The 228135-nt window shown below is 61.8% G+C and carries 203 protein-coding genes and 2 pseudogenes (2 of these 205 only partly in view); 108 read left to right on the top strand and 97 right to left on the bottom strand.

Features of this window, described 5'->3' with window-relative positions; all coding sequences use genetic code 11:
- The 14 genes from CXQ82_RS31115 to CXQ82_RS31045 form a co-directional block, all read left to right on the top strand.
- Positions 1-264: the final stretch of a ParB/RepB/Spo0J family partition protein gene (locus tag CXQ82_RS31115; RefSeq protein WP_101265020.1), read on the top strand. 609 nt of this gene lie to the left of the window's left edge; the window shows 264 of its 873 coding nt (coding positions 610-873); the start codon falls outside the window, past its left edge; it ends in the stop codon at positions 262-264.
- Between the two features lie 148 nt (positions 265-412).
- Complete coding sequence (locus tag CXQ82_RS31110; RefSeq protein WP_010565865.1) at positions 413-820, top strand: F0F1 ATP synthase subunit I; 408 nt, start codon at positions 413-415, stop codon at positions 818-820.
- Between the two features lie 16 nt (positions 821-836).
- Positions 837-1706 (top strand): F0F1 ATP synthase subunit A, encoded by an 870-nt coding sequence (gene atpB, locus CXQ82_RS31105; RefSeq protein WP_071485334.1) that lies wholly within the window; start codon positions 837-839, stop codon positions 1704-1706.
- A gap of 133 nt (positions 1707-1839) precedes the next feature.
- Positions 1840-2097 (top strand): F0F1 ATP synthase subunit C, encoded by a 258-nt coding sequence (gene atpE / locus CXQ82_RS31100; protein ID WP_002555987.1) that lies wholly within the window; start codon positions 1840-1842, stop codon positions 2095-2097.
- Positions 2098-2153: 56 nt separating this feature from the next.
- Positions 2154-2624 carry a F0F1 ATP synthase subunit B gene (locus CXQ82_RS31095; protein WP_101265018.1) on the top strand — a complete coding sequence of 157 codons (471 nt, stop codon included), beginning with the start codon at positions 2154-2156 and terminating at the stop codon, positions 2622-2624.
- Positions 2625-2636: 12 nt separating this feature from the next.
- A complete protein-coding gene (locus tag CXQ82_RS31090) occupies positions 2637-3173 on the top strand; it encodes a F0F1 ATP synthase subunit delta (RefSeq protein ID WP_015886646.1) in 537 nt (178 codons plus the stop codon).
- A 21-nt stretch (positions 3174-3194) separates the two neighbouring features.
- Positions 3195-4739 (top strand): F0F1 ATP synthase subunit alpha, encoded by a 1545-nt coding sequence (gene atpA, locus CXQ82_RS31085; protein ID WP_101273699.1) that lies wholly within the window; start codon positions 3195-3197, stop codon positions 4737-4739.
- A 50-nt stretch (positions 4740-4789) separates the two neighbouring features.
- Positions 4790-5650, top strand: coding sequence for a F0F1 ATP synthase subunit gamma (gene atpG, locus CXQ82_RS31080; protein WP_003233565.1), 861 nt, complete (start codon positions 4790-4792; stop codon positions 5648-5650).
- Between the two features lie 27 nt (positions 5651-5677).
- A complete protein-coding gene (gene atpD, locus CXQ82_RS31075; protein WP_057725772.1) occupies positions 5678-7054 on the top strand; it encodes a F0F1 ATP synthase subunit beta in 1377 nt (458 codons plus the stop codon).
- 44 nt (positions 7055-7098) lie between these two features.
- Entirely contained in the window at positions 7099-7515 is a 417-nt protein-coding gene (locus CXQ82_RS31070; RefSeq protein WP_032885166.1) for a F0F1 ATP synthase subunit epsilon, read from the top strand.
- A gap of 123 nt (positions 7516-7638) precedes the next feature.
- A complete protein-coding gene (gene glmU, locus CXQ82_RS31060; RefSeq protein ID WP_101273697.1) occupies positions 7639-9006 on the top strand; it encodes a bifunctional UDP-N-acetylglucosamine diphosphorylase/glucosamine-1-phosphate N-acetyltransferase GlmU in 1368 nt (455 codons plus the stop codon).
- A gap of 210 nt (positions 9007-9216) precedes the next feature.
- The gene (locus CXQ82_RS31055) at positions 9217-9984 is read left to right on the top strand and encodes a DeoR/GlpR family DNA-binding transcription regulator (RefSeq protein ID WP_101273696.1); all 768 of its coding nucleotides are present in this window, start codon (positions 9217-9219) and stop codon (positions 9982-9984) included.
- A gap of 9 nt (positions 9985-9993) precedes the next feature.
- A complete protein-coding gene (gene glmS / locus CXQ82_RS31050) occupies positions 9994-11826 on the top strand; it encodes a glutamine--fructose-6-phosphate transaminase (isomerizing) (RefSeq protein WP_101273695.1) in 1833 nt (610 codons plus the stop codon).
- Positions 11827-11884: 58 nt separating this feature from the next.
- The gene (locus CXQ82_RS31045; protein WP_101273694.1) at positions 11885-12250 is read left to right on the top strand and encodes a hypothetical protein; all 366 of its coding nucleotides are present in this window, start codon (positions 11885-11887) and stop codon (positions 12248-12250) included.
- 49 nt (positions 12251-12299) lie between these two features.
- Here CXQ82_RS31045 and pbpC read toward each other — a convergent pair whose 3' ends face one another.
- The 10 genes from pbpC to CXQ82_RS30995 form a co-directional block, all read right to left on the bottom strand.
- Complete coding sequence (pbpC, locus tag CXQ82_RS31040; RefSeq protein ID WP_101273693.1) at positions 12300-14600, bottom strand: penicillin-binding protein 1C; 2301 nt, start codon at positions 14598-14600, stop codon at positions 12300-12302.
- A complete protein-coding gene (locus tag CXQ82_RS31035; protein ID WP_101273891.1) occupies positions 14581-20385 on the bottom strand; it encodes an alpha-2-macroglobulin in 5805 nt (1934 codons plus the stop codon). The genes pbpC and CXQ82_RS31035 overlap by 20 nt, the downstream gene beginning before the upstream one ends.
- A 177-nt stretch (positions 20386-20562) precedes the next feature.
- A complete protein-coding gene (locus tag CXQ82_RS31030; protein ID WP_101273692.1) occupies positions 20563-21495 on the bottom strand; it encodes a phosphatidate cytidylyltransferase in 933 nt (310 codons plus the stop codon).
- Position 21496: 1 nt separating this feature from the next.
- Positions 21497-22117 carry a 1-acyl-sn-glycerol-3-phosphate acyltransferase gene (locus CXQ82_RS31025; RefSeq protein ID WP_101273691.1) on the bottom strand — a complete coding sequence of 207 codons (621 nt, stop codon included), beginning with the start codon at positions 22115-22117 and terminating at the stop codon, positions 21497-21499.
- A gap of 9 nt (positions 22118-22126) precedes the next feature.
- A complete protein-coding gene (locus tag CXQ82_RS31020) occupies positions 22127-22570 on the bottom strand; it encodes a hypothetical protein (RefSeq protein ID WP_101273690.1) in 444 nt (147 codons plus the stop codon).
- Positions 22560-23858 (bottom strand): phosphatase PAP2/dual specificity phosphatase family protein, encoded by a 1299-nt coding sequence (locus tag CXQ82_RS31015; RefSeq protein ID WP_101273689.1) that lies wholly within the window; start codon positions 23856-23858, stop codon positions 22560-22562. The genes CXQ82_RS31020 and CXQ82_RS31015 overlap by 11 nt, the downstream gene beginning before the upstream one ends.
- Positions 23859-23860: 2 nt before the next feature.
- The gene (locus CXQ82_RS31010) at positions 23861-25615 is read right to left on the bottom strand and encodes a bifunctional alpha/beta hydrolase/class I SAM-dependent methyltransferase (RefSeq protein WP_101273688.1); all 1755 of its coding nucleotides are present in this window, start codon (positions 25613-25615) and stop codon (positions 23861-23863) included.
- Between the two features lie 10 nt (positions 25616-25625).
- On the bottom strand, positions 25626-26243 hold the full coding sequence (locus CXQ82_RS31005) for a CDP-alcohol phosphatidyltransferase family protein (protein WP_101273687.1): 618 nt from the start codon (positions 26241-26243) through the stop codon (positions 25626-25628).
- A gap of 197 nt (positions 26244-26440) precedes the next feature.
- The gene (locus tag CXQ82_RS31000) at positions 26441-26917 is read right to left on the bottom strand and encodes a DUF6392 family protein (protein ID WP_241088999.1); all 477 of its coding nucleotides are present in this window, start codon (positions 26915-26917) and stop codon (positions 26441-26443) included.
- Entirely contained in the window at positions 26917-28383 is a 1467-nt protein-coding gene (locus CXQ82_RS30995; RefSeq protein ID WP_101273685.1) for an S-type pyocin domain-containing protein, read from the bottom strand. Before CXQ82_RS30995 ends, CXQ82_RS31000 begins: the two co-directional genes overlap by 1 nt.
- Positions 28384-28677: 294 nt before the next feature.
- Between CXQ82_RS30995 and hflK (CXQ82_RS30990) the strand changes: the two genes are divergently transcribed.
- The 8 genes from hflK (CXQ82_RS30990) (at position 28678) to cfaB (ending at position 37828) form a co-directional block, all read left to right on the top strand.
- On the top strand, positions 28678-30582 hold the full coding sequence (gene hflK, locus CXQ82_RS30990; protein WP_101273684.1) for a protease modulator HflK: 1905 nt from the start codon (positions 28678-28680) through the stop codon (positions 30580-30582).
- 12 nt (positions 30583-30594) lie between these two features.
- Complete coding sequence (gene hflC / locus CXQ82_RS30985; RefSeq protein WP_033897227.1) at positions 30595-31584, top strand: protease modulator HflC; 990 nt, start codon at positions 30595-30597, stop codon at positions 31582-31584.
- Positions 31581-32615: a protease modulator HflK gene (gene hflK / locus CXQ82_RS30980; protein WP_101273683.1), complete on the top strand. Its 1035-nt coding sequence runs from the start codon at positions 31581-31583 to the stop codon at positions 32613-32615. The genes hflC and hflK (CXQ82_RS30980) overlap by 4 nt, the downstream gene beginning before the upstream one ends.
- Positions 32612-34492 carry a cation-translocating P-type ATPase gene (locus tag CXQ82_RS30975; protein WP_101273682.1) on the top strand — a complete coding sequence of 627 codons (1881 nt, stop codon included), beginning with the start codon at positions 32612-32614 and terminating at the stop codon, positions 34490-34492. The genes hflK (CXQ82_RS30980) and CXQ82_RS30975 overlap by 4 nt, the downstream gene beginning before the upstream one ends.
- Positions 34493-34609: 117 nt before the next feature.
- Entirely contained in the window at positions 34610-34864 is a 255-nt protein-coding gene (locus CXQ82_RS30970; RefSeq protein WP_101273681.1) for a hypothetical protein, read from the top strand.
- A gap of 68 nt (positions 34865-34932) precedes the next feature.
- Complete coding sequence (locus CXQ82_RS30965) at positions 34933-35778, top strand: DUF692 domain-containing protein (RefSeq protein WP_101273680.1); 846 nt, start codon at positions 34933-34935, stop codon at positions 35776-35778.
- Entirely contained in the window at positions 35769-36557 is a 789-nt protein-coding gene (locus CXQ82_RS30960; protein ID WP_101273679.1) for a DNA-binding domain-containing protein, read from the top strand. The genes CXQ82_RS30965 and CXQ82_RS30960 overlap by 10 nt, the downstream gene beginning before the upstream one ends.
- An 86-nt stretch (positions 36558-36643) precedes the next feature.
- On the top strand, positions 36644-37828 hold the full coding sequence (gene cfaB, locus CXQ82_RS30955; RefSeq protein WP_101273678.1) for a C17 cyclopropane fatty acid synthase CfaB: 1185 nt from the start codon (positions 36644-36646) through the stop codon (positions 37826-37828).
- A gap of 168 nt (positions 37829-37996) precedes the next feature.
- Here the strand turns inward: cfaB and cls are convergent, their stop codons facing one another.
- Positions 37997-39436 (bottom strand): cardiolipin synthase, encoded by a 1440-nt coding sequence (gene cls / locus CXQ82_RS30950; protein WP_101273890.1) that lies wholly within the window; start codon positions 39434-39436, stop codon positions 37997-37999.
- Between the two features lie 130 nt (positions 39437-39566).
- Between cls and CXQ82_RS30945 the strand changes: the two genes are divergently transcribed.
- Positions 39567-40088: a DUF3617 domain-containing protein gene (locus CXQ82_RS30945; RefSeq protein ID WP_101273677.1), complete on the top strand. Its 522-nt coding sequence runs from the start codon at positions 39567-39569 to the stop codon at positions 40086-40088.
- Here the strand turns inward: CXQ82_RS30945 and CXQ82_RS30940 are convergent.
- From CXQ82_RS30940 to folE2, 7 genes are read right to left on the bottom strand one after another with little or no spacing between them, the layout of a single operon-like run.
- A complete protein-coding gene (locus tag CXQ82_RS30940) occupies positions 40085-41422 on the bottom strand; it encodes a dihydroorotase (protein WP_101273676.1) in 1338 nt (445 codons plus the stop codon). The two genes, CXQ82_RS30945 and CXQ82_RS30940, sit on opposite strands and share 4 nt — an antisense overlap.
- Before the next feature lie 3 nt (positions 41423-41425).
- Complete coding sequence (locus CXQ82_RS30935) at positions 41426-41986, bottom strand: DapH/DapD/GlmU-related protein (RefSeq protein WP_005792581.1); 561 nt, start codon at positions 41984-41986, stop codon at positions 41426-41428.
- The gene (hisI, locus tag CXQ82_RS30930) at positions 41983-42396 is read right to left on the bottom strand and encodes a phosphoribosyl-AMP cyclohydrolase (RefSeq protein WP_101273675.1); all 414 of its coding nucleotides are present in this window, start codon (positions 42394-42396) and stop codon (positions 41983-41985) included. The genes CXQ82_RS30935 and hisI overlap by 4 nt, the downstream gene beginning before the upstream one ends.
- Positions 42393-43271 (bottom strand): metal ABC transporter substrate-binding protein, encoded by an 879-nt coding sequence (locus CXQ82_RS30925; protein ID WP_101273674.1) that lies wholly within the window; start codon positions 43269-43271, stop codon positions 42393-42395. Before CXQ82_RS30925 ends, hisI begins: the two co-directional genes overlap by 4 nt.
- An 11-nt stretch (positions 43272-43282) precedes the next feature.
- A complete protein-coding gene (locus CXQ82_RS30920; protein ID WP_101273673.1) occupies positions 43283-44149 on the bottom strand; it encodes a metal ABC transporter permease in 867 nt (288 codons plus the stop codon).
- Positions 44149-44817: a metal ABC transporter ATP-binding protein gene (locus CXQ82_RS30915; protein ID WP_101273672.1), complete on the bottom strand. Its 669-nt coding sequence runs from the start codon at positions 44815-44817 to the stop codon at positions 44149-44151. Before CXQ82_RS30915 ends, CXQ82_RS30920 begins: the two co-directional genes overlap by 1 nt.
- On the bottom strand, positions 44814-45710 hold the full coding sequence (gene folE2 / locus CXQ82_RS30910; RefSeq protein WP_101273671.1) for a GTP cyclohydrolase FolE2: 897 nt from the start codon (positions 45708-45710) through the stop codon (positions 44814-44816). Before folE2 ends, CXQ82_RS30915 begins: the two co-directional genes overlap by 4 nt.
- Before the next feature lie 129 nt (positions 45711-45839).
- Here folE2 and CXQ82_RS30905 point away from each other — a divergent pair, with 129 nt between their 5' ends.
- Positions 45840-47042, top strand: a complete 1203-nt coding sequence (locus tag CXQ82_RS30905) for an N-acetylmuramoyl-L-alanine amidase (protein ID WP_101273670.1) — start codon at positions 45840-45842, stop codon at positions 47040-47042.
- Here the strand turns inward: CXQ82_RS30905 and CXQ82_RS30900 are convergent.
- The gene (locus CXQ82_RS30900; protein ID WP_101273669.1) at positions 47039-47407 is read right to left on the bottom strand and encodes a glutamine synthetase; all 369 of its coding nucleotides are present in this window, start codon (positions 47405-47407) and stop codon (positions 47039-47041) included. The genes CXQ82_RS30905 and CXQ82_RS30900 overlap by 4 nt on opposite strands.
- 127 nt (positions 47408-47534) lie before the next feature.
- Here CXQ82_RS30900 and dksA point away from each other — a divergent pair, with 127 nt between their 5' ends.
- From dksA to CXQ82_RS30880, 4 genes are read left to right on the top strand one after another with little or no spacing between them, the layout of a single operon-like run.
- Positions 47535-47939: an RNA polymerase-binding protein DksA gene (dksA, locus tag CXQ82_RS30895; protein ID WP_101273668.1), complete on the top strand. Its 405-nt coding sequence runs from the start codon at positions 47535-47537 to the stop codon at positions 47937-47939.
- 27 nt (positions 47940-47966) lie between these two features.
- Complete coding sequence (gene zigA / locus CXQ82_RS30890) at positions 47967-49175, top strand: zinc metallochaperone GTPase ZigA (protein ID WP_101273667.1); 1209 nt, start codon at positions 47967-47969, stop codon at positions 49173-49175.
- Entirely contained in the window at positions 49175-49819 is a 645-nt protein-coding gene (locus CXQ82_RS30885; RefSeq protein ID WP_101273666.1) for a DUF1826 domain-containing protein, read from the top strand. Before zigA ends, CXQ82_RS30885 begins: the two co-directional genes overlap by 1 nt.
- 44 nt (positions 49820-49863) lie before the next feature.
- Positions 49864-50826 (top strand): GTP-binding protein, encoded by a 963-nt coding sequence (locus tag CXQ82_RS30880; RefSeq protein ID WP_101273665.1) that lies wholly within the window; start codon positions 49864-49866, stop codon positions 50824-50826.
- On the opposite strand, the gene CXQ82_RS30875 is transcribed toward CXQ82_RS30880, so the two are convergent.
- Positions 50820-51215 carry a DUF3301 domain-containing protein gene (locus CXQ82_RS30875; RefSeq protein ID WP_101273664.1) on the bottom strand — a complete coding sequence of 132 codons (396 nt, stop codon included), beginning with the start codon at positions 51213-51215 and terminating at the stop codon, positions 50820-50822. The two genes, CXQ82_RS30880 and CXQ82_RS30875, sit on opposite strands and share 7 nt — an antisense overlap.
- Before the next feature lie 117 nt (positions 51216-51332).
- On the opposite strand from CXQ82_RS30875, the gene pdxY reads away from it, so the two are divergent.
- Positions 51333-52205 carry a pyridoxal kinase PdxY gene (gene pdxY, locus CXQ82_RS30870; protein ID WP_058421087.1) on the top strand — a complete coding sequence of 291 codons (873 nt, stop codon included), beginning with the start codon at positions 51333-51335 and terminating at the stop codon, positions 52203-52205.
- Positions 52206-52344: 139 nt separating this feature from the next.
- On the opposite strand, the gene CXQ82_RS30865 is transcribed toward pdxY, so the two are convergent.
- Positions 52345-52821, bottom strand: a complete 477-nt coding sequence (locus CXQ82_RS30865; protein ID WP_028618540.1) for an acyl-CoA thioesterase — start codon at positions 52819-52821, stop codon at positions 52345-52347.
- A 294-nt stretch (positions 52822-53115) separates the two neighbouring features.
- Between CXQ82_RS30865 and CXQ82_RS30860 the strand changes: the two genes are divergently transcribed.
- Positions 53116-54879: a cation:proton antiporter gene (locus CXQ82_RS30860; protein ID WP_101273663.1), complete on the top strand. Its 1764-nt coding sequence runs from the start codon at positions 53116-53118 to the stop codon at positions 54877-54879.
- Between the two features lie 241 nt (positions 54880-55120).
- On the opposite strand, the gene CXQ82_RS30855 is transcribed toward CXQ82_RS30860, so the two are convergent.
- The 3 genes from CXQ82_RS30855 to uvrD form a co-directional block, all read right to left on the bottom strand.
- Complete coding sequence (locus CXQ82_RS30855) at positions 55121-55528, bottom strand: SMI1/KNR4 family protein (RefSeq protein WP_017739032.1); 408 nt, start codon at positions 55526-55528, stop codon at positions 55121-55123.
- Positions 55529-55664: 136 nt separating this feature from the next.
- A complete protein-coding gene (locus CXQ82_RS30850) occupies positions 55665-56537 on the bottom strand; it encodes a Tim44 domain-containing protein (protein ID WP_101273662.1) in 873 nt (290 codons plus the stop codon).
- 189 nt (positions 56538-56726) lie between these two features.
- On the bottom strand, positions 56727-58910 hold the full coding sequence (uvrD, locus tag CXQ82_RS30845) for a DNA helicase II (RefSeq protein ID WP_101273661.1): 2184 nt from the start codon (positions 58908-58910) through the stop codon (positions 56727-56729).
- Positions 58911-59157: 247 nt separating this feature from the next.
- Here uvrD and CXQ82_RS30840 point away from each other — a divergent pair, with 247 nt between their 5' ends.
- The 3 genes from CXQ82_RS30840 to CXQ82_RS30830 all read left to right on the top strand — a co-directional run bounded on the left by CXQ82_RS30840 (position 59158) and on the right by CXQ82_RS30830 (position 63473).
- On the top strand, positions 59158-62031 hold the full coding sequence (locus tag CXQ82_RS30840; RefSeq protein ID WP_101273660.1) for an EAL domain-containing protein: 2874 nt from the start codon (positions 59158-59160) through the stop codon (positions 62029-62031).
- Positions 62032-62193: 162 nt separating this feature from the next.
- The gene (gene hexR / locus CXQ82_RS30835; protein ID WP_003177007.1) at positions 62194-63060 is read left to right on the top strand and encodes a transcriptional regulator HexR; all 867 of its coding nucleotides are present in this window, start codon (positions 62194-62196) and stop codon (positions 63058-63060) included.
- A gap of 215 nt (positions 63061-63275) precedes the next feature.
- Entirely contained in the window at positions 63276-63473 is a 198-nt protein-coding gene (locus tag CXQ82_RS30830; protein ID WP_101273659.1) for a PA3496 family putative envelope integrity protein, read from the top strand.
- Here CXQ82_RS30830 and CXQ82_RS30825 read toward each other — a convergent pair.
- A complete protein-coding gene (locus CXQ82_RS30825; protein ID WP_101273658.1) occupies positions 63403-64377 on the bottom strand; it encodes a LysR family transcriptional regulator in 975 nt (324 codons plus the stop codon). The two genes, CXQ82_RS30830 and CXQ82_RS30825, sit on opposite strands and share 71 nt — an antisense overlap.
- A gap of 195 nt (positions 64378-64572) precedes the next feature.
- Between CXQ82_RS30825 and CXQ82_RS30820 the strand changes: the two genes are divergently transcribed.
- The gene (locus tag CXQ82_RS30820) at positions 64573-65988 is read left to right on the top strand and encodes an acetyl-CoA carboxylase biotin carboxylase subunit (protein ID WP_101273657.1); all 1416 of its coding nucleotides are present in this window, start codon (positions 64573-64575) and stop codon (positions 65986-65988) included.
- A gap of 11 nt (positions 65989-65999) precedes the next feature.
- The gene (gene oadA, locus CXQ82_RS30815; protein ID WP_101273656.1) at positions 66000-67823 is read left to right on the top strand and encodes a sodium-extruding oxaloacetate decarboxylase subunit alpha; all 1824 of its coding nucleotides are present in this window, start codon (positions 66000-66002) and stop codon (positions 67821-67823) included.
- An 83-nt stretch (positions 67824-67906) separates the two neighbouring features.
- On the opposite strand, the gene CXQ82_RS30810 is transcribed toward oadA, so the two are convergent.
- On the bottom strand, positions 67907-69184 hold the full coding sequence (locus CXQ82_RS30810) for an autotransporter domain-containing protein (protein ID WP_101273655.1): 1278 nt from the start codon (positions 69182-69184) through the stop codon (positions 67907-67909).
- Between the two features lie 291 nt (positions 69185-69475).
- On the opposite strand from CXQ82_RS30810, the gene CXQ82_RS30805 reads away from it, so the two are divergent.
- Together CXQ82_RS30805 and CXQ82_RS30800 are read left to right on the top strand one after the other, a co-directional pair.
- Positions 69476-70810, top strand: a complete 1335-nt coding sequence (locus CXQ82_RS30805; RefSeq protein ID WP_101273654.1) for a HipA domain-containing protein — start codon at positions 69476-69478, stop codon at positions 70808-70810.
- On the top strand, positions 70807-71082 hold the full coding sequence (locus tag CXQ82_RS30800) for a helix-turn-helix domain-containing protein (protein WP_101273653.1): 276 nt from the start codon (positions 70807-70809) through the stop codon (positions 71080-71082). The genes CXQ82_RS30805 and CXQ82_RS30800 overlap by 4 nt, the downstream gene beginning before the upstream one ends.
- A 5-nt stretch (positions 71083-71087) precedes the next feature.
- Here CXQ82_RS30800 and CXQ82_RS30795 read toward each other — a convergent pair whose 3' ends face one another.
- Both CXQ82_RS30795 and CXQ82_RS30790 read right to left on the bottom strand, forming a co-directional pair.
- A complete protein-coding gene (locus CXQ82_RS30795) occupies positions 71088-71858 on the bottom strand; it encodes an amino acid ABC transporter permease (RefSeq protein ID WP_101273889.1) in 771 nt (256 codons plus the stop codon).
- Positions 71859-71890: 32 nt separating this feature from the next.
- On the bottom strand, positions 71891-72712 hold the full coding sequence (locus CXQ82_RS30790; RefSeq protein ID WP_101273652.1) for an ABC transporter substrate-binding protein: 822 nt from the start codon (positions 72710-72712) through the stop codon (positions 71891-71893).
- Between the two features lie 112 nt (positions 72713-72824).
- Between CXQ82_RS30790 and CXQ82_RS30785 the strand changes: the two genes are divergently transcribed.
- Positions 72825-73721 (top strand): homocysteine S-methyltransferase family protein, encoded by an 897-nt coding sequence (locus CXQ82_RS30785; RefSeq protein WP_101273651.1) that lies wholly within the window; start codon positions 72825-72827, stop codon positions 73719-73721.
- Positions 73722-73844: 123 nt separating this feature from the next.
- On the opposite strand, the gene CXQ82_RS30775 is transcribed toward CXQ82_RS30785, so the two are convergent.
- Genes CXQ82_RS30775 through CXQ82_RS30765 form a run of 3 tightly spaced genes read right to left on the bottom strand, consistent with a single transcriptional unit; the run spans position 73845 to position 75605 of the window.
- Entirely contained in the window at positions 73845-74513 is a 669-nt protein-coding gene (locus CXQ82_RS30775; RefSeq protein WP_101273650.1) for a GNAT family N-acetyltransferase, read from the bottom strand.
- A gap of 10 nt (positions 74514-74523) precedes the next feature.
- A complete protein-coding gene (locus CXQ82_RS30770; RefSeq protein WP_101273649.1) occupies positions 74524-74970 on the bottom strand; it encodes a GNAT family N-acetyltransferase in 447 nt (148 codons plus the stop codon).
- Positions 74967-75605 (bottom strand): FMN-binding negative transcriptional regulator, encoded by a 639-nt coding sequence (locus CXQ82_RS30765; RefSeq protein WP_101273648.1) that lies wholly within the window; start codon positions 75603-75605, stop codon positions 74967-74969. The genes CXQ82_RS30770 and CXQ82_RS30765 overlap by 4 nt, the downstream gene beginning before the upstream one ends.
- A gap of 90 nt (positions 75606-75695) precedes the next feature.
- Here CXQ82_RS30765 and CXQ82_RS30760 point away from each other — a divergent pair, with 90 nt between their 5' ends.
- Positions 75696-77243, top strand: a complete 1548-nt coding sequence (locus tag CXQ82_RS30760; RefSeq protein WP_101273647.1) for a PLP-dependent aminotransferase family protein — start codon at positions 75696-75698, stop codon at positions 77241-77243.
- Between the two features lie 6 nt (positions 77244-77249).
- Here CXQ82_RS30760 and CXQ82_RS30755 read toward each other — a convergent pair whose 3' ends face one another.
- From CXQ82_RS30755 to aspA, 7 genes are all read right to left on the bottom strand, one after another.
- The gene (locus CXQ82_RS30755) at positions 77250-81893 is read right to left on the bottom strand and encodes a dermonecrotic toxin domain-containing protein (RefSeq protein WP_101273646.1); all 4644 of its coding nucleotides are present in this window, start codon (positions 81891-81893) and stop codon (positions 77250-77252) included.
- 125 nt (positions 81894-82018) lie between these two features.
- Complete coding sequence (locus tag CXQ82_RS30750; RefSeq protein WP_101273645.1) at positions 82019-83110, bottom strand: polyamine ABC transporter substrate-binding protein; 1092 nt, start codon at positions 83108-83110, stop codon at positions 82019-82021.
- On the bottom strand, positions 83107-84141 hold the full coding sequence (locus CXQ82_RS30745) for a histone deacetylase family protein (RefSeq protein ID WP_101273644.1): 1035 nt from the start codon (positions 84139-84141) through the stop codon (positions 83107-83109). The genes CXQ82_RS30750 and CXQ82_RS30745 overlap by 4 nt, the downstream gene beginning before the upstream one ends.
- 275 nt (positions 84142-84416) lie before the next feature.
- A complete protein-coding gene (locus CXQ82_RS30740) occupies positions 84417-85409 on the bottom strand; it encodes an AraC family transcriptional regulator (protein ID WP_101273643.1) in 993 nt (330 codons plus the stop codon).
- 50 nt (positions 85410-85459) lie between these two features.
- On the bottom strand, positions 85460-86437 hold the full coding sequence (locus tag CXQ82_RS30735) for an asparaginase (RefSeq protein WP_101273642.1): 978 nt from the start codon (positions 86435-86437) through the stop codon (positions 85460-85462).
- 77 nt (positions 86438-86514) lie between these two features.
- Positions 86515-87966: a sodium:alanine symporter family protein gene (locus tag CXQ82_RS30730; protein ID WP_101273641.1), complete on the bottom strand. Its 1452-nt coding sequence runs from the start codon at positions 87964-87966 to the stop codon at positions 86515-86517.
- A gap of 391 nt (positions 87967-88357) precedes the next feature.
- Positions 88358-89782 (bottom strand): aspartate ammonia-lyase, encoded by a 1425-nt coding sequence (gene aspA / locus CXQ82_RS30725; RefSeq protein WP_101273640.1) that lies wholly within the window; start codon positions 89780-89782, stop codon positions 88358-88360.
- Positions 89783-89964: 182 nt separating this feature from the next.
- Here aspA and CXQ82_RS30720 point away from each other — a divergent pair, with 182 nt between their 5' ends.
- The 5 genes from CXQ82_RS30720 to CXQ82_RS30700 all read left to right on the top strand — a co-directional run bounded on the left by CXQ82_RS30720 (position 89965) and on the right by CXQ82_RS30700 (position 93758).
- Complete coding sequence (locus tag CXQ82_RS30720; RefSeq protein WP_010566930.1) at positions 89965-90873, top strand: LysR substrate-binding domain-containing protein; 909 nt, start codon at positions 89965-89967, stop codon at positions 90871-90873.
- Positions 90874-91204: 331 nt separating this feature from the next.
- Positions 91205-91696 (top strand): 5-(carboxyamino)imidazole ribonucleotide mutase, encoded by a 492-nt coding sequence (gene purE / locus CXQ82_RS30715; protein WP_003176980.1) that lies wholly within the window; start codon positions 91205-91207, stop codon positions 91694-91696.
- Between the two features lie 11 nt (positions 91697-91707).
- Complete coding sequence (locus tag CXQ82_RS30710) at positions 91708-92793, top strand: 5-(carboxyamino)imidazole ribonucleotide synthase (RefSeq protein WP_101273639.1); 1086 nt, start codon at positions 91708-91710, stop codon at positions 92791-92793.
- A 104-nt stretch (positions 92794-92897) separates the two neighbouring features.
- Positions 92898-93143 (top strand): GlsB/YeaQ/YmgE family stress response membrane protein, encoded by a 246-nt coding sequence (locus tag CXQ82_RS30705; protein WP_010168336.1) that lies wholly within the window; start codon positions 92898-92900, stop codon positions 93141-93143.
- Between the two features lie 78 nt (positions 93144-93221).
- On the top strand, positions 93222-93758 hold the full coding sequence (locus tag CXQ82_RS30700; protein ID WP_101273638.1) for a DUF3299 domain-containing protein: 537 nt from the start codon (positions 93222-93224) through the stop codon (positions 93756-93758).
- A 46-nt stretch (positions 93759-93804) separates the two neighbouring features.
- Here CXQ82_RS30700 and CXQ82_RS30695 read toward each other — a convergent pair whose 3' ends face one another.
- Entirely contained in the window at positions 93805-94704 is a 900-nt protein-coding gene (locus tag CXQ82_RS30695) for a D-hexose-6-phosphate mutarotase (protein ID WP_101273637.1), read from the bottom strand.
- Between the two features lie 57 nt (positions 94705-94761).
- On the bottom strand, positions 94762-95166 hold the full coding sequence (locus tag CXQ82_RS30690; protein WP_003176975.1) for an acyl-CoA thioesterase: 405 nt from the start codon (positions 95164-95166) through the stop codon (positions 94762-94764).
- Positions 95167-95406: 240 nt separating this feature from the next.
- Between CXQ82_RS30690 and CXQ82_RS30685 the strand changes: the two genes are divergently transcribed.
- Positions 95407-96696 carry an MFS transporter gene (locus tag CXQ82_RS30685; RefSeq protein ID WP_101273636.1) on the top strand — a complete coding sequence of 430 codons (1290 nt, stop codon included), beginning with the start codon at positions 95407-95409 and terminating at the stop codon, positions 96694-96696.
- Positions 96697-96751: 55 nt separating this feature from the next.
- Here the strand turns inward: CXQ82_RS30685 and CXQ82_RS30680 are convergent, their stop codons facing one another.
- The gene (locus tag CXQ82_RS30680; protein ID WP_101273635.1) at positions 96752-99616 is read right to left on the bottom strand and encodes an EAL domain-containing protein; all 2865 of its coding nucleotides are present in this window, start codon (positions 99614-99616) and stop codon (positions 96752-96754) included.
- Between the two features lie 362 nt (positions 99617-99978).
- Here CXQ82_RS30680 and CXQ82_RS30675 point away from each other — a divergent pair, with 362 nt between their 5' ends.
- The 9 genes from CXQ82_RS30675 (at position 99979) to CXQ82_RS30635 (ending at position 109492) form a co-directional block, all read left to right on the top strand.
- Positions 99979-100965: a phosphate ABC transporter substrate-binding protein PstS gene (locus tag CXQ82_RS30675; RefSeq protein ID WP_016978637.1), complete on the top strand. Its 987-nt coding sequence runs from the start codon at positions 99979-99981 to the stop codon at positions 100963-100965.
- A 386-nt stretch (positions 100966-101351) separates the two neighbouring features.
- The gene (locus tag CXQ82_RS30670; protein ID WP_177409972.1) at positions 101352-103385 is read left to right on the top strand and encodes an ABC transporter permease subunit; all 2034 of its coding nucleotides are present in this window, start codon (positions 101352-101354) and stop codon (positions 103383-103385) included.
- 15 nt (positions 103386-103400) lie between these two features.
- Positions 103401-105071 (top strand): phosphate ABC transporter permease PstA, encoded by a 1671-nt coding sequence (gene pstA / locus CXQ82_RS30665; protein ID WP_101273633.1) that lies wholly within the window; start codon positions 103401-103403, stop codon positions 105069-105071.
- 132 nt (positions 105072-105203) lie between these two features.
- Positions 105204-106037: a phosphate ABC transporter ATP-binding protein PstB gene (pstB, locus tag CXQ82_RS30660; RefSeq protein WP_101273632.1), complete on the top strand. Its 834-nt coding sequence runs from the start codon at positions 105204-105206 to the stop codon at positions 106035-106037.
- Between the two features lie 70 nt (positions 106038-106107).
- Positions 106108-106869, top strand: coding sequence for a phosphate signaling complex protein PhoU (phoU, locus tag CXQ82_RS30655; RefSeq protein WP_101273631.1), 762 nt, complete (start codon positions 106108-106110; stop codon positions 106867-106869).
- A gap of 169 nt (positions 106870-107038) precedes the next feature.
- A complete protein-coding gene (locus CXQ82_RS30650) occupies positions 107039-107950 on the top strand; it encodes a response regulator (protein WP_101273630.1) in 912 nt (303 codons plus the stop codon).
- 187 nt (positions 107951-108137) lie between these two features.
- Entirely contained in the window at positions 108138-108461 is a 324-nt protein-coding gene (locus CXQ82_RS30645) for a type II toxin-antitoxin system RelE/ParE family toxin (RefSeq protein WP_101273629.1), read from the top strand.
- 4 nt (positions 108462-108465) lie between these two features.
- Positions 108466-108765, top strand: a complete 300-nt coding sequence (locus tag CXQ82_RS30640) for a helix-turn-helix domain-containing protein (RefSeq protein WP_101273628.1) — start codon at positions 108466-108468, stop codon at positions 108763-108765.
- A gap of 55 nt (positions 108766-108820) precedes the next feature.
- The gene (locus CXQ82_RS30635; protein WP_101273627.1) at positions 108821-109492 is read left to right on the top strand and encodes a M23 family metallopeptidase; all 672 of its coding nucleotides are present in this window, start codon (positions 108821-108823) and stop codon (positions 109490-109492) included.
- Between the two features lie 3 nt (positions 109493-109495).
- Here CXQ82_RS30635 and CXQ82_RS30630 read toward each other — a convergent pair whose 3' ends face one another.
- The 3 genes from CXQ82_RS30630 to phoB form a co-directional block, all read right to left on the bottom strand.
- Positions 109496-110836: a hemolysin family protein gene (locus CXQ82_RS30630; RefSeq protein WP_101273626.1), complete on the bottom strand. Its 1341-nt coding sequence runs from the start codon at positions 110834-110836 to the stop codon at positions 109496-109498.
- Between the two features lie 269 nt (positions 110837-111105).
- Entirely contained in the window at positions 111106-112428 is a 1323-nt protein-coding gene (phoR, locus tag CXQ82_RS30625) for a phosphate regulon sensor histidine kinase PhoR (RefSeq protein ID WP_101273625.1), read from the bottom strand.
- Positions 112429-112473: 45 nt separating this feature from the next.
- Positions 112474-113163: a phosphate regulon transcriptional regulator PhoB gene (gene phoB, locus CXQ82_RS30620; RefSeq protein WP_003176964.1), complete on the bottom strand. Its 690-nt coding sequence runs from the start codon at positions 113161-113163 to the stop codon at positions 112474-112476.
- 155 nt (positions 113164-113318) lie between these two features.
- Here phoB and CXQ82_RS30615 point away from each other — a divergent pair, with 155 nt between their 5' ends.
- Positions 113319-113696 (top strand): hypothetical protein, encoded by a 378-nt coding sequence (locus CXQ82_RS30615; protein WP_101273624.1) that lies wholly within the window; start codon positions 113319-113321, stop codon positions 113694-113696.
- A gap of 118 nt (positions 113697-113814) precedes the next feature.
- On the opposite strand, the gene ubiA is transcribed toward CXQ82_RS30615, so the two are convergent.
- Together ubiA and CXQ82_RS30605 are read right to left on the bottom strand one after the other, a co-directional pair.
- Complete coding sequence (gene ubiA, locus CXQ82_RS30610) at positions 113815-114705, bottom strand: 4-hydroxybenzoate octaprenyltransferase (RefSeq protein WP_101273623.1); 891 nt, start codon at positions 114703-114705, stop codon at positions 113815-113817.
- Complete coding sequence (locus tag CXQ82_RS30605; protein ID WP_101273622.1) at positions 114705-115268, bottom strand: chorismate lyase; 564 nt, start codon at positions 115266-115268, stop codon at positions 114705-114707. The genes ubiA and CXQ82_RS30605 overlap by 1 nt, the downstream gene beginning before the upstream one ends.
- Before the next feature lie 195 nt (positions 115269-115463).
- Here CXQ82_RS30605 and CXQ82_RS30600 point away from each other — a divergent pair, with 195 nt between their 5' ends.
- The 3 genes from CXQ82_RS30600 to CXQ82_RS30590 all read left to right on the top strand — a co-directional run bounded on the left by CXQ82_RS30600 (position 115464) and on the right by CXQ82_RS30590 (position 117283).
- A complete protein-coding gene (locus CXQ82_RS30600; protein WP_101273621.1) occupies positions 115464-115631 on the top strand; it encodes a rubredoxin in 168 nt (55 codons plus the stop codon).
- A gap of 36 nt (positions 115632-115667) precedes the next feature.
- A complete protein-coding gene (locus tag CXQ82_RS30595) occupies positions 115668-116816 on the top strand; it encodes an NAD(P)/FAD-dependent oxidoreductase (RefSeq protein ID WP_101273620.1) in 1149 nt (382 codons plus the stop codon).
- A 191-nt stretch (positions 116817-117007) separates the two neighbouring features.
- Complete coding sequence (locus tag CXQ82_RS30590) at positions 117008-117283, top strand: HU family DNA-binding protein (RefSeq protein ID WP_003213368.1); 276 nt, start codon at positions 117008-117010, stop codon at positions 117281-117283.
- A 117-nt stretch (positions 117284-117400) separates the two neighbouring features.
- On the opposite strand, the gene CXQ82_RS30585 is transcribed toward CXQ82_RS30590, so the two are convergent.
- The 12 genes from CXQ82_RS30585 to tssA all read right to left on the bottom strand — a co-directional run bounded on the left by CXQ82_RS30585 (position 117401) and on the right by tssA (position 135239).
- Entirely contained in the window at positions 117401-118555 is a 1155-nt protein-coding gene (locus CXQ82_RS30585) for an ankyrin repeat domain-containing protein (protein ID WP_101273619.1), read from the bottom strand.
- Positions 118548-122900, bottom strand: a complete 4353-nt coding sequence (locus CXQ82_RS30580) for an RHS repeat-associated core domain-containing protein (protein WP_101273618.1) — start codon at positions 122898-122900, stop codon at positions 118548-118550. Before CXQ82_RS30580 ends, CXQ82_RS30585 begins: the two co-directional genes overlap by 8 nt.
- A gap of 12 nt (positions 122901-122912) precedes the next feature.
- Positions 122913-123347, bottom strand: coding sequence for a DcrB-related protein (locus tag CXQ82_RS30575; protein ID WP_101273617.1), 435 nt, complete (start codon positions 123345-123347; stop codon positions 122913-122915).
- Between the two features lie 14 nt (positions 123348-123361).
- A complete protein-coding gene (locus CXQ82_RS30570) occupies positions 123362-125305 on the bottom strand; it encodes a type VI secretion system Vgr family protein (protein WP_101273616.1) in 1944 nt (647 codons plus the stop codon).
- Between the two features lie 81 nt (positions 125306-125386).
- Positions 125387-128038 carry a type VI secretion system ATPase TssH gene (gene tssH, locus CXQ82_RS30565; protein ID WP_101273615.1) on the bottom strand — a complete coding sequence of 884 codons (2652 nt, stop codon included), beginning with the start codon at positions 128036-128038 and terminating at the stop codon, positions 125387-125389.
- Positions 128031-129074 carry a type VI secretion system baseplate subunit TssG gene (tssG, locus tag CXQ82_RS30560; protein ID WP_101273614.1) on the bottom strand — a complete coding sequence of 348 codons (1044 nt, stop codon included), beginning with the start codon at positions 129072-129074 and terminating at the stop codon, positions 128031-128033. The genes tssH and tssG overlap by 8 nt, the downstream gene beginning before the upstream one ends.
- Positions 129038-130897, bottom strand: a complete 1860-nt coding sequence (tssF, locus tag CXQ82_RS30555) for a type VI secretion system baseplate subunit TssF (RefSeq protein ID WP_101273613.1) — start codon at positions 130895-130897, stop codon at positions 129038-129040. Before tssF ends, tssG begins: the two co-directional genes overlap by 37 nt.
- A complete protein-coding gene (tssE, locus tag CXQ82_RS30550) occupies positions 130894-131409 on the bottom strand; it encodes a type VI secretion system baseplate subunit TssE (RefSeq protein WP_005792513.1) in 516 nt (171 codons plus the stop codon). Before tssE ends, tssF begins: the two co-directional genes overlap by 4 nt.
- Before the next feature lie 78 nt (positions 131410-131487).
- Entirely contained in the window at positions 131488-131976 is a 489-nt protein-coding gene (locus CXQ82_RS30545; protein WP_017735732.1) for a type VI secretion system tube protein Hcp, read from the bottom strand.
- 183 nt (positions 131977-132159) lie between these two features.
- Positions 132160-133656 (bottom strand): type VI secretion system contractile sheath large subunit, encoded by a 1497-nt coding sequence (gene tssC / locus CXQ82_RS30540; protein WP_101273612.1) that lies wholly within the window; start codon positions 133654-133656, stop codon positions 132160-132162.
- 2 nt (positions 133657-133658) lie between these two features.
- Positions 133659-134165: a type VI secretion system contractile sheath small subunit gene (gene tssB, locus CXQ82_RS30535; protein ID WP_010207547.1), complete on the bottom strand. Its 507-nt coding sequence runs from the start codon at positions 134163-134165 to the stop codon at positions 133659-133661.
- A 54-nt stretch (positions 134166-134219) separates the two neighbouring features.
- Positions 134220-135239 carry a type VI secretion system protein TssA gene (tssA, locus tag CXQ82_RS30530; protein WP_101273611.1) on the bottom strand — a complete coding sequence of 340 codons (1020 nt, stop codon included), beginning with the start codon at positions 135237-135239 and terminating at the stop codon, positions 134220-134222.
- Between the two features lie 394 nt (positions 135240-135633).
- Here tssA and tagH point away from each other — a divergent pair, with 394 nt between their 5' ends.
- The 13 genes from tagH (at position 135634) to CXQ82_RS30465 (ending at position 153068) form a co-directional block, all read left to right on the top strand.
- Positions 135634-136941 carry a type VI secretion system-associated FHA domain protein TagH gene (gene tagH, locus CXQ82_RS30525; RefSeq protein WP_101273610.1) on the top strand — a complete coding sequence of 436 codons (1308 nt, stop codon included), beginning with the start codon at positions 135634-135636 and terminating at the stop codon, positions 136939-136941.
- A gap of 52 nt (positions 136942-136993) precedes the next feature.
- On the top strand, positions 136994-137500 hold the full coding sequence (tssJ, locus tag CXQ82_RS30520; protein ID WP_101273609.1) for a type VI secretion system lipoprotein TssJ: 507 nt from the start codon (positions 136994-136996) through the stop codon (positions 137498-137500).
- Positions 137501-137516: 16 nt separating this feature from the next.
- Positions 137517-138851, top strand: a complete 1335-nt coding sequence (tssK, locus tag CXQ82_RS30515) for a type VI secretion system baseplate subunit TssK (RefSeq protein WP_101273608.1) — start codon at positions 137517-137519, stop codon at positions 138849-138851.
- A gap of 6 nt (positions 138852-138857) precedes the next feature.
- Positions 138858-140147, top strand: a complete 1290-nt coding sequence (locus CXQ82_RS30510) for a DotU family type VI secretion system protein (protein ID WP_101273607.1) — start codon at positions 138858-138860, stop codon at positions 140145-140147.
- Positions 140144-143644: a type VI secretion system membrane subunit TssM gene (gene tssM / locus CXQ82_RS30505; protein ID WP_101273606.1), complete on the top strand. Its 3501-nt coding sequence runs from the start codon at positions 140144-140146 to the stop codon at positions 143642-143644. The genes CXQ82_RS30510 and tssM overlap by 4 nt, the downstream gene beginning before the upstream one ends.
- On the top strand, positions 143641-144294 hold the full coding sequence (gene tagF, locus CXQ82_RS30500) for a type VI secretion system-associated protein TagF (protein ID WP_101273605.1): 654 nt from the start codon (positions 143641-143643) through the stop codon (positions 144292-144294). The genes tssM and tagF overlap by 4 nt, the downstream gene beginning before the upstream one ends.
- Positions 144295-145014, top strand: coding sequence for a PP2C family serine/threonine-protein phosphatase (locus CXQ82_RS30495; protein WP_101273604.1), 720 nt, complete (start codon positions 144295-144297; stop codon positions 145012-145014).
- Positions 145011-147968, top strand: a complete 2958-nt coding sequence (locus tag CXQ82_RS30490; protein WP_101273603.1) for a serine/threonine-protein kinase — start codon at positions 145011-145013, stop codon at positions 147966-147968. The genes CXQ82_RS30495 and CXQ82_RS30490 overlap by 4 nt, the downstream gene beginning before the upstream one ends.
- Entirely contained in the window at positions 147968-148672 is a 705-nt protein-coding gene (locus CXQ82_RS30485; protein ID WP_101273602.1) for an ABC transporter ATP-binding protein, read from the top strand. Before CXQ82_RS30490 ends, CXQ82_RS30485 begins: the two co-directional genes overlap by 1 nt.
- The gene (locus CXQ82_RS30480) at positions 148672-149856 is read left to right on the top strand and encodes an ABC transporter permease (RefSeq protein ID WP_101273601.1); all 1185 of its coding nucleotides are present in this window, start codon (positions 148672-148674) and stop codon (positions 149854-149856) included. Before CXQ82_RS30485 ends, CXQ82_RS30480 begins: the two co-directional genes overlap by 1 nt.
- A complete protein-coding gene (locus CXQ82_RS30475; RefSeq protein ID WP_101273600.1) occupies positions 149849-151558 on the top strand; it encodes an SUMF1/EgtB/PvdO family nonheme iron enzyme in 1710 nt (569 codons plus the stop codon). The genes CXQ82_RS30480 and CXQ82_RS30475 overlap by 8 nt, the downstream gene beginning before the upstream one ends.
- Before the next feature lie 84 nt (positions 151559-151642).
- Complete coding sequence (gene tagQ / locus CXQ82_RS30470; protein ID WP_101273599.1) at positions 151643-152566, top strand: type VI secretion system-associated lipoprotein TagQ; 924 nt, start codon at positions 151643-151645, stop codon at positions 152564-152566.
- Between the two features lie 124 nt (positions 152567-152690).
- Positions 152691-153068 (top strand): helicase, encoded by a 378-nt coding sequence (locus CXQ82_RS30465; protein ID WP_101273888.1) that lies wholly within the window; start codon positions 152691-152693, stop codon positions 153066-153068.
- 70 nt (positions 153069-153138) lie between these two features.
- Here the strand turns inward: CXQ82_RS30465 and CXQ82_RS30460 are convergent, their stop codons facing one another.
- The 6 genes from CXQ82_RS30460 to exbB all read right to left on the bottom strand — a co-directional run bounded on the left by CXQ82_RS30460 (position 153139) and on the right by exbB (position 159928).
- On the bottom strand, positions 153139-154539 hold the full coding sequence (locus CXQ82_RS30460) for an aminoacyl-tRNA deacylase and HDOD domain-containing protein (RefSeq protein ID WP_101273598.1): 1401 nt from the start codon (positions 154537-154539) through the stop codon (positions 153139-153141).
- A 77-nt stretch (positions 154540-154616) separates the two neighbouring features.
- Positions 154617-156692 carry an ATP-dependent DNA helicase RecG gene (recG, locus tag CXQ82_RS30455; RefSeq protein WP_101273597.1) on the bottom strand — a complete coding sequence of 692 codons (2076 nt, stop codon included), beginning with the start codon at positions 156690-156692 and terminating at the stop codon, positions 154617-154619.
- Positions 156693-156700: 8 nt separating this feature from the next.
- A complete protein-coding gene (locus tag CXQ82_RS30450) occupies positions 156701-157621 on the bottom strand; it encodes a hydrogen peroxide-inducible genes activator (RefSeq protein ID WP_101273596.1) in 921 nt (306 codons plus the stop codon).
- A 157-nt stretch (positions 157622-157778) separates the two neighbouring features.
- Positions 157779-158525, bottom strand: a complete 747-nt coding sequence (locus CXQ82_RS30445; RefSeq protein WP_101273595.1) for an energy transducer TonB — start codon at positions 158523-158525, stop codon at positions 157779-157781.
- Complete coding sequence (gene exbD, locus CXQ82_RS30440) at positions 158522-158947, bottom strand: TonB system transport protein ExbD (RefSeq protein WP_101273594.1); 426 nt, start codon at positions 158945-158947, stop codon at positions 158522-158524. The genes CXQ82_RS30445 and exbD overlap by 4 nt, the downstream gene beginning before the upstream one ends.
- A gap of 6 nt (positions 158948-158953) precedes the next feature.
- A complete protein-coding gene (gene exbB, locus CXQ82_RS30435; protein WP_101273593.1) occupies positions 158954-159928 on the bottom strand; it encodes a tonB-system energizer ExbB in 975 nt (324 codons plus the stop codon).
- Between the two features lie 188 nt (positions 159929-160116).
- Here exbB and CXQ82_RS30430 point away from each other — a divergent pair, with 188 nt between their 5' ends.
- Entirely contained in the window at positions 160117-160968 is an 852-nt protein-coding gene (locus tag CXQ82_RS30430; RefSeq protein ID WP_101273592.1) for an SDR family oxidoreductase, read from the top strand.
- 125 nt (positions 160969-161093) lie between these two features.
- Here the strand turns inward: CXQ82_RS30430 and CXQ82_RS30425 are convergent, their stop codons facing one another.
- The 6 genes from CXQ82_RS30425 to CXQ82_RS30400 all read right to left on the bottom strand — a co-directional run bounded on the left by CXQ82_RS30425 (position 161094) and on the right by CXQ82_RS30400 (position 166391).
- Entirely contained in the window at positions 161094-161837 is a 744-nt protein-coding gene (locus CXQ82_RS30425) for a hypothetical protein (protein ID WP_101273591.1), read from the bottom strand.
- 57 nt (positions 161838-161894) lie between these two features.
- Positions 161895-162275, bottom strand: coding sequence for a RidA family protein (locus tag CXQ82_RS30420; RefSeq protein ID WP_003176922.1), 381 nt, complete (start codon positions 162273-162275; stop codon positions 161895-161897).
- Between the two features lie 24 nt (positions 162276-162299).
- Entirely contained in the window at positions 162300-164405 is a 2106-nt protein-coding gene (gene spoT, locus CXQ82_RS30415; protein ID WP_015886535.1) for a bifunctional GTP diphosphokinase/guanosine-3',5'-bis pyrophosphate 3'-pyrophosphohydrolase, read from the bottom strand.
- Positions 164406-164465: 60 nt separating this feature from the next.
- Complete coding sequence (gene rpoZ / locus CXQ82_RS30410) at positions 164466-164729, bottom strand: DNA-directed RNA polymerase subunit omega (RefSeq protein ID WP_003176920.1); 264 nt, start codon at positions 164727-164729, stop codon at positions 164466-164468.
- Between the two features lie 167 nt (positions 164730-164896).
- Positions 164897-165517: a guanylate kinase gene (gmk, locus tag CXQ82_RS30405; protein WP_010168203.1), complete on the bottom strand. Its 621-nt coding sequence runs from the start codon at positions 165515-165517 to the stop codon at positions 164897-164899.
- Between the two features lie 10 nt (positions 165518-165527).
- Positions 165528-166391, bottom strand: a complete 864-nt coding sequence (locus tag CXQ82_RS30400) for a YicC/YloC family endoribonuclease (RefSeq protein ID WP_101273590.1) — start codon at positions 166389-166391, stop codon at positions 165528-165530.
- 185 nt (positions 166392-166576) lie between these two features.
- On the opposite strand from CXQ82_RS30400, the gene rph reads away from it, so the two are divergent.
- Both rph and CXQ82_RS30390 read left to right on the top strand, forming a co-directional pair.
- Complete coding sequence (rph, locus tag CXQ82_RS30395; protein WP_016975928.1) at positions 166577-167299, top strand: ribonuclease PH; 723 nt, start codon at positions 166577-166579, stop codon at positions 167297-167299.
- A gap of 22 nt (positions 167300-167321) precedes the next feature.
- Positions 167322-167690, top strand: a complete 369-nt coding sequence (locus tag CXQ82_RS30390) for a DUF4870 domain-containing protein (protein WP_101273589.1) — start codon at positions 167322-167324, stop codon at positions 167688-167690.
- 58 nt (positions 167691-167748) lie between these two features.
- On the opposite strand, the gene CXQ82_RS30385 is transcribed toward CXQ82_RS30390, so the two are convergent.
- Positions 167749-168528 carry an exodeoxyribonuclease III gene (locus CXQ82_RS30385; protein WP_003195493.1) on the bottom strand — a complete coding sequence of 260 codons (780 nt, stop codon included), beginning with the start codon at positions 168526-168528 and terminating at the stop codon, positions 167749-167751.
- 82 nt (positions 168529-168610) lie between these two features.
- On the opposite strand from CXQ82_RS30385, the gene pyrE reads away from it, so the two are divergent.
- Positions 168611-169255, top strand: coding sequence for an orotate phosphoribosyltransferase (pyrE, locus tag CXQ82_RS30380; RefSeq protein WP_003195489.1), 645 nt, complete (start codon positions 168611-168613; stop codon positions 169253-169255).
- Between the two features lie 198 nt (positions 169256-169453).
- On the opposite strand, the gene argB is transcribed toward pyrE, so the two are convergent.
- The 4 genes and pseudogenes from argB to coaBC form a co-directional block, all read right to left on the bottom strand.
- Positions 169454-170359, bottom strand: a complete 906-nt coding sequence (gene argB / locus CXQ82_RS30375; RefSeq protein ID WP_015886532.1) for an acetylglutamate kinase — start codon at positions 170357-170359, stop codon at positions 169454-169456.
- 19 nt (positions 170360-170378) lie between these two features.
- Positions 170379-171800: pseudogene (locus CXQ82_RS30370) on the bottom strand (phosphomannomutase/phosphoglucomutase); the annotation flags it as partial.
- Positions 171801-172039: 239 nt separating this feature from the next.
- Entirely contained in the window at positions 172040-172495 is a 456-nt protein-coding gene (gene dut / locus CXQ82_RS30360) for a dUTP diphosphatase (RefSeq protein ID WP_101273586.1), read from the bottom strand.
- A gap of 5 nt (positions 172496-172500) precedes the next feature.
- Complete coding sequence (coaBC, locus tag CXQ82_RS30355; protein WP_015886530.1) at positions 172501-173709, bottom strand: bifunctional phosphopantothenoylcysteine decarboxylase/phosphopantothenate--cysteine ligase CoaBC; 1209 nt, start codon at positions 173707-173709, stop codon at positions 172501-172503.
- Positions 173710-173852: 143 nt separating this feature from the next.
- On the opposite strand from coaBC, the gene radC reads away from it, so the two are divergent.
- Complete coding sequence (gene radC, locus CXQ82_RS30350) at positions 173853-174527, top strand: DNA repair protein RadC (protein WP_101273585.1); 675 nt, start codon at positions 173853-173855, stop codon at positions 174525-174527.
- A gap of 28 nt (positions 174528-174555) precedes the next feature.
- Here radC and CXQ82_RS30345 read toward each other — a convergent pair whose 3' ends face one another.
- Entirely contained in the window at positions 174556-176148 is a 1593-nt protein-coding gene (locus CXQ82_RS30345; RefSeq protein WP_101273584.1) for an ABC transporter substrate-binding protein, read from the bottom strand.
- Positions 176149-176606: 458 nt separating this feature from the next.
- Here CXQ82_RS30345 and rpmB point away from each other — a divergent pair, with 458 nt between their 5' ends.
- Both rpmB and rpmG read left to right on the top strand, forming a co-directional pair.
- Positions 176607-176840: a 50S ribosomal protein L28 gene (gene rpmB / locus CXQ82_RS30340; protein ID WP_003176907.1), complete on the top strand. Its 234-nt coding sequence runs from the start codon at positions 176607-176609 to the stop codon at positions 176838-176840.
- Between the two features lie 11 nt (positions 176841-176851).
- Positions 176852-177007 carry a 50S ribosomal protein L33 gene (gene rpmG / locus CXQ82_RS30335; protein ID WP_003176906.1) on the top strand — a complete coding sequence of 52 codons (156 nt, stop codon included), beginning with the start codon at positions 176852-176854 and terminating at the stop codon, positions 177005-177007.
- 71 nt (positions 177008-177078) lie between these two features.
- Here rpmG and CXQ82_RS30330 read toward each other — a convergent pair whose 3' ends face one another.
- On the bottom strand, positions 177079-177441 hold the full coding sequence (locus CXQ82_RS30330) for a cupin domain-containing protein (RefSeq protein ID WP_101273583.1): 363 nt from the start codon (positions 177439-177441) through the stop codon (positions 177079-177081).
- A 231-nt stretch (positions 177442-177672) separates the two neighbouring features.
- Here CXQ82_RS30330 and CXQ82_RS30325 point away from each other — a divergent pair, with 231 nt between their 5' ends.
- Together CXQ82_RS30325 and CXQ82_RS30320 are read left to right on the top strand one after the other, a co-directional pair.
- Entirely contained in the window at positions 177673-179166 is a 1494-nt protein-coding gene (locus tag CXQ82_RS30325) for an aldehyde dehydrogenase (RefSeq protein WP_101273582.1), read from the top strand.
- 179 nt (positions 179167-179345) lie between these two features.
- Entirely contained in the window at positions 179346-180488 is a 1143-nt protein-coding gene (locus CXQ82_RS30320; RefSeq protein ID WP_101273581.1) for an MFS transporter, read from the top strand.
- Positions 180489-180553: 65 nt separating this feature from the next.
- Here the strand turns inward: CXQ82_RS30320 and CXQ82_RS30315 are convergent, their stop codons facing one another.
- Complete coding sequence (locus CXQ82_RS30315; RefSeq protein ID WP_101273887.1) at positions 180554-182122, bottom strand: phospholipase D family protein; 1569 nt, start codon at positions 182120-182122, stop codon at positions 180554-180556.
- Positions 182123-182184: 62 nt separating this feature from the next.
- Positions 182185-183609: a PLP-dependent aminotransferase family protein gene (locus CXQ82_RS30310; RefSeq protein ID WP_101273580.1), complete on the bottom strand. Its 1425-nt coding sequence runs from the start codon at positions 183607-183609 to the stop codon at positions 182185-182187.
- Between the two features lie 166 nt (positions 183610-183775).
- On the opposite strand from CXQ82_RS30310, the gene CXQ82_RS30305 reads away from it, so the two are divergent.
- The gene (locus CXQ82_RS30305; protein WP_101273579.1) at positions 183776-184000 is read left to right on the top strand and encodes a DUF1127 domain-containing protein; all 225 of its coding nucleotides are present in this window, start codon (positions 183776-183778) and stop codon (positions 183998-184000) included.
- Here CXQ82_RS30305 and CXQ82_RS30300 read toward each other — a convergent pair whose 3' ends face one another.
- Positions 184001-185293 carry an FAD-binding oxidoreductase gene (locus CXQ82_RS30300; RefSeq protein ID WP_101273578.1) on the bottom strand — a complete coding sequence of 431 codons (1293 nt, stop codon included), beginning with the start codon at positions 185291-185293 and terminating at the stop codon, positions 184001-184003.
- 115 nt (positions 185294-185408) lie between these two features.
- Here CXQ82_RS30300 and CXQ82_RS30295 point away from each other — a divergent pair, with 115 nt between their 5' ends.
- Positions 185409-185762, top strand: a complete 354-nt coding sequence (locus CXQ82_RS30295) for a YkgJ family cysteine cluster protein (RefSeq protein ID WP_101273577.1) — start codon at positions 185409-185411, stop codon at positions 185760-185762.
- Positions 185763-185894: 132 nt separating this feature from the next.
- On the opposite strand, the gene CXQ82_RS30290 is transcribed toward CXQ82_RS30295, so the two are convergent.
- Positions 185895-186383: an Lrp/AsnC ligand binding domain-containing protein gene (locus tag CXQ82_RS30290; protein ID WP_003177284.1), complete on the bottom strand. Its 489-nt coding sequence runs from the start codon at positions 186381-186383 to the stop codon at positions 185895-185897.
- 156 nt (positions 186384-186539) lie between these two features.
- On the opposite strand from CXQ82_RS30290, the gene dadA reads away from it, so the two are divergent.
- From dadA to CXQ82_RS30260, 6 genes are all read left to right on the top strand, one after another.
- On the top strand, positions 186540-187841 hold the full coding sequence (gene dadA, locus CXQ82_RS30285) for a D-amino acid dehydrogenase (RefSeq protein WP_101273576.1): 1302 nt from the start codon (positions 186540-186542) through the stop codon (positions 187839-187841).
- Complete coding sequence (locus CXQ82_RS30280; protein WP_101273575.1) at positions 187813-188166, top strand: RidA family protein; 354 nt, start codon at positions 187813-187815, stop codon at positions 188164-188166. Before dadA ends, CXQ82_RS30280 begins: the two co-directional genes overlap by 29 nt.
- Positions 188167-188246: 80 nt before the next feature.
- Positions 188247-189320, top strand: a complete 1074-nt coding sequence (gene alr / locus CXQ82_RS30275) for an alanine racemase (RefSeq protein WP_101273574.1) — start codon at positions 188247-188249, stop codon at positions 189318-189320.
- Between the two features lie 116 nt (positions 189321-189436).
- The gene (locus tag CXQ82_RS30270; RefSeq protein ID WP_057723327.1) at positions 189437-189985 is read left to right on the top strand and encodes a cupin domain-containing protein; all 549 of its coding nucleotides are present in this window, start codon (positions 189437-189439) and stop codon (positions 189983-189985) included.
- A 181-nt stretch (positions 189986-190166) separates the two neighbouring features.
- Positions 190167-190580: a cytochrome c5 family protein gene (locus tag CXQ82_RS30265; RefSeq protein ID WP_101273573.1), complete on the top strand. Its 414-nt coding sequence runs from the start codon at positions 190167-190169 to the stop codon at positions 190578-190580.
- 137 nt (positions 190581-190717) lie between these two features.
- The gene (locus CXQ82_RS30260) at positions 190718-192640 is read left to right on the top strand and encodes an acetyl-CoA hydrolase/transferase C-terminal domain-containing protein (RefSeq protein WP_101273572.1); all 1923 of its coding nucleotides are present in this window, start codon (positions 190718-190720) and stop codon (positions 192638-192640) included.
- 121 nt (positions 192641-192761) lie between these two features.
- Here the strand turns inward: CXQ82_RS30260 and CXQ82_RS30255 are convergent, their stop codons facing one another.
- Both CXQ82_RS30255 and rep read right to left on the bottom strand, forming a co-directional pair.
- Positions 192762-193334: a xanthine phosphoribosyltransferase gene (locus tag CXQ82_RS30255; protein WP_003195447.1), complete on the bottom strand. Its 573-nt coding sequence runs from the start codon at positions 193332-193334 to the stop codon at positions 192762-192764.
- 58 nt (positions 193335-193392) lie between these two features.
- Complete coding sequence (gene rep, locus CXQ82_RS30250) at positions 193393-195402, bottom strand: DNA helicase Rep (RefSeq protein ID WP_101273571.1); 2010 nt, start codon at positions 195400-195402, stop codon at positions 193393-193395.
- A 256-nt stretch (positions 195403-195658) separates the two neighbouring features.
- Here rep and CXQ82_RS30245 point away from each other — a divergent pair, with 256 nt between their 5' ends.
- Complete coding sequence (locus CXQ82_RS30245) at positions 195659-197323, top strand: bifunctional diguanylate cyclase/phosphodiesterase (RefSeq protein WP_101273570.1); 1665 nt, start codon at positions 195659-195661, stop codon at positions 197321-197323.
- A 127-nt stretch (positions 197324-197450) separates the two neighbouring features.
- On the opposite strand, the gene CXQ82_RS30240 is transcribed toward CXQ82_RS30245, so the two are convergent.
- Positions 197451-198854, bottom strand: a complete 1404-nt coding sequence (locus CXQ82_RS30240) for a NorM family multidrug efflux MATE transporter (RefSeq protein ID WP_101273569.1) — start codon at positions 198852-198854, stop codon at positions 197451-197453.
- Positions 198855-199006: 152 nt separating this feature from the next.
- Between CXQ82_RS30240 and CXQ82_RS30235 the strand changes: the two genes are divergently transcribed.
- Positions 199007-199927, top strand: a complete 921-nt coding sequence (locus CXQ82_RS30235) for a LysR substrate-binding domain-containing protein (RefSeq protein WP_101273568.1) — start codon at positions 199007-199009, stop codon at positions 199925-199927.
- A gap of 177 nt (positions 199928-200104) precedes the next feature.
- Positions 200105-202081 carry a methyl-accepting chemotaxis protein gene (locus CXQ82_RS30230; RefSeq protein WP_101273567.1) on the top strand — a complete coding sequence of 659 codons (1977 nt, stop codon included), beginning with the start codon at positions 200105-200107 and terminating at the stop codon, positions 202079-202081.
- A gap of 35 nt (positions 202082-202116) precedes the next feature.
- Here CXQ82_RS30230 and CXQ82_RS30225 read toward each other — a convergent pair whose 3' ends face one another.
- Both CXQ82_RS30225 and CXQ82_RS30220 read right to left on the bottom strand, forming a co-directional pair.
- The gene (locus tag CXQ82_RS30225; RefSeq protein WP_101273566.1) at positions 202117-203613 is read right to left on the bottom strand and encodes a YifB family Mg chelatase-like AAA ATPase; all 1497 of its coding nucleotides are present in this window, start codon (positions 203611-203613) and stop codon (positions 202117-202119) included.
- Between the two features lie 154 nt (positions 203614-203767).
- Complete coding sequence (locus tag CXQ82_RS30220) at positions 203768-204031, bottom strand: accessory factor UbiK family protein (RefSeq protein ID WP_101273565.1); 264 nt, start codon at positions 204029-204031, stop codon at positions 203768-203770.
- Positions 204032-204453: 422 nt separating this feature from the next.
- Here CXQ82_RS30220 and glnK point away from each other — a divergent pair, with 422 nt between their 5' ends.
- From glnK to sutA, 4 genes are all read left to right on the top strand, one after another.
- Entirely contained in the window at positions 204454-204792 is a 339-nt protein-coding gene (gene glnK, locus CXQ82_RS30215; RefSeq protein WP_002555808.1) for a P-II family nitrogen regulator, read from the top strand.
- Between the two features lie 34 nt (positions 204793-204826).
- The gene (locus tag CXQ82_RS30210; protein ID WP_101273564.1) at positions 204827-206164 is read left to right on the top strand and encodes an ammonium transporter; all 1338 of its coding nucleotides are present in this window, start codon (positions 204827-204829) and stop codon (positions 206162-206164) included.
- 210 nt (positions 206165-206374) lie between these two features.
- The gene (locus tag CXQ82_RS30205) at positions 206375-206800 is read left to right on the top strand and encodes a secondary thiamine-phosphate synthase enzyme YjbQ (protein ID WP_101273563.1); all 426 of its coding nucleotides are present in this window, start codon (positions 206375-206377) and stop codon (positions 206798-206800) included.
- A 102-nt stretch (positions 206801-206902) separates the two neighbouring features.
- A complete protein-coding gene (sutA, locus tag CXQ82_RS30200; protein ID WP_016975879.1) occupies positions 206903-207229 on the top strand; it encodes a transcriptional regulator SutA in 327 nt (108 codons plus the stop codon).
- A 208-nt stretch (positions 207230-207437) separates the two neighbouring features.
- Here the strand turns inward: sutA and CXQ82_RS30195 are convergent, their stop codons facing one another.
- From CXQ82_RS30195 to CXQ82_RS30170, 6 genes are read right to left on the bottom strand one after another with little or no spacing between them, the layout of a single operon-like run.
- A complete protein-coding gene (locus CXQ82_RS30195; protein ID WP_101273562.1) occupies positions 207438-208133 on the bottom strand; it encodes an HAD family hydrolase in 696 nt (231 codons plus the stop codon).
- A complete protein-coding gene (xerC, locus tag CXQ82_RS30190) occupies positions 208130-209029 on the bottom strand; it encodes a tyrosine recombinase XerC (RefSeq protein ID WP_101273561.1) in 900 nt (299 codons plus the stop codon). The genes CXQ82_RS30195 and xerC overlap by 4 nt, the downstream gene beginning before the upstream one ends.
- Positions 209030-209031: 2 nt before the next feature.
- Entirely contained in the window at positions 209032-209748 is a 717-nt protein-coding gene (locus tag CXQ82_RS30185) for a DUF484 family protein (protein ID WP_101273560.1), read from the bottom strand.
- 13 nt (positions 209749-209761) lie between these two features.
- A complete protein-coding gene (dapF, locus tag CXQ82_RS30180) occupies positions 209762-210592 on the bottom strand; it encodes a diaminopimelate epimerase (RefSeq protein ID WP_101273559.1) in 831 nt (276 codons plus the stop codon).
- Positions 210593-210595: 3 nt separating this feature from the next.
- Positions 210596-211843, bottom strand: coding sequence for a diaminopimelate decarboxylase (lysA, locus tag CXQ82_RS30175; RefSeq protein WP_101273558.1), 1248 nt, complete (start codon positions 211841-211843; stop codon positions 210596-210598).
- A gap of 9 nt (positions 211844-211852) precedes the next feature.
- Positions 211853-212020 (bottom strand): lipoprotein, encoded by a 168-nt coding sequence (locus CXQ82_RS30170; protein ID WP_017845169.1) that lies wholly within the window; start codon positions 212018-212020, stop codon positions 211853-211855.
- 238 nt (positions 212021-212258) lie between these two features.
- On the opposite strand from CXQ82_RS30170, the gene cyaY reads away from it, so the two are divergent.
- The 3 genes from cyaY to rnk all read left to right on the top strand — a co-directional run bounded on the left by cyaY (position 212259) and on the right by rnk (position 213358).
- A complete protein-coding gene (gene cyaY / locus CXQ82_RS30165; protein WP_101273557.1) occupies positions 212259-212591 on the top strand; it encodes an iron donor protein CyaY in 333 nt (110 codons plus the stop codon).
- Between the two features lie 3 nt (positions 212592-212594).
- The gene (locus CXQ82_RS30160; RefSeq protein ID WP_015886498.1) at positions 212595-212813 is read left to right on the top strand and encodes a DUF1289 domain-containing protein; all 219 of its coding nucleotides are present in this window, start codon (positions 212595-212597) and stop codon (positions 212811-212813) included.
- A 131-nt stretch (positions 212814-212944) separates the two neighbouring features.
- Positions 212945-213358: a nucleoside diphosphate kinase regulator gene (gene rnk, locus CXQ82_RS30155; RefSeq protein WP_101273556.1), complete on the top strand. Its 414-nt coding sequence runs from the start codon at positions 212945-212947 to the stop codon at positions 213356-213358.
- Between the two features lie 11 nt (positions 213359-213369).
- On the opposite strand, the gene CXQ82_RS30150 is transcribed toward rnk, so the two are convergent.
- The 3 genes from CXQ82_RS30150 to CXQ82_RS30140 all read right to left on the bottom strand — a co-directional run bounded on the left by CXQ82_RS30150 (position 213370) and on the right by CXQ82_RS30140 (position 217014).
- The gene (locus CXQ82_RS30150; protein WP_101273555.1) at positions 213370-216210 is read right to left on the bottom strand and encodes a class I adenylate cyclase; all 2841 of its coding nucleotides are present in this window, start codon (positions 216208-216210) and stop codon (positions 213370-213372) included.
- Positions 216211-216379: 169 nt separating this feature from the next.
- A complete protein-coding gene (locus tag CXQ82_RS30145; RefSeq protein WP_101273554.1) occupies positions 216380-216634 on the bottom strand; it encodes a TIGR02647 family protein in 255 nt (84 codons plus the stop codon).
- A gap of 95 nt (positions 216635-216729) precedes the next feature.
- Positions 216730-217014, bottom strand: a complete 285-nt coding sequence (locus CXQ82_RS30140) for a hypothetical protein (RefSeq protein ID WP_101273553.1) — start codon at positions 217012-217014, stop codon at positions 216730-216732.
- A gap of 127 nt (positions 217015-217141) precedes the next feature.
- On the opposite strand from CXQ82_RS30140, the gene CXQ82_RS30135 reads away from it, so the two are divergent.
- Positions 217142-217801, top strand: coding sequence for a glutathione S-transferase family protein (locus CXQ82_RS30135; RefSeq protein ID WP_101273552.1), 660 nt, complete (start codon positions 217142-217144; stop codon positions 217799-217801).
- 213 nt (positions 217802-218014) lie between these two features.
- Here the strand turns inward: CXQ82_RS30135 and argH are convergent, their stop codons facing one another.
- Positions 218015-219409, bottom strand: coding sequence for an argininosuccinate lyase (argH, locus tag CXQ82_RS30130; RefSeq protein ID WP_101273551.1), 1395 nt, complete (start codon positions 219407-219409; stop codon positions 218015-218017).
- A 389-nt stretch (positions 219410-219798) separates the two neighbouring features.
- On the opposite strand from argH, the pseudogene CXQ82_RS31750 reads away from it, so the two are divergent.
- The 8 genes and pseudogenes from CXQ82_RS31750 to rsd form a co-directional block, all read left to right on the top strand.
- Positions 219799-219915: pseudogene (locus tag CXQ82_RS31750) on the top strand (sensor histidine kinase); the annotation flags it as partial.
- Complete coding sequence (locus tag CXQ82_RS30120) at positions 219912-220658, top strand: LytTR family DNA-binding domain-containing protein (RefSeq protein ID WP_101273550.1); 747 nt, start codon at positions 219912-219914, stop codon at positions 220656-220658. The pseudogene CXQ82_RS31750 and the gene CXQ82_RS30120, both read left to right, overlap by 4 nt.
- 138 nt (positions 220659-220796) lie before the next feature.
- On the top strand, positions 220797-221738 hold the full coding sequence (gene hemC, locus CXQ82_RS30115) for a hydroxymethylbilane synthase (protein WP_101273549.1): 942 nt from the start codon (positions 220797-220799) through the stop codon (positions 221736-221738).
- Positions 221735-222493, top strand: a complete 759-nt coding sequence (locus CXQ82_RS31745) for a uroporphyrinogen-III synthase (RefSeq protein WP_256581855.1) — start codon at positions 221735-221737, stop codon at positions 222491-222493. The genes hemC and CXQ82_RS31745 overlap by 4 nt, the downstream gene beginning before the upstream one ends.
- 18 nt (positions 222494-222511) lie before the next feature.
- Positions 222512-223627, top strand: a complete 1116-nt coding sequence (locus CXQ82_RS31740; protein WP_256581854.1) for a uroporphyrinogen-III C-methyltransferase — start codon at positions 222512-222514, stop codon at positions 223625-223627.
- A gap of 5 nt (positions 223628-223632) precedes the next feature.
- Positions 223633-224874 carry a heme biosynthesis protein HemY gene (locus CXQ82_RS30105; protein WP_101273548.1) on the top strand — a complete coding sequence of 414 codons (1242 nt, stop codon included), beginning with the start codon at positions 223633-223635 and terminating at the stop codon, positions 224872-224874.
- 236 nt (positions 224875-225110) lie between these two features.
- Positions 225111-225629, top strand: coding sequence for a disulfide bond formation protein B (locus tag CXQ82_RS30100; protein WP_101273547.1), 519 nt, complete (start codon positions 225111-225113; stop codon positions 225627-225629).
- A 209-nt stretch (positions 225630-225838) separates the two neighbouring features.
- Entirely contained in the window at positions 225839-226297 is a 459-nt protein-coding gene (rsd, locus tag CXQ82_RS30095; RefSeq protein ID WP_101273546.1) for a sigma D regulator, read from the top strand.
- Positions 226298-226351: 54 nt separating this feature from the next.
- On the opposite strand, the gene CXQ82_RS30090 is transcribed toward rsd, so the two are convergent.
- Positions 226352-227029: an FKBP-type peptidyl-prolyl cis-trans isomerase gene (locus CXQ82_RS30090; RefSeq protein ID WP_101273545.1), complete on the bottom strand. Its 678-nt coding sequence runs from the start codon at positions 227027-227029 to the stop codon at positions 226352-226354.
- 193 nt (positions 227030-227222) lie between these two features.
- Here CXQ82_RS30090 and CXQ82_RS30085 point away from each other — a divergent pair, with 193 nt between their 5' ends.
- A protein-coding gene (locus tag CXQ82_RS30085; RefSeq protein WP_101273544.1) for an AlgP family protein crosses the window boundary here: on the top strand, positions 227223-228135 show its 5' portion. It continues 245 nt past the right edge of the window; 913 of the gene's 1158 nt are visible here — the first part of the coding sequence; the start codon lies at positions 227223-227225; its stop codon lies beyond the right edge, outside the window.

Genomic DNA, 228135 nt, shown 5'->3' with positions numbered 1-228135 from the left:
CAGGTTGAAGGGGCGCGACACGTTGTCGCACGGGGGCTCACCGTTCGTCAGACCGAGGCCCTGGTTCGCCAGTGGCTCAGCGGTAAACCTGCACCGGTCGAAACGACCAAAACTGATCCGGATATTGCCCGCCTTGAGCAGCGCCTGGCCGAGCGCCTAGGCTCTGCGGTGCAAATTCGCCACGGCAAGAAAGGCAAAGGCCAATTGGTCATCGGTTATAACTCTCTCGATGAGCTTCAGGGCGTCCTTGCCCACATCCGCTGAAACATTTGCTTATGTAGCGCGTGATCGGAAATCACTACCCGGCAGTTGAATAGGGGCAGAACCGCCCCTATACTCTGCGCGCATTTTGTCGGCACAAATTATGCCAAGTTATTGATTTCCGGCAGCCGACCATTGAGGAGCAAGAGTGATGGAAACCCGCACGCCAAACACGTTGCCGTTCCATCGCTTGGCCGTTTTTCCGGTTTTATTGGCTCAATTTGTCATTTTGCTGATCGCCGCATTGGCGCTTTGGTATTGGCATGGAGTCGTAGCCGGATATTCAGGACTCTGCGGAGGCCTGATAGCCTTGCTGCCCAATATGTATTTTGCTCACAGGGCCTTTCGGTTTTCCGGCGCCCGAGCAGCCCAGGCTATCGTCCGGTCATTTTATGCCGGCGAGGCGGGGAAACTGATTTTGACGGCAGTGCTGTTTGCACTGACCTTTGCAGGTGTGAAGCCATTGGCGCCGCTGGCTGTATTCGGCGTCTTCGTGTTGACCCAACTGGTCAGCTGGTTCGCTCCCCTGCTAATGAAAACAAGACTTTCGAAACCTTAGGGCGTTTGAGGCAACCATGGCAGAAACAACCGCTTCGGGCTATATCCAGCACCACTTGCAGAACCTGACCTTCGGTCAGCTTCCCAACGGCGGCTGGGGCTTTGCCCACTCCGCAGCAGAGGCCAAAGAAATGGGCTTCTGGGCTTTCCACCTGGATACTCTGGGCTGGTCGGTCGCATTGGGTCTGATCTTCGTCCTGATTTTCCGCATGGCGGCAAAAAAGGCCACTTCCGGTCAACCAGGTGCCCTGCAGAACTTCGTTGAAGTACTGGTCGAATTCGTCGATGGCAGCGTGAAAGACAGCTTCCATGGCCGTAGCCCGGTGATTGCACCGCTGGCACTGACCATCTTCGTCTGGGTGTTCCTGATGAACGCCGTCGACCTGGTACCGGTCGACTGGATTCCTCAGCTGGCCATCCTGATCTCCGGCGACCACCACATTCCATTCCGTGCGGTTTCCACCACGGACCCTAACGCCACGTTGGGCATGGCCCTGTCGGTGTTCGCGTTGATCATTTTCTACAGCATCAAGGTCAAGGGTATCGGCGGCTTCATCGGCGAACTGACCCTGCACCCGTTCGGCAGCAAGAACATCTTTGTTCAAGCCCTGCTGATCCCGGTGAACTTCCTGCTGGAATTCGTCACCCTGATCGCCAAGCCGATTTCCCTGGCTCTGCGACTGTTCGGCAACATGTATGCCGGCGAACTGGTGTTCATTCTGATTGCTGTGATGTTCGGCAGCGGTCTGCTCTGGCTTAGCGGCCTGGGCGTGGTTCTGCAGTGGGCGTGGGCTGTGTTCCACATCCTGATCATCACCCTGCAGGCCTTTATCTTCATGATGCTGACCATCGTCTACCTGTCGATGGCACACGAAGAGAACCATTAAGACCAGTCTCGACTAGTCTGATGTCCTTCCCGGTGAAACGGGAAGGTGGCCCTACCGGGCTATGAAACGATTTGTTTTACCGCTTTAAAATCTAAAAAACCTAAACCATACGACGTAAAAGTCGGGAGGAAAGATGGAAACTGTAGTTGGTCTAACCGCTATCGCTGTTGCACTGTTGATCGGCCTGGGCGCCCTGGGTACTGCCATTGGTTTCGGCCTGCTGGGCGGCAAGTTCCTGGAAGGCGCAGCGCGTCAGCCAGAAATGGTTCCAATGCTGCAAGTTAAAATGTTCATCGTCGCCGGCCTGCTCGACGCCGTGACCATGATCGGCGTTGGTATCGCTCTGTTCTTCACCTTCGCGAACCCCTTCGTTGGTCAACTCGCTGGCTAATCACTCGAATTTTCGAGTGATTGGGGTGATGGACAACGAATGAGCGAGGTGTTGGCGTGAACATTAATGCAACCCTGATTGGCCAATCCGTTGCGTTCTTCATTTTTGTAGTGTTTTGCATGAAGTTCGTGTGGCCTCCGGTCATCGCGGCTTTGCACGAACGTCAGAAGAAGATCGCGGATGGTTTGGACGCTGCCAGCCGTGCAGCTCGCGACCTGGAGTTGGCCCAAGAGAAAGTGGGTCATCAACTGCGCGAAGCTAAAGCACAGGCAGCTGAAATCATTGAGCAAGCCAAGAAACGCGGTAACCAGATCGTCGAAGAGGCTGTTGATAAAGCCCGCGTCGAAGCTGACCGTGTGAAGGCTTCGGCTCATGCCGAGATCGAACAGGAACTGAACGGCGTCAAAGACGCGCTGCGTGCCCAACTGGGTGCTCTGGCGGTCGGCGGTGCTGAGAAGATCCTCGGTGCCACAATCGATCAAAACGCGCACGCGGAGCTGGTTAATAAACTGGCTGCTGAAATTTAAGCGAGGGCGATCATGGCAGAACTGACCACGTTGGCCCGACCTTACGCTAAGGCAGCCTTCGAGCACGCCCAGGCCCACCAGCAACTGGCCTCTTGGTCAGCCATGCTCGGCCTGGCTGCAGCAGTGTCGCAAGACGACACCATGCAGCGCGTGCTCAAGGCCCCGCGCCTGACGAGCGCAGACAAGGCCGCCACTTTTATTGAAGTGTGCGGCGACAAGTTTGATGTGAAAGTGCAGAACTTCATCCACGTCGTTGCCGAAAACGACCGTCTCCCGCTTTTGCCGGAGATCGCCGCTCTGTTCGACCTGTACAAGGCCGAAGCAGAGAAATCGGTAGACGTTGAAGTGACCAGTGCTTTTGCATTGAACCAAGAACAGCAAGACAAACTCGCCAAGGTTCTCAGTGCACGACTCAATCGGGAAGTGCGCCTGCAAGCTTCGGAGGACGCATCCCTGATTGGTGGTGTTGTTATCCGTGCCGGCGACCTGGTTATCGATGGCTCGATTCGCGGCAAAATCGCGAAACTTGCCGAAGCATTGAAATCTTGAGTTTGAAGGGGCAGCAGAGCAATGCAGCAACTCAATCCTTCCGAAATAAGTGAAATTATCAAGGGCCGCATCGACAAGCTCGATGTGACCTCCCAAGCCCGTAACGAAGGCACTGTCGTCAGCGTATCTGACGGCATCGTGCGGATTCACGGTCTGGCCGACGTAATGTACGGCGAGATGATCGAGTTTCCGGGCGGCGTCTACGGTATGGCCCTCAACCTGGAGCAAGACTCCGTAGGTGCCGTTGTATTGGGCTCCTACCAGTCTCTTGCCGAAGGCATGAGCGCCAAGTGCACAGGCCGCATCCTGGAAGTTCCGGTTGGTAAGGAACTGCTGGGTCGCGTAGTCGACGCACTGGGTAACCCTGTTGACGGCAAAGGTCCACTGGGCAACACCGAGACCGACGCGGTCGAGAAAGTTGCTCCAGGCGTGATCTGGCGTAAGTCGGTAGACCAGCCTGTACAGACTGGCTACAAGGCTGTCGATGCCATGATCCCGGTCGGCCGTGGCCAGCGTGAGCTGATCATCGGTGACCGTCAGATCGGTAAAACCGCTCTGGCGATCGACGCGATCATCAACCAGAAGAACAGCGGCATTTTCTGCGTCTACGTAGCCATTGGTCAGAAGCAATCGACCATCGCCAACGTGGTTCGCAAGCTGGAAGAAAACGGCGCCCTGGCCAACACGATCATCGTGGCTGCCAGTGCTTCGGAATCTCCTGCGCTGCAATTCCTGGCACCGTACTCCGGTTGCACCATGGGTGAATTCTTCCGCGACCGCGGTGAAGACGCGCTGATCGTTTATGACGATCTGTCCAAGCAAGCAGTGGCTTACCGCCAGATTTCCCTGCTGCTGCGCCGTCCACCAGGCCGTGAAGCTTACCCAGGCGACGTGTTCTATCTCCACTCCCGTCTGCTGGAGCGCGCATCCCGCGTTTCGGAAGAGTACGTAGAGAAGTTCACCAACGGCGCAGTGACCGGCAAAACCGGTTCCCTGACCGCACTGCCGATCATCGAAACCCAGGCTGGCGACGTTTCCGCGTTCGTTCCGACCAACGTGATTTCCATCACCGACGGTCAGATCTTCCTGGAATCGGCCATGTTCAACTCGGGCATCCGCCCAGCAGTGAACGCCGGTGTTTCGGTATCCCGTGTGGGTGGTGCCGCTCAGACCAAGATCATCAAGAAGCTCTCCGGTGGTATCCGTACCGCTCTGGCTCAGTACCGTGAACTGGCGGCATTCGCCCAGTTCGCTTCTGACCTGGACGAAGCGACCCGTAAGCAACTTGAGCATGGTCAGCGCGTTACCGAGCTGATGAAGCAGAAGCAATACGCCCCAATGTCGATCGCTGACATGGCGTTGTCGCTGTATGCCGCTGAGCGTGGGTTCCTGACCGACGTTGAAATCGCCAAGGTCGGCAGCTTTGAACAAGCGCTGATTGCTTACTTCAACCGCGATCACGCCGAATTGATGGCGAAGATCAACGTGAAGGGTGACTTCAATGACGATATCGACGCTGGCATGAAAGCCGGTATCGAGAAGTTCAAGGCCACCCAAACCTGGTAAGCCGCAGCGGGAGCCGCAAGGCTCCCGCTTGCTAACCTGATAGGTGTTACATGGCAGGCGCAAAAGAGATTCGCAGTAAGATTGCGAGCATCAAAAGCACGCAAAAAATTACCAGCGCCATGGAAAAAGTGGCGGTCAGCAAAATGCGCAAGGCACAAATGCGCATGGCTGCTAGCCGTCCTTATGCGGAGCGTATCCGCCAGGTAATTGGGCATCTGGCCAACGCCAACCCGGAATACCGCCACCCGTTCATGATCGACCGCGCCGTCAAGCGTGTGGGTTATGTGGTAGTGAGCAGTGACCGTGGTTTGTGCGGTGGTCTGAATACCAACCTGTTCAAGGCCCTGGTCAAGGACATGGCGGTAAACCGCGAAAACGGCGTCGAGATCGATCTGTGTGTTGTTGGTAGCAAGGGTGCGGCCTTTTTCCGCAACTTCGGCGGTAACGTCGTTGCAGCTATCAGCCACCTGGGTGAAGAGCCGTCGATCAATGATTTGATCGGCAGTGTGAAGGTGATGCTGGATGCATACCTGGAAGGCCGGATTGACCGCCTCTCCGTGGTATCCAACAAGTTCATCAACACCATGACCCAGCAGCCAACCGTGGAGCAATTGATTCCACTGGTGGCGACTCCGGATCAGGAACTCAAGCACCACTGGGACTACCTCTACGAACCAGACGCCAAAGAGCTGCTTGACGGCTTGATGGTGCGCTACGTGGAGTCGCAGGTGTACCAGGCGGTGGTCGAGAACAACGCAGCTGAACAAGCGGCGCGGATGATCGCGATGAAAAACGCTACCGATAACGCCGGTGATCTGATCAGCGATTTGCAGCTGATCTACAACAAGGCGCGTCAGGCTGCGATCACCCAAGAGATCTCGGAAATCGTCGGCGGCGCTGCCGCGGTTTAACGGTTCAAATATTCAGAGGATCCAGCTATGAGTAGCGGACGTATCGTTCAAATCATCGGCGCCGTTATCGACGTGGAATTTCCACGCGACAGCGTACCGAGCATCTACAACGCGCTGAAAGTACAAGGCGCGGACACTACTCTGGAAGTTCAGCAACAGCTGGGCGACGGCGTAGTGCGTACCATTGCGATGGGTTCCACCGAAGGCTTGAAGCGCGGTCTGGACGTTATCGACTCTGGCGCAGCCATCTCCGTACCGGTCGGTAAAGCGACCCTGGGCCGGATCATGGACGTACTGGGTAACCCAATCGACGAAGCTGGCCCGATCGACACCGAAGAGCGCTGGGGCATTCACCGTCCAGCACCTTCGTTCGCCGAACAAGCTGGCGGCAATGACCTGCTGGAAACCGGCATCAAGGTTATCGACCTGGTTTGCCCGTTCGCCAAGGGCGGTAAAGTTGGTCTGTTCGGTGGTGCCGGTGTAGGCAAAACCGTAAACATGATGGAACTGATCCGTAACATCGCCATCGAGCACAGCGGTTATTCCGTGTTCGCCGGTGTGGGTGAGCGTACCCGTGAGGGTAACGACTTCTACCACGAGATGAAGGACTCCAACGTTCTGGACAAAGTGGCACTGGTTTACGGTCAGATGAACGAGCCGCCGGGTAACCGTCTGCGCGTAGCACTGACTGGCCTGACCATGGCCGAGAAGTTCCGTGACGAAGGTAACGACGTTCTGCTGTTCGTCGACAACATCTACCGTTACACCCTGGCCGGTACTGAAGTATCCGCACTGCTGGGCCGTATGCCTTCGGCAGTAGGTTACCAGCCGACCCTGGCTGAAGAGATGGGCGTTCTGCAAGAACGTATCACTTCGACCAAGGAAGGCTCGATCACTTCGATCCAAGCGGTATACGTACCTGCGGATGACTTGACCGACCCGTCGCCAGCGACCACCTTCGCCCACTTGGACGCCACCGTCGTTCTGTCCCGTGACATCGCTTCCCTGGGTATCTACCCAGCGGTCGATCCACTCGACTCGACTTCGCGCCAGCTGGACCCGAACGTGATCGGCCAGGAGCACTACGACACCGCTCGCGGCGTTCAGTACGTGCTGCAGCGTTACAAAGAACTGAAGGACATCATCGCGATCCTGGGTATGGACGAGCTGTCGGAAGCCGACAAGCAGTTGGTAAACCGTGCTCGTAAGATCCAGCGCTTCTTGTCGCAGCCGTTCTTCGTGGCTGAAGTCTTCACCGGTGCCTCGGGTAAATACGTTTCCCTGAAAGACACCATTGCTGGCTTCAAAGGCATCCTCAACGGTGACTACGACCACCTGCCAGAACAAGCGTTCTACATGGTCGGCGGCATCGAAGAAGCGATCGAGAAAGCCAAGAAACTGTAATCCAAGCGCCCGGAAACGGGCGCTCATCAGGTTGAGGCAATCAGATGGCTATGACAGTCCATTGCGATATCGTCAGCGCGGAAGGGGAAATCTTCTCCGGTCTGGTAGAAATGGTGATTGCACACGGCGAACTCGGTGACCTGGGTATTGCCATGGGCCACGCGCCGTTGATCACCAGCTTGAAGCCAGGTCCGATCACGCTGACCAAGCAAGGCGGGGAACGTGAGGTGTTTTACATCTCCGGTGGTTTCCTCGAGGTTCAGCCGAACATGGTCAAGGTACTTGCCGACACCGTGCAACGTGCTGGCGACCTGGATGAAGCCTCCGCTCAGGAAGCCGTCAAGGCTGCTGAGAAGGCCCTGAACGAAAAGGGTGCGGACTTCGACTACAGCGCTGCTGCTGTACGTCTGGCCGAGGCTGCAGCCCAGCTGCGCACGCTCCAGCAGATCCGCAAGAAGTAAGCGGCCACGCCGTCATGCTTCATGCGCGATTGATTAAAAAGGGTAGCCTCGGCTACCCTTTTTCTTTTTAAGCAAAACACTTCTCTGGTCTGAAGCCGGACCGCCCAGGATTGGTAGCCATTCATGTCTCTTGAAATCGTCATTCTCGCCGCAGGCCAGGGCACCCGCATGCGTTCGGCCTTGCCCAAGGTACTGCACCCGGTTGCCGGCAACTCCATGCTTGGCCATGTTATCCACAGCGCCCGGCAGTTGAGCCCGCAGCGTATCCACGTGGTGATCGGCCATGGTGCCGACGTGGTCCGTGAACGCCTTGCGGCGGATGACCTGAATTTCGTGCTGCAAGACAAACAACTCGGCACCGGCCACGCCACGGCCCAAGCCGTGCCGTTCATCAGCGCCGACACCGTGCTGATCCTCTACGGCGACGTCCCGCTGATTGAAGTGGAAACCCTGCAACGCCTGCTCAAGCACGTGGTGCCGGGCCAGATGGGCCTGCTCACCGTTGAGCTGGACGACCCCACCGGCTACGGCCGCATAGTGCGCACGGCCGACGGCAAGGTCGCGGCCATCGTCGAGCACAAAGACGCCAGCGACGCCCAACGCGCCATCACCGAGGGCAACACCGGCATTCTCGCCGTCCCGGCCAATAAGCTCGCCGACTGGATGAGCCGTCTGTCCAACAACAACGCCCAGGGTGAGTACTACCTCACCGATGTCATCGAGATGGCCGTGAGTGACGGCCTGCTGGTCGCCACCGAGCAGCCCCACGACCCGATGGAAGTGCAGGGCGCCAACGACCGCAAGCAGCTTGCCGAGCTTGAGCGTCACTACCAACTTCGCGAAAGCCGCCGTTTGATGGCCCAGGGCGTGACCCTGCGCGACCCGGCCCGTTTCGACGTACGCGGTGAAGTCACCGTGGGCCGCGACGTGCTGATCGACATCAACGTGATCCTCGAAGGCCGCGTGATCATCGAAGACGACGTGGTGATCGGCCCGAACTGCGTGATCAAGGACAGCACCCTGCGCAAGGGCGTGGTGGTCAAGGCCAACAGTCATATCGACGGTGCCGTGATGGGCGAGGGCAGCGACGCCGGGCCGTTTGCGCGGTTGCGTCCGGGCAGCGTGTTGGAGGCCAAGGCCCATGTGGGTAACTTTGTCGAACTGAAAAACGCCCACCTCGGTGAAGGCGCCAAGGCCGGCCACCTGACTTACCTGGGCGATGCCGTCATCGGTGCGCGCACCAACATCGGCGCCGGCACCATCACCTGCAACTACGATGGCGCCAACAAACACGTGACTGTGCTGGGCGAAGATGTGTTCATCGGCTCCAATAACTCGCTGGTTGCGCCCGTGAAGGTCGGCGACGGCGCCACCACGGCGGCCGGTTCCACCATCAATCAGGATGTGGATAACTTGCAGTTGGGCGTGGCCCGCGCCCGCCAACGCAACATCGACGGCTGGAAACGCCCGGTAAAAATCAAAAAAACCTGAGTTATCCACAATCAATGTGGGAGGGGGCTTGCCCCCGATGGCGGTAGATCAGTCAGCTTATGTATCGACTGACACTCTGCTACCGGGGGCAAGCCCCTTCCCACATTTGCTGCGTGGTGGGCTTAAAAATTTATCCGCCCCGCTTGACGATCTTTCACCAATAGGTTTTGATTGCCTTCGTTATCTTTCGAAACGAAACTTATCATCACCATGTCGAAACGAAATACACCCCAACGTCGCCACAACATCCTCGCCTTGCTCAATGAGCAGGGCGAAGTCAGCGTGGACGAATTGGCCAAGCGTTTCGAAACCTCGGAAGTGACCATCCGCAAGGACCTGGCCGCCCTCGAAAGCAATGGCCTGCTGCTACGCCGCTACGGCGGTGCCATCACCATGCCGCAGGAACTGGTCGGCGACGCTGCCCAGCCCGTTTCGGCCTACAAGCGCGCCATCGCGCGCGCTGCTGTGACGCGTTTACGTGAGCATGCGCGCATCATCATCGACAGTGGCAGCACCACCGCGGCGATGATCCCCGAGCTGGGCCATCAGCCCGGCTTGGTGGTGATGACCAACTCCCTGCACGTGGCCAGCGCCTTGAGCGAACTCGAACACGAACCGGTGCTGCTGATGACCGGCGGCACTTGGGACCCGCATTCGGACTCGTTCCAGGGCCAGGTCGCCGAGCAGGTGCTACGGTCCTATGACTTTGACCAACTGTTTATCGGTGCCGACGGCATCGACTTGCAGCGCGGTACCACCACCTTCAATGAGCTGCTGGGCCTGAGCCGCGTGATGGCCGAGGTCGCCCGCGAAGTGGTGGTGATGGTCGAATCCGACAAGATCGGCCGCAAGATCCCCAACCTGGAACTGCCCTGGAGCAGCGTCCATACCCTGATTACCGATGATCGCCTGCCGCTTGAGGCCCGCGACCAGATCCAAGCCCGCGGCATTACGCTGATATGCGCGGCAATCATCTAGGAGAAAACCATGTGTGGAATTGTAGGCGCAGTCGCCGAACGTAACGTCACCGCCATTCTGCTTGAAGGCCTCAAGCGCCTGGAATACCGCGGCTACGACAGCGCCGGTGTGGCCGTTTTCACCAACGCCGGCAAGCTTGAGCGCATGCGTCGCCCGGGCAAGGTCAGCGAATTGGAGCAGGCCCTGGCCGGTGAGCCGCTGGTCGGTCGCCTCGGCATCGCCCACACCCGCTGGGCCACCCACGGTGCGCCGTGCGAACGTAACGCCCACCCGCATTTCTCCGGTGACTTGGCCGTGGTGCACAACGGCATCATCGAAAACCACGAAGTGCTGCGCGAACAGCTCAAAGGCCTGGGTTACGTGTTCACCTCGGACACCGACACCGAGGTCATCGCCCATCTGCTCAACCACAAGCTCAAGGACCTCGGTGACCTGACCGTCGCCCTCAAGGCTACTGTCAAGGAATTGCATGGCGCCTACGGCCTGGCCGTGGTCAGTGCCAGCCAACCAGACCGCGTCGTTGCTGCCCGCAGTGGCAGCCCGTTGGTCATCGGCCTGGGCCTGGGCGAGAACTTCCTCGCTTCCGACCAACTGGCCCTGCGCCAGGTGACCGACCGCTTTATGTACCTGGAAGAAGGTGATATCGCCGATATTCGCCGTGAAAGCGTGGCGATCTGGGACGTTAATGGCAATTCCGTCGAGCGCGAAGCCGTGCAATATCGCGACGGCGCCGAAGCTGCCGACAAGGGCGAGTACCGCCACTTCATGCTCAAGGAAATCCACGAGCAACCGGCTGTGGTACAGCGCACCCTGGAAGGTCGCCTGAGCCAGAACCAGGTGCTGGTCAACGCTTTCGGCCCGCAAGCCGCCGAGTTGTTCGCCAAAGTGCGCAATGTGCAGATTGTTGCGTGCGGCACCAGCTACCACGCCGGCATGGTTGCGCGTTACTGGCTGGAAGAGCTGGCCGGCATCCCCTGCCAGGTCGAAGTCGCCAGCGAATTCCGCTACCGCAAGGTAGTGGTGCAGCCCGATACACTGTTCGTAACCATCTCCCAATCCGGCGAAACCGCCGACACCCTGGCCGCCCTGCGCAACGCCAAGGAGTTGGGCTTCCTCGCCAGCCTGGCGATCTGCAACGTCAGCATCAGCTCCCTGGTGCGTGAATCCGACCTGACCCTGCTGACCCAGGCCGGTCGCGAAATCGGCGTGGCCTCCACCAAAGCCTTCACCACCCAGTTGGTTGGCCTGTTGTTGCTGACCCTGTCCCTGGGCCAGGTGCGTGGCACCTTGGCAGACGGCGTCGAAGCCCGACTGGTGGAAGAACTGCGCCGCCTGCCGACCCGCCTGGGTGAAGCCCTGGCGATGGACAGCGTGGTGGAAAAAGTCGCGGAACTGTTCGCCGACAAGAACCACACCCTGTTCCTCGGCCGTGGCGCGCAATACCCGGTGGCGATGGAAGGCTCGCTTAAACTCAAGGAAATTTCGTACATCCACGCCGAAGCCTACCCGGCCGGTGAGTTGAAGCACGGCCCCCTGGCCCTGGTGGATGACGACATGCCCGTGGTCACCGTTGCACCGAATAACGAACTGCTGGAAAAGCTCAAGTCCAACCTGCAGGAAGTGCGCGCCCGTGGTGGCCAACTGATCGTGTTCGCCGACGAAAAAGCCGGCATGACCAACGGCGAAGGCACCCACGTCATCAATATGCCGCACATCCACGACACCCTGTCGCCGATCCTCTACACCATCCCGCTGCAGCTGCTGTCGTACTACGTGGCCGTGCTCAAGGGCACCGACGTTGACCAGCCGCGCAACCTGGCGAAGTCGGTGACGGTGGAGTAATACGCCACACCCTGGAGGCCGCCTGGCCTCCAGGGCCCCTCGAAAGGATTCGACCGCGATGCACACCCCCTCAGAAATCCACCGACGCTTGAACAACCGCCGCTTCACCGTCGCCAGCAACACCCAAGGGCTTTCCGGTGCTGGCACGGTGTTTCATTACCTTGTCGACGGTGATGCCATTTCCGGCACCTACCAAGGCGGCCGAATCCGCCTGGGTAAGCAAGTCGGCCGGGTTACGGGCGTCGATACCATTGAGTTGCTGTTTCAGTGCCTCACGCTGGACGGTGAATTGCTGTCCGGCTGGTCGCGTGGGACGGTCGGTGTAGACCCTGCTGGGCTTACCACCCTGAGCTTCGAGTGGGGCTGGTTGTCGGGTGCCACTGGCGGTGGCGAGTCGAGCTACGTAGAGCTGTCCTCGCGTTAACCGGCTCTGGTCGGTTCTTTGGGCTAGTTTCGACGACGAAGACGCCTGATCACGGCACAAACTCCACTTTTAGCCCCCGACTCGTGCTGCGCCCCTGATCATCACTGACCCGCAACCGGTATTCCCCCGACTTGCCCGGCCGCCAATTCAGCGTGGTTTGCGGCGGGCCCTGGCCGATCAGGGTCTGGTCGGCGAACCAGTACAGGGTCGCTGCATCGCTGGCGGCGTTGGCATTCAGTGGGATGCTTTCCTGGGGCTGGGACAGGCGCAACTGGTAGCTCACCTGGGTCAGGGGCGAGCGGATCTGCGGCGCTTCGCTTTGGTCGCTGATGCGGTTGGGCTGGCAGTTTTTCATCACGCTGGGCGGTGTGCGCCGCGGCAGGCCGGCGGCGCGGTACAGGCGTTGGATGTCGCTGGGCCAGAACTCGAAGACTTCTTCGCGGGTGTATTGCGCCTCGAACGGCGGGCACGCAGCCTTGCCGGTGCGGGTGTCGATCAGCACCGGGCGGTGCAGGTTGGACACGCGAATCGGTGAGACGCCAGGGATGTACCAGGTCTTGCGGGTTTGCGGGCACCAGCGGTTGGGCAGCTCACCGGAGGCGGCGCAGACGTCGATGCGCACCAGCCCGGCGGGCGGCTTGTCGGGCTTGATCAGCACATTGGGCAGGGCCAGGGGAAGGGCGTCGGCGATACGGAAGAACAGCGGCGCGGCGGTCTTGGCGCCGATAAACGCCGGGTTCGGCCGCCCATCGAAGTTGCCCACCCACACCACCAACACATACGGGCCCACCAGGCCTGCACTCCAGGCATCGTGAAAGCCCCAGGAGGTGCCGGTTTTCCAGGCGGTGCGCCAATGGCGGCCGGGCAAGCCATCCGGGCGCGGATTGCGGCGCAGCATGTCGCGCACCATAAACGCGGCTTGGGGCGTCAGCAGTTGCGCACCGGTGGTTTGCGGTTGCTCCTGCAGATAGCGCAGCGGGCGCAGGTGCCCGTCGCCGGCCAGCATCACATACAGCCGCGCCAGTTCCTCCGGGGTCATCTCGCCACCGCCGAGGGCCAGGGCCAGGCCGTAATGGCTCTCGTCGCGCAGGCCTTTGATGCCGGCCCGTTGCAACAGGCCGTACAGCGATGGTGATTTGACCTGGCTGGCCAGCCATACCGCCGGGATATTACGGCTACGGATCAGGGCATCCCGCGCCGTCAGAGGCCCGACAAAACTGCCGTCGAAATTTTCCGGCTGGAAGTAGCCGAAGTTACTGGGCAGGTCCTTGAGGATGCTCATGGGGTGGATCACCCCCTGATCCAGCGCCAGCCCATACAGGAATGGCTTGAGGGTCGACCCCGGCGAGCGCCGCGCCAGCACGCCGTTGACCTGGCCGTGCAGGCTTGTGGATAAGTAATCCGCGGAGCCCACCAGGGCTTTCACGCTCTGGTCGCGGCTGTCGATCAGGATCGCCGTGGCGTTTTCCACACCCGTGCTGCGGCGCTCGGCGATAAAGCCGTTGATCAAGCGCTCGAGCAATTGCTGCAGTGGCAGGTTGAGAGTGCTGTTCAACTCATTGCCGGGCTGGGACGCCAGCAGTTGCTCGCTCAGGTGTGGCGCTAGAAACGGGATCTGCTGGCGGTTGCGCGCTTCCAGGGGCAGGTTGAGCAAACTGTCGTTGCGTGGGTCCTGTGGATAAGTCTCGCGCCAATCGGCCATCAAGCGCAGCCGCGCATTTTGCAGCGCCGGCCCAAAGCGCGCCCGCCGCCCCGGCTGCTGTGGGATCACGGCCAACGCCAGGGCTTCGGACAAGGATAATTGCGCCGCCGACTTACCGAAGTAAATGCGGCTGGCGGCCTCGGCGCCTTCGATATTGCCGCCCATGGGCGCCAGGTTCAGGTAGGCCTCCAGGATGTCGTGCTTGCTGTAGCGCGCCTCCAGCCACAGCGCCAAGGCCATCTGCTGCAATTTGCCGGGCACTTGGCGGGTGTTCAGGTCCCACAGGCGCCGCGCCAGTTGCATGCTCAAGGTCGAGCCGCCCTGGCGCTGGCCGCCGCTGTAGGTGGCGAGTGCCGCGCGTAGCAATGCCGGAGGATTTACTCCCGGGTGCCAGTAGAAATTGCGGTCCTCCTTGAGCAGCAAGGCCTCGACCAGTGAAGGAGAAATCCGCTCCAGAGGTAGCCAGAGTCGGTATTGGCCGTCATCCGCCAGCGTCATGCGTAGCAGCGAGCCGTCGTCGGCCAGCACCACCCTTGAAGACGTTACCGCCTGTTCCAGCGGGGCATGCGGCCATAGCCGCAATCCCGCCAGCAGAACCGCCGCTACCAGCAGCGGCGGCGTTAGGCGTTTAAGGCTTGGTAATTTCAAGCTGGCCTACTTTGCCGCGCCCTTGCAGGGTGGTTTCGTACATACCTTCGGCGTAGGCCGGTGGCGTATTGAAGGTCCCTGCGTTGGTGGCGCGCACGCGGTACACGAAAGTGCCTACGTCGCGCAGCGCAGTGCCGTACAACACCACCCGGTCATCACGTACATCCACGTACTCCGGCTGCCAGTTGCTCAGTTCGGTTTCGCCGATCGGCGCCTGCCAGGTGTCGGCCTCTTCGTCGCTGGCTTCGACGTACTCGGATTCTTCACCTTCACTTTCCTCGGAACTGGCGGCTTCCGGCTCCGGCGGCAAGTTATACACAGGCTCGACGCCACCTGGCAGCAGGTCGACCACGGCCACTTGCTGCACCTGGTCACGGTCGGTGGCACGCAGGCGCAGGCGCACCAGGAACTCGTCGCCCACCGCCACTTTGCTCACCGGCTCGCCCTTGAGGTCGAGGTATTCGTGAATGATTTCCAGGCCATTGGTGATCGGCTTGAGCTTGGCGCCCTTGTCGAAACCGGCTTCGCTGAGCATGTAAAACGCCGCTGGGCCGTCGGATTTTTCCATCACCAGCTTCTGCGTGGCGCCTGGTACGGCGGCGCGTGGCGGCTGGCCGGCCATTTCCAGCAGTTGTTGCTGCTTGTCGCCCAGCCAGGCGGTGGCTTTTAGGGTCATGTCGCTCTGTGCACGCTGGCCGTAGTTGTCCAGGGCGCGCAGTAACAGGGCGGCCGACAGCGAGTTGTAGCGTTGCTCGTTGAGGCGCTTGCCGAGCTTATCCAGCAAGGCCACCGGCACGTCGTCCAGCAGCTCGGGGAAGTGCCGCGCCAGCAGGTGCAGGTGTTCGGCATCGTGCACCAGCGGGTCGTAATACAGGCCGTCGCTGTCCCACTTATCCACAAGCGAACGCCATGGAACCTTGCGGAACAGCGTATCCGCCTGGCGATCCTGCTTGAGCAGCTTGTAGCTGGCGGCCAGGTATGCGGCGCCAATGTCGTTCTGCCAACTGTCCTTGAAGTAGCTTTCGTAGCGCTCGCGGATATCACTTAAGGCACCGCTCACCAGAATCCCCTGACGGCTCAGCAGGTAACTGGCGTAGGCACGGTTGCGTAATTCCGACAGGCCTTCGCTCGGGCCGTTGGCCAGGTCTGTCAGATAAGCGTTCGAGCGCACTAACACGTCTTCCGGCACTGGCAGCCCGCGTTCCTTGGCTTCGATCAGGAAGTCGGTGGCGTACAGGCTGGCATACGGCGCCACGTCCGGGTTGGCCGCCCACAAACCGAAGCCGCCGGCCTGGTTCTGACGCTGACGGAGCATGCGTACGGCGCTGTTGAAGGCTTGCTCGGCCGCAGGTTCCGTACCACCCCAGATCAACGCCGGCATGGCCTTGGACACCAACTGCTCGGTGCATGCATAGCCGTAGTCATCCAGGTAATGCTTGAGGCCGTTGGCCCATACCAGCGGCGAAGCGGCGACGCCCAGTTGCACGTCGCGCAGTTGGGTGAACAGTTCGCGCGTGGGTTTCAGCTCTTTGCTGGCGCTGTCGAAGCGGCCCAGGCTCAAGGCTACGCGGTGCTCGCTGAGCGGGCGGATCGAGGTGGTTTCCGCCACCTGGATGCGTTTGCCATCCGGCAATACCGCTACAAAACGCAGGTCTGCCGAACCCAGGGTTTCGCCCACCTTGATCTTGAACTCGGCGGTGCCTTCCTTGCGCGGTTGCAGGGACAAGGTGCTGCCCTTGTCGCCTTGCACCACCAGGCCAGCGCTGGTCTGTACCTCAAACTTCACATCCGCCGCCGCGTCGAGGTTGCTGAACACGCCCGCGCTTACGTTGAACACATCCCCCGGCGCCACAAAGGCCGGCACGTTTGGCGTGATTACAATCGGCCCGCGCACCTCAGTGTTGGCCTCACTGACCCCCACGCTGTCGGTGTCCACCGCCACGGCAAACAGATGCAGCTTGCCGTTGAAGCTGTCCGGCACCTGGTAATGCAGCACGGTTTCGCCGGCCGGCAAGTCCACCAGCCCGGACCACCAGGCTACCGGCGGCTGATGTTTACGCTTGAACGGGTTGAGGTGGTTGGCCAGGGCGCCTTCGGTATCGCCACCGGGCGCTGCCCCACTGAGCAGGCGGCTGAATTCCGGCAGGATCAGGTCAAGGATCTGACTGGTGCCGACTTCCAGCGCGCGCTTCTGGAAGAAGAAGCCCAACGGGTCCGGCGTCTGGTAGCGCGCCACTTGCAGAATGCCTTCATCCACCGCGTAGACCACTGCGCGGCCCGGGCGGTCGGCGTTCACCTTGATATCCAGCGTCTGCCCCGGCTCGATCTTCGCCGGGCCTTCGACCTTGAGCGCCATGCGCCGTGCATCCAGGTTGATGCTGAACGGCACCACGCCGTAGGACAGCGGGCTCATGTAGACCTCGGCCGAACCCATATCCCGTACGAACTGCACGTTGACGTAGGCATTGCCCTCAAGCCCTGCGGGCACGCGGATATGTTGCACGCTGTTGGTGCTGTCGGCCTTGAACCATTGCTGGGTATACACCTTGTCGCGTTCGATGGTGATCAAGCCGGCGCCGGTGTAGGGCGCGCGGATGCTGATCGCGATCTCGTCGCCAGTGGCGTAGCTGCGTTTATCCAGGCGCAGTTGCAACTCGGCATTACGCTCCAGGGAGCGCGAGGTGTTGCCCCGTCCGGCCACGCTGTAGTCGATCTGGCTGAGCAGGTTGCCGTTGGCATCCTTGAGTTGCAGGGTGTAATCCCCCGGCGTACCGGTGTTCAGGGCCTGCTTGGCGCCTTTCTCTGTCATCACCAGCGGTGCGGCCGGCTGGCTGATGTTCTTGATGCGCGACTCGTATTTGTAGGTGCCGTTGGATTGCTTCACCAGCACCGACACATAACGGTGTTCGACCACCTCGCTGGTCAGGCCGTCGACCGCCAGCGGCGTCAGGTCCGGCGCGACGGCCAGCCATTGCACCTGACGCGGCGCGTCCTTGGCGACGTACGACAGCGAATCCTGACTTTTCACACCCACCAGGTAGGGCGCGGACGACACCAGCAGGGCACTTTGCGCCGCCACATTGCGGCCACCCTCGGCCTCGAACACTTGGGTTGCCACTTGCAGGCGATAGGTACTGTTGGCGAAGCGTTGCAGGTTGAGGTCGAGGACCGCCTGGCCGTTATCGTCCACGGTGGTTTCGGCGAGGTCTTCGGTGCTGGCGTCTTCCAGGGCGTCATTGAGGCGGAAACGGTAATCCGGGTAGCGGTCGAAGGCCGCGAGCGTCGGGCTCAGGGACATTTTCGCGGTCACGCGCCGGCCAGATGCCGGGGCGCCGAACAGGTGCATCGCGGTGACTTTTGCCACTACTTGGTCCGGTGCAATCCAACCCAACACGGGTGTGTCGTGCAGGCTCAGGCTGACTTTCATGCGGTCCGGTTCAAAGTCGCGGACCTTGAAGCTCACGCTGCCCAGGTCGGTGCGGGTCTGCTTCTGGCCAATCAACTGCAGGGTCGCGGTGTATTCCCCGGCGGGGGCGACTTCGCTGCTGGGGAAATCAAAGGTTTCAAACCCGCTGGCGGACAGTTTCAGCGGCTGGCGGATTACCTCCAGGCCACGCGGGTCGGTGATTTGCAGCTCCACCGGCAGGCCTCGCAGGGCGCCTTTCCAGTTGCCGCTGCGCACGATCATGCCCAGGTGCGCGGTTTCGCCGGGTCGGTACAGGCCGCGGTCGGTAAACAGGTAGGCGCTGAGGCGATCAATCGCACCGTCTTCTTCCAGACCGCCTACGTCGAAGCGCGACAAATCCAACTGCTGAGACTGGCGTGCGATCGGCAGGAATGACTGGTCATTACCGCGCGTAACCACATACATCAGCGGCGTTTTCTCACGGCGCAGTTCATCCAGCTTGGCGAAATGCACATGGCCTTCGCCATCGGTACGGCCACTGCTGACCGGCAGGCCGTTGCGGCCAATGATGTCGACTTGCGCGTCGGCTACCGGCGAACCGTTGCCGATGGACTGCACATACACATCATGGCTGCCGTCGCTGGAACGCTTGGCGATGATGCCCAGGTCCGTCACTACGATAAAACGCAGGTCGCTGGTGCTGCTGCGGTCGTACTCGAACGTACGCTGGGCCGTGTCATCCTGCGGGCTGAGCTTGAGTACGAAAATACCGCGTCGGCCGCCGTTGGCGGTGAGGTAGTGGCTGAGGTCCACGTTGTCGTAGACGGTTTTGGCCGGGTCATTGGACGACAGTGGAATGTCCAGTGACTGACGCTCGACCATGCGATCGAAATATTCGTTGCCGAAGTTGGGGCGGGCGAAGCTGCCGCTGCTCTGGTCCACCAGGTGTTGCAGCTGGTTGGGCAGCAGGCGGGCGATTTCCACGTGGGCGCCGGGCACGCCACGGGCCATGAAACCCAGGCGTTTTTCGCCATTGAGGCTGAGCAAGGCGCCGTCGGACAGGAACTGCAAGGTGCGTGGGTAAGCCGGCATGCTCAGCAGCGAGGCCGTAGGATTCTTCGCCAAATAGCCGCCGATGGCTTCCAGGTTGGCCGGCACCCTTACATACAGCGCGCGACCCGCAGGGGCCTTGAATTTGAAGGCGTGCAGGGTGTTCAGCGGTTCGACGCTGGGCACGTGGGTCAGGCTGATTTTGCTGCTGCGGGCGAGCAATGCATCGTCGATATCGTTGCTGCTGTAGGGGCGGGTATCGTCCTGGGCTTTTTCCGGCAGCAGCCAAGCCTGGACCTTACCGGCGATGGTGTCATCGGCCACGGCGCTGGAGCTGCTGAACATCAGCACGGGCTCCGGCTCACCGCGTTCGTTATCCACAAAGCTGACTTCGGCGCCAGTGAATGTCAGGCGGTAGCGGCCGGGCACGGTGACTTCGGCCACCAGCGGCGCGGTGCTGGCGTTGCCGCCGTCGCGGGCCTTGATGCCTTCGTCCAGCTTGGCGCTGACCGGCGTGCTTTCCAGCGGGGTGGCCAGGGCGGCAGAACGTACGTAGGCGTTGAGCTTGGTGTCGTCGAAGGTGATTTCCGGGCGGTTAGGCAACTGGGCGTCGCGATAGGCCAGGCCTTTGCCGAGGGTGACGGACACGCGCTTGCGTAGGCTTTCTTCATCTACAGGGTGGGAAAACCGGAATGTGGCTACCAGCTGTTTCAGCGTGGGGTTGGACGGGTCTTGGTACAGCTCGTTTTGCGCCAACGTGGCGCGGAACGGCTGGGTAGAAAATTGAGTGGTGTATTGGTCCAGCAGTACGCCGTCGGCCAGCAGGTTTTTCTTGGCCAGGTCGAGGCTGTAATGGGCGTCTACCGGCCAGTCTTTTTCCGGCACGAACAGCAAGGTGCGGTCATCGGACCAGCGCCAGGTGCCTGCCACCTCGGGTTTGAGGGTGATGCCTTCAGTCACTGGCTTGCCGATGGCCGCCAGCGGAGCCACGGATTCGGCAAAGCGTACCTGCAAGTTATCCACAACCGGCGGTTGCTGGGTGTAGTTGGTCAGGTTGGGCTTGTGCAGCGAATAGCTCGCGGTGTGCGGCTGCGGCAGGTTGGAATACCAGTGCCAGCCGTAAAAACCGGCGGCGGCGAGCAGTACCAGGCCCAGTACGCCGGCACCGGTCTGGCGCGGATAAGCACGCGCCTTGTTGCCCAGGTTCGCCAGGCCACGGCCGATGGCGCGCAGCCAGAACGGCGGCTGCCATTGGCCGAAAACGGCGCCCACCACAGTCAATAACGCACCGACAATACGGCGGCTGATCGCTTTGAACGAATCGAACATGGTGAGCATCCCTGGCTAAGTGCGGCGTATCTTACAGCGTCTTTGATACAAAAGATGTGGGAGGGGGCTTGCTCCCGACGGCGGTGTGTCAGCCACTGAATGTTGTGACTGATGCACCGCTATCGGGGGCAAGCCCCCTCCCACTTTTGATTTTCATTTTGCTCGAGGTCGGTAGTGTCACGTCCACCAGTAGCGCACGAGGTGGAAGAAGATTGGCGCGGCAAAACACACCGAATCCAGGCGGTCGAGCATGCCGCCGTGCCCTTCGATCATATGGCCCCAGTCCTTCACGCCGCGGTCGCGCTTGATGGCTGACATCACGATGCCGCCGGCAAACCCGAGCAGGTTGATCAACAGCGCGATCAAGAACGACTGCCACGGGTTGAATGGCGTGGTCCACCACAGCGCCGCGCCGATCAGGGAGGAGAGCAGAATGCCGCCGACAAAGCCTTCCACGGTTTTCGACGGCGACAGGTTGGGCGCGATCTTATGTTTGCCGAACAGCTTGCCGCACACGTACTGCAACACGTCCGAGAGTTGCACCACGATCACCAGGTAGGCGATCAGCAGCAGGTTGCGGCCTTCGTAGCCGGGGATGTCGAGGGTCAGCAGCGCAGGCACGAAGGACACGCAGAACACCGCGATCATCAGCCCCCATTGCACTTTCGAGGCCCGCTCGAGGAAGTGGGTGCTGTCGCCACCGAGGCTGGCGAGGATCGGCAGCAGCAAGAACACGTACACCGGGATAAAGATCGAGAACAGCCCGTACCAGTCCGCATAGATCAGCAGGTACTGCAGCGGCAGGGCCAGGTAGAACGCGGCTACCAGCGCCGGGTAGTCGCTGCGGCGGGTGGGCGTGAGGGTGAGGAATTCGCGCAGGGCGTAGAACGACACGGCGTAGAACAACAGGATCACCGCGCCGGTGCCGAGCCAGAAGGCGATGCCGATCACCACCACCATCACCCACCAGGCGTTGATGCGCGCGTTGAGGTTGTCGATCACCGTATTCGGCGTACCACGGGTGCGCAGCTTGAGGATCAGGCCGATCAGCGAGGCCAGTATCAGGATCGCGCCGATCCCGCCGAACAACATCAGGGTTTGGCTAGCCATCTCAGGAATGCTCCGGGGCAAGGGCGAGCAGGGCGTCGCGGGTGCGGGCGAGGAACGCGGCTTTGTCTTCACCGTCCCCCAATTGCAGCGGCGCGCCGAAGCTGGTGGTGCACAACAAAGGCAGCGGCAGTACGCGGCCCTTGGGCATGACCCGGTTGAGGTTGGCGATCCACACGGGGATCAATTCGGCCTGTGGGTAACTTTTCGCGAGGTGGTACAAGCCGCTTTTGAACGGCAGCAGGCCGTCCTCCAGATTACGTGTGCCTTCGGGGAAGATGATCAGTGAGTCGCCGCCTTCCAGGGCCGCCAACATGGGCTGCAAGGGGTTATCCACAGGCTCTTTGCGCTCGCGGTCGATCAGCACGCCATTGAACACACGGTTGATGATGTAGCGGCGCAACGCGCTTTTGTTCCAGTAATCACTGCCGGCCACCGGGCGGGTGAATTTGCGCAGGTTCTGCGGCAACGATGCCCACAGCAGCACGAAGTCGCCGTGGCTGCTGTGGTTGGCGAAGTAGATGCGTTGCACCGGCACCGGCGCGCAGCCCAGCCACAGGCTGCGGGCGCCGGTGACGGTGCGGGCCATGGAGGTTATCAATGTGGCGACCACGGGTTCGAACATGGGGTTTCCTTATCCGGCGAAAGGCAGCCAAGGGCTGGCGAGAATCACGCCCAGGGTCAGCAGCGCTTGCGCGCCCAGCAACCAGGCTTGTTTGCGCAGCAGTTTGAGCGCGCCGCGACGGCGCTCGGTCCACGGCCGCCCGGCACGCTTGGGTGATTGCAGGCCAAGGGTTTGCAGGGCCTGGTCGAGGTCCGTGGTGCGGTCGATGTCGCGGGCGAGCAGGGCAAACAGGTCGGCATCGAACGCCACGCGCAGCGCCCAGTACTTTTGCAGCAACCCGAGGATAATCATCCACAGGCTGAGCAGCAGGCAGATCGTTGAAATACTCGCCATCAGCAATTGGGCGAGGCCGAACACCACGCCGGCCACGGTCAGGCCTGTGGATAACTGATCCAGCGAACGGCCACGGCGCAGCAGGCTGGCAACTACCTGGAGTTCCATATCAGCGGGCATGGGGCAAACCCTCCAACGCTTCACGGTGTGCGGGGTGCAGGACCACGTCGGCCCGCGCTGTACGAATGATAGTCAGCGCCTGCTCAACCGTCGTGGCGCGCCCGGTATGCAGCAGCCACGCGGCGAAGGCGGTGGCGCTGCGTGAGTAGCCGAGGGCGCAGCACACCAGCAAGGGGCCGCTGGCGCGCAGGCGTTCGATAGCCTCGGCAGCTTGCTGGCATTCGGCAGGGGTGGGGGCAATCAGGTCCAGCACCGGTACACATTGATAGGCACGGGCCTGTGGATTAATCGGCAGTTCGGCACACAGATCGACGATGGCCTTGAATGAATCCTGCTCTTTCGATGTGGGAATCCGCCCGAGCCAAACGTTATCCACAATTAAGTCTGCTTGCGGATGTTTACGCGTCCACAGCCGTGAGTTGATCCACGCCGCGGCCAGGTAAGGCGCATACAACCAGCGTGCCGCCGGTGTAAGTCGGCCATCGGCACGCTTCTGAAAGCCCGTCGCGCCGAGCACCAAGTAATTCGCCTTGATCAAGCCCAGGGACACCGCCGGCCACAGCAGCCACAGCCACCAGCCACGCAAGCTGAATGCCAGGACGACCAGCGCTAGCGCGCCCAGGCCATAGCGCACACCCAGGCGCCAACGCTGCCGATCCCGAGTCAGCCGCGCATTCAGTAGCGGGCTTGGATGCTCCGTCGGCCAAAGCCACACGCAAATCCAGCCGGCGAGGGCGCCTGTGGGTAAGTCGATAAAGTGATGTTGATAAGTGGTCAGCACCGAAATCCCGATCAGCCCGAACCAGCCATGCACCACCCAGCGCCACACCCCTTGGGTATGCCGCTGGTACATGACCCACAGGATCACCAGCAGCGCGATATGCAGCGACGGCGCCTGGTTGAACGGTTTGTCGAAGCCCGCCAACACGGCGAACAGCCAGCCGAACACGCCATCCAGCTCCGGCCGCTCGAAGGTGAAGCGCAGGGGCCAGAGCAGGAAGCAACTCACGGCAATCAACTGGGCGCTCAACAGGCGCAGGGCGTGTTGTTTCAGCTCATGGCGGCTATTGGGCAGCAGTAGCGAGAAACCGTAGAGCAGGTCGATGGACCAGTAGGGCACGATGGTCCACGCCAGGAACGGCATATGGGTTTCCCAGTCGAACACCAGGGTGCCGACGTCGCTGCGCTGGCTGGTGACCCAGGTGGCAAAGCCGTAGGTGCTGAAAAACAGCGGCGCCAACAGCAGCAGCCACAGGCAGGCGGGTTTCAGTAGACCGGGTTCGCGCATGCTCAGATCTTCTGCGCCAGGGACACGGTAAAGATGCCCCACTCATCCACGCGCTGGGTGATTTTGCGAAAGCCTGCGGCCTCCACCGACTGATCCATTTCCGCCTGGCTGCGACGGCGCATCACCCAGGCCTGGCCCTGGCGATGGCTGGTCAGCGCGCGGGCGATAAGCTCCAGCTGCGGGTGCCACGGCTGGCCGGTATAGACCAGGTAACCGCCCGGTTCCACGGCTTCGGCCAGGCCGGCCAGCGAACCGCCGACCATGCCGTTGTCGGCAAACAACTCGTACAGCCCGGATACCACGGCCAGCGTCGGCTTAGGGTTGAGTGCCGCCAAATCCAAGCGGTCAAAGGCGTCGCCTTTGACGAACTGCGCAATATCCCCCAGGCCTTTCTCGCGAATCAGCGCGCCACCGTCGCGTACGTTGATATCGCTGTAGTCGCGCAGCAGGATCGATTCCGGCAACGGCGACACACCCTGCAAGGCTTCCAGAATGTAGCGGCCATGGCCGGCAGCGATATCCACGATGCGCACTTCACGGTCATCCGCGCGCAATTTGGCCATGGCCAGGCGCAGCAGTTCTTCGACGTTCAGTTTGCGCTGGCGAATGCCACGCCAGCCGATGGAGTTGAGGTAGTTGGTGTCGATCATCCGCCCCAGCCCGCCTTTGCCGGTGGGCTTGTTGCGGTACACGTAGTCGAGGGTGCTGCCGGAGTCGAAACCGGTGTCGAAGCCCAGCTTTACGCCGTCCGACAGGTTCTTGCCCAGGCCCATGCTGGCGCGGGTCATGCGCCAGTAGAGGTCGCGCAGTGAGTTACGTGGCAGCGGCGCGGCGAGGGATTCGGACTCGGCGCAAGTGGCGCCCAATTTGTCGGCGTCCAGCAGCGAGGCGCGGTCCAGCGGGTGCGCAAAGTTTTGCAGGATAAAGCGCCGGGCACTGCTCACGGCCACCGCGCGGTCGCGTTCGCCGAGGGTATCGTGGAAGAAGCCGGGGAGGATGTGCAGCTCTTTTTTCAGGCTGCCGAGGCGGTCGAAAAATTGCTGCTGGGGTTTGCGATGCACCACAAAGTCGGAGCCGGAGACCAGCAACTGGGTCGGCACCTGAATCGCCTGGGCATCGGCTACAACGCGGTCGGCGGCTTCGTACAGACCCAGCAGCACGTTCACCGAGATGGCTTTGGTGATCAGCGGGTCGCTGTCGTAGGACGCCACGCGCTCCGGGTCATGGCTGAGGAACTTGGCCTTGACGTAACTGTTGACGAAAAAGTTGCCGCGAAATTTGCGCATCAGCGCCAGGCCCGGGCGGGCGAAGGGCACGTAGAGCTTGACCTTGAACGCCGGGGAGGCGAGCACCAGCGCGCGGATTTTCGGCGCGTAGTCATGCACCCAGGTGGCCGCGACCACCGCACCGACGCTTTGGGCAATGACAGCGAAGTTTTCTTCTTCAATGCCATAGGTGGCGCCGATATGGTCGCAAAAGGTCTGCACGTCGCGGGCGCTGGTGGCGAAACTTGGGCTGTCGCCGCGCTCGCCAGGCGATTGGCCATGGCCACGGGCGTCCCAGGCGAAAAAGTCGAAACCCGGCAGGTTCAGCTCATCGACCAGGTGGGCGATGCGCCCCGAATGCTCGTGGCCGCGATGGAACAGCACGATGGCCTTGCGCGGCTCGCCCTGTGTGGGCGCGCTGGCTGGCCAGTGGCGGTAGAAAAGCTCGACGCCATCATGGGTACTGAAGGTGTGTGCTTGCTGTTCGCGCATCGCAAAATCCTTATGCAGAAGGGGAAGTGGTTTCTTTCAGGCCTTGGCGTACGCGGTTGACCAGGGTGTAGGCAAGCAGGGCGGCGACCAGCCACATCACCGTGTCGACCCAGCCGGCGCCGAGCCAGCCGAGTGCCACACCGGTGGCGAGCACGCCGAGTACGAACGCACGGTCACTCTTGCCCATCGGCCCGTCATAGCGGCGCGAAGCACCCACCATCGGCCCCAGCACACCGGCGTATTCGCTGAACACCGCCAGCAAGGCCACCAGCAGCACCGGCGCCAGGCTCACGCCGGGGATCAGCGCGAATGGCAGGATCAACGCGCTGTCGGCAATCACGTCGCACAGTTCATTGAGGTAGGCGCCCAGGCGCGACTGTTGGCCGAATTCACGGGCGAGCATGCCGTCGATGGCATTGAGGGCCATGCGCAGGATCATCCACAGCGGGATCAGCGCAAACAGCCACCGGTGCTCGGCAAAACTGGCGATCAACAGGCCGACCAACAGCGAAACCACGCCGGCCAGCACGGTGATCTGGTTGGCGGTGGTGCCGTTGTCGTAGAGGCGCTGCACCAGGGGGCGCAGCAGGTTCTGAAAACGCGGTTTGAGCTGATAGATCGAAATCATGGGGGGTGACGCTTCCTTGTCCGTGAACCCGCGAAAAACTGGTTTGGAGTGTGCCGATTATTTGGGGGCTGCACCAGTGATGGCGCGTGTTTATGGGGGTTTAGTCACGGTCTGCTGTTGGACGAACAAAGAACGGAGCGGGCCGAGTTGTTTGTAACCACGTAGCGGCTGCCCTTTTTCGCTGTCTCACGTCTTATCTAGTCGTGGTCTCTGTTGATCAACGAAAAGACTAGGGTTTTGACCAGCATGGAAGATGTGTATTGAAAGGAGACTTTAATATTGGGATAGATGATCTGATCCATTGGATAGGTATCAAAGCCACCCAGCACGGTATTCAATGGCAGCTTGGTCAGCCCTTGTGATTCCAAGGGGACGCCCAAAGCAGCACGGACTTCAGACTGGGACGCGACTGATCCAAAAGGTTCTGGAAGCTCGTCGTTGTATTCTGTTGTGCCCTCCACTGTAGAACGTAGCGTAATGAAGAGCCGTTCGTAGCGCTTCGTTTGCGCCCAAAAACTTAACTCCAGACCATTCCCTGGTTTTTTCAAGGTCAACCAGTCGCGTCCTTGATACAACTCGGTAAGTGGCAGATCTGGAATTACGCCTTCGGAGACTAACTCCACGTAGAAACGCCCCAAGTTTCTGATCCAGCGTTCAATAGTTACGGCGTCCATCAGTACCACCCCTGTTCTTTGTTGAGATTGTGTAATTGCTCACGAGCAGCCTCAATGTCGACCTCAGAAAAGCCCTCCTCAAGCAATCCGCGCTTAATGGCATCGAAGTTACTATTCACGGCAGTGCGCAAGTCAGTAGCATCTTGGGTCTGTTTGGCCTTGGTATTCCGCCCCCCATACGTCTCACTGTATTTCTGATGAACTCTCGTTGGAATTGCAATGCTGGCCGCGTGGCTTAAAAAGTTCTGAATGTCTTCATCTCCTAAATCCTCGATACGACGCTTCAATGCCAACTCCAACGCTTTCTGTGCTGGAATGTGATCGATATCCAAGCCGTCCTTACGACTCCGGCTCATCAAATCTAATGCCTGCCCAACCTCCAACGGATTAACCATCGGCTTGGCAAACACCAAATACAACGGCGCCACACCCGAGTCAGCAGGAAACGTAATGATCGTATCCTGCCAGGTAATATCCTCAGGATCCCGCCCCGGGTAATGCGTAATCCTCGTATCCTGCCCCGGCGCAATCGGGTGAACCAGCAGGTTATCCAACCGCTTCGGCGTGCCTGGATAAGGGCTTGGCGCGCTGACCACCGGCCCATTGTTCGGCGTCCAGGTAATGCTGATGCCGTCCAGCACCGCCACCATCGCGCTCTTGTCGGCATTCCATCGAGCCCGGGTAACGGGCACACGATCCATACCGCTGTCAGGCCGGGTATGGATGCCATAAACCTGCACCTCGCCGTTCTCATCCTGACGAAACTGGAAACGCACCCGTGTACTGGCCGACTGCATGCCCGCCAGTTGCTCCGGGGTGTATAGCGTCGAGTCGCCGATATCCCTGGGCATAAAGGCCAGCAGCACGACGTTGACCGCCGCGCTTGCCCCGGCTAGCCCGCGTACTGCCCAGTTGCCTAACTCGCTGCCGAGGGTTCCGGCGACACGCCCCACCGTACCTGCGGTGCCCGTCGAAGCTAGCAGAGCCGTGGCGCCGAAGTGGGCGGCGCGCTCGGGTGCGGTGCCCGCTGCGGTAGAGCCGGTGGGCACCGAGACGCAGGACTTGGCGAAGACACAGGGGCTGATCGGCCTGCTGGTTGCCGCAGGTGCGGAGAAATTTGCTGGGGGCAGGGGAGTCGCTTGCGGTGCCATCCGAGGAGCAGGGTTCGATCGCTGCTGTTGCTCGAACTGCTGCCACATGATGCTCTGGTTGGCGATCAACTGTGGCGGCGGTTTGCATTCACACCGGCACAAATCGCCCTCTAACGCTGTCTGGCGGCCCAACCAGGTCTGATGCAAATGCGGCCCGACACAAACGATAACCCCACGGGTGCCGCAGGCTGGGCAAATGACCGGGTCGCCTTCCCGGGCCACCAGCTTGCCGTCGATTGTGGCGCCGGGAGTGGTGGCGACGACTTTACCTCCAGCCGTTGTTTTCGCGTCGTGGGTGATGTTGTAGCGCCTCATAGGTGGGTGCCTTCCATATCACTTCCTTTTTTAGCGTGCAGAAAGACTCAAACACCGTCGTGTTAATTGAGTGATGCCGGTGGGAGAGCGCCTGAATGGCGTGGGGGCGGATGGTGCTGAATCGCGCAGTACCGAACAACTGACCGTTCGGCTAGGTAGCTGATTTTTCGAGAACACAGAATATTTTCAGGGCCGTTAGAAGGTGCGGTAGTTAAGAGTTCTGCCCTCACCAAACAAAAATTTCACGCTGCGTGTTATATCGTAACTAATTGTGTGCGGACGGGCGTTGAGTGGATGCAATTGGATCTGGAAGCTGACGGCGCCTCGGTTGAGGGCCTCGCGCGTTTTCAACAAGGGGTGTTCCATGCACGCCGGTTGCGGCAAGCCGGGATCAGCCTGACGGTGCTGGCGGTTGCGGGTTGGGTGCTGGCGCTGTTTGTTGCACTGTTTGCGCCGCTGTCGGTCTGGCCCGTGGTGTTGATCAACTGTGCGTGCGCGTTGCTGGTGTTGGTGGCCGGGTTGCAGTCGGCGTGGTGGGTGGCCGACTGGCGCGCCCAGGCGCTGGAAGAACCGGCGGCTGAGTTGCCGGGTGAAGACGCGGGCCGCTACGCACGTGCGCTGGGCCGCGTTGTCGGGCAGATTGGCGCGCCGGTGCTGTGGCTCGCGGGGTGGTCGCTGCTGGCGCTGGTCAGCATTATCGAGTTCTGGAACCTGGCCTTGCCGGCTGCGGCGGTCGGTCAATCCGCCAGCATCGGCGCTGCGCTGGGCTTGGCCCTGGCGTTTGGCTTGCTGGTGTTCGAGCGTCGCCTGGCCCAGGAAACTGCTGCGCAATGGCCGGAAGCTGGGCAACTGGCGCAGTTGAGCCGGGTGGCGATTGTGTGCCTGGTGATCAGTGCGATTTGCCTGCTGTTTGCGGGCGCGGAGTCGGTCTGGCCGCTGCGCCTGGCGACACTGGTTGGTCTGTTGCCAGCGCTGGTGGCGCTGGAGTTTTTATTAAGGGCCGTGCTGTCGCTGTTCAGCCCACGCCAGCCACGCCTCGAACCGCGGTTGATGGCGCAGAGTTTTATCGCCGACCTGCTGCGCTGGCCACCCCAACCCCTGCTCGCCTTGCAGCATGAATTGCACAACCGCTTCGGCATCGACCTGCGCCAGATCTGGGCTTTTACCTACATGCGCCGGGCGTTTTTGCCCGTGTTGCTGGTGGTGCTGGCCGTCGGCTGGGCGCTGACCGGCGTGCACGAAGTACCCCTGCAAGCTCGTGGGATTTATGAGCGCTTTGGCAAACCCGTGGAAGTCTTTGGCCCGGGCCTGCATGCCGGGTTGCCGTGGCCGCTGGGCCGTGTGATCAGCGTGGAAAATGGCGTGGTACACGAACTGGCCACCAGCGTCAGCGAGGCTGCAAAACCTGACCTGGCGCCCGCCGAAGGCCCGCCGCCCGCGATTGCCAATCGACTCTGGGACGCCAGCCATGTCAACGACAAATCCCAGGTGATCGCCAGCAGCAGCGGCGACAAGCAGAGCTTCCAGATCGTCAATATGGATGTGCGGTTCGTCTACCGCATCGGCCTCACTGACCGGGCCGCGCTGGCCGCCACCTATAACAGCGCGGATGTGCCGACCCTGATCCGCAGCACTGCCAGCCGCATTCTGGTGCACGATTTTGCCTCGCGTACCCTGGATGAATTGCTCGGCGAACAACGCACGCGTCTGGCCGACGAAATCGGCCGCGCGGTGCAAGCCGATCTGCACAAACTCGACAGCGGCGTGGAAATCCTCGCCACCGTGGTGGAAGCCATCCACCCGCCGGCCGGTGCCGCCAACGCCTACCACGGTGTGCAAGCGGCACAGATCGGCGCCCAGGCGTTGATCTCCCGCGAGCGCGGCGCCGCCGGTGAACAGACGAACCAGGCCTTGCTGCAAGCCAGCACCGCCCGCGACCAGGCGTTGGCCACCGCCCGTGAGGTGAGTGCCGGCGCCCAGGCCGCCGACCTGCGTTTTGCCGCCGAGCAAAAAGCCTATGCCAGCGCTGGTCGCGCCTTCGTGCTGGAGCAGTACCTGGGCCAACTCAGCCAGGGCCTGGCCCACGCCAAGCTGCTGATTCTGGATCACCGCCTGGGCGCCGATGGCGCACCGACGATCGATCTGCGTTCTTTTACCTTGCCGGCCGATCCCTCGGTGCCGCGTAAAGCCGTTCAATAAGGAGTCTGTCTGTTGAGCGCTCATTCTCACGATCACGGTCATCATCATGGCCATCACCACCACCATCATCACGGCGATGAGCAGGCGGCCGGCCCGTTCCCTTGGCGGCGCATGGCCTGGGCGCTGTTGCTGGTGCTGTTTGCCGTAGCGGCGGCGAGCCTGGTGCAGGTGCGTTCCGGTGAAGCCACGGTGATCACGCGTTTCGGCAACCCGTCGCGGGTGCTGCTGGAGCCGGGCCTGGGCTGGCGCTGGCCGGCGCCGTTCGAAGCGGCGATCCCGGTGGACTTGCGCCTGCGCACCACCTCCAGCGGCTTGCAGGATGTGGGCACCCGCGATGGCTTGCGCATCATCGTGCAGGCCTATGTGGCGTGGCAGGTGCAGGGCGATGCCGACAATGTGCAGCGCTTTATGCGCGCGGTGCAGAACCAGCCGGATGAGGCGGCGCGGCAGATCCGCACCTTTGTCGGCTCGGCGCTGGAAACCACGGCGGCCAGCTTTGATCTGTCCAGCCTGATCAACACCGACGCCAGCCAGGTGCGCATCGCCGATTTCGAGGCGCAGTTGCGTCAGCAGATTGATCAACAATTGCTCACCACCTATGGCGTGCGTGTGGCCCAGGTGGGTATCGAGCGGCTGACCTTGCCCTCGGTAACCCTAACCGCCACGGTCGACCGCATGCGCGCCGAGCGTGAAACCATCGCCACCGAACGCACCGCCGTGGGCAAGCGTGAAGCGGCGCAGATCCGCTCCGCCGCCGAGCGTGATGCGCGCATCGTGCAGGCCGATGCCACAGTGAAAGCCGCCGATATCGAAGCGCAATCGCGGGTTGAAGCGGCGCAGATCTATGGCCGTGCCTACGCCGGCAACCCGCAGTTGTACAACTTGCTGCGTTCCTTGGACACCCTGGGTACGGTGGTCACGCCGGGTACCAAAATAATCCTGCGCACCGACGCGGCGCCATTCCGCGCGTTGGTCGACGGGCCCAAGGACGTTCAGCCATGACCGAGCGCCACAGCCCGGACAGCCCCTGGATTCAGGCCGGGCGCCTGACCTTCCTGGCGCTGTACGCGGTGACCGTGTTGGCCGCGCTGGCCTGGGCGTTTTCCAATGTGCGCCAGATCGACCCGCAGAACCGCGCCGTGGTCCTGCATTTCGGTGCCCTGGACCGCATCCAGAATGCCGGCCTGCTGCTGGCCTGGCCACAGCCGTTCGAGCAGGTGGTGCTGTTGCCGGCGGCCGATCGCGTGATCGAGCGGCGGGTGGAAAACCTGCTGCGCTCCGATGCGGCGGTGCAGGCCGACCGCGTGGCGACATTCGCTACGCCGCTCAGCGATGCCCTGGCTGGCTCCGGTTACCTGCTGACCGGCGACGCCGGCGTGGTGCAGCTGGATGTACGGGTGTTCTACAAGGTCACCGAGCCCTATGCCTTTGTGTTGCAGGGCGCGCATGTGCTGCCCGCGCTGGATCGCCTGGTGACGCGCAGCGCAGTGGCGCTGACGGCCGCACGTGACCTGGACACAATCCTGGTAGCGCGCCCGGAGCTGATCGGCACCGACAACGGCGCCGCCGAACGCCGCGAACGGCTGCGCGGTGACCTGGTGCAAGGCATCAATAAACGCCTGGCGGAGTTGACCTCCGCCGGCTTGGGCTTGGGCATCGAAGCTACCCGCGTCGACGTGCAATCGAGTCTGCCGGGCCCGGCGGTGAATGCCTTCAATGCGGTGCTCACCGCCAGCCAGCAAGCCGACAAAGCCGTGGCCAACGCGCGCACCGACGCGGAAAAACTTACCCAGACCGCCAACCAGCAGGCCGACCGCCTGGTGCAAGTGGCCCACGCCCAGGCCAGCGAGCGCCTGGCCAATGCCCAGGCGCAAACCGCAGCCGTTGCCAGCCTGGCCCAGGTGAAAGACCCGGGCTTGCTGTTGCGCCTGTACCGCGAGCGCTTGCCGAAGATTCTCGGCCAGGCCGGCTCTGTTACCACGGTCGACCCTAAAGACGACTCCCGCTTGATCATCCAGGGAGCCGAACAATGAGCGCACCCATGCTGACCTCCGCCGAGCAGCGCAGCGCTGCCCGGCAATTGACCTTGGCCATGTTGGCCTTGGGCCTGCTGATATTGGGCCTGGTGTGGCGCTGGCTGGCGCCGGACCAGAGTGGCGTGAGCCAGTTGTTGCTCGGCGTGGCGTCCCTGCTGGTGGCGGTGCCGGTGATGCGGTCGGCCTGGTACAGCCTGCGCTTTCCGAGCCTGCACGGCATCACCGACCAACTGATCGCGCTGGCGATGATGGGCGCGTGGGCCACCGGCGACCTGCTGACCGCCGCACTGCTGCCGATCATCATGATCTTTGGCCATGTACTGGAAGAGCGCAGTGTGATCGGCTCCCAGGAAGCGATCCACGCCCTCGGCAAACTGACCCGCAGCCATGCGCGCCGGGTGCAGGCCGACGGCAGTATTGTTGAAGTGGACAACGCCACGCTGCACACCGGCGATATCGTCGAAGTGCGCGCCGGCGACCGCGTGCCCGCCGATGGCGTGGTGCTGTCCGGCCAGGCGAGCCTGGACACGGCGCCGATCACCGGTGAGTCGGTGCCCCTGGAAGCCAGCGCGGGCGTGCAGGTGTTTGGTGGGGCGATCAACCTCGATGGCTTGCTGCGCCTTGAGGTGACGCGCACCGGTACTGAATCGACCTTGGGCAAAGTTATCGCGCTGATGCAGAACGCCGAGCGCTCCAAGCCGCCGATCACGCGGCTGCTGGAGCGCTATGCCGGCAGCTATATGGTGCTGGTGTTGTTGCTGGCGGCGGTGACCTGGTTTGTCACCAACGACGCCCAGGCCATGTTGGCCGTGCTGGTGGCGGCGTGCCCGTGTGCGCTGGTGCTGTCGGCACCGGCCACGGCGATTGCCGGGATTGCGGTAGCGGCGCGCCATGGGATTTTGATTCGCAGCTCGGCGTTCCTGGAAGAGTTGGCGGACCTGACCTCGCTGGTGGTCGACAAGACCGGCACGCTGACCTTTGGCACCCTGCGGTTGCAGTCCATCGAGACCACCGCGCCAGACCGCCAAGGGTTGCTGAACCTCGCGGCCAGCCTCGGCTCGGCCAGCAGCCACCCGGTCAGCCGCGCACTGGCGGGGTTGGGAACGCGGCCGTTAGCGCTGACCGACATCCGCGAACGCCAAGGCCTGGGCGTTGTTGCGCAAACTGAAGAGGGCGAGGCCGCGCTGGGCCGCCCCGAGTTGTTCGAGCAATTGGACATTGCCACCACGGCCGTCCCGAACCACGACGGTCCGATTGCCGGGCTGGCGCTGAACGGGCAATTCCTCGCCTGGCTGCTGCTGGCCGACAGCGTCAAGCCGGAAGCCCGTCAGGCCTTGCAGGAACTCCGGGAATTGGGCCTGGGCCGCCAATTACTGCTGACCGGCGACCGCCAAAGTGTCGCCGACAGCCTGGCGCTGGAGGTGGGCATCAGCGACGTCGAAGCCCAGGCCTTGCCGGAAGACAAACTCAACCGCGTGTTGGGCGAGATCGGCAGCGGTTTTCGGCCCATGGTGGTGGGCGACGGCATCAATGACTCCCTGGCGCTCAAGGCCGGTGTGGTCGGCGTGGCGATGGGGGCGGGCGGGGCGGATATCGCGCTGGCCTCGGCGGACGTGGTGTTGATCGGCAGTGACCTGCGTCGTCTCGGCACCTGTGTGCGCTTGAGTCGCCAGTGCCGGCAGACGTTGCAGGTCAACGTGATCATTGGTTTGGGCTGGACCCTGGCCATCGTGGTGTTCGCCGCGTTTGGCTGGTTAGGCGCCGCAGGGGCGATGATTGCAGCGGTGTTGCATAACCTCAGCACCTTGTTGGTGCTGGGCAATGCCGGGCGTTTGCTGCGCTTTCAGGAACCGCTGTTGAAGCTGGAAGAATAATTTTTAGAAATATTTGCCCACCGCTGTAACGGCGGTAGGGGGCCTCACTCTAGTGGTATGTCGAGACTGAACAATCCGTTCAGACCGGCTCCACTACCGATCATGAGGACTACAACAATGAACATTAAATCCGCCGCTGCTGGTGCCGCTCTCGCAATGGCCGCCGCTACTCTGTTTGCGGGTGTCGTTACCCAGGCTCAGGCTGCCGACAGCGCTGTGCACTGCTACGGCATCAACGCCTGCAAAGGCCAGAACGACTGCAAAACCAAGGACCACGCCTGCAAAGGCCAGGGCTCATGCAAAGGCCAGGGTTTCAAGGCCATGGCCAGTGCCGATGCCTGCACCAAGGCGGGCGGCAAAGTCGGCGAGTAACCGGCCAACGAGTGCAACCGCGGCGGCTGCCCCCCCAGCGCCGCGGACACTTTGCCCAGGAGTGAGTCATGTCCGCTTGCCTTCCAACTCTGGGTTACGGCCTGGGTTTACGCAGTGAGTACTACCAGCAGATCCTTGAACAGTCGCCGGCCGTGGATTGGTTTGAAGTGATCTCCGAGAACTATCTGGTGCAGGGCGGCAAAGCCTTGTACTACCTGGACGCGATAGCCGAGCGTTATCCCCTTGTGATGCACGGGGTGTCCCTGTCCATCGGTGGGCCGCATGCCCTCGATACCGACTACCTGAAACACATCAAAGCCCTGGCCGAGCGCATCCAGCCGGCGTGGATTTCTGATCACCTGTGCTGGAGCCGTGGCAGCGCGCACCAGTTGCATGACCTGCTGCCGCTGCCTTACACCGAAGAAAGCCTCTACCACGTGGCCGCCCGCGTTCGCCAAGTGCAGGACGTGCTGCAGCGGCCATTGGTGCTGGAAAACGTCTCCAGCTATGTACGCGCCAAGGCTGATGAATTTACCGAGTGGGAATTTCTCAAGGCCCTGGCGCATCTCAGCGGGTGCCAGCTGTTGCTGGACGTGAACAATGTGTATGTCAGTTCGCGTAACCATGGCTTTGATGCCTGGACGTTTATTCACAGCTTGCCGCCCGAAAGCATCCGCCAACTCCACTTGGCCGGGCATATGGACTACGGCGATTACGTGGTCGATACCCATGACCACCCGGTGTGTGATCCGGTGTGGGCGCTGTATCAGCAGACGCTTGAGCACCTGGGGCCGGTCTCGACCTTGTTGGAGCGCGATGACCATTTTCCGCCGTTCGAAGAGCTGCTCACCGAACTGAGCAAGGCCCGTGAACTGGGCGCCACCGCCCTGGCCAGGAGAGCGTTATGCGCCTGACCGATTGGCAGTTGGCGTTCGAAGAACACCTGTTAGCTGAAACCCCCGTGGCCAACAGTGGTTTTGCCGCTACGTTGCTGGGCGGGCCGACGCTGGATGTGGATACCGGCCTGGCGATTTATCACAACGCTTACCTGTCGCGCTTGCAGGAAGTACTGCGCCATGACTTCGGCGCCATCTGGTATTGGCTGGGGGACGACGAGTTTGCGGCGTTGACCGCGGTTTACCTGCGCCGTTATCCGTCGGCCCATTACAGCCTGCGCTGGCTGGGTGAACGGTTCCCGGCGTTTATCCTTGAGCATCTGGTAGCCGAGCAAAGCGCGCCGTTGGCCGAACTGGCGCGGCTGGAATGGGCATTCACCCTGGCATTTGACGCGCCGCAAGGGCAGCCGTTGACGCTGAATGCCATGGCGCAACTGCCGGCGGAAGACTGGCCGGGCTTGCAGGTAACCCTGGCGCCTTCGGTGCAGCAGCTGCTGTGCCGCTTCAACTCGGTGGCACTCTGGCGTGCCAGCAAGGAGGCAGCGGACTTCCCCGACAGCCAGGCGCTGGACTCGGCGCACATCTGCCTGGTGTGGCGCCATGAAAACGTGTGCCATTACCGCAGCCTGGACCCGGCGCAAAGTGCAGCCCTGGCGGGCATGGTGACCACCGGCTGGAGTTTTTCAGAACTGTGCGCCGAACTGGCAGTCACTTATGCAGAGGGTGCCTCCCTGCAAGCCGTTACATGGCTGAAACAGTGGGTCCAGGATGGGTTGCTCGAGCGCCGAGGGTCATAGAAGACGGCTATCAAATCGATAGCCTCCTACTTTTCTTCGGATGGTCTACCCTCACAGCAGACGTCTGAAACAAGGGGGGACTACTCATGCTCGCGCAACTTCCACCGGCCTTACAGAATCTTCAGTTACCGCTGCGTCTTCGACTCTGGGATGGCCATGAATTCAACTTGGGCCCCGAGCCCAGTGTGACCATCGTGGTGAAGGACCCCACCGTCGTCACGCAACTGACCCATCCCACGCTCGACTCACTGGGCGAAGCCTTCGTCGAGGGCAAGCTGGAGCTGGAAGGCTCCATCTCCGAGGTCATTCGGGTATGTGACGAGTTGAGTCACGCCCTGATCGAAGACGACGGGGGAAGTCGTCCGGTGCGCTCCATCCACGACAAGGCCACAGACGCAGCGGCCATTTCCTACCACTACGACCTGTCCAACGAGTTCTACCAGCTCTGGCTGGACCAGGACATGGCGTACTCCTGCGGTTATTTCGAAACCGGTAGCGAGTCCATCGACCAGGCCCAACAAGACAAATTTCGCCACCTGTGCCGCAAGTTGCGGCTGCAGCCGGGTGAATATTTGCTCGACGTAGGCTGCGGTTGGGGTGGGCTGGCGCGGTATGCGGCGCGGGAATTCGGGGTCAAGGTGTTTGGCATCACACTGAGCAAGGAGCAATTGGCTTTGGCGCGGGAACGGGTCAAGGCCGAGGGGCTGGAGGACCAGGTTGACCTGCAACTGCTCGACTACCGCGACCTGCCGCAAGACGGTCGTTTCGACAAAGTGGTGAGCGTGGGCATGTTCGAGCACGTCGGCCACGCCAACCTGGCGGAGTACTGCAAGACGCTGTTTGGCGCGGTGCGTGAAGGCGGCCTGGTGATGAACCATGGCATTACCGCCAAGCATACCGACGGCCGCCCTGTGGGCCGTGGCGCCGGGGATTTTATCGAGCGGTATGTGTTCCCCAACGGCGAGCTGCCGCACCTGGCGATGATGACCGCCGAAATCAGCGAAGTCGGGCTGGAAGTGGTCGACGTCGAAAGCCTGCGCCTGCACTACGCGCGCACCCTGGACCATTGGAGCGAGCGCCTGGAGGACAACCTGGAAGCTGCGGCGAAGATGGTACCGGAGCAAGCGTTGCGGATCTGGCGGCTGTACCTGGCCGGTTGCGCTTATGCGTTTGCGCGGGGCTGGATCAACTTGCACCAGATCCTGGCGGTAAAACCCCACGCCGATGGCGGCCATGAACTGCCGTGGACGCGGGAAGATATCTACCGCTGAAATACGCTTAGACAAACAACGCGGTAAAAATGTGGGAGGGGCGGTGCGACGACTCGACTTGCCCCCGATGGCGGTATGTCAGCCAGCTGATCTGGCACTGATACATCGCTATCGGGAGCAAGTCGAGTCGTCGCACCGCCCCTCCCACATTTAGATCTTCAGCGTTTTTTAAAGAATCGGTGAGATCAGCCGCGCCACGCGCATGCCCAGTTGCTGCAAGCGGCGGGTCTCGCGGCTTTCTTCCTGGCTGACTTCATGGGCCTGGTCGAAGTCGTCCAGCAGCATCTGCTCTACCTGCTTGGCGAAGGCTTCGTCGACGGTGAGCAACATCACTTCGAAGTTCAGCCGGAACGAACGGTTGTCCATGTTCGCACTGCCGATGGCGCTGATTTCGCTGTCCACCAACACCACTTTCTGATGCAGAAACCCCGGCGTATAGCGGAACACCCGCACACCGGCGCGCACCGCTTCGATCGCGTAAAGGCTGGAGGCGGCATACACAATGCGGTGGTCGGGCCGTGAGGGCAGCAACAGGCGCACGTCCACCCCGCGCAGCACCGCCAGGCGCAGGGCGGCAAATACGGCTTCGTCGGGGATGAAATACGGGCTGGTGATCCACACGCGTTCGGTGGCCGCGTGGATGGCTTCGACAAAAAACAGCGAGCAGGTTTCATACGGGTCGGCCGGGCCGCTGGCGAGCAACTGGCAGAGCACGCCGTCTTCGGGGTAAGTGTCTGGTAGGATCAGCGGCGGCAGTTCCCGAGCGGCCCAGAACCAGTCTTCGGCGAACGATTCCTGCAGGCACGCCACCACCGGGCCGGTGACTTGCACATGGGTATCGCGCCACGGCGCCAGGGGCGGTTTTTTGCCCAGGTATTCATCGCCCACGTTGTGGCCGCCGACAAACCCGGTGAGGCCGTCCACCACCACGATCTTGCGGTGGTTGCGGAAATTCACCTGGAACCGATTGAGCCAGCCGCTGCGGGTGGCGAACGCTTTTACCTGCACCCCGGCGTCGCGCAGCGATTGCGCATAACGATGGGGCAAGGCGTGGCTGCCAATGCGGTCGTAGAGCACATAGATGCTTACGCCTTGCGCAGCCTTTTCCTTCAGCAGGGCATGCAACTGCCTGCCAAGCTCGTCGTCATGGATGATAAAAAACTGGAACAGCACAGCGGTTTTGGCGTTGCGGATGGCCTCGAAAATCGCGCTGAACGTGGCATCGCCATTAATCAGCAAGTGCACTTCATTGTTAGCCAGGCACGGCATGCGGCCCAACTTGGGCATGGCCCGCAACGATGTATAGGCACTTGAGCTGCGCGCGGCCAGGGCTTCCTCGACCCACGGGCGCCAGTTCAGCGCGGCGATGGCGGTGTGCATTTCCTGGTTGGCCTGGCGCCGCGCCTGGATGTACGCGTCGAAGGTGCTACGGCCAAAAATCAGGTAGGGGATCAGCGTGAGGTAGGGCATGAACATCAGCGACAAGGCCCAGGCGATCGAGCCTTGGGCGGTCCTGACGGTCAGCACCGCGTGGATCGCGGCGAGGGTCCCGAGAAAGTGCAGTGAGGCAATGAAGTAGGCGAGCAGGTGCGGGCCAAAAAAATCCATGAACGACATGACTCCAGACGATCCATTGCCTAACAGACCATGAACGGCTGCGAATGTCGCTATTTTATTTGCCGTGCAACACTGGCGCCTTTGCGGCGTCTAACGCCCACAATTACCCAGGAGTTACCCGATGAATGCTCGTCTGCTCTGTTTAGCCATGGTTGTTGGTTTGTCGCTGCCGGTGGCAGCACAGGCGCAGATGCTGGCGCCAGGCTTGTGGGAATTGACCACCAGCAATATGAAAGTCGATAACCAGGACCTGCCGGACCTGTCGCTGATCCTCGGTCAGCTCAAGCAACAGATGACCCCGGAACAGCGCGCCATGCTGGAAAAACAAGGCATCACCATGGCCGGTAAAGGCGTGCAGGTGTGCCTCACTCCGGCCCAAGTGGCCTCGGACTCGATCCCCCTGACCGACCCGCAATCGGGCTGCAAGCAGGAAGTGACCGACAAGACCGGCAACCAGTGGAAATTCCGCTTCAGTTGCCCGAAAGCCCAGGGCACTGGCGTGGCGACTTTCCAGAGCCAGAAGGAATTCACCACCACCGTCAACGGCACGTTCAATGCCACCGGCATTCAGCAGAAGGGCAGCCTGGATAGCCACGCCCAGTGGCTGGGCAACGATTGCGGCACGGTCAAACCGCGCGCCTAACGCAAAAAATACAGGGGCAGGCCCTGGCAACTGTCGACCACCTGGCCGTTGTGCCAGGCCAGGTGGCCGGACACCAAGGTGGTGCTGACGCTATGGCGAAAGCTGCGTTCGGCAAATGGCGTCCAGCCGCAGCGGGCCAGGATCGGCTGGCTGCTCACCGGCTTGCCCGCCGGCTCCGGTTTGATCAGCACCAGGTCGGCCCAATACCCCTCGCGTAGATAACCCCGGTCCGGGATGGCAAACAGGTCGGCGACCCGGTGGCTGGTTTTCGCCACCAGAGTGGTCAGCGGCAGCAGCCCATCGGCCACCAACTCCAATAACGCCGGCAGCGCATGCTGCACCAGGGGTAAACCCGATGGCGCTTCACGATAGCCCAACTGTTTTTGCGCCCAGGTGTGCGGCGCATGGTCGGTGCCAATCACATCCAGGCGATCACTGAGCAGAGCCTGGCGCAAGGCGTCGCGGTCGGCGCGGGTCTTGATCGCCGGGTTGCATTTGATCTGGTGGCCGAGGCGGTGATAGTCGTGGTCATCGAACAGCAGGTGGTGCACGCAGACTTCGGCGGTAATGCGTTTGTCCGCCAACGGCTTGTCTTCGAACAGCGCCAGTTCACGGGCGCTGGTCAGGTGCAGCACATGCAGGCGCGTGCCAAAGCGCTGGGCCAATTCCACCGCAAAAGACGACGAGCGATAACACGCCTCGGCATCCCGGATCAGCGGGTGAGCGACGGCCGGGATCTTGTCGCCGAAGCGTTCACGCAGGCGCTGTTCGTTGGCCAGGATGCTCGGCGTATGCTCGCAGTGGGCCAGCAGGATGGTCGGCACCTCGGCGAAGAGCCGCTCCAGAATGCGCGGGTCATCCACCAGCATATTGCCGGTGGAGGCGCCCATGAACACTTTGACCCCGGCCACCTCGCGCGGGTCGAGGGCGGCGACGGTGTCGAGGTTGTCGTTGCTCACGCCAAAGTGAAAACCGTAATTGGCTACCGAGTGCAGGGCCGCGCGGCGCTTTTTATCGGCCAGGGCTGGCAGGTCCAGGGTAGCTGGGCTGGTGTTGGGCATGTCCATGAAGCTGGTGATACCGCCGGCCACCGCCGCGCGCGATTCGCTGTAGAAGCTGCCTTTGTCCGGCGCGCCGGGTTCGCGAAAGTGCACCTGGTCGTCGATCATGCCCGGCAGCAACCACTGGCCCCTAGCATCGATGGCCACGGGGGCGACGCAGCCTTCGATGCTGCTGGCGATCTTTTCGATTCGGCCATTGGCGACCAGCACATCGGCGTCGAATTCCTGGCCTTCATTCACCAGGCGGGCGTTGCGGATCAACAGGCGGCTCATGGTTCAGAACTCGTTTTGCAGGGCTTTGTAGCCGCGCACCAGGTCGACGTTGGTGCGCGCCACGTCTTCGGAAAATTCCGAGGCGCTGACGCTCACCGGCGGGAATTGCGACAGGTCGGTATTCGGCCCGATGCGGGTAGTGGAGGGCACGTAGAAGGCGGCGGGCAAGTCGCGGCCGTCGACCACAGAGTTATGGCGCACCACGCAGCCGTCGCCCACGGCGCAGTTGAACAGCACGCTGTTGAAGCCGATAAACACGCGGTCACCGACCGTGCACGGGCCGTGGACGATGGAGCGGTGCGCAATGGAGGTGAACTCGCCGATGGTCACGGCGGCACCGGATTTGGAATGGATGACCACGCCATCCTGGATGTTCGAGTTGGCACCGATGGTGATCGGGTCCATGGCGCCGCTGGCGTCGACTTCGTCGGCGCGGATCACGGCGTAGGGGCCGACGAAGACGTTCTCGCCGATGATCACCTTGCCGCAGATGATCGCGGTTTTGTCGACGTAGGCCGATTCGGCAATCACCGGCAGATCGCCGGAAGGGTTCTTGCGGATCATGCGGCGGGCTCCGAAATAATGTGGACGTAGTCGCCGTCGATGGCGTTGTAGAAGCAGGTGGGTCGACCGGTGTGACACGCCGGGCCCAGTTGGTTGACGATCAGCAACACCGCGTCGCCGTCGCAATCCAGGCGAGCCTCCACCAGCTGTTGCCAGTGGCCGGAGCTTTCGCCTTTGCGCCACAGCTGCTGGCGCGAGCGCGACCAGTAGCAGGCTTGCCCAGTGGCCAGGGTTTCGTTGAGGGCCTGGCGGTTCATCCAGGCCAGCATCAATACCTCGCCAGTCCCGTGTTGCTGGGCGATGGCGGCAATCAGGCCGTCGCTGTTCCACTGCAGCCCATCAAGCACGGGTTCAAGGGGAAAGCGGCTGCCCAGGGCAGCCCCTTCCAGGTCGAGCATGCTCAGCTTCATGGCTTGCCGAGGGCCGCGCACAGGGTGTTGAGGTTGTATTCGAACAGCCCGGTAAAGGTGCTGGCCGGGCCTTCGGCAGCGAGGGCGTCGGAGTACAGCGTGCCGCCGATCTGCGCGCCGCTTTCGTCAGCGATCTGCTTGAGCAGGCGCGAGTCCTTGATGTTTTCCATGAACACCGCCTTGACCTTGTCCTTGCGGATCTGGGTGATCAGCGCAGCCACTTCGGCGGCAGACGGTTCACGCTCGGTGGACAAACCCTGCGGCGCCAGGAACTGAATGCCATAGGCCTGGCCCAGGTAACCGAAGGCGTCATGGGAGGTGACGATGCGGCGGTTGCCCGCTGGCAGCGCGCCGAACTTGGTCTTGGCTTCAGCCAGCAGGCGGTAGATCTCTTTCAGGTAGGCCTGGCTGTTGCGCTGGTAGTCGGCTGTGTTGGCCGGGTCGGCGGCAACCAGCGCCTTGGTAATGTTGTTCACATAGATTTCGGCGTTGGCCAGGTTGTGCCAGGCGTGCGGGTCGGGAATGGTTTCGCCGTCTTCCTCCATGGTGTGGGAAATCACGCCTTTGCTGGCGGTAACCACGGTGGCCTTGGTTTCGGTACTGGTCACCAGGCGGTCCAGCCACGGCTCGAAACCGAGGCCGTTCTTGATGATGACTTTTGCTTTGAGCAGCGCCTTGGCGTCGTCGGGTGTTGGCTCGTAGGTGTGGGCGTCGGAATCGGGGCCGACCATGTTGCTGATCTGGATGTGATCACCACCGATCTGGTGGGTGATGTCATCCAGAATACTGAAGCTGGTAACCACTTGGAGTTTGTCGGCGGCCTGCGCCAGTGAAAGTGGCAGCAGCAGGCTGAACAGCACGAGTAGAGCGCGCATCGGGAAACACCTCATTGGGATGACAGCAAGGGCGGGCGGCGCAGCAAACCGTGCACCGGACCGAAGACCACGGACAGCAGGTACCCACCGCCAGCCACCAGCACAATCGCCGGGCCGCTGGGCAGTGAGTAGTAGAACGACAACAACAAACCCAACCACACCGACAGGCATCCCAGCACCGCCGATACCGCGATCAACACCGGCAGGCGCCGGCTCCAGAAACGTGAAGCAATCGCCGGCAACATCATCAAACCCACCACCATCAAGGCGCCGATGGCCTGGAAGCCGATCACCAGGTTCAGCACCACCAGGGTCAGAAACAGCCCATGGGCCAGCGGCCCGAGGCGGCTGACGGTTTGCAAGAACAGTGGGTCGAGGGTGTCCAGCAGCAGCGGTTTGTATATCAACGCCATGGCGATCAGGCTGAACCCGGATACCCACAGCATGCCGGTCAAGGTGGTTTCGTCTACCGCCAGGGCCGAGCCGAACAGCAGGTGCAGCAGGTCCAGGCGCTTGCCGGCGATGCCTAGGATCAGCACGCCGGCGGCCAGGGAGATGGGGTAGATGGCGGCGAGGCTGGCGTCTTCGCGCAGGCCGGTGCGGCGGGTGATCCACGCCGACAACCCGGCCATGCCCAGGCCCGCGCCGAGGCCGCCGATGGTCAGCGCCGGCAGGCTAAGGCCGGCGAACCAGAAGCCCAGGGCCGCGCCGGGCAGGATGCCGTGGGCCACGGCGTCACCGATCAGGCTCATGCGGCGCAGGATCAGGAACACCCCCAACGGCGCGGTGCTGCACGCGAGCACCAGCCCGCCGATCAAGGCGCGGCGCATAAACACAAAGTCGAAAAACGGCATCCACAATTGGGCGGTGAAGTGCATCAGGCCACCTGCATGTGCGGTTGCGGGCGGATCAGTTCTTTGCTGGGGCCGAACACGCAGCCGCTGCTTTTGATCTGCACCACTTGCTGGGTGTGGTGGCGCACGGAGGCCAAGTCATGGCAGACGACGATCAGCGTGCGGCCCTGTTCGTGCCAGGCGTGGATGTGTTTCCAGCACAGCGCCTGGCCTTCTTCGTCGAGGGCGGCGTGGGGTTCGTCGAGCAGCAACACTGGCGCTTCGGCCAGGCTCATGCGGGCGAGCAGGGCGCGTTGCAGTTCGCCGCCGGACAAGGCCATCAACGGGCGATGTTCCAGGCCGTTGAGGCACCAGTCATCCAGTACCGCTTGCAGGCGCTGGCTGCGTTGCTCCGGGGTGAGCTTGGTGCCCCAGAAACCGGCGGCTACCAGCTCTTGCAAGCTGATCGGGAATTGGCGATCCAGGTGTTGCTGCTGGGGCAGGAACGACAGGCCGCCACGGCGTGGAACAGCCACTGTCACTTTACCGGCCAAGGGTTTTTGCAGCCCGGCGATGACTTTGAGCAGGCTGCTTTTACCGGTGCCGTTGGCGCCGATGATGCCGGTGAGGCTGCCTTTTTCCAGGGTGAAATCGACCGCAGGTGTCAGCGGTTGGCCGGGGGCGCCCCAGCGCAAAGCGGTGCAGGTGATCATGCAGGGTTTCTCGTCCAGCGGCTTTCAGCCACGGCATCGTGCGCGTGCAGGCTTTCGGCGTGGATCACTTTCAGGTGGAAGGCTTTGACGGCATCCGAGCGTTTCAAGGCGAGGTTCAGGCGGCGGGCGGCGTCTTCGCAGAACATCAGGTTCTGCCCGTTGGCCAGGGCGAAGGCTTGTTCATCCGCACGTTTCACGGCGGTTTGCACGGCGGTGCCGAGGGCAGCTTCGACGCTATCGATCAGCTCGGTGAGGGGCAAGCTGAGTTGGTTGCCGTCCAATTCGATCAGCATCTGTGCACTGCTGCGCTGACTGTGGGGCGTGGCGACGATGCCGTTGGCGCTGCCGAGCCAGGCCAACACATCATCATGCTGCAACGCGGTGTTGCTGAAATCCTGAAGAAATTGCTGCTGAATCAACTGCCTGGCGAGGGCAGCCGAGCAAGGGCAGGTTGAGGAATAGGTAACGTCAATTTTTAGTTCCACGTGGAACATCTGGTTTTCCAGGCGCGCTTCGATGCTCACCGGGTAGCCTTTCCAGCCGGTCAATGGGCTGACCAGTGCCGCTCGTTTGAGCAGCAAGTTGGTGTGGATACGCAGGTAGGCGTTATTAGATAAACCTTCATGACTGTCGAGAAAACGCTGCAGTACATTACGCAGAAGTGCAGGCGTAAGGGGCTGCTGGTCGAGCATTTCCAGGGCAAGGTACAGGCGTGACATATGAATGCCACGGGCGGCGCCGTCGTCCAGGCTCACACCGGCATCGGCGGTGGCGGTCAGGCGCTGGCCGTCGATGATTATCGGCAAGGCGATGCCGCACATACCCACCCAGTCGAGTGGCAAGGCTTGGCGTGAAGCCTGCGCGGCGATATCCGGCAGAGTCAGCGCATTCATGGGCAGGTCCATCGTTGGAAATAAAAAGACATGTTATATTATAACTATTGAGTCGACGATGATTTTTCTGCTCCTGCCTTTTTTCAGTCATGTCGAGTAAGGACGCTCCTTTTATTAGCGGTATTTTTCATGCACAGACGTCAGCTCCTTAACCTGCTTCTGGCCAGCCCTTTGTTCACCTTGCCCTTCACCGCCTCGGCCACGCAGATTCGCAACGCCCGCCTGTGGCGCTCGGATGACAAGCTACGATTGGTGTTCGACCTCAGCGGGCCGGTGCAATACAGGACCTTTTCCCTGAGCGCGCCTGAACGCCTGATCATCGACTTGAGTGGCGCCGGGCTCAGTGGGGATTTCTCGCAATTGATGCTCAAGGGCAGTGGCATTACCGCAATCCGCTCTGGGCATTTTGGCAAGGGCGACACGCGCATCGTGTTGGACCTGGCCGCGCCGATGCAGCTCAACAGCTTCCTGCTGCCGCCCCAGGATGGCCAAGGTCATCGCCTGGTGCTGGATCTCAGCGGCGCCATGCAAGCACCTCGGCAAATAGCCGCAGAACCCGCCCGCCCGGTGGACAAGGCGCACCCGAAACGCGACATCATCGTCGTGGTCGACCCCGGCCACGGCGGCAAAGACCCCGGCGCCGTTGGGTCCAAGGGCCAGCGCGAAAAAGACGTGGTGCTGTCCATCGCCCAATTGCTGGCCAAACGCTTGAAGCGCGAGAAGGGTTTTGACGTGAAGCTGGTGCGCAACGACGATTTCTTCGTGCCGCTGCGCAAGCGCGTGGAGATTGCCCACAAGCACAACGCCGACATGTTTATCTCGGTACACGCCGATGCGGCACCGCGCATCACCGCCTCGGGGGCGTCGGTGTATGCCTTGTCTGAAGGCGGCGCCACCTCCGCCACCGCGCGGTTTATGGCGCAACGGGAAAACGGTGCCGACCTGCTGGGTGCTACCAGTCTGCTCAACCTCAAGGACAAGGACCCGATGCTGGCCGGGGTGATTCTGGATATGTCGATGAATGCCACCATCGCCTCCAGCCTGCAACTGGGCAGCTCGATCCTGGGCAGCCTGGAAGGCATCACCTCGTTGCACCAGAAGCGCGTGGAACAGGCCGGTTTCGCGGTGCTCAAGTCACCGGATGTGCCGTCGATCCTGGTGGAAACCGGGTTTATCTCGAATGCGCGGGACAGTGCGCGGCTGGTCACCGCACGGCATCAACAGGCGGTTGCGGATGGCCTGTTCGAAGGGCTGAAAAAGTACTTCCAGAAGAACCCGCCGATGAACAGCTACATGGCCTGGGTGCAGGAACAGAAAGACGCCCAGGCCTAACAGCCGGTGATTCGGCTGCAGGTGAACTTGGCGCTGGCGCCACCCGAACTGGAGAACCGGTTCAGGGTGGTCCAGCCCACACGCCGGGTGTAGCCGACCCACGCCTCACCATCCGACGCCAACCCGGTAAAGAACGTCAGCTGCCCATAGCGGCTGTTGGTCTGTGCCCAATAGCGTTTGCCGATCACCTCAAACCCCCTCAAATACGTGGTGCTGCCCACCGTCGCCACGCTGTAGGCATTGCCCAGCGGGTCCACGCAGGCCAGCAGGTTGGCGCTGCGCGTGCAGTGGGCCAACGGGCTCGGTGCCTGGGCACAGGCGGGGCCTGCCGCTGCCAATAACAGGGCGCACACCAGGTATTTCATAGGGGTTCTCGGGGGTTGGGGGAGGGCCAAGCATTGCGCCCTTCGTCGTGGCGAGCAAGAGGGATTGGCTTATTTGCATTGTTATACTATAACATTAAAGCACAGCCTGACCCGTGAACCGCCCCCCATGACTGAACAAGACCTGTTGGCCCAGCCGCCTGCCGACTACATGAATGAAGCCCAGCAGGCCTTCTTCCGTGCGCTGTTGCTGGCCCAGCGCAACGAGCTGCAAGTGCGCATCGAGGCCGAGTTCCAGCAGCTGCGCGAGCAGGAAACCAACAGTGACCTCGCCGATATCGGCAGCGCGGAAGAACAGCGCCAATGGCAACTGCGCCTGTTGGAGCGGGAAAAGAAGCTGCTCGACAAGATCGATGACGCCCTCGAGCTGCTGGCCCGCGGCGAGTACGGCTGGTGCCGCGAAACCGGCGAACCGATTGGCTTGCAACGCCTGCTGCTGCGCCCTACCGCCACCCTGTGTATCGAAGCCAAAGAACGTGAAGAGCTGCGCGAACGCCATAAACGGGCGATTTGACCGGCCAACCCAGATGAGGAATACCTGATGCCCAATCGTCTCCCCGTTACCGTGTTGTCCGGCTTTCTCGGCGCCGGTAAAAGCACGCTGCTCAACTACGTCCTGCGCAACCGCGACAACCTGCGGGTGGCGGTGATCGTCAACGACATGAGTGAAATCAACATCGACGGCAGCGAGGTGCAGCGCGATGTCACCCTCAACCGTTCGGAAGAAAAACTGGTGGAGATGAGCAACGGCTGCATCTGCTGCACCTTGCGGGAAGACTTGCTGTTAGAAGTCGGAAAACTCGCCAAGGAGGGTCGCTTCGATTACCTGTTGATCGAATCCACCGGCATTTCCGAACCCTTGCCCGTGGCCGAAACTTTCACTTTTCGCGATGAAAACGAGCAAAGCCTCGCCGATATCGCGCGCCTGGACACCATGGTCACCGTGGTCGATGGGATGAATTTCCTGCTCGACTATCAGGCCGCTGAAAGCCTGGCTTCGCGGGGCGAAACCTTGGGTGAGGAGGACGAACGCTCGATCACCGACCTGCTGATCGAGCAGATCGAATTCGCCGACGTGATCCTGATCAGCAAGATCGACCTGATCAGCAGTCGCGAGCGCGAGGAGCTGATGGCGATCCTCGAGCGCCTCAACGCCCAGGCGGAAATCATCCCGATGGTCATGGGCGAAGTGCCGCTGCACAAGATCCTCAACACCGGCCGTTTCGACTTCGAGCGCGCCGCCCAGGCCCCAGGCTGGTTGCAGGAACTACGCGGCGAGCATGTGCCGGAAACCGAAGAATATGGCATTGCCTCCACGGCTTACCGCGCGCGGCGCCCGTTTCACCCGCAACGCTTTTTCGACTTTATCGACCGCCCGTGGGTCAACGGCAAACTGCTGCGCTCCAAGGGGTTCTTCTGGCTGGCCAGCAAGCACCAGGACGCCGGCAGTTGGTCCCAGGCCGGTGGCTTGATGCGCCACGGGTTTGCCGGACGCTGGTGGCGGTTTGTGCCGAAAAGCCAATGGCCCCAGGACGAAGAAAGCGTGGCGGCGATCATGGGCAACTGGCAACTGAGCACCGGCGATTGCCGCCAGGAACTGGTGTTTATCGGGCAGAACATCGACTTCGCACAGATGCGCGCCGAGTTGGACGCCTGCTTGCTCACCGATGCAGAAATGGCCCTGGGCGTCGAAGGTTGGCGCCAACTGGCCGACCCCTTTGGCCCTTGGTATGAGGAGGCAGCCGCCTGATGTTGGCCCAAGTGATTGCGTTACGCCCGGTGATCCGCCAAACCCGCGGTGAAACCCCGCTGGCCCTGTCGGAGATCCTCGAAGACGGCGTCAACCTGGCGCTGTGGCAGCGCCAGTTGCCGTTGCACATTGCCGAGTTCGGCGCGTTGCTGGTGGCACTCAACGAGCCGTTGGCGGACTCGATGGTGATCGAACTCAACAGCGAGGACGCCGAGCCGAATTTGCACGGTCTGGCGGCCAGTTGTCGTGATCTTGAAGGCTACGAAGGCTTTATCGCCGACGTGTCGTGGCTGGTCAGCGCGTTCGCCTGTCTGCTCGGTGCCAAGCGTATCGGCGTGCGTTTGCGCCTGTTGGACAAGGCCATGTGCCCGCGTTTTCACGTGGACCATGTGCCGGTGCGGCTGATCACCACTTACGCCGGCATCGGCAGCCAGTGGCTGCGCGAAGGCGTGATGGACCGCCGCAAACTGAGCCAGCCGGCGGCTGAGCCGACCGAGCGGGTCGAGCAGATCCAGTGCGGCGAAGTGGCCTTGCTCAAGGGCACAAAATGGCATGGCAATGAAGGTTACGGCCTGATCCACCGCTCGCCGGCCCTCAAGGCGGATGAGCGTCGCTTGATCCTGACGCTGGATTGGTTGGCATAACCGGGTAGGATCAAGCGTTCTACACGGTCCGAATTGTGCCCCCTATGCTGCAGAACATTCCCACCCACGTGATTGCCGGGCCCTTGGGCGCCGGCAAGACCAGCCTGATCAAGCACCTGCTGGCCCAACGCCCGGCCAACGAGCGCTGGGCCGTATTGATCAACGAGTTCGGGCAGATCGGCCTGGATGCCGCCTTGCTCACCCAGGACGACGACGGCATTGCCCTGGGCGAAGTCGCCGGCGGCTGCCTGTGCTGTGTGAATGGTGCACCGTTCCAGGTAGGCCTGGGCCGTCTGTTGCGTAAGGCCAAGCCGGATCGGTTGTTTATCGAACCCTCGGGCCTGGGCCACCCGGCGCAGTTGCTCAAGCAGTTGCGCGAAGCGCCCTGGCAGACGGTGCTGGCGGTTCAACCGTGCGTGCTGGTGCTGGATGCCCAAGCCCTGGCGGCGGGCAAACCGCTGCCGCCAGCCCAGCAGGATGCACTGGCCAGCGCCGGGCTGTTGGTGTTGAACAAGGATGAAGGGCTGGATGCCGTACAACGACAGGCCGTCGAACGACAATTACCCGATTGCCCGCTGTATTGGACGCGCCAGGCGCAATTGCCGATCGACCTGTTACCCGGCCTGACCGCACAGGCTAGCGCGGCTGTGGATAACGTCGAGGTGCCCAAGGGCCTCGCGCAAATGCCAGCCATTTGGAGTGACCCTACGCTGCCAATCTGCTTGAGCCAGGCCCAGGAGGGCGGCTGGAGCATCGGCTGGCGCTGGCACCCGAGCCAGCAATTCGACACCCAGCGCCTGTATGAATGGGTGGCAAGCCTGGGCTGGCGGCGCGCCAAGCTGGTTATCCACAGCCGCCAGGGCTGGGTCTCGGCCAACGCTGTGGATAACAGCTCGCTGGCCTGGCAACCCAGCGAGTGGCGGCGCGATTCGCGTATTGAATTGATCTTCAGTGCGCCACAGGACATGGCAGCGTTGCAGGCCGCACTGGCCGCCTGCCGTTACTGACGGTTTTTGGTCGCGTGGTCCTGGCGCCATTGGCTCAGCTCGATCACTTCGGCGCTGGGCAGGGGTTCCTTGACTTCGAACGGGTAGGGCGCCAGTTCGATCTGCGCGCTGTGGGCGCCGAACTGGGTGATGACACCTGCATGGCGGGTTTCGCCGGTCACGGTGAATTCGAAGTTGTACACCCGCGCCAGGCGCCGCCGGCCGTTGGCATCTTTCACAAAGCCGATGCGCTTGAGCGCCACTGCGCCGTCGAGCAGTTCGATATCCAGCTTGGCGCAATGCTGTTTGACCCGCGCCAGCGCGCGTTCACGCAGGCCGTGGTTGTGCCACACCCAGGCGGCAGCGGTCGCCAGCAGCATCAACACGAAGATGTTTCCGAGGGTCAGCATGCGAAAAACTCCAACAAAGTGAGAGCAGCTTAACTGTGTCGCCGGTCTGTCGTACAGGCTGCGTTTAGTCGCATACTGCGCGGCCAGAATTTCAATGGCTTTACGGAAATCCCCTGCATGAAACGCACACCTCATCTGCTTGCGATCCAGTCTCATGTGGTCTTTGGCCACGCCGGAAACAGCGCCGCCGTGTTCCCCATGCAGCGGGTCGGGGTGAACGTCTGGCCGTTGAACACGGTGCAGTTCTCCAACCACACCCAGTATGGCCAGTGGGCGGGCGAAGTGTTGGCGCCGCAGCAAATTCCGGCGCTGGTTGAAGGTATTGCCGCCATCGGCGAGCTGGGCAACTGCGACGCTGTTCTGTCCGGCTACCTGGGCAGTGCCGATCAGGGCCGCGCGATTCTCACCGGCGTGGCGCGCATCAAGGCCATCAACCCCAAGGCCCTGTACCTGTGCGACCCGGTGATGGGCCACCCGGAAAAGGGCTGCATCGTGCCCCAGGAAGTAAGTGATTTCCTGCTGGACGAAGCCGCGGCCATGGCCGACTTCCTGTGCCCCAACCAGCTGGAGCTGGACAGTTTTGCCGGGCGCAAGCCGCAGTCGTTGTTCGATTGCCTGGCGATGGCCAAGGCGTTGCTGGCACGCGGGCCCAAGGCCGTGCTGGTCAAGCACCTGGATTACCCGGGCAAGCTGCCGGAGGGCTTCGAAATGCTGTTGGTGACCGCCGAAGGCAGTTGGCACCTGCGCCGCCCATTGCTGGCGTTCCCGCGTCAGCCGGTGGGCGTGGGCGACCTGACCTCGGGGCTGTTCCTGGCGCGGGTGCTGCTGGGCGACAGCCTGTTGGCGGCCTTCGAGTTCACCGCCGCAGCCGTGCATGAAGTGCTGCTGGAAACCCAGGCCTGCGCCAGCTACGAGCTGGAGCTGGTGCGGGCGCAGGATCGGATTGCCCATCCGCGTGTGCGCTTCGAGGCCACACCGATCGGCTTGTAGGTACGCGAAAACCTAATGTGGGAGCGGGCTTGCTCGCGAATGCGGAGTGTCAGTCACTGAATAATTGACTGACACTCCGCATTCGCGAGCAAGCCCGCTCCCACATTTGATCCAGTTTACAAGTCCAGGCTACAGGGCCTCAGCCTTTGATTTCCTGATAGCGCTTTTCCAGCTCCTGGCGAATTTGCCGGCGCTGCTGGGCCTGCACGAACCGGCGTTTGTCTTCGCTGTTCTGCGGTTGCAACGGCGGGACGGCGGCGGGTTTGCGCTGGTCGTCCACGGCCACCATGGTGAAGAAGCAGCTGTTGGTATGGCGCACCGAGCGCTCGCGGATGTTCTCGGTCACCACCTTGATGCCCACTTCCATCGACGTGTTGCCGGTGTAGTTGACCGACGCCAGGAAGGTCACCAGCTCACCGACATGGATTGGCTCGCGAAAAATCACCTGGTCTACCGACAATGTCACCACATAGCGGCCGGCATAACGGCTCGCGCAGGCGTAGGCCACTTCGTCGAGGTACTTGAGCAGGGTGCCGCCGTGGACATTGCCTGAGAAGTTGGCCATGTCAGGGGTCATCAATACCGTCATCGACAGCTGGGCGTTTCCGGGTTCCATAGCACACTCACGGGTTTGTAGGCATTGGTTGGGGAGGCACCTCTGCGGGTGCTGGAATCTTTTGCAGCGCCATCCCTAACGGGACGCCGGTGGGCGGCTTGCCGTCACGCACACACGGTTCTGTTTCCATATATTGCACCGGCTTTCTGTCGGAAGTCGCGGTGTTAACCTTCGAAAGCCCATCTCAGGGTATTTCTTACGATCAAGGCAGACTTTTCCTTCCGCTCTTTGCGACTGTTCAAAGGCGCGTGCGGAAGTGGGAAAAGCGCCAGTACCCTCAAGGAGCCCCTCGCCATGCACGCCATCAGCTTTATCCAGGACCTGGCCGTGATCATGCTGGTGGCAGGGGTGGTCACCATCCTGTTTCACCGCCTCAAGCAGCCGGTGGTGCTGGGGTATATCGTCGCCGGCTTTATCATCGGCCCGCACACCCCGCCTTTCGGCCTGATCCACGACGAAGACACCATCAAGACCCTCGCCGAGCTGGGGGTGATCTTCCTGATGTTCTGCCTGGGCCTGGAGTTCAGCCTGCGCAAGCTGTTCAAGGTCGGCGCCACGGCGTTTATCGCGGCCTTCCTGGAAATCATCCTGATGATCTGGATCGGCTACGAAATTGGCCGCTGGTTTGATTGGAACACCATGGATTCGCTGTTCCTTGGCGCGATCCTGGCGATTTCCTCGACCACCATCATCGTCAAGGCGCTCAATGACCTGAAGATGAAGAACCAGCGGTTCGCCCAACTGATATTTGGCGTGCTGATCGTCGAAGACATCCTCGGCATTGGCATCATCGCCTTGCTGTCGAGCATCGCCGTCAGCGGCACGGTCAGCTCCGGCGAGGTGTTTTCCACGGTCGGCAAGCTCTCGCTGTTCATGATCGTTGCGTTGGTCATCGGTATTTTGTTGGTGCCGCGCCTACTGGCTTATGTGGCCAAGTTCGAAAGCAACGAGATGCTGCTGATCACCGTGCTCGGCTTGTGCTTCGGCTTCTGCCTGCTGGTGGTCAAGCTTGAATACAGCATGGTGCTGGGCGCGTTTTTGATTGGCGCGATCATGGCCGAGTCCCGCCAGCTCATCAAGATTGAGCGCCTGATCGAGCCGGTTCGCGACATGTTCAGCGCAATCTTCTTCGTTGCCATCGGCTTGATGATCGACCCGCAGATCCTGCTGCAATACGCCTGGCCGATCGCGGTGATCACCGTAGCGGTGGTGTTGGGCAAGATGTTGTCCTGCGGCCTGGGCGCCTTTATCGCCGGTAATGATGGGCGCACGTCACTGCGCGTGGGCATGGGGCTGTCACAGATTGGCGAATTTTCCTTCATTATCGCCGCGCTGGGCATGACCTTGCAGGTCACCAGCGACTTTCTGTATCCGGTCGCGGTGGCCGTTTCGGCGATCACTACGCTGCTGACGCCCTACCTGATTCGCGGCGCTGACCCCCTGTCGTTGAAGATTGCCGCCGTGATGCCCAAGCGCATGAGCCGGGTGTTCGGCATGTATGGCGAATGGCTGCGCAGCATCCAGCCGCAAGGCGAGGGCGCGATGCTGGCTTCGATGATCCGCAAGATCATCCTGCAAGTGGGGGTGAACCTGGCGCTGGTGGTGGCGATCTTCTTCGCCGGCAGCTACTTCGCGGTGCGTATTGGCGGGTATCTGGAGGGCTGGATCAGTGATCCAAGCTGGCAGAAGGCGTTGATCTGGGGCGGGGCGTTGCTGTTGTCGCTGCCGTTTCTGATTGCGGCGTATCGCAAGCTCAAGGCGCTGTCGATGCTGCTGGCAGAGATGAGCGTCAAACCGGAAATGGCCGGGCGCCATACCCAGCGTGTGCGGCGGGTAATCGCCGAGCTGATCCCGCTGCTGTCGCTGCTGGTGATTTTCCTGCTATTGGCAGCCTTGTCGGCGAGTATTCTGCCGACCAACAAGTTGCTGGTACTGATCGCCGTGGTCGCGGCGGCAGTGGCGGCCGTGCTCTGGCGCTGGTTCATCCGCGTGCATACGCGGATGCAGGTCGCGTTGCTGGAGACCCTGGATAACCACAAGGATTCGCCGGAACATTAAGCGTCGGCGCGCGAGCTTTTGTGGCAAGTGAGTTTATTGTGGCAAGTGAGCTTGTTGTGGCGAGCGAGCTTGCTCGCGTTGGACTGCGCAGCAGTCCCAAAAAGCTCACCTCGCCCTAGCTGAAGGAACTCATTCGCCGGACTGGGGCTGCTTCGCAGCCCAACGCGAGCAAGCTCGCTCGCCACAAAGTCTTGCCGCCACAATAAGCTCGGTTAACACCCAAAGCCCTTCTGCACAGGTATCAGCTTTCCAGCCAGACGTCCCGCGCCCAGTGCCACACCGATTCCCAGGTTTCTTCGGTGACCAGCTCTTCTTCGCCGGACCACAGCACCACGGTGCCGTCTTCTTCGACGCAGTAGTAGTCGTCACCGTCCTGGCAGATCGGGATCATGCTGCGGTCTACGCCGGCATCCCAGGCGTTGGCGGCCACGTCCGGTAGGTAGGTGTGGGATTGCGGGTCGGTGACGGTCACGGGCTCCAGGCTGCCGTAGACCACGTCGCTGACGGTCAGCAGGAATTCACGGAAGACAAACGGGATGTCGATGAACAATTGTTCTTCGATTTCCACCAGTTGGTCTTCGTCAGGCAGTTCCAGAGGAACCGGGACCGGTTCGTTGGCTTCACGCAATTGTTCGATGATTTCTTCCACGGCCGGGATCCTCTTGCTAGATGGCGCGGTTAATAGGGGCGTTTTATACAGTAGCTCGCTATAAGTGCAACCGTGAAATAGAAAACCCCGGACAGGTCCGGGGTTTTTTGTAACGGCTTGCTCAAGCGCGCGGGTATCAGCCGTTCTGGCGGATACCGGCGACCAGCCATGGCTGGTTGTCGCCTTGGGCACGTTCCATGTTCCAGCTTTCGCTGAACACTTCGCCCTGATCGAAGCGCGAGGTCTTCGACACACCGCTGAAAGTCAGGGTGGCGATGGTCTTGTCGGCGCGATCATCCACACCTTCCAGTTGAACGCGCAGGTCGTCGATGTAGGTCGACTGGAATGCATCGCCGATCTCGGCACGTTCGCGCTTGAGGAACTCCAGCAGTTGCGGGGTCACGAACTCGGAGATCTTGTCCATTTCGTTGGCGTCCCAGTGCTGCTGCAGGGACTGGAAGTGGCTGCGGGCCGCTTCGACGAAACGCTCTTCGTTGAACCAGGCCGGGGCGTTGATCACCGGGCGTGCAGCGGCAGGCGCTGACGAACCACCGAAGATCGAACCCATGGCTGGTTTTTGCTCGAACACTTCACGCTGCATCGGCGCGCCGGCTGGAGCCAGGTGCTCCTGTTGCTTGCGGCGACGGGCGGCGATAAAGCGGAAGATCACAAAGGCGATGACCGCCAGGATCAGGATGTCGAAGATCTGCATGCCCTGGAAGCCGCCGCCCATGAACATGGAGGCGAGCAGGCCACCGGCCGCGATACCGGCCAGAGGGCCCAACCAGCGCGAAGCACCGCCGGCCTTGGCAGCAGCGCCAGCAGCACCGGCTGCGCCTGCAGTGGCAGCCGCCCCGCCCATGCCGCCGGCGGATGGAGCCATTTGGCTGGTCTGGTGAGTCGGTGCCGAGCCCATGCTTTTGCCGCCACCGAAGCGTTTGGCGTTGGCGTCGAGGCTCATCGTCAGGCCGATGCACAACGCCATGGCGATGCTAAGAAAACGTTTCATAAAGGGAATTCCCATTTGTGGATTGCACGCGCGCCATGTTGCACAGGTGTCGTGACAGTGGCTAGCGGCATAGTGTTTCGGGCTTTTGCGTAAGACCAAATCCGAAGGGTCTGTAAGACTAATTACAGATATTGGCCCGCCACCTGTAAAAACAAGGGCGGGCCACAATCCTTCATGCAGGAAGATGTATCAGATTGCTTCGAGCTTCGCGTAACCCATCATCAGCCACTTGCTGCCTTCGGCGAAGTTCACCTGCACGCGGGCCTGGGCGCCGGCGCCTTCGAAGTTGAGGATCACGCCTTCGCCGAAGATCGCATGCTTGACCTGCTGGCCAAGGCTGAATGGGGTTTCCGGAATCTCTGAGCCAGCGAACATGCTGCTGGAGTTCTGCTGCTGGCCGCCGCCGAACGGGCGGCTGACGCTGTTGGACAGGCGCACTTCCTGAATCAGCCCCTTCGGCACTTCACGTACGAAGCGCGACACCTTGTTGTAGGTTTCGCTGCCGTACAGGCGTCGGGTCTCGGCGTAGGTCATCACCAGGTTCTGCATCGCCCGGGTGATGCCCACGTAGGCCAGGCGGCGCTCTTCCTCAAGGCGGCCGGGCTCTTCCAGGCTCATCTTGTGGGGGAACAGGCCTTCTTCCATGCCCACCAGGAACACATACGGGAACTCCAGGCCCTTGGCGCTGTGCAAGGTCATCAGCTGGATGCTGTCTTCATGCTCGTCGGCCTGGGTGTCGCCGGCTTCCAGCGAAGCGTGGCCGAGGAACGCGGCGAGCGGAGTCAGCTCTTCATCTTCCTCAGTGTTTTCAAATGCCCGCGCGGCGCTGACCAGTTCCTCAAGGTTTTCTACCCGGGCCTGGCCTTTTTCGCCTTTTTCCGCTTCGTGATAGGCGATCAGCCCGGACTGTTCGATCACGGTCTGGGTCATCAAATGCAGGGGCATTTCCGCGCACTTGGCCGCCAGGTTTTCGATCAGCTCGACAAACACACCCAACGCTCCGGCCGCACGGCCGGTCAGGCCTTTATTGGCGATGAGCAAGCGCATGGCTTCCCACATCGACACATCGGCGTGGCGTGCGTGGTCGCGAATGGCTTCAACGGTCTTCTCACCGATGCCACGCGCCGGGATATTGATCACCCGCTCCAGCGCGGCATCGTTGCCACGGCCTTCGAGTAAGCGCAGGTAGGCCATGGCGTTCTTGATTTCGGCACGTTCGAAGAAGCGCTGCCCGCCATAGATGCGATACGGGATGCGCTCACGCAGCAAGGCTTCTTCCAGCACCCGCGATTGGGCGTTGGAACGGTACAGAATCGCGATGTCGCTGCGCGCCAGGCCGGTTTTCAGCGCGCTTTCGATGGTTTCCACCACATAGCGCGCTTCATCGTGCTCGTTGAAGGCGGCGTACAGGTTGATTGCCTCCCCTTCGCCGCCGTCGGTCCATAGCTCTTTGCCCATGCGCCCGGTGTTGTTGGCGATCAAGGCGTTGGCCGCCTTGAGGATCCCGGCGGTGGAGCGGTAGTTTTGCTCCAGGCGGATGGTGATCGCGTCCGGGAAGTCGTCGGAATACTGGTAGATGTTCTCGATTTTCGCGCCACGCCAGCCGTAGATCGACTGGTCGTCGTCGCCCACTACCATCAGGCTGTCGCCGCCCTTGGCCAGCAGGCGCAACCAGGCGTACTGCACGGCGTTGGTGTCCTGGAACTCGTCCACCAGGATGTGGCGGAAGCGCTTCTGGTAATGCGCCAGCAAGCCCGGGTTGTCGCGCCACAGGTCGAGGGCGCGCAGCAGCAGCTCGGAGAAGTCGATGACGCCGGCGCGCACGCAGGCTGCCTCGTAGGCTTCATAGATGCTGCGCATGGTGGCCAGGAACAAGTCGCCGCTGGCCTGGATATGCTGCGGGCGCAGACCTTCGTCTTTCTGGCCGTTGATAAACCACTGGGCCTGGCGCGCGGGCCAGCGCTGTTCGTCGAGGCCCAGCTCGCGGATCACCCGCTTGACCAGGCGTTGCTGGTCGTCGCTGTCCAGAATCTGGAAGGTCTGGCTTAGGCCGGCTTCCTGCCAGTGCGCCCGCAACAGGCGGTGCGCCAGGCCGTGGAAGGTGCCCACCCACATGCCGGCCGGGCTGATGCCCATCAACTGCTCGATGCGATGGCGCATCTCGGCAGCGGCCTTGTTGGTGAAGGTCACCGACAGGATGGAATGCGGGGACGCGTTCTCGACCTGGATCAACCAGGCGATACGGTGCACCAGCACTCGGGTTTTACCGGAGCCAGCACCGGCCAGGACCAACTGACGGCCAACGGGGGCTGCTACAGCCTGGCGTTGGGCATCGTTGAGGGAGTTCAGCAAAAGGGAGAGATCATCGCGCATCGGCGCATTCTATGGCCCCCGGGGAAGTGGGGCAAATCCCAATGCCGGGTGGTCGGCGGAAAATATTCAGGCTGATGACTGGTCGGTCAACGGCCGCAAGCCGCGCCGCGCCTCACTCAAGCCGTCTGGGCCCTAGGTTTGCGGTGGGTGAACGTGGGGTTTTTATGACGTGGAGCAGTTTGGCCCAAGCGCTTGCTTGTGTATGCTCCGTCGACGTTTCGGGCTCACCATTATAAGAACACTGCCTATGACCCTCAGCACCGACCTGCTCGGCCCCTCGTTGGCGCCCGCGCAGGTTATCCGCAAACACTACGCAACCGAGATGGCGGTCGAGCGCACGCGCTTGCTGTATCAAGGTTCGTTGCTGCCGACCTTATTGATGTTGGTAAACGGCCTGGTCTGCGCTTGGCTGTTGTGGAACCCCAAGCAATACCTGTTGGACAGCATCTGGCTGGTCTGGCTGCTGGCCCTGGTCGCCATGCGCGTGATCCAGGTGGCAGCCTTTGATTCGGCGATGCCCAGCCGCCAGGCCCAGCCCATTTGGGGGCGTATGTTCATGCTGGGGTCGGCGGTCAGCGGCTTGACCCTGGCCACCGCCGCCATCGCCCTGGTGCCGGTCGACAGCTTTATGCAACAGGCCTGGGTGTTCGGCCTAATCGGCGCCGCGACGCTGTCGGCCAGCGTGGCCTATGCCGTGAGCCTGCCGGCGTTCCTGTCCTTTGCCTTGCCGTGCCTGGTGCCGGCCATCGCCTACCTGTTCTGGAACGGTACGCCGCAGCAGCAGGGTTGGGGCGTGCTGGGCTTGATCCTGCTGGCATCCCTGAGCGTGGTGGCGTGGCAGGTCAACCGCTTGATCCAGCGCGGGCTGCTGCGACGCTTCCAGAACCAGGCATTGATCGAGCACCTGCAACAGGCGCAGCAACGCAGCGAGCAACTGAACCAGGACTTGGTACGTGAGGTCGAGCAGCGCCGGCAGGTCGAGCAGGAACTGCGCGAAGCACAAGTCGGCCTGCAGGACCGCGTGGCGCAGCGTAGCCAGGAGCTGGACGCCGCCAGCCTGGCCCTGAATAAAAGTGAAGCGCGCCTGGCCATGGCCCTGCAAGCCAGTGAACTGGGGCTGTGGGACTGGAACCTGCAAACCGACGAAGTCCACCACACCCAGCTCAAGGAGCTGTTCGGCCTGGAGCCTGAGTACGTCACGGCGATGCTCAGCCACCTCAAGCCGCGCTTGCACCCCGAGGACTTGCCATTGCTCAAGCGCGCCTTGGTGGAACACCTCAAGGGTCGCAGCGAGGATTACCTGGTGGAGTACCGTGTGCGCCATGGCGATGGCCACTGGGTGTGGATCGAAGACCGCGGTCGCGCCGTCGAACGTACGCCCAGTGGGCGCGTCACGCGCATGCTCGGTACGCGGCGCGATATCAGCGCCGGCAAGGCCCTGGAGGAACAGCAGCGCCTGGCCTCGACGGTGTTCGAAGCGGCCAGCGAAGGCATTGTGATTCTTGACCCGGAGTATGTGCTGGTTGCCGTCAACCAGGCGTTCAGCCGTGTCACCGGCTTTGACATCGACGACATGATCGGCCGCAATGTCGTGGAGTTGCCCAGCAGCCGCGACGCGCGGCGCCACTTCCCAGTGATCCGCCAGGCGTTGCTCAGCCATGGCACCTGGCAGGGCGAACTGGTTGAAACGCGCAAGAACGGCGAGCTGTACCCGCAGTGGCTGCAATTGAATGTAGTGCGCGATGTTCGCGGAAAAGTCAGCCATATCGTGGGCTTCTTCGCCGATCTGTCGGCGCGGCGCGAATCCGAAGAGCGCATGCGCTACCTCACCCACTATGACGAATTGACCGGGCTGGCCAACCGCTCGCTGTTTCGCGAACGCCTGCGCGAAGCCCACCAGCGCGTGCGTCAGGGTGGGCGCAGCCTGGCGTTGCTGCACATCAACCTCGACCGCTTCAAATTGCTCAATGACAGCCTCGGCCATGAAGTGGCCGACCAACTGTTGCAGAAAATGGCCCGGCGCTTGATCAATGCCTTGCCGGAAGCGGACACCATTGCGCGCCTGTCCGGGGATGAGTTCGCCGTGCTGTTTGACGCCTACGGCAACTTGTCCAGCCTGGCGCGGGTGGCCACACGGCTGCTGGCGAAACTGCGTGTGCCGGTCACAGTGGAAGGGCATGAGCTGGTGGTCAGTGCTTCCATGGGCGTCAGCCTGTTACCGGATAATGCGCGGGAAATTTCCGCGCTGGTCAGCCAATCGAACATGGCCATGCAGCATGCCAAACACCTGGGCGGCAACAACTTCCAGTTCTACACCGACAGCCTGCAAGCCAGCACACTTGAGCGATTGCAGCTGGAAAACCACCTGCGCAAGGCCATCGAAGAGCGCCAGCTCACGGTGTTCTACCAACCGAAATTGTGCCTGGCCAGCGGCAAGCTGAATGCCGCCGAAGCGCTGGTCCGTTGGGACCACCCGCAGTGGGGCAGGGTGCCGCCGGGGGACTTTATCGGCCTGGCCGAAGAGACCGGGCTGATCGTGCCGCTGGGTGAATTCGTGCTGCGCCAGGCCTGCTGGCAAGCCTGCGAGTGGCAGCGCGAAGGGCTGGCGCCGATTCGGGTGTCGGTGAACCTGTCGGTGCATCAGTTGCGCCAGGGCAAGCTGGTCAGCCTGGTGCGCCAGGTATTGGAAGAAACCGGCCTGGACCCGCAATACCTGGAGCTGGAACTGACCGAGAGCCAACTGCTCGACAGCGTTGAGCACATTATCGCGACCTTCCAGCAACTGCGCGACCTGGGCGTGAAGCTGGCCATCGACGACTTTGGCACCGGCTATTCGTCCCTCAGTTACCTCAAGCGCATCCCGGTGGACTACGTAAAAATCGACCAGACCTTTATCCGTGGCCTCGGCCAGGGGCGCGAAGACGCGGCCATCACCCGGGCCATTATCGCCATGGCCCATGGTTTGGCCCTTAAGGTGGTGGCCGAGGGCGTAGAAGATCAGCAGCAGCTGGATTTCCTGCGCGGGGAGCGTTGCGACGAGGTGCAGGGTTACCTGATCAGTCGGCCGATGGAGGCCGAAGGGTTGGCAGATTTGTTACGGAAAAATGCAGATTTTCCCTAGTGCTGCGCCGCCAGCCCTTGTTGCTACAACTTGGCTGCCCTTAGATTCAAAGGCGAGCAGGGCGATTTAGTGATGCATCGGACGGGTAAAACGACAATTCTTGTAGTATAACTACAAGCTTGCTACATCCCTGGCACCTGCCAATAACAAGAGTCCTGTCCTTTGAACCTGTTGCAACATATCGCCCAGTCGCGCCACCTGTTACGCAAATCGGAACTCAAGGTTGCCGATCACGTGCTGCTTGACCCTGCGGCCGTGATGCACAGTTCCATGGCCGACCTGGCTCACAGCGTGGGCATCAGCGAGCCGACCATCGTGCGCTTCTGCCGCGCCATCGGTTGCTCCGGGTTCCAGGACTTGAAACTCAAGCTGGCCCAGAGCCTGGCTGCCGGTGCCAGCTTCGGGCAGTTTGCGATCCACGAAGACGATTCCGTCGCCGACTACAGCCTGAAAATCTTCGACACCACCCTGCACACCTTGATGGAAGTGCGCGAGAAGCTCGACCCGGTAGAACTGCAAAAAGCCGTGACCGCCATGTCCCAGGCCCAGCGTGTGGAGTTCTACGGCTTTGGTGCTTCCGGTGCGGTGGCGGCGGATGCCCAACACAAATTTTTCCGCTTGCTGCTGACGGCGGCGGCCTACAGCGACCCGCATATGCAGGCGATGTCGGCGGTGACCTTGAAGCCTACCGATGTGGCGATCTGTATTTCCCAGTCGGGCCGCTCCAAGGACCTGCTGATCACCGCCAACCTGGTGCGTGAAAGCGGCGCGTCGTTGATCACCCTGTGCCCGAGCCAGACGCCGTTGGCGGAATTGTCCACGGTCAACCTGGCGATCGATGTGCACGAAGACACCGAAATCTACACGCCGCTGACCTCGCGTATCGCCCACCTGGTGGTGATCGACGTGTTGGCGATGGGTGTGGCCATGGCGCGCGGGCCGAGCCTGGTCAACCACCTCAAGAGTGTGAAGCGCAGCTTGCGCAGCCTGCGTCTCTCGCCCAAATCCGTCAAAGCCCTCGACGACTGACTACAGTCCAAACCCATTCCAAATGTGGGAGGGGGCTTGCCCCCGATTGCAGTGTGTCAGTCACTGAATGTTTTGGCTGATACACCGCTATCGGGGGCAAGCCCCCTCCCACATTTGCATCTCCTGTGTGCCCAGAATCTTCACCAGGCTGTCATCGCCGTGTCATCCCCCAGGGCCATCCTGAACTCCCTCGTACTCGCTTTGGGAGACTTGAAATGGCCCGTCCCTACGAAGACAGCAACAGCTCCGTCAAGACCCGTCGTCAGCAGGAAGACCAACGCCGCATGGCGTTCCGTCGTGCAATCGAAGATCGCTGCGACGAGCGCCAACTGCTGCAAAGCATCAGTGACTACCCGGAACTCCACTGGCAGGCACCCGTGGCTGCCCAGCGAAACGCTCAGCCAGCGCGCTGATCTGTAGCCGTTCGCTGCGAATAAAGCCCAGGAACGCATGGGCCACCGGTGACAGGCGCTTGGCTTTGGCCTGCACCAGGCACCAGCTGCGGTACAGCGGCAGTTCTTCCACCGGCAGCTCCTTGAGCCCGCCGGTGGCCAGTTCCATGTTGACGGCATGGCGCGTCAGCAGGGCCACGCCCAGGCCGGCACAGACACATTCACGCTGCGCCTCAGCCGAGGCCACTTCCACCGTCTGGGTGAAGTGCACGCGTTTCTCCTTGAAATACTCCTCGCAGGCCAGCCGCGTGCCGGAGCCCGGTTCGCGCAACAGCAGCGTGTAGGGTTCCAGGTCCTGCAGGCGCAGCGGCCCTTGCAGGCTCAACGGATGATCGGGGGGCGCCACGGCGACGATCGGGTTGTTGAGGAATGGCAGGAACTCCAGGCCCATGTCCTGGGGCACCATGGACATGATCACCAGGTCATCGCGGTTGTCCGAAAGCCTACGGATCACCTGGGCGCGGTTGACCACCGTGAGGTGCAACTGCACCTCCGGGTGCTGGCGCTTGAACGCGGCAAACAGGTGCGGCACGAAGTACTTGGCGCTGGACTCAATCGCCAGCTTCAACTGGCCTTGCAGTGAGCCTTGCATGTCCGACAGCTGCATATCGAGGTTTTCCAGGCGCCCGAAAATATCCCGGCTGGCCCGTTGCAGGGCTTCGGCGGCCTCGGTCATGTAGAGCTTTTTGCCGACATAATCGAACAATGGCTGGCCGATCAGCTCTTCCAGCTGACGAATCTGTAGGCTAACAGCCGGTTGGGTGAGGGACATTTCCTCGGCTGCGCGGCTGTAAGAGCGCAAATCACAGACTTCATTGAAAATCTGCAACTGACGCAATGTCATACGCATCAATGACTTACGCATTTTATAAACCTTCAGTCCGGGCCTGGTGCGTCGACTATAAGTCTTTACTTATACACAACCCAATAATTATTGATTTTTGTTAATCCCTGCTGAGGCTTAGTGTGTGTCTCGCGACTGTCATGAAACATTTGGTCACGCGCCGACCCGGGTCTAGCGGGTCGAAGAACGCAGCAATCGGCTCAAGGGAATTTCCAAGTGATAAAAAAGATCCTGATCGCCAACCGTGGTGAAATTGCCGTACGAATCGTGCGTGCCTGCGCCGAGATGGGCATTCGCTCGGTCGCGGTCTACTCCGACGCCGACCGCCATGCGTTGCACGTCAAGCGTGCCGACGAAGCCCACAGCATCGGTGCCGAGCCCCTGGCCGGTTACCTGAACCCGCGCAAGCTGGTGAACCTGGCCGTGGAAACCGGTTGCGATGCACTGCACCCCGGCTACGGCTTCCTGTCGGAAAACGCCGAACTGGCAGACATCTGCGCCGAACGTGGGATCAAGTTCATTGGCCCCTCCGCTGAAGTCATCCGCCGCATGGGCGACAAGACCGAAGCGCGCCGCAGCATGATCAAGGCCGGTGTGCCGGTTACCCCAGGCACCGAAGGTAACGTTGCCGACATCGCCGAGGCCCTCACCGAAGGCGACCGCATTGGTTACCCGGTGATGCTCAAGGCCACCTCCGGTGGTGGCGGCCGCGGCATCCGCCGTTGCAACAGCCGTGAAGAACTCGAACAAGCCTTCCCCCGTGTAATTTCCGAAGCCACCAAGGCCTTCGGTTCGGCGGAAGTGTTCCTGGAAAAATGCATCGTCAATCCCAAGCACATCGAGGCGCAGATCCTCGGTGACAGCTTTGGCAACGTGGTGCATCTGTTCGAGCGCGATTGCTCGATCCAGCGCCGTAACCAGAAGCTCATCGAAATCGCTCCAAGCCCGCAGCTGACGCCTGAGCAGCGCGCCTACATCGGCGACCTGTCGGTACGTGCGGCCAAGGCCGTGGGCTACGAGAATGCCGGCACCGTGGAGTTCCTGCTCGCCGAGGGCGAGGTGTACTTCATGGAAATGAACACCCGGGTGCAGGTGGAACACACCATCACCGAAGAAATCACCGGCATCGACATCGTTCGCGAGCAGATCCGCATCGCCTCCGACCTGCCGCTGTCGGTGAAACAGGAAGATATCCAGCACCGTGGTTTCGCGTTGCAGTTCCGCATCAACGCCGAAGACCCGAAGAACAACTTCCTGCCCAGCTTCGGCAAGATCACCCGTTACTACGCGCCCGGCGGCCCCGGCGTGCGCACCGACACGGCGATCTACACCGGCTACACCATCCCGCCGTTCTACGATTCCATGTGCTTGAAACTGGTGGTGTGGGCGTTGACCTGGGAAGAAGCCATGGACCGCGGCCTGCGCGCCCTGGACGACATGCGCCTGCAAGGCGTGAAGACCACCGCCGCCTACTACCAGGAAATCCTGCGCAACCCGGAATTCCGCAGTGGCCAGTTCAATACAAGCTTTGTGGAAAGCCACCCTGAGCTGACCAACTACTCGATCAAGCGCAAACCCGAAGAGCTGGCCCTGGCCATCGCCGCCGCCATCGCCGCCCACGCAGGCCTGTGAGGAATATTCCAATGACTAAAGCTCTTGTTTCCAAAAGAATCTTCGTAACCGACACCATCCTGCGCGACGCCCACCAATCGTTGCTGGCCACCCGCATGCGCACCGACGACATGCTGCCGATCTGCGACAAGCTCGACAAAGTCGGCTACTGGTCCCTGGAAGTCTGGGGCGGCGCGACCTTCGACGCCTGCGTGCGCTTTTTGAAAGAAGACCCGTGGGAGCGCCTGCGCAAACTGCGCGCCGCGTTGCCTAATACGCGCCTGCAAATGCTGTTGCGTGGCCAGAACCTGCTGGGCTACCGCCACTACAGCGACGACGTGGTCAAAGCCTTCGTCGCCAAGGCCGCCGTGAATGGCATCGACGTGTTCCGCATCTTCGACGCCATGAACGATGTGCGTAACTTGCGCGTGGCCATCGAAGCGGTGAAAGCCGCCGGCAAGCACGCCCAAGGCACCATCGCCTACACCACCAGCCCGGTGCATACCGTCGAGGCCTTCGTGGCCCAGGCCAAGCAGCTGGAATCCATGGGCTGCGACTCGATCGCGATCAAGGACATGGCCGGCCTGCTGACCCCGTATGCCACCGGTGAACTGGTCAAGGCGTTGAAAGCCGAGCAGAGCCTGCCGATCTTTATCCACTCCCACGACACCGCCGGTCTGGCCGCGATGTGCCAACTCAAGGCCATCGAAAACGGTGCCGACCATATCGACACCGCTATCTCCAGTTTCGCCTGGGGCACCAGCCACCCGGGCACCGAGTCGATGGTCGCGGCCCTTAAAGGCAGCGAATTCGATACCGGCCTGAGCCTGGAGTTGCTGCAAGAGATCGGCCTGTACTTCTACGCCGTGCGTAAGAAATACCACCAGTTCGAAAGCGAATTCACCGCCGTCGACACCCGCGTGCAAGTCAACCAGGTGCCCGGCGGGATGATTTCCAACCTGGCCAACCAGCTCAAGGAGCAGGGCGCACTCAACCGCATGAGCGAAGTGCTGGCCGAAATCCCGCGTGTGCGTGAAGACCTCGGCTTCCCGCCGCTGGTGACCCCGACCTCGCAGATCGTCGGCACCCAGGCGTTCTTCAACGTGCTGGCCGGCGAGCGCTACAAAACCATCACCAACGAAGTGAAGCTCTACCTGCAAGGTGGCTACGGCAAGGCGCCGGGCACGGTGAACGAGAAGCTGCGCCGCCAGGCCATCGGCAGCGAAGAAGTGATCGACGTGCGCCCGGCCGACCTGCTCAAGCCGGAAATGACCAAGCTGCGCGGCGAAATCGGCGCGTTGGCCAAGTCCGAGGAAGATGTGCTGACCTACGCCATGTTCCCGGACATCGGGCGCAAGTTCCTCGAAGAACGCGACGCCGGCACCCTGGCGCCTGAAGTGCTGTTGCCGATCCCCGAAGCCGGCGGCGTGGCCCGTGCCGGTGGCGAAGGTGTACCGACCGAGTTCGTCATCGACGTGCACGGCGAAAGCTACCGCGTGGACATCACCGGTGTCGGCGTCAAAGCCGAAGGCAAGCGCCACTTCTACCTGTCCATCGACGGCATGCCCGAAGAAGTGGTGTTCGAGCCGCTCAACGAGTTTGTCAGCAGTGGCGGCAGCAAGCGCAAGCACGCCACCGAACCGGGCCATGTGAGCACGGCAATGCCGGGCAATATCGTCGACGTGCTGGTCAAGGAAGGCGACGTGGTCAAGGCCGGCCAGGCCGTGCTGATCACCGAAGCCATGAAGATGGAAACCGAAGTGCAGGCAGCCATTGCCGGCAAGGTGACCGCCGTTCATGTGGCCAAGGGCGACCGGGTCAACCCGGGTGAAATCCTGATTGAAATCGAAGGCTGATCCAGCCTTCGACACTACCGCTTAATCCTCGGGGGGGCAGGTGCCCCCCTTTTTTTTCGCCTGGGATTTATGCCTGGCCGGGGTTAGAAGCGCATCTTCCACTGTGCCATCAGGCCCTGGTTGCTGCTCTGGTTGCCGGATTGAGCGCTGTAGGTCAGGCCGAGGGTATGTTGCGCCGACCAGGCGAGGTCCAGGCCTGCTTGCAGTGCCAGGCTGTTGCGGTCCAGTGAGGTGCCGTTGAGGGTGAAGTCATCCATCAGCGCCGGTTTGTAGCGAAAGGACTGGCTAACCCGGCTGTCGACGTTGCCGTAGAGGTGTTTCCAGCTTGTGCTGAGGTGCGGCGTGAGGCTCATCTGGCTATCGAATTGGTACACGCTCGCCAAGCGCAGGCCGAAGGTGCTGCTCAGGTTTTGCTGAGTTTGTGAGCCGACGTTCAGCGCGGTCACGCCACCGCTTTCCTTGTAGCCGTCGCGTTGATAACGCTGGTAGCCGAGGCCGGTGAATGGCTCGACGCTCAGCGCGCTACTGCCCAGTTGATAACCCAGTTCCGAAAAGACGCTCTGGCTTTGGGCGTTGTAGCTGCCCCGCAGGTGTTCCTTGTAATCGAGCAGGGTGACACTGCGTTTGTTTTGCCCCGCGTGGCTGCTGTAAAGCGCCCCCAGGCGCAGGGCCATGGGGCCGTCGCGGCGCACGGCGTAGCCACCCAGGTGCCAGCTGTCGAGGTCGCCGGCAAAGTCCCGGGTACTGAATTGGCTGGTGCTTTTTGCCCCCGTTACCCCGAGCCGCCAGGCAGAATCCACTGCCCAGTCGGCGCCCATCAACAGGCCTTGGGTCGCGTATTTAAGGCTGGCGCTGCCGCCTTGCTGGTCGAGACTGCCGTCGTTGCCCAGGCCTTGCACCCAGAAGTGGCCCTGATCGTCGTCGGGCAGGGCGCGCAGGGTCGAGAGCAGCTGGGTGTTGAGGTGCTGCGTGGTGGCATCGGTAGCCGCGGCGAGATTGGCGTTCTGGCTGCCGGCCAATTGCTCAAGGCTTGCGCCGATGCCGCCGGGTTGTTTTTCAAGTGCATCGGCGAATATCTCCAGTTGCTTGATCTGCACGGAGCTCAGCTTTCCCGATTCGAGCAAACGCTCCAGCGCCGGTTCCAGTGCCTTGGCCACCTGCAAGCCGTTGTGTGTGGTGGCCTTTTCGGTGAGATAACCGTCGATGGGAGCGGCTTGCACCTCAGGTATTTCGTACCATTCGGCCTCAATCACATCATCGGGCTGCACCCGGTGGCTGCCTTGCGCGTGAATGGGTTGAACGCAGACAGCGCCGATCACAAGGGCTGTGACAAGGGCGAATTGTGGGAGTGTACAGGGCATGTAATTCCAACCTCAGATGAATGAGGCCGGGAATTTAGCGGGATGCCGGGGGGATAAATGTCAGGCTGGCGACCGTCGTTTTGCGGGAGTTGTCTCTAGTATGCGGCGATAAAGAACGCCTCTACCCTGTACCTTCACCGCGTGGGTTATCTGCAATTTATTGCGTAATTTTCCTGTATTGCCTTGTATAAATGCATTTTAATGCATCTGTGCAGCGTGGGCACCCCTTGTAGATGCACTATATTGCGCATATGTTATTAAGAACTTGCTTTTGGGTGCATTAAATTGCAAATGAACACCACCTATCAGATGACGCTTCAGGTCTTCGTCACAGGTCATTGGCATGATGCTGTGCGCCTGGAGTTTCCCGAGCCGCAGAAGGGGTTCAAAGGTACTTGCCGGTTCGCTTACAAAAGTGAGTACCTCGTCGAAAACCTGGAAGACATTCAACTGCCTTTTTGCAAGGCGGTGAGCGTTCGGTATCCGCTGGATTGGGAAATTAATTTTCTTCAGGCTGCGCCTGCGTTTTTGCACGATATCGCGCCGGCGGGTGCCGCGAAGCGTTTTCTGATGGCGCGGGTCGGCCGGGACAAGCCGGACGATATCGATGCTGATCTTTTTTTGCTGGGGCACAGCACGCCCGCGCCTATAGGCAACATGCGTATCAAAGAGTCGGTCGAGGCGTTGAGCGACAGGCCCCCCATTGGCTTTCCCCGACAGGAAGTGATTATTCGCGATCACGCCTTTTTGGATTATGCCTACGAGCAAGGTGCGGCAATTGGCGGAGCCAGCGGCGCCGGTGGGGAAGCACCGAAGTTACTGATGGCGGAAGACGCAAAGGGGCTGCTGTACCCGGATGCGATATTGGATGACGCTGATGTTACCCAGCACTGGTTCATCAAATTTGCGCGTAACAAGGCTACACAGACCGACCAAGACATTCTGAGAAGTGAATTCCACTACTACAAGGCGCTGCAGGCCCTCGGGATAGAAACGGTTGCCGTGAAGGGGCTGGCATTGGAAGAGGCCGCCAAGCCCAGCCTGTGGATGCATCGCTTCGATCGCAAGGTCACTGAGCAAGGTGTCGAGCGCTTGGCTGTCGAGTCCATCTACTCTATGGCGAACGTGCTGATCCCGGGCGCTGAAATGTCGCATTTAGAGGTCATCCAGCTTTTAGTGAATGAATGGATCAAGGTGGGCCAGAAGGACCAGGTCAGTGATCTCGTTGCGGAGTATTTACGCCGGGATTTGCTGAATAAGGTGCTGGGTAATTCGGACAACCATGGTCGTAATACGTCCGTGATCCGAGAGCGCGCCTCTCTACGCCTGGCGCCTATCTATGACTTGGCCCCCATGGTGATGGACTCCGAGGGCATCGTTCGAACCACGCGATGGCCCGAACCATTGGAGGCGGGCGGCCAGATAAACTGGCGAGGCGTGTGTGATGCGCTTGCAGGAATAATTGACCCGCAAGAGGCTTTCGAGCGCTTGCGCAAAGACGCCGATCATCTGCGTGCTTTACCGGACATTCTGGTCGACGGCGGCATACCCTCCGTCACCCTGAACCATCGCCACATTCCGCTGGGGAAACTGGACCAGCGCCTGCAAGAGTGGGGGCTGAGATGACCACCAGCATGGATACCCGTGCCTTGTTGATCGAGCGTATCGAACAAGGCCTGGCCGACGGCTCTCTCGAAATCGGCGATGCGGTACGCCGCTTGCGCACCGAAGTCACCGGGCTGCACCAGAGCCAGTTCGCCAAGATGTGCAAAATCTCTGTGCGCACCCTGGTGCATATCGAGCATGGCGAGGGCAACCAGACCCTCAAATCGTTGAACGCTGTGTTCAGGCCGTTTGGCTTGAAGATGGGAGTGGTGAAGCTTAACCGCCGCTTCTAATGCGCTTATCCGCGGCGCACATACCCCTTGCCGTAATGCCGCTCCATGCGCGCCTGGATCAGTTCCAGGCCCAGGGACATCACCCAGTAAATGATCGCAGCGGTGGTGAGCATCTCGATGTAACGGTAGCTGGAGCGGCCGTAAGACTGCGCCAGGAACATCACTTCCCACACGCCCATCACCGAGATCAGCGACGAGTCCTTGAGCATCGAGATGAACTGGTTGGTGGCTGGTGGGATGATGGTGCGCATGGCTTGGGGCAGGGTGACGTGCCAGAAGATCGCACTGTCGCGCATCCCCAGCGCCAGCGCGGCTTCCCGTTGGCCGTGGGGTACGCCGAGGATGCCGGCGCGGAAGATTTCGCTGAGGTAGGCGCCATAGTTCAGTGACAGCGCGATGATCCCGGCGACGATGGCGCCGGGCACGAGGCCCAGTTGTGGCAGGCCCAGGTAGATCAGCAGGATCTGGATCAGCAGCGGCGTGCCGCGAAAGAACGAGGCGTAGAAACTGGCGATGCCAAAGGCCACGGCACTTTTCGACAAGCGCCCCAGTGCGGTAACAAAGCCCAATATCGACGACGCCACGATCGAACACAGGCACAGAAACACCGTCAGCGCCGCGCCTTGCAGGAAGCCGTTGGGTGCCAGGTGCAGGCCGACCAGGTTGGGCAGCTTGTCGAGGATGATCGAGAACTTCAGGTCAAAGCTCAGGAAGAAGCTGGCGAACAGGGCGAACAGCGCCGCCCAGGTCAGGTAGAGCCGCATGCGAAAGCCCAGCAGCCGCTGCAGCAAAGGTGGCTTGGTAGGCGTCATTGGCTGATGTCGGCACCGATCCATTTTTGCGACAGCTTGCTCAAGGTGCCGTCCTGTTTGAGCTGGGCGAAGACTTCACGCACCTTGCTGTCCCACTGCGGGTCGCCTTTTTCGATAGCCACCGAGTTGGGCTCCGAATACAGGGCCTCGCCGGCGAGCTTGAAGCGTTGGTCTTGGTTCAGGCGCGGCTGTGCAGTGACCAGGTTGGTGAGGATCGCATCCAGGCGCACGCCGGCGCCCAGGCCGAGGTCCTGGAACGCCACGTTGTCGGTGTCGTAGGGGGCGATCTGCACATCCTCGAACGGGTACTGCAGCTGCGTGTCTTCGGCGCCTTCGATCACCAGGTTCTTGTTCAGGTAGCTTTCATAACTGGAGGCGCTGGTGAGGCCGACTTTCTTGCCGCTGAGGTCCTTGGCACCGTGGATTCGATCATCCTTGGCGTTGACCACGATCACGGCAGGGGAGGCGTAATACTCCACCGGGAAATCAAACACTTCGGCGCGGGCTTTGCTCGGGGTCATGGAGCAGATGCAGATGTCGTAGCGGCCACTCCAGCGGCCGGCGGCAATCACGTCCCAGGACGGGGTTTCCAGGCGCAGCTTGACGCCGAGCTTCTGTGCCACGGCCTTGGCCACGTCAACGTCGAAGCCGTCGAGTTGGTTCTGCTCGTTAAGAAACGAGAACGGCGGGTAGCTCTCCATCAACACGCCCACCAACTCTTTCTTCTGTTCGACGCGGTCCAGGGTGGCGCCGCCGAAGGCTTGTGTGGAAGCGGCCAGAATCGTCAGGCCCAAGGCCAGCAGCGGTTTCAGTTTCACGGGAAAGACCTTTATAAAAAAGAGTTGATATGTATGAAATTGAACGTATTAAATAGTTATAAGAACGACTCTCATAGTGAGTTATTTTCATAAGCTTATGAGTAAAAAGCATATGGGCGCAGGTACAGTAATTCTTGATGGCGGCATGGGCCGTGAACTGCAACGCCGTGGTGCGCCCTTCCGGCAGCCCGAGTGGTCGGCGTTGGCCTTGAGCGAGGCCCCACAGGCGGTGGAGGCGGTGCACGCGGCTTACATCGACAGTGGCGCCAACGTCATCACCAGTAATAGCTACGCAGTGGTGCCGTTTCATATCGGCGAAGCGCGGTTCGCGGCCGAAGGGCAGGCCCTGGCGGCATTGGCGGGTGAGTTGGCGCGCAGGGCAGTAGACGCCTCCGGCAAAGCCGTGCAGGTGGCCGGCTCGCTGCCGCCGCTGTTCGGTTCGTATCGTCCCGACCTGTTTGAGCCGCAGCGTGTGTCTGAGTTGCTGACGCCGCTGGTACAGGGCCTGGCGCCCCATGTTGACCTGTGGTTGGCGGAAACCCAGAGTTCGATTGCCGAGGCGCGCGCAATCCACGCCGGTTTGCCTCAGGATGGCAAACCGTTCTGGCTGTCATTTACGTTGAAGGACGAAGACACCGACGAGGTGCCACGCCTGCGTTCCGGTGAACCCGTCGCAGACGCGGCCGAAGCGGCGGCGCAACTGGGGGTGCAGGTGTTGCTGTTCAACTGCAGCCAGCCCGAGGTGATTGGTGCGGCCATTGATACCGCTCGCCAGACCTTCGAGCGCCTGGGGGTGACGATCCAGATCGGCGCCTACGCCAATGCCTTCCCGCCACAGCCCAAGGAAGCCACGGCCAACGACGGCCTGGACCCTTTGCGCGATGACCTCGACCCGCCCGGTTACCTGCACTGGGCAGCCGATTGGCAGGCGCGTGGGGCCACCCATCTGGGCGGCTGCTGCGGGATCGGGCCCGAGCACATTGCGGTGCTGGCCGAGAAACTGCGGTAGTTGAATCAACCCATACCCTCTGTGGGAGCGGGCTTGCTCGCGAAGGCGGTGGATCAGTCGATAGCTTCAGTGACTGACACACCGCCTTCGCGAGCAAGCCCGCTCCCACAGGGGTTGGGTTTTTTATCGGCACTCGGTCAGTGTTTTCAGTTGGCCTGAACCGCTCTGGTTGGCCTCCGACAGCCACGTTTCAAACCCTGCGCCAATCGCAGGCCATTCCCCATCCAGAATCGAATACCACGCGGTGTCGCGGTTCTGCCCCTTCACCACCATATGCTGGCGGAACACCCCTTCAAAACTGAAGCCCAGCCGCTCGGCCGCATATTTGGAGCGGGCGTTGCCGTTGTTGCACTTCCATTCCAGGCGGCGGTAGCCCAGGTCGAACGCGTGTTTGGCCAGCAGGTACACAGCCTCGGTGCTTTTCGGTGAGCGCTGCATCGGCGCGCCGAAGGTAACGTGGCCGATTTCGATACGACCCTGGGCCGGCACGATGGACATCAGGCTGAGGATGCCCTGTACCTGGCCGCTGGCACGGTCGATCACGCTGAAAAAGTACGGGTCGGCACTGGTGGCGTGGTTGTTCAGCCAGGCATCGAACGCGGCACGCTCGGGAAACGGGCCATAGGGCAAATAATCCCACAGCTTGGGGTCGGCGCCAGGGCCTTCAAGGGCTTGGAACAGTTGATCGGCGTGGCGCGCCGGGTCGAGTTTTTCCAGGCGGATAAAGCGCCCTTCGAGCAGTTGCACGGTGGGCGCCGGGGCGCCTTTCCAGTCGGCAAGCGAGGTTGTCATGGGGTTCTCCTTAAAGGCCTTTGCGAAACTGGATAAAGCCGGGGCGTTCGGCGATGCGTTCATACAGTTGAATCGCGGTGGCGTTGGTTTCGTGGGTTAACCAATGGACTTTGCAGCAGCCGTCGGCCTTGGCGGTGGCGTAGACGAACTCGATCAGCTTGCGCCCGACGCCGGTGCCGCGTTGGGCCGGGTCCACCAGCAGGTCTTGCAGGTAGCAGGAGTTTTCGATGCTCCAGTTGGAGCGGTGGTAGATGAAATTGACCATGCCCACCGCCTTGCCATCCTGCCAGGCCAGCGCCGAATGGGTCGGCTCGCTGGCGTCGATCAGGCGCTGCCAGGTGCTTTGGCTCACGGCCTCGGGCAACTCGGTGTTGTAGAACTTCAAGTACGCCTGCCACAGCGGCAACCAGGCGGCGTGGTCGGCGGCGGTGACCGGGCGGATGTCGATCTGGCTCATTCTGAAACTCCTTGGGGAATAAAGCGGGCGAGGGTCTGGTCGCGCACATCAGTGCTGGCCGCCAGGCCTTCGCGCACGCCGGCGATGTCTTCGGCGCTGCGGTTCTGGCTGAGTTTGCGTTTGCCGACCAGGCGTTCGATCGGCAGGGCAAAGCCGACGATGGCCTTGAGCATGCCGTCGATGTAATCGGCGGGGGCGTCGCTGACTTTCCACGGTTGTGCACGGCCGCCTTCGTGGCGGTCGGTGAGGGCGCTGACCAGCGTGAGCAGGCGCTCGGCGTCGGTGAATACCTGCGGCAGGCCATAGGCGTGCACCGCCAGGTAATTCCAGGTCGGCACCACTTTGCCGTGCTCGGCCTTGGCCGGGTAGAACGCCGGGCTGATGTAGGCCTCGGCGCCGGCGAAGATCACCAGCGCTTCGGCGCCGTGTTGCAGGTCCTGCCATTGGCGATTGGCCTTGGCCAGGTGCCCGTAGAGGGTGCCGTTGGGGCCTTCATCGGGGTTGAGCAGCAACGGTAAATGGCTGGCCACCAGGCCTTGCTCGCCAAAGGTCACCAACTGCGCCAGGCGCGTGTGGTGCATCAGTTGCTGCAGTTCGGGCAAATCGTCGAGAGCAAAGGCGCGAGGTGTGTACATGAAGATTTTCCTTGGCGAATGCCTGCATCCTAGGCAGGCTAATGGTTCGTTGTAAGAGCCATCTATAGCCAATTTCATAGGTCCAATTCGATGCCGCCGATTGAGCCACCGCTGTCGTTCAACCCCGCCGGTATCGAACTGGACCGCCGCCACGGCCTGACACGCCAGCTCTACCAGGCCTTGCGCCAACGGGTGCTGGACGGGCGGCTGGTCAGCGGCACGCGGCTGCCCGCCAGCCGCGACTTGGCGGCAGCACTGTCGATCTCGCGCAACAGCGTGGTACGCGCCTACGACCAGCTGTATGCCGAAGGCTTTATCGAAGGGCGGGTGGGCGACGGCACCTATGTGGCGCAACTGCCACAAACTCCCGGGGCCGCAAAAAAATTATCCACAAAAGTATCCACAGGGTTTTCAACAGGCTTATCCCCAGGGTTATCCACAGATTGGCTGGATTTACCGGTTATTTCATCCAGCCAAGTTATCCACAGTCCGGCTTTGGGGCGGGTGGAAACCAACCATCTACCGTTGCCACCGACGGGCCCGCCACGGGCGTTTCGGGTGGGGGTGCCGGCGTTCGATCTGTTCCCGTTCGACGTGTGGGCCAAGCTGAATGCGGCTTTCTGGCGTAAGCCGGACCTGCAGCAACTGTGTTACGGCGACCCCGCGGGGGATGCGCGTTTGCGCGGCCTGATCGCAGCGTACTTGCGCAGCTCGCGTGGCCTGCAATGCACCGCTGAGCAAATAGTGATCACCAGTGGCGCGCAGCAGGCAATCAGCCTTTGTGCACAGTTGCTGGTGGGGCCGGGCGACAGCGTCGCGATTGAAAACCCAGGCTACCGCGCCGCCGGCCATGCCTTCGCGGTTGCCGGTGCGCACCTGCACGGCGTGGCAGTGGACAGCGAAGGTATCGATTGCACGGCGCTAAATGCCATCAAGCAGTGCCGCCTGGCCTATGTCACGCCCTCTCACCAATACCCCATGGGCGTGGTGATGAGCCTGGCGCGGCGCCTGGAGTTGCTGGCTTGGGCCGAACGCACTGGCGGCTGGATCATCGAGGACGACTACGACGGTGAATACCGTTACAGCGGCGCACCCCTGGCGCCGCTGGCAGCGCTGGACCGCAGCGGGCGAGTGCTCTACGTCGGCACGTTCGGCAAGGTCGCGTTTCCGGCGTTGCGCCTGGGTTATCTGGTGCTGCCCGCGGAGCTGGTGCAGGCCTTCGCCCGGCGGCGGGCGGTGGATGTACGCCACTCCGAGGTCAGCACCCAGGCGGTGATGGCCGAGTTCATGGCCGCCGGTCATTTCCAGCGGCATGTGCGCCGCATGCGCCGCGCCGCGTTGAGCCGTTTGAACACCTTGCTTGGCGAATGGCCCGAGGGTATCGAGGGCATTGGCAAACTGCCAGGTGTGGCGGCCGGGTTGCACCTGACGGTGCCGGTACACAACGTGGCTCGGGAGCAGGTACTGGTTGCCCAGGCTGCGGCGGCGGGCGTAGAGGTCAATGGGCTGAGCAGTTACTGGTTGCCCGATTCCGGCACGCTGTCAGACCAGCGTGCCGGGCTGGTCCTGGGTTTTGCGGCCGTACCCGAAGCGCAGATCAGCCAGGCACTGGCGCGGTTGCGTCAGGCCTGGAGATAATCCGCTTCAGGTGGCCGAAGCGGGTGCCTTGCTCAGGAACAGCGTGCGCGCCAGGTGCGGGCCGATCTTGGCGCGATAGACGGCACGGCGTAACTGCTCCGGCATGCCCTCATACTCTTCAAACGCGCCGCCCAGCCGGCGTTGTTCCGGGGTTTTGAGGTGCGCGGCGGTGTATGCCTCGCCTGGCGCGTCCAGGCTCGTGTAGTGAAAGTGTGCATACCACAGCACTCTTTTGGTTTTTTGGTCTCGCACCTCATATTCCTGCATGAAATCCTTTTTTGGACCTTTGAGCCGGCGGCGAACACCTGACGCATTAATGCTCACCTCTTTTTCGGTGGACAACAACTCCACATGGCCGGCCGTTGGCAGGCGACTCTTGAGCATGTCGAGCCGCACGCGACGCCCTTCGCGATAGAGCTTTTTCACCGCCTCATCGAGCTGCCGGTTCATCGCCTGGAAGGCAGTAATATCGGTTTCGTTGGTAGCGTTGGCGGCGTGTTCGATGATGCGGCTGGCCTGTTCCAGTGTTTTTGCCCGGCGCTCGAACTTCTCCTCGATCTCCACCGGTAACCGTTGAGGTTCGTCGGCCTGTGTCTTGGTGCGCTGGATAAAACGGTCGACGTCGTCCAGCAGCGCCTGCGCTTTTCTAAGGCTGTTGGCCGGGCTCACGGTGGGTGGGCGGCTCGCGGGAGGGAGAGGTGTGGTGTGCTCAACCCAATTGCCACCGGCTTTTTTGTGAAATGTTGCGATGACCTGATGGGTCAGGGGCGCCTTGACGTCTACAAAGTCGGGATCGTTCGCACGCGGCTCGCCGACGATCACACCCTGGAAGCGCGTCCTGATAACCGCCTTTTTGGGGCGGGCAGACGTGCTTGATGACGCCTCAGCCTCGGCTCTGGCGTCCTGGACTTTGCGCTCGCGCAGCGCAGTGTTCAGCGACCGCACTGCCCGTTGTGCGTATTCGTCGATTTGCTTGCGCAGGTCGTCCACCGACGTTTTTTCTATCAGCTGCGGGTACTCGTTTGGCAAGTCCAACAGGTTCTGGTCTGTCACGGTAAATTGGTCGACCAGGTTGTCGAGCGCCTCGATTTGCATGTCGAGGTCGAGTTCAGCCTGCTGCTCTGCCAGCTCGCGGGCGCTTTGCACGGCGAATTGGGCGGTCTGCACGATCTCGTTCACACTGCTACGCGCTTCGGTCATATCCGCTGTGCTGTTTTCCCGCAGGCACAGGGAGCGCGCCAGCGAAATGCGGTAGCTTTTCAGATCATCCAGATCAAACCGTGGCAGGTCCGCGCGGGTCTTCAGTTCCAGTTCTGCGCCCGCGGCACCCAACTCCCTCAGGAATTTGAAGCGTGAATGCATGTGCTCCAACTGGCGGATCATATCCACGGTCGTATCGGCCATGCGCCGACGGGCGAAGACTTCTTCCGGGTCGGTGGCCATGCTTTGTCCGGCGGCGTCCAAGCCCGCCTGGAAGACTTTCTGCAGTTCGTTGACGCCCGATTGCGCAATGAGTAGTTGCTGCTGCAGATAGCTGAGCATGCGTGCGGGATAGTCGGGTACCACGTCGATCAGGTTCAGGGATTTCAGCTGGGCAATTGGTGTTTCGTACTCGTCGCGACGTTTATCCAGTGTCGCGAGAAACGTCTTCAGTGCGCTGTCGGCCGTGGCGGGTGGCGCGGCCCGGCTGAGACTGCGGGCGGTCTCCAAGGCTTGGCAGTGTTTTTTTTCATCCCGGTTGAAGGCGTCCAGCTGCTCGCGCAGGCTGCTGGCCGTGACCGGCTTGAGCCGCTGGCCTTTTTTCATCCGGCTTCTGAACCCCCCGCCCCGCAGGCGCAAGCGCGTATCGACGAACCATTGGCCCGCACGGTTGTTGATCAGCACCGGGCCCAGGCGTGCGGGGTTGGTGGCATCGACGATCAGCACCGTGTCGTTTTCGTCCAGTTGCACCTTGAACCAGCGCTCGCCCACCGGGGCATACCATTGATCATCGAGGGGGTAGAGGTGTTGGTGCGGGCCCGGCTGGGTTTGCTGCGCGCCCAGTGTTTCGGGGCGGGTCACGCTGAAGCTCTCCAGGGTCTTTCTCAGATCCAGGGTTTTGCGCGTCAGGGCCCCCAGGGTATACAGGGAGGGTTCATGGCCAGTGGGCAGTTCTGAGGCCTGGATATCGGGCAGTTGCTGCGGGGTTGTTTGAGTCGGCGGCTCCGCAGGGATGAGGGGGGCTGACTCTTTCACCGTGGGCTTTTCCACGCGCCCTGCGGAGCTTTGGCGGCTGGCCAGGTGCAGCGCCAGGACCATGCCCAGGTTGAGGAAAATATCGGTCAAGGCTGACCATTTTGCCTCGCTGTCGCCACTTTCCTCAGCGTCGATGGCTTGCTGCACGTCATTGATCAGTTGGTTGATCCAGGCGGCCGTGCCGACGGTTTTGCCCAAAAACGGCAGCGCGGCATTGAAGATCGTCCAGCCGGCTCGCTTGAAACTTTCCCAGCGGGCCTCCGCGTTGGAGACCGACTGCTTGTCGGCGAGGTCGACCAGCGCCTTTGCATTGGATGTGAACAGGGTCGCCAGGTTGTCGTTATGCAGGGTCTGGCTACCGAGAATGACCGGCCCGGTCATGCTTACCGCCAGCCACGGTTCTACCAACAGGGTGGACAGCGTCCGGGGCGAGGCGAGCAAAGGACCGGGGAAGACAAATTGTGTGTAGTCGGACCGCACGCCATCAGGCAGCCAGGCCAACACCGATTCGCGTAGCTCGCCAGGTTGTTTGATGGCGTAGATCAAGTTGATCGGCGAGGCAAATTGCATCAACTGTGCTGTGGACTGGGGTCGATACAGCAGGCAGGGGCCCTGGGCCGGGTGCTGCGGGCCGATGACGAACATGTTGCTGACCAGGTCCACAGCCTGGCTGGTGCGGCGCGTGGGGATAAATGCCAGGGGCCGGATGACCACGTTGTAGCCGTTTACGCGGCGTAGGTTGGGGTCGCTTGCCATGGCCGCGCAGATATAACGGTAGCCTTGTTCATTCACGCCGTACTGGCGGCGGATCTTGTATTGCAGCGCCAGCAGTGGCAATTGCAGGCGCAGCTGGTCGATATAGAGGGTTTGCCTGAGCTGCGACTGCACAGGATCGTCGAGCAGGATAGTTTTCACCCGTTTGGGGTACTGCTCGCCGATATTCACTTGGGTGATCAGGTCTTGCAGGTACGTCACGCTCATCCAGGTCGGCAAGCTGCGGCCATCCTTGTAGGTCGCAACCTTGTTGCCCAACGGCAGGGCGATCAGGTTTTGCAGGGCCAGGTCGGCCAGGCTGAAGGTGACGGTGCTGGTCAGACCGGGCGCGGTGAACAACCCCCAGACCACTTGACTGGTCACGCTGATTTGCACGTTTTTGAGCTTGAGCATCAGTTGCTGATTGAGTTGCTCGCCATTCGCCACCAGGCCCAGGTCTTTTTTCTGGGCGGGGGTTAAGGTCTTGGCCATGGCCTCGGCGATAGCCTGCAGGGCGTAATCGCTGATCAGTGGAATATCATCCTGATAGGTCTTGTTGGCGACGCTGCTATTGAGGGTGGCAATGTCGAACATATAGCGGCTATAGCGGGACAGGTCGGCCTGGCTGGTGGTCTTCAACCAGTCGGGGAGCGCATCGCTGACTTTTTCCAGCTTGTCGCGGTCGTCCGACGACAATTGCCCGAATTCCAGCTCCCCGCGCAGGGAGATATCGTCACTGGCCTGCCCGAGCGTGTCGCCCATGGAGAGCTTGCCGATGGCATCGATTTGCAGGCCGATCAGCGAACACGCCTGGTACTCGAAAAAATCCCCCTGGGGCTCAAACAGGCGCCAGCGCAGTGTTTCATCCTTGAGGTTGGTGGCATGCAGGGTCAGTGCCTGGCCCAGTGCTTGCTGGCTGTCGAACTGTTGGTAGCCGGTCGCAATCGAGTGCGTGAGGATCATCGTGTGCTGGTCGTGGGAGCCGATCAGGATGGCGAGGGCGGCGAGGTTGAGGTGTTCGGTGGCGGTGCCTCGGTCGATGTCGACGTCCATCAGGTAGGCACGGGTGCGGTAGGTGTCATTGGGCAGGCGTGCGGCGTAATCCGGGTACAGGAACACGTTTTTCGCCATCGCACATTCATCCTCGCCCCAGCCTACGGACGGCTTGATATCCCAGACGTTGCGCAACGCATGGGCGAAGGTCTGCCAGCGGGTGCCGCGGGGGCCATTGGTCTGGTTCCAGAACGCCAGTTGCTGTTCCTGATAGGCGATGAACAACAGCGGTGCACATTCATTGATCAGCCGGCCGATGGCGTCGATACGCACCGGCAGGTGGATGTCCGGGCCGTCGGCGGCGCGGTCGGTCAGGTAGTGCTCGCCGTCGATGTAGGTCAGCGGTGTATCGGAAACGGCGCGTCGTGCGAGTGCGCCGGTAAGCGACTCATGATGAGGCAAGCCTGGCACCACTTCGTCATTGATGATCAGCCAGGCGGGCGAGACGACGATCGCCAGGTCCGGGTCGATATCCAATTCCGGATACAGCTCCTTCAACTCCGGCCGCAACACGTTCGCGGCCACTTCGCGAATGGATGGGCCGGTGGTCAGTTGAGTGAGCAGGCTGTTGCCGTTGAGTGACGCTTGGTCGGTGGAGGGTTGGGGCATGAGGGCGTTCCTTGCTGGCAATAAAGCGATCGGATGGCCAGAAAGTAGCGAGCCCTGCCGGGGGCGGGGTGGTAGTTAACTGTTCAAACGGTGGCGAGGGATAAAGCTCCCTCGCCACATGCGCGTCAGGTTCCGGATTTGATCTTGGTCCACGCTCGGGTACGGGCGCGTTCGGCATCCCGGCCCAGCGGTTTCAGGGTGTAGAGCGTGGCCATGGCGGCTTCGGTGGGGTACAGGTTGGGGTTGTTGCGGATCGTCGGGTCCACCAGGCCTGTCGCATCCTTGTTGGGGTTGGGGTAGCCGACAAAATCGCTGATCGGCGCGATCACCGAAGGTTGCAGCAGGTAATTGATGAAGGTGTAGGCGTCTGCGGGGTTTTTCGCGCCTTTGGGAATCGCGAGCATGTCGAACCAGATCGGCGCGCCTTCTTTAGGCAGGCGCATGTCCACGGTCACGCCATTCTTGGCCTCCTTGGCGCGGTTGGCGGCCTGGGAGAAGCTGCCGGAATAGCCGACGGCCACGCAGATGTCACCGTTGGCGATATCGGCCATGTACTTGGAGGAGTGGAAGTAGGTGATGTAGGGGCGAATCTTCATCAGCAACGCTTCGGCTTTTTCGTAGTCCTTGGGGTTGCTGCTGTTAGGGTCCAGGCCCAGGTGTTGCAGGGCCAGGGGCAGGATTTCCGACGGCGAATCGAGCAAGGCCACACCGCATTGCTTGAGCTTGCTGATGTTCTCTTCCTTGAAGATCAGGTCCCAGCTGTCCACCGGTGCATCGGCGCCCAGCGCGGCCTTGACCTTGTCCGGGTTGAAGCCGATCAGGATGGTGCCGTACATGTACGGCACGGCGAATTTATTGCCCGGGTCGTTGGCTTCGATCAGCTTCATCAGCTTGGGGTCGAGGTGGTTCCAGTTCGGCAACTGGCTGCGGTCCAGGGGCTGGAACACGCCGGCCTCGATCTGCTTGGCGAGGAACACGTTGGACGGCACCACCACGTCATAGCCGGAGTTACCCGTGAGTAGCTTGGCCTCCAGCGCTTCGTTGGTGTCGAAAATGTCGTACACCAGCTTGACCTTGGGGTTCTGCGCCTTGAAATCCTCCAGCGCCTTGGGCGTGATGTAGTCGAACCAGTTGTAGACCCGCAGGGTTTTTTCTTCGGCGTGCGCGGCGCTGCTTAACACGGCGGCACAGAGCGCTAGAGACGTAAGCATCTTCATTGGGCTGCTTCCTCGAAACCTTCAAGAACGTTGACGGCATTGATGCCGATTTCTTCCACCGCGTAACCGCCTTCCATCACAAACAGCGTCGGTTTGCCGAGACGGGCGATACGCGCGCCCATGGCCAGGTAGTCCGGGCTGTCGAGCTTGAATTGCGAGATCGGGTCGTCCTTGAAGGTGTCGACGCCGAGGGAGACCACGATGACATCCGCGCCGTAGCGGTCGATCTCGGCGCAGGCCTGCTCCAGCGCTGCGCTCCAGGTGTCCCAGCCGGCGCCGGCGGGCAGTGGATAGTTGAAGTTGAAGCCCTCACCGGGCCCTTCGCCGAGCTCATCGGCATAACCGAGAAAGAACGGAAACTCCGCTTCCGGGTGCCCGTGGATCGAGGTGAACAGCACATCGCTGCGCGCGTAGAAAATCGATTGGGTACCGTTGCCGTGGTGGTAGTCCACGTCGAGAATTGCGACTTTTTGGTGGCCCTGGTCGAGAAACGCCTGGGCGGCAATCGCCGCGTTGTTGAGGTAGCAATAGCCGCCCATCAAGTCGCTGGCGGCATGGTGCCCGGGCGGTCGGCACAGGGCGAAGGCACTCTGGGCACCTTGCTGGATCGCCTGTTGCGCGGTGAGGGCGACCTGGGCCGCGCTGTACGCGGCTTGCCAGGTGCCGGCGGTAATCGGTGCGCCGCCGTCGAAGCTGTAATAACCGAGCTGGCCATGCAGGCTGGTGGGCAGCACGCGGCGCAGGGTGCGGGCAGGCCAGGTGTAGGGCAGCAAGTCGCCGTCCTGGTTGAATTCGGTCCAACGCGCCCAGGCGCCTTTGAAGAACTCGAGGTAGTCGGTGCTGTGGATGCGTTGCAACGGCGCCAGGCCAAAGTCCTGGGGCGCTTGTACCGGGCCGAGTTCGCGGTCCTTGACCCGTTGCAACACATGGTCGGCGCGCGAGGGCATTTCGAAGCAGGGCATCAATTGCCCGTCCATCAATTCGCAGCGGCCGTGGTGCAGGTGGTGATCGTGCGAGTAGATCGTCAGCATCTTGTTGTTCTCCGCAGGCTGTCGGTGCATGCAGTCTTGCGGCGGCCGAGGTTTATGAGAACGGCAGGAGCGGCCAAAAGGGGATAAATATGGCCAAAGTGTCTGTCCGCAATTCGCCCCATTTGTGTGCAAGAGGCACCAGTGGCGAGCGGACTTTGTGGCGAGCGGGCTTGCCCGCGTTGGAGTGCGCAGCGCTCCCGCTTTTTCTCGGGCCGCTACGTAGCCCAACGCGGGCAAGCCCGCTCGCCACAGGTGGGGGGGCATTCTTCGCTGTATCAAGCGCGAAATTGGCTCGGCGCCACGCCGCTCCAGCGCACGAAAGCATGGCGGAAACTCGCGGTTTCGCTGAACCCCAGCGCTTCGGCAATCCGGTGGATCGGCCACTCATCCTCGCCCAGCAGTTGCTTGGCCCGCTCGAAGCGGAGTTCGTCGAGCAGTTCCTGGTAGCTGCACCCCTGGTCGTGCAAGTGCCTGCGCAAGGTCCGCGCCGAGCAGTTCATCTGCTGGGCCAGCCGCTCAAGGCCCGGCGCGGCCTGCAATTGGTCGGCGAGCAACTGGCGGATACGCCCCAGCCAGGCCTGGCGCCCGGTGAATTCGAGGTTCTGTTTACGGCAGCGCTCGGCCATGGCCTGGTGGGTGATGGCATCGGCCAGGGGCAGTGGCTGGTCGAGCCAGCGTTTGTCGAAAGCGAAGGCATTCGCGGTGGCTTGAAACTGCAAGGGGCAGTCGAAGCGTTCACGGTAGCGCGCCTGATAGTCCGGCGCGTCGTAGTCAAAACGCGCGGCGAGCAGCGGCAGTGGGTGGCCGAGCAGGTCGTCGCAGATGACTTTCAGCGAGACCAGGCAAAACTCGACATTGAAGGTTTCCAAGGTCGGGTTCTCGCGGTAATCGCTGGCGCTGAACCAGATCCGCTCGCCGTCCTCGACCAGGCTCAGCTCGAAAAGTGTTCCCAACAGCGCCGGATAACGCAGCGCCAGGCGCAAAGCGTCACCGAAGGTGGCACTGGTGAGCAGGGCATAGCCGAGCATGCCGTAGGACGAAACATGCATGCGCCGGCCCAGTTCCAGGCCGATATCCCGTTGCAGCGCCACGGCATTGGCGCACACCCGCATCTCCTGGTTGGTGGTGATACGCGTGTCGGCGCGGCTCAGGTCCGCCGCGCAGATGCCGCTGCCTTCGAGCAGGGTTTCACTGGGCAGGCCCTGGTCCTTGAAGGCGCCGAGCACCAGCGACACGGCGTTGAGGGTGGTGAGGTGGGAATGCAGCATGGGAACTTCCAGCCAGGAGGTGGCTGGAAGGGGAGCAAGTTACATGCCGGTCAGCTCAGTTCGCCGCACAGGTCGAGTTCGACCAGGCGGCGGATTTCGAGGTTATCCAGCCCCGCGCCGATCAGCGCATTGAGCTTGCCGAACACCGCTTCACGGGTCATCCCGCCGCCGGACAACACGCCCACGCCGCGCAAACGGCTACCGGCTTCGTACACATCCAGCTCCACGCCGCCTTCATGGCATTGGGTGATTGCCACCACGACCACGCCCTTGTCCTGGGCGCGCTGCAGGCTGGCCAGGAACGCCGGGTTGTCGCTGGGCCCGGTGCCGCTGCCGAAGCATTCGAGTACCAGCGCCTGGATGCCGCTGTCGACCAGCGCGTCCAGTTGCACGGCGGCAATGCCCGGTACCAGCGGCAGCACGCCGACATTCGCCAGGGCCTTGTCGTGACGGTAATCCAGGGTTGCCGGGACGTTGCTCGCCTTGGCCACGCCGCCGTTGCGTTGCAAGGCAGCAAATGGATGGCGGCCGAAACTGCAGATCTTCGCGCAACGGGTCGGTGCCATCAGTGCGCCGTGGAAGTACAGCTGCACCCCCGGCGCCTGGCCTTCGCCCAATGCCGCGAGGGCACCGCTGACGTTTTCCCAGGCATCGCTGTCGGGCACGCCGGCCGGCAGCATCGAGCCGGTAAACAGCACCGGTGCCGGCAGGCCGAGCAGTTGGAAGCTCATGGCCGCCGCGCTGTAGGCCAGGGTGTCGGTGCCGTGCAGGATCAGTACGGCGTCGCAGCCCGCGTCCACGGCGTCGACCACGGCAGTGCGCAGGCGCTGCCAGTAGGCCGGGGTCATGTTGGCGCTGTCGATCAGTGGGGCCATTTCGCGAAAGCGCCAGGCGGGTACTTGCGCGTCGGCAAGCTGTTCGCGCATGCGGGCTTCGAAACCGGATGCCGGGGCCAGGCCGTTGGCGCTGGCCTGCATGCCGATGGTGCCGCCGGTGTAGAGCACCATCACGTTGTTAGCTGGTTGCATCGAAAAATCTCCTGAACGAAAAACGCCGCCGGGCCCAGAGCATGCCCAAGGCCGGGCGGCGTGTCATCTATCTACATTCAGCGTTGCGCTTGCGCGCCCAGTTCAGCCGATGCTTGAGCCGCTGGCTCAGGCTTCACCGGGTTGGCCGGCCAGGCCTTGCGGTCCAGGTCCAGGTCGGGGAACTGGCTGGAATCGAACACCGGGGTCTTGATGCCTGCCGCGCGCTGGTTGTCGTAGTCGTTCAGGATGCGCATGGCGATCTTGAACAGGAACGCCAGGGCGAACAGGTTGACGAACGCCAGCATGGTCATGGTGATGTCGGCGAAGGCGAACACGGTGCCCAAGTTCTCGATCGAACCCCAGAAAATCAGCACCAGCACCAGGGCGCGATAGCCCATCAACACCTTGCGGTTGTTGCCCACCAGGAAGCGCAGGTTGCTCTCGCCGAGGTAGTAGTTGTACATGATCGAGGTGAACACGAACAACGCCAGGGCCACCGAGATGAACATGCGGCCCCAGTCGCCGACCACTGCCGCCAGGGAGTTCTGGGTCAGGGCAATGCCGTCGCCTTCAAAGCCTGGGGTGTAGAAACCGGAGAGCAGGATCAGCAAGGCGGTGCAGGTGCAGATCACGAACGTGTCGAGGAACACGCTGAATGCCTGGACCACGCCCTGGGCGATCGGGTGTTCCACCGAGGCCACAGCGGCCACGTTAGGTGCACTGCCCAGACCCGCTTCGTTGGCGAACACGCCGCGTTTTACACCCATGATGATCGCGCTGCCCACCAGGCCACCGAAGGCTTGGTCGAGACCGAACGCGCTCTTGACGATGGTCGCGAGCATGGCCGGTACGTGGTCGAATTGCAGCACGATCACGTACAGGGTCACGGCGATGTACACCAGGGTCTTGACCGGCACCAGCAGGTCGGCTATCGAGGCGATGCGCTTGATCCCGCCGATGAATACCAGGCCCAGCAATACCGCCAGCGCGAGGCCGGTGTAGGTGGTGTCCAGGCCGAACGCGTTGTTCAGCGAGTGAGTCACGGCGTGGGCTTGCAGGCCGTTGAAGGCAAAACCGAAGGTCACCAGCAACAGGAACGCCATCACCATACCCAGCCAACGCTTCTGCAGGCCGTGCTGGATGTAGTAAGCCGGACCGCCACGGTAGGTGCCTTCAGCATCGGTGCGCTTGTACAACTGGCCGAGGGAGCACTCGATAAAGCTCGACGACATGCCCACCAGCGCGGTGACCCACATCCAGAACACGGCACCCGGGCCGCCGAGGGTCACGGCAATGCCGACACCGGCGATGTTACCGGCGCCTACGCGGCCGGCCAGGCTGAGCATCAGCGCCTGGAACGAGCTGAGTTGGCCGGAGCTGCTCTTCAGGCTGTCTTTAAACACCGAGAACATGTGGAAAAAGTGGCGCAACTGAACGAAACGCGAGCGGATCGTGAAATAACCGCCGAGCCCGACAATGAGCACGATCAATACTTTCCCTGAGAGGAAGTCGTTGATGACTTCTAGCATGGAGTGTTCCTCGCTGATTTTTCTAATGGCAAACGCAGGACGGTTCGACGTGTCGCTCAGCACCAGGCAGTGCACGACGTTCGACCCCAATCCTTTTGCGGGTGTTGTTATTCATGCGGTTTCGCGCTGTCCAGGACCTCGTTACCGACGATCTCTGACGCGAAGAGGGGCGGCACTATACCTAGGCGAGCATCATCCGTCTGCACGGGGCGATTAAAGGTTTCAGCAGGGCTGAATCGGAAAAGTCGGATTTGCACGGCGATATTGGATTTTTTATGGGCTTCATTTCACAACCTTGAGGCAAAAAAAAGGGCCTGAAGAACGAGCCTTCAGGCCCTCAAAAGGTGAGAGGTGTCTAGTCCCTCAACCTGGTGAGCGGTGCAACAAACGCTTAGGCCTTCAACGGGACCAAGCGTGGAGCGATCATGTTTTCGGGGCGCAGGATGTCGTCGAGCATGGCGTCGTCGAGCAAGCCTTCTTCGCGCACCAGTTCCAGCACGCCGCGGCCACTTTCAAGGGCGATACGCGCGATGCGGGTGGCGTTTTCATAGCCGATGTACGGGTTCAGCGCGGTCACCAGGCCGATGGAGTGCTCCACCAGTTCGCGGCAGCGCGCTTCGTTGGCGGTGATGCCGACGATGCAGTGTTCGCGCAGCATGTCCATGGCGCGTTGCAGCAGGCGGATCGAGTCGAAGATCTTGAAGGCGATCAACGGCTCCATCACGTTCAGTTGCAGCTGGCCGCCTTCGGCCGCCATGGTCAGGGCCAGGTCGTTGCCGATGACTTGGAATGCAACCTGGTTCACGGCTTCCGGGATTACCGGGTTGACCTTGCCGGGCATGATCGAGCTACCTGGCTGGCGTGCCGGCAGGTTGATTTCGTTGATGCCGGTGCGTGGGCCGCTGGACAGCAGGCGCAGGTCGTTGCAGATCTTCGACAGCTTCACCGCGGTACGCTTGAGCATGCCGGAGAACAGCACGAAGGCGCCCATGTCGGAGGTGGCTTCGATCAGGTCGGCCGCCGGTACCAGCGGCTGGCCGCTGATCAGGGCCAGGCGTTGTACGGCCAGGGCCTGGTAACGCGGGTCGGCGTTGATGCCGGTGCCGATGGCGGTGCCGCCCAGGTTCACTTCGGTCAACAGCTCCGGTGCCAGGGTTTTCAGGCGCGCCAGGTCTTCACCCAGGGTGGTGGCGAAGGCGCGGAATTCCTGGCCGAGGGTCATCGGCACGGCGTCTTGCAATTGGGTGCGGCCCATTTTCAGCACATGGCCGAACTCGACGCCTTTGGCGGCGAAGGCCTGGATCAGGCTGTCGAGGCTGGCCAGCAGCGCGTCATGGCCCAACAGCAGACCCAGGCGGATCGCGGTCGGGTAGGCGTCGTTGGTCGACTGCGCCATGTTCACGTCGTTGTTGGGGTGCAGGTACTGGTACTCGCCCTTGTTGTGGCCCATGGCCTCCAACGCGATGTTGGCGATGACTTCGTTGGCATTCATGTTGGTTGAAGTGCCAGCGCCGCCTTGAATCATGTCCACCACGAACTCTTCGTGGAAATCGCCGCGGATCAGGCGGGCACAGGCTTCGCTGATGGCAGCGTGCTTGGCTTCGCTGAGCTGGCCCAACTCGCGGTTGGCGTCAGCCGCCGCCTGCTTGACCATTGCCAGACCAACCACCAATTTCGGGTAATGCGAAATCGGAACGCCGGAGAGACGGAAGTTATTCACCGCTCGCAGGGTCTGGATGCCGTAATACGCTTGAGCAGGTACGTCGAGTACGCCAAGCAGGTCTTTTTCGGTACGGAATGATGCAGCGGAGGACATGACGGAAATCATCTCGATAGGGACCCGGAACAGGCCGGAACGCTGCGAATGCTAGGCTTGTGGAAGTTTTTGGGCCAATGCTATTAAGCACTGGCCTATGCATAAACGGCATAATGTGGATGTGACCCGGCTATCATGGCGGGCGTGTGTGCCAAAATGGTGCGTACCCGTGGGAGTGAGCGATGAACCTTGAGAGCAAATGGCTGGAAGACTTCAGCGCCTTGGCGGCAACCCGCAGCTTTTCCCAGGCGGCGGAACGGCGATTTGTCACCCAGCCGGCGTTCAGCCGACGTATCCGTAGCCTGGAAGCCGCGCTGGGCCTGACCCTGGTCAACCGCTCGCGCACGCCGGTAGAGCTGACGGCGGCGGGGCAGTTGTTCCTGGTCACCGCGCGCACGGTGGTTGAACAGCTCGGTGAAGTGCTGCGCCATTTGCATCACCTGGAAGGCGGGCAGGGCGAAGTCATGCAAGTGGCCGCCGCCCACTCCCTGGCGCTGGGTTTCTTCCCGCGCTGGATCGCGCAACTGCGCAATGAAGGCCTGAACATCGCCACACGGCTGGTGGCCACTAACGTGGGCGATGCCGTGCACGCCCTGCGCGAGGGCGGCTGCGACCTGATGCTGGCGTTCTACGACCCTGATGCAGCGATGCAGATGGACGCCGAAATCTTCCCCTCGCTGCACTTGGGCAACACCGAAATGCTCCCGGTGTGCGCCGCCGACGCGGACGGCAAGCCGCTGTTTGACCTGGAAGGCGAGGGCAGCGTGCCGTTGTTGGCCTACAGCGCCGGCGCGTTCCTTGGCCGTTCGGTGCACCTGCTGCTGCGCCAGCGCGCCCTGCGTTTTACCACCGTGTATGAAACCGCGATGGCCGATAGCCTCAAGAGCATGGCGTTGGAAGGCCTTGGCATTGCCTGGGTGCCGCAATTGAGCGTGCGTGCAGAATTGGCCCGAGGTGAACTGGTGGTGTGCGGCGGCCCGCAATGGCATGTGCCATTGGAGATTCGCCTGTATCGCTGCGCGTTGGTGCGCAAGGCGAATGTGCGGTTGTTGTGGCGCAAGCTGGAAGGCGGGGCGGCGCAGAATACTTGAACCTGACACCGGGCAAATGTGGGAGGGGGCTTTCCCCCGATAGCGGTGTATCAGTGACAGATAAGTGCCTGACACATCGCTATCGGGGGCAAGCCCCCTCCCACAGGGTTTTGTGGTGATTTGGCTGACTCTTAAGTCAATAAAACCGCCACTTTGCGCCACTGGACAGATGGTCATCCGAGGGGCTGTTTATCTGGATTATTACGGTATACTGCGCGGCCTTCGGCCGGTCCAACCGGCCTTAATTCGTACACCAAGCCACGCCGGATTTCCCGCGTGGCTTGTTGTTTTTTGACGCGCCTGCGGGCGCCCAGAGAGAAGAGGCACGACGATGAGTGCATTGGTTGGCGTGATCATGGGCTCCAAGTCCGATTGGTCCACCCTTAGCCACACCGCCGATATGCTGGAAAAACTCGGCATTCCGTATGAAGTGAAGGTGGTCTCTGCCCACCGCACCCCGGATCTGCTGTTCCAGTATGCCGATGAAGCAGAATCCCGTGGCATCGAGGTGATCATCGCCGGTGCCGGCGGCGCGGCGCACCTGCCAGGCATGTGTGCGGCCAAGACGCACCTGCCCGTGCTGGGCGTGCCGGTGCAGTCGGCCATGCTCTCGGGCGTGGATTCGCTGCTGTCCATCGTGCAGATGCCGGCCGGTATCCCGGTGGCCACCCTGGCGATCGGCAAGGCCGGTGCGATCAACGCCGCCTTGCTGTCCGCCAGCATCCTGGGCGCCAAGCACCCGCAGTTCCACGCGGTGCTGAAAAAATTCCGTGCTGAGCAGACAGACAGCGTGCTGGACAATCCAGACCCACGCATCGCCTGAGGTTGTTGACGATGAAAATCGGTGTAATCGGTGGCGGCCAACTCGGCCGCATGCTGGCCCTGGCGGGCACTCCGCTGGGGATGAACTTCGCTTTCCTGGACCCGGCGCCCGACGCCTGCGCGGCCGCCCTGGGTGAACACCTGCGCGCGGACTACAGCGACCCGGACCACCTGCGCCAACTGGCCGACGAAGTCGACCTGGTGACCTTCGAGTTCGAAAGCGTCCCGGCTGAAACCGTGGCGTTCCTCTCGCAGTTCGTGCCGGTGTACCCGAGCGCCGAAGCCCTGCGCATCGCCCGTGACCGCTGGTTCGAGAAGAGCATGTTCAAGGACCTGGGCATTCCGACCCCGGCCTTCGCCGATATCCAGTCCCAGGCAGACCTGGACGCCGCCGTCGCCAGCATCGGCCTGCCCGCCGTGCTCAAGACCCGCACCCTGGGTTACGACGGCAAGGGCCAGAAAGTCCTGCGCACTGCCGCCGATGTGGTTGGCACCTTCGCCGAGCTGGGCAGCGTTGCCTGCCTGCTGGAAGGCTTCGTGCCGTTCACTGGTGAAGTCTCGCTGATCGCCGTGCGCGCCCGCGATGGCGAAACGCGCTTCTACCCGTTGGTGCACAACACCCACGACAGCGGCATCCTCAAGCTGTCCGTGGCCAGCACCGACCACCCGTTGCAGGCCCTGGCCGAAGACTATTCCAGCCGGGTGCTCAAGCAGCTGGATTATGTCGGCGTGATGGCGTTCGAGTTCTTTGAAGTCGACGGTGGCCTCAAGGCCAACGAAATCGCCCCGCGCGTGCACAACTCTGGGCACTGGACCACCGAAGGCGCCGAGTGCAGCCAGTTCGAAAACCACCTGCGCGCGGTTGCGGGCCTGCCGCTGGGGTCCACCGCCAAGGTGGGCGAAAGCGCCATGCTCAACTTCATCGGTGTGGTACCGCCTGTGGAGCAGGTGATTGCGATTGATGACTGCCACCTGCATCACTACGGCAAGGCCTTCAAGGCCGGGCGCAAGGTCGGCCACGCCAACCTGCGTTGCAAGGACCGTGCGACGCTTGAGGCGCAGATCCTCAAGGTTGAAGCGCTGATCGCCGAGCAATAAGGCCAAGTCCGACGGGAACCATTGGTAGCCCTCGTCTCTCTGATTGCAGGATGCCAAAGCCTGTCTAGGCTTTGGCATAGCTCACTTCATTAGAGGGAAATGCCATGGGTATCATCGGAACCATCTTTATCGGCCTGATCGTCGGCCTGCTGGCGCGTTTCCTCAAGCCCGGCGACGACAGCATGGGCTGGATCATGACCATCCTGCTGGGTATCGCAGGTTCCTTGGTCGCCACCTATGGTGGTCAGGCCCTGGGCATCTACCAGGCGGGTCAAGGCGCGGGCTTTATCGGCGCGCTGATCGGCGCCATCGTGTTGCTGGTGATCTACGGCCTGCTGCGCAAAAAGTAATTTAGCGACATAGCCCTCTGCGCTACGCAGGCGCAGGGGGCTAGAATGCCGACACTGTTAACCTTGTCGAGCCCCTTCATGCGCCGTGTTCTTTTGACTCTTCTTTTGCTCGGCTCAGGCCTGGCCCACGCCGGCGAACTGCCGGAAACCGACTGGCTGGACCTGATGCCGCTGTCGGATCAGAAAGCCCTCGAGGCTATGCCCGAAATTGACCACAACTCCCCCGAGGCCCAAGGCACCTTTACCGATAAAGGTGGCCTGAAGCAGAGCAAAGGCTTGCCGGCGGTGATGTATTCGACCAAGACCGTGGCCGCCATGAACGGCAAGAACATCCGCATCGGTGGTTATCCGGTGCCGTTGGAAACCGACGCCAAGGGCCGCAGCACGCTGTTTTTCCTGGTGCCGTACCCGGGCGCGTGCATCCACGTGCCGCCACCGCCGCCTAACCAGCTGGTGTTGGTGCGGTATCCGAAGGGCTTGAAGCTGGATGATATCTACACGCCGCTGTGGGTTACGGGCACGTTGAAGGTGGAGAAGGTCAATAACGACCTGGCGGATGCCGCCTATGCATTGGACGCCGGGAAGGTGCGGGTGGTGAAGGAGTCGGATCTCTAAACCACAACACAGAATCAATGTGGGAGGAGGCAAGCCCCCTCCCACATTACAGGGCGATACCGGTGATGCTCACGCCTAAGGTGTGGCTTTCGCCTGGCGCCAGCTCAACCACATCATCCAGCACATTCGCCGTCTCGATGCACAGCATGCCCTGCCAGCCATCGTCGGCCATGTCGTCGAAGGCTTTGGCGCGTTCGGTCCAGGGGTTCCAGATCACCGTGGATTTTGAGCCTTCGGCGCTGAGCTGGATGCGCCGCTGCCAGGCTTTATCGACAATATTCAGCTGGGCCGGCGTGTCGAGGTAGATACGGTCGGTCTCGGCGGTGAAGTGCAGCAGGCCCGATTGTGCCTTCTCGGCCCAGCCATCGGCGGTGTCGATATAGGCCGCACCATCCAGACCGTCGACCTGCACATTGCGCACATCGCTTACGGCGAAGTAGGTGTGCAGCGCCTGGCTGAGGGTCACCGTATCGGGCCCATGGTTATGGCTGGTCAGGCGGATATGCAGTTGGTCGTCCAGCAGCAGGCTCAGCTTGAGGTCGACCTGATGGGGCCAGCCGGGGAAACCACCGGCAGGCACTGGCAGTGAGAAGTCCAACTGCAAGGCATCGGCAACGGCAGTCACCTCATCCATTTTCCAGATCGCGGTGCGCGCAAACCCGTGGGCGCCGGCCGGCTGCTCGCTCTGGCGCATGGCTTTTACGCTTTGCGGGTTGCGATCAAACACACCAAACCATGGCCAGCACACGGGAACACCGGTGCGGATGCCTTTGCCCTGCTTGAACACCGCCTCGGGGTTCGGCCAGATCAACGGCTGCTCGCCTTCGCGCCTGTAGCTGAAAATATGCGCGCCCTGTTGGGCTACCAGCAGCTCGGCGCCGTTGTGGCGGATGCGCCAGCAATCCAGCTCGTCGATTTTCACGCTTTCAACGTGGGGCGTAGGCATACAAAGCACTCTTCGTGGCAGGCAATGGGGCAATTGACCGTCAAAACCCGGCGAGGTTTAACGCGCGCGCGACGGCACCGAACGCGTACGGCCGCTGCCATCGATGGCGACGAATACAAACACCGCCTCGGTGACCTTGCGCCATTCGCTGGACAGCGGGTCATCGCTCCACACTTCGACCATCATCTGGATCGAGCTGCGGCCGATTTCCAGGGCCTGGGTATAGAAGGAGAGCTGCGCGCCCACCGCCACCGGTACCAGGAACGCCATGCGATCAATGGCCACGGTAGCCACACGGCCGCCGGCGACCTTGCTGGCCATGGCGGTGCCCGCCAGGTCCATCTGCGCGACCAGCCAGCCGCCGAAGATATCGCCGAAACCGTTGGTTTCACGCGGTAGCGCGGTAATTTGCAGGGCGAGATCGCCTTGCGGGATAGGGTCTTCTTGTTCGAGTTCGATCATGCCGTGAATGCCTCTCAAGACTGCGGGTCTGGCGCGTGCGTGGGCCGAGTATATCGACACCCTCGCGCCGCGACGACCGTCTGTAGTTGATTTGGTCGGCAATTCGCGGCTGTATGGCGGCTTTTTCCGGCAACTGTGCTTCTGATGTGCTTTTCCAAGCGATTTGCTATCTTGCCGAACCCGTCCTGGCTCAGCCAGTGCCTCAGATCTGCCGTCCTGACTAATAAGAGAAGCCTTACCATGTCCTCCGTGCCCGCAAGCAGTGCGCAACCTTCGCGCCCGCTGACCCGCAACGACTACAAAACCCTGTCGCTGTCTGCCTTGGGCGGGGCGCTGGAATTTTATGATTTCATTATTTTCGTGTTTTTCGCCACCGTGGTCGGAAAACTCTTCTTCCCCGTCGATATGCCCGAATGGCTGCGCATGATGCAGACCTTCGGCATCTTCGCCGCCGGTTACCTGGCGCGCCCGCTGGGCGGCATCATCATGGCGCACTTCGGTGACCTGCTGGGCCGCAAGAAAATGTTCACCCTGAGCATCTTCATGATGGCCGTGCCGACCCTGATCATGGGCCTGCTGCCGACCTACGCGCAGATCGGCCTGTGGGCACCGCTGCTGTTGCTGCTGATGCGCGTCATCCAGGGCGCGGCGATTGGCGGCGAAGTACCGGGCGCCTGGGTGTTCGTCTCCGAGCACGTGCCACCGCGCCATATCGGCTACGCCTGCGGCACCCTGACCAGCGGCCTTACCGCCGGCATTTTGCTCGGTTCGCTGGTGGCCACCGCGATCAACACTATTTATAGCCCGGAGCAGGTGTCGGATTACGCCTGGCGGATCCCGTTCCTGCTCGGCGGTGTGTTCGGCCTGTTGTCGGTGTACCTGCGCCGCTGGCTGCATGAAACGCCGATCTTCGCCGAGATGCAGCAGCGCAAGACCCTGGCCGCCGAGTTGCCATTGCGCGCCGTACTGCGCGACCACCGTGGCGCCATCGTGCTGTCGATGCTGCTGACCTGGCTGCTGTCGGCCGGTATCGTCGTGGTCATCCTGATGACCCCGACCGTGCTGCAGACGGTCTACCACTTCAGCGCTACCGTGGCGCTGCAAGCCAACAGCCTGGCCATCGTCACCCTGAGCCTGGGCTGCATTGCCTCCGGCGCCCTGGCGGACCGTTTCGGTGCCGGGCGAGTGCTGATCGTCGGTTGTGCACTGCTGCTGGCCACCTCCTGGACGCTGTATCACAGCCTGATCGCCCACCCGGACTGGCTGTTCCCGCTGTACGCCTTGACCGGCCTGTTTGTCGGCACTATCGGCGTGGTGCCGTACGTGATGGTCAAAGCCTTCCCGGCGGTGGTGCGTTTCAGTGGCTTGTCGTTCTCCTACAACGTCGCCTACGCCATCTTCGGCGGCCTGACGCCGCTGGCGGTGTCGCTGCTGATGAAGGAAAGCCCGATGGGCCCGGCCTACTACGTTGCCGTCCTGTGTGTGATGGGCATGGTGGTGGGTGGGTATCTGTGGAAGCGCGGGCGCTAGGCTGCACCGCGCGGGCTGCCACCGGGAACCCGGTGGCAGTTACGCAAACCAGGCGTTAACCGGTTAGCAGCGAGCTGGCCAACAGCGCCTTCAACCCCATGGGCTTGGCGAAATAATAGCCCTGGGCCTGCCCGGCGCCGATTTCGCGCAGCAGCGCCAGAGTGGCGCCGTCCTCGACCCCTTCGGCTACCACACTCAGGTCCAGCGATTCAGCCATGCGCACAATTGCCCGCACGATGGCCCGGCTGCGTGGGCTGGTGGTCAGCTCGAAGATGAACGACTTGTCGATCTTCAAGCCGCTGAAGCGGTATTGATGCACATAACTCAGGGATGAAAACCCTGCACCGAAGTCATCGAGCACCACCGACATGCCGTTGTCCGCCAATTGCTGCATGGTCAGCCGGGCCATCGCCGGCTCGGCCACCAGCGCGCCTTCGGTCAATTCCAGGCAGATGCGCGACGGCGCAACCTGGTGCCGCGCCAACAGGGCGAGCACATCGCTGGCGAAGTCCGGTCGCGTCATGCTGTAGCTGGAACAGTTGACGTGCACCGGCGGCCAATTGGCGTGTTCGGGCTCGGCGAGGATCACGGCAATACTGGTGAGCATGTACAGGTCGAGCCGGCCGATCAGGCGCAAACCCTCGACATCGGGTAAAAATTCCCCTGGCGCAACCACCCGGCCGTCGGGGTGTTGCCAGCGAATCAGCGCCTCCAGGGCCAGTAGTTCGCCGCTTTCGACGCTGACAATCGGCTGGAAATACGGCACCAGCTCGTCGCTGCGCTTGAGCGCGTTGCGCAGTGCGCCTTCACGCTCAACCTGGTCCGAGACTTCATGGCGGACTTCCTGGTTGAACACCGCGTAGCTGTCGCGCCCGGCGCTCTTGACCCGGTACATCGCCGCATCGGCATCGCGCAGCAAGTCGGCCGGCTCGTGGTGGAACTGGCTGTCGGCGCTGACAATGCCGATGCTGCAAGACGAAAACACTTCATGGCCATTGATCAGAAACGGCAGGTCAAACGCCACCAGGATCCGTTCGGCGATCTCGATCATCACGTCCAGTGGCGCGCCGGGGGCCAGCACCGAAAACTCATCGCCGCCCAAACGCGCGAGCATATCGCTGCCGCGCAGGCAGCTGCGCAAGCGGTGGGCGGCCTGGATCAGCAGCAGGTCGCCAAAGTGATGGCCGAGGCTGTCATTGACCAGCTTGAAGCGGTCGAGGTCGATAAACATCACGGCCAGGTGCCCGCCCTCACTGCCGAAATGCAACCAGGCCTGGTTGAGGTGTTGTTGCAGGAAGGTGCGATTGGGCAGCCCGGTCAGCGCATCGTGGGAGTTTTCATGTTGCAGCTTGGCATTGGCGTCATCGAGTTCGCGGGTGCGGCTCTGTACCCGGGCTTCCAGCTTGAGGTTGGCGGCGTGGATCGCTTCGGCCGCTGTGCGGCGCGACAGGGCTGTGTCGATGTGCCGCGATACAAACGTCAGCAGTTCCTGGTCGCGCAGGGTATAGCGTACCGCCGAGGTGTAGCTTTGCACCGCCAGCACGCCGCGCACCACGTCGCCATCGAACAACGGAATGCCCAGCCAGGAGTCGGAGCGCACGGACTCATGGGCGCGCTCGATTTCACCTGCGACCGCCAGGCGCTCGGCCTCGGCGGAGTCGATCAGGCACGGCCGGCGCTGGCGGATGACGTACTCGGTCAAGCCGCGCCGCCCACGCCGGGCCTGCGGGCAAGCCTTCAGCCGCTCGTCGACGTAGTAGGGGAATGTCACTTCGTGGCTCGTGTCGTCGAACAAGGCAATGTAGAAGTTTTGCGCGAAGAGCAAATCGCCGACGATGCCGTGCAAGGTTTGAAACAGCTCGGCCATGTCCCCAGGTTGGCTCGACAGCTCGGCAATCTGGAACAGTGCACTCTGCAGGTGTTCGGCGCGTTCGCGGTCGGCCACTTCCTGGCGCAGTGCATCGTTGAGTGCTGAAAGCTCCAGGGTGCGACGTATCACCGTCTCTTCCAGGTCTTCGCGGTGCAGGATGCGGTTCAGCGCCATGGCCACATGGCGAGCCACCACCAGAAACAAGGCGCGGTCCTCGGCGCTGTAGGTACGCGACACGTCGTAGACCTGCATCGCCAGCATGCCGAACACGTCATCCGAGGCGTTCTTCAAGGGGGCGCCCATCCAGAACTCGGGGCAATCACCCACGCAGTGGAAGCGCCCCTCGGCCTGGGCGGCGCGGATCCCGGCGGCATCGATCAGCAACGGTTGGCCAGAGGTCAGCACCTGCCCGGTCAGCGACAGGCGCGCGTGATCCAGGTATTCGTAGTTTTCGGACTCCAGGGCATCGACATCAATAATGTCGACGTAATAGGGGTAGTCGATCTTGCCGCTGCCGGGGTCATACAGCGCGAGGTAGAAATTCTCGGCGTCGATCAGGCTAGCCAGCAGTTGGTGAACCCCGACCAGAAACACCGAGCGGTCGCGAGTTGAGCTGGCCAGGTAGGTGATTTCATACAGCACACGCTGGGTGATCTGCGCGCGGGCCAGGGTGTGGGTCTGTAGCTGAATGCCCAGTTGCAAAGCCAGGTCGGCGAGCGCCGGTTGCGACGCTTGCTCGATGGGGGCGAGTAACCATCCCAGCTCGCTTTCGCCGGTGCCGGTTGGCCAGCGGTGCAGGCGGCGGGCCGCGCAAAAGGCCTCGAACGCCTCATTGGCGATGCTTGTGGGCCATTGCGCCTGTGGGTCGCCTTGCCCGATCAAATGCAGTTGTTCACCCGCGCGGTAAACCACCCACGCGGTGGTATGGGCCCAGTTGCGCGCCGAGCCCAGCAATTGCTCGATGGTGTCCGGGTTTCCCTTGCGCCCAGGCGCAACGACGCCGCAGTCTTTCGCTTGTTGCGGGGAGTCAGTCAATAGATGAACACTCATCAGCACTCTCTGAGCCAAAACCTGGCAATGCCCGCCCCTGATTACTGGCTATATGCCAGCTATCTTTCCGTTTAACGCCTAATAGTGCATTTTTCAATCGTTTTATGCGCCGTGCACTACTGAATCGGCCGCGCGACAAGAAAGTGAAACCCGCGGCGCAACGTTTACGGACTATTTCAACAGCGCACAATTTTTCTCAATTCGCCGCGCAACCGCGGATTTCAGGGCGTTTTTCACGTCAGCCCGGATGTTGGCCCAATACTGGCCTTTCATCTAATTGTCATATTCCAGACATAGAGTGTTCACACGGCCTACCGATACTTGGCCCCGATCCAACTATCCCTATCTGCTAGGAGCAAGGCATGAAACTGAAACGTTTGATGGCGGCAATGACTTTTGTCGCTGCTGGCGTTGCGACCGCCAACGCGGTGGCCGCTGGTGTTGACCCGGCAATTCCTGCTTACGTGAAGACCACTGGTGTGTCGGGCAACTTGTCCAGCGTCGGTTCCGATACCCTGGCCAACCTGATGACCCTGTGGGCTGAGGGTTACAAAAAGGAATACCCGAACGTCAACATCCAGATTCAAGCTGCCGGCTCCGCCACTGCGCCACCTGCGCTGACTGAAGGCACCTCCAACCTGGGCCCGATGAGCCGCAAGATGAAGGACACCGAACTGGCTGCCTTCGAGCAGAAGTACGGCTACAAGCCAACCGCTATCCCGGTTGCCGTGGATGCCCTGGCCGTGTTCGTGCACAAGGACAACCCGATCCAGCACCTGACCATGGAACAGGTCGACGCGATTTTCTCCTCGACTCGCCTGTGCGGTGGCAAAGCCGACGTGAAAACCTGGGGTGACCTGGGTGTGACCGGCGACCTGGCCAACAAGCCAGTTCAACTGTTCGGTCGTAACTCGGTATCCGGCACTTACGGCTACTTCAAAGAAGAAGCCCTGTGCAAAGGCGACTACAAGCCAAACGTGAACGAACAACCAGGCTCGGCTTCGGTCGTGCAGTCGATCAGCTCCTCGCTGAACGGCATCGGTTACTCGGGCATCGGCTACAAGACTGCCAGCGTGAAGACTGTGGCCCTGGCCAAGAAAGGCAGCACTGACTTCATCGAAGACAGCGAAGAAAACGCCCTGAACGGCAAATACCCGCTGTCGCGCTTCCTCTACGTTTACGTCAACAAAGCCCCGAACAAGCCTCTGGCTCCGCTGGAAGCTGAGTTCGTGAAACTGGTGCTGTCCAAGCAGGGCCAGGAAGTTGTAGTAAAAGACGGCTACATCCCACTGCCAGCCAAAGTTGCCGCCAAGGCCCTGGCTGACCTGGGTCTGAAAGAAGGCAACTAAGTTGCCTGCGCGGGGCCGGTAGACCGGTCCCGCATCACTAATTCTTCAATCCGCTGCCAGCCCTGCTTCGCGGCGGTTTTGTTGCGTCACTGCACTGTCATCTTTCTGTCATACAGGATCGCTAGGGTGTGCGCATGAATGATCTGGCCAATTCCACCATGACGACGACTTCTCCCCCCAAGCGCATTGACTTCAATACGCCTGAGCTGCAACGCAAGCGCCGCATCCGCGCACTCAAGGATCGCCTGACCCGTTGGTATGTACTGGTAGGCGGCCTCGCCGTCCTCGGCGCCATCACCCTGATCTTCTTCTTTCTCGCCTATGTCGTCGCGCCGCTGTTCCATGGTGCTTCGCTGACCAAGGAAGACGCGCTGACGCCCGCCTGGCTGCAGGACGCGGGCAAGCCGTTGATGATTTCGATGGAGGAGCAGAACCAGGTCGCCATGCGGGTTTCCGACAAGGGCCAGGCACTGTTTTTTGCCGTCGACACCGGCGCGGAACTCAAGCGTGTCGACCTGCCGCTTCCAGCCGGCACCAGCGTTGCCTCTATCGGTGAAGACCAGCCGGGCAGCCCGCTGGTGATCCTCGGTTTGTCCAATGGTCAGTCCCTGGTGTTCCGCCACACCTATAAGGTGTCATACCCGGACGGCAATAAAACCATTACCCCGGCCATCGAATACCCCTACGGCGAAACCCCGATCGTGCTCGACGACGCCGGTCGCCCACTGGAACACGTGGCCCTCAACGCCACCGATTCGTCCCTGGTGGTGGCAGGCTCGGCGGGTTCGCACTTGAATGTGCTGACCCTGAGCCGCGAAGAAAACATGATGACCGGCGAAGTCACCAGCGAGCAGAAGCGCGTCGACCTGCCGCAGATGACCGAACCGGTGAAGGCGATTTTCATCGACCCGCGCCAGCAGTGGCTGTATGTGATCAACGGTCGCGCCCTCGCTGATGTGTTCAGCCTGCGCGACAAGAGCCTCAACGGTCGATACAAATTGTTGGAAGATGGCAACGCCGAAGTCACCGCCAGCACCCAGCTGGTGGGCGGTATCTCGCTGATCGTGGGTAACTCCAAGGGTGGCCTGGCCCAGTGGTTCATGGCCCGTGACCCGGATGGCGAGCAGCGCTTCAAGCAGATCCGGACCTTCCAGATGGGCACTGCGCCTATCGTAGAAATCACCGCTGAAGAACGCCGCAAAGGCTTCACCGCCCTCGACGCTTCCGGCCAGTTCGGCGTGTTCCACAGCACCGCCCACCGCACCCTGCTGGTAGACCCGGTGGTCGACGGCCAGGGCGTGTTCGGCATGTCGCCACGGGCCAACCGGGTGATCGTCGAAGCCGGCGGCAAGCTGCAACCGCTGCTGCTCGACAACCCGCACCCGGAAGTGTCCTGGAGCGCGCTGTGGAGCAAGGTCTGGTACGAAAACTACGACGAACCTAAATACGTCTGGCAGTCGACCGCCGCCAACACCGACTTCGAACCCAAGATGAGCCTGGCCCCGCTGACCTTCGGTACCTTGAAGGCCGCGTTCTACGCCATGTTGCTGGCCGCACCGCTGGCCGTTGCCGCCGCGATCTACACCGCCTACTTCATGGCGCCGAGCCTGCGCCGCAAGGTCAAGCCGGTGATCGAACTGATGGAAGCGATGCCGACGGTGATCCTCGGCTTCTTCGCCGGCCTGTTCCTGGCGCCGTACGTGGAAGGGCACCTGCCGGGGATTTTCAGCCTGCTGATGCTGTTGCCGATTGGCATCCTGGTGGCCGGGTTTGTCTTCAGCCGCCTGCCTGAGTCCATCCGCCTGCGGGTACCGGATGGCTGGGAGAGCGCGATCCTGATCCCGGTGATCCTGTTTGTGGGCTGGCTCTCGCTGTACATGAGCCCGTACCTGGAAACCTGGTTCTTCGGCGGCGACATGCGCATGTGGATCTCCCACGACCTTGGCATCACCTACGACCAGCGCAACGCTCTGGTGGTCGGCCTGGCCATGGGTTTCGCGGTGATCCCGAACATCTACTCCATCGCCGAAGACGCCGTGTTCAGTGTGCCGCGCGGCCTGACCCTGGGCTCCCTGGCCCTGGGCGCCACGCCGTGGCAGACCATGACCCGTGTGGTGATCCTGACCGCCAGCCCGGGCATCTTCTCGGCCCTGATGATCGGCATGGGCCGCGCCGTCGGCGAAACCATGATCGTGCTGATGGCTACCGGTAACACCCCGGTGATGGAGATGAACCTGTTCGAAGGCCTGCGCACCCTGGCGGCCAACGTCGCGGTGGAAATGCCCGAGTCGGAAGTGGGCGGCAGTCACTACCGCGTGCTGTTCCTCTCGGCGCTGGTGCTGCTGTTGTTCACCTTCATCATGAACACCCTCGCCGAGCTGATCCGTCAGCGTCTGCGCAAGAAATACTCGTCGCTTTAAGAAAGGTAGAAGTCTGTGAAACAGAACTCCCTGAATGGATGGTTCAAGAGCGGCGCCCCAGGCGTCTGGATCAGCGGTGGCGCGGTGTCCATCGCGGTCATCATGACCATTGGTTTGCTGGCCGTGATTGCCGTGCGTGGCCTGGGCCACTTCTGGCCAGCCGACCTGATCCAGGCCAACTACAACGTGCCGGGTCAGGAAAACCATATCGTCATCGGCGAAGTGGTACAGAAAGAAGAAGTACCCCGCGAGCGTCTGAAAAGCGCGGGCCTGCCCGTGCCGGACCAAGGCCCGGAATTCATGACCCGCGAGCTGATCAAGGTCGGCAACCGCGACTTGAACGGCAACGACTTCACCTGGATCGTCGGCGAATGGTTGAAGGACCAGACCACGCCAAAAAACCTGATGGCCATCGAGCGCCGTGAGTGGGGCAACTTCTACGGCACCCTGGTCAACGTCAAGCAGGATGGCAAGGTGATCGCCGAAGGCGAGGCTGCCTGGCCGGAGCTGCAAGCCCGTGTCGACCGCGTGAACAAGCTGGCTGCCCAGCTCAAGAGCCTGGAAAAAACCGACATCGGCGCGATCAACGCCGGGCTTGAGCGTATCCGCCTGCACGGTCGCAAACTGGAGCTGGAAGGCAAGCTCGACGCCGCCGCCCAGGCCGACATGGACGCCGACCGCGCTGAGCTGAATGCCCGTTACCAGGACATCGAAGCGCGCCTGACCGACCTGCACACCCAGTTCAACCGCGATGCCCTGACCGCCCGTGATGGCAACGGCAAGGAAATCGAAATCGGCATTGGCAAAGTGGTACACGCCTACCAGCCGAACGCCATGGGCACGATGACCAAGATCGGCTTCTATTTCAGCAAGGTCTGGGAATTCCTCAGCGATGACCCACGGGAAGCCAACACCGAAGGCGGGATTTTCCCGGCCATCTTCGGCACCGTGATGATGACCCTGATCATGGCGATGATCGTGACCCCGTTCGGCGTGCTGGCGGCGGTGTACCTGCGTGAATACGCCAAGCAGAACGCGCTGACCCGCATTATTCGTATCGCCGTGAACAACCTGGCTGGCGTACCGGCCATCGTCTACGGCGTGTTCGGCCTGGGCTTCTTCGTGTATGTATTGGGTGGCTCGGTTGACCGCCTGTTCTTCGCCGAAGCGTTGCCGGCGCCGACCTTCGGTACACCGGGGCTGTTGTGGGCGTCGCTGACCCTGGCGCTGCTGGCCGTGCCGGTGGTGATCGTGGCCACCGAAGAAGGCCTGGCGCGGATTCCTCGCACCGTGCGTGAAGGCTCCCTGGCGCTGGGCGCAACCAAGGCGGAAACGCTGTGGAAGATCGTGTTGCCGATGGCCAGCCCGGCGATGATGACCGGCATGATCCTCGCCGTGGCGCGTGCCGCCGGTGAAGTGGCGCCGCTGATGCTGGTAGGTGTCGTGAAGCTGGCGCCATCGCTGCCGCTGGACGGTAACTACCCGTACCTGCACTTGGACCAGAAGATCATGCACCTGGGCTTCCATATCTATGACGTCGGCTTCCAGAGCCCCAACGTCGAAGCCGCACGGCCATTGGTGTACGCCACCGCCTTGCTGCTGGTGCTGGTGATCGCCACGCTGAACTTGTCGGCGGTGTGGATTCGTAACCACCTGCGCGAAAAATACAAGGCGCTGGACAGCTAATTGAAGTGAACGCGGACTTATTTGTGGGAGGGGGCTTGCCCCCGATTGCGGCGGCTCAGAAACAGATGTGCTGACTGACACACCGCCATCGGGGGCCAGCCCCCTCCCACACAACAGCACAGGGAGCATCCCATGCAACATGAAACCCAATCCCACGGCATCAACATGTCTGCCCTGGGTCGCAACAAGCAGAGCCTGAGCCTGGCCGAAGAAACCGTGGCCATCGAAGTACCGGGCCTGAGCCTGTACTACGGTGAAAAGCAGGCGCTGTTCGACGTCAGCATGAACATTCCCAAGCAGCGCGTAACGGCCTTTATCGGCCCGTCGGGCTGCGGCAAGTCCACGCTGCTGCGTACCTTCAACCGCATGAACGACCTGGTGGACGGCTGCCGCGTCGACGGCGCCATCAACCTCTACGGCACCAACATCTATCGCAAGGGCGAAGACGTGGCCGAGCTGCGTCGCCGTGTGGGCATGGTGTTCCAGAAGCCTAACCCGTTCCCCAAGACCATCTACGAAAACGTGGTCTACGGCCTGCGCATCCAGGGCATCAACAAGAAGCGCATCCTCGACGAAGCCGTGGAGTGGGCCCTCAAGGGCGCGGCGCTGTGGGATGAGGTCAAGGACCGCCTGCATGATTCGGCACTCGGCTTGTCCGGCGGTCAGCAGCAGCGCCTGGTGATCGCGCGTACCATCGCGGTGGAGCCGGAAGTGCTGCTGCTCGATGAGCCCTGCTCGGCACTCGACCCGATCTCGACGCTCAAGGTCGAAGAGCTGATCTACGAGCTCAAGTCCAAGTTCACCATCGTCATCGTGACCCACAACATGCAGCAAGCGGCGCGGGTTTCCGACTACACCGCGTTCATGTACATGGGCAAGCTGGTGGAATTCGGCGATACCGATACCCTGTTCACTAATCCGGCGAAGAAGCAGACCGAAGACTACATCACCGGTCGCTACGGCTAGGAAGCTGTGGTTCTGATTGCACTGACGCTGCGGTTCTCCGCACCTTACCGGACGCTCCAAGGACGCCAACATGATTAGCAAAGAAGGCCTTACCCACCACATCTCCGCGCAGTTCAACGCCGAGCTTGAGGAAGTGCGCAGCCACCTCCTGGCGATGGGCGGGCTGGTGGAGAAGCAAGTCAACGACGCCGTGACTGCGCTGATCGAGGCCGACTCGGGCCTGGCCCAGCAAGTGCGTGAGATCGATGACCAGATCAATCAGATGGAACGCAATATCGACGAAGAATGCCTGCGCATTCTCGCCCGTCGCCAGCCGGCGGCCTCCGACCTGCGTTTGATCATCAGCATTTCCAAGTCGGTGATCGACCTCGAGCGCATCGGCGACGAAGCCACCAAGATCGCCCGCCGCGCCATCCAGCTGTGCGAAGAAGGCGAAGCGCCGCGCGGTTACGTGGAAGTGCGCCACATCGGCGACCAGGTGCGCAACATGGTGCGCGATGCCCTCGATGCCTTTGCCCGCTTCGATGCCGAACTGGCCCTGTCGGTGGCGCAGTACGACAAGGTTATCGACCGCGAATACAAGACTGCCCTGCGTGAGCTGGCCACCTACATGATGGAAGACCCGCGCTCTATCTCGCGGGTCTTGAGCATTATCTGGGTGCTGCGTTCCCTGGAGCGCATCGGCGACCACGCGCGCAATATCTCGGAACTGGTGATCTACCTGGTTCGCGGTACCGACGTGCGGCACATGGGCCTCAAGCGCATGAAAGCCGAAGTTGAAGGCTCCGCCGACCAAATCCCTAATGTTCCAGGCAAACCTGACGATAAGTAAGATTGCCCGAGAAATTAACGCCCGGCCTCAGGCCGGGCGTTTTTGTTTGTGGCTGCTGAATTTTTTTGCGTATCGGGTGCAATAAAGTCCGAACGTGACTGCAGAGTTTTGGCAAAATGCCATCAGTCAGGCGTACTGCGTGCCAAGGTTTTTATAGGATGAAGGGTCGATGAGTAAAGTCAGTGTATTGGTGGTGGATGACGCCTCGTTTATCCGCGACCTGGTGAAGAAGTGCCTGCGCAACTACTTCCCCGGGATCAAGCTTGAAGATGCGGTGAACGGTAAAAAGGCCCAGGCCATCCTGATGCGCGAGACCTTCGACCTGGTGCTGTGCGACTGGGAAATGCCGGAGATGTCCGGCCTGGAGCTGCTGACCTGGTGCCGTGAGCAACCGCACCTCAAGGCCATGCCGTTCGTGATGGTGACCAGCCGTGGCGACAAGGAAAACGTAGTCCAGGCCATCCAGGCCGGGGTTTCCGGCTACGTGAGCAAGCCGTTCACCAACGAGCAGTTGCTGAACAAGGTCAAGCAGGCCCTGCACAAGATCGGCCGCCTCGACGCCCTGGTGGCCAGCGCGCCGACCAAGATGAACTCGGCCTTCGGCAACGACTCCCTCAGCGCCCTGACCGGCGGCAAGCCTGAAGCCGTGCGTGCCGCCCCGGTGGCGGCGGCTGCAGCGCCTGCGCCGAGCAAAGGCCTGCTCAACAGCCCAGCGGTACAAGCCCCGTCCGCCGCGCCGGCTGGCGGTCGTGGCCAGGGCCAGCTGCGCCTGTCCAGCGGCACCCAGCAATGCGTGATCAAGGCGCTGAGCATCAAGGAGGCGCTGTTGGTGGTGCGTCGCGGCGAGGTCCTGCCTCAGGTACTGGAAAGCGCCGTGCTCGACCTTGAGCAAGGCGACAACGCCGAAGTTGCGCGCCTCAACGGCTACCTGCACGCCGTCGTCGCCTTCGAGCCCAAGCCGGACAGCGACTGGCTGCAACTGACCTTCCGGTTCATCGACCAGGATGCGCAGAAGCTGGACTACATCTCCCGCCTGATCGCACGCGGCACGGCACAGAAGCATTTTGTGCCGGGTGCGTGATCGGCTGACTATCGGGAATCGACCGACAGTCTGATTCCCGATGCTCTGCTTGATTTATATCTGTTTCGATATAGTCTCTCGATAACGCTTCAGCGTTATCGAGCCCTTGCTATGCCTTGAAACAAAGCTGCGCCGTGCCTGGCTGAATCGTCGATTACGCTTTTTCTTTCCAGGAAAGGAGAAGCCAATGCCAAGGCACAAGGATGTGGTGTTTCTAGGAAGCTCGCTCAAGGATCTCAAGACGTTCCCACTCGATGCCCGCAGGGCCGCCGGTTTTCAGTTGGATCTGTTGCAACAGGGCGAACAGCCTTTTGATTGCAAGCCGATGAAAACCATTGGCAGGGGCGTTAGTGAGATTCGCATCGCTGAGGAGTCGGGAGCGTTTCGAGTGTTCTATGTGGTCAATCGGCCTGAGGCTGTTTACGTGCTGCACGCGCTGCGCAAAACCACACAGAAAACCGAAGGGCGGGATATCGAACTGGCTCGCGCCAGATTGCAGGAGTTAGGGTAAGCCCATGACCAATCAAAAAGTTTACGGTGAACGTTTCAGCAGTGTCTGGGATGCGCTGGAAGATACACCCCCACAAGCCGCCAATATGCGCCTGCGCTCCAAGTTGCTCCTGGAACTGTGCCAAACCATCCGCAGCTGGGAGCTGTCTCAAAAAGCGGCGGCACAACGACTCGGCATCAGCCAGCCGCGTCTTAACGACGTCCTCACTGGCAAGATCGACAAGCTCTCGCTGGATGCCTTGGTCAATTTGTCGGCCGCTGCACAGATGAACGTGGATATTTGTTTCAACGGGCTGCCAGCGTAGGGCTGTCATGATCCCTGGCTATCCTTCCGTTCAGTCATCCCGGCAGGTTCGCGTCATGCTTTTACGCCTATTGCTGTGCTGCATGTTGGCCACGATCGCCCCCTCGGCCCTGGCCATGACCCTCTATAAATCCACCGATGCCAACGGCGTGGTGTTTTTCAGCGACCGGCAAACCCCCGGTGCCCAGGCGTTCGTGATCCAGGAGCGCAGGGTCGAGCCGGTACGACCACCGCTGCTCCAAAGGCCGCCCGCTAGTTATCCACGGCAAGCCTACCGCTACCCGCTGCCCTGGCGCGGCGGGCCGTTCCGCCTGAGCCAAGGGCCCAACGGCAGCTTCAGCCACACCGATGCCAAGAGCCGCTACGCCATGGATATCGCCATGCCCGAAGGCACGCCGATCATTGCGGCGCGTAGCGGGGTGGTGGTCAAGACCGAGAATGAACAGATTGGGCGTGGCAATGATGCGTCGGGAAATTTCGTGCGGGTGCAGCACGATGACGGAACCCAAGGTGTGTACCTGCACCTCAAGCAAGGCTCGGTCAACGTGAGGGTCGGGCAGCGTGTGGCGGTGGGGAGCCCGCTGGGTCTGTCGGGCAATACCGGCAACAGCAGCGGGCCGCATCTGCACTTTGTGGTGCAGCAGAGTACCGCGGCCGGGCTGGTATCGATTCCGTATGAATTCAACCAGCCCGTGGGGGTATTGCCCAACTTTGCGTTGGGCAATTGAGGGTCAATCCAGCAACAAGACCTTGGCCAACACGATCTTTGGCCCTTTCATCTTCTTGATGATGATCCGCAGGCCTTCGACTTCCAGCACTTCTTCCTCTTCCGGCACGCGCTTGAGGGTGTCGTAGATCAAGCCAGCCAGGGTTTCCGCTTCGATGTGGTCCAGGTCGACGCCCAGCAGGCGTTCCACCTTGAACAGCGGCGTGTCACCACGCACCAGCAGCTTGCCCGGCTGATAGGCGAGGATGCCGCGCTCGGCCTTGCGGTGTTCGTCCTGGATGTCGCCCACCAGCACTTCGAGCACGTCTTCCATGGTCAGGTAGCCGATGATCTTGCCGTCGGCTTCTTCCACCAGGGCGAAATGCGCGCCACCTTTGCGGAACTGCTCCAGCAGCTGCGATAGCGGCATATGCCGCGACACGCGCTCCAGCGGGCGGGTCAGTTCGGCCAGGTTGAACGACTCGGGGATGTGGTCCAGGGCCGCCAGTTCCAGCAGCAGGTCCTTGATGTGCAACAGGCCCACGAATTCATTGCGCACCGCGTCGTACACCGGGTAACGGCTGAACTTATGGCGGCGGAACAGCGCGAGGATTTCCTTGAGCGGGGCGTTGAAGTCGAGGGTTACCAGGTCTTCCCGGGAGTTGGCCCAGTCGACCACTTCCAACTCGCCCATCTCCACGGCCGAGGCCAGCACGCGCATGCCTTGGTCGCTCGGGTCCTGGCCACGGCTGGAGTGCAGGATCAGCTTGAGTTCTTCACGGCTGTAATGGTGCTCGTGGTGCGGGCCAGGCTCGCCTTGGCCGGCGATACGCAGGATCGCGTTGGCGCTGGCGTTGAGCAGGTAGATCGCCGGGTACATGGCCCAGTAGAACAGGTACAGCGGCACCGCCGTCCACAGCGACAGCAGCTCGGGTTTGCGGATCGCCCAGGATTTGGGCGCCAGCTCACCGACCACGATGTGCAGGTACGAGATCACGAAGAAGGCGGCGAAGAACGACACGCCCTTGATCACTTCCGGCGACTCGACGCCCACGGCGGCCAGCAGCGGCTCGAGGATGTGTGCAAACGCCGGCTCACCGACCCAGCCCAGGCCCAGGGAGGCGAGGGTGATACCCAGCTGGCAGGCCGACAGGTAGGCGTCGAGCTGGCTGTGCACGGTGCGCAGGATCTGCCCGCGCCAGCCGTTGGTATGGGCGATGGCCTCGACCCGGGTGGAGCGTAGTTTGACCATGGCGAATTCCGCAGCAACGAAGAAACCGTTGAGCAGTACCAGGATCAGTGCAAAAAGAATCATGCCGAAGTCGGCAAAGAGTGTGGCGAGGGTGATACCAGGGGAAGGGTCCATGATGGGGTTTTGCAGGTTCCGTGTGTTCAATAAGGGGTGGCAGGTGGGCCTGAAAAGCAGGCGCAAGTCGGCCAATGTAGCGGCTGACGGGGCGCTTGCCTAGTGCTTGCTGCCGGGTGGGGCAAGGAATGTATTCTTGGAAACGATGCAAATCCAATGTGGGAGGGGGCTTGCTCCCGAATGCGGTGGGTCAGTCAACACATTCATAGCTGACCCACCGCTTTCGCGAGCAAGCCCGCTCCCACATTTGGTTTGGTGGGGTGTTCGGTTTATTCGTCCGTACCGATTGCCCGCGAACGGCTCACCTGCGCCGGCGGGAAATGGCAGGTAAAGGTGCTGCCATGGCCCAGCACGCTGCTGATTTCCAGGCGGGCGCGGTGGCGCAACAGCACATGCTTGACGATGGCCAGGCCCAGCCCGGTGCCGCCGGTGTTGGAGTTACGGCTGGAGTCGACGCGGTAGAAGCGTTCGGTCAGACGTGGTAGGTGCTTGGCGTCGATGCCGATGCCGGAGTCCTGCACGCTCAGGTGCGCGCCTTGCTCGTCGGCCCACCAACGGATGCGAATATTGCCCTTGTCCTGGGTGTATTTCACGGCATTGAACACCAGGTTGGAAAACGCGCTGCGCAATTCGCCTTCGCTGCCTTTGAGCAGCACCGACGGGTCGGCTTCCAGGGTGATCTGCTGCCCGCGTTGGCCGGAAAGGGCCTGGGCGTCATTCTTGATGGTCTGCAACAGGCTCTGTACGGCCACCGGGTGGTTGTCCGATGGGTAGTCGGTGGCCTCCAGCTTGGCCAGCAACAGCAAGTCGTTGAGCAGGGTTTGCATGCGCGAGCCCTGCTGCTGCATCTGCTGCAGGGCACGGCTCCAGCGCGGGTTGATCTCGTCAACGTTGTCCAGCAGGGTTTCCAGGTAACCGCAGATCACCGTCAAGGGCGTGCGCAGTTCGTGGGAGACGTTGGCGACGAAGTCTTTGCGCATCTGCTCGAGCTGGTGGATGCGGGTGACGTCGCGCACCAGCATCAGGTGTTCGTTGTTACCGTAGCGCGTCAGGTACAGCTGGATGCGCACGCGGTCATTGGTGGGCGAAGGGATTTCCAGGGCTTCTTCGTAGTTGTCCTGCTCGAAGTACTCCTTGAAGCGCGGGTGGCGCACCAGGTTGGTCACCGGCTGGCCGCTGTCCTGGGGCGTCTTGAGGCCCAGCAGGGTCTCGGCTGCGCGGTTCCACCATTCCAGGTTGCCGTCGCTGTCGAGCATGATCACCGCATCCTTGAGCGCGGCGGTGGACTCCTGCACCCGGTCGATCACCGCTTGCAGGCGCCCGCGCACCCGTTGGTCGCGGCGTTGCAGGTGGTAGATGCTGTCGAACACCTCGCCCCACAGGCCGTAGCCATCGGGTGGCGCTTCGTCGGGTTTATGCTGGCGCAGCCATTCATGCAGGCGCAGCAGTTGCTTGAGGGTCCAACCCAGGTACAGGGCGATGCCGATGGCCAGGCTCCAGCCGTAATACCCGCTGACCAGCCCGACCAACAGGCAGCCGGTGATCAGCAAAAGCATGTGGCGGATCAGGGTGCCATGCCAGTTCTGGTTCACTTAAACACGCGTCCTTGTCAGCTGTTAAGGAAGGGTAGGGATGGCTCAGCCTTTGGTTGAAAACCGATAGCCGGTGCCGCGCACGGTTTGTACCAGATTCTCGTAGGCATCGCCCAAGGCTTTGCGCAGGCGGCGGATATGCACGTCAACGGTGCGCTCTTCCACATACACATTGCCGCCCCATACCTGGTCCAGCAACTGGCCACGGGTGTAGGCGCGTTCCTGGTGGGTCATGAAGAACTGCAGCAGGCGATATTCGGTGGGGCCCATCTCGGCCGGCTTGCCGTCGATGGTCACGCGGTGGCTGATCGGGTCCAGCAACAGGCCACCGACTTCGATAGGCGCTTCGCCATCGGTCGGCCCGGCGCGGCGTAACACGGCCTTCAGGCGTGCGACCAGTTCCCGTGGGGAAAAGGGTTTGGTGATGTAGTCATCAGCGCCGACTTCCAGGCCCTGGATCTTGTTGTCCTCTTCGCCCTTGGCGGTGAGCATGATGATCGGGATGTCCCCGGTCAGCTCATCGCGCTTGAGGCGGCGGGCCAGTTCGATGCCGGAGGTGCCGGGCAGCATCCAGTCCAGCAGGATCAGGTCCGGCTTGCGGTCAACGATAATGGCATGGGCCTGCTGGGAGTTTTCCGCCTCCAGGCAGTCATAGCCGGCCATTTCCAACGCAACGGCGATCATCTCGCGGATGGGCGCTTCGTCGTCAACAATCAGAATGCTCCTGCCAACCATGCTCAAAAATCCTCTTGTCATTTAACTGTCTTGCGCCGCATTAGATAACGGAATTATTGCAGTCGTGTGACAGTAATTTAGTCGCTCGGGCAATTCGCGCCTCTGTGAACTACGCTTTGGGTCCGAATCCTGACAACCACAAAAGGAAGGTTCCGATGACTTACAGCACTGTTTCCTGGAAAGCCCTGCTGGTAACCGCAGCGCTGACACTGCCGGGCCTGGCATTTGCGGCAGAGCCCGCGATGACCAAAGACGGTCTGCTGGTGGACCACAAGGGGCTGACCCTTTACACCTTCGACAAGGATGGCGACGGCAAATCCGCGTGCAAGGACCAGTGCGCGACCAACTGGCCGCCGCTCAAGGCGGATTCCACCGACAAGTCGACCGGCGATTGGACGGTCATCACCCGTGACGATCAAACCAGCCAGTGGGCCTACAAAGGCAAGCCGGTGTACACCTACAAGGACGACAAGAAAGCCGGTGACAAGACCGGTGACGGCAAAGGCGGGGCGTGGCATGTGATCAAGCCTTGATCACGGGCAGCCGTTAAAAGCATCGGGGGCAAGCCCCCTCCCACATTTGAATGTGTTCACCTTTCAAGTGTGGGAGGGGGCTTGCCCCCGATGGCGTCGGAACAGTCACCACAAGATTTCAACGAAACGCGTAATCCGCCACAATCCCCAAAAATATCGCCAAGCCTGCCCAGTGGTTATGCAGGAACGCCTTGAAGCATTTCATGCGGTCCTTGTCGCGGGTGTACCAGAACTCCCAGGCAAAACAGCCCGCCGCCGCCACTAGTCCCAAGTGGAACCAGCCGCCCAGTTCAAACCTTGCACCCGCCAGCAACAGGCAAACCAGTGCCAGGCCTTGCAGGGTGAGAATGATCACGCGGTCGGCATCGCCAAACAGGATGGCCGTGGATTTAACGCCGATCTTCAGGTCGTCGTCACGGTCGGTCATCGCGTAATAGGTGTCGTAACCCACCGTCCACAGCAGGTTGGCGATATACAGCAGCCACGCCGCAGCAGGCAGGCTGCCGGTTTCGGCGGTGAACGCCATCGGCATGCCCCAGGAAAACGCGGCGCCCAGCACCACTTGCGGGTAATAGGTGTAGCGCTTCATGAACGGGTAGCTTGCCGCCAGCGCCAGGCCGCCGAGTGACAGCAGGATAGTGCTAGCGTTGGTCAGCAGCACCAACAGGAAACTGATGCCCATCAGCACGGCAAAAAACACCAGTGCCTCTTTCGAGCTGATCTTGCCGCTGACCAGCGGGCGTTGCTCGGTGCGCTTCACATGGCCATCGACCTTGCGGTCAGCCCAGTCATTGATCACGCAGCCGCCGGCACGGGTCAGCACCACGCCCAGTACGAAAATCACGATATTAATCAGAGACGGCGAACCCTTGCCGGCAATCCACAGCGCCCACAGCGTCGGCCACAGCAGCAGATAGATGCCGATGGGCTTGTCCATGCGGGTCAACTGAATGAAATCCCAGGCCCTAGGGTTCAGGCGGTTCAGGGACTTGAGCAGACGTTGGTACATCAGCAGTTCTCCGGGTGGTCATGCAGGGCATGCCAGAAGCTGGGCAAGAAGATTTCCGCCACCAGCACGCTCAGCGCGCCGCGATCGAAGCGCGAGCGCCGCGCCCACAGGCCGTCGGCCTGGTCCGCCGTGGGCAGCCATTGGCGCGGGTAATGGCACACTTCGATGGCCTGGCGGGTGAAGGCGTGATCGCAGAACAGCAATTCGCCCAGCGAACGGCTGCCCAATTCGTCCATATGCAAGCCGTCGCCCTGCAACGCACTGCGCGCCGCCACGCTGCGGGCAAACACCCACGGTTGGCCGTGCCCACGCAAATACACCTCGCGTACCCAACCGATGCTGGCCGGCGCCAGGCCCAATGCGGCGCATTCATCCTCGCGCAACGGTTGCCAGCCTTCGCACAGCGGCGTCACGCTGAAGCCGTCGTTGGACAGCCACGTGAGCCGGCGCGTCAGCGAGCCTTCGTCGAACAGCCAATTGAGGGTCAAGGGCGCGGGCAATGGGCGCAGAAGGCTCTGGACCCGCCATTGGCAAGCATCGGGAAGGGCGATTGAGTGCGGCACGGTGCGTCAGTATTGGCAGCAAAAGAGGCGGCGAGCTTACCATGGCGTCCTGATCTTTTGCCGGGCTGAACCGGCCCCATGCGTCGATCATGCTTGCATCTGCCGGCCCCGATCAGTACAAAACGCCCTGAGCCGCGTGGCAACGTTGGTCTATCGACCGCCGGCCAAGATGCCTGGACCCTGAGGAAGCAAGTAATGAAGAAGTGGCAATGTATTGTCTGTGGCCTGATTTACAACGAAGCAGACGGCTGGCCGGATGACGGAATTCTGCCTGGCACCCGTTGGGAAGACGTCCCGGAAGACTGGCTATGCCCGGACTGCGGCGTAGGCAAAATGGATTTCGAAATGATCGAAATCGATTAATCCAAAATTTAAGAAACGTACTACAAGGAGAAAGGAATGAACGCACCTGTCGTGATCATCGGCACAGGATTGGCCGGTTACAACGTGGCCCGCGAGTTTCGCAAGCTCGACAGCGAAACCCCGTTGCTGCTGATCACCGCGGACGACGGGCGTTCCTACTCCAAGCCCATGCTCTCCACCGGCTTTGGCAAGAACAAGGAAGCCGATGGCCTGAGCATGGCTGAACCCGGCGCCATGGCCGAGCAGCTCAAGGCCGAAGTGCGCACCCATACCCGCGTCAGCGGCATCGACCCCGGCCACAAGCGCCTGTGGATCGGCGAGGAAGCGGTGGCTTACCGTGACTTGGTCCTGGCCTGGGGCGCCGAGACGGTACGCGTACCGGTCGAGGGGGATGCGGCTGAGCTGGTTTTTCCGATCAACGACCTCGAAGACTACGCACGCTTTCGCGCCGCCGCTGCCGGCAAGCGCCGTGTGCTGTTGCTGGGCGCTGGCCTGATCGGCTGCGAATTTGCCAACGACCTGATCCTGGGCGGCTATGAGATCGACCTGGTAGCCCCGTGCGAGCAAGTCATGCCAACCCTGCTGCACCCGGCGGCGGCAGCTGCCGTGCAGGCCGGGCTGGAAGGCCTGGGTGCGCGTTTCCACCTGGGCCCGGTGCTCAACCGCCTGCAGCGCAGCGCTGACGGCCTTGAAGCACACTTGTCGGACGGTGAGGTGGTGCACTGCGACCTGGTGGTCTCGGCCATCGGCCTTCGCCCGCGCGTCGACCTGGCGGCCGCTGCCGGCCTGCAGACCAACCGTGGGGTCATGGTGGACCGCCACCTCAAGACTTCCCACGCGAATATCTACGCGCTGGGCGACTGCGCCGAAGTCGACGGCCTCAACCTGCTGTACGTGATGCCACTGATGAGCTGCGCCCGCGCCCTGGCCCAGACCCTGGCCGGCAATGCCACGGCCGTCAGCTACGGCGCGATGCCGGTCACCGTCAAGACCCCGGTCTGCCCGTTGGTGGTGTCGCCACCGCCACGCGGTACTGAAGGTGTGTGGAGTGTCGAAGGCCAGGGCGCCGACATCAAGGCCCTGTGCCGCGACGCCAGCGGCCGCTTGCTGGGTTACGCGCTGACCGGCGCCGCCGTGATGGAAAAACTCGCCCTCAATAAAGAACTTCCGCCGCTGCTGGCGTAAATACCGGTCGTTCTGTCGGAATAACCCTGTTTTTGGCCCGAGAAAGGACGCCGCGAGACTGGCGCGGCGTCCTAGGGCATGCCATCCTCACTCCCGTCTGCCGCAGAGTAGAGCCTGCGGCGCCTTGGGCGCTGCTCCGTTAGAGAGCAGCACGGACATAACAACAAAAAACCGTCAAAGAGGCTTCACTTATGCGTAAACCAGAACTCGCAGCCGCTATTGCTGAAAAAGCAGACCTGACCAAAGAACAGGCCAACCGCGTCCTCAACGCCGTGCTCGAAGAAATCACCGGCGCCCTGCACCGTAAAGACAGCGTCACCCTGGTTGGCTTCGGCACCTTCCTGCAACGCCACCGCGGCGCCCGCACCGGCAAAAACCCGCAAACCGGCGAGCCAGTGAAAATCAAGGCCAGCAACACCGTTGCGTTCAAGCCGGGCAAGTCGCTCAAAGACAGCGTCAACCCGTAATAGCGGTACCGTCTGAAGGGAGGCGGGTGGTAGGAAAAATGGGCACGCCGACTGGGTCGGGTGCCCATTTTTTGTGGGGGCTGATCAGCGTTTTAACGATTCATCAATAAATGTTTTTTATCTCAAGCTTTGCAGTGGCGAGGTCAGTGCAATGCTTTTCCAGCTGGCTCTACGTTTTCTCTCCAGAAGCGCGTTCAGAGTGTCACCTTCCGGCGGTCCCTTTTTGGTCAATTTCAGGGGTACCAACACGTAGAGTTTGACGGAGTCGTCACGAGGATCGATGTCAGTCTCAAGTGTGGTATTCCAGATTTTGTCTACCACAATCAGTGCATCTATATCCGCTGGCCAGCCCAATGAGCTGAAGGCTGGGTCTGAGCGCAATATGATTTCGCCTTCAGCTGCGGGCGCATCGTCCAGCGTTCGCTTTGATAGTTCGGTGAGTATGCCTTGAGGGAATGTCCACGGGCTGTCGACTGCGAAGCCTTGCCTTGGCAATCGCCAATTGCCCGGCAAGCAGATGAAAAGTTCGGTTCGTGGCGTTTGGGTATACAACCCAAGGGTGAATAGAAGTTTGAAGTCGTTTTTATCGGCGATACAGCTGACCCGAAATTTCACACCCGTACCTTCAGGTTGGGGCGTTACTTTTTCAGGCAGCACCCAACCAGCAGTCTTGCTGACATACTCGACAATGGATGCGCCGGGAACCGCTTGCTCATCAACACCGTTTTCAATTGCAGACACTGCACCCTTAACTTGAAGACGCTCGGCGATTTCCTGGAAACCCCATGATCGAGCGATATCCAAAGCTGTTCGGTTGAGTTTTGCGTGAAGTCGATTGATGTCCGGGTGGTAATCAAGCAGCAGATCGACCGCCTCACCCTTTCCAAATGTGACGGCAGTGATTAAGGGCGAAGCCACCGAGAGAGGTGAACCGTCGACCTGAGCACCGGCCTCCAATAGCCAGCGAATGACCTCCAAATGTCCATTTTGCGCTGCCGCCGCAAGCGCCGTAGTATTTCCAGACCCTACAGTGGTTTGGTTGATTTCGATGCCCAACTCAACCAGCAGTTGGCACGCAGCAAGCTGGTTCTTCGCTGCTGCGTGATGCAAGAGGCCTGGATAGCTCACCAGATCAAATCGGGGGGGATCCAATAGTTGCGGGTGGGTGCCTAATTGAACACGTAGGAAATCAACATCTCCTGTCTCAATATGAGCATAAATCTCCCGCACGAGTTGGGCGTTGTGTTCGTAGGTTTTTTCCAGGCTAGTCATCTAAAAACTCACCGTTTCTCATTTTTTCGCCCATGGCGTTCAGGGCCTCGATAACCTTACTCTTTCCACCCTTACGGGCTTCTGCCAGGGTTTGCGAGACCTTTCTCGATGCGGCAATTGTATGGTTTCCGCTACCGTTAGGTGCCCAGACAAAATTGCGTGGGTCATCATTCAGGCCGATACCGAATTTTTTGAGGATGCCCTGGGCGTGTGCCACGTAGCGACGATTACTGTCCGTCCAATTCTTGGGCGCTTTTTCGCGCACGATATGGTGACGATGCGGGTTCGTCATTTCGTGCGCCTTGGGTTTAGGCCCCATCTTCGCTTTATCGACCTTAGACAGTCGGCAGGTTTCCCAGCCAAGTGGGTCGATCCAGCCAATAGGATTCGGTGAGTACTGGTAAAGATTCAGGCCACCCGCCAGCGCTATCGGGTCTCGAGTGGTAAACCGCCCCACATCCGGATCATAAAACCGAAACGTGTTGTAGTGCAGCCCAATCTCCCGATCCAGATACTGCCCCTGGAAGCGTAAATTCTGCTCCTCGATAAAGTACGCTTCGCGCACTTCTTCAGCCGTGTTCCCCCACACCTGATACTGCGCTCGCCAGACGGTGTGGCCGTCGGCCTCGGTCAGTTGCTCCGGTAGCCCATTGAGGTCGTTGTGGTAGTAACGCACGCTCTGGTGTGCACCCGTTCCATCCACCCGGGCCAGTGGTATGTAGCCGTCCTCTTCGTAGATATAGAGGCTGGTCTGGCTGTGCCGATGTTCCTGCAGCAGGCGCAAGCCTTCCCAGTCGAAGCGGGTTTCGCCCAAGGGATAGCCGTGGCTGTCGTGCTCGGTTTTGACGATACGTCGGCCGAGCGGGTCGTAGGTCATTTTCACGACCGTTTCTCGCCCGTCTTTCTGGCTGCGGACCTCGATCAGGCGATGCTCTGCGTCGTAGGCAAAGTGCTGTACGCCGCGTAGGGCGCTGCGCTTTTCGATCATCCGACCGAAACCGTCGTAGCGGTAGCGCTTGTCCTGATAGGTCAACAGCTTGTTATGCACCACCAGGCCTGCGCTGGCCGGCGGCCCATCCAGCAAGTTGGCGGCAGCATCGTAGGCGAAGGTTTCCCGCTGGCCTTGGAGGTTGTCCTGGCTGGCGATGATTCGGCCTGTGGCGTCGTAGTGCAGCAGTTGGCGCTGGTCGCGATGATTATCGCGGTCACGTTCCAAGCGGCCGATCAGATTGTCGGCCGGGTCGTAGTCGAAGTGTTTTTGCTGGGCTGCCGGCAGTTGCGTGGGTTGGCCATTCGGGCGACGGATTCGCGAGCGCAGGCGGCCACTGCGGTCGTACTCGCTACGGGTGGTGATCTGGCCTTGGGTGCGCAGGACTTCACGGTGCAGGCGGTCGCGCTCGAAGTCGCTGATCACACGGCCGTCGAGATTGATCTGGTGCAGATGGCCGCTGCCGTAGTACAGGCGATTGAGCCAGCGCCCGTCGGGCAACTGTGTCTGGATCAGGTTGCCGAGTTCGTCGTAGTGGTGGTTCAGGCTGCCGGCGGCGCTTTGTTCGGTGAGCAGTTGGCCGCGCGCATCGTAGGCAAAGGCTAATGCCTGGGTGGTTTGGTCATTACCGGTGAAGGTGACGGCGGTGAGTTGGTCCAGCGGGTCGTAGGCGTATTCGGTGCAGCCATCATCGGTTCGCTTCAGCCGCAAACGGCCGACGGCATCGCGCTCCAAGCGATGCTCGATAGACGGCGTGTCATCCAACGGCACATATTCGACGGCGGCCACGTGATCCAAAACGTCATAGGCATATCGTCGGGCGCTCCCATCGAGGTCCTGCTGTTCCGCAAGGCGGTCGTTCTGGTCCCAGGCAAAACGATAGCTCTCGCCGTTTTCATTGGTCAGTGTCTGCAACCGGCCATAGGCGTCGTAGCGGAATTCAATCTGCCGGCCATGTGCGTCGACCCGCTGGCGCACCTGTCCGCGACGACCGTATTGGTAGTGAGTGGTATGGCCAGCTGCATCGGTGTAGCCGATCAACAGCCCGCTGGTGTCGCGCAGGTACTGCTCGATGCGGCCATCCGGCATTTCGGTCAGCAGCAGGCGACCCTGGCTGTCGTGTTGATAACGCTGGCGTTCACCCAAGGCGTCGATGACCACTTGCAAGTGGCCCTGGCGGTCGTACTCAAATGCTGTGGGATACCCCGAACAATCGACATGCTGAATCAACTGTCCGGTTTCATTCCAACGCAGGGTTTTGCTTTTACCCGTGGCGTCGATGATCTCCACCACCTGGCCAAACGTATCGTAGCGATACCGTGTGACATGCCCCAACGGGTCGATTTCACTGACGCAATTGCCCCGGTGGTCGTACTGATATTGCCACGCTTGGCCTGCCGCATCGGTCTCCACCAACGGCAGCGACCAATGCTCCAGCCACAGCGTGGATTCGATACGCCCCAACGGATCCTGAGTGCTGCACAGGTTGCCGGATTCATCGTAGCCGAACTGCCATTTACCGCCTTGAGGATCAGTTGCACCGAGCAACTGACGCTCGTCGTTCCACTCGAATTGCCAGGTCTTTCCCAGATTATCGGTGTAACTGGTGATCTGGTACTGCGGGTTCCAGCGGCGCGTGCTGACCCGTTGCATGCCGTCTGTAATCCGGGTCACACCGGCCGACAGGTCATAGTCGAACCGGTACTCGTCACCTTCGTCGGTCCAGTGCCGCACCACGCGCCATTCGCTATCTTCCACACATTCCCACTGGTAGTAGCAGCGCAGCCCTGCGGGGAGTTGGTGCTCGACCATGCGCTGGCCAGCGTCATAGGCGAAGCGACGTTGCACGTTTGCGGCGGCGTCGCGAACCTCGGCCAGGTCGCCGCGAATGTCGTAGGCATAACTGACCAGGGTTTCTCGACTGTGATCGGGGTACACGCGCTCGACTCGCTCGACCCGCGCCGGCCATTGCTGGCTGTAGCCCAGTTCGACGCGCACATGATCGAAAGTGTCGCGTAATTGGCTCAGCCGACCCTGGGCGTCATAGTCGAGAAAAATGCGGTTGTCATTGCGATCCCCCAATTGGCTGAGTCGCAAGTGCGAGAGGGTTCCGGGCGTTGGCTCGAACAGCCGATAGAGCCCATCAACGCTTTCAATCAGTAGTTGGCCGTTGGTATTGCGCCGCACGCTCAGGCCTTCACCTGCGCTGAACACAGCACCACCCAGCGGGATCACACCCATATCGATCTGGCGCGCTTGCTCGTCGGTATAGACCAGTCGCTCGCCACCGTCGGGGTGTGCGCAAATCTCGACAAACACTTCGTAGATCACGCTCCAGCTGGCGCCGAACAGACCATTTCGGCGTTCGTCTCGGCTGCTGTAGTAGCGCTGCCACTCGATAGGCAGCAAACCAGGCAGGGCGAAGTCCAGGTCGTCCTCGCCATCCAGTACTTTCGCGCCCGTCGCGCTATGCACCGGGTTGGGCGAGCCGACCACTGCAGAGGAAATGGCGTTGGTGACCTGGCTGGTGCCCCACGACACCAGCCCGCCCACCACCATGCATGGCAGCTTGCTGAAGAACTTCGAACCACCGCCGCGCAGCATCAACAACGCGGTCACCGCCAGCCCGACCCCCGGCGTCTTGCCGCTGCGAATCTCGCGGACCACCACCGGGCTACCACCAATGCGCACGTTGCTGGAGATCATCCCCGACTCGACAATGGACGCGTCGCAAGTGCTGCGGTCGCCGCTACGCGCGGCCGGCTGACCGTTGATCGTGACCTTGCTGGAGCCTTCGGCAATAAACTGCGGCGGCATTGGCGGATGCTTGGTGCAGATCACGATATCCAGTGGTTTGGGCACTGCACCTGGCGCAGGCACCGCTACCGTGGGGCGCCACATCTGCGAGAAAAACCCCTTGGCCATGTCCAGGTAACTGGCTTCTTCGGGGCTGCCACCTTCGGCGGGTTGTGAGCTCACCGGGCCGATAGCGCCTGCGGCACGTGCAGAGGGTATGCCGTTGGTGAAGGTGTTGTGGGAGCCGGTGGCGATGGTTGCCATCACCACCGGCGGAAATAACGCATTGCCTATCCAGTCACAAACTTTTGTCAGTCCCTTGTCTGCCCCCGTCTTGCTCATGCCTATGCCGACGATGATGCCCACCACTGCACCCAGCACAAAACAGCCCAGCCCGCCGGTTACCACCGTAATCCCGGTGGCGGCCACAATCGCAGCAGTGGCAACGGCGGTAATAGCGATGTTGGCCGCAATTTCCAGCACGCCGCCCAGGATGTCGGCCATCGCCGAGGTGTGTAGCAGGCCGTCGCCTAGACGTGCCGCCCAGAGTGCGTCAGACATGGAATAGGGGCTTCAAGACTTGGGATTCAGCAGCAGGGTGCTTTTGATGGTTGCCCAATGGGCGCGTTCAGCATCGCCCAGGGGTTGGGCTTTGACATAACTTAAGGCAAGCATCTGCCGAGTGCCGGGTATCACCAGCGCTAACTGGTATTGATAGATACGCTCGGTGCCCTTGCTGAACTGGTTATGCACTTCGATGGCGTCTATATCCTGCGCCGCACCTACGCGAAGTGGCTGGGCCGGTTGGTAGCGCAAATCCTGTACCTGCTTCTCTAACTTCGCCAGTTGCTCTTCGAAGTTACTTTGCAGCGTCTCACCCTCACCTAGAAGGCTACGGCTGACGATCAACGACGTTCCCAGCGCGGCGAACTTCAGGATATTGATGGAAGCATCCTGAACTTCATCGCTGGGCAGCGTGAATTGCAGTTCATTGAGTTGATAGGTCATGAAACAGAATCTCGTTATTGGCCGGAAGGTGGCTTGGGAAACATGGAATTGACGGCCGCGTCGATTTGGCCCTTGACCCCTTGGCCCATGGGCGTGGTGCCGCCCTTGCCACCAATGTTCAAATGCAGGTTGCCGCCGGTGTTGATCTCGGAGCTGCCTTCGGAATACACATTGATCTGCACGCCCGTGAGATTGATCTGCCCGCTGGCATTGAGCTCGAGCACGCTTTTGCCACATACCAAACGCAAGTTTTCTCCCACTTCAATCAGGTAGCTCTTGCTGATGGCGTCGGTCTTGCTAAGCCCGACCATAAGCATGTCGTCATGCTTGACCGCACGCACGCGGTCATTGCCAATCGTCACGACCTCGTCATGGCCGATGCTCTTGTTGCGGTCATGCCCCACCGAGTGGCTTTCATCCACCTCCACCACAATGTCCTGGTTACGCTCGGCATGGATGTACAGCTGCTCCAGACCCTTCTTGTCCTCCATGCGGATTTCGTTGAAGTTGGCCGGTGTGCCGCCTTTGCTGGAGCGGCTTTTCATGCCGCTCTGGGTGGCGTTTTCCGGCAGGTCGTAAGGTACGGTCTGCTCGGCGTTGTAGACGCGCCCGGTGATGATCGGCCGGTCGGGGTCGCCTTCCAGAAAGCTCACAATCACTTCCTGGCCGATGCGGGGGATCTGCATCGACCCCCAGTTCTTGCCGGCCCAGGATTGCGACACACGAATCCAGCATGAGCTGTTTTCGTTGGATTGGTCGTGGCGGTCCCAGTAGAAATGCACCTTCACGCGGCCATATTGGTCGGTCCAGATTTCCTCGCCTTTGGGGCCCACCACCAGTGCGGTCTGCGGGCCTTTGACGATGGGTCGGTAGGTGCTGGCCAGCGGCCTGAAGCTTTGCTGGGCGTCGATGCAGGTGAGGCTGCTATCGAACTGTGCCGAACCGGAACCGCCGCCGCTTTCCAGGCTTTCCTGGGTGATGTAGTAGCGAATGCCGACGATCAGGTATTCGCGGTTCTGGTCCTGGCGGCTGAAGCCGGTAAGGCTGAACAAATGGCCCGAGCCCAGGCCTCGCGCATTGCCGCTGAACTCGATCTGCTCATGCAGGGTTTGCAGGGCTTCGATGCGGGTGCGCGCGTAATGTTCGCCGTCGGCGCTTTGCACGTAGGTGCCGGGGTAGTCGTACAGCGGGTAGTCGCCGGCGGTGTGCGGGCGCGGCATGGCCGAGCGCACGTCGATGCTGGCGCTGGGGCGCTGGAAGTCGTAGTCGTTGAGTTCCAGCGAACCTGGTTGCACTTGCTGCGCCAGGTGCCAGTTGTGCATGTGGTCGCGTTCGCGCTGCTGCTCGTCCTTGGGGTAATACGGGATCGACGCGTAGCCCGGCACCGTGGTGTGGGCGCCGTAGGCGTCGGCCAGTACCAGCACATGGCGGTCCTGCTCGTGGCGGAAGAAGTAGTAGATGCCTTCCTGTTCCATCAAGCGGCTGACGAAATCGAAGCTGGTCTCGCGGTACTGCACGCAGTACTCCCACTCGCGGTACGGCCGGCTCAGGGCATCTTCGAAATCCGAGAAACCGAGGTCGCGAAACACCTGCTTGATGATCTGCGGGATGCTCAGGTTCTGGAAAATCCGGCAATCCGAGGTGCGGCTCAGCAGCCACAGCCATGGGCGCAACGTCACCTGATAACTGGCGAACTGGCCTTTGTCGATGCTCTGGCTGCACTGCGCGACGATGCCGTGAAAGTGCCGCTCGCCACCGTCAGCCAGTTGCACGCCCACGCTCATCGGCTTACCGAGCAACTGGTTGAGGTCGATGTTGGCGTCCAGCGAGGTCAGTTGCAGCTCATAGGTGAACAGCCGCCCCAACTCTTCACCGCCACCCATTTGATTGAGCAGCAGCACGTCCGGCCCGAGGGGGCTGGTGATTTTGGCCAGGCGTGAGGCTTGGTTAAAAAGCATCAAAATATCCTAATAACTGAAGGAACCCAGTCCAAATGTGGGAGGGGGCAAGCCCCCTTCCACAGTTTTAACCGCATTCCATCAGCCAAACTGGTAGTGCAATTCATTATCCCGGCTGCTGATCCGCACACCCGCCAACGCCTTGCCTTCGAGCATGCGCGTGAGGAACTCGCGGCTCATGTCCGGCAGCAGGCTGTTGGTGAGGATGGTGTCGATCATGCGCCCGCCGCTTTCGGTTTCGGTGCAGCGCGAGACGATCAGGTCGACCACCGCGTCGTCGTAGTCGAACGCAACCTTGTGGGTGTTCTCCACGCGCTTCTTGATGCGGTTGAGTTGCAGGCGGGTGATCGCCTTGAGCATCTCGTCGCTCAGCGGGTAGTACGGGATGGTCACCAAACGGCCGAGCAACGCCGGCGGGAAAATCTCCAGCAGTGGCTGGCGCAGGGCCTTGGCGATCGCTTCCGGCTCCGGCACATTCGCCGGGTCTTTGCAGACCTGGGAAATCAGCTCGGTGCCGGCGTTGGTGGTCAGCAGGATCAGGGTGTTCTTGAAGTCGATCACGCGGCCTTCGCCGTCCTCCATCACGCCCTTGTCGAACACCTGGAAGAAGATCTCGTGCACGTCCGGGTGGGCTTTTTCCACCTCGTCCAGCAGCACCACGCTGTAGGGTTTGCGCCGCACTGCTTCGGTCAGCACGCCGCCTTCGCCGTAGCCGATATAACCCGGTGGCGCGCCCTTGAGGGTCGACACCGTGTGGGCTTCCTGGAATTCGCTCATGTTAATGGTGATCACGTTCTGCTCGCCGCCGTACATGGCTTCGGCCAGGGCCAGGGCGGTTTCGGTCTTGCCCACACCCGAGGTGCCGGCGAGCATGAACACACCAATCGGCTTGCTCGGGTTGTCGAGGCCGGCGCGGGAGGTCTGGATGCGCTTGGCGATCATCTGCAGCGCGTGGTCCTGGCCGATGATGCGTTTTTTCAGGTGCTGGTCGAGGTTGAGCACCGTCTCCAGCTCGTTGCGCGCCATGCGGCCCACCGGGATGCCGGTCCAGTCAGCGACCACCGAGGCCACGGCCTGGTAATCCACGGTCGGCAGGATCAGCGGGGTTTCGCCTTGCAGGGCGGTGAGGCGCTGTTGCAGGTCGACGAGTTGCGCACGCAGTTCGTCGTTGCCGCTGTCCACCACACCGGCTTTTTCACGCAACGTTGCACGGGTCGCGAGCAGCTCGTCCACCAGCGCTTTCTCTTCGGCCCAGCGGCTTTCCAGGCTGGCCAGGCGCTCGCGCTCGGCGCTCAGCAAGGCTTCGCTGTTGCTCTGGCGCGCACCAATATCGATGCCGATGGCATGCTCGCGGGCGATGATCTGCAGCTCGGTTTCCAGCGCTTCGATGCGGCGGCGGCTGTCATCCACTTCGGCTGGCACTGCGTGCAGGCTGATGGCGACGCGGGCGCAAGCGGTGTCCAGCAGGCTGACGGATTTGTCCGGCAACTGGCGCGCCGGAATGTAGCGGTGCGACAGCTTCACCGAGGCTTCCAGGGCTTCGTCGAGGATCTGCACCTGATGGTGCTTTTCCATGGTCGAAGCCACGCCGCGCATCATCAGCAGCGCCTTGTCTTCCGACGGCTCGGCCACTTGCACCACCTGGAAACGGCGGGTCAGGGCCGGGTCTTTCTCGATGTGTTTCTTGTACTCGGCCCAGGTGGTGGCGGCGACGGTGCGCAGGGTGCCACGGGCGAGGGCGGGCTTGAGCAGGTTGGCTGCGTCGCCCGTGCCGGCAGCGCCACCGGCACCCACCAGGGTGTGGGCTTCGTCGATAAACAGGATGATCGGCTTGGGCGAGGCCTGCACGTCTTCGATGACTTGGCGCAGGCGCTGTTCAAATTCGCCTTTCATGCTCGCGCCGGCTTGCAGCAGGCCCACGTCGAGGCTGCGCAACTCCACGTCTTTGAGCGCGGGCGGCACGTCGCCGGCGACGATACGCAGGGCGAACCCTTCGACCACGGCGGTCTTGCCCACCCCGGCTTCACCGGTGAGGATCGGGTTGTTCTGGCGGCGGCGCATGAGGATGTCGACCAGTTGGCGAATCTCTTCGTCACGCCCGACGATCGGGTCAAGCTTGCCGCTGCGTGCCTGCTCGGTGAGGTCCACGGTGAAGCGCTTGAGGGCTTCCTGCTTGCCCATCGCGCTCGGTGCCATGGCGCCGCTGGCTTCGCCGGGAACGCCAGCATTGAAGCCATCGCTGGCACTCAACGCATTCTCGGGCGAGTCGCCGACGTACTCGTCAAACCGCTCGCTCAGGGCCTCGGCCTTGATCTTGTCGAACTCCGAAGACAAACCCAGCAGCGCGTGGCGCAGGCTTGGCGTCTTCAGAATGCCCAGCACCAGGTAACCGGTGCGCACCTGGCTTTCGCCGAACATCAGGCTGCCGTAGACCCAGCCGCGTTCCACGGCTTCTTCCACATGGGACGACAGATCGGTGATCGAGGTGGAGCCGCGCGGCAGGCGGTCCAGGGCTTCGGTCAGGTCGCGGGCCAGGCGTGCCGGCTCCACGTTGAACTGGCGGATGATGCGGTGCAGGTCGGAGTCCTGCAGTTGCAGCAACTGATGAAACCAGTGGGCCAGCTCCACATACGGGTTGCCCCGCAGCTTGCAGAATACCGTGGCGGCTTCGATGGCTTTGTAGGCCACGCTGTTGAGTTTGCCGAACAGTGCGGCGCGACTGATTTCACCCATGCTCTGGATTCCTTGAGGTGGTGGCGTGATCGGCGTAATGCCGTGCCAGGATTAGGTCGTTGGCGTCAACCGCAGGTTGGCCGAGCCAGGTGTTGAAGCCCAGGCGGAACTGGCCGTTGAGTTGCAGCTTGGGGACTTCGGGTTGTTGCAGAACCAGGTTCAAGTCCCAGTCCAATTCGTGGCCCAGGTACTCGGCGACCCACGCCACCAGCTCGTTGAACGGCGAGTGGCCGGGCAGCATGCCCATGTAGTCATCGAGCTTGAGCGGGCCTAGGCGGATACGGAATTTATGCTGGCGGTCCCACACGTGGCTGCCCAGGCAGAAATCCACGCCCAACCTGTTGGCGCTGACGCCCACACGGCTGCGCTCGGGCAGTTCCAGCCATTGGCCAACGTACTCCTCGATCTCCACCGGCAGGCTGAAATACTCGCTGAGGATGGCTTTCAAGCCGTCCGGGTAGCGGGTTTGCGCCGACAGGTGGCCGCTGTAATGCAGCTTGGCGGTGTCCGCGATCAGGCCCTGGTTGAGCAGGCTCGGCATGCCCCGGCCACTCAAGGCAGCGAGGCGCGCGGACCAGTAGTCGTCGTCCGGCCGGTCGTGGCTGACCGTCGGCCGCGCCTCGGCCCAGGCCCGGTAGAACAGGCTCAGCAGGCGGTGATGGAACACATCCAGGAATTGCTTGCTGGTGCTGTCGGCGTTGTTGCGCTGGCGCTCGCGCACATACTCGGTGATGTGCAGCGGCAGCGGGCCGTTGGGGCCGCCGAGGCCGAAGAAGAACTGCTCCAGCCGCGCCGGCTTGCCGTCGCCACCGGGGTCGACCGAGGCCAGGGTGGCTGGGGCAAAGGTGCAATCGGCCTGTTGCCCCAGGCGCAACGGGTCATCCGCCAGGCGCAGGGAATGGCCCAGGCGTGGCAGGTCCGGCGATTCGCACTCGATACGCCGCAGCGCCTGGAAGAAGTCGTATTCCCAGGGCTCCTGATGCATCGCATCCAGAGTATTCACAGGGTCGGACGCCGCCCGGGCTTGGCTTTCCATCGCATGATCTCGCCGCGTTCGGTGGTACGGATCACCGTCTCGGTAAAGCTGTTGATCGACACGTAGCGTGCCAGGAAGCGCTCCAGTACCGCACCGAGCAGAAACACACCGGTGCCGCGAAACGCGTTTTCATCGAATTCCAGGGTGATTTCCAGGCCGCGCCCAAACACGATCGGGCCGGGCATCGGCAAGCGCCGGGTCACGGCTTTGCTGCTGACTTCGCGCAGGCCTTCGATCTGCAATTGCAGGGCGGCGTCGTTGCTGTCGCCGTACAGGCGCAGTAGTTCACGCAAGGCAGCGGCGCCCTGGCCCTGTTCACTCAGCGACAGGTAGTTGAGTGACAGCTGGCTGATCAGGCGCCAGGCCTTGGCGTCGTGGGCATGGCTGGCGCGCGGGCGGCTTGGGCCGGCCACGCAACGCACGGCCAATACCGGAGCGCTGTCGGCCAGGGTGAAGTCGGTCTTGCCGTTGCCCACGCTCATGAACAGCGGCAAGTCGCGGTTGGTGCACAGCGCAGTCACGCCGAGCTGGCGCAGGTCATGGCCGTAGGGCGCCTGGCGGCTGTCCACCAGGCTGACGAAGGTTTCGCTGCCCACGTACGTGGAGCGCGGGCCGTTGCGGCGCTGGTCGCTGGACAGCACGCGCGGTTCGCGGCGCACCGTGTAATAGGCCTGGTCGCGGCCATAACGGGACGGATCGCGCACCGCATAAAACGGCAAGAACGGCTGCTCCGGCCCAGTGCCGTGGCCGGTGATACCGCTCAGGGAGTGAATCTCGAAATCCATCGGCCGCGTGCGGTCGGCGATCACATGGTGTTCGTTGACCCGGTCAGACAAGTGGATACGGTCTACGCGCTTGGGGAACAGGTTGATCGCCGGCGTGCAGAACGGCAAAAACTGCGCCGCGCCAACGCTGCCTTCCAGGCTCGGCTCGTGACGGTCGAACAGCACGATCAGCTCCAGTTCCTGGCCGTCGCAGCGTTTGACTGCGCGACTCAGCTCGGCGAATTCGACGAACAAGTAGCGATGGGGCAGGGCGAAGTATTCCTGCAACAGGCGATAGCCCTGGAAGGCGCGCGCCACCACCGGCATGGCCGCGTCGGCGTCGTCAAAGCCCCGCGAGCGCAACGCGTCTTGCGGCAGGCGTTCGACCCAATCGCCGCCGGGCTTGCGTGCAAACACCGCGCAGGCGTTGCCGAGCAGTTGCTCGTAGAGGCGGAACGGTTGCTCGTCCGCACCGCTGAGGTACAGCGGCAGGTTGTCCAGGTCGAGGCTATTGAACGGCAATTCGGCGCCGGTGCGCAGGGTCAGGCGCAGGCCGGCCTTGGCTTTCGGCTCACTGGCGGCCAGGCGCCCGAGCACGGCAGCAGGGTTGCCGAAGTACTCGGCGTTGCTCACCTGCAACGGCCACAGCGTCACCGGGTGCGCGGTGCGGTATTCGCAGCAGGTCTGGGTTTCGCGGCCCAGGGCGGCGCGCAATACCGTATCGCGCGGCAGCGGGAAACCGCTGGCCAGGGAGCCCTCGTCGGGGTCGGTCTGCAGTTGCACCACGGTCATCGACGGCGTCGGCGCCAGGTAGTGCGGGTAGGCGATTTCCAGCAGGTTGTGGGTGAAGGTCGGGTACTCGGCGTCGAGCTTGAGTTGCACGCGGGCCGTCAGGTAGGCAAAACCTTCGAGCAGGCGTTCGACGTACGGGTCGGCGCAGTCCATACCGGACAGGGTCAGCCGACTGGCGATCTTCGGGTATTCCTTGGCGAACTCGGCGGCGCTTTCGCGCACGTGGTGCAGTTCCTGGTTGTACAGCTCCAGCAGGCGCGGGTTCATGGGCGTCTCCGCTGGTCGGCGTTGACCACACGCACATGGCCGGATTCCAGGTCGAGGTCGGTTTGCAGCAACAGGCGCAACGGCACCGGCTGCGCCCACAGGTCGCCTTCAATCTCGAAACTCAGCGCGTTGTGATTCATTTCGCCATGGCCGACCCGCGCCTTGACGCGCAGGGTGTGGCGCAAAATGCGCGGTTCAAAAGTGGCGATGGCCTGGTAGATCAAGGCTTCGAGCGCTTTGATATCCACACTGGAAACGCTGTTGCCCGCGAGTGCCGGCAGGCCATAGTTGACCACCGAAGTACCGGCCGGGGTGTGCAGCGTGGCATCGGCATCCAGCAACGACGTGGTGTTGAGCAGCCACGCCAGGTCGCGCAGTACCGAGGCTTTTAATTGGGTCAGGGACAGCACGCGTTTGTCGGCGCTTTCCTTGGGATTGGTTGGGTCGTCGTCGGTCAACCGGTCCAGCAGGGACGGTTGCAGACGGTCGCGGGAAGCGATTTCAGTTACCACCAAAGCAGCTCCACGGACGGGTTGCGAAAGGAACAAGAAGTATGGGGCCGCAGCGCGAGGCCACGGCCCCAAGGGCTATCAGCGCTTGGTGTTGGAACGGATGTTCCAGCCAAACTTGATCGCGCCGCCGTCTTTGGTGCCGTCGGCTTTCTGCGGCTGGTAGTCGACCATCACTTGGGCGAAGTTCAGGGTGACGTTTTCGGTCAGGCGGTCATCGCTGCCCGAACCGCCGGTGCTCAGGGACGTCACCAGCACTTCTTCCAGGTTGATCACCATGTACTCGACCTGGCTCTCGCCACCGGCCTTGCGCACGGTGAGCTTGACCTTGTCGATGTGCTTGCCGCTGGCGCAGTGCATCATCAGGTTCGGCGAGGCCTTGTCGACGTACTTGGTCAGCGACAGGTCCTGGATATTCACCTTGCCTGCACCGCCGCCACCGCCCACGTGCATATTGCCGGACTGGGCCATGCCCCAGCTCCAGTTCAGCACGTCGATTTCGTCCTTGTGGGCCTTGTCCATGGACTCGCCCTTGATGTCGCCGATCTTGATGAAAATATCAACAGCCATGTTTTCTCCCTGTGTGGCGCTTGCCACTTGATATGGTTTGTGTGGGAGTCCGCTTGTGTGGGAGCGGGCTTGCTCGCGAAAGCGGTGTATCAGCCTAAGATGTTTCGACTGACCCACCGTATTCGCGAGCATGCCCGCTCCCACACAAGCCCCCTCCCACAGAAGAGCTAGCTCATCCGATGTTTAGGCGCTTTTCGCCGAAGGCAGCTTCGATACCAGGCGCAGCGACACGGTCAGCCCTTCGAGCTGGTAGTGCGGGCGCAGGTAGAACTTGGAGTTGTAGTACCCCGGGTTGCCTTCGACGTCTTCCACGATCACTTCGGCGGCGGCCAACGGGTGCTGGGCCTTGGTGGTTTCGGTGGAGTGCGCCGGGTCGCCGTCGACGTAGTTGAGGATCCAGTCCTGCAACCAGCGCTGCATCTCGTCCTTCTCTTTGAAGGAACCGATCTTGTCGCGCACGATGCACTTCAAGTAGTGGGCGAAACGGCAGGTGGCGAACAGGTACGGCAGGCGTGCGGCCAGGTTGGCGTTGGCGGTGGCGTCCGGGTCGTCGTATTCGGCCGGTTTTTGCAGCGACTGCGCGCCAATGAACGCGGCGAAGTCGGTGTTTTTCTTGTGCAGCAGCGGCATGAAACCGTTCTTCGCCAGCTCCGCTTCACGGCGGTCGCTGATGGCGATTTCGGTCGGGCACTTCATGTCCACGCCACCGTCATCGGTAGGGAACGTGTGCGCCGGCAGGTTTTCCACTTCACCGCCGGACTCCACGCCACGGATGCGCGAGCACCAGCCGTAGTGTTTGAACGAACGGTTGATGTTCACCGCCATCGCGTAGGCCGCGTTGGCCCAGGTGTACTTGGAGCTGTCGGCGCCGTCGGTGTTCTCTTCGAAGGCGAAGGCTTCTACCGGGTCAGTCTTGGCGCCATACGGCAGGCGCGCCAGGAAGCGCGGCATGGTCAGGCCGATGTAGCGCGAGTCTTCCGATTCACGCAGCGAGCGCCAGCCGGCGTATTCCGGGGTGGTGAAAATCTTGGTCAGGTCGCGCGGGTTCGACAGTTCCTGCCACGAGCCCATGCCCATCACGGTCGGCGAGGCCGCAGCGATGAACGGGGCGTGCATCGCCGCGCAGACTTTCGACAGTTCGCCCAGCAGCTCCACGTCCGGAGGGGACTGGTCGAAGTAGTAGTCGCCGACCAGGCAGCCGTAAGGTTCGCCGCCGAACTGGCCGTATTCTTCTTCGTACATCTTCTTGAAGATCGGGCTCTGGTCCCACGCGGTGCCCTTGAATTTCTTCAGGGTCTTGTGCAGGTCCGGCTTGGAGATGTTGAGCACGCGAATCTTCAGCTGCTCATCGCTCTCGGTGTTGTTGACCAGATAGTGCAGGCCACGCCAGGCGCTTTCCAGCTGCTGGAAGTCCTGGTGGTGGATGATCTGGTTGACCTGGGCAGTGAGCTTGGCGTCGATGGCGGCGATGATCGATTCGATCGACTTGATCGCGTCATTGGACACCAGGTCGGTTTGCGCCAAGGCCTGTTCAGCCAAGGTGCGCACGGCAGTTTCCACGGCTTCGCGGGCACGTTCGGTCTTGGGCTTGAACTCTTGCAACAGCAGGTTGGCGAACTCGCTGGCTTCCTCGGTGGCACCCAGGATCTGGCTGCCTTCGCGGGCGGTATTGTCGGTCATGATTATTGGTCCCCTGCAGGCTTCGGCGCGCTGGCAAGTGCCTGAAGCAGTGCCGGGTCCTTGATTGCCTTCATGATGATTTCTTCAGCGCCGGTCTTGCCGTCCATGTAGGTCAGCAGGTTGGCCAACTGGGTGCGGGCTTCGAGCAGCTGGTTCAGCGAGTCGACCTTGCGGGCCACGGCGGCCGGGCTGAAGTCGTCCATGCTTTCGAAGGTGATGTCCAGGCTCAGGTTGCCTTCGCCGGTCAGCTCATTCGGTACGTGGAACGCCACGCGCGGCTGCATGGCCTTGAGGCGCGAGTCGAAGTTGTCGACGTCCACTTCAAGGAACTTGCGGTCAGCCACCGGGGCCAGAGGCTCGGCAGGCTTGCCGGCGAGGTCGGCCATCACACCCATCACGAAGGGCAGTTGGACCTTTTTCTCGGCGCCATAAAGCTCGACGTCGTACTCGATCTGCACTCGAGGCGCGCGGTTGCGCGCGATGAATTTCTGAGAACTTTGCTTCGCCACGTTGCTGCTCCTGGTCGCTTGAGCGACGGTGTTGTTACTGCATGGCCTGGCGGTTTACTCGCCGTCCGGGCCACGCAGGTTTTCAAATTGGGACATGCCGTCGGGAATCAGATTGCGCACGATGGCCGCGAAATCGGCATGCACCAGATTCTTCGCCCGGTTCAACAGCACCGGCAGTGGGCTCGAAGGCTCGTGCCGGGTGTAGTACGCAAGGATCTTGTCGAGGCTGCGCAGCACGTCATCACGGTTGGCGATGTCGCCCACCGGGCGCGGTGCTGCGGGGGCGGCAGCGAAGTCGACCGAGGGGGCATTGTCGTCACTGACGGCCTCGGGTTCGCTGCTGCTGTCGGTGCCAGGCACCGCTTGGTTGAGGATCTGCAGCGCCTGCTTGAGCGGCTGCTTCAAGGTGGTGAGGTCCACGCCCTGGGCGGAACCGACTTGATCGTTGACCTGCTGCTCGATGGCCTCGCAGGCAGCTCGCGCTGCGCCCAGGGCATCGCGGGTGGCTTGCAGCTGCTCGGGGTCGCTGTCGAGGAACGCGGCGTTTAGCTGTTGGGCACCCAATTGCTCATCGGGGAAACTCATCAGGCCGCTGGCGTTGAGGGCCGCGCGCAGGGTCACCGGGCCGAAGGTGCGCGAGCGCGTGAGGATGCTTTCGCGCAGCAGGCGGATGGTAGCGTCGCTGGTCAAGCCGGAGAGGGCGTTGATGCGCACGGTGGGGTCGTTATCGTCGTCGGCATCCAGGCGCGGGTGCAGGTCGGTCCAGTACTCGCGCAGCAGCGCGTTGATCAGCGTCAGGACGTCGGCCAGCCCGGCTACGCCCTGGAGCGCGAGGGAGCTTTGCAACAGAAAATGGGTGATGCGCAGGTCTTTGCTGCGCTGCAACAGGTCGAGGCTTTGCTGCTGGATGCTGCGCCATTCCGGCGGCTCAGCGGGCAGGATCGAGTCGCCCATGCTGCGCTCGGGCTGACCCTTGGCATCACGCTCAAGTTGAAGAAATTGCGCGTCATATTCCATGTCTTCGCCACAAGGCGAGTTCGCGGAAACGGCGGCGAGCAGCAACGGCACATCCACTGAATTTGATCTCCCTATCAGCCCGTTAGATGGCGGGCAAAGCATGCATTAGTTGCGCGAGGAACTTTGCATGTTTTCTTGGTCATATAATTGCGATGCCACTAATGTGCCACCACTGCAATGCAAGAAGTTGTGCATTTTTGGTGTAGTACTTACGCCTTGTCAAGGTAAGCTATTCGCCCTCTGTGACAGATGTGCGGTGCTTAACAACCCGCGCGACTGGTGGGTCGAATGGCGCACCGGGATAGGATTTTTGTCATGCAGCCCAGTTAAGATCAGCGATCATGCTGGCATTGGCAGGCTGTGGAAGGTCGATTGCACGACCTGATGGGGAACTCTCGGGAACCGCTGTCCCGGGAATCGACTGCGCGCGAAGTATCAGCAAGGAGGCAAGATGTCGCTGTGTTTGACTATCACTAGTTATCACAAAATCACCCCTGGGCAATGCGCCGAAAAGTCCATGAACCAGGGCTCGATGGCTATCGGCCGCAGCTCGGATAATGACTGGGTATTGCCGGACCCTGAGCGCCTGGTGTCTTCGCAACATTGCGTTATTCAATACAAAGATGGCCGTTATTATTTAACCGATAACAGTACAAACGGTGTGGAGCTGGTCAACGCCGCTATTCGTTTGCGTAGAGGTAACAGCGAACCCCTGCAAGATGGCGAGTTGATCCGCATCGGCGATTACGAGATCCAGGCGCGTATCGACTTCAACGTGCAGGCCATCGATAGCCAGCCCTTTGCCGGTGAATCGCCGAACAGCTTTGAAGCCTTGATGGGCGCCGTGGCGAGCAAGCCTGTGGCCACGCCGGTAATCGCGCCGCATTTCCACGGTGCGTCGTCGATGGACACGCTGCCGGACCTGTTCGACTTCCTCAGCCCCACCGCCGTGCCGCCGCCGACCGTGCCGGACCACGTGCCTTCCGAGCAGCACGATTTCCGCCCGCCAACGCCAGTCGCCGTGGAAAAAACGCCGGTCGCAGGCTCGGTGATTCCCGAAGACTGGGACCTGTTTGGCGACACACCCGCGCCGGTCGCGCCGCCACCTGCGCCACCGCCGCCCGTCATCCAGCCGCCACCCGTGGTCGAAGCGGTCGCCGATACCCAGCAACAACCTGACCTGCTGCAAGCCTTCCTGCGGGGTGCCGGCCTGGACCAGCTGCGTCTGGACAAGGTCCAGGCAGAAGCCCAGATGGAAAGCATCGGCCGCAGCTACCGGCTGATGGTCGAAGGCCTGATCGACGTGTTGCGTGCCCGTGCCAGCCTCAAGGGCGAGTTCCGCATGCAGCAGACGATGATCCAGCCCGCCGAAAACAACCCGTTGAAATTTGCCCCGAACGCCGACGAAGCCTTGTTGCTGCTGCTTCGCCACGGCAACCAAGCGTTTATGGCGCCGGACGCGGCCGTGCGCGACAGTTTCGACGACTTGCGCGCCCACCAGTTGGCCGTGATGGCCGGGGTTGAAGCGGCGATCAAACACCTGCTCACACGCTTTGAACCGGCGCAGTTGGAAGAGCGCATGGGCAAGCCCGGCGGGCTCTCGAGTATTTTCAACGGCTCGCGCCAGGCCCAGTACTGGCAGCAGTTCACTGAGCTTTACAGCAATATTTCCCGCGAGGCCCAGGAAGATTTCCAGGACCTGTTCGGCCGCGAATTCAGCCGAGCCTACGAAGAACACAGCGCACGCCAACGTCGCTGACCCGCACTACATGGATCTAACGGATAGCTAAGTACGTCATTGAGGACGCAGGATGATTCCCAGGTTTTTACTCGCAGTTGCCACACTGCTGCTGACGGCGTGTGCCAACGACACCGCCAAACCCGAAGCCGCCGCCGAAGCAGACGCGGACACTGCCGCCGTCGAGCTGCACTTCCACGCGATTGCCGGGCTTAACCCCGGCGCCAACGGCCAGGCCGCGCCGGTGCGGGTGCGCATCTTCGAACTGAAAAACGCCGCCACCTTCGGCCGTTCCGACTACTTCGCCCTGGCTGACCGCGCGCAATCCACCCTCGGCCTGGACCTGCTGGACCAGGACGAAGTGATGGTGCAACCCGGCCAGCAACTGAGCATCCAGCGCGACCTCGACCCGTCCACCCGCCAGATCGGCTTGCTGGTGGGTTACCGCGAGCTGGACCGCGCGCAATGGCGCACGGTGATCAGCGTGCCGCCGCGCCAATACACCGAATACCAGATCAGCCTCGATGTACGTGCCGTGCGCGCCGATGTCGTGGTTTCCCCATCCAGCCCTGCCCAATAACGCAATCGGAGCCCCCATGTCCTGGAACAATCGCGTGGTCTGGTCGGAAGGCATGTTCATCGGAACGCAGCACTTCCAGCAGCATGACCGTTACCTGGAAAACCTGATCGACGCCCGCAGCCGCCCGTTGTCCGCAGGCAGTTGGGGCTTCTCCGAACTGCTGATCGACCAGGGCCTGTTGACCCAGGGCAAGCTGGCAATCGTGTCGGCGCGCGGCCTGTTGCCCGACGGCACGCCGTTCAATATTCCCCAGGATGACCTGGCGCCGAGCCCGCTGAATATTGACGACAGCCTGCGCGACGGCCTGGTTTACCTCGCTTTGCCGCTCAAGCGCGCCGGCGCCCGTGACACGGTGGATGAGGGCGAGCCCCTGGAAGCCGCGCGTTACGTGAGCCAGGTGCGCGAAGTCCGTGACGACAACGCGCCGTTCGAAAACCGCGCGCCAGTGGCCGTGGGTTCGCGTGCCCTGCGCCTGTTGACCGCCCAGGATGGCATCAGCGATTACGCGGCCGTGGGCCTGGTGCGCATCAAGGAAAAACGCGCCGACCGCGCCCTGGTGCTGGATGACTCTTACATCCCGCCGGTGTTGGACGTGGCTGCGAGCAAGTCGCTGACGGCCTTTCGCAGCGAGCTGCTTGGCCTGCTGCACCAGCGCGGCGAAGCCCTGGCCGGCCGTGTGGTCGCCTCGGGCGCGGGCGGCGCGTCGGAAATCGCCGACTTCATGCTGCTGCAACTGGTCAACCGGGCGCAGCCGCTGATCCAGCATTTGAGCCAGTTGAGCCCGCTGCATCCGGAGCGCTTGTTCAGCGAACTGGTGAGCCTGGCCGGTGAGTTCTCGACTTTTTCCACCGCTGGCCGGCGCCCCCAGGAATACCCGCAGTACCAGCACGACGACCTGGCCCTGAGCTTCGCCCCGGTGATGGCGGCCCTGCGTGAAGCGCTGTCAATGCTGATCGACAGCAAGGCCACGCCGATCCCGATTGTCGAAAAAGCCTACGGCATCCACGTGGCCATGCTCGCCGACAAAACCCTGCTCGACAGCGCCAGTTTCATCCTGGTGGTGCGCGCCGATGTACCCGGCGAAACCCTGCGCTCGCGCTTCGGCCAGCAAAGCAAGGTCGGCTCGGTGGAGCACATCCGCGACATGGTCAACCTGCAACTGCCGGGCATCGGCCTGCTGCCGTTGCCGGTGGCGCCACGCCAGATCCCGTACCACGCCGGCAGCACCTATTACGAGTTGGACCGTGGCAGCGAGCACTGGCAGCAACTGAACAACTCCGGCGGTTTTGCCTTCCATATCGCCGGGCAGTTCCCGGGTTTGAACCTGGCCTTCTGGGCGATCCGAGGATAAACCGCGATGCATCCCAATGATGATGACCGCACCCAGTTCATGCCGCGCCCGGGTGGCCGCGCGCCGGAACCTGTGCGTGCCGAACCTTCGCCGCTGGCGATGCCGGCCGCGCCGATGCTCACCGGCAAAAGCCAGGGCCTGAACCCGCTGGAAAGCGCCGCCGGCCCGCTGTTGGCCTTGCTGACGCGCCTGCGCAACACCATCGCGCACCCGGCGCCGGCGAGCCTGCGCGCGCAATTGCTGGCCTACCTGCGCCAGTTCGAAGAGCGCGCCGAAGCCGCCGGCGTGGCGCGCAACGAAGTGCTGCTGGCGCGTTACGCGCTGTGCACCGCTCTCGATGAAGCGGTGCTCAGCACGCCCTGGGGCAGCACCAGCGATTGGGGCAAGCAGAGCCTGCTGATCACCGTGCATAACGAAGCCTGGGGCGGCGAAAAGGTCTTCCAGTTACTCGACCATTGCCTGCAAAGCCCACGCGAGCGCCTGTACCTGCTGGAGCTGTTGTACCTGTGCATGTGCCTGGGTTTCGAAGGCCGCTACCGCGTGATGAATGATGGCCGCAGCCACTTGGAAGCCCTGCGCGAGCGCACTGCCGCCGCCATTCGCAGCGCCCGTGGCGAGCACGAGCGGGAGCTGTCGCCGCATTGGCGTGGCGTGACCGTGGCGCGGGATCGCCTGGCGCAATTCATGCCGCCGTGGATCGCCGTGGCCATCGGCCTGGCGTTGCTGCTGGCGTTGCTGTTCGGTTTGCGCATGAAGCTGGCATCGGATGCCGAACCGGTATTCAAGAATATCCACGCCTTGGGCGAGATCCCGGTGCAAGCCATCGACCGCCCGGTGGCGCAGCCCAAAGTCATTGAGCGGCCGCGCCTGGCCGGCTTCCTGGCCGAAGACATCAAGGCCGGTCGCGTGGCGGTGGAAGATAAAGTCGACCGCTCGGTGGTGACTATCAGGGGCGACGAGTTATTCGCGTCGGCCAGTTCCAGCATTGTTGATGACTACCAGCCGCTGATGCTGCGCATTGCCGATGCCATCCGCAAAGTGAAGGGCCAGGTGCGCGTCACCGGGCACAGCGACAACCGCCCGATTGCCACGCTGCGCTTCCCGTCGAACTGGGCGTTGTCGGAAGCGCGCGCCAAGTCGGTGCTGGAGATCCTCGCGGCCAAGACCGGCCAGGGCGAGCGCTTCAGCGCCGAAGGCAGAAGCGACACCGAGCCGCTGGCCACCAACAGCACAGCCGAAGGCCGCGCCCGCAATCGCCGGGTTGAAATCACTGTATTGGCGGAGGGCGTCGAGTGAAGGCGTTTTTCAGTTTCATGATTCGCTGGGTGATCCCGGTACTGGGTTTGATCGCCCTGAGCCTGATCATCTGGTTTGTCGGGCCGTTGCTCGACGTGTTGGTGCCGGAAGGGCGCCGCTGGGCGCTGATCATTCTGGTCTTCGCGGTGTGGATCGCATACCGCGTGTTCCGCATCATCCAGGCGCGGCGCCAGGCCGCCGAAGTAATGCGGAGCCTCGCCGCGCAAACGCCGGCCGATCCCAATAGCACTGCCACCGCCGAAGAGTTGTCGACCCTGCGCCAGCGCATGGACGAAGCCCTGGCCCTGCTGAAAAAGGCCAAGCTGGGCGGTGACGAACGCCGCAACCTCTACGAGCTGCCGTGGTACGTGATCATTGGCCCACCGGGTTCGGGCAAGACCACGGCGCTGGTCAATTCCGGGCTGCATTTTCCGCTGGCCGCGCAGTTGGGCGCCGGTGCGGTGCGTGGCGTCGGTGGTACGCGAAACTGCGACTGGTGGTTTACCGACCAGGCCGTATTGCTCGACACCGCCGGCCGCTACACCACCCAGGACAGCAACTCCACGGTGGACAAAGCCGCGTGGCTGGGCTTCCTCGACCTGCTGAAAAAGCAGCGTTCACGCCGACCCATCGATGGCGCGTTTATCGCCATCAGCCTGTCTGACTTGCTGCTCGGCACCGACGCCGAACGCGCTGCCCACGCGGCGGCGATCCGCCTGCGGATCCAGGAGCTGTACACCCAGTTGGGCGTGCGTTTCCCGATCTACCTGATGCTGACCAAGCTCGACCTCGTGCCGGGCTTCATGGAGTACTTCGACAACCTGAGCAAGGAAGAACGCGCCCAGGTGTGGGGCATGACCTTTGCTCTCGACGACGGCAAACACAGCGACAGCCCGCTGGCCCACCTGCAAAGCGAATTCGCAGGCTTGGAGCAGCGCCTCAACGAACGCCTGGTGGAGCGCCTGCAACAGGAACGCGACCCGGCGCGGCGCGACCTGATCTACGGGTTCCCGCAGCAGTTCGGCGCCTTGAAGGATTGCCTGCAAAGCTTCCTCGAAGGCGTATTCAAACCGAATGCCTTTGAAGAGCGCGTGCTGCTGCGCGGCGTGTATTTCACCAGCGGCACCCAGGAGGGCAGCCCGATTGACCGCCTGATCGGCGCCATGGCCCAGAGCATGAACCTGGACCGCCAGCACCTGGCGCGCCAGAGCGGCACCGGGCGCAGTTACTTCATCGAAAAACTCTTCACCGCCGTGGCGTTTGCCGAGCGTGGCCTGGTGGGTGTGAACCCGCAGGTCGAACGCCGCCGCAAGTGGGTCGCGCGCGGTGTGCTCGCGGCTACCGTGGCGTTGGTCGTGGTGGTCAGCGGCCTGTGGTGGGTGAGTTACCGCGCCAACCAGGCGTATATCGCGCAAGTCGATCAGAAGGTCGCGCCGCTGGGCCAGACCGTGCAGAACCTGAGCCCGGCGCAGCGCGAAGTGCTGGCAGTGCTGCCGTTGCTCAACGCGGTGAAGAACCTCGCGGGGGATTCTCCCAACTGGTCCGAGGGCCTGGGGCTGTACCAGGGCGATATGCTCGAAGCCGAATCCGCCAGCGTCTACCGCAAGCTGTTGATCGCGGTGTTCGCGCCGCGCCTGGTGACGCGTATCGAAGAACAGCTGCACGGTGGCGGCAGTTCGGACTTCCTCTACGAAGGCCTCAAGGCCTACCTGATGCTCGCCGACAGTGAGCATTACGACCCGGACTTCATCAAGGCCTGGATCGCCCTCGACTGGGACCGCAACCTGCCACGCGACCTGCCGGCCGACCAGCGCCAGGCGTTGACCGGGCACTTGCAGGCGTTGTTTGACCGCCACCCCCCAAGTGCACGCCTCGACCCACGCCTGATCGATGACCTGCGCCGCCAGCTGCAACAACTGCCGGTGGCCCAGCGTGTGTATGACCGGGTCAAACGGCAGAAACTGCCCGAAGGCGTCCAGGACTTCCGTATCAACGAAGCCGCCGGCCGTGATGCCGCGCTGGTGTTCAGCCGCAAAAGTGGCAAGCCGCTGGGCGAGCCGTTGAGTGGCTTCTTTACCGCCAAGGGTTATCGCCAGGCATTCCTGCTGAGCAGCCTGAACCAGACCGGTACCCTCGCTGAAGAGCAATGGGTATTGGGCCGCGAGCAGGCTGATCAACAGAACGTGGTAAGCCTGGCCGCAGATGTGCGCCGCCTGTATTTCCAGGATTACCAGCGCCAGTGGGATGCGTTGCTGGCCGATATCGACTTTGTGCCGATCACCAGCGTGGCCCAGGCGGCCGATGTACTGCGGGTGATTTCCGGGCCGACCTCGCCGCTGAAAAAACTGTTGGTGGCGGTGGCCAAGGAAACCGACCTGCAAGCCGAAGAACGCCAATTAGCGGCCAAGGGCGTGCCGGTGGAAGGTGGCGTCGACAAGCTCAAGGAGCGCCTCGGCAGCCTGCTCGGCCAGGAGCAACCAACAGCCAATACACCGGCGGCGGCAGACGATCCGGTGACCGCGCACTTTGCCGAACTCAACAGCATCGTCAGCAAAAATGAAGGCGAACCGGCCGCCATCGACGGCCTGCTGGCGGACATGAACGCCCTGTACGTGCAGGTCAGCGCCATGGTCGGCGCCAGTGGCGACGCGTTGCTCGGTGAGGCCAAGAACCAGGCGGCGGCTGCGGCCACGCGCGTCAGCCTGAATGCCGAACGCCAGCCGCCGTTGGTGCAGGGCATGGTCAAGTCGGTGGTCAACTCCACCACCAACAGCATGATGGGCGGCGTGCGCAACCAGCTGAACGCGGCGTGGGTCAGCGAGGTGGTGAATGTGTATCGCCAGTCGTTGGCGGGCCGTTATCCGATGTCGCCGGGCAGCGCGCGGGATGCGACCCTGGATGACTTCGGCCAGTTCTTCGGCGTGGGCGGGGTGATGGACAACTACTTCCGCAAGTACCTGCAGCCCTACGTGGACACCTCCACGCAAACCTGGCGCTGGCAGCCGGGCGCGGCGCAGAAGCTTGGGATTGCGCCGGGCGTGCTGCAAACCTTCCAGCGCGCGGCGGCTATTCGTGACGCGTTTTTCCGCGCTGGCGGTACTCAGCCCATCGTACGCTTCGAGCTAAAACCGGTATCGATGGACCCGACCATCACCCAGTTCCTGCTCGACCTCGACGGCCAGCAATTGAGTTATGACCACGGCCCAAGCCGCCCGGTGGCGATGCAATGGCCTAACCCCGGCAGCATTGGCGTGGTGCGTATCTCCATCATGCCGCCGTCGGCCAGCGGGCGCTCCGGTGTGACCCTGGACGGCCCGTGGGCCTGGTTCCGCCTGCTGGAGCAATCGGACCTCACCGCCGGCAACTCGCCGGACCGCTTCAACCTGCGCCTGCGGGTCGACGGCGCGAGCATTGCCTACGAGTTGCGCGCCAACAGCGCCTTCAACCCGTTCAAGAGCCGCGTACTCAATGGCTTCAGCCTGCCGGAGCGGCTATGACGGCTTTGGGTTTCTACGGCAAGTTGGCCAGCCGCGGGGATTTTGTCAGCCGCGCCTTGCCGCAGAGTTTTATCGGCCCGTGGGACAGCTGGCTGGCGGCCGGTTTGCTCGCCAGCCAGAACAGCCTGGGCGGCGATTGGCTCAATGTTTACCTGGTCAGCCCGTTGTGGCGCTTTGTGTTGGCGCCGGGCGTGTGCGGGCCGGACGCGGCGGCGGGCGTGGTGATGCCGAGCATTGATCGGGTCGGGCGCTATTTCCCGCTGGCGGTGGTGGCGTTGCTCGATCACGACACCAACCCCGCGTCCCTGGTAGGCGGTTCGGACACCTGGTTCGAACAGGCCGAAGAGCTGCTGCTGAGCACCCTGGATGCCGGCGCCACGTTTGAAAGTTTCAACGCTGGCCTCGACAGACTCGGCGTGCCAGCCAGTGAGCCGCGCGCAGTCGACAGCCGTTTCGCCGGCCTGCAGCGCGTGGCGGCCACCGTGCCGCATCAGCGCATGGCCGCGCTCGCCGAACAGGCCTGCGACGGTGCCAGCCTGTGGTGGGGCCGTGGTTCGCAGACGATTTCCCCCGGTTTATTGCGGTGCCAGGGCCTGCCTGCCACCGGCGATTTTGTGCAGTTTTTGCTCGGACAAGAAGGTGTGGTGTAGATGGGGTCGACGTATAAATCCGCGAGCAAAAGCCATGTGGGCATGGTGCGCCAGGTCAATGAAGACGCATGCCTGGACCTGCCGGAAAACCGCCTGTGGGTGGTTGCCGATGGCATGGGCGGGCACGCGGCGGGGGATTACGTCAGCAGTCTGATCGTCGACAGCCTGCGCGGTGTGCCGGTGGGGCGTTCTCTCGACGAATACACCGCCGCCCTGCGCGCTGACCTGATCCGCATCAACGCCGCCGTACGTGAAGAAACCGCCAACCGTGGCGTGACCATGATGGGCAGCACCGTGGTCGTCCTGGCGGCGCGCGGCTTGCGTGGCGTGTGCCTGTGGGCCGGTGACAGCCGCCTGTACCGCCTGCGTGACGGCGTGCTCGAAGGCATCTCCCGCGACCACAGCTACGTACAAGACCTGCAAGACAGCGGCCTGCTCAGCGAGGCCGATGCCCGCGTGCACCCGCGCGCCAACATCGTCACCCGCGCGATCGGCGTGGAGGCGCAACTGGAACTGGCAGTGGTCGACCTGTTGATCGCCCCCGGCGACAGCTACTTGCTGTGCAGCGACGGCCTGAACAAAACCGTTGAGGACCACGAGATCCGCGAAGTACTCAGCCATGACGCGCCGGATGAAATCGTGCGCAGCCTGGTGCACCTCGGGCTCAATCGCGGCGCGCCGGACAACATCACCGCCATCGTCGTGAAGGTATCGGCATGAACATCCTGATTCCCGGCTATGACATCGAAGGCGAAATCGGCGAAGGCGCCATGGCCAGCGTGTACTTGGCGACCCAACGCTCGCTGGAGCGCAAGGTAGCGTTGAAGGTGATGGCGGCGGCGTTGGCGGCTGACCCGAGCTTCTGCGAGCGTTTCCTGCGCGAGGGCAAGACCCTGGCACGCTTGTCGCACCCGCACACCGTGACCATCCATGACATCGGCAATGTCGGTGAGCTGTATTACATGGCCATGGAATACCTGCCCAACGGCACGCTCAAGGAGCGCATCGCCGCGGGGCTGACGCCGGAGCAGGGCGTGACGCTGATCCGCCAGATTGCTTCGGCGCTGGGTTATGCCCATGCCCAAGGGCTGGTGCACCGCGACGTCAAGCCGGCGAACATTCTGTTCCGCGCCGACGGCACGGCGGTGCTGTCGGACTTTGGTATCGCCAAATCCCTGGACGATCGCACCCAGTTCACCCAGGCCGGTTTCGCGGTTGGCACGCCGAGCTATATGAGCCCGGAGCAGGCGCGGGGCCAGGAGATTGATGGCCGCGCCGACCTCTACGCGCTGGGCGTGGTGCTGTATGAAATCCTCGTCGGCAAACTGCCCTATAGCGGCACCGATGCGCTGTCCACCGCATTGGCGCACCTGACCGAGCCGCTGCCGGAATTGCCGGTGCACCACGGGCGTTACCAGGGTGTGCTGCGCAAGCTGTTGGCCAAGGACCCGGCGGAACGTTTCCCGGATGCGGCGGCGTTGCTGCTGGCCTTGGATAACCTGCCGAGCGAATCGGTGGAGGCCACGCTGGTGCGTCCGCTGCCGATCCCGATGAGTTTTGACCTGGCGGGCATCACGCCGGAATCCATCGAAATTCCGACGGCCAAGCCCGAACCGGTGCGTCAACCGGTGGTGACGCCGACCCACCACAGCGAGCAGCGTCGTGGGCCGGTGCTGGCGTTGGCGGCGGTGGCCGTCGCTGTTGCGTTGGCTATCGGTGGCGCGAGCTATTGGTGGTTGAGCGGCAGCGATGCGCCCGCCACGCCGCCCGCTGCGGTGGTGCCCAAAGTGACACCGCCGCCGGTGGCCGAAGTGGATGGCGGCCAGCGTCCGCTGTTGATGGCGGGCAAGAAAACCCTGTTCCAGCGCGTTCTCAGTAAGCCGGGCGCCAAGCTTGCCCATGATGCTGGTGGTGCCCCCAGCGAAGGGCTGCCGGCGTTTTCCGTGCTCTATGTGTACCAACGCAAAGACATCGACGGCAGCCCTTGGGTACGTGTAGGCGCCGCCACCGATGGTCGCAGCGATGGTTGGTTGCCGGCCTCTCAAGTCAGCGACTGGAAGCAGAGCCTGGTGCTCAAGTTCACCGAGCGCTCGGGCCGCGCACCGGTGATGTTCCTGCGCCAACCCGGCGAGGTGGAAAAGCTGCTGGCTGACCCTGCCGCCGCCAAAGGCGTATTGGCCAAGGCGCAGCAAAACAGCGACGACAACGGCCAGGTCCTGGCCCTGGAACCGGCGGCCAGCGCGGTGCCGCAGAACCAGTTCTACCTGTTGCCGATCTTCGACTCCAAGGAGACCTTCGACGAGAACGGCCAGCCGGTGCAGTTGCTCAACGTGGCCTCTATCGATCCCGGCAGCGCCGCGGCCAAGGCGCCAGCCCGGGCCGTCGCGGCGGCCAACGCCGACGCCTTCCGTACGGCGGTGGTCATGGTGGTGGACACCACCGTGTCGATGCAGCCGTATATCGACCAGATCCGCGATGTGGTGCACGAGCTGCAAACCCGCATCGCCGAGCGCGGCGAGTTGGACAGTGTCAGTTTCGGCATGGTGGGGTTTCGCAGCAGCATCAAGAAAACCCCTGGGCTGGAATACACCGCGAAAACCCTCATCACCCTCGACCAGGGCCGCGACCCGCAACGCTTCCTCGACATGGCGCGGCAGGTCAAAGCCTCGACCGTCTCCAGCCATTCGTTCAACGAAGACGCGTTTGCCGGCGTGATGCAGGCCGTGGACGGCATGGATTGGTCCGGTTATGGCGGGCGCATCATCCTGCTGGTTACCGATGCCGGCGCGTTGCGCAAGAACGACCCGTTTGCCGCCACCCAGATGAACGAAGCCGAAGTACGCCAGGCCGCGTTGGGCAAGCAGATCAAGATCTACGCCCTGCACCTGCGCACCGATGCCGGCAAGAAAACCCACGCCGGCGCCGAAAGCCAGTACCGCATCCTCACCGCCGACGCCAACCCGCAGATCGGCGACCTGTACACGCCGGTGCCCGGTGGCGACGTGCGCAAGCTGGGCGAGCGCGTGGATGAGATTGGCAGCGTGTTCGCCAACCTCGTGCACCAGGTGCGCAGCAATACGCCGCAGCCGGTGCCGCTGTTGAGCACCGCGCCGAGCCTGGCGGACAAATCCGCCGCCGTCGGTTATGCGATGCATATGGACTTCCTCGGCCGCAAAACCGCGAGCCAGGCGCCGCAACTGGTCAGCGCCTGGACCGCCGACCGCGACCTCACCAACCCGGCGCTGCCGGCGTTCCAGGTGTGCGTGATGCTCACCAAGTTGCAGCTCAACGACCTGCAGCAGTCGCTGAAACTGATCGTGGATGCGGCGCGCAAAACCCAGACCTCGCCGAAGGATTTCTTCCAGGAAATCGCCAGCGCCTCGGCCTACATGAGCCGCGACCCGCAAGCCCTGCGCAAGGGCGGCAACCTGGCGGACGGCGGCATTCTCGGTGAATACCTGGAAGGCCTGCCGTACCGCAGCAAGTCGCTGAACATGAGCCAGGACCTGTGGCTGTCGTTGAGCGTGGCCGAACAGGAAGACTTTATCGACGAGCTGGATTCGAAAATCCGCCTGTATGAAACCTTCCACAATGACCTGGCCAACTGGGTCCGTTTCGGCGATGCCGAGCCGGGCGACGCGTTGTACCGCGTGCCGTTGTCGACGCTGCCTTGATGCTGAACCTGAGCGCGGTGCACAAGAGCCGGGGCCTCGGTAGCCAGCGCTATAGCCTGGTGATTCCGGCTTTGCAGCTGCGTGCGGGAGAGCAAGTGGCGATTGTCGGGCCGAGCGGCTGTGGCAAAAGCACATTGCTCGATCTGCTGGCGCTGGTGTTGGCGCCGGACCGGATCGGCCAGTTTGAATTCCTTCAGCAGGACATCGGTGCCCTGTGGCGCGCCGACCAGCAATCCAGCCTGGCCGCATTGCGCAGCCAGCACCTGGGCTATGTTTTGCAAACCGGTGGGCTGTTGGGGTTTCTGGATGTGCGCAGCAACATCGCGTTATCCCGCCAGCTGCTGGGCCTGAAGGATGACGGCAGCGTGGCGCGCCTGGCCGAGCAGCTGGAAATCAGCGATCAGTTGGCGAAGAAGCCGGCGGCCTTGTCAGTGGGCCAACGCCAGCGCGTAAGTTGCGCCCGCGCCTTGGCCCACGCGCCGCAACTGGTGCTGGCGGATGAGCCGACCGCAGCCCTCGACCCCTTGAATGCCGAGCGCGTGATGCACGCGCTGCTGGCCCAGGCCCGTGAACACCGCGCCGCTTGTGTGATCGCCACCCATGACGAACCGCTGGCGCGCGCCAGTGGCTTGCAGGTGCGGCGCATCAGTTGCCGGCGCGACACCGACGGCGGCGTTACCGCCACCCTCGGGGAGGCGTGCTGATGCGCCTGCCTCTGATCACCTCCCTGGCCTGGCAGGATTACCGCAACGACGCCTGGCTGTCGGCCTGTTCGGTGCTGGCGCTGGTGGCGGTGATCGCGCCGCTGCTGGTGTTATTTGGTCTGAAATTTGGACTGGTTAGCAGTTTGACCGAACGTTTGCAGACCGACCCCGCTACCCGTGAAATTATTCCGCTGGGCGGTGGTCGATTCAGCAGCGCATTGATCGAGCAGCTCGGCCAGCGTCCTGATGTGGCGTTTGCCATCCCGCGTACGCGGCAGATTGCAGCCACGGCGCAGGTCGGCACGCTGGCCCTGGAGATGCTGCCGACCGCGCCGGGCGATCCGTTGCTGGCCGGTTTACCGATGCCTCGGGGCTTGGACCAGATCGTATTGAGTCATACCGCCGCCGAGAAGCTCGCGGCGCGGCCGGGGGATTGGTTGGAAACCAGCTTTGCGCGGCAAGTGGCGGGGCGCGTCGAGGCCCAGCGCACGCGGGTGCAAGTGCAGGCGGTATTGCCGCTGGAAGCCTTTGCGCGCGATGGGTTGTTTGCGGATTTGGGCTTGCTGGAAGCGGCGGAAGATTACCGCGATGGCCGCGCCGCCCCGGCGTTGGGTTGGGAGGGAGACGCCTTGGGCGTGAGCGAGCAGCGGGTGTATCCGGCGTTTCGCTTGTATGCGCGCAGCCTCACCGATGTAGAGCCGTTGCGGGTATTTTTCGCCGGGCAGAATCTGTTGGTTTCGACCCAGGCGCAGACCATCGCCCAGGTGCAGTCGTTGAGCCGCAACCTGTCGATCGTGTTCTGGGTGATTGCCGGGTTGGCGTTGCTCGGGGCGTTTGCGGCGATCTTCGCCGGGGCGCTGGCCGCTGTGGCGCGCAAGCGTCGGGAATTGTCGGTGCTGCGCCTGTTGGGGTTTTCCACCGGGGCACTGTTGCTGTTTGTGGTGATGCAGGCGCTGTACAGCGCGGGTGTTGCCGCCGTGCTCAGCGCCGGGCTGTACGGCCTGGCCGAGGCGGGTTTGAATCAATTATTTGTGCAGGTGCCGGGCGAATACGCCAGCCACCTGCTGGCGCGTCATTACGCCCTGGCCCTGGTTGCAATCCTCGGCGTCAGCGCCGTGGCGGCGGCCTGTGGTGGTTGGCGAGTGGCGCGTATCCAGGCTTCTGAAGGAATCAGAGATGTATAAGTTACTGGGCGCCGCCGTGGCGCTGACCTTGGCCTCGATGGCCTGGGCCGATGAGGCAAGCGACAAGCTCGACAACCCGAAACCGTTGGCGGGCGACGTCAGCCTGCCGCTGCCGTGTGAAGGCAACATGCTGTTCCGCTACGCCTACGTGTTGGCCCAAGGCACGCTGGACGACCGCGAGATCAGCCTCGGCTACCCCTTCGCCGAAGGTGAGGCGGGCTACCAGCAGTCGTTTATTTCCGGCTACCGCCGCGACTTTATCAACGGCCAGTTCACCCTCAAGGACTTGCCCAAGGAGTGGAACAAAGTCATCGCGCCGTTGATGCCGAAGACCGACGCCAAGACCCCGCTCAAGCCCATGTTGTATTTCATCGGCAAGTACGAAGTGACCGCACGCCAATACGCCCAGGTGATGTCTCAGGCGCAGGCCCTGGCCAGTGGTGAACCGGCCCCGGCCTGCGATGCGCCGACCGGCATGGCCGGGCGCTTGCCCAAGGTGAAGCTGTCGCGTTTTGAAGCCGAGCGCTTCTCGGCGGTGTACAGCGCCTGGCTGATGAAATACCACCGCGACTTGCTGCCAGTCAGCGGGCGCGGTTCTTCAGCCGACGATGGCGGCCTCGGTTTTGTGCGCCTGCCCACCGAAGTGGAATGGGAATTTGCCGCGCGCGGCGGCCACGCCGTGAGCCGTCAGGACCTTGAAGGGCGCCTGTTCCCACGCCGCGTCGAAGGCAGCGACAGCGATGGCCCGCTGGGCGACTACGCGGTGTTCAATCAAGTGGCCGGCGGCACCGGCCAGGCGGCGCGGCTGATGCCCATCGGCACCAAGTTGCCCAACCCCATCGGCCTGTTCGACGTGATCGGCAACGCCGCGGAAATGGTCCAGGAATCCTTCCAGCTGGTGCACGCCGGGCGCCGCCAGGGCACGTACGGCGGCTTTGTGGTCAAGGGCGGCAACTACCTGGAAGGCGAGGGCACGCTGTTTACCGGCATGCGTCGTGAGTACCCGCTGTTCGCCGCCGACGGCACTGAACAAAGCAACGAGACCACCGGGTTCCGCGTGGCGATTGGCGCATTGTCGGCGCCGCGCTCGCGCTACAAGGAGCTGTTTGCGCAGTGGCAGAAAGAGGGCCGCCTGGCCGCGCTGACCGACGCCATCGACGACGCCCAGGACCCGACCAAGCGCCTGGACAGCATCATCGCCGCCAGTGCCGACCCCAAGCTGCAAGCCGAGCTGGGGCTGGTGAATGAAGAACTCAAGCGCAATGTCTCGCTGATCGCCCAGCAACGCGAAGAAGCGGCGGGCAACCTGATTCAGTCAGCCGCGTTGGTGGCTGAAACCATCGCCAACTACAACATCCGCCTGGCCAACCTGCAGAAGAGTCGCCAGCAGGCCCTGGACAACAAGGACGAGGCCAGCGCGCAGCTGTTTGACATGGCCATTGCCAACGGCCGCAGCGCGCTCGACGGCGCGGTGGCGATCTACATCGACAACTTGGCCACCGGCACGCGTTACACCGATGCGGTGATCCAGGCGCAGTTTCAACGAATCAAGGAAGAGTTGGATCGCAAACCGGTGCTCGGCAAGAGCCTGGTGACGCGCGCAACACTGTTCGTCCGCCATGTCGGCAATTACCGCAAACAACAGCGGGCCGACCCGGCGACGATCTTGAAGGAATTGCTCGCAGCGAGCGGACAGCGATGATCGCTGGCTGTATAGCGAGCTTGGAAGGGACTCAGGCGGCGGTTGCCGTGCTGGGCAAGTCAAACTTAGAAGAGAACACAACTTATGCTTTTTTCCCGTAAGGCGGTTTCCAAGCGTCACTTGCTGCTGATTGCCGCTGGTTTCAGCACGGTGCTGACCGGTTGCGCCACCTCGCCGGCCTCCAAGGTCGCGTCCAGCACCAAGGTCGAGTACTACCCGAACTGCTACGAGCCGGTGCAGCACTTGCGTGCCACCGATTCGGACATGACCAAGTCGGTGGTGACCGGCGCAGCCATCGGCGCTGCCGGCGGTGCACTGCTGGGCGCCCTGACCGGCGACTCCGACAAGCGCGGCCGTAACGCCGCCATCGGTGCGGCTGGCGGCGCCTTGGCTGGCGGCGCGGCGGGCTACTACACCGAGCGTCAGAAGCAGATCAGCGATGACAACCAGCGCATTGCTTCCTACTCCACCGACTTCAACAAAAGCGCTTCGGATATCGACCGCAGCACCGCTTACGCCAAGGCGTCCCAGCAGTGCTACCAGAGCGCGTTCACCAAGCTGGTGAATGATCGCAAGGCCAAGACCGTCAACGACACCGAGGGCCGCAAGCGCCTGGCGGAAATCGTCGCCGGCCTGAAGGAGTCCAATGACCTGATCGTCGCGGTCAACGGCAAAGCCAGCGAAGACCTGAACAACTACACCCAGGCCTACGAAAAAGACCTGCAGCAAGTCGGCGTACAGCGTACCGACGTGGTCACCGTGGCCACTGCCGACACCGCTCCGGCCGTCGCCCCTGCCAAGGGCAAGAAAGCCGTGAAACCGGCGAAGAAGCCGGTGCTGCCAACCGTACCGAAAGAAGCGGTGACCACCGAGAAGAGCATCCAGACCGTGCAGGCCAAGCAAGCTGAAAGCAAGCAGGTGGCCAGTGCCGGTAAAGCGCAGCTCGAAGGCAGCTGCCGTGATCCGAACCTGGCTGACTGGGCGCCGGTACCTTGCCCAAACGTTTAAGTAACATGCTGCTATAAGCGTCAAACGCCAGCCGATCTTCCGCTAATGCGCAAGATCGGTAGCGTTCTTTTTGCAAATCGTTAAACTGCTGCGGCCACTCAATAATTACACCGAGGCCGTGTGCATGAAATTTCGTCTTCTGCTGTGGGTGCTGGGCCTGATGATGGGCAAAGCCAGCCGCACCAATCCCGCCTTCCAGCAACAGCTGGGTGACAAAGACCTGGCGTTCCAGTTGCAGACCCTCGACGGCAAGGTTGCCCGTCACTTCATCGTCAAAGACCAGCGCATCACCAGCCGTTCGGGCGTACACCCGGCGCCTGCGTTTGCCATCGCGTTCAAGGACGCCGCCTACGGCTTCGCCACGATGCAGGCGAAGAACAAGCAACTGGCGTTCATGACGGGGATTCAGGACAAGTCGATCCAGATCAAGGGCAACCCGGCGCTGGTAATCTGGTTCCAGGGGTTGACCAAGTATTTGAAGCCGAAGAAGAACAAGGGCTGAGGTTTTTCAGTAAGACCGAGTTGGATTCATCGGGGGCTTGCCCCCGATAGTTATCTGACAGGCGCCAGATTCATCCCTGGCTGAACTGCGACGCCAACTCGCGCAACAGCACCTCAGCATCCAACACCTTGCCAACCACTTCCTCCGCCTTGTCCCGGCTCAATCCCAGGCGCTCAAGCAGCGCATCCGGGATCGCCTCATCCGGCCCGGAACCAATCCCCCGGCTGCGCAACAAGCGCACGGCCAGGCACACCAGGTTCGGGTACTCGGCGTATTGGCCGTCGTAGGTCGGATCGTGCTGGAAGCGCAGAGCGGTGGACAGCTCGTCCGGCATGTCCCAGTAGCGCATCAGCCAGGCGCCGATCTGTTCGCGGCTGATACCCAGCAAGTGTTGCTCGACATAGCTGTGGCACAGGTGCGGGTTGACCTCCAGGTGACGGCAGATCAGCGAGAAGTGCGGCGGGAACACATGCGCCAGCAGCAGGTAGCCGAAGTTGTGCAGCAGGCCGGCCAGGTAGGTCAGCCCGGCTTCCGGGCGCTGGGCACGCGGCATTGCGCGGGTCAGGCCCTCGATTACGGCGGCGGTGTAGATCGACTGATGCCAGTACGGCGTGGCCTGATGCGGGTTGTCCTTGGGCAGGCTCAAGGTTTTGCCCAGGGCCAGGCCCAGCGCGAGGTTGATCACCAGGTCAAAGCCCAGCACGCGCACGATGGCGTCTTCAACCGAACGAATCTTGCCGGGCGACGCGTAGTACGGCGACGCGGCCCAGCTCACCACTTGGGCGGCCAGGGCCGGGTCGGTTTCCACCACGCCAGTGATGTCATCGATGGTGGCGTTGGGGTCGACGCGCAGCTTGATGATCTTCTGCGCGGTGTCGGCCAGCGGCGGAATCTCGATGGTCGCTTCCAGGCGCTGCTGGATGCGGCGGGCAGTGAACGCCTGCATCGCCTGGGTGATTTCCTCGCGGTCATCATTGGGGCGGTCGAGGTTGGGGCGGATTTTGCTCAACGGCTCGCCGAAGTGGCCGGCGCTGGCCTTGGTAAGCAGGGTCTTGAAGGCGTCGCTGGTGATTTCCAGCAGCAGCCCGGCTTCGCCCGAATGCACCAGCAGGCTCGGCTCGTCGAGCAGGCTGCCTTCGTACAGGCATGGCGAACTGGTGAGGGGCGGCAGGTCCGGCAGCAGGCTCAGGTCATGCTTGCCGAGCATGCGTTCGACCCGCTCCGGCGACACGGCGATAAGGCGGCGCCCGGTCAGTTCGGCGAGGCGGTTGAGGTCGAGCAACTGGTTCTGCGGGAACAGCACCATCAGTGCGCCCACGGCATCTTCCAGCAGCACGGCCTGGACCTTTCGTGCAGGATTCAGGCCCGGTTGGTCGGCGACTTCCGTGTAGGGGATGGCGAGCTTTGCGAGCAGAGCCCGAATGACCGGCGGGGCGGTCAGTGGGGCTGTGGCGAGGGCAACTTCTGACATGGCCTGATCCAATTTCTTACAGTCCACGAAGTATAACCAGCTTGATACAGAGGGTGGTCGCTTAAGTGAGTCAGGCGTCACACTTGGCCGTATTGCTGCCCATGTCGCAGCCAGCGATCCAGCAACGGGCTGACATGTTCCGGCCAGCGCTCCAGCAGCGCCTGCGCGGCATCGCGCACAGCGGGCAGCAGGTCGGCATCGCGCATCAGGTCGGCGACCTTGAATTGCAGCAGGCCGGTCTGGCGCGTGCCGAGCATCTCGCCGGGCCCGCGCAGCTCCAGGTCTTTTTCGGCGATGACGAACCCATCGTTGGTTTCGCGCATGATGCCCAAACGCTGGCGACCGATCTGCGACAGTGGCGGGTGGTAAAGCAGCACGCAGTGGCTGGCCGCGCTGCCCCGGCCGACGCGGCCGCGTAATTGGTGCAATTGCGCCAGGCCCAGGCGCTCGGGGTTTTCGATGATCATCAGGCTGGCGTTGGGTACATCCACGCCCACTTCGATCACGGTGGTGGCGACCAGCAGCTGCAGGTTGCCGGCCTTGAATTCGGCCATCACCGCGGCTTTTTCCACCGGCTTCATGCGCCCGTGGATCAGCCCGACCTTGAGTTCGCCCAAGGCGCTGGTGAGGTCTTCATAGGTGGTTTCGGCGGCCTGGCAGGTGAGCTCTTCGGACTCTTCGATCAGCGTGCATACCCAGTAGGCCTGGCGGCCTTCGGCGCAGGCACCGCGCACACGTTCGATCACCTCGACGCGGCGCGTGTCGGTGACCAGCACGGTGTTCACCGGCGTGCGGCCAGGTGGCAGTTCGTCGAGGATCGAGGTGTCGAGGTCGGCATAGGCGCTCATGGCCAGGGTGCGCGGGATCGGCGTGGCGGTCATGATCAACTGGTGCGGGTTCATCCGGCCGCCCACGCCTTTCTGGCGCAGGGCCAGGCGCTGTTGCACGCCGAAGCGGTGCTGTTCGTCGATGATCACCAGGGCCAGGTTCTTGAACTGCACTTCGTCCTGAAACAGTGCGTGGGTGCCCACCACCATCGGTGCGCCGCCGGCGATCTGCTCCAGGGCCGCTGCGCGGTTCTTGCCCTTGAGCTTGCCGGCCAGCCACGCCACTTCCAGGCCCAGCGGCTCGAGCCAGCGCTTGAAGGTGATGAAGTGCTGCTCGGCGAGGATCTCGGTGGGCGCCATCAGTGCCACCTGGTAACCGGCCTCCAACGCCTGCAAGGCGGCGAGGGCGGCGACCACGGTTTTGCCGGCGCCCACATCGCCCTGGATCAGGCGCAGCATGGGTTCCTTTTGGCTCAGGTCGTAGGCGATTTCATTGCCGACGCGCTGCTGCGCCCCGGTTGGCGCAAAGCCCAGGTTGGCCAGGTATTGCGCAGGCAGGCGCGTGGCCTTGGGCATGGCCGGCGCGCGCAGGGAACGCATGCTCTCGCGCAGGCGCTGCTGCGACAGTTGGTGGGTCAGCAGTTCTTCGAAGGCGAGGCGATGCTGGGCCCAGTGATGACCCAGGGCCAGTTCGTCGACATCGGCATCGGCTGGCGGGTGATGCAGGTAGCGAATCGCATCGTCCAGCGGGGCCAATTGGTAGTCGCGGGCCAGTTCCAGGGGCAGCCAGTCAGGCAGGCTCTTGGGGCCGAGCAGGGTCAAGGTCTGCATGCACAGCTGGCGCAGGCGCTGTTGGGTCAGGCCTTCGGTGAGCGGGTAGATCGGTGTGAGGGTGGTGTCCACCGGCGGCGGCTCATCGCCGGTGATGGCGCGGTACTCCGGGTGGTAAATCTCCAGGCCCGAGGCGCCGGGCCGCGCTTCGCCGTAGCAGCGCACGCGGGTGCCACGCTTGAGGCCGTCCTTCTGTGCATTGCTGAAATGGTAGAAGCGCAGGCTCAGGCCGCCGGTGCCGTCCTGCAGGCGCACGACCAGGCTGCGGCGCTTGCCCATCACCACGTCGGCGCCGCTGACGGTGCCTTCGACCACCGCATCCTGCCCAGGACGCAACTGGCCAATCGGCACCACGCGGGTGCGGTCCTGATAACGCAGGGGCAGGTGGAACAGCACGTCCTGGAGGTTTTCCAGGCCGACCTTGGCCAGCTTTTCGGCCATGGCTTCACCGACACCTTTAAGGGCGGTGACCGACACCTGCGACAGCTCAGTCATACGTCTAATCAGCTCGCAGCAGGCGGCTTGGCCACCGAACACAGGCGGATCGAGTCGGCGAGGATTTCAATCGCCTTAGGCCGCGGAAAGCTGGCGCGCCAGGCAATCGCCACGGTGCGGAACGGCACCGGCGGCGTCAGTGGGCGCACTTCGATCACGCCGGGGGCGTAGTGATGGCTGTCCACCGCCGACAGCGGCAGGATCGAAATACCCAGGCCGGAGGCGACCATGTGGCGAATGGTTTCCAAGGAGCTGGATTCCACCGTGGTGTGCTTGGCGCCGTCGTTGCCCTTGGTCAGGGTGGGACAGGCTTCCAGCACCTGGTCGCGGAAGCAGTGGCCTTCGCCCAGCAGCAGTAGGCTCTTGTCGTTGAGCAGGCCGGCGTCGATGGTGTCTTTTTGTGTCCACGGGTGGGTGGCCGGCATCAGCACGTAGAACGGCTCGTCGTAGAGCTGGAGGGTAAGCACGTCCGCTTCGTTGAAGGGCAGGGCGATGATGATCGCGTCCAGCTCACCGTTGCGCAGTTTGTCGCGCAGCACGTGGGTGAAGTTTTCTTCGATATACAGCGGCATCTGCGGCGCTACGCGGTGCAGTTGCGGGATCAGGTGCGGGAACAGGTACGGGCCGACGGTGTAGATGGCGCCGACTTTCAGCGGTGCGGTCAGCTGGTTCTTGCCGGCCTGGGCCAGTTCGCGAATGCTTTGGGCCTGCTCCAGGACTTTTTGTGCCTGGGCAACGATGCCTTCGCCCACCGGGGTGAGGCGCACGGCGCTTTTGCTGCGCTCGAAAATCAGCACACCGAGTTCGTCTTCAAGCTTTTTCACACCCACCGACAGCGTCGGCTGGCTGACGTGACAACGCTCGGCCGCGTGGCCGAAGTGCTGCTCTTGGGCGAGGGTAACGATGTAGCGTAATTCTGTAAGAGTCATAGCGGGCGTCCATGAGGTTGCGGGCCAAGCATACCGGCTGCAATCGATAGACGCACGTTATCAGAACTTTGATCGGGATTGAGCGGAGAGTTAGGCGAATTTGATCAGCTGTGCACAATCAAATGTGGGAGGGGGCTTGCCCCCTCCCACATTGTCTTCAGCGACGCTTTTCGATGTTGTACACGAACGGTGCAACGATCTCGATGCTGCCGCCTTTGAGCATCTCGCTCGGTGGCTTGGGCAACGGCTGGGCACGACGGATCATGTCCAGGGTGGCGCGGTCCAGGTCGGCGTTGCCGGAGCGGCCCACCAACTCGTAGGACAGCACGTTGCCGTCGGCATCGACCACGAACTTCAGGCGGTTGAGGCCTTCCTTGCCACGGGCCTGGGCGCCTGGCGGGTACTTCTTGTACTTCTGCAAGTGCGCCAGCAGGGTGCCTTCCCAGGACGCCTTGGCAGCGATCTGTTGTGGCGACGGGCCGGGTACGGGCTGGGCCGATTTCTCAGCCGGTGCTTGGGTCGGCGGAGCGTCGCTCGGCGGCTCTTCGGAAGGTTTCTCCTTGGGCGGCTCGATCTTCTTCTCCACCGGCTTCGGCGGCTGCGGTTTGGGCTTGGGCTTGACCGGCTTGGGCACCTGGATCGTCGGCTTGGGTGCCTCGGCCAGTTTCGGCAAGGGCAGCTCTTCCACCGGCGCCGGCGGTTGTGGCGGCGTTATGACTTTTGGCGGTGCCGGCGGCGGCGGTGCAGGCATCGGTGCCAGGTCGATGACCATGGCCGCCGGTGGCAATTGCACCGTGTGCGGCGCCGACCAATGGAGCGCGATGGCAATCGCGACGGCATGCACGCCCAGCACGACGGCGAGGCTGGTGCCATAACGCGTCAGTTTGTGGCGCGTCGTGATCATTTTTTGGCTGCCGTCTCGAGTCCGACCAGGCCTACCTTGAGGTAGCCGGCTGCCCGCAGGGCATCCATCACGCTCATCAGGTCACCGTAGTCCACGCCCTTGTCAGCCTGGAAGAAGATCGTCGTGTCTTTCTTGCCTTGGGTCTTGGCGTCCAGCACCGCGCCCAGGGTTTCAGTCTTCACTTCTTCTTCGCCGAGGAACAGGCGTTGGTCCGCCTTGACGCTGAGGAATACCGGTTTCTCCGGCCGCGGCGCCGGCTTGGCGCTGGAGGCGGGCAGGTCGACCTTGATGTCCACGGTGGCCAACGGTGCCGCCACCATGAAGATGATCAGCAGCACCAGCATCACGTCGATAAACGGCGTAACGTTGATTTCGTGGTTCTCGACGAGTTCGTCGTCGCCTTGATTCAAATGCAGGCCCATGGCCGATTACCCCACTTTCACCATGTGCGGTTGCGAGCTGCGCTCGGTAGGCAGGTGGTCGAGGTCGCGGCTGACCAGCAGCAGGACTTCTGCCGACGCGTCCGATACCTGGGCCTTGTAGCCGGCAATCGAACGGGCGAAGACGTTGTAGATGACCACCGCAGGAATCGCTGCAACCAGGCCCAGGGCGGTTGCCAGCAGGGCTTCGGCGATGCCTGGGGCAACGACGGCGAGGTTGGTGGTCTGGGTTTTGGCGATGCCGATGAAGCTGTTCATGATGCCCCACACGGTACCGAACAGGCCGACGAAAGGCGCGGTGGAACCGATGGTCGCGAGTACGCCGGTGCCGCTGCTCATGTTACGACCGCAGGCCGCAACCAGGCGCTCCAGGCGGAAAGCCACACGTTCCTTGATGCCTTCTTTTTCGCGGGTGTTGGCCGACAGGCGCATTTCTTCCAGCGCGTCGTGCACCAGGGTGTTGGCCAGGGTGCCCTTCTTGGTTGCCGTTTCGCTGGCTTCCTTGAGGGTGGTAGCCTTTTTCAGGTGGACGATTTCAGCGCGCAGACGACGCTTGGCGCCCAGCAGCTCGAAGCCCTTGGCGATCCAGATGGTCCAAGTGATGATCGAGGCAATGGCCAGGCCGATCATGACGGCTTTCACCACGACGTCAGCGTTCTGGTACATGCCCCATGGCGACAGGTCGTGGGCCATGCCCAGGGTGTTGTCTTCTTCCAGCACCACGCCGGTCTCATCGGCGGAGGCCGCAGGATCTGCTGCCAGAGCCGGGTCGGTGGCTGCTGGTGCAGCGGCTGGAGCTGCTGTGCTCTGCGAGGTAGCCGGGGCAGTAGCCGGTGCGTTGGCGTCAGCGAATGCGGCGGTCGGTGCCAGCAGTACGCTGAACAGCAGCGCAGCAATCGCGCGCCAGGCGCGGGATGGGCTGTGAAGCTTGGTTGGCGAAGCGGGGGTTGTATTACGTGTCATGCTGGCCGGACCTGAGAGGAAAAATGAGTGATCGTCCTTCCAGACCCAAGGGGGCCGAGGACAAATGGGCGGTTATTATTGCAAGTAATTCTTGTTAACAGAAGTAATACAGTAACTTTATTTGTCATTTTTATGGCCGTCTGTCATCTGCGAAGGCTAACCTAGACCTTTCTGTACGGAGTTTTGTGATGTCTGCGCCGTCTGTTGTGATTGCCGGTTGTGGCGATGTGGGTAGTCGGCTGGCTAGCCAATTGCTCGCCTCGGAATGGGAGGTTCATGGGCTGCGCCGGGATATTTCGCGCTTGCCCGATGGGGTGATCGGCATTGCCGGCGACCTGTTCAAAAAGGATTGCCCCGACACCTGGCCGATTGGCGGGGTGGACTACTTGGTGTACTGCGCCGCTGCCACGGACCACGACGAGGCCGGCTATCGCGCGGCTTACGTGCAAGGCCTCAAACATGTGCTGGAGTGGTTGGACGACTACGGCCAGACGCCTAAACACCTGTTGTTTGTATCCAGCAGCAGCGTCTATGGGCAGCAGAACGGCGAGTGGGTCGACGAAAACTCCGACACCATCGCCAAGGGTTATTCCGGCCAGGTCATGCTGGAAGCCGAGCAAGTGGCGCTCACCAGTGGTATCCCGGCAAGCGTTGTGCGCCTGACCGGCATTTATGGCCCAGGCCGCGAATGGCTCCTGACCCAGGTCCGACAAGGCTATCGCGTGGCCGTTGATCCGCCTTTATATGGCAACCGGATTCACGCAGACGATGCGGCGGGTTTGCTGGCGTTTTTGCTGCGCCATGTGGAGCAAGGCGGGGCGTTGGACAAGGTCTACATCGGCGTCGACGATGCGCCCGCGCCACTGGCCGAAGTGGTGGGCTGGTTGCGCGAGTACCTGGGGGTGACCGAGTGGTCCGAGGACGCCAGCGTGCGGCGCGCGGGCAGCAAGCAATGCAGTAATGCGCGGATCAAGGCATTGGGTTGGGTGCCGACCTACCCGACTTACCGCGAAGGCTACGCAGCGATCCTCAAGGGCTGAAACGCAGTGCAAAAATGTGGGAGCGGGCTTGCTCGCGAAAGCGGTGTATCAGAAACACATTCAGTGACTGACACTCCGCATTCGCGGGCAAGCCCGCTCCCACATTTGGATTTGGGTGAGGCTGATTACTGCTTTTCAAGCAGCCATTGGCGAGGGCCGGGCGTAAACGAAGGTACTTCATCTGCCTGCGCGGTATTGATCGCCTGGAAGATTTCCAGCTGTTTGCCTTTGCGAGTAAAGATCCACGGGTTGCCCTGGCCATTCAGTTGCAGCCAGATGCTGTCGTAGCCGCCGCTCATGGAGGCGCAATCGCCCGCCAGGCACAGGGAATAGCGATCGACGTTAGGCAGGCCGGCGACCTTGCCGTCGGCCTGGAACTGTACCGTGGCGCCGCTGCCGAAGCCGTCGGCGATTTTCCAGTCGCCGCCCATGTAGGCCGCGTACAGCGCCCGCTCGAAGTTGGCACCCAATGGTGCGCCTTCAGGGGCGGGGTCTTTGGCGCGGGCAAACAGTTGCTCGGGCTCGTTGTCATTGGCGACTTGCAGCAGTTGCTTGCCTTTGCGCTTCAGTTCGGTGGCGGAGCTACCGTAGAAATCCACGCTCCAGGCGCCGGATTTTTCACCGAGCAACTTGCCTTCAGCCACTTCAAAACCGTTGTAGTAGCGCGCCTGCGAAGCCTTGGTGTTGACCTCCCATTCGAGGTTCGGACCAAAGGACTGCAGCGCTTCACGCAAAGGGCCGCCCTTCGCTGCCGCATCGATGGCGACCTGGTTGATCCAGGTGCCGCTCACGTCCAGATCGGCAGGGTTGCTGGCGCAGCCGCCGAGCAACAGGGCGAGCAACGAAGAGGCTACAAGCGCTTTGCGCATCATGAAATCCTTCTGAAACGAAGTCGGCGCAGCCTGTGGCAGGTTGCGCCGGGTGTTTTATTCGATGACCAGAATCGCGTCCATCTCAACCTGTGCACCCTTTGGCAGGGCGGCAACGCCGATGGCGGCACGGGCTGGGTAAGGCTGTTCGAAGTACTTGCCCATGATCTCGTTGACCTTGGCGAAGTGGCTCAGGTCGGTGAGGAAGATGTTCAGCTTGACGATGTCCTTGAACGAACCACCGGCAGCTTCGGCGACCGACTTGAGGTTTTCGAAGACCTGCACGGTTTGTGCTTCGAAGCCTTCAACCAGTTCCATGGTTTTTGGGTCCAGCGGGATCTGGCCGGACATGTAGACGGTATTGCCCGCCTTGATCGCCTGGGAGTAGGTGCCGATGGCGGCCGGGGCCTTGTCGCTGGTGATAACGGTCTTGGTCATGAGTGACTCCTTGTAAGAGAACGGCTATGCACGCATGCGGGTGATGCGGATCACACCGGTCAGGGCGCGCAGTTTCTTGATCACGCGGGCCAGGTGCACGCGGTCGTGCACGCTGACCACCAGCTGGACCACGCTGATGCGGCCATCGCGCTCGTCCATGCTGATTTTTTCGATATTGCCGTCGGCCGCGTTGACGCTGCTGGCCAGCAGGGCGATCAGGCCGCGCTGGTGCTCCAGCTCAACGCGCAGTTCGACGTTGAATTCGCCGGTGACATCCTTGGCCCATGAGAGCTGGATGCATTTTTCCGGGTTGTGGCGGATTTCGGTGATATTGCGGCAGTTGTCCAGGTGCACCACCATGCCTTTGCCCGCCGACAGGTGGCCGACAATCGGGTCGCCCGGGATCGGTGTGCAGCACTTGGCATAGCTGAGCACCAGGCCTTCGGTGCCGCGAATTGCCAGCGGGCCTTCCGGGCTTGGCAGCTGTTCGCCTTCGCCGAGCAGGCGGCGGGCGACCACATAGGCCATGCGGTTGCCCAGGCCGATATCTTCCAGCAAGTCTTCGATGGTTTCCTGGCGATACTCGTGGAGCATCGCTTGCACGCGCTCCTGCGGGATCTTGTCCAGGGCGCTGTCGAAACCGTTGAGCACCTTGTTCAACAGGCGCTCGCCGAGGCTGATGGATTCGGAGCGACGTTGCAGTTTCAGCGCGTGGCGGATGTGCGTACGGGCCTTGCCGGTGACCACGAAATTGAGCCACGCCGGGTTCGGGCGTGCGCCCGGTGCGCTGACGATCTCCACTGTGGAGCCACTTTGCAGCGGTTCGGACAGCGGGGCCAGGCGCCGGTTGATCCGGCAGGCGATGCAGCTGTTGCCGACGTCGGTGTGTACCGCGTAGGCAAAGTCGACCGCCGTGGAGCCTTTGGGCAGCTCCATGATGCGGCCTTTGGGCGTGAACACGTAGACCTCGTCCGGGAACAGGTCGATCTTCACGCTTTCGATGAATTCCAGGGAGTTGCCGGCACGTTGCTGCATTTCCAGCACGCCCTTGACCCATTGGCGGGCGCGGGCATGGGTGCCTTTGGGCTGCTCGTCGCCGCTGGACTTGTACAGCCAATGGGCGGCGATGCCGTTGTTGGCCATCTCTTCCATTTCGCGGGTGCGGATCTGGATCTCGATCGGCACCCCGTGCATACCGAACAGCGTGGTATGCAGCGACTGATAGCCGTTGGCTTTGGGAATCGCGATGTAGTCCTTGAAGCGGCCTGGCAGGGGTTTGTACAAATTATGTACAGCGCCCAGCACGCGGTAGCAGGTATCGACCTTGTCGACGATGATCCGGAACGCATACACGTCCATGATCTCGTTGAAGGCCCGGCGCTTGCCACGCATCTTCTTGTAGATGCCGTAGATGTGCTTCTGCCGGCCGCTGACTTCGCCTTCAATCTCGTCGATCGCCAGGCAATGGCTCAGCGACTCTTCGATTTTGTTGACGATTTCCTTGCGGTTGCCCCGGGCGCGCTTGACCGCCTGGTAGATACGCGCCGAGCGCATCGGGTGCATGGCCTTGAAGCCGAGGTCTTCGAACTCGATACGAATGGCGTGCATGCCCAGCCGGTTGGCGATAGGCGCGTAGATTTCCAGGGTTTCCTTGGCGATGCGCCGGCGTTTTTCGCCAGAGAGCACTTCCAGCGTACGCATGTTGTGCAGCCGGTCGGCGAGCTTGACCAGGATCACGCGGATGTCGCGTGCCATGGCCATGGCCATCTTCTGGAAGTTTTCCGCCTGGGCTTCGGCCTTGGTCTCGAAGTTCATCTGGGTCAGTTTGCTGACCCCGTCGACCAGTTCGGCCACGGTTTCGCCAAATTGCGCGCTGAGCGCTTCCTTGGCAATGCCGGTGTCTTCGATCACGTCATGCAGCATCGCAGCCATCAGGCTCTGATGGTCCATGTGCATGTCGGCGAGAATATTTGCCACCGCAAGAGGATGCGTGACATACGCCTCGCCACTGCGGCGGCGTTGGCCGTCGTGGGCTTGTTCGGCGTAGAAATACGCTCGGCGGACCAGGTTGACCTGGTCTGGGCCGAGGTAGGTCGATAAGCGATCGGCGAGGGCGTCTATGCTCGGCAAAGGAATGACTCCTGCCGTTGGCTGTGACCCCGCGCCGTGCTACGTCGACCAGGCATAGGCTTAGACGGCCTCGTTGGACTCGTCCTCGAACGCTGCAAACAGCGGTTCGTCCTCAACGATTTCGGCGTTGGCGATGAACTCGTAGCTCATCAGGCCTTCAGCGATTTCACGCAGGGCTACAACGGTAGGCTTGTCGTTTTCCCACTGGACCAGGGGCTCTTTGCCGCCAGTGGCCAGTTGACGGGCACGCTTGGTAGAGAGCATGACCAGCTCAAAGCGGTTATCCACGTGTTCTAGGCAGTCTTCAACGGTTACGCGGGCCATGGTATTCCTCGGAGCGAATGCAAGATGCGCGCTGCCCGGTTGGGCGAGCGGACTAAACAGTTTAAAAAATCACCAGCGTTTAGGGAAGCGCTGATTTTTCCCAGGCCCTCGCAAAACCGCTACAAGTGCCAATGTAAAGCCCTTGCAGCGGTTTTGGGAAGAGCCAATCAGCCGAGCAGTTCAGCCAGTAATTTGCCGAAACGCTGCTGTTGGCGCTTTTGCTGGAGCTGATTGGTGCGGAAAATCGCCTTCAAATCGTCCAGCGCGTGGGCAAAATCGTCATTGATGATCAGGTAGTCGTAGTCGACGTAGTGGCTCATTTCGCTGACGGCTTCACGCATGCGGCCTTCGATGATCTCGTCGCTGTCCTGGCCACGGTTGGTCAGGCGCTGGTGCAAGGCTTCCAGCGAGGGCGGCAGGATAAAGATCGAGCGCGCCTTGGGCATCAGTTGACGCACTTGCTCGGCGCCCTGCCAGTCGATTTCCAGGATCAGGTCGTGGCCTTCGTCCAGGGTCTGCTGCAGGTGGCTTTGCGAGGTGCCGTAGAGGTTGCCGAATACTTCGGCGCGCTCCAGGAAGTCGCCGTGTTCGATCATCTTGACGAACTCGGTGCGCTCGACGAAGTGATAGTGCACGCCGTTCACTTCACCCGGACGCATGGCGCGGGTGGTGTGCGAGACCGAGATGCGGATCTGCTCGTCAGCGTCGGTCAGGGCCTTGACCAGGCTGCTCTTGCCCGCGCCCGAAGGGGCGGAAATGATGTAAAGGGTGCCGGTGCTGTGGGTCATGGAGGTTGCCTTACTCAATATTCTGTACTTGTTCGCGCATCTGCTCGATCAACACTTTGAGGTTGACCGCAGCCGTGGTGCTGCGCGGGTCAAATGCCTTGGAGCCGAGTGTATTGGCTTCGCGGTTGAGTTCCTGCATCAGGAAGTCCAGGCGCCGACCAGCGGCACCACCGGACTTGAGCACGCGGCGCACTTCAAGGATGTGCGTGCTCAGGCGGTCCAGCTCTTCGGCCACGTCGCTTTTCTGTGCCAGCAGCACCATTTCCTGTTCCAGGCGCACCGGGTCGAGGTCGGCCTTCATGTCGGTGAAGCGGTCGAGGACCTTCTGGCGCTGGGTGGCGAGCATCTGCGGGACCAGCTCGCGCAGGGTTACCACGTCTTCTTCGATGGAGGTCAGGCGCTCGCTGATCAGGCGGGCCAGCTCGGCACCTTCACGCTCGCGGCCGGCCTTGAGTTCCTTCAAGCCTTGGGTGAACAGGGCCAGGGCTTCGGCGTTCAGGGCCTGCGGGTCGGTGGCGTCGGCCACCAGCACGCCGGGCCAGGCCAGCACTTCCAGCGGGTTCAGCGCGGCAGGCTGCTTGATCAGGCTGGCGATGGTTTCGGCGGCAGCGACCAGTTGCGCGGCGCGGTCGCGGTCCACCTGCAGCGGCTTGCCGGTGGTTTCCTCGGTAAAGCGCAGGGTGCATTCCAGCTTGCCGCGCGAGATGCCTTGGCGCAGTGCTTCACGCACGGCGCCTTCGAGGTCGCGGAAGGATTCCGGCAGGCGCAGGTGCGGCTCCAGGTAGCGGCTGTTGACCGAGCGCAGCTCCCAGCTCAGGGTGCCTTGGGCGCCGGCTTTTTCGACGCGGGCGAAGGCGGTCATGCTGTGCACCATGGAGGTACCTCGCGTTGCAGCCGCGTAAAAACGGGCTGATGGTTAAGAAGGCGCAGGATTGTAGCGCAGTGGGGCGAGCGCGCCCAAACCCGCGCATTCGTAACTGAATTTTTTAGAAGTGCCCCGAATCGGCGCGCGGCTCTATAATGCTCGGCAGTTTTTCGTCCTCCGTACAGGTATCCCCTATGAAACGTCCAAGTGGTCGCGCTGCCGATCAGCTCCGCTCGATCCGCATCACCCGCAACTACACCAAACACGCCGAGGGATCCGTACTGGTCGAGTTTGGCGATACCAAGGTTATCTGCACCGTCAGCGTTGAAAATGGCGTGCCACGTTTCCTTAAAGGCCAGGGCCAGGGTTGGTTGACCGCCGAATACGGCATGCTGCCGCGCGCCACCGGCGAGCGTAACCAGCGTGAAGCCAGCCGTGGCAAGCAAGGCGGGCGCACCCTGGAAATCCAGCGTCTTATCGGCCGTTCCCTGCGCGCCGCGCTGGACATGTCCAAGCTGGGCGACGTGACCCTGTACGTCGACTGCGACGTGATCCAGGCGGATGGCGGCACCCGCACTGCGTCCATCACTGGCGCCATGGTGGCCCTGGTTGATGCGCTCAAAGTGATCAAGAAGCGTGGCGGCCTCAAAGGCGGCGACCCGCTCAAGCAGATGATCGCCGCTGTGTCGGTAGGCATGTACCAGGGCGAGCCGGTGCTGGACCTGGACTACCTGGAAGATTCGGCTGCCGAGACTGACCTGAACGTGGTCATGACCAGCACCGGCGGTTTCATCGAAGTACAGGGTACCGCCGAAGGCGCACCATTCCAGCCGGCCGAGCTGAACGCTATGCTGGCCCTGGCCCAGAAAGGCATGACCGAGATCTTCGAACTGCAGAACGCCGCCCTGGCTGACTGAACCCGCCTCAAGGAGACGCGCCATGAATGACAGCCAAATGCCGGTGCCTACGCCTTCCTACGAAGTGCGGCAGGGGGCGATGTTGTGTCATCTCGCGGCGTTCCTGGGGTTTGTGTTTCCCTTCGGCAGTGTCGTCGGGCCGCTGATCCTGTGGCAGATGAAGAAAGAAGTGGACCCGTTCATTGATGATCAGGGCAAGGAAGCCTTGAATTTTCAGATCACCGTGGCCATCGCCTGGATAGCCTGCATCGTGCTGGCCTTTGCAGTGATCGGCTTTTTCCTGATGTTTGCCCTGGCAATCGCCACGGTGGTGCTGACCATCATCGGCAGCATCAAGGCCAACAAGGGGATCGCCTACCGCTACCCCTTGACCTGGCGTGTGATCAAATAATGAGCGGCCACAAAAAAACCGACAGCGATGTCGGTTTTTTTGTGCCTGGGCAAAGACCTCAGATGGTCAGTGTCCAGTCGTAGTCCACGATCAGCGGCGCGTGCTGCGAGAAGCGCGGCTGACGCGGCAAGCGTGCGCTGCGAACGAACCGGCGCAGGCCTGGGGTCAGCAGCTGGTAGTCGAAGCGCCAGCCCAGGTTGAGCATCTCAGCCTGTTCATTGTCTGGCCACCAGCTGTACTGGTCGCCTTCACGGCTGACTTCACGCAGGGCATCCACATAACCCATGTTGCCGACAATCTCGTCCATCCAGGCGCGTTCCGGCGCCAGGAAACCCGGGGATTGCTGGCTGTCGCGCCAGTTCTTGATATCCAGCTTCTGTTGCGCCACGTAGAGCGAGCCACAATAGATGTACTCGCGACGTTTGCGCCGCTGTTTATCCAGATAACGGGCGAAATCGTCCATTAGCTTGAACTTCTGGTTCAAGTCTTCATCGCCGTTCTGCCCCGAAGGAAGCAGCAAGGTCGCGATGCTGACCTTATCGAAATCGGCTTGCAGGTAGCGCCCGTAGCGGTCGGCTGTCTCGAAGCCGAGGCCGCTGATGACCGCCTTGGGTTGCAACCGCGAGTACAAAGCCACGCCACCTTGGGTGGGCACTTCGGCATCGCAGGCATAAAGGAAGTAGCCATCCAGTTGGAAGGCTGGGTCGTCCAGTTCAAAGGCGGAGGCGCGGGTATCCTGCAGGCAGATGACGTCGGCATTCTGGGCTTGCAGCCAACTGAGCAAACCACGCTCGACTGCAGCCTGAATACCATTAACGTTCACACTGATGATCCGCATAAATGGCCCCAAAAATCGCGTGCGTGTATGATACACGCCGTCTACCTAATTAGCTAAATCCGTGGTATCTGAGGCTTTTTTCATGCAGGCGTATCAACGCGATTTCATTCGTTTTGCCATCGATCGCGGCGTTTTGCGCTTCGGTGAGTTCACTTTGAAGTCCGGGCGCACCAGCCCGTACTTCTTCAATGCAGGCTTGTTCAACTCGGGTTCGGCCCTGGCTCAGCTGGGTCGTTTCTACGCGGCAGCCATCGTTGAAAGCGGTATTTCCTTCGATGTGCTGTTTGGCCCAGCGTACAAGGGTATCCCCTTGGCGGCCGCTACCGCCGTGGCCCTGGCCGAACATCACGGGCAGGATCTGCCGTGGTGCTTCAACCGCAAGGAAGCCAAGGCCCATGGCGAAGGCGGCAGCCTGGTGGGCGCGCCCCTTACCGGCGACGTGCTGATCATCGACGACGTGATCACCGCCGGCACCGCGATCCGTGAAGTGATGCAGATCATCGCTTCCCAGGACGGCGCCAAGGCGGCCGGTGTGCTGATCGCGCTGAACCGCCAGGAGCGTGGTAACGGCGAATTGTCGGCGATCCAGGAAGTCGAGCGTGATTTCGGCATCCCGGTGGTGAGCATCGTGTCGTTGAACCAGGTGTTGCAGTTCCTGGAAGATGATCCGCAGCTCAAGCAGCATCTGCCGGCGGTGCGTGCGTACCGCGAGCAATTCGGCGTCTGAGGTCATTTAAAGGCATCGCAAAACCTTTGTGGGAGCGGGCTTGCTCGCGAATGCGGTTTGTCAGTTGATAGGTGTGCTGGCTGACCCACCGCCTTCGCGAGCAAGCCCGCTCCCACATTGGGTTGCATTTCACCTTGAAGGCCTCATAAAAAAGCCCCCGCTCAATGTTATTGAGCGGGGGCTTTTTGTTTATAGCGTTTAAGGACGCTTGCGGTTGCTGATCAGCGTACCCACACCGGTATCGGTGAAGATTTCCAGCAGGATCGCATTCGGCACGCGGCCATCCAGGATCAGCGAGCTACCGACGCCGCCTTGCACCGCTTCCAGCGCGCAACGGATCTTCGGCAGCATGCCACCATAAATGGTGCCGTCGGCAATCAGCTCGTCCACCTGTTGGGTGGTCAAGCCGGTCAGCACCTTGCCTTCCTTATCCATCAGGCCGGCGATGTTGGTCAGCAGCATCAGCTTTTCAGCCTTCAGCGCCTCGGCCACCTTGCCGGCCACCAGGTCGGCGTTGATGTTGTAGGACTCACCGTTGGCACCCACGCCGATGGGCGCGATTACCGGGATGAAATCGCCCTTGACCAGCAGGTTGAGCAAGTCGGTGTTGATGCCGATCACTTCGCCCACTTGGCCGATGTCGATGATTTCCGGTTGGGTCATTTCCGGTGTCTGGCGGGTGACTGTCAGTTTTTTCGCGCGGATCAGCTCCGCGTCCTTGCCGGTCAGGCCGATGGCGCTGCCGCCGTGACGGTTGATCAGGTTGACGATGTCCTTGTTGACCTGGCCGCCGAGGACCATCTCCACCACGTCCATGGTCTGCGCGTCAGTGACGCGCATGCCATCGATGAAGTGACTCTCGATCGACAGGCGCTTGAGCAGGTCGCCGATCTGCGGGCCGCCACCGTGCACGACTACCGGGTTGATCCCCACGGCTTTCATCAACACGATATCGCGGGCAAAGCCGGTTTTAAGCTCGTCGCTTTCCATGGCATTGCCGCCGTACTTGATCACCAGCGTCTTGCCGACGTAGCGTCGGATGTAAGGCAACGCTTCGGAAAGGACCTTGGCAGTGTTGGCAGCGGCTTCGCGTTCGAGGGTCATTCAGGGCTCCGGTAAAAAATCAGAACGGTAATTGGAGATCAGGGGCAACACGTTTCAACTGGGCGTGGAACACGTCCTTGATGCGCTGCAACTCAGCCTCGGTATCCGCCTCGAAACGCAGCACCAGCACCGGTGTGGTGTTGGATGCGCGCACCAGGCCCCAGCCTTTGGCGTAATCGACTCGCACACCATCAATAGTGGTCAGGTTGGCGCCTTCACCCCATTGCGCATCGTGCAGTGCGTCAATGATGCTGAATTTGCTCTCCTCGGTCACATGGATATTGATCTCTGGCGTAGAAATATCATTCGGGAAGGTCTGAAACAGCTCTTCTGCCGTGGATTTTTCCTTGCTGAGGATCTCCAACAGACGAGCGGCGCTGTAAATACCGTCGTCAAACCCGAACCAGCGCTCCTTGAAGAACACGTGGCCACTCATTTCACCGGCCAACAAGGCGCCGGTTTCCTTCATTTTCTTTTTGATCAACGAGTGACCGGTCTTCCACATTAGCGGGCGACCGCCGTATTCCTTGATCAGCGGAGTGAGGCGGCGGGTGCACTTCACGTCGAAGATGATCTCGGCGTTGGCATTGCGCGCCACCACGTCGCGGGCGAACAGCATCAGCAGGCGGTCCGGGAATACGATCTCGCCGGTTTCAGTCACCACGCCCACACGGTCGCCGTCGCCGTCGAAGGCCAGGCCGACGTCGGCCCCGGTTTCCTTGACCTTGGCGATCAGGTCCACCAGGTTTTCCGGCTTGCCCGGGTCCGGGTGGTGGTTGGGGAAGTGGCCGTCGACTTCGCAGAACAGCGGGATCACTTCACAGTTCAGCGCTTCGAGCAATTGCGGGGCAATCACGCCGGCCGCGCCGTTGCCGCAGTCCACCACCACTTTGAGGCGGCGGGCGAGTTTGACGTCGCGGGTGATTTCATCAGAGTAGCGCTGCAGGATGTCGACTTTGGTGATGCTGCCTTCACCGCTGGTCAGGTCGTTGGTCTTCAGGCGGGTGTGCAGGGCCTGGATCTGTTCGTTGGCGAGGGTGTCGCCGGCGATGACGATCTTGAAGCCGTTGTAGTCCGACGGGTTATGGCTGCCGGTCAGCATCACGCCGGATTTGCCGGCCAGCACGTTGGCGGCGTAGTACAGCGCAGGCGTTGGCACCAGGCCCACATCGCTGACATGGCAGCCGCTGTCGGCCAGGCCCTGGATCAGTTGTTCCACCAACTCGGGGCCGGACAGGCGGCCGTCACGGCCGACCGAAACGTTCGGCTCATCCTGGGCCAGGCTCTGGGCGCCGATGGCGCGGCCGATCCAGTAGGCGGTTTCGGCGGTCAGGGTCTTGGGCACCACGCCACGGATGTCGTAGGCGCGAAAGATGCTGTCGGGGAATGTCGGGGCTACTCGGGCTGCGGTACTCATCGCGGGGGGAAACTCCATCTGAAGGGGGCAAGGCTGGCCTTAAAGTGGCTGACCGGCAGGCTCAAACTGAAGGGTATGACGGTGTTTTCGGCAGAGAGTTCGTGGTGCAAAAATGCCATCGGAGCTTGGGCCCCGTCTTGTTTTCCGCGTAATGCATTGATTTCACTAGGGAAATCTCGCTGATAAAGTCCGCGCATTCTTCGTCCTGAAAAGCCCGGCGGGGGCGTCAGCCGGGCAAAAGCGCCCGGCCAGGTTCAGCTTAGTCAGTGGCTACCGGAATGCCCAAAGCCACCTGCACCACGTTGTGTTTCATCAAATTCCGAAACCAGTTCGAAGTGCGCCTGTACCACCGGTACCAGGACAAGCTGGGCGATGCGCTCACCGACCGCAATGTTAAATGCGGTCTGGCCACGGTTCCAGCACGACACCATCAGCTCGCCCTGGTAGTCCGAATCGATCAGGCCCACCAGGTTGCCCAGCACGATCCCGTGTTTGTGACCCAGGCCGGAGCGCGGCAGGATCAGCGCCGCCAGGCCCGGGTCGCCGACGTAGATCGACAGGCCGGTAGGAATCAGAATGGTCTGGCCCGGCTCAAGCACGGTGTCTTGCTTGAGCATGGCGCGCAGGTCGAGGCCGGCGGAGCCTGGGGTGGCGTAGGCCGGCAGTGGGAATTCGTTGCCGATGCGTGGGTCGAGGATCTTGGCTTGCAAAGCGTGCATGGAAATTAAACCTGGTTCAGCCGTTGGGCGATAAAAGAGATCAGTTGGCGGGCAATCTTGCCCTTGCTGGTCTGGGCGAAAAGGGTGGCGTGCAGCTCGCGGTCGATCACGCTGCAGGCGTTTTCCTCGCTGTTGAAGCCGATGCTCGGGTTGGCGACATCGTTGGCAACGATCAGGTCGAGGTTTTTGTCTTTCAATTTGCGTGCGGCGTAGTCCAGCAGGTGCTCGGTCTCGGCGGCAAAGCCGACGCTGAACGGACGGTCCGGGCGCGTGGCGATAGTGGCCAGGATGTCTGGGTTGCGCACCATTTGCAGGAGCAGACCGTCGCCGCTTGTAGGGTCTTTCTTGAGTTTTTGCGGGGCAACGACTTCCGGGCGGTAGTCTGCAACCGCTGCCGAAGCGATAAACAGATCGCAGGGAATAGCTGCCTCACAGGCCGCCAACATGTCTCGGGCGCTGACTACGTCGATTCGCGTGACGCGATCAGGGGTCGGCAAATGCACCGGGCCGGTGATCAAGGTGACGCGTGCGCCTGCCTCGACCGCCGCTTCAGCCAGGGCGAAGCCCATTTTCCCTGAGCTATGGTTGGTGATGTAGCGCACCGGGTCGATGTTTTCCTGGGTCGGCCCGGCAGTGATCAGCACGTGCTTGCCGGTCAGGGCCAGGTGTTGGAAGCATTCGGCGGCGCACAGCGCCAGGTCGGTGGCTTCGAGCATGCGGCCCATGCCCACGTCGCCGCAGGCCTGGCTGCCGGATGCCGGGCCGAACACTTTCAGGCCACGGCTTTGCAGCAGTTGAGTGTTGGCCTGGGTCGCCGGGTCGCGCCACATGGCCTGGTTCATGGCCGGGGCGATGGCGACGGTGGCGTCGGTGGCCAGTACCAGGGTGGTCAGCAGGTCATCGGCGATGCCTTGGGCCAGGCGTGCGATCAGGTCGGCGGTGGCCGGGGCGATCAGCACCAGGTCGGCCCATTTGGCCAGTTCGATATGGCCCATGGCGGCTTCGGCGGCCGGGTCCAGCAGGTCCAGGTGAACCGGGTGGCCGGACAAGGCCTGCATGGTCAGCGGGGTGATGAACTCACTGCCACCACGGGTCATGACCACGCGCACTTCGGCGCCTTGGTCGAGGAGCCTGCGGACCAGCTCTGCGCTCTTGTAGGCGGCAATGCCGCCGCCAACGCCGAGAACGATGCGTTTCCGATACAGACGCTGCATTGGTTTGCCTTTCCAGTTCAGTGATGCCAGTTCAATGGCGCGTGCGATGCCCCCTCCCCAGGGGAAATCGCATGCAAAAAAGAGGGCCTACGATAACACAGCGCCTGCCTGGCAACAGTGGCGCACATACACAGGGAAGTGAGATGAGCATTCGTGATTGGCCCTTGGCAGAGCGGCCGCGGGAGAAGCTTCTGGAGTGGGGGGCGGCGAGTCTGTCGGACGCCGAATTGCTGGCAATCTTCCTGCGTACCGGCGTGTCCGGCTGGAGCGCAGTCGACCTGGCGCGCCATCTGCTGGCGCAGTTTGGCGGGCTGCGACCGCTGCTGGAGGCCAGCCAGACGCTGTTCAGCCAGCAATTGGGCTTGGGGCCGGCTAAGTTTGCCCAGTTGCAGGCGGTGCTGGAAATGTCCCGGCGCCATATGGCCGAGCGCTTACGCAATGACTCGGTACTGGAGAGCCCGGTGGCCGTGCGTGATTACCTCAAGGCGTTGTTGCGTCATGAGCCACACGAGGTGTTCGGTTGTCTGTTCCTGGACTCCAGGCACCGGGTGCTGGGCTTCGAAGCTTTATCGGAGGGCACCATCGATGCCGCCATCGTGTACCCACGGCAAGTGGTCAAGCGCGCACTGGCCTACAACGCGGCGGCGTTGATCCTGTGTCATAACCACCCTTCGGGAAGCCTGGAACCGAGCGCAGCTGATCGAAAATTAACCAAAATCCTGCAGAAGGCTTTGGAAATGGTCGATGTGCGGGTGCTCGATCACATCATCGTGGGGGATGGTGACCCGCTGTCGATGGCGGAATATGGGTGGATGTAGCCCGCCCCATGCGGGGCGGGCCAGAGGCTCAGGGCTTGACGCTGACCTTGGAGAAATCCTGGCGCCCGAATGGGCTTACCTGGTACCCCTCGACACTCTTGCGTGCCAGGGCGAACGCCGTCGGGTGCGCCAGCGGCAGCCACAGCGCCTGCTGCTGGATCTGCGCCTGGGCCTGTTGATACAGCTTGCTGCGCACCCCTTGCTCGCTGGTGGTTTTGCCGGCGCTGATCAGCTTGTCCAGCGCCGGGTCGCAGTAGCGGGCGAAGTTGGTGCCGGATTTCACCGCCGCGCAAGAGAACTGCGGGGTCAGGAAGTTATCCGGGTCGCCGTTGTCGCCGGCCCAGCCCATGAACAGCAGGTCGTGCTCGCCAGCTTTGGCGCGACGGATCAATTCGCCCCATTCGATCACGCGGATCTCGGCCTGGATGCCGACTTTGGCCAGGTCCGCCTGCAACAGTTGCGCGCCGAGGTTCGGGTTGGGGTTCAGCAGGCTGCCGGTAGGGCGGGTCCAGATGGTGGTCTTGAAGCCATCCTTGAGCCCGGCACGGTCGAGCAGCGCCTTGGCCTTGGCGAGGTCCTGTGGATAACCCGGCAGGTCTTTGGCGTAGCTCCAGGTGTTGGCTGGGTACGGGCCGTTGGCGGCTTCGGCGGTGCCTTCAAACACGGCCTTGAGGTAGCTGGCCTTGTCGAAGGCCAGGTTGATCGCCTGGCGCACTTCGGGCTTGTCCAGCGGCGGGTGCTGGCTGTTGATGGCCACGAAAGCGGTCATGAACGCTGCGGTTTTTTCTACCTTGAGCGCGGGTTCTTTCTCGGCCTCGCCCACATCCAGGGGCTTGGGCGACAGGGCGATCTGGCATTCATCGCGCTTGAGTTTCTGCAAGCGTACGTTGGCGTCCGGGGTAATCGCGAAGATCAAGTTATCCACAGCCGGTTTGCCGGCGAAGTAGTCCGGGTTGGCCTTATAGCGGACCACGGCGTCTTTCTGGAAACGGCTGAAGATGAATGGCCCGGTACCGATCGGCTGGCTATTGAGCTTTTCCGGGGTGCCGGCCTTGAGCAGTTTGTCGGCGTATTCCGCTGGGTAGATCGAGGCAAAGCCCATGCTCAGGGCCGCGAGGAACGTGGAGTCGGCGTGGTCCAGGGTGAAGCGCACGGTCAGCGGGTCGAGGGCGTCGATCTTTTTGACCAGTGTGGGTAATTGCAGGGACTGCGCATGGGGGAAGCCGCTCTGGGCGATCTTGTGCCATGGGTTGGCCGGGTCGAGCATACGCTCGAAGCTGAAGCGCACGTCTTCGGCGGTCAGGGTGCGGCTGGGGGTGAAATACTCGGTGCGGTGGAATTTCACGTCCGGGTGCAGCTTGAAGGTGTAGGTCAGGCCATCCGGCGAGACGTCCCAGCTGTCCGCCAGGCTTGGCACCAGCTTGCCGCTGGCTGCGTCGTAGTCCACCAGGCGGTTCATCAGCACGTCGGCCGAGGCATTGGTGGTGGTCAGCGAGTTGTATTGCACCACGTCGAACCCTTCGGGGCTGGCCTCGGTGCAGACGCTCAGGTTACTGGCGGCATTGGCCAGCGGGGCGATAAAGAGAGGGGCTAGCAATAGCGGTAGGGCAGCGAGGCGCATGTTCGGTTTCCTTTGCAGATCGAAGGCCCATCTGCGAGTGCAGTCTGGAAAAGACCTACCGTAGTGGTCTGATTGATAAATGACTAGCCCATTTTTGCCTGTGCTTTTGCTTCAAATGCTGTTTTGATGGCGCCTCAGCGTGTTTCGCCGTGCGCATTACTGCGCGCGCGGGGGCTGTAAATGATTCTGTGCGACGAGCGGTCGGCTGTTACAGCGGCCCCTCCTGGCAACGGTTCGGGCGTCTGTCGCCGAGATTTACGCCAGGAAAAACACACGGGCTGTTGTTGCACTGGGGTCTTTCTGGTATAAAGCAGCGCTCTTTTCTAGGGGCCCGGTTCCTTCACTGTAGGTGTAGCCGGTAAGACCCTTAAAGAAACGCGGCGCCTGGCGCCAAATGACTGAGAGATTAAGCGGCCAACCCATGCCGGGTTGGGCATGTGGTTTTAGAGGGCTGAGGCATGTCGAGAGTCTGTCAAGTTACCGGTAAGGGTCCGGTGACTGGGAATAACATTTCCCACGCAAATAACAAAACCCGTCGTCGTTTCCTGCCGAACCTGCAGCATCACCGCTTCTGGGTTGAAGAAGAGAAACGTTTTGTTCGCCTGCGTGTATCTGCCAAAGGTATGCGTATCATCGACAAGCGTGGCATCACTGTCGTGCTGGCCGAAATCCGCGCCGCTGGCAAGATCTAAGGAGCTTTATCATGCGTGAATTGATTCGAATGATCTCTAGCGCCGGTACTGGTCACTTCTACACTACCGACAAGAACAAGCGTACTACCCCGGACAAGCTCGAAAAGAAAATGTTCGACCCGCGCGTTCGCAAGCACGTGATCTACAAAGAAGGCAAAATCAAGTAATTGATTTTCCTCCTTGTGAAAAAAAGCCCGTCTCTCACGAGTCGGGCTTTTTTTTGCCTGCCATTTATTGATCAGGCTTTCTGCTCGAACACCACGTAGATCTTGCGGCACGGCTCCAGTACTTCCCAGGTGCCGTTGAAACCGGCGGGGATCACGAAGCGGTCGCCGGCGCGCAAGGTCTTGGCGTTGCCCTCGGCATCGCGCAGCACGGACACACCCTGCACAATTTCGCAGTACTCGTGCTCGGTGTAGTTGACCTTCCACTGCCCGACTTCACCCTCCCAGACGCCGGCGCTCATTTGGCCGCACGGGCTGTTGTAGTGGTTGTAGACGGTTTGCTCGGGATCGCCCTTGATGATCTTTTCCGCAGCAGGGCGGTAGCGTTCGGGGGCGGTGCTGGCTTGGCTGAAGTCGACGATGTCCTGGATGCTCATGTGCGTGTCCCGTCTGGCCTGCGGTTGGAGAGCCCAAAGTCTATGTTTATTAAAATGAACATCGCAAGGGCGTTTACCGGCGTTATGTCAAATATATTGAAACACCCCCAGCCGCTGGTTTAGGGTGGCAGCTGCCTTGAGCCGAACAGCAGGCTGGCCGGGCAAAGAATTCTTTGAGGCTGCCGGGGGACATCACCTGGCCCTTGTATTCAATAAGAGGAGGACACTCGCATGACCACCCTGACCCGTGCCGACTGGGAACAACGCGCCAAGGATCTGAAGATCGAAGGCCGCGCCTATATCAATGGCGAATACACCGCCGCTGTTTCCGGTGACACCTTCGAATGCATCAGCCCGGTCGATGGCCGCCTGCTGGCCACTGTTGCCAGCTGTGACGCCGCCGACGCCCAGCGCGCCGTGGAAAATGCCCGCGCCACCTTTAATTCCGGTGTCTGGTCGCGCCTCGCGCCGGCCAAACGCAAAGCCACCATGATCCGTTTCGCCGCGCTGCTCAAGGCCAATGCCGAAGAGCTGGCGCTGCTTGAAACCCTGGATATGGGCAAGCCGATCAGCGACTCCCTGGGCATCGACGTGCCGGGCGCCGCCAATGCTCTGAGCTGGAGCGGCGAGGCGATCGACAAAATCTACGACGAAGTCGCGGCCACCCCGCACGACCAACTGGGTCTGGTGACCCGCGAGCCTGTGGGTGTTGTCGGTGCCATCGTGCCGTGGAACTTCCCGCTGATGATGGCTTGCTGGAAACTCGGGCCGGCGCTGTCCACCGGTAACTCGGTGATCCTCAAGCCGTCCGAAAAATCTCCGCTGACCGCCATCCGCATCGCCGCCCTGGCCGTTGAAGCCGGCATTCCAAAGGGCGTGTTCAACGTGCTGCCGGGTTATGGCCACACCGTGGGCAACGCGCTGGCTCTGCACATGGACGTGGATACTCTGGTGTTCACCGGTTCCACCAAGATCGCCAAGCAGTTGTTGATCCGCTCCGGCGAGTCGAACATGAAGCGTGTATGGCTGGAAGCGGGCGGCAAGAGCCCGAACATCGTGTTCGCCGACGCGCCGGACCTGCAAGCCGCCGCTGAATCCGCCGCCGGCGCTATCGCCTTTAACCAGGGCGAAGTCTGCACCGCCGGCTCGCGCCTGCTGGTGGAGCGCTCCATCAAGGATAAATTCCTGCCGCTGGTGATCGAGGCCCTCAAGGGCTGGAAGCCAGGCAACCCGCTGGACCCGGCGACCAACGTCGGTGCACTGGTGGACACCCAGCAGATGAACACCGTGCTGTCGTACATCGAAGCCGGCCACGCTGACGGCGCCAAGTTGGTCGCCGGCGGCAAGCGCACCCTGGAAGAAACCGGTGGCACCTACGTCGAACCGACGATTTTCGACGGTGTAACCAACGCCATGAAGATCGCCCAGGAAGAGATCTTCGGCCCCGTGCTGTCGGTGATCACCTTCGACAGCGCCGAAGAAGCCATCGCCATCGCCAACGACACCCAATATGGCCTGGCCGCAGCTGTGTGGACGGCGGATATCTCCAAGGCGCACCTGACCGCCAAGGCCCTGCGTGCCGGTAGCGTGTGGGTCAACCAGTACGATGGCGGCGACATGACCGCGCCGTTTGGTGGCTTCAAGCAGTCGGGCAACGGTCGCGACAAGTCGCTGCACGCCTTCGATAAGTACACCGAGCTGAAGGCGACCTGGATCAAGCTGTAAGCAACACTGCAGGCCAAATGTGGGAGGGGGCTTGTGTGGGAGCTGGCTTGCCTGCGATAGCATCACCGAGGTGTGACTGACACACGGAGGTGCTTGCATCGCAGGCAAGCCAGCTCCCACATGAGCCCCCTCCCACACTGTTTTGTGTGTACTCAAGAATTATCCACAGGAGCGTGGAAATGCGTTGGGCGACTTATTTCGCCGTGCTGGCCTCGGTACTTAGCGTTGGCTTGGCGCTGGGCGTCAGCATGCCGTTGGTGTCCCTGCGCCTTGAAAGCTGGGGTTACGGCAGCTTCGCGATTGGCGTGATGGCGGCCATGCCGGCGTTTGGCGTGTTGCTGGGTGCGAAAGTCTCCAGCCGCATGGCCTCATGGCTCGGCACTGCCAACCTGATGCGCCTGTGCCTGTGGGCGGGGGCGGTGTCCATCGGCTTGCTGGCGATTTTGCCCAGTTACCCGGTGTGGCTGGTGCTGCGGCTGATGATCGGGGTGATCCTGACCATCGTGTTTATCCTCGGCGAAAGCTGGATCAACCAGCTGGTGGTCGAGCAGTGGCGCGGCCGCCTGGTGGCGTTGTATGGCTGCAGTTATGCCTTGAGCCAACTGTCGGGGCCGCTGCTGCTGGGCCTGATCGGCACCGACCACGACTACGGTTTCTGGGTCGGGGTAGGGTTGCTGCTGGTTGCGCCGCTTTTGCTGCTGGGACGCTCCGGCGCACCGAGTGCCGAATCGTTCAGCGTGACCTTCGCGCAACTGTGGCGCTTCTGCCTGAGTTTGCCGGCGATTGCCTGGGCGGTGGCGTTGTTCGCGGCGTTCGAGGCGATGATTCTGACGCTGCTGCCGGTGTATTGCCTGCAACAAGGTTTTACCGCCGAGGTCGCCCTGGCCATGGTCAGCACGGTGGTGGTCGGCGACGCGCTGCTGCAACTGCCCATCGGTGCGCTGGCGGATTACCTGCCACGGCGCACCTTGTTCCTGAGTTGTGCGCTGCTGTTGCTGGGCTCTAGCCTGGCGATTCCGGTATTGATGCACACGCCGCTGATCTGGCCGGTGTGGGTGCTGTTCGGCGCCAGTGCCGGTGGATTGTTTACCTTGTCATTGATCCTGATCGGCGAGCGCTACCGCGACGATGCGCTGGTGCGCGCCAATGCCCACGTGGCGCAGCTGTGGGGCATCGGCTGTCTGATCGGCCCGCTGGTGGCCGGTGCGGGCAGCCAGTGGATCAGCGGGCATGCGCTGCCGTTGCTGATGGCAGCCGGCGCGTTGGGGTTGGTGGTGCTGTTACTGCGCCAAGGGGCATTTGGCGCCGCACAGCCGGCCTGACCTTGAAATGCATTCAAAATGTGGGAGGGGGCTTGCCCCTCCCACATTTTTGATCTGTGATGCTTCTAGAGCATGCGCTCAAGGCCGACGCTGGTGGCGAACCAGGCATTGAACCTGCGCCACCAACTGCCCGGCTCACGGGTCAGGGTGTGCAACTGGCCGTTGTCCTCGGTTACCCACACCACTTGGCCATCCTGCAGTTTCGCTTCGTAGCTCAGGGCCGGCGCCATGCCTTGCAGCGCCAGGTTGCGCACGTGCTCCGCGAGCTCGGGGCTGTCCACCAACACGCCGACTTCGGTGTTCCACAGTACCGAACGCGGGTCGAAATTGAATGAGCCGATAAACGACTTGGTCCGGTCAAAGATCATTGCCTTGCTGTGCAGGCTCGAGTCCGAGCCTCGGAAGGTGCCGCGCCGGAACAGGTGCGGGCCGCTGCCGGCGCTGGGGTCGCCGGGTTGGCGGCGCAGTTCGTAGAGTTTCACCCCGTGCTCCAGCAGCGCCTTGCGATAGGGCGCGTAACCGCCATGCACGGCCGGTACGTCCGTGGCTTCCAGGGAATTGGTCAGCAGGCTCACCGACACGCCGGCATCGGCGCGCCCCGTCAGGTACACCAACCCAGGCTGCCCCGGCACAAAGTACGCCGAGATCATTATCAGCTCATGGTTGACGCCCTCAAGCTCCGGGCCCAGCTGAGTGGTGAGCAACAGGCGCGGGTCCGGGTCGGCTTTGGCCAGCACTTTGCTCGGCGCGTCCCAGAGTGCCTGGTTCCAGGCCCAGATCAGTTCGCGGCGCCAGGTCTCCATGCGCGGTTGCGTCTGGTAGGTGCGCAGGCGGTTGTACAGCGCGTGGTTCTGCTGGCGCGACTCGGCCAGCGAGGCTTCCAGGCGCACGCGGGCGGCGGCCAGGTCGCCTCTGGAAGGGGCGTTGGAGACAAAATCGTCGATGGGTTTGCTCAGGGCGCTGTTCCAGTACTGATCGAAACTGTGGCCGAGTTGCTCGGCCACCGGCCCGACGCTGAGCATGTCGATATCCGTGAAGTTCAGGCTTGGCTCGGCATCGAAATACTCATCCCCCAAGTTGCGCCCGCCGACGATGGCCACGCTGTTGTCCGCCAACCACAGCTTGTTGTGCATGCGCCGGTGTTGCAGCGACAGGTTGAACAGCCGGCCCATGGCCCGCGTCACGCCGGTGCTGCGTCCCAGGTGCAGCGGGTTGAACAGGCGAATCTCGATCTTTGGGTGGGCGGCGAGGGTGGCGATGATCTGGTCGAGGCCGTCGCTGGTGGTGTCGTCCAGCAGGATGCGCACGCGAACGCCGCGGTCGGCGGCCTTGAGCAGTTCGTCCACCAGCATGCGCGTGCTGATGCCGTCGTGGACGATGTAGTACTGCAGGTCGAGGCTGGTCTGGGCGTTGCGGATCAGTTCGGCGCGGGCCATGAAGGCTTCGCTGCTGTTGGGCAGCAGGCGAAAGCCCGAGCGCCCTTGGTAGGGCGCGGCCTGGGCCTGGATCGAGCGGCCGAACGAGGATTGCGCAGCGGGCAGGGCGTCGCTGGGGATGCGCGGTGTACTCACCGTGGCGCAACCGCCGAGTGTCAGGGCGCCCAACAGGCAGAACGGTAAAAGCCGTCGAATCATCAAGGGCATCGCTTCCAGATCAGGGCGGTTGTCGGCATATGACGGCAATTTGCCGCGAAAGGTCAGTCCGCCGCCTCGGCCAGCAGTTTGCTCGCGGCGGCGCCGACCTTGCGCACGGCCTCTTCAATCTGCGCGGTCGGCTTGGCAGCGTAGTTCATGCGCAGGCAGTTCCGGTATTTTCCCGATGCGGAAAAAATGCTGCCCACCGCCACCTGTACGCCTTGCTCCACCAAAATGCGGTTGAGCTTGAGGGTATCGAAGCCTTCCGGCAGTTCGATCCACAGCATGAAACTGCCTTGGGGGCGGCTGGCGCGGGTGCCTGTCGGGAAATAACGGCTGACCCAATCGAGCATCAAGTCGCGATTACGCTGGTATTGGGTGCGCATCCGGCGCAAATGTGGTTCGAAATGCCCACCTTTGAGAAACTCGGCAATTGCGATCTGCGGTTGCGTGGCGGTGCATCCGGTGCTGATGTATTTCATGTGCAGTACCCGCTCCAGGTAACGCCCTGGCGCGACCCAGCCAATGCGCAGGCCGGGCGCCAGGGTTTTCGAGAACGAGCTGCACAGCAGCACGCGGCCGTCTTCGTCGAAGGATTTGATGGTGCGCGGGCGCGGGTAGCTGTAGGCCAGTTCGCCGTACACATCGTCTTCGATAATTGCCACGTCGAAGCGCTGGGCCAGGGTCAGCAGCGCGCGTTTGCGCGCCTCCGGCATGATGTAGCCCAGGGGGTTGTTGCAGTTGGGGGTCAGCTGGATCACCTTGATCGGCCACTGTTCCAGCGCCAGTTCCAGGGCTTCGAGGCTGATGCCGGTGATAGGGTCCGTAGGAATTTCCAGGGCTTTCATGCTCAGGCCTTTAAGGGTCTGCATGGCGCCGTGGAAGCTGGGCGAGTCCACCGCCACGATGTCCCCCGGTTCGCAGATCGCATGGATGCTGGCGGAAAGCGCCTCATGGCAACCGGTGGTGATCACGATGTCTTCGGCGGTCAGCTGGCAGCCGGAATCCAATGACAGCCGGGCAATTTGCTCACGCAGTTCCATACAGCCGAGGATATTGTCGTAATACAGGCCTGGCAGGTCCTGGCGCCGACTGACGCGGGCGAGGCTGCGAAGCAGGGGTTTCAGGGTTGGCGACAATACATCCGGCATGCCACGACCCATCTGTATCACGTCTTTGCGCGGTACTGCGCGAATCAGCTCCAGCACTTGGTCCCACTGCGAAATTTCCACCGGGCGTTGGGCTGGGCGGCCTACTTCAGGCAAGGCCGGCAACTCCCGACCTACCGGCACGAAATAACCGGATTTGGGCTTGGGCATTGCCAGGCCGTTGTCTTCCAGCAACCGGTACGCCTGCTGCACGGTGCTCAGGCTCACCCCATGTTCAACGCTCAAGGCGCGCACGGAGGGCAGTCGGTCGCCGGGGCGATAGAAGCCCTGTTCGATGCGCGTGCCCAATAATTCGGCGAGGTTGACGTACAGGGTCATGGCGGCTGCTCACAGTGGACCATTACAGATAGGCTGAAAATACACGATTCAGCCGCACACAGGCAGTATCTGTATGGATTTAATAAAGATTGGTTGAATCTGTAATGGTTTTGCCCCCGCGCTCATTCTAGTCACTCATGGCAACAGGCAAATGAGGGGCAGCAAAATGAACGGCATGAGCGATGTGCGGCTGATGTTACACAGTCAGGAATTGCAGGCAGGGCAGGAGCGCGCGACATCGCCGCGCGAGATCAGCCGCTGGAACCTGTTCTGGCACCGCCGCCACACGCGCCAGGCCCTGCTGCACCTGACCCGCGAGCAACTGCGCGACGTCGGCTTGACGGCTGAACAGGCGCGCCAGGAAGGCTTGAAACCCTTCTGGCGCGATTAGTCAGAGCAGCTCTTTGAGGCGGTGCCAGAGCATTCCCAGTGCCAGCAACGGCGAGCGCAGGTGTTTGCCACCGGGGAAGGTGATGTGCGGCACCTGGGCGAACAGGTCGAAACGCCCCTGTTGCTGGCCGCTGATGGCTTCGGCCAGCAGCTTGCCTGCCAGGTGCGTGGCGTTGAGGCCATGGCCGGCGTAGGCCTGGGCGTAATACACATTGGGCTGGTCCGCCAGGCGGCCGATTTGCGGCAGGCGGTTGGCGCCGATGCCGATCATGCCGCCCCATTGATAGTCGATCTTCACGTCGGCCAGTTGCGGGAACACCTGCAGCATCTTCGGCCGCATGTAGGCGCCGATGTCCTTGGGGTCGCGCCCGGAATAGTGGCAGGCACCGCCGAACAGCAGACGGCGGTCGGCGGACAGGCGGAAGTAATCCACCGTCACGCGCTGGTCACACACCGCCATATTCTGCGGCAACAGGTTGGCGGCTTGCGCCGCGCTCAAGGGTTCGGTGGCGATGATGTAGCTACCGGCGGGCAGCACCTTGCCGCTCAGGTGTGGGTTCAGCCCGTTCAGGTAGGCGTTGCAGGCCAGCACCAGCGTGGTGGCGCGCACGCTGCCCTGGGCGGTGTGTACCTTGACCTCGGGGCCGTAGTCGATGCGTGTCACTTCTGACTGCTCGAACAGTTGCACGCCCAACTGCTGCGCGGCGGCGGCTTCGCCCAGCGCCAGGTTCAACGGGTGCAAATGGCCTGAGCCCATGTCGATCATGCCGCCCACGTAGCGCTCGGAGCCGATCACGCTGCTCATCTGCGCCGCTTGCAGCAGGCGCACTTCATGGCGATAGCCGAGGCTGCGCAGTTCTTCGGCGTCTTCGGCCAGGCCGTGCAGGTCGCGGGGCTTGTTGGCGAGGTCGCAGTAGCCCCAGGTCAGGTCGCAGGGGATCTGGTAGCGCTCGACGCGCTCGCGCACGATTTCCACGGCTTCCAGGCCCATCAGCTTCATCTGGCGCACGCCGTCGGCGCCGATCACCTTGGCAAACTGGTCCAGGCCGTGGCCGACGCCGCGAATCAGCTGGCCGCCGTTACGCCCACTGGCACCCCAGGCGATCTTGCGCGCCTCCAGCAGCACCACGCTAAAGCCGCGCTCAGCCAGCTCCAGGGCGGTGTTGAGCCCGGAAAACCCACCGCCGATCACGCACACATCGGCGCTCACCTCGCCCGTCAACACCGGGTAGTCGGGCTGCGGCACGCTGCTGGCGGCGTAGTAGGAAGCGGTGTGCCGGGCGCTGGCGGTCATGGGGAGCATCCCTGTTTGGAAAATTTGACGCAGGATACAGCGGTCGGACGAAGCTGTCTGCGCAGGGCGTTTTACGTCAGAATCCACGCCTATTCGCGGTTGGGTATGTGTGTCCATGAGTTGCAACAGTCAGAAAATCAGCGCGCTGCGCAGGCAGATTCCTTCGTTCGAGTGCGTCCCCGGTTGCCACGATTGCTGTGGCCCGGTGACTACTTCGCCCGAGGAAATGTCGCGCCTGCCGCGCAAGACCGCTGCCGAGCAGGACGCGGCCATGGATGAGCTGAACTGTGTGCACCTCGGCCCCCAAGGCTGCACGGTGTACGACGAACGCCCGCTGATCTGCCGGCTGTTCGGCACTACCAAGACCCTGCCATGCCCCAATGGGCGGCGGCCGGTGGAGCTGATTCACCCGCGGGTGGAGAAGCAGATCCATGAGTACATGGCGAGCACCCGGCAGGTGTTGGTCTGACTGATGTCTGCTGTCAAAATGTGGGAGGGGGCTTGCCCCCGATAGCTGTGTGTCAGGCACTGATTCGGTGACTGATGTACCGTAATCGGGGGCAAGCCCCCTCCCACATTTTGACTGAGTTGTGTCAGCTAGTCAGTCGGGAATGGGCAGGCTCAGGCTCTCCTTCACCTCTTCCATCACGATATAGCTCTTGGATTCGCGCACGTGAGGCAGCTTGAGCAAGATATCGCCGAGCAATTTGCGGTACGACGCCATCTCGGAAATCCGCGCTTTTACCAGGTAGTCGAAGTCCCCTGACACCAGGTGGCACTCCAGAACATGGGGCAGTTTGAGCACGGCGCGGCGGAATTCCTCAAAGGTGTCGCCGGACTTGTAATCCAGGCTGATCTCTACAAATACCAGCAAACTCCCCTTCAAATGCTGCGGGTTCAGCCGTGCGTTGTAACCCATGATGATCCCCTCGCGCTCCAGGCGACGGACCCGCTCGGTGCAGGGCGTGGTCGACAGGCCGACCTTTTCCCCCAGCTCCGTGAACGAAATGCGCCCGTCGGCTTGCAGGATGCGCAGGATATTGCGGTCGATCTTGTCCAGCTCCCGCTTGGTCTGGGTGTTGGTACGCATAGGGGATACGCCTCTGTGAAAAGGGTTTTTGCCGAGAATTGTCGCCAAATATAGGCAGTTATATAGTGAAATGCACTGGAGATTGTTTTTTACACTGCGCACATCATTGCTCGAATAACACACGTCAGCGGCGAAGCCCGCGATGAGGATATAAAAATGCGCGTTCTGGTCTTGGGTAGCGGCGTCATTGGTGTGACCAGTGCCTACTATTTGGCTCGGGCCGGTTTTGAAGTGGTTGTGGTCGACCGCCAACCCGCCGCCGCCATGGAAACCAGCTTCGCCAACGCCGGCCAGGTGTCCCCAGGCTATGCCTCGCCCTGGGCCGCGCCGGGCGTGCCGCTCAAGGCCATCAAGTGGCTGCTGCAGCGCCATGCGCCGCTGGCGATCAAGGCCACCGCCGATATCGATCAATACCTGTGGATGGCGCAGATGCTGCGCAACTGCACCGCCAGCCGCTATGCGGTGAACAAGGAGCGCATGGTGCGGCTGTCGGAGTACAGCCGTGATTGCCTCGATGAACTGCGCGCCGAGACCGGCATTGCCTACGAAGGCCGCAGCCTGGGGACTACCCAACTGTTCCGCACCCAGGCCCAGCTGGATGGCGCGGCCAAGGATATCGCCGTGCTGAAAGAGTCCGGCGTGCCGTTCGAATTGCTTGACCGCGCCGGCATTGCCCGCGTCGAGCCGGCCCTGGCCAGCGTCACCGATATCCTCGCCGGTGCCCTGCGCCTGCCGAACGACCAGACCGGCGACTGCCAGATGTTCACCACGCGCCTGGTCGACATGTGCAAGCAGCTGGGTGTGGAGTTCCGCTTTGACCAGGATATCCAGCGCCTCGATTACGCCGGCGACCGCGTCAACGGCGTATGGGTCGACGGCAAGCTGGAAACTGCCGACCGTTACGTACTGGCCCTCGGCAGCTACTCGCCGAAGCTGCTCAAGCCGCTGGGGATCAAGGCGCCGGTGTACCCGCTCAAGGGCTATTCGCTGACCGTGCCGATCACCAACCCGGCGATGGCGCCGACGTCGACCATCCTGGACGAGACCTACAAGGTCGCGATCACCCGTTTCGACAACCGCATCCGCGTCGGTGGCATGGCTGAAATAGCCGGTTTTGACCTGTCGCTTAACCCGCGTCGACGTGAAACCCTGGAGATGATCGTCAACGACCTTTATCCTCAGGGCGGCAATTTGGCCGAAGCCAGTTTCTGGACCGGCCTGCGCCCGACCACACCCGACGGCACGCCGATTGTCGGTGGCACCCCGTTCAAGAACCTGTTCCTGAATACCGGTCACGGCACCCTCGGTTGGACTATGGCCTGTGGCTCCGGCCGCTTGCTGGCTGACCTGATGGCGAAGAAGACCCCGCAGATCAGCGCCGAAGGCCTCGATATTTCCCGTTATGGCAACCACCAGGAGTCCGCACGACATGTCAATCCAGCGCCAGCTCACCAATGAGCGCATGAGCCAGATCGTTGTCCACAGCGGTACGGTGTACCTGGCCGGGCAAGTCGGTGACGACCTGAACGCCGGGATTGCACAGCAAACCCGTGAAACCCTGGCCAATATCGAGCGTTTGCTGGACCTGGCCGGCACCGACAAAACCAAGCTGCTGTCGGTGACGATCTACCTGAAAGACATTGATGCCGACTTTGCCGACATGAACGCGGTGTGGGACACCTGGCTGCCCAAAGGCGTCGCACCGGCCCGCGCTACGGTTGAAGCCAAATTGTGCGAGCCGGAAATCCTGGTAGAGCTGTCCGTCGTGGCTGCGCTGCCTTAAACAATGATCCCTCTCCCGGTGCCGATGCTGTCTGTCGGTGCCGGTTTTTTCTTCACTCTGCCGCCTAGAAGCCTGCCGCCATGCGTCCTGCCCGTGCCCTGATCGACCTCCAAGCCCTGCGCCACAACTACCAATTGGCCCGTGAAGTCACGGGTGCCCGTGCCCTCGCCGTGGTCAAGGCCGACGCCTATGGCCATGGTGCCGTGCGCGTAGCCCAGGCCTTGGAAGCCGAGGCGGATGGGTTTGCCGTGGCCTGCATCGAGGAGGCATTGGAGCTGCGCGCCGCCGGCATCCGCGCCCCGGTGCTGTTGCTGGAAGGGTTTTTCGAGGCTGACGAGCTGCCGCTGATCATCGAGCATGACTTCTGGTGCGTGGTGCATTCGTTGTGGCAGCTGGAGGCAATCGAACAGGCTGTGTTGAGCAAGCCGCTGACTATCTGGCTCAAGCTGGATTCGGGCATGCACCGCGTCGGCCTGCACCCCAAGGATTATCACGAGGCCTATCAGCGCCTGCTGGCCAGCGGCAAAGTGGCGAAGATCGTATTGATGAGCCACTTCGCCCGCGCCGATGAACTCGATTGCGTACGCAGCAATGAGCAAGTGGCGGTGTTCGACGCGGCGCGCCAGGGCTTGTCGGCGGAGGTCAGCCTACGCAACTCACCGTCGGTGATGGGCTGGCCGAGTGTGTCCAGCGACTGGGTGCGCCCAGGCATCATGCTCTACGGTGCGACGCCGTTTGGTGAAGACCAGGCCATCGCCGCACGTTTACAGCCGGTGATGACCCTGGAGTCGAAAGTCATCTGCGTGCGTGAGCTGCCGGCCGGCGAGCCGGTGGGCTATGGCGCCAAGTTCATCACGCCAAAACCGATGCGCATCGGCGTGGTTGCCATGGGTTATGCCGATGGCTACCCGCGCCATGCGCCGACCGGTACGCCGGTGCTGGTGGCGGGCCAGCGCAGCCAATTGTTGGGGCGTGTTTCGATGGACATGCTGTGCATCGACCTCACCGACGTGCCGCAGGCCGGTCTTGGTTCGACCGTGGAGCTGTGGGGCAAAAACATCCTCGCCAGTGACATTGCGGTCGCCGCCGAAACCATTCCTTACCAGATCTTCTGCAACCTGCGCCGGGTGCCAAGGCTCTATTCCGGCGCTTGATCGCCGCGTACGAATGCAGCTGCCCGGGATTTAGGCCCAAGTGTTGTAAATACTGAACGCTGTCGCCATGATAACGCTCAATTACAACAAAGCCTGAATCCTAGGAGGCTCCTGCATTGGACGTCGGCGAACGACTGCAATCCATCCGTAAACTGAAGGGTCTTTCCCAGCGCGAGCTCGCCAAGCGCGCGGGTGTCACCAACAGCACCATTTCGATGATCGAAAAAAACAGTGTCAGCCCCTCGATCAGCTCCTTGCGCAAGGTGCTGGGCGGCATCCCCATGTCCATGGTCGAGTTCTTTTCCGAGGAGATCCTCCAGGAAATACCGACGCAGATCGTCTATAAAGCCAATGAGCTGATCGACATCTCCGACGGCGCCGTGACCATGAAACTGGTAGGTCGCGCGCACCCCAGCCGGGCGATTGCGTTTCTCAACGAGATCTACCCGCCGGGCGCCGACACGGGCGAAGAAATGCTCACCCACGAAGGCGAGGAAACCGGGATTCTGGTGGAAGGTCGCCTGGAGTTGGTGGTCGGTGTTGAAACTTTTGTGCTCGAAGCTGGCGATAGCTACTACTTTGAAAGCACCAAGCCGCATCGTTTTCGCAACCCGTTCGACGTGCCGGCGCGACTAATCAGCGCAGCCACACCCGCGAACTTTTAACAGAAGAGGCGCCCTGCCAGCGTTGCAGAGGTACCCGCAGCTGTATCCGCGAAGCCGAATCTCCCTTTATTTAATAGGGTTGTTTCGGCCCGGCGGGCTAACCGTTATACTTTCGCCGCCTGCGAAACCGTGGCCGCAGGCGTGAATAGCCACCATTGAGGGTGAACGCGTGAACCTAATTATGAAAATGCTGGCTGCACCAGCAACCTTACTGGCCCTATGGGCTGTCAGCGCTCAGGCTGCGACTGTTAACGATGAAATTGCCAAGCGCCTGGAGCCGGTCGGCCAGGTCTGCGTCCAGGGCCAGGAGTGCAAGGGCATGGAAGTGGCGGTCGCTGCCGGTGGAGGCGCTGCGAAAACGCCGGATGAGATCATCGCCAAGCACTGCAACGCCTGCCACGGTACCGGCCTGTTGGGCGCGCCGAAAATCGGCGACACCGCCGCCTGGAAAGAACGCGCCGACCACCAGGGCGGCCTCGACGGCATCCTGGCCAAGGCGATCACCGGCATCAACGCCATGCCGCCCAAAGGCACCTGCGCGGATTGCTCGGATGATGACCTGAAAGGCGCGATCAAGAAGATGTCCGGCCTGTAACCCGCCGATCCTCGTCAAAAAAGCCGCTTACGAGCGGCTTTTTTGTGCGGCGCATTTGGTTTTCGAGGCTGTTCTTTGCAGCAAAGACCCGGCAAGCTCGGTCCAACCCCTAATCATGGAATGTTCAGGAGGGTCGGATGGTGCAGTTGTGTTCAATCGAGCAAGCAGTGGACGACGTACTGGCGCGGTTGCCGGCGCATATCCACATGGGCATGCCCCTGGGTTTGGGCAAGCCGAACCTGTTCGCCAATGCGCTGTACCGGCGCATCGCCAAGCTGCCGGAGCGGGCGCTGACGATCTACACCGCGCTGAGCCTGGGCCGGCCGACCCTGGGGGACGGCTTGCAGAAGCGCTTTCTCGAACCCTTTATCGAGCGCGTGTTTGGCGATTACCCCGAGTTGGATTTCCTCGCCGACCTGCACCAGGACAAGCTGCCGGCGAATATCCGCGTGCAGCAGTTCTTCATGCAGCCCGGCAGCCTGCTGCACAGCGAACAGGCGCAGCAGGATTACGTGAGCAGCAACTACAGCTATGCTGCCCGCGACATCAACGCCGCCGGCCTCAACCTGGTGGCGCAACTGGTGGCCAGCAGCGCCGAGCATCCCGACCGCCTGAGCCTGAGCTGCAACCCCGATATCACCCTCGACCTGTTGCCCATGATCGCCAAGCGCCGTGCCGCCGGGGAAACCATCCTGGTGGTCGGCCAAGTCCACAGTGATTTGCCCTACATGCCCGGCGATGCTGAATTGGGCATAGATGAATTCGACTACCTGCTCGATGAAAAGGACAGCACCACGCTGTTCTCCACGCCGAACATGCCAGTGGGTTTCCAAGACCACTTTATCGGCCTGCATGCCAGCACCCTGGTGCGCGATGGCGGCACCTTGCAGATTGGCATCGGCTCGATGGGCGATGCGCTGACCGCCGCACTCCTGGCCCGCCAGGCCGACAACGAAGCCTACCGCCTGCTGCTGACGGACCTGGATGTGTACCAGTGGGCGCCGTTGATCAGCCGTGAAGGTGGCGTAGAACCCTTCGCCCGTGGCCTCTATGGTTGCAGCGAAATGTTCGTCAACGGCCTGCTGGTGCTGGCGGACGCCGGCATTATCCGCCGTAAGGTCTACCCGGATGTGGCGACCCAGGAGCAGGCAAACGCTGGCTTGATCGATGATGCCGCGCAGGCCGATGGCATTTCGATCCACGGCGGTTTCTTCCTCGGGCCGCGCAGTTTTTACCAGCGCCTGCAGGAAATGACCCACGCCAAGCGCCTCGAATTCAACATGACCCGCATCAGCTACATCAACGAGCTGTACGGCCAGGAACAGCTCAAGCGTTTGCAGCGCCTGGATGCGCGATTTATCAACAGCGCGATCATGGTGACACTGCTCGGCGCCGGTGTGGCCGACCAGTTGGAGGACGGCCGCGTGCTCAGCGGTGTGGGCGGGCAGTACAACTTCGTGGCCCAGGGGCATGCGCTGGAGGGCGCGCGCTCGATCCTGATCCTGCGCAGCTGGCGCGAGTCGGCGGGGGAGGTCAGTTCCAATATTGTCTGGGAATATGGCCATTGCACGATCCCCCGGCACCTGCGGGATATCGTCATCACCGAGTATGGAATCGCCGATCTACGTGGGCAGACAGATGCCCAGGTGATCGAGGCATTGCTCAATGTCAGCGACTCACGTTTCCAGGCCGACTTGATCGAGCAGGCGCAAAAGGCCGGCAAGTTGCCCAAGGATTTCAAGCTGGCCCCGCGCTTTGCCGACAACACGCCGGAGCGGCTCAAGGGCATTCAGGCGCGGCATCGCCGGTTGTTTCCGGAGTATCCGTTGGGCAGTGACTTTACCGATGAGGAGCGGGATCTGTTGCGGGCGTTGAACTGGCTCAAGAGCAAATTCAAGCTGACGGAGATTCTGGAGCTGGGCAAGGCGGCACTGGATGCGCCGGAGCCGGAAGCGTTTCCAGAGCATCTGAAACGGATGCGCCTGGATAAGCCGGAGGGCCTGAAAGAAGACCTCTACCAGCGCCTGCTGCTCGCCGGCTTACAAGCGACCGCGCACTAAAAACCAACACAAGGCAAATGTGGGAGGGGGCTTGCCCCCGATAGCAGTGGGTCAGCCAATACATCTGGTGACTGATACACCGCTATCGGGGGCAAGCCCCCTCCCACATTTTGAATCGCGATTACTCGATGAAGGTCACTACACCACCCGCCAGCGACTTCACCCGTGCCAGCGACTCAACCCGATAACCCTGCGCATCCAGCTCTGCACGCCCACCCTGGAACGACTTCTCGATCACGATCCCCAAACCGGCAACGGTCGCGCCGGCCTGCTTGATGATCGAGATCAGCGCCTGGGACGCCTTGCCGTTGGCCAGGAAGTCGTCGATCACCAGCACGCGGTCGCTGCTGGTCAGGTGGCGCGGGGAGATCGCCACGGTGCTTTCGGTTTTCTTGGTGAAGGAATACACCGTCGCCGACAGCAGGTTTTCGGTCAGGGTCAGGGATTGCTGCTTGCGCGCAAAAATCACCGGTACGCCAAGGTTCAGGCCCGTCATGATCGCCGGGGCGATGCCTGAGGCCTCGATGGTGACGATCTTGGTGATGCCCGAGTCCTTGAACAGCGCGGCGAATTCGTCGCCGATCAGCTTCATCAGCGCCGGGTCGATCTGGTGGTTCAGAAAGGCGTCGACCTTGAGTACCTGATCGGAAAGCACGATGCCTTCTTCGCGAATTTTCTTGTGCAGTGCTTCCACGGAAAGCTTCCTCTGGTGGCGCAACAAGCGCCGAAAGTAGATTAAAAAGTAGTCGATTCTAGCGCTTTAACATCGCGCGTATATCCGCCAGGGCGGTGTTGCCGCGAACGGCCTTCACCTCGGTCGGGGTGTCGTCATTGCCTTCCCACGCCAGGTCGTCCGGCGGCAGCTCATCGAGGAACCGGCTGGGGGCACAATCGATGATTTCGCCGTACTGCTTGCGCTTGGCGGCAAAGGTGAAGGCCAGGGTCTGACGTGCGCGGGTAATGCCCACGTAGGCCAGGCGCCGTTCTTCCTCGATGGTGTCGGCTTCGATGCTGGAGCGGTGCGGGAGGATTTCCTCTTCCATGCCCATGATGAACACGTAGGGGAATTCCAGGCCCTTGGACGCATGCAAGGTCATCATCTGTACACCTTCGGCGCCGTCTTCCTCTTCCTGCTGGCGTTCGAGCATGTCGCGCAGCACCAGCTTGCCGATGGCGTCCTCGACGGTCATCTCGCCGTCTTCGTCTTTTTCCAGGGTGTTCTTCAGCGCTTCGATCAGGAACCAGACGTTGCCCATGCGGTAGTCCGCGGCCTTGTCGCTGGAGCTGTTGGTGCGCAGCCAGTTTTCATAGTCGATATCCATGACCATGCTGCGCAGGGCGCTGATCGGGTCTTCGCCGGCGCACTGCTCGCGTACCTTGTCCATGAAGCGCTTGAAGCGCGACAGGCGATCGGTGAAGCGCGTGTCGAGGTGTTCGCCCAGGCCGATTTCGTCGGTGGCGGCGTACATCGAGATCTTGCGTTCGGTGGCGTAGTTGCCGAGCTTTTCCAGGGTGGTGGAGCCGATTTCGCGGCGCGGCACGTTGATGACACGCAGGAAGGCGTTGTCATCGTCCGGGTTTACGATCAGACGGAAGTAGGCCATCAGGTCTTTCACTTCCTGGCGTCCGAAAAAGCTGTTGCCGCCCGACAAACGATAGGGAATCTGGTGGTGCTGCAACTTCAGCTCGATGAGCTTGGCCTGGTAGTTGCCGCGATACAGGATCGCAAAGTCGCTGTAGGGCCGGTCGGTACGCAAGTGCAGCGTGAGCAGTTCGACGGCCACGCGCTCGGCTTCGGCATCTTCGTTGCGGCAGCGGATCACGCGGATCTCGTCGCCGTGGCCCATCTCGCTCCACAGCTGTTTTTCAAACTCGTGGGGGTTGTTCGAAATCAGCACGTTGGCGCAACGCAGGATGCGGCTGGTGGAGCGGTAGTTCTGCTCCAGCATCACCACTTTCAAGGACGGGTAGTCGACCTTGAGCAGCATCAGGTTTTCCGGGCGGGCGCCGCGCCAGGCGTAGATCGACTGGTCATCGTCGCCCACCACGGTGAACTGGTTGCGCTTGCCGATCAGCAGCTTCACCAGCAGGTACTGGCTGGCGTTGGTGTCCTGGTATTCGTCCACCAGCAGGTAGCGCACCTTGTTCTGCCATTTTTCGAGGATGTCGGCGTGTTCCTGGAACAGCTTGACCGGCTGCAGGATCAGGTCGTCGAAGTCCACCGCATTGAACGCCTTGAGGGTGCGCTGGTAATGGGTGTAGACGATGGCGGCGGTCTGCTCCTTGGGGTTGCGCGCGGCTTCCAGGGCTTCGGCGGGCAGGATCAGGTCGTTTTTCCAGGCGCCGATCATGTTCTTGATCTCGTCCACGCCGTCGTCGCCCGCGTATTCCTTCTGCATGATGTCGGTCATCAGGGCTTTGACGTCGGTTTCGTCGAAGATCGAGAAACCTGGCTTGTAGCCCAACCGCGCATGCTCCTTGCGGATGATGTTCAGCCCCAGGTTGTGGAAGGTGCACACGGTGAGGCCACGGCCTTCGCCACCCTTGAGCAGGGTACCGACGCGCTCTTTCATTTCCCGCGCCGCCTTGTTGGTAAAGGTCATGGCGACGATGTACTGGGCGCGGATGCCGCAGCTCTGGATTAGGTGCGCGATCTTGCGGGTGATCACGCTGGTCTTGCCGGAACCGGCACCGGCGAGCACCAATAGAGGGCCGCCGACGTAGTTCACGGCTTCTTGCTGCCGGGGATTGAGTCGGGACATACAGAATTCAGGGAGTCGTTATTCAAAAGGGCGGGCATTTTAACAGGCTGGCAGGATTCTGCTCTCACAGAACGACAGTGTGACGTACCACTCGATCTAAATTTGCCGGTTTTGATAGTTTGCCGCAGGATGTCGGGGTTGTTTGAGACTAATGTTTACACTTTGCGTATTTGATAACCCCTATCATTGGTGATTATCAGGCCGCACGTCATAATGCCCGCCGCCAACGAAATTTTGCAGAGTCTAGGGAGCTAGCTTGTCTACGCCTGTCGAACCCTTGCGTTTGCTGCTACTGGCCGATATGCCTGAGTGGGCAGCGTTGTTGCGCGAGTGCCTGGCGCCGATGGGCGATGGGGCTGTGCTGATCAGTGCACCAAACTGGGACTCCGTAAGTCGTCTGTTCGACGACGACCACAGCGCCGTGCTGTTGACCACGCCGGGTCTGCAACCCGGCCCTGGCCGTTGCAGCCTGCCGTGCGTGTTGCTGTTGGAACAGGAGCCGCTGGTTTCGCCGTTGGGCGTCAGCGATTGGCTGGTTCGCGATGCAGTGGACGCCGATACCCTGCGCCGCTGTTTGCGCCACGTGCGCGAGCGCGGCGTGCTGGAAAACACCCTGCAACGCCTGGCCGAGCAGGACCCGCTCACCGGCATCGCCAACCGCCAGGGCTTCCAGACCCTGCTGACGGCGCGGCTGGCCGAGAATGAGGGGCGCGGCCTGGCCCTCGGTCACCTGGACCTCGACAACTTTCGCCATGCCAACGACGCCCTCGGCCACCAGGCCGGCGACCGGCTGATCCTGCAAGTGGTCTCGCGGCTCAAGAGCCAGCTTGAGGCCGGGGACCAACTGGCACGCCTGGGCAGCGACGAATTCGCCTTGCTGATCGACACCCGCCGCGCGCCCCAGCGTGCCGAGTGGATGGCCGAGCGCATCACCGAAGTGATGGCCGAACCCTACTGGGTGGACGGCGAAAGCCTGCTGATCGGCTGCAGCCTGGGGGTAGCACATGCCCGCGCCCGCGCCGGTGCCGACCCGCTGATGTGGCACGCGCATATCGCCATGCAGCAAGCCAAGAGTACCCAGGGCTGCACCTTTCATATCTTCAACGAACGCATCAACCGCAACGCCCGCAGCCTCGCCGACCTGGAAACCGAACTGCGCCGCGCCTTGCGCCGTGATGAGCTGGAGCTGCATTACCAGCCGCGCCTGGACCTGGACGATGGCCATATCGTCGGCCTGGAAGCCCTGGTGCGCTGGCGTCACGGCGAACGTGGCCTGTTGCCGCCCAGCGAATTTGTGCCCCTGGCCGAGCAAAGTGGCTTGATCGTGCCGCTGGGTTACTGGGTAATTTCCCGGGCCCTGCGTGACATGCAAGACCTGCGCGAGCGCGGCCTGCCACCGCTGCATATGGCGGTGAACCTGTCGTTCCGCCAGTTTCAGGACGGCCAGTTGCTCTCCACCCTCAGCCGGCTGATCACCGAACGCGGCGTGGACGCGCAATGGTTGGAGTTCGAGCTCACCGAAACCGCGGTGATGCGCCGCAGTGACCTGGTCAAGCAGACCATGGACGCCCTCGGCCGCCTCGGTGTGCGGTTTTCGCTGGATGACTTCGGCACCGGTTTCTCATCGTTCGTGCACCTCAACAGCCTGCCGATTGCCTTGTTGAAGATCGACAAGAGCTTTGTCGGTGGCATGGAAGAGCGCGAGGAGAACCGCAAGCTGGTGCACGCGATGATCAACCTGGCCCACAACCTCAACCTGGAAGTGGTGGCCGAAGGCGTGGAGACCCCGGAGCAACTTGCCTTGCTGAGATTATTCGGCTGCGATCAGGCCCAGGGGTATCTGATCAGCAAGCCGTTGCCGCTGCCGGAGTTGGTGGAGTACCTGACCTTCGGCAAAAGCCAGCAGGCGCTGCTGGGCTGATCTGCAAACCCAATAAAATGTGGGAGCGGGCTTGCTCGCGAATACGGAGTGTCAGTCACCGAATCTATCGACTGATCCAGCGCATTCGCGAGCAAGCCCGCTCCCACATTTTGATCTGGTCAGGCTTTTACTCTGTCTGTGCGGCATGAAATGCAGGATGTATGGGCGGCTCCTGGCGAATCATCCGTTTCATCTTCGCTTCAAACGCCCAGGTCAGGCTCACCGCCGCGCAGGCCAGGCCCAGCGCCAGGCCCCACCACACGCCCGTCGGCCCCCAGCCCAGGGTAAAGGCCATCAACCAGGCCGAGGGTGCGCCGATCAACCAATAGCAACCCGCGCCAATCAGGAAGGTGGTCTTGGCGTCTTTGAGCCCGCGAATGCAGCCCATGGCGATGGTTTGCACGCCGTCGAACAGTTCGAACCAGGCGGCGACGGCCAGCAGGCTGACGGCCAGGACGATCACGTCGTGGAACGCCGGGTTGTCATGGTCGATCAGCAGCCCGATCAGCGGGTCGGAAAACAACCACAGCACCACGGCAAATCCCAACATCACCGTCGCCCCAAATCCAATCCCGACGCGCCCCGCCATGCGCGCCTGCAGCAGTTGCCCGGCGCCGTAGTGCTGACCGATGCGCATGGTCACCGCGTAGGACATCCCTGCCGGCACCATAAAGGCCACCGAGACGATTTGCAGGGCGATCTGATGCGCCGCCAGTTGGGTGCTGCCCATGGTGCCCATGCACAGCGCCGCGAAGGCAAACAGCCCGACTTCCACCGCATAGGTGCCACCAATTGGCAGGCCCAGGCGCCATAACTCGCGCAAGTACCGGGTGTTGAGGCGCAGCAGGCCGGAGCCCAGCGGGTAGGCGGCATAGGCGCGGTTGCTGCGGATGTACCACATCAGCGCCAGCGCCATGCCATTGGCGACGATGGCGGTGACCAGGCCAATGCCCATCAGGCCGAGTTTCGGCAGGCCGAACATGCCTTCGATCAGCGCGTGGTTCAGCAGGTAATTCAAGACCGTGCCGCCCAGGCTGATCACCATCACCGGCGTGGCTTTGCCGATAGCGCTGGTGAACCCCCGCAAGGCCATGAAGCTCAGGTAGCCGGGCAGGGCGAACGGCAGCATCGTCAGGAATTGCCCCGCCGACTGCACATTGGTTTCGGTCTGGCCGAACATCAGCAGCACCGGCTTGAGGTTCCACATCAGCAGGGCTGCCGCAAGCGCCATCAGCCAGGCCAGCCACAGCCCGGCCTGGGTCAGGCGAGTGGCGCCTTCAATGTCGCCGGCGCCGTGACGGATAGCCACCAATGTGCCGACGGCGGCAATCACGCCGATGCAGAAAATCGACACAAACGAATAGCTCGCCGCGCCCAGGCCGCCCCCGGCCAGCGCTTCGGGGCTCAGGCGGGCCATCATCAGGGTGTCGGTCAGCACCATCAGCATGTGCGCCAACTGTGAGGCAATCAACGGCCCTGACAGCCGCAGAATGGCCCAGAGTTCGGTACGTGCCGGATGCTGCATGATCATCACACTCGAAAAGTCAGAGAGTTGGGGGAGGGTCGATTCTCGGCGCTCTCAGCCCATTGCACAAAGGGATAAAAGCGATCGTTCGCATGATTAAAACTCATGCCTGTTTGATTCTGGTAGTTTTGCAAAATTGCGCTGTCGGAGCTTTCCTAATGTCCCGTCGTCTTCCTCCGCTTTATGCCCTGCGTGCCTTTGAAGCCGCCTCCCGGCACAACTCCTTTACCCGCGCGGCTGAAGAGCTGTCGATTACCCAAAGTGCGGTGAGCCGGCATATCCGCACCCTCGAAGAGCATTTCGCCTGCCGCCTGTTCCAGCGCAGCGGGCGCAACTTGCAGCTCACCGAGGCCGCGCGACTGTTGTTGCCCGGCGTGCGCGAAGGTTTCGCCGCGCTGGAGCGGGCCTGCCATACCCTGAATGCTGAAGATGACATCCTGCGCATGAAGGCGCCGTCGACCCTGACCATGCGCTGGCTGTTGGCGCGGCTGAGTCGTTTCCGGGCGTTACAGCCGGGCAATGAGGTGCAACTGACAAGTGCCTGGATGAACGTGGATGAGGTCGACTTCAACCAGGAGCCGTTCGACTGTGCGGTGTTGCTGAGCTACGGGCATTTCCCGGCGGATTGGGAGGCGTGCTACCTGTTTCCCGAATTGCTGATCCCTGTCGGCGCCCCGAACCTGCTGGAGGATGGGCCATGGGATGCCGCGCGCCTGGCCAGCGCCGAATTACTGCACCCCACCCCCGACCGGCGTGACTGGCGCAACTGGCTGGAGCGCATGGGCCTGTCATCCCAGATATCGCTCAAGGGCGGGCAGGTGTTCGATACCCTGGAGTTGGGCATGATCGCCGCCGCGCGGGGGTATGGCGTGTCCATTGGGGATTTGCTGATGGTGGCCGAGGACGTGGCCCAGGGGCGGTTGAGCCTGCCGTGGCCGACGGCGGTGGCGAGTGGGGAAAGCTATTACCTGGTGTGGCCAAAAACACGCCCCCGCGGCGAGCGCTTGCGGCGCCTGGCGGATTTTCTCCAGGGCGAAGTGCAGGCCATGGTTTTACCCGCGGTAGAGCGCCTCGACTGAGTGGCTGCAGGCCGTTCATGCAATCGTTTGCGTGATACCCATACGTTTCGCTCAAGTATTGCTCGCGCCCGCCGAAGTAGGTGTGTTGGAACCATCGTGCACCAACGCTACCCACCAGATAATTTGCCGAGCAGCGCTATGAGATCAGGATGATCCTGGCCTCGGCCAGGAGCCCTCATGTCTCAACCTCGCGCCCGGATTGCCTCACAGCTAGGCCTCGCATTAGCGGTGATTTTGGCTGTCGTCATCAGCGGCAGTACCGTTTTCGCCTTGCGTTCCCTCGACTCCGCCAACCTCGATACCCGCGAGGAGCACCTGGCCAGCGAAGCGCGTTTGCTCGCCGACCAACTCAATACCTTCCACAGCACGTTGCGCGAGAGCACCCAACGTTTGACGGGGCTGTTTGAAAAGCGCTTCAGCGCCGGGTTGAGTGTGCAGGCCGATCAGCAGGTCACCGTGGCCGGGGTACAGACGCCGAGCCTGTTGCTGCGTGGCGAAGTGCTCAACAACAACTTCACCGAAGTAGATGAGTTCAAGCAGATGTCCGGCGGCGTGGCCACGGTATTCGTGCGCAGCGGTGAGGACTTCATCCGGGTCAGCACTTCCCTGACCAAGCAGGACGGCAGCCGTGCCATCGGCACCGTGCTTGACCGCCAGGGCCCTGCCTACCAGCGAGTGCTCGGGGGCCAGGCCTACATCGGGCGCGCGGTGTTGTTCGATCGCTCCTACATGACCCAGTACAGCCCCGTACGGGACAGCAGCGGTAAAGTAATTGCCGTGCTGTTCATCGGTTTTGACTACACCGATGCGCAAGCTGCCCAGTTTGAAAACCTCAAGCGCTTCCGCATTGGCCAGACCGGCTCCCTGGCGTTGCTCGACGAGCAGAAGCGCTGGCTGGTACCGCCGGCCGGTGTGCAGGCGTTGGATCAGTCGGTTCCCGTGATGCTGGACCTGGCCAAGACGCCAGGCAAAGGCCGTTTCTGGAGCGACAAGAACGAAGACTTCTACAGCGTTTCGGTGCCGTTCGACGGTGGCCCCTGGGCCGTGGTCGCGAGCATGCCGAAGGCCGAGATACGCGCAGTCACCTGGTCGGTCGGTATTCGCCTCGTGATCGGCAGCATATTGGCGATGTTGCTGGCGGTCGGTGCCACGGTCTGGTTGCTGCGCAGCAAGTTGCAGCCCCTGAGTGACCTGGTGCGTCAGGCTGAAGCCTTGGGTGCGGGCGATTTGAGCGCACGCCTGAACGTGTCCAGTCATGACGAAATTGGCCAACTGGCGCGCAGTTTCAACCAGATGGGCGAAGCGCTGTCGACCATGGTGTCGCATATCCGCAAGGCGGCCGAAGAGGTCAACAGCCGTGCCCAGGCGCTGTCCGGGTTGTCGGGTGGTGCCTATGAAGGCATGGAGCAGCAGTCCGGCGAGATCACCAGCATGGCCGGCGCGGTGGAAGAGTTCAGCGCCACTTCGCTGAACATTGCCGACAACATGGGCAGCACCGAGCGCCTGGCCCAGGAAAACGCCCAGCAAACCCGCATTGGGCGTAACTCGATGCAAGAGGCATCGTCGTCGCTGGAACATATCGCGGCCGCGCTGAACAGCACCGCCACGGTGATCAATACCCTTGGTCAGCGCTCCCAGGAGATCGGCGGCATCGTCGGTGTGATCACCTCCATCGCCGAACAGACCAACCTGCTGGCGCTTAACGCCGCGATCGAAGCCGCCCGCGCCGGTGAACAGGGCCGTGGTTTTGCCGTGGTGGCCGATGAGGTACGTAACCTGGCGTCGCGTACCCGTGAGGCCACCGATGAGATTTCCGGGATGATTCAAAGCATCCAGAAGGAAACCGGCAACGCCATCAGCACCATGGAACACGGCAACGTACTGATGCAGGAAGGCCTGTCGCGCAACGCCGACGTGGCCTCGGCCCTGGCGCGTATCGACGAGCAAAGCCGCTCGGCCGGTCAGCAGTTCGCGGCGATCACTACTGCGACCCAGGAACAGAGCAGCACCGCGACCTTGCTCAGCAGCAACCTGCAAAGCATTGCGCTGGCCAACAGTGAGCAGCGTGAAGTGGTGTCCAACCTGGCGATTACGGCCAAGGAGCTGGAAACGCTGGCGGCGGGCTTGCGCCATGAGGTGGATCGCTTCCGCTGAGAGCCGCCCTTCCCACATGTGGACCTGCTTTAGGTTCATGTGATTGCCGCTGGCCGGTATTGCAGGGCCTCCTTCAGGTGGTCGCGCGTGATGTTGTCCACCTGATCCAGATCCGCCAGGGTTCGCGCCACCTTGAGCAGCCGGTGAGCAGCCCTCAGCGATAACGTCAGCCGTTCGCAGGCACTTTCCAGCCAGCCTTCGTCGGTCTTTGCCAGCGTGCAGTGCTTGCGCAGCCCCGGCAGGTCCAGGAAGGCATTGGCGCACCCCTGGCGCCGCTGCTGAAGCTCGCGGGCCTCGGCAACCTGTGCCGAGGCCGTCGCCGTGTTATCGCCGGCCTGCTGCGCAGGGTTCAGCGCAGTGGCTTCCCGCGCCACGGTGAGGTGCAGGTCGATGCGGTCCAGCAACGGTCCGGAGAGTTTGTTGCGATAGCGCTGGATCTGCTCCGGCGTACAGCGACAACGCCCGCTGGGTTCGCCGAGGTAACCGCAAGGGCAGGGGTTCATCGCCGCGACCAGTTGAAAGCGTGCGGGGAAGCTCACTCGGTCGCGCGCCCGGGAAATCACAATATGGCCGGATTCCAGAGGTTCGCGCAGCACCTCCAGTACCTTGCGATCAAACTCCGGCAGCTCATCCAGAAACAGCACGCCGTGATGGGCCAGGGTGATTTCCCCTGGCTGCGGTTTCGAGCCGCCGCCCACCAGCGCCGGGCCCGAGGCCGAATGATGTGGCTGGCGAAACGGCCGATGGGGCCAATGGCTCAAGGGCGCCAGGCTGACCACGGACTGAATCGCCGCGACTTCAAGGGCTTCCTGCTCGCTCAATGGCGGCAGTAACCCGGGCAGGCGGCTGGCGAGCAAGGTCTTGCCGGTGCCGGGTGGGCCGCTGAACAAAAGGTTGTGCGCGCCTGCGGCAGCAATCAGCAAGGCGCGCTTGGCCGCGATCTGGCCCTGCACTTCACTCAGGTCCGGGTAGGGCTTGTTCAAAAACAGTAAGCCATCGGACTTGTAGGGCTCAATCGGCACATGCCCATTCAGGTGTGCCACCACCTGCAGCAGGTGATCCACGGCGATCACCTTCAAGCCTGACGCCAGGCACGCTTCCTCGGCATTCGCCCGAGGCACTATCACGGTGCGCCCGGCCTTGCGTGCCGCCAACGCGGCCGGCAATACGCCTTTGACCGCACGCACTTCACCGGACAAGGCCAGTTCGCCCAGGCATTCCACGTCGTCGAGCATCAACGCTGGCACCTGCACACTCGCGGCCAGGATCCCCAGGGCAATCGCCAGGTCAAAACGCCCGCCGTCCTTGGGCAGGTCGGCGGGCGCGAGGTTGAGCGTGATGCGGCGTGATGGATATTGCAGGGCCGAGTTGAGAATGGCGCTGCGCACGCGGTCCTTGCTTTCCTTGACGGCGGTTTCCGGCAGGCCCACCAGCGTCAGGGACGGCAGACCATTGGCCATATGCACTTCGACGGTGACGGCAGGGGCTTCGACGCCGATCTGGGCGCGGCTGTGGACGATGGCGAGAGACATGCTCGTTCCTTGAAAGGGAGGGCCGCTTCCTGCGGTATTTCAAGGGTAGACGAGGGTTGAAGCGATCGATGCGGGGAGGTTTTACAGAACGTATCCAACCAGCGACACAGCGCAAATGTGGGAGCTGGCAAGCCAGCTCCCACAGGGGTCGCGTTTATTCAGCCGATGTCGGCGCCAACCGCGCTTCCAACTCCGCCACCTTCGCCTCCAGGCTCTCCAACCGTGCACGGGTGCGGGCCAGGACGACCATCTGGCTATCGAATTCTTCGCGGCTCACCAGGTCGAGCTTGCTGAAGCCACTTTGCAGCAGTGCCTTGAACTGGCTTTCGATTTCATTGCGGGGCAGCGGGGTGTCGCCGCTGAACAGGCGAGAGGCGTGGCCGCTCAGGGCGTCGAGGAGGTCTTTGGGCGCGAGCATGGGAAACATTCCGGAAAAACTGTTGGCGGGCAGTGTATCACGCAGCGTCTATAGTCTTTTCCAAGGCCCTGTACGCACGCTTTTCGCGCATGGGGCTGGGCGCGGTCGCACTGTTTTCGTGCGCATTGTGGCCGCGAATCCGCCCCGCAGGTGCGCATAGGTGGGCAAAGGACTGATTTCAGTGATTTTTACGGAGCTGGCAAGGTTTCTGCTTAGACGATCATGACCCATGCACTGATGCAGTCGCTGTGACGAATGCAGTGCGCCGACGGATCAGGGGTACAGGTTTCGTCATCAGTGGTTCGCTGGCGTCGCAACGGCAACTGCGCTGCGACGACGCGTTACAAAGCCAGGCACTGCGCTTAGACTTGAGACGGGTTTGTTTTCCTGGGGCAAGTCCACCAATTCGGGAGAGAGTTTTCATGAAGCTAGTCACTGCCATCATCAAGCCGTTCAAGTTGGACGATGTACGCGAGTCGTTGTCCGAAATCGGCGTGCAGGGCATTACCGTTACTGAGGTCAAAGGCTTCGGTCGGCAGAAGGGTCACACCGAGCTGTATCGCGGCGCGGAATACGTAGTCGATTTCCTGCCGAAGGTGAAGATTGATGTCGCCATCGACGACAAGGATCTTGATCGGGTTATCGAGGCGATAACCAAGGCCGCCAACACCGGCAAGATCGGTGACGGCAAGATCTTCGTGGTCAATCTGGAACAGGCTATTCGCATCCGTACCGGCGAAACCGATACTGACGCAATCTAAGCCGCCAAACCCCAACGCCCCAGGAGAAAACAATATGACTCTGCGTAAATTCGCAGGGCTCGGAGCCCTGCTGTCCATCGTAATGCCAAGCCTGGCCATGGCGGCAGACGAAGTGGCTGCTCCAGTCCTCAATTCCGGCGACACCGCATGGATGCTGACATCCACGGCGCTGGTGCTGTTCATGACCATTCCAGGCCTGGCGCTGTTCTACGGCGGCATGGTGCGTTCCAAAAACATTCTTTCCGTGATGATGCAATGTTTCGCCATCACCGGCCTGATCACCATCCTGTGGTTCGTCTACGGCTACAGCATGGCGTTCGACACTACCGGGATGGAAGCAGGCGTCGTCAACTTCAACTCGTTCGTGGGCGGCTTGTCCAAGCTGTTCCTGTCGGGTGTGACCCCGGCGAGCATCACAGGTCCAGCGGCATTGTTCCCTGAGGCCGTGTTCGTCACCTTCCAGATGACCTTCGCCATCATCACCCCGGCGCTGATCGTCGGCGCCTTCGCCGAGCGTATGAAGTTCTCCGCGATGCTGATCTTCATGGCCGTCTGGTTCACCCTGGTCTACGCACCGATTGCCCACATGGTCTGGGGCGGTCCAGGTTCTTTGCTGGGCGACTGGGGCGTGCTGGACTTCGCTGGCGGCACCGTGGTGCACATCAACGCCGGTGTGGCTGGCCTGGTGGCGTGCATCGTGCTCGGCAAGCGTAAAGGCTTCCCGACCACCCCGATGGCGCCTCACAACCTGGGTTACACCCTGGTGGGTGCGGCAATGCTGTGGGTTGGCTGGTTCGGCTTCAACGCCGGTTCTGCTGCGGCGGCCAACGGCACTGCCGGTATGGCAATGCTGGTGACTCAGATCGCAACCGCTGCTGCTGCACTGGGCTGGATGTTCGCCGAGTGGGTCACCCACGGTAAGCCAAGCGCACTGGGCATCGCCTCGGGTGTGGTTGCCGGCCTGGTTGCCATTACCCCGGCCGCTGGCACCGTAGGCCCGATGGGCGCCCTGGTGATCGGCCTGGTCGCCGGTGTGATCTGCTTCTTCTGCGCCACCAGCCTCAAGCGCAAGCTGGGCTACGACGACTCCCTGGACGCGTTCGGCGTGCACGGTATCGGCGGTATCGTCGGTGCGATCCTCACCGGTGTGTTCGCAGCCCCTGCACTTGGCGGCTTCGGCACCGTGACTGACGTGGCGGCACAGGTCTGGATCCAGGCCAAAGGCGTCGGCTTCACCGTGATCTACACGGCGATCGTGACCTTCATCATCCTCAAGGTGCTGGACATGGTCATGGGCCTGCGGGTTACCGAGGAAGAAGAGGCGGTCGGCCTCGACCTGGCGCAACACAACGAACGCGGCTACAACTTGTAAGTACGCGAAAAAAAATGCCCGGCTTGCCGGGCATTTTTTTGTCTGGTGTTTGTCAGTCGTAGGACGTTGTACCGGTTTTCGCGCTGAGTTTGTGATCGGGCGCACACGGTACTTTTCAGCATGCGAATGTCTTACAGGCATGTAGGCGTATTCGACACTTTGTTTTTTCCCAGAGCGCGCTAGAATGCGCGCCGATGGGCGGAGAACTGTATGTGGCAACAGACCCTGATTACCCTGCGGGCCAAGCCCCGGGGCTTTCACCTGGTGACAGACGAGTTACTGGCCGGCTTGCCTGAGTTGAAGGCGTGTCGTGTGGGCCTGTTGCATCTGTGGCTGCAGCACACCTCGGCCTCGTTGACCGTCAACGAGAATGCCGATCCGGCGGTTCGTCGTGACTTCGAGCGTTTCTTCAATTCGCTGGTGCCGCAAGGCCAGGCCGGATTCGAGCACAACGACGAAGGCCCGGATGATCTGCCGGCGCACTTCAAGGCCAGCCTCCTGGGCTGTCAGCTGAGTTTGCCGGTGAAGGCCGGCCGTTTGGCGATGGGGACCTGGCAAGGGGTTTATCTAGGCGAGCACCGTGATCATGGCGGTGCTCGTAAAGTCCTCGCCACCTTGCACGGTGATGGGGCATAAGCCACTGGAAATCCTGTGGATGTTGATTTTCTTCCGGCAACCTCGACAGAGGGTGAAGCTGGGCTATAACTAATCTGCTTTTCGCAAGTCATGAGGTAGAACATGAGCGACGATGATCTGGAAAACGACGAACTGGAAGTAGGTGACGAAGACGACACCGAAGAAGGTCTTGAAGCGGCGGCGGAAGACGTTGCTGACGACGACGGTGGCGATGACGCGCCTGCCCCGGCTGCCAAAGGCAAGGCCAAGGCTGCTGTGTCGGTAGATGAATTGCCGAGCGTTGAGGCCAAGAACAAAGAGCGCGATGCGCTGGCCCGTGCGATGGAAGAATTCCTCGCTAAAGGCGGCAAAGTGCAGGAAGTCGAGGCCAACGTGGTGGCAGACCCACCGAAGAAGCCGGATAACAAGTACGGCAGCCGACCTATCTGAGGTCAGCCACCTGCTTGCTGAGAGAGCCCGCCGTCGCTGCGGGCTTTTTCATGGGTGGAATAAATTCCTCCAAGCTACTGCGGATCAAATGTGGGAGGGGGCTTGCCCCCGATGGCAGTGGGTCAGCCAGTACATCAGGTGACTGATACACCGCTATCGGGGGCAAGCCCCCTCCCACATTTGGATATTCAGTGTTGCTGCTGCAGTGTTACTGCCAGTTGCGAAGCAATTCCGGCAACTCCGTCAGGCTGCGGATCTGTGCATCTGGATGTTTGTCTCCTTCCCACACCTTACCCGTCGGGTTGAACCACACCGCCCGCAGCCCCGCCGCTTGTGCTCCGGCAATGTCATCGCCTGGGTGATCGCCGATGTGCACCGCCGCACTGGCATCCACTCCGCCGCGTTGCAACGCTTCCTGAAACAATCGCGCATCCGGCTTGGCGATGCCGATATCTTCGGCCCGCAGGGCAAAGTGGAAGTAATCCGCCAGCCCTACGCGCTGTACATCGGCGTTGCCATTGGTGATGACCCCCAGCAGGAAATGTTCGCGCAGGGCCTGCAGCATCGGCTCGGCCTCGGGGAACACGCTGATCTGGTGACGCGCGTGAATGAACGCCTCGAAGCACACATCGGCCATTTCCGTGGCCTGTGGCTGTGGATAACCGGCCTCTTCAAAAGCGTGCATCAGCACTCGGTGGCGCAGCACGCTGATGCGGTGCTTGAGTTCCGGATGACGCTGCAACACCTGCTGACGCAGGCTGGCGAAATACTCCAGCGGCAGGTCGCCGACCTTGGCGGCGTTAACCGCCAGCCATTCACGCATCGACGCTTCGGCGCTGATGATGACGGGTACGTTGTCCCAAAGTGTGTCGTCGAGGTCGAAGGTGATCAGCTTGATACTCATGAGTCGCCGCCCTTGATGCGTTTGGCCCGTGGATGGGCGCTGTCGTACACCGTTGCCAGGTGTTGGAAGTCCAGGTGGGTATAGATCTGTGTGGTCTTGATGTCGGAGTGGCCGAGCAGCTCCTGCACGGCGCGCAGGTCCTGGGATGACTCGAGCATATGGCTGGCAAAGGAGTGCCGCAGCATATGCGGGTGCAGGTTCTGCCCCAGCTCGCGCTCGCCGGCGGCTTTGACCCGTAGCTGGATCGCCCGTGGCCCCAGGCGTCGGCCTTGTTGGCTGACAAACACGGCGTCGTCGGCCGGGTTGGTCAACAGGCGCAGCGGCAACCACAGTTGCAAGGCTTCGCGGGCCTTCCTGCCCACCGGCAGCACACGGGTCTTGCTGCCCTTGCCGAGCACTTGCACCAGGCCGTCGGCCAGGTCCAGTTGGTCCAGGTTCAGGCCGGTCAGCTCCGACAGGCGCAGGCCCGAGGAGTAGAACAGTTCGAGAATGGCCTGGTCGCGATGGGCGAGGAAGTCATCTTCCACGGCGCCATCGAGCAGTTGCAGGGCGCGATCGGTGTCGAGTGTCTTGGGTAGGCGCCGTTCGCCCTTGGGCGGGGCCAGGCCATTGGCCGGGTCGTGATCGCACAGGCCTTCGCGATTCAAGTAGTGATACAGGCCGCGCACCGCTGACAGCAGGCGCGACAGGCTGCGCGAGGACTGCCCCGCCTGGTGCAGGCGCGCGATCAGGCTGCGCAGGCTCTGGATATCCAGGGCCTTCCAGCTGCTGATCTGGTGTTTTTCGCAGTACGCCAGGACCGTGTTCAGGTCCCGTCGATAGGCTTCCAGGGTGTGGGGCGACACCTGGCGCTCGTTGCGCAGGTGAGCGCAGTAAGCGTCCAGTTGCCGTTCCATGGCTAGCGCACCGCGCGCAGGGCAGTGGTGAAGCGCGGCAGCACGCGGCCCAGCACTTCGGCGATGTAGGTCAGAAACAGCGTGCCCACCGAGCTTTTGTAGTGCGCAGGGTCGCGGCTGGCGATGGCCAGCACGCCGTGCAGGCCCTGGTGGCTGAGGGCGACCACGGCGGTAGAGCCGATCTGCTTGCGCTGTTCGGCGCCAAACAGGAAGTCCAACTCATGCTCGCGCAAGGTGCCGCTGATGGTCTTGCCTTCGGACAGCAGGCCACCGATGGCGGTCTGTGCGTCGCTGCCGCTGACCCAGCGGCCCACCGGCATCGGGTTGTCGCTGAACAGAATCAGGCTGACAAAGGGCACCTGGAAGTCCTGGCGCAGGCTGTCTTCCACGGCGATCACCGTTTCCTCCAGGCTGGTGGCGTCCATCAGGGTAAGAATCAGGCGGCGGGTCTTGTCGAACAGGCGGTCATTGTCGCGGGCCACGTCCATCAGTTGTGAGAGACGATGGCGCATTTCGATATTGCGCTCGCGCAGGATCTTCATCTGCCGCTCCACCAGCGACACGGTATCGCCGCGCTGGTGGGGGATGCGCAGGGCCGGCAGCAGTTCTTCGTGGTCGACGAAAAAGTCCGGGTTAGCCTCAAGGTACGCCGCAACAGCAGCGGCCTCCAGACTTTCGTTCGGGGACGCTTCGGCGGGTACTTGAGGCTTATCGGTCATTAGCTTGGCTCACTCATAGACGGACCTGTCCTTCGTATACACGCGAGGCCGGCCCGGTCATCAGCACCGGGTGGCCAGGGCCTGCCCATTCGATGGACAAACGCCCACCGGGCAGGTCGATCAGCAGTGGCGAATCCATCCACCCCTGGCTGATCGCGGCCACGGCAGCGGCGCAAGCACCGGTGCCGCAGGCCTGGGTTTCGCCGGCACCGCGTTCCCACACACGTAGTTGTGCGCGAGAACGGTCGATCACCTGTAGGAAACCCACGTTGACCCGTGCAGGAAAGCGCGGGTGGTGTTCGATTTTCGGCCCCAATTCATCCACGGGCGCGTTGTTGATGTCGTTGACCCGCAGCACCGCATGGGGGTTGCCCATGGACACGGCGGCGATATCCACCGACTGGTCATCAACCTCCAGCGCATAACTTTTCGCCTGCTCGGGAGCCTGGAACGGAATGTCCGCCGGCACCAGGCGTGGCGCGCCCATGTTGACGCTGATCTGGCCGTCGCTGCGGATATCCAGTTCGATCACGCCGCCCTTGGTTTCGACGCGGATCTGGCGCTTGGCGGTCAGGCGCTTATCCAGCACAAAGCGCGCGAAGCAGCGCGCACCGTTGCCGCACTGTTCCACTTCGGAGCCGTCGGAGTTGAAGATCCGGTAACGGAAATCCACCTCCGGGTTGCTGGGCGCCTCGACGAGCAGCAATTGGTCGAAACCAATGCCGGTATGCCGGTCGCCCCACTGTTTGGCGTGCTTAGGCAGGATGTGCGCGTGCTGGCTGACCAGGTCGAGGACCATGAAATCATTACCCAGCCCGTGCATCTTGGTAAAACGCAGCAGCATGGCTTACTCCGGCAGCAGGCTTTCGCCAGCATACAACTCGGCTACCGTCTCGCGGCGACGCACTTCAAACGCTTGATCACCGTCCACCAGCACCTCGGCAGCACGGCCGCGGGTGTTGTAGTTGGAACTCATGACAAACCCGTATGCACCCGCCGAATGCACGGCCAGCAGGTCGCCTTCTTCCAGGGCCAGTTGACGCTCCTTGGCCAGGAAGTCACCGGTTTCGCAGATCGGGCCGACGATGTCATAGGTGCGCGGTTCGCTGTCGCGAGGCGTTACGGCAGTGACATTCATCCAGGCCTGGTACAGCGCCGGGCGGATCAGGTCGTTCATCGCCGCATCGACGATGGCGAAATCCTTGTGCTCGGTGTGCTTGAGGTACTCGACCTGGGTCAGCAGTACGCTGGCGTTGGCGACGATATAACGGCCCGGCTCGAACATCAGGGTCAGGCCGCGGCCTTCGGTGCGCTCGCGCACGGCCTGGATGTAATCGGCGATCAGCGGTGGGTTTTCATCGCGATAGCGCACACCCACGCCACCACCGAGGTCGATGTGGTGCAGGTAGATGCCGCATTCACCGAGGCGGTCGACCAGCGCAAGCAGGCGGTCGAGGGCATCCAGGAACGGCGGCAGGCTGGTCAGTTGCGAGCCGATGTGGCAGTCGACACCCAGCACTTCCAGGTTCGGCAGTTGGGCGGCGCGGATGTACACGTCCTCGGCGTCGGCGATGGCGATGCCGAACTTGTTCTCTTTGAGACCGGTGGAAATGTACGGGTGGGTGCCAGCGTCGACGTCCGGGTTGACGCGCAGGGAGATCGGCGCGCGAACGCCCATCTCGGCGGCCACGACTTGCAGGCGCTCCAGCTCGTCGGTGGATTCGACGTTGAAGCAGTGCACGCCGACTTCGAGGGCGCGGCGCATGTCTTCGCGGCTCTTGCCAACGCCGGAAAACACGATCTTGTCAGCCTTGCCACCAGCGGCCAGAACGCGTTCCAGCTCGCCACGGGAGACGATGTCGAAACCGGCGCCCAAACGCGCCAGGACATTGAGTACACCCAGGTTGGAGTTGGCCTTGACCGCGTAGCACACCAGGTGCGGTACGCCATTCAGCGGGTCGGTAAAGGAGCGGTATTGCGCTTCGATATGCGCACGGGAGTACACGTACGTCGGGGTACCAAAGCGCTGGGCAATCGCGGACAACGCCACGCCTTCCGCGAACAGCTCGCCGTCCCGGTAGTTAAAAGCGTCCATGGGGTTCCCTTAGTAGGTGTCGTGCTTATGCGCTTTGGCTGGTTTTTGCGACGATTGCGCCTGTTCATTCGGGTCTTTGCTATCGTCGGGCAGGTACAGCGGGCCTTTTTGACCACAGGCACTAACGAGGCAGGCGACCGCGACGAGCGCAGCAAGGGAAGAGATCAGGCGCTTCATGGCGAAATCCTTGAATATGCATTAATTGCGCCCGAGTATACCGACCACCCGCCAGCTTGCCTATGCGCTGGAATACCCGTCTGGCGGGGGTTTGCCGACATGGCCGCGAAGCGGACTACGCTGGCCGAGGATATTTCATACGTTCGTCGGTAATGAAATCGGTATCCTTTGCAATCAGCGGGGCTCGCCCGTATCGTGCGGCGCTTGAGCAAAACCAGACACTTTTGAGGTTGCCACAATGAGTTTGACCGAAGCCCGTTTTCACGACCTGGTGGATTCGACCCAGCAGGCGCTGGAAGATATTTTCGACGACAGCGGCCTGGACGTGGACCTGGAAAATTCGGCCGGCGTGCTGACCGTCAAGTTCGAAAATGGCACTCAATTGATCTTCAGCCGTCAGGAACCGCTGCGTCAGCTGTGGTTGGCCGCACGTTCCGGTGGTATTCACTTCGACTTCGACGAAGAAAGCGGCAAGTGGCAATGCGATAAAAGCGAAGAGCTGCTGGGTGAAATACTCGCGCGCCTGGTATTGGAACAAGCCGGCGTCGAGCTGGATTTCGACGAGATCTGAGCCGTGACCCAGCCTGCACCCGTACGCCCGCCCAAGCCGCTGTTCAGCAATGTCAGCCCGGCGGTGCCGTCACCTTGTATCAGTTTGTGTCGCCTGGACGAGCAAAAAGTCTGCCTCGGCTGTTTCCGCCATGTGGAAGACATCCGGGAATGGCGCTCTGCCGACGATGCCCGGCGCCGGGTGATCTGCGCCGAGGCCGAGCAGCGCAGGGCGCACGCCTGAGGTCGTCTTGTTTATTTGTCACGCTGTGGTAGTGTCCGGGTACGCCTCAACTCATCGAGGCCCGTGAGAACCCCGCCTTTTTCTGGCGGGGTTTTGCTTTTTTGTGCAGAAAAAAGGAGTCTGCCTGAATCATGACCACCGCACCGTCCATCATCCTCACCCGCCTAGACGTGCAGCGTCTGGAGCAACTGATCGACCGCTTGGGCGACGAGACTCCTGGCGTCGAAGCGTTGCAAGCCGAACTCGACCGTGCCGAAGACGTGGTTGGCCACGATGAAGTGCCTGCCGGTGTCGTGACCATGAACTCCAGCGTGCATTGCCGTGAGCAAGGCAGTGGCAAGGACTACCACCTGACTCTGGTTTACCCGAAAGACGCGAACGCCGATGCCGGCAAGATCTCGATCCTGGCGCCGGTAGGCAGCGCCTTGCTCGGCCTGCAGGTTGGCCAGCACATTGACTGGCCGGCGCCCGGCGGCAAGACCCTCAAGCTCGAGTTGCTGAGTGTTGAAGGCCAGCCAAAAGACGGCGGCGCCTTCTCTCTTTAACCAGAGCCGCTTTAAATCTGGCTCAGCGCCTGGTTGAGCGACAGCTCCAGCTCGGCCTTGTAGCGCAGGTACAGGTTGCTCGGGCTTTGCACATCACCGAGCAGGCCCGACAGGTCCAGGTCGGTGATGTAGCAGCGGTAACGCTCGGTTTCCCGGCGTTGCCCGACGATTTCCTGGGCGACCACTGCAAACAGTTGGTCGCCAAATTCCAGTTCGGAAAACTCCCGCTGATTGCAGTACAGGGTAATGCCCACCTGGCCCGGTGCGGCCTTGCCGATAATCGCCTGCACGTCATAAAACGGTTTATTCGCCGGGTTCTGCGGCGCCGGCCGGGGCTCGATGCCGCGTGCGCGATTGCTGCCTGACGGCAACAGTTGGTAATACAAGGTTTGTACTTCGCCCAGGGGTTGTTGCGGGTCCAGTGGTGCCAGCGCCTCGCGGCGATAAATGATCGATTGCAGGAAGCGCTGCAAGGGCGCCAACAGGCTCTGCTCGTCATGGAACGGCAAGCGCTGTTGCCAGAGCGCGTTGAACTCATCCAGCACATACAGCTCGGCGAAGCCTTCATTGACCCGGTAGAACACCTGCACACAATCGGCCTGGCCCATGGGCAGCAACAGCGCCAGGTCGTGGTCTTCCAAGGCCATGGCGTCCAGGTGCAAGGGGCTGTAGCTGGCCAGTTCTTCGCTGAGGTAGGCAACCAGCGCCTCCTGGGTCGCCAGCGATACATGGGTGGCTTGGCCGGGCACCAGCTCCATCACGTGGTAGTGCTGTTGCACCTGCAGCAGGTAGCGGTGGTTGCCCCGACCCAGCAGCAGGTTCTGCGCGGTGTCGAAGATTTCCTCCACACGCTGGGCAATGAATTGCGCACGGTTGTGGCAGAAGCAGCGCACCCGCAGTCGCGGCAGGTGATCGGCCGGCAGTTGGTTGAGGTAGTCGCGCAGGCAGTCGAGCAGTGCATGGGGGCCGTCGTAGCGGCTGACCATCACCTCGTTCCAACTGTTAAGCGTGACCTGGTCCAGGGTCAGCACCAGGTTGTCGCGCACACCGGCATAACTCAGGGAGTCGGTGCGCTCGGTGGTCATCAGGATATTCAGGTCGCGGTGGTGCTTGAGCGGGTCGACGCCGACGTTGATCAGCAACAACACCTCTTCGGGCACCGCCGAACGCAGCAAACGTTCTTCATCAACGCTGGCCAGGGGCAAGGCGACGGTCTGTTGCAGGCTGCCCAGCAGGTTGAACAGCTCGAATTCGGTCATGTCGCTGGTGCCGGGGTGCAAGGCCAGGCGAGTGCTGCTGTCGATCACACCGTTGCGGTGGCACCAGGTGAGCATTTCCAGCAGGTCGCGGCTGCGCTTGATCGGCGCGAAATGCTCCCATTCCAGAGCCGTGAGGTTGCCGTTGTATAGGCCCCAATGGTGCTGGCCGGGCTCCTTGCGGTTGGGCGATTGCACCAGGGTCAGGGTGTCTTCGGCCAGGTCCGGGGCGATGCCGGGGTTGATGAACTCGACCTTTCCGGCCTTGCGTTCAAAGGCCGCATACAGGCGCCGGCCCAGCACATTGAGGTCGCGTTTGTTGATCAGGCTCACCGTCTGTTCGGTGCGGGCGAACTGGGTCAGGAAGCGATAGCTATAGTTGAGCTCGTTGACCAGCGCGCGGCGCTCGGAGGCCACCTGGCGCACTTTCCATTGGCTGCGGCTGTCCAGCAGCGTCAGTTGGCGCTGGTCCCAGCCCCACTCATGGGCCAGGCGCTCCAGCAACAACCGCTGCCAACTGGTGGCGCGCTGGCCGGCGGTAAGCTTGCGGTTGACCTTCAGGTACAGCGCACGGCGTACCAGTTCCAGGCGTTCCGGCTCGTTGCGCGCCTTGAGGTGTTCCTCGATGCGGCGGTACACCACGATGTACGGGTCCAGCTCATCGATGTCCATCTGGTTGGCGAACACCGCGCGCTTGAAGCGCAGGCTCAGGCAGTGCACGTTCGGATGCTCGCTGGCGTAGACCTCGGTCAGCAGCAGCTTGAGCACCGACTTGTAGGGCGACTCGATGCCCTTGAACAGTTGCCACAACCCGGCACCAATAAACTCGCCCGGAGGGATGCGCGCCAGGTGGCCGAGGTCGAGGGTTTCATCGGCGCGGATAAACCGCTTGGAGATCAGCGTGTGAGTAAATTCGGCATAGCGGGTTTCTTCATACACCGGCACCAGCCACCAGATCGGCGTGCGCCCGGCCAGCCAGATGGCGGTGCGGTAGAACTCGTCCAGCAGCAGGTAGTGCTGAGTGGTGCCGCAGTCCTCGGAGCTGAGTTGGGTGTCGCGCTCGCCCAGCACAAAGCGGGTCGGCTCGATCAGGAAGAAGTGCGCCTCGGCGCCCATGCTCAGCGCCCAGGTTTCCAGCAGTTGGCATTTCTTGCGCAGTTCGGCCAGCTCGTTCTCGCCCAGGTCCGGCGCAAGGCAGACCCACACGTCCATGTCGCTCTGGTCGGCCTGGGCCAGGGTGCCGAGGCTGCCCATCAGGAACAGGCCATGGATCGGCTTGGGTTGGTTGCTGGCGCGCGACTTATAAGAGAACGAACGGGTCAGCCGCTGGGCTTCGGCCAGGGCTTGAGCGTCGGGTTCGAAATTCGACAGGCCCGCCGGCGTGCTGCCCGATACATAGCCCGGCAGCAGCGGGTGGTTAACGTGGAAAAACAACGGTAACAGGGTCAGCACACTTTGCTGGCGTGGCGTCAGCCCCTCGACCGCCCGGGCCATGCGCCCCTCATTGAGGGCCATGAAGCGCGCGCGCAACTGGGCCAGAACCTTGCGGTCGATGCCTTCGTCCAGGTCGGGGCGGATTTCATGGGTGCGGGTCATGTCGGATTCGTTGGCTCGCAGGGCCCGACGTGGGCGGCCGTATCGGAGTTTACAGCCAGTAGCGTAGGAGGTTTAGCGGGAAATGGTTTTTGACGCCAGAATATTGTGTCTGCCACGGCAACGCCCGCGGAATCCGCAGCGGGGCGGACTCCATGGGCGGTATCCGGTATCAGGCGGCTTCTTTGCTCGTGGCAGTGGTCAAGATGGTCAGCAGGGTTTGCGCTTGTTCTGCGGCGTCGCGGCCCAGGCTGGTGAGGTAGCCTCCGTCGGGCTGGTCGATAAGCCCTTTGGCATGGAGGCGCTTGGCAGCGGCGATGGCCGTGGGAGCGGCAGTCTGATGGACTTTCAGACCTTCTTTGGTGCTGTCCAGGGGGAAGAGTACAAGGATTTCCAGTTCGGCAACCAACTCAGGGGTATACGACATAAGGACTCCAGACTTTCTAAAATTTATTAGAGGCTAGCAGGCCATAAGGTGAACGCACTTTGCCGAACTGTCCAGCGTGTTGCTGCGCGCCGGGATTATTCCTTTTCGGGCGGCAGTTCAGGCAATGCCCGCAGCGCTGTTTCATACCATTCGGTATCGAAGGCGCGGTCCTCGTCCAGCATCGCGTCGATCTCGTACGCCAGCACGTGGGCCATGAGATTGAGGATATCTTCGCGCTCGTAGCCCACCAGTGTCAGCTTGTTGAAAGTAGCTTTGGCGGCCGGCGGGTTATCGCTTTCGATCTGGTTTTCGATGGCCTGGATCAGCGTGCTTTCAGTAAATTCTTCTTCGTCGTTGTCAATGTCGGTCGGCTCGCTCATGGCAGGCTCCTCAAGGAAAGGCTGCCAGTCTACCCCCATTCAGACGGGTGATGCTGCTGGCGAGGCCAGGCCCTGGGAGCTATAACGCTTGCAGCCAACCCCATTCCCGGCCTGGAGGCAACCGCAAATGCTCAAGCTTTACGGATTTTCAGTCAGCAACTACTACAACATGGTCAAGCTGGCGCTGCTGGAGAAGGGGCTGCCTTTCGAAGAGGTGCCTTTTTATGCCGGGCAAACCCCTGAAGCCCTGGCCGTGAGCCCGCGCGGCAAGGTGCCGGTGCTGGGGGTGAAACAGGGGTTTATCAACGAAACCAGTGTGATCCTCGAATACCTCGAACACACCCAGGAGGGCCCCGCGCTGCTGCCGGCCGAGCCGTTTCAGCGTGCCCAGGTGCTGGCGCTGTGCCGGGAAATCGAGCTGTACATCGAATTGCCCGCCCGTGCGTGCTTCGCCGAAGCATTTTTCGGCATGGCAGTGCCGGAGGCGATCAAGGAGAAATCCAAGACCGAGTTGCTGCTGGGGGTCGCGTCACTGGGCCGGCACGGCAAGTTTGCGCCGTATGTGGCGGGGGAGAGTTTCACGATTGCGGATCTGTATTTCATGTACAGCGTGAACCTCGCCTGCGCGGTGGGCGAGAAGCTGTTTGGCTTGGATTTGCTGGCTGAAATGCCAAAGGCCAAGGCGCTGCTGGAGCGCTTGCATGCCATGCCCAACGCTCAAAAAGTGGCGGCAGACCGCGAGGCAGCGATGCCAGCCTTTATGGCGATGATTGCAGCCAAAAAGTAAGCGAAAATCTTCAGGCGAGGGCGCCTTTGTGGCGAGCGGGCTTGCCCGCGCTGGGTTGCGAAGCGAGCCCAAAATCAGTCACCGCGTAATACCTGGGTAAACTCGGTGGCTGTATTGGGGCTGCTGCGCAACCCAGCGCGGGCAAGCCCGCTCGCCACAGAAGCGCTCTTGTCACAGAAGCCCTGCTGTTAAAGAAGCCTGCTGGCTAACGGGTTAGCGGCTGGCCAGTAAGGCCTGGCCACGCACGACAGCTGCCTTCACCTGCGCCGGCGCAGTCCCGCCGACGTGGTTACGCGCATTTACCGAGCCTTCCAGGGTCAGCACGGCGAACACGTCCTGTTCGATCTGGTCGCTGAACTGGCGCAGTTCTTCCAGGCTCATCTCTGCCAGGTCCTTGCCGGTGTCCACGCCGTATTTCACCGCATGGCCGACGATTTCGTGGCAGTCACGGAACGGCAGGCCACGGCGCACCAGGTAGTCCGCCAGGTCAGTCGCGGTGGAGAACCCACGCAAGGCCGCTTCACGCATGATCGCGTGCTTGGGCTTGATCGCCGGGATCATGTCGGCAAACGCACGCAGCGAGTCGCGCAGGGTGTCGGCGGCGTCGAACAGCGGTTCCTTGTCTTCCTGGTTGTCCTTGTTGTAGGCCAGCGGTTGGCCTTTCATCAGGGTCAGCAGGCCCATCAGCGCGCCGAAGACACGACCGCTCTTGCCACGTACCAGCTCGGGCACGTCGGGGTTTTTCTTTTGCGGCATGATCGAGCTGCCGGTGCAGAAGCGGTCCGGCAGGTCGATGAACTGGAATTGCGCGCTGGTCCACAGCACCAGCTCTTCGGAGAAGCGCGACAGGTGCATCATCGCGATGCTGGCGGCGGCGCAGAATTCGATGGCGAAGTCACGGTCCGACACCCCGTCCAGGGAGTTGCCGCCCACGGCGTCAAAGCCCAGCAACTGCGCGGTGTATTCGCGGTCGATCGGGTAGGTGGTGCCCGCCAGCGCGGCGCTGCCCAACGGCATGCGGTTGGCACGTTTGCGGCAATCCACCAGGCGCTCGTAGTCACGGCTGAGCATTTCGAACCAGGCCAGCAGGTGATGGCCGAAGGTCACCGGCTGTGCGGTTTGCAGGTGGGTGAAGCCGGGCATGATGGTGTCCGATTCACGCTCGGCCTGCTCCAGCAGACCTTTTTGCAGGCGGGTGATTTCGCCCAGGATCAGGTCGATTTCATCGCGCAGCCACAGGCGGATATCGGTGGCCACCTGGTCGTTACGGCTGCGGCCGGTGTGCAGCTTCTTGCCGGTCACACCGATGCGATCGGTGAGGCGGGCCTCGATGTTCATGTGCACGTCTTCCAGGTCGACGCGCCAGTCGAACGTGCCGGCTTCGATTTCACCGCGAATGGTGGTCAGGCCGTCGATGATGCTGTCGCGCTCGGCGTCGGTCAGCACGCCGACCTTGGCCAGCATCGTCGCGTGGGCGATCGATCCCATGATGTCGTGGCGGTACAGGCGCTGGTCGAAGGTGACGGAGGCGGTGAAGCGCGCGACGAAGGCGTCGACGGGTTCACTGAAGCGGCCGCCCCAGGACTGGTTGGTCTTGTCGGTGCTCATGGATTCGCTCGTGATCTGCTAAGTAAGGAGGCTGGAAGTCTGCCGCGATAATAACAGGGTTGCCCGTGGAGGCGGTGCTGCGGGTCGTCGGCATTTTTATTTGCGCAAAGGATGGCTAAGTGCCTTGCCGCCGAACGCGTCCGGGAAGAGACTGGAGGCGGGTGCTTATTGATACGATATTTAACGATTGAGCAATGCTGTCTCAGTGAGCGTCTACAGTTGGACTGATAGTGTGTGAATGCACCAAAGTCGGGTGATGCGGTCATACCCAGACTATCCATTTAAACAGGGGGGTATTCGGATTGTGTATCAGCAAACCCTACGACGATGCCCGCAGGCAGCAGGTCTTGGGCGCTATTGAACAGGTCCGGGTAAATATGGGTGCCGCTGCCAGGGCACTTTTTGCCGCTCGCGCTAGTCTTAGCGTGGATCGCTGTGACGCAAGTCACCGCACCTGTCTACGCTATCCTTGTGCGAGACTCACGCAGGAATCCAGCGCAATATGAATGTCCTGATCGTTGATGACGAACCCCAAGCCCGCGAACGACTGAGCCGTTTGGTCAGTGAACTCGAGGGTTATACAGTCCTTGAACCGAGCGCCACCACGGGCGAAGAAGCGTTGACGCTGATCGACAGCCTCAAGCCGGATGTGGTGTTGCTCGATATCCGTTTGCCGGGCCTTGACGGCCTGCAAGTCGCCGCCCGCCTGAGCGAGCGAGAATCGCCGCCAGCCGTGGTGCTGTGTGCGGCCCAGGAAGAGTTTTCCGCAGACACGCTGGAAGCCAGCGGTGTCAGCTTCCTTACCAAGCCGATAGCGGGCGAAGCGCTGCTCAAGGCGCTGAAAAAGGCCGAGCGCCCCAACCGCGTACAGCTCGCAGCCCTGACCCAGCCCGCTGCCCAAAGTGGTAACGGGCCGCGCAGCCATATCAGCGCACGCACACGCAAAGGCATCGAGCTGATCCCGCTGGGCGAGGTGGTCTATTTTATTGCCGACCACAAGTACGTGACCTTGCGCCACGAGGCCGGCGAAGTTTTGCTGGATGAGCCGCTCAAGGCTCTGGAGGATGAGTTCGGCGACCGCTTCGTGCGTATCCACCGCAACGCGCTGGTGGCCCGCGAACGTATCGAGCGCCTGCAACGCACGCCGCTGGGGCACTTCCAGTTGTTCCTCAAGGGGCTCAACGGGGATGCATTGATCGTCAGCCGACGCCATGTCGCCGGCGTGCGCAAGATGATGCAGCAGCTTTAGCCCGAGGGCTTTGGCCAGGCCTGCAATCCTTATCCCGGTGCGACGTGGCCAGGGAGGCCCCGCACTTGCTGATTCAAATCAAAGCGTATTTGCCTGAGCTGTTATTATCTGCCGTATCTATTCAGTACGGATTGATCCATGTCCTCTCGCGAAATCCGCATCGCCACCCGTAAAAGCGCCCTGGCCTTGTGGCAGGCCGAATACGTCAAAGCACGCCTTGAGCAGGCCCACCCGGGTCTCACGGTGTCCCTGGTGCCCATGGTCAGTCGCGGCGACAAGCTGCTGGACTCGCCACTGTCGAAAATCGGCGGCAAGGGCCTGTTCGTCAAGGAACTGGAAACCGCGCTGCTGGAAAATGAAGCCGACATCGCCGTGCACTCGATGAAAGACGTGCCCATGGACTTCCCTGAAGGCCTGGGCCTGTTTTGTATCTGCGAGCGTGAAGACCCGCGCGATGCCTTCGTTTCCAACACCTATGCGTCCCTGGAAGAGTTGCCCTTGGGCAGCATCGTTGGCACGTCCAGCCTGCGTCGCCAGGCACAGTTGCTGACCCGCCGCCCAGACCTGCAGATCCGCTTTCTACGCGGCAACGTCAACACCCGTCTGGCCAAGCTGGATGCCGGTGAATATGACGCGATCATCCTCGCGGCGGCCGGCTTGATCCGCCTGGGTTTCGAAGACCGCATCACCTCGGCCATCAGCGTCGAAGACAGCCTGCCAGCTGGCGGGCAGGGCGCCGTCGGCATCGAATGCCGTACCGCCGACAGCGAAATCCACGCCCTGCTCAAACCCCTGGACCACCACGACACCGAAGTACGTGTCACGGCCGAGCGCGCCCTGAACAAGCACCTCAACGGTGGCTGCCAGGTGCCAATCGCCTGTTACGCCGTGCTGGAGGGTGAAAATCTCTGGCTGCGCGGCCTGGTCGGTGATCCGGACGGCGGCACCCTGCTGACCGCCGAAGTGCGCGGCCCGCAGCGTGACGCCACGGCATTGGGTATCCAGGTGGCGGAAGAACTGCTGGGCAAAGGCGCCGGCGCCATTCTGCAAAAGGTCTATGGCGAGGCCGGCCCGCAGTGACCGACTGGCGAGTGCTGCTGACGCGGCCCGCCGAGGAATCGGCGGCCCTGGCGGCGGTATTGTCCGACGCTGGTATTTTCAGCAGCAGCTTGCCGTTGCTCGACATTGAGCCGTTGCCCATCACGCCCGAACAGCACGCGGTCTTGCGTGACCTTGGCCGCTATTGTGCGGTGATTGTGGTGAGCAAGCCGGCTGCGCGCCTTGCTGTGCAAGCGTTGGATCAAGCTTGGCCGCAGTTGCCGTGGTTCAGTGTTGGCGCGGCGACTGCCCAAGTATTGGCCGATCATGGCCTGAGCGTTCACTATCCCCAAACGGGCGACGACAGCGAGGCCTTGCTTCAATTGCCTGCGTTGCGCGAGGCTATCGCACGCCCCGCTGCCCGGGTGTTGATCCTGCGGGGCGAGGGCGGTCGGGAGCTGCTGGCTGAGCGTTTGCGCGAGCAAGGTGCTAGTGTCGACTATCTGGAATTGTATCGCCGCTTGCTTCCGGATTACGACGCTGGCGTGCTGATGCAACGCATCCAGTTGGAACGCCTGAACGGGCTGGTGGTCAGCAGTGGGCAGGGTTTCTTGCACCTGCAAGCCCTGGCCGGCGCCGATTGGCAGCAGGTGGCACAGCTGCCGTTGTTCGTGCCCAGCCCGCGAGTCTATGAGATGGCGCGGGCTGCAGGTGCAGAAAAAGTTGTGGATTGTCGCGGCGCGAGTGCCGCGGCTTTGTTAGTGGCGTTACGGAGTCATCCCGTTGCCACTCTCTGATACGCAAAGGACGGACACGTGAGCGAAACAGCCTTGCCTAAAGATGAAACCCAACCCGCACTTGATGCGCCGGTTGAGTCACCGGTTACCGCGCCGCGCCGTGGCAATGGCCTGGCAATTGTCGCCCTGCTGCTGGGTGCTGCCGGTGTAGCCGCCGGCGGTTGGGGGATCTGGCAGGTTCGTGCCCTGCAAGCCGGCAGCCAGCAACAGCTGGGTCAGGTGCAGACCCTCGATGACCAATCCCAATCCCTCAAGCAAAGCCAGCAACAGCTGGCCGCGCGCCTGGCCCAACTGCCCGGCGCGGACGAATTGGAAGAGCGCCGTCGCCTGGTGGCCCAGCTGCAAGGTGATCAGCAGCGCCTGAGCCAGCGTTTGGAAACCGTGCTGGGCGCCAGTCGCCAGGATTGGCGTTTGGCCGAAGCCGAGCACTTGATTCGCCTGGCGAGCTTGCGACTGTCTGCCCTGCAAGACATCAACAGTGCACAGGCGCTGGTCCAGGGTGCCGACGAAATTCTTCGCGAGCAGAGCGACCCGGGTTCCTACGCCGCCCGCGAGCAGTTGGCCAAGAGCCTTGCCGCGTTGCGCAGCACCGAGCAGCCGGACCGCACCGGGCTGTACCTGCAATTGGCGGCCCTGCGTGATCAGGTCGTGCAGTTGGCAGCCATTGCTCCTGAATATCAACTCACTGAACCCGCGTCCGATGGGCGCCCGACCACGGATACGGACAGCCGCTGGAGCCAGTGGTGGGAGCAGATTTCGCGCTACTTCCGCATCGACTTCAACCCGGATGACAACATCCGTCCGCTGCTCGCCGGCCAAGGTTTGAACCAGGTGCGCCTGGCCCTCAGCCTAGCCCTGGAGCAAGCGCAGTGGGCGGCGCTGAATGGCGAGACGGCGGTCTACAGTCGCGCCCTGGGCGAGGCGCGCAGCGTGCTGAAGGACAACTTCAACCAGGACAACCCGCAAAGCAAGGCGATGCTGGCACGTGTCGCCGAGCTTGAGCCCAAGGCCGTCTCCGTGGCCACGCCGGACCTGGCCGCGAGCCTGGCCGCCGTGCAGGCGTACCTTGAACGTCGGCATTTGTCTGCCGACGAAGCCAAGGCGGCGGCGGGTACGCCGGCGAAGCAGGAGTAGAGCCGATGAAACGCTTCTATGTGATCCTGGTGCTGGCGATTGCAATTGCCCTGGCGCTTGCCGTGGGCATTTCAAAACACACCGGCTACGTGCTGATTACCTACCCGCATGTGCTGCATTACGAGTCGAGCCTGTGGGCGACCGTGGTGGCTATTGCTGCCATCGCCCTGGCGATCTACTTGATTCGCGTGCTGTTAGGCCTGGTCACCACCTCTGGTGGCGTGGTTAACCCGTGGTCGCGGCGCAATCGTAGCCGACGCGTGCAGATCGCCATCGAGCAGGGCCAGATGGACCTCGCTGAGGGCCGCTGGGCCAGTGCCGAGCGCCACCTGCATCGGGCCGCCGAAGCCGAGCGCCAGCCATTGCTGTACTACCTTGGCGCGGCGCGGGCGGCCAATGAGCAGGGCCGTTATGAAGAGTCCGACGGCCTGCTGGAGCGTGCACTGGAGCGCCAGCCCCAGGCTGAGCTGGCGGTTGCCTTGAGCCATGCGCAACTGCAACTGGACCGTGGCGATACTGACGGCGCGTTGACCACCTTGCAGGCGATGCACGAGCGTCATCCCCATAACGCCCAGGTGTTGCGCCAATTGCAGCGTCTGCACCAGCAGCGGGGCGACTGGTCAGCCGTGATTCGCCTGCTGCCGGAGCTGCGCAAAGACAAGGTGCTGCCTGCCGGTGAGCTGGCCGAGCTTGAGCGCCGCGCCTGGGGTGAGAACCTGAGCCTGGCGGCCCAGCGTGAAGAGCAGGGCGAAGCTGGCTTGCAGGCCCTCGAGCGGGCCTGGCAGCAACTGACATCGGCCCAGCGCCAGGAGCCACAATTGGTTCTGGCGTATGCCGAGCAACTGCGCCAACTGGGCGCTGATGCCAAGGCCGAAGAAGCGCTGCGGGGCGCAATCAAGCGCGGCTATGACAGCCACCTGATCCGCCTCTACGGCCTGCTGCGTGGCAGTGATCCGGCACGGCAACTGAAGTTTGCCGAAGGCTGGCTGAAGGATCATCCCGGCGATGCCAGCTTGCTGCTGACGCTGGGTCGCCTGTGCCTGCAAAACAGCCTGTGGGGCAAGGCGCGGGATTATCTGGAGAGCAGCCTGCAAGTCCAGCGCAACCCTGAGGCCTGTGCCGAGCTGGCGCGACTGCTGGCCCAGCTGGGTGACACCGAACGCAGCAACCAGTTGTTCCAGGAAGGCTTGGGCCTGCTGGATAACCGTTTGCTGGCATCGCCGTTGCCTGCTCCGGCACGGGTTTGATGTAGGAAAAGATTCAGGGTTGGTTCAGATGCGTCTGATAGCCAGCCCTTCAATCTCTCGAAAATAACCCCGCCGCGGCGTTTATAGGCGTGCTCCTACGCAGGGTTGCTCGAAGTCTTCCATGTTCTGACGGGTTGTCCTTACGCTCTCGCGGAATCGTCTGCTCTGGCACGTATTGAAAGGGGCCAGGCCTTTCCTCTACCGTATCGATCTATACTTCGCGGTGCGGATAAAGCATGTCTTTTGCCCCTTCACGTTCCTTGTTTTTCCTTGCGTTCCTGGCGGGTGCGCTGACGTTGGGCGCGTCCTTTTACCTTGAATTCGGTGCGTCGTTGCGGCCTTGCGTCCTGTGCCAGATGCAACGGGTCTTCCTGGCGGCCTTCATGCTGATCAACCTGGTCGCAGCCCTTCACAACCCCAAACGCACCGCTGTCTTCCTGTACGGGCTGGCAAGCATGGGCTGTGCGCTGCTCGGCGCCATCACCGCCGTGCGCCAAGTGTTGCTACAAAATGCCGCACCGGGCCAGGCCGACTGCTTGCCCAGCCTGCACGAGATAAACGAAAACCTGTCGTTGTGGCAGGCGTTGCAATCGGCCCTCAAAGGCACCGTCGATTGTGTGGAAATCAACTGGACACTGTTCGACCTCAGCCTTCCCGAGTGGAGCCTGCTGTTCTTCGTGGGGATGTTGATGCTGGGGACCCTGCAGTTCTCAAGGCTGTTTTTGACTCAGCGTTTGCGCCCTGCAAGGCGCTGAAACCCAGGCACAATTTGTAGAAGGGGATTAAACACTTGTATGAACTTTCTCTCCTGCGTACCTTGAAGCCATAGTCATGCGGGCATAATCTGGCCCGCACGCGTTATTGAAACCTTTTGTCAGATGCGGCCTTGTCCGGCTGCCGCTTTATCCTTTGAGTGTTGTGCGGGCATAAGGCAGCAGCGCCCCTATAGGGAAGAGAGATCATCATGCTGGAAAGTTGTCAGAATGCTCAGGAACGCTGGGGTGGGGTGCACAAGCTGATCGACAGCTGGTTGAAGGCACGTCACGAACTGGTTCGGGCCTTTGATGCTCTCGGCGCCAAGCCCGAGGCACTGGCTGAGAATCGCAAGCCGTTGCAGGAGTTCTGCGAAGTGTTGGTCGACTATGTCTCGGCTGGCCATTTTGGCGTCTACGAGCAACTGACCAAGGAGGCGGAAGCCTTTGATGATCAGCGTGGTCTGGATTTGGCCGAGACCATTTACCCGCGCATCGACGTCATCACTGAAAAGCTGCTCGCCTTCACCGATCTGTGTGATGCCGGCAATTGTGTTGCCGAAAAATTCAAAGAGCTGGGCGCGTTGCTTCACGAGCGTTTCGAGCTGGAAGACTGCCTGATCGAAGTGTTGCACAACGCCCACAAGGAAGAGTCTGTTACCCAGGCTTGACCCTCGAGGGCGAGACAAAAAAACGGTGCGCATGACGCACCGTTTTTTATTGGGTCAGTGGCGGGTGCCTAGCAGTTCGATCTCAAACACCAGCGGCGTATACGGCGGGATCAACTCACCCGCGCCGTCGGCACCATAGGCCTGGGCCGATGGAATCACCAGGCGCCACTTTGCGCCCACCGGCATCTGTTGCAATGCGCTGCTCCAGCCGCTGATCACACTGTCCAGACGAAACCATTGGGGCTGCGTGCTCTGGTCGAAGACCGTGCCGTCGGGCAATCGCCCAATGTATTTCACTTCAACCTGATCATTCGCCCCCGGCTTGGCGCCGCTGCCGGGTGCGAGTTCCGTGAGCAGAATTCCATCGGCCAATTCGCGCACGCCCTTCACGGCTTTTTCCTTGGCTAAAAACTGCTGTTCGGTAGCGAGGGCTTTTTCGCTTTGGGGAGCCTGCGCATCGGCTTCGCTTTGCGCTTCGTGTCTGGCAAGAATCTGTTCGATACGTGCGTTATCCAGCGCCAGTGGTTTGCCTTGATAGGCTTGCTTGAGGCCGTCGATCAGCGCCTGGATCTGCAGGTCGGGAACCTCCTGGCGCAGGCGCTCACCGAGGCTGGCGCCCAGGCTGTAGGCGAGGTCGTGGGCATCCTGGTCAGCAGTTTTGGAGGGCGATTGCTCGCTCGCATTGGCGACTGAAATCGCCAGGCCAAGCACAACAAAAAGGTAACGCGACATGGGCCATTCTCCCGCCGAAAGTGCGATGGATTATGCCAGTGTGAGTGGGTAAAAAGTGCCGCGTATTTTCGTTATATCGATAAGATTTTTCGCACGCTGCAACGCAACGCAAACGATACTGTCAACATGCCCTAGCGGCGGTAAGAGCAGAGGGCTAGTATGAGCCGCACCCACGTCAGCCAGGAGGTAAACCATGTCGGCCAAACAGAAGCCTGTTAATACCCCGTTGCATTTACTCCAACAACTTTCGGGCAGCTTGCTCGAACATCTGGAAAGCGCCTGTTCCCAAGCGTTGGCCGATGCAGAAAAGCTGCTCGCCAAGCTGGAAAAACAACGCGGTAAAGCGCAAGAAAAGCTGCACAAATCCCGCACCAAACTGCAAGACGCCGCCACTGCCGGCAAGGCCAAGGCTCAAGCCAAAGCCAAAGACGCTGTCAAAGAACTTGAGGACCTGCTCGACGCCCTCAAGGATCGCCAAGCTGAAACCCGCACCTACATTTCCCAACTCAAAAAAGATGCTCAAGAAAGCCTGAAACTGGCTCAGGGCGTTGGTCGTGTGAAGGAAGCTGTAGCCAAAGTGCTGGGCGCACGTACCCCGGCAAAAGCTGTTACTGCGAAGGCGCCGGCTAAAGCGGCCGCCAAGCCAGCTGCAAAAACCGCTGCTGCTAAACCAGCCGCCAAGCCAGCTGCAAAAACTGCTGCTGCTAAACCAGCCGCCAAGCCAGCTGCAAAAACTGCTGCTGCTAAACCAGCCGCCAAGCCAGCTGCAAAAACTGCTGCTGCTAAACCAGCCGCCAAGCCAGCTGCAAAAACTGCTGCTGCGAAACCAGCCGCCAAGCCAGCTGCAAAAACTGCTGCTGCGAAACCAGCTGCCAAGCCAGCTGCGAAAACCGCTGCTGCGAAACCAGCCGCCAAGCCAGCTGCAAAGACCGCTGCTGCTAAACCAGCTGCGAAACCAGCTGCAAAAACTGCTGCTGCGAAACCAGCTGCCAAGCCAGCTGCGAAAACCGCTGCTGCGAAACCAGCCGCTAAGCCAGCTGCAAAAACTGCTGCCGCTAAACCAGCCGCTAAGCCAGCTGCAAAAACTGCTGCTGCAAAACCAGCCG

Origin of the sequence: Pseudomonas sp. S09G 359 (assembly GCF_002843605.1) — a bacterium.
Lineage (GTDB): Bacteria > Pseudomonadota > Gammaproteobacteria > Pseudomonadales > Pseudomonadaceae > Aquipseudomonas.
The sequence above is the reverse complement of the archived record's forward strand: the minus strand, read 5'-3'. Positions and strand labels throughout refer to the sequence as shown.

Bases quoted from the DNA above. Each gene is read 5' to 3' on its own strand.
- CXQ82_RS30220 (WP_101273565.1), bottom strand. From the start codon at position 204,031: ATGCTCGCGCCCAAAGACCTCCTCGACGCCCTGAGCGGCCACGCCTCT.
- CXQ82_RS30420 (WP_003176922.1), bottom strand. From the start codon at position 162,275: ATGACCAAGACCGTTATCACCAGCGACAAGGCCCCGGCCGCCATCGGC.
- pdxY (WP_058421087.1), top strand. From the start codon at position 51,333: ATGAAACGCACACCTCATCTGCTTGCGATCCAGTCTCATGTGGTCTTT.
- CXQ82_RS30320 (WP_101273581.1), top strand. From the start codon at position 179,346: ATGCGTTGGGCGACTTATTTCGCCGTGCTGGCCTCGGTACTTAGCGTT.
- CXQ82_RS30595 (WP_101273620.1), top strand. From the start codon at position 115,668: ATGAACGCACCTGTCGTGATCATCGGCACAGGATTGGCCGGTTACAAC.
- CXQ82_RS30885 (WP_101273666.1), top strand. From the start codon at position 49,175: ATGTTGGCCCAAGTGATTGCGTTACGCCCGGTGATCCGCCAAACCCGC.
- aspA (WP_101273640.1), bottom strand. From the start codon at position 89,782: ATGTCCTCCGCTGCATCATTCCGTACCGAAAAAGACCTGCTTGGCGTA.
- hemC (WP_101273549.1), top strand. From the start codon at position 220,797: ATGTCCTCTCGCGAAATCCGCATCGCCACCCGTAAAAGCGCCCTGGCC.
- CXQ82_RS30265 (WP_101273573.1), top strand. From the start codon at position 190,167: ATGAAAATGCTGGCTGCACCAGCAACCTTACTGGCCCTATGGGCTGTC.
- CXQ82_RS30700 (WP_101273638.1), top strand. From the start codon at position 93,222: ATGCGCCGTGTTCTTTTGACTCTTCTTTTGCTCGGCTCAGGCCTGGCC.
- atpG (WP_003233565.1), top strand. From the start codon at position 4,790: ATGGCAGGCGCAAAAGAGATTCGCAGTAAGATTGCGAGCATCAAAAGC.
- rsd (WP_101273546.1), top strand. From the start codon at position 225,839: ATGCTGGAAAGTTGTCAGAATGCTCAGGAACGCTGGGGTGGGGTGCAC.
- CXQ82_RS30100 (WP_101273547.1), top strand. From the start codon at position 225,111: ATGTCTTTTGCCCCTTCACGTTCCTTGTTTTTCCTTGCGTTCCTGGCG.
- CXQ82_RS31070 (WP_032885166.1), top strand. From the start codon at position 7,099: ATGGCTATGACAGTCCATTGCGATATCGTCAGCGCGGAAGGGGAAATC.
- exbB (WP_101273593.1), bottom strand. From the start codon at position 159,928: ATGACACGTAATACAACCCCCGCTTCGCCAACCAAGCTTCACAGCCCA.
- CXQ82_RS30120 (WP_101273550.1), top strand. From the start codon at position 219,912: ATGAATGTCCTGATCGTTGATGACGAACCCCAAGCCCGCGAACGACTG.
- zigA (WP_101273667.1), top strand. From the start codon at position 47,967: ATGCCCAATCGTCTCCCCGTTACCGTGTTGTCCGGCTTTCTCGGCGCC.
- CXQ82_RS30210 (WP_101273564.1), top strand. From the start codon at position 204,827: ATGACTCTGCGTAAATTCGCAGGGCTCGGAGCCCTGCTGTCCATCGTA.
- glmS (WP_101273695.1), top strand. From the start codon at position 9,994: ATGTGTGGAATTGTAGGCGCAGTCGCCGAACGTAACGTCACCGCCATT.
- dapF (WP_101273559.1), bottom strand. From the start codon at position 210,592: ATGCTGCTGCGTTTTACCAAGATGCACGGGCTGGGTAATGATTTCATG.
- tssK (WP_101273608.1), top strand. From the start codon at position 137,517: ATGTCCTGGAACAATCGCGTGGTCTGGTCGGAAGGCATGTTCATCGGA.
- alr (WP_101273574.1), top strand. From the start codon at position 188,247: ATGCGTCCTGCCCGTGCCCTGATCGACCTCCAAGCCCTGCGCCACAAC.
- CXQ82_RS30305 (WP_101273579.1), top strand. From the start codon at position 183,776: ATGAACGGCATGAGCGATGTGCGGCTGATGTTACACAGTCAGGAATTG.
- ubiA (WP_101273623.1), bottom strand. From the start codon at position 114,705: ATGTACCAACGTCTGCTCAAGTCCCTGAACCGCCTGAACCCTAGGGCC.
- cfaB (WP_101273678.1), top strand. From the start codon at position 36,644: ATGCTCGCGCAACTTCCACCGGCCTTACAGAATCTTCAGTTACCGCTG.
- CXQ82_RS30510 (WP_101273607.1), top strand. From the start codon at position 138,858: ATGCATCCCAATGATGATGACCGCACCCAGTTCATGCCGCGCCCGGGT.
- CXQ82_RS30170 (WP_017845169.1), bottom strand. From the start codon at position 212,020: ATGAAGCGCCTGATCTCTTCCCTTGCTGCGCTCGTCGCGGTCGCCTGC.
- coaBC (WP_015886530.1), bottom strand. From the start codon at position 173,709: ATGCAGCGTCTGTATCGGAAACGCATCGTTCTCGGCGTTGGCGGCGGC.
- CXQ82_RS30635 (WP_101273627.1), top strand. From the start codon at position 108,821: ATGCTTTTACGCCTATTGCTGTGCTGCATGTTGGCCACGATCGCCCCC.
- CXQ82_RS30425 (WP_101273591.1), bottom strand. From the start codon at position 161,837: ATGCGCAAAGCGCTTGTAGCCTCTTCGTTGCTCGCCCTGTTGCTCGGC.
- CXQ82_RS30880 (WP_101273665.1), top strand. From the start codon at position 49,864: ATGCTGCAGAACATTCCCACCCACGTGATTGCCGGGCCCTTGGGCGCC.
- CXQ82_RS31005 (WP_101273687.1), bottom strand. From the start codon at position 26,243: ATGATTTCGATCTATCAGCTCAAACCGCGTTTTCAGAACCTGCTGCGC.
- CXQ82_RS30445 (WP_101273595.1), bottom strand. From the start codon at position 158,525: ATGATCACGACGCGCCACAAACTGACGCGTTATGGCACCAGCCTCGCC.
- CXQ82_RS30235 (WP_101273568.1), top strand. From the start codon at position 199,007: ATGTCCCGTCGTCTTCCTCCGCTTTATGCCCTGCGTGCCTTTGAAGCC.
- CXQ82_RS31015 (WP_101273689.1), bottom strand. From the start codon at position 23,858: ATGCGCGAACCCGGTCTACTGAAACCCGCCTGCCTGTGGCTGCTGCTG.
- glnK (WP_002555808.1), top strand. From the start codon at position 204,454: ATGAAGCTAGTCACTGCCATCATCAAGCCGTTCAAGTTGGACGATGTA.
- CXQ82_RS30485 (WP_101273602.1), top strand. From the start codon at position 147,968: ATGCTGAACCTGAGCGCGGTGCACAAGAGCCGGGGCCTCGGTAGCCAG.
- CXQ82_RS30650 (WP_101273630.1), top strand. From the start codon at position 107,039: ATGAGTAAAGTCAGTGTATTGGTGGTGGATGACGCCTCGTTTATCCGC.
- CXQ82_RS30225 (WP_101273566.1), bottom strand. From the start codon at position 203,613: ATGTCTCTCGCCATCGTCCACAGCCGCGCCCAGATCGGCGTCGAAGCC.
- CXQ82_RS30690 (WP_003176975.1), bottom strand. From the start codon at position 95,166: ATGATCGAACTCGAACAAGAAGACCCTATCCCGCAAGGCGATCTCGCC.
- CXQ82_RS31030 (WP_101273692.1), bottom strand. From the start codon at position 21,495: ATGGCTAGCCAAACCCTGATGTTGTTCGGCGGGATCGGCGCGATCCTG.
- CXQ82_RS30975 (WP_101273682.1), top strand. From the start codon at position 32,612: ATGAGCGCACCCATGCTGACCTCCGCCGAGCAGCGCAGCGCTGCCCGG.
- CXQ82_RS30145 (WP_101273554.1), bottom strand. From the start codon at position 216,634: ATGTCGTATACCCCTGAGTTGGTTGCCGAACTGGAAATCCTTGTACTC.
- rpmB (WP_003176907.1), top strand. From the start codon at position 176,607: ATGTCGAGAGTCTGTCAAGTTACCGGTAAGGGTCCGGTGACTGGGAAT.
- tssF (WP_101273613.1), bottom strand. From the start codon at position 130,897: ATGAACCCGCGCCTGCTGGAGCTGTACAACCAGGAACTGCACCACGTG.
- rph (WP_016975928.1), top strand. From the start codon at position 166,577: ATGAAACGTCCAAGTGGTCGCGCTGCCGATCAGCTCCGCTCGATCCGC.
- tssG (WP_101273614.1), bottom strand. From the start codon at position 129,074: ATGGAAAGCCAAGCCCGGGCGGCGTCCGACCCTGTGAATACTCTGGAT.
- CXQ82_RS30585 (WP_101273619.1), bottom strand. From the start codon at position 118,555: ATGACTAGCCTGGAAAAAACCTACGAACACAACGCCCAACTCGTGCGG.
- CXQ82_RS30695 (WP_101273637.1), bottom strand. From the start codon at position 94,704: ATGCCTACGCCCCACGTTGAAAGCGTGAAAATCGACGAGCTGGATTGC.
- hisI (WP_101273675.1), bottom strand. From the start codon at position 42,396: ATGAAGCTGAGCATGCTCGACCTGGAAGGGGCTGCCCTGGGCAGCCGC.
- CXQ82_RS30735 (WP_101273642.1), bottom strand. From the start codon at position 86,437: ATGCAACCAGCTAACAACGTGATGGTGCTCTACACCGGCGGCACCATC.
- CXQ82_RS30830 (WP_101273659.1), top strand. From the start codon at position 63,276: ATGGCCCGTCCCTACGAAGACAGCAACAGCTCCGTCAAGACCCGTCGT.
- atpD (WP_057725772.1), top strand. From the start codon at position 5,678: ATGAGTAGCGGACGTATCGTTCAAATCATCGGCGCCGTTATCGACGTG.
- CXQ82_RS30705 (WP_010168336.1), top strand. From the start codon at position 92,898: ATGGGTATCATCGGAACCATCTTTATCGGCCTGATCGTCGGCCTGCTG.
- CXQ82_RS31010 (WP_101273688.1), bottom strand. From the start codon at position 25,615: ATGCGCGAACAGCAAGCACACACCTTCAGTACCCATGATGGCGTCGAG.
- CXQ82_RS30150 (WP_101273555.1), bottom strand. From the start codon at position 216,210: ATGACCCGCACCCATGAAATCCGCCCCGACCTGGACGAAGGCATCGAC.
- CXQ82_RS30945 (WP_101273677.1), top strand. From the start codon at position 39,567: ATGAATGCTCGTCTGCTCTGTTTAGCCATGGTTGTTGGTTTGTCGCTG.
- CXQ82_RS30920 (WP_101273673.1), bottom strand. From the start codon at position 44,149: ATGCACTTCACCGCCCAATTGTGGATGCCGTTTTTCGACTTTGTGTTT.
- CXQ82_RS31020 (WP_101273690.1), bottom strand. From the start codon at position 22,570: ATGCCCGCTGATATGGAACTCCAGGTAGTTGCCAGCCTGCTGCGCCGT.
- CXQ82_RS30755 (WP_101273646.1), bottom strand. From the start codon at position 81,893: ATGCCCCAACCCTCCACCGACCAAGCGTCACTCAACGGCAACAGCCTG.
- CXQ82_RS30460 (WP_101273598.1), bottom strand. From the start codon at position 154,539: ATGTCAGAAGTTGCCCTCGCCACAGCCCCACTGACCGCCCCGCCGGTC.
- CXQ82_RS30805 (WP_101273654.1), top strand. From the start codon at position 69,476: ATGAACACCACCTATCAGATGACGCTTCAGGTCTTCGTCACAGGTCAT.
- CXQ82_RS30965 (WP_101273680.1), top strand. From the start codon at position 34,933: ATGTCCGCTTGCCTTCCAACTCTGGGTTACGGCCTGGGTTTACGCAGT.
- tssH (WP_101273615.1), bottom strand. From the start codon at position 128,038: ATGGGTGAAATCAGTCGCGCCGCACTGTTCGGCAAACTCAACAGCGTG.
- CXQ82_RS30840 (WP_101273660.1), top strand. From the start codon at position 59,158: ATGACCCTCAGCACCGACCTGCTCGGCCCCTCGTTGGCGCCCGCGCAG.
- CXQ82_RS30310 (WP_101273580.1), bottom strand. From the start codon at position 183,609: ATGACCCTGTACGTCAACCTCGCCGAATTATTGGGCACGCGCATCGAA.
- CXQ82_RS30860 (WP_101273663.1), top strand. From the start codon at position 53,116: ATGCACGCCATCAGCTTTATCCAGGACCTGGCCGTGATCATGCTGGTG.
- CXQ82_RS30730 (WP_101273641.1), bottom strand. From the start codon at position 87,966: ATGCTAGAAGTCATCAACGACTTCCTCTCAGGGAAAGTATTGATCGTG.
- argH (WP_101273551.1), bottom strand. From the start codon at position 219,409: ATGAGCACCGACAAGACCAACCAGTCCTGGGGCGGCCGCTTCAGTGAA.
- CXQ82_RS30750 (WP_101273645.1), bottom strand. From the start codon at position 83,110: ATGAAGATGCTTACGTCTCTAGCGCTCTGTGCCGCCGTGTTAAGCAGC.
- CXQ82_RS30960 (WP_101273679.1), top strand. From the start codon at position 35,769: ATGCGCCTGACCGATTGGCAGTTGGCGTTCGAAGAACACCTGTTAGCT.
- tssJ (WP_101273609.1), top strand. From the start codon at position 136,994: ATGATTCCCAGGTTTTTACTCGCAGTTGCCACACTGCTGCTGACGGCG.
- phoB (WP_003176964.1), bottom strand. From the start codon at position 113,163: ATGGTTGGCAGGAGCATTCTGATTGTTGACGACGAAGCGCCCATCCGC.
- CXQ82_RS30140 (WP_101273553.1), bottom strand. From the start codon at position 217,014: ATGAGCGAGCCGACCGACATTGACAACGACGAAGAAGAATTTACTGAA.
- CXQ82_RS30575 (WP_101273617.1), bottom strand. From the start codon at position 123,347: ATGACCTATCAACTCAATGAACTGCAATTCACGCTGCCCAGCGATGAA.
- CXQ82_RS30760 (WP_101273647.1), top strand. From the start codon at position 75,696: ATGCCGCCGATTGAGCCACCGCTGTCGTTCAACCCCGCCGGTATCGAA.
- CXQ82_RS31000 (WP_241088999.1), bottom strand. From the start codon at position 26,917: ATGGACGCCGTAACTATTGAACGCTGGATCAGAAACTTGGGGCGTTTC.
- CXQ82_RS30280 (WP_101273575.1), top strand. From the start codon at position 187,813: ATGTCAATCCAGCGCCAGCTCACCAATGAGCGCATGAGCCAGATCGTT.
- CXQ82_RS30240 (WP_101273569.1), bottom strand. From the start codon at position 198,854: ATGATCATGCAGCATCCGGCACGTACCGAACTCTGGGCCATTCTGCGG.
- CXQ82_RS30475 (WP_101273600.1), top strand. From the start codon at position 149,849: ATGTATAAGTTACTGGGCGCCGCCGTGGCGCTGACCTTGGCCTCGATG.
- folE2 (WP_101273671.1), bottom strand. From the start codon at position 45,710: ATGAATGCGCTGACTCTGCCGGATATCGCCGCGCAGGCTTCACGCCAA.
- cyaY (WP_101273557.1), top strand. From the start codon at position 212,259: ATGAGTTTGACCGAAGCCCGTTTTCACGACCTGGTGGATTCGACCCAG.
- CXQ82_RS30630 (WP_101273626.1), bottom strand. From the start codon at position 110,836: ATGGACCCTTCCCCTGGTATCACCCTCGCCACACTCTTTGCCGACTTC.
- CXQ82_RS30720 (WP_010566930.1), top strand. From the start codon at position 89,965: ATGAACCTTGAGAGCAAATGGCTGGAAGACTTCAGCGCCTTGGCGGCA.
- CXQ82_RS30495 (WP_101273604.1), top strand. From the start codon at position 144,295: ATGGGGTCGACGTATAAATCCGCGAGCAAAAGCCATGTGGGCATGGTG.
- CXQ82_RS30940 (WP_101273676.1), bottom strand. From the start codon at position 41,422: ATGAGCCGCCTGTTGATCCGCAACGCCCGCCTGGTGAATGAAGGCCAG.
- CXQ82_RS30400 (WP_101273590.1), bottom strand. From the start codon at position 166,391: ATGGTGCACAGCATGACCGCCTTCGCCCGCGTCGAAAAAGCCGGCGCC.
- CXQ82_RS30775 (WP_101273650.1), bottom strand. From the start codon at position 74,513: ATGACAACCTCGCTTGCCGACTGGAAAGGCGCCCCGGCGCCCACCGTG.
- sutA (WP_016975879.1), top strand. From the start codon at position 206,903: ATGAGCGACGATGATCTGGAAAACGACGAACTGGAAGTAGGTGACGAA.
- purE (WP_003176980.1), top strand. From the start codon at position 91,205: ATGAGTGCATTGGTTGGCGTGATCATGGGCTCCAAGTCCGATTGGTCC.
- CXQ82_RS30345 (WP_101273584.1), bottom strand. From the start codon at position 176,148: ATGCGCCTCGCTGCCCTACCGCTATTGCTAGCCCCTCTCTTTATCGCC.
- dksA (WP_101273668.1), top strand. From the start codon at position 47,535: ATGACTGAACAAGACCTGTTGGCCCAGCCGCCTGCCGACTACATGAAT.
- CXQ82_RS30925 (WP_101273674.1), bottom strand. From the start codon at position 43,271: ATGCGCGCTCTACTCGTGCTGTTCAGCCTGCTGCTGCCACTTTCACTG.
- gmk (WP_010168203.1), bottom strand. From the start codon at position 165,517: ATGACCCACAGCACCGGCACCCTTTACATCATTTCCGCCCCTTCGGGC.
- cls (WP_101273890.1), bottom strand. From the start codon at position 39,436: ATGGATTTTTTTGGCCCGCACCTGCTCGCCTACTTCATTGCCTCACTG.
- argB (WP_015886532.1), bottom strand. From the start codon at position 170,359: ATGACCCTCGAACGCGAAGCCGCTGCCAACACTGCCAAGGTCCTTTCC.
- CXQ82_RS30935 (WP_005792581.1), bottom strand. From the start codon at position 41,986: ATGATCCGCAAGAACCCTTCCGGCGATCTGCCGGTGATTGCCGAATCG.
- CXQ82_RS30205 (WP_101273563.1), top strand. From the start codon at position 206,375: ATGTGGCAACAGACCCTGATTACCCTGCGGGCCAAGCCCCGGGGCTTT.
- CXQ82_RS30090 (WP_101273545.1), bottom strand. From the start codon at position 227,029: ATGTCGCGTTACCTTTTTGTTGTGCTTGGCCTGGCGATTTCAGTCGCC.
- tagQ (WP_101273599.1), top strand. From the start codon at position 151,643: ATGCTTTTTTCCCGTAAGGCGGTTTCCAAGCGTCACTTGCTGCTGATT.
- CXQ82_RS30680 (WP_101273635.1), bottom strand. From the start codon at position 99,616: ATGAGTGTTCATCTATTGACTGACTCCCCGCAACAAGCGAAAGACTGC.
- CXQ82_RS30600 (WP_101273621.1), top strand. From the start codon at position 115,464: ATGAAGAAGTGGCAATGTATTGTCTGTGGCCTGATTTACAACGAAGCA.
- tagF (WP_101273605.1), top strand. From the start codon at position 143,641: ATGACGGCTTTGGGTTTCTACGGCAAGTTGGCCAGCCGCGGGGATTTT.
- CXQ82_RS30545 (WP_017735732.1), bottom strand. From the start codon at position 131,976: ATGGCTGTTGATATTTTCATCAAGATCGGCGACATCAAGGGCGAGTCC.
- dut (WP_101273586.1), bottom strand. From the start codon at position 172,495: ATGCACGCTTTGCAAGCCAAGATCCTCGACCCACGCATCGGCAACGAA.
- CXQ82_RS30710 (WP_101273639.1), top strand. From the start codon at position 91,708: ATGAAAATCGGTGTAATCGGTGGCGGCCAACTCGGCCGCATGCTGGCC.
- oadA (WP_101273656.1), top strand. From the start codon at position 66,000: ATGACTAAAGCTCTTGTTTCCAAAAGAATCTTCGTAACCGACACCATC.
- hflK (WP_101273683.1), top strand. From the start codon at position 31,581: ATGACCGAGCGCCACAGCCCGGACAGCCCCTGGATTCAGGCCGGGCGC.
- CXQ82_RS30385 (WP_003195493.1), bottom strand. From the start codon at position 168,528: ATGCGGATCATCAGTGTGAACGTTAATGGTATTCAGGCTGCAGTCGAG.
- recG (WP_101273597.1), bottom strand. From the start codon at position 156,692: ATGACTGAGCTGTCGCAGGTGTCGGTCACCGCCCTTAAAGGTGTCGGT.
- CXQ82_RS30295 (WP_101273577.1), top strand. From the start codon at position 185,409: ATGAGTTGCAACAGTCAGAAAATCAGCGCGCTGCGCAGGCAGATTCCT.
- pyrE (WP_003195489.1), top strand. From the start codon at position 168,611: ATGCAGGCGTATCAACGCGATTTCATTCGTTTTGCCATCGATCGCGGC.
- uvrD (WP_101273661.1), bottom strand. From the start codon at position 58,910: ATGCGCGATGATCTCTCCCTTTTGCTGAACTCCCTCAACGATGCCCAA.
- atpB (WP_071485334.1), top strand. From the start codon at position 837: ATGGCAGAAACAACCGCTTCGGGCTATATCCAGCACCACTTGCAGAAC.
- CXQ82_RS30105 (WP_101273548.1), top strand. From the start codon at position 223,633: ATGAAACGCTTCTATGTGATCCTGGTGCTGGCGATTGCAATTGCCCTG.
- CXQ82_RS31045 (WP_101273694.1), top strand. From the start codon at position 11,885: ATGCACACCCCCTCAGAAATCCACCGACGCTTGAACAACCGCCGCTTC.
- glmU (WP_101273697.1), top strand. From the start codon at position 7,639: ATGTCTCTTGAAATCGTCATTCTCGCCGCAGGCCAGGGCACCCGCATG.
- CXQ82_RS30260 (WP_101273572.1), top strand. From the start codon at position 190,718: ATGGTGCAGTTGTGTTCAATCGAGCAAGCAGTGGACGACGTACTGGCG.
- tssC (WP_101273612.1), bottom strand. From the start codon at position 133,656: ATGACCGACAATACCGCCCGCGAAGGCAGCCAGATCCTGGGTGCCACC.
- CXQ82_RS30995 (WP_101273685.1), bottom strand. From the start codon at position 28,383: ATGAGGCGCTACAACATCACCCACGACGCGAAAACAACGGCTGGAGGT.
- dadA (WP_101273576.1), top strand. From the start codon at position 186,540: ATGCGCGTTCTGGTCTTGGGTAGCGGCGTCATTGGTGTGACCAGTGCC.
- CXQ82_RS30970 (WP_101273681.1), top strand. From the start codon at position 34,610: ATGAACATTAAATCCGCCGCTGCTGGTGCCGCTCTCGCAATGGCCGCC.
- CXQ82_RS30875 (WP_101273664.1), bottom strand. From the start codon at position 51,215: ATGCTGACCCTCGGAAACATCTTCGTGTTGATGCTGCTGGCGACCGCT.
- CXQ82_RS30740 (WP_101273643.1), bottom strand. From the start codon at position 85,409: ATGCTGCATTCCCACCTCACCACCCTCAACGCCGTGTCGCTGGTGCTC.
- CXQ82_RS30580 (WP_101273618.1), bottom strand. From the start codon at position 122,900: ATGTCTGACGCACTCTGGGCGGCACGTCTAGGCGACGGCCTGCTACAC.
- CXQ82_RS30300 (WP_101273578.1), bottom strand. From the start codon at position 185,293: ATGACCGCCAGCGCCCGGCACACCGCTTCCTACTACGCCGCCAGCAGC.
- CXQ82_RS30480 (WP_101273601.1), top strand. From the start codon at position 148,672: ATGCGCCTGCCTCTGATCACCTCCCTGGCCTGGCAGGATTACCGCAAC.
- CXQ82_RS30430 (WP_101273592.1), top strand. From the start codon at position 160,117: ATGTCTGCGCCGTCTGTTGTGATTGCCGGTTGTGGCGATGTGGGTAGT.
- CXQ82_RS31055 (WP_101273696.1), top strand. From the start codon at position 9,217: ATGTCGAAACGAAATACACCCCAACGTCGCCACAACATCCTCGCCTTG.
- CXQ82_RS30745 (WP_101273644.1), bottom strand. From the start codon at position 84,141: ATGCTGACGATCTACTCGCACGATCACCACCTGCACCACGGCCGCTGC.
- CXQ82_RS30615 (WP_101273624.1), top strand. From the start codon at position 113,319: ATGACTTACAGCACTGTTTCCTGGAAAGCCCTGCTGGTAACCGCAGCG.
- CXQ82_RS30645 (WP_101273629.1), top strand. From the start codon at position 108,138: ATGCCAAGGCACAAGGATGTGGTGTTTCTAGGAAGCTCGCTCAAGGAT.
- CXQ82_RS30185 (WP_101273560.1), bottom strand. From the start codon at position 209,748: ATGACCGATAAGCCTCAAGTACCCGCCGAAGCGTCCCCGAACGAAAGT.
- CXQ82_RS30325 (WP_101273582.1), top strand. From the start codon at position 177,673: ATGACCACCCTGACCCGTGCCGACTGGGAACAACGCGCCAAGGATCTG.
- CXQ82_RS30825 (WP_101273658.1), bottom strand. From the start codon at position 64,377: ATGCGTAAGTCATTGATGCGTATGACATTGCGTCAGTTGCAGATTTTC.
- CXQ82_RS30865 (WP_028618540.1), bottom strand. From the start codon at position 52,821: ATGGAACCCGGAAACGCCCAGCTGTCGATGACGGTATTGATGACCCCT.
- CXQ82_RS30465 (WP_101273888.1), top strand. From the start codon at position 152,691: ATGAAATTTCGTCTTCTGCTGTGGGTGCTGGGCCTGATGATGGGCAAA.
- rep (WP_101273571.1), bottom strand. From the start codon at position 195,402: ATGTCCCGACTCAATCCCCGGCAGCAAGAAGCCGTGAACTACGTCGGC.
- CXQ82_RS30640 (WP_101273628.1), top strand. From the start codon at position 108,466: ATGACCAATCAAAAAGTTTACGGTGAACGTTTCAGCAGTGTCTGGGAT.
- CXQ82_RS30905 (WP_101273670.1), top strand. From the start codon at position 45,840: ATGCACAGACGTCAGCTCCTTAACCTGCTTCTGGCCAGCCCTTTGTTC.
- CXQ82_RS30900 (WP_101273669.1), bottom strand. From the start codon at position 47,407: ATGAAATACCTGGTGTGCGCCCTGTTATTGGCAGCGGCAGGCCCCGCC.
- CXQ82_RS30390 (WP_101273589.1), top strand. From the start codon at position 167,322: ATGAATGACAGCCAAATGCCGGTGCCTACGCCTTCCTACGAAGTGCGG.
- CXQ82_RS30765 (WP_101273648.1), bottom strand. From the start codon at position 75,605: ATGTACACACCTCGCGCCTTTGCTCTCGACGATTTGCCCGAACTGCAG.
- CXQ82_RS30490 (WP_101273603.1), top strand. From the start codon at position 145,011: ATGAACATCCTGATTCCCGGCTATGACATCGAAGGCGAAATCGGCGAA.
- CXQ82_RS31025 (WP_101273691.1), bottom strand. From the start codon at position 22,117: ATGTTCGAACCCGTGGTCGCCACATTGATAACCTCCATGGCCCGCACC.
- atpE (WP_002555987.1), top strand. From the start codon at position 1,840: ATGGAAACTGTAGTTGGTCTAACCGCTATCGCTGTTGCACTGTTGATC.
- CXQ82_RS30785 (WP_101273651.1), top strand. From the start codon at position 72,825: ATGGGCGCAGGTACAGTAATTCTTGATGGCGGCATGGGCCGTGAACTG.
- CXQ82_RS30590 (WP_003213368.1), top strand. From the start codon at position 117,008: ATGCGTAAACCAGAACTCGCAGCCGCTATTGCTGAAAAAGCAGACCTG.
- CXQ82_RS31110 (WP_010565865.1), top strand. From the start codon at position 413: ATGGAAACCCGCACGCCAAACACGTTGCCGTTCCATCGCTTGGCCGTT.
- exbD (WP_101273594.1), bottom strand. From the start codon at position 158,947: ATGGGCCTGCATTTGAATCAAGGCGACGACGAACTCGTCGAGAACCAC.
- CXQ82_RS30685 (WP_101273636.1), top strand. From the start codon at position 95,407: ATGTCCTCCGTGCCCGCAAGCAGTGCGCAACCTTCGCGCCCGCTGACC.
- radC (WP_101273585.1), top strand. From the start codon at position 173,853: ATGAGCATTCGTGATTGGCCCTTGGCAGAGCGGCCGCGGGAGAAGCTT.
- CXQ82_RS30810 (WP_101273655.1), bottom strand. From the start codon at position 69,184: ATGCCCTGTACACTCCCACAATTCGCCCTTGTCACAGCCCTTGTGATC.
- CXQ82_RS30770 (WP_101273649.1), bottom strand. From the start codon at position 74,970: ATGAGCCAGATCGACATCCGCCCGGTCACCGCCGCCGACCACGCCGCC.
- CXQ82_RS30315 (WP_101273887.1), bottom strand. From the start codon at position 182,122: ATGATTCGACGGCTTTTACCGTTCTGCCTGTTGGGCGCCCTGACACTC.
- CXQ82_RS30570 (WP_101273616.1), bottom strand. From the start codon at position 125,305: ATGCTTTTTAACCAAGCCTCACGCCTGGCCAAAATCACCAGCCCCCTC.
- CXQ82_RS30850 (WP_101273662.1), bottom strand. From the start codon at position 56,537: ATGAAACGTTTTCTTAGCATCGCCATGGCGTTGTGCATCGGCCTGACG.
- CXQ82_RS30290 (WP_003177284.1), bottom strand. From the start codon at position 186,383: ATGCGTACCAACACCCAGACCAAGCGGGAGCTGGACAAGATCGACCGC.
- CXQ82_RS30915 (WP_101273672.1), bottom strand. From the start codon at position 44,817: ATGATCACCTGCACCGCTTTGCGCTGGGGCGCCCCCGGCCAACCGCTG.
- CXQ82_RS31035 (WP_101273891.1), bottom strand. From the start codon at position 20,385: ATGTTCGATTCGTTCAAAGCGATCAGCCGCCGTATTGTCGGTGCGTTA.
- pstB (WP_101273632.1), top strand. From the start codon at position 105,204: ATGCAACATGAAACCCAATCCCACGGCATCAACATGTCTGCCCTGGGT.
- rnk (WP_101273556.1), top strand. From the start codon at position 212,945: ATGACCACCGCACCGTCCATCATCCTCACCCGCCTAGACGTGCAGCGT.
- CXQ82_RS31090 (WP_015886646.1), top strand. From the start codon at position 2,637: ATGGCAGAACTGACCACGTTGGCCCGACCTTACGCTAAGGCAGCCTTC.
- CXQ82_RS30450 (WP_101273596.1), bottom strand. From the start codon at position 157,621: ATGACTCTTACAGAATTACGCTACATCGTTACCCTCGCCCAAGAGCAG.
- CXQ82_RS30330 (WP_101273583.1), bottom strand. From the start codon at position 177,441: ATGAGCATCCAGGACATCGTCGACTTCAGCCAAGCCAGCACCGCCCCC.
- CXQ82_RS30230 (WP_101273567.1), top strand. From the start codon at position 200,105: ATGTCTCAACCTCGCGCCCGGATTGCCTCACAGCTAGGCCTCGCATTA.
- CXQ82_RS30135 (WP_101273552.1), top strand. From the start codon at position 217,142: ATGCTCAAGCTTTACGGATTTTCAGTCAGCAACTACTACAACATGGTC.
- atpA (WP_101273699.1), top strand. From the start codon at position 3,195: ATGCAGCAACTCAATCCTTCCGAAATAAGTGAAATTATCAAGGGCCGC.
- CXQ82_RS30675 (WP_016978637.1), top strand. From the start codon at position 99,979: ATGAAACTGAAACGTTTGATGGCGGCAATGACTTTTGTCGCTGCTGGC.
- phoU (WP_101273631.1), top strand. From the start codon at position 106,108: ATGATTAGCAAAGAAGGCCTTACCCACCACATCTCCGCGCAGTTCAAC.
- lysA (WP_101273558.1), bottom strand. From the start codon at position 211,843: ATGGACGCTTTTAACTACCGGGACGGCGAGCTGTTCGCGGAAGGCGTG.
- CXQ82_RS30800 (WP_101273653.1), top strand. From the start codon at position 70,807: ATGACCACCAGCATGGATACCCGTGCCTTGTTGATCGAGCGTATCGAA.
- CXQ82_RS30195 (WP_101273562.1), bottom strand. From the start codon at position 208,133: ATGAGTATCAAGCTGATCACCTTCGACCTCGACGACACACTTTGGGAC.
- rpmG (WP_003176906.1), top strand. From the start codon at position 176,852: ATGCGTGAATTGATTCGAATGATCTCTAGCGCCGGTACTGGTCACTTC.
- rpoZ (WP_003176920.1), bottom strand. From the start codon at position 164,729: ATGGCCCGCGTAACCGTTGAAGACTGCCTAGAACACGTGGATAACCGC.
- hflK (WP_101273684.1), top strand. From the start codon at position 28,678: ATGCAATTGGATCTGGAAGCTGACGGCGCCTCGGTTGAGGGCCTCGCG.
- xerC (WP_101273561.1), bottom strand. From the start codon at position 209,029: ATGGAACGGCAACTGGACGCTTACTGCGCTCACCTGCGCAACGAGCGC.
- tagH (WP_101273610.1), top strand. From the start codon at position 135,634: ATGTCGCTGTGTTTGACTATCACTAGTTATCACAAAATCACCCCTGGG.